A 230686-nucleotide genomic window follows, 5' to 3' on the forward strand; every position below is an offset into this window, starting at 1 on the left:
ATGCAGGCGCTGCCGCGCGGCGGTGCGATGGTCGCGGTGCAGGCCACCGAGGAGGAGGTGCTGCCGCTGATCACCGGCGAGGTGGGCATCGCCGCCGTCAACGGCCCGACCTCTGTGGTGATCTCCGGTGCCGAGGACGCCGTCCAGGCCGTGGTCGCGCAGCTGGAGGGTCGCAAGTCCAAGCGGCTGACGGTCAGTCATGCGTTCCACTCGCCGCTGATGGACGGCATGCTCGCGGACTTCCGTGCCGTTGCCGAGCAGGTCAGCTACGAACTTCCGCGGATTCCGATTGTCTCCACTCTCACGGGCGCTCCCGTCTCCGCCGAGCTGACCGACGCCGAGTACTGGGTGCGCCATGTCCGTGAGGCCGTCCGTTTCGCGGACGCGGTCACCGCCCTGGAGGCGGACGGTGTCCGGACGTTCGTCGAGTTGGGTCCGGACGGTGTGCTGTCGGCGATGGGTCAGGAGTCCGTGGCCGAGGCCGTGTTCGTCCCGGTGCTCCGCGCCGGCCGCCCGGAGGCCCGCACGCTCACGGCGGCCCTGGCCCAGGCCCACGTCCGCGGCCTCGCGGTCGACTGGCCGGCCGTGTTCGCCGGTACCGGCGCCCGCCGGGTCGACCTGCCCACCTACCCCTTCCAGCGCCGGCGTTACTGGCTGGAAGGCGGCACGTCGGTCGGTGACGTCGCGTCGATCGGGCTCGGTGCGGCGGGGCACCCGCTGCTCGGTGCGAGTGTGGAGTTGCCGGATTCGGACGGTGTGGTGTTCACGGGCCGGCTGTCGGTGCAGTCGCACCCGTGGCTGGCCGATCACGCGGTGATGGGTTCCGTGCTGCTGCCCGGCACGGCGTTCGTCGAGCTGGCGATCCGCGCCGGTGACCAGGTCGGCTGCGGGCTGCTGGAGGAGCTGACGCTGGAGGCGCCGCTGGTGCTGACCGAGCGCGGCGGCGTCCAGCTGCGCCTGTCCCTGGCCGGCGTGGACGAGGCGGGCCGGCGGACGCTCAGCGTCCACTCGCGCCCGGAGGACGCTGCGGAGGGCGAGCCGTGGACGCGGCACGCCACCGGTGTGCTCGCACCCGACAGCACGGCCGCCGTCCCGTCGTTCGATCTGGTCGAGTGGCCGCCGAGCGGTGCGGTGCCGGTTCCGGTCGACGACCTGTACGAGCGGCTGGCCGCGGCCGGGTTCGGATACGGACCGGTGTTCCAGGGCCTGCGCGCCGCCTGGCGCCATGACGGAGACACCTACGTGGAGGTGGCGCTGCCGGACGACGCCCGGGACTCCGCCTCGTCCTTCGGCCTGCACCCGGCGCTGCTGGACTCCGCGCTGCATGCGGTCGCACTCGGCGACCTGCTCGACGACACCGGGCGCGGGCGCCTGCCGTTCTCGTGGAACGGCGTCACCCTGTTCGCCTCGGGCGCCGGCGTGCTGCGGGCCCGGCTGTCCCGCGCCGGCGCGGACGCGATCACGCTGGGACTCGCTGACGAGAGCGGCCGGGCCGTCGCCGAGGTCGGCTCGCTGGTGCTGCGTGAGGTCTCCGAGAGCCAGGTTCGCGGCGGTCCTGCCGAGTCGCCGTACCGGGTGGAGTGGACCGTGCTGCCGGTCTCCCCGGCGCCGACGGGCGACTGGGTCGTGCTCGGCGGGGAAGGCCTCGGCGCCGAGCTGTCCGCCGAGCCGTTCGCCGAGCCGTTCGCCGACCTGGTGCGGCTCCGCGAGGCGGTCGACGGGGGCCGGTCCGTCCCCGACACCGTGCTCCTCCCGCTTCTCGCGACGTCCGACGGCGAGGTGTCCGCCGCGGTCCGCGCCGCGCTGCACGGGGTTTTGGGGACGGTGCGGGAGTGGCTGGCTGATGAGCGGTTCTCGGCGTCGCGTCTGGTCCTGGTGACCCGTGGGGCGGTCGGTGCCGAGGTCGAGGACCTGGTACACGCCCCGGTGTGGGGCCTGGTCCGCTCGGCGCAGACGGAGAACCCGGACCGGTTCGTCCTCCTGGACGTGGACGGTCCGGAGGTTGCGGAGGGCCTGCTGGCGGGGGCGTTGGCCGCCGATGAGCCGGAGCTGGTCGCGCGCGGTGGCGAGGTGCGGGTGCCGCGTCTGGTCCGGGCGGCTGCGTCCTCGGAGGCGGTGTCGGTGTTCGGGTCGTCGGGCACGGTCCTGGTGACGGGTGCGTCGGGCCTGCTGGGCGGGCTGGTGGCCCGTCACCTGGTGGTCGGGCACGGGGTGCGGAGTCTGCTGCTGGTGTCGCGTCGTGGTGCGGACGCGCCGGGTGCGGTCGAGCTGCGGGACGAGCTGACGGAGGCTGGTGCCACCGTCACCCTGGCGGCGTGCGACGTGGCCGACCGGGAGGCGCTGGCCGCGCTGCTCGCCGACCACGAGCTCTCGGGTGTGGTCCACACGGCCGGTGTCCTGGACGACGGCATCGTCACCTCGCTCACTCCCGAGCGGATCGACACCGTGCTGCGTCCGAAGGTCGACGCGGCCCTCCACCTTCACGAGCTGACGGTCGGCCACCCGCTGACCGCCTTCGTGCTGTTCTCCTCCGCCGCCGGCACCTTCGGCGGCCCGGGCCAGGGCAACTACGCGGCCGCGAACGTCTTCCTGGACGCCCTCGCCGCCCAGCGCCGGGCCGCCGGACTGCCCGCCACCTCCCTCGCCTGGGGCCTGTGGGCCGACGGCGCGGGGATGGCCGGCAACCTGGCGAGCGCTGATGCCGACCGGATGGCCCGGTCGGGTGTCGAGGGGCTGGCCGCAGCGGAAGGGCTGGCGCTCTTCGACGCCGCCGTCGCCACCGATGCCGCGACCCTGGTGCCGATGCGGCTCGACCTCGCCGCCGTCCGCCGCGAGTCCACCGCCGGGGTGCTGCCGCTGCTGCGAGGGCTGGTCCGGGTGCCGACCCGCCGCTCCGCCCGCGTCGGGGCTGCGGCGGGCGGCTCCGAGCTGGCCGCCCGCCTGTCGGCCCAGCCGGCCGCGGACCGGGAGCAGACCCTGCTCGGCCTGGTCCGTACCCGGATCGCCGCGGTACTCGGCTACGCCGACGCGGGCGAGGTCGACGCCGGGCGGGCGTTCAAGGAACTCGGCTTCGACTCGCTGACCTCCGTCGAACTGCGCAACCAGCTCAACGGTGAGACCGGTCTGCGGCTGCCCGCGACGCTGGTCTTCGACTACCCGACCCCGGGTGCCCTGGCCGCGTTCCTGCTCGCCGAACTGGTCGGTGACGCCGTCGAGCAGGGCCCCGCCGCGGCCCCGGCCGAGGCGACCGACACCGATCCGATCGCGATCGTCGGCATGGCCTGCCGCTTCCCGGGCGGCATCGGCTCGCCGGAGGACCTGTGGCAGCTGGTCTCGGAGGGCCGCGACGCCGTCTCCGGCTTCCCGACCGGCCGCGGCTGGGACCTCGAGAACCTCTACCACCCCGACCCCGACCACCAGGGCACCTCGTACGCGCGGGAGGGCGGGTTCCTGCACGACGCAGGGCTGTTCGACCCGGGCTTCTTCGGGATCTCGCCGCGCGAGGCGCTGGCGATGGACCCGCAGCAGCGCCTGCTGCTGGAGACCTCCTGGGAGGCGTTCGAGCGGGCCGGCATCGACCCGGCGACGCTGCGCGGCAGCCGCACCGGCGTGTTCGCCGGCGTGATGTACCACGACTACACCAGCAATCTGGGTGAACTCCCCGACGGTGTCGAGGGCTACCTCGGCACCGGCAACTCCGGCAGCATCGCCTCCGGCCGGGTCGCCTACACCTTCGGCCTGGAGGGCCCGGCGGTCACCGTCGACACCGCCTGCTCCTCCTCGCTGGTCGCGCTCCACCTGGCGATCCAGGCGCTCCGCAGCGGCGAGTGCACGATGGCGCTCGCCGGCGGTGTCACCGTGATGGGCACCCCCGAGACCTTCGTCGACTTCAGCCGCCAGCGCGGCCTCTCGCCCGACGGGCGCTGCAAGTCGTTCGCCGCCTCGGCCGACGGCACCGGCTGGGGCGAGGGCGTCGGCCTGCTCCTCGTCGAGCGGCTCTCCGACGCCCGTCGCAACGGACACCGGGTGCTCGCGGTCGTCCGGGGATCCGCGGTCAACCAGGACGGCGCCTCCAACGGTCTCACCGCGCCGAACGGCCCGTCCCAGCAGCGGGTGATCCGCGAGGCCCTGGCCGCCGCTGGGTTGACGGGCGACCAGGTGGACGCGGTGGAGGCGCACGGCACCGGCACGACGCTCGGCGACCCGATCGAGGCGCAGGCACTGCTCGCCACCTACGGGCAGGCCCACACGGAGGAACTCCCGCTCTGGCTGGGCTCGGTGAAGTCGAACCTCGGCCACACCCAGGCCGCCGCCGGTGCGGCGGGCATCATCAAGATGGTGATGGCGATGCGGCACGGGATGCTGCCGCCGACCCTGCACGTGGACGAGCCCTCGCCGAATGTCGACTGGACGGCCGGCGCGGTCGAACTGCTCACCGAGTCGCGGCCGTGGCCCGCGACCGGACGGCCCCGACGGGCCGCCGTCTCCTCGTTCGGCATCAGCGGCACCAACGCCCACACCATCATCGAGGAGCCGCCGAGTGACCTCCGCACCGTGCAGCGCCGCCCGGCGGAGCGCCGGGCGGCGGTGCTGCCCTGGCTGCTCTCGGCCCGCGGCGAGGATGCACTGCGGGCGCAGGCCGCGCGGCTGACGGCCCTGGTGGAGGAGTCGCCCGATCTCGAACTCGCCGACGTGGCACACACTCTGGCGACCGGGCGCGCCGTCCTCGAACGGCGCGCCGCGGTGGTCGGCGAGGACCGTGCTGCCGTCCTGCGTGCGCTGCGCGCACTGGCGGCGGGCGAGCAGGACCCGGGGCTGGTCCAGGGCGTGGCCGCCGCCGGCCGGCAGGCCTTCCTCTTCACCGGTCAGGGCAGCCAGCAGGCCGGGATGGGGGAGGAGTTGTCTGCCGCCCACCCTGCGTTCGCCGCGGCGTTCGACGAGGTCTGTGCGGAGCTGGATCGCCATCTGGATCGTCCGCTGCGCGAGGCGATCGCGGACGCCGAGCTGATCGATGAGACGGGTTGGGCGCAGCCGGCGTTGTTCGCCGTGGAGGTGGCGCTGTTCCGCCTGCTGGAGTCGTGGGGCGTGCGGTCGGACTTCGTGGCCGGGCATTCGATCGGTGAGCTTGCCGCTGCGCATGTGGCCGGGGTGATGTCGCTGGCGGATGCGGCGCGGCTGGTGGCTGCGCGAGGTCGGCTGATGCAGGCGCTGCCGCGCGGCGGCGCGATGGTCGCGGTGCAGGCGTCCGAAGCGGAGGTCCTGCCGCTGCTGGTCGACGGTGTTGGCATCGCCGCCGTCAACGGCCCGACCTCCGTGGTGCTGTCCGGTGCCGAGGACGCCGTCCTGGCCGTGCTGGCGCAGCTGACGGGACGCAAGTCCAAGCGGCTCACCGTGAGTCATGCGTTCCATTCGCCGCTGATGGACGGGATGTTGGCGGAGTTCCGTGCGGTGGCCGGGCAGGTGGTGTTCGAGCTGCCGCGGATTCCGGTGGTGTCGACGTTGACCGGTGGGCTGGTCTCCGTGGAGTTGACGGATCCGGAGTACTGGGTGCGGCATGTGCGGGAGGCTGTTCGGTTCGCGGATGCGGTGGAGGCGTTGGCGGCGCAGGGTGTTCGGACGTTCGTGGAGCTGGGTCCGGACGGGGTGCTGTCGGCGCTGGGCCAGGAGTCCGCGGCCGAGGGCGCGTTCGTCCCGCTGCTGCGCGCGGGTCGCCCCGAGGCGCAGTCGCTGGCGACAGCGCTCGGCCGGACCCACGTCCGCGGCGGGCACGTCGACTGGCCGGCCGTCTTCGCCGGCCACGACGCCCGCCCGGTGGACCTGCCCGCCTATGCCTTCCAGCACGCCTGGTACTGGCTGGAGTCCGCCGCGCCGCAGCCCGGCGCCGTGGGCGCCGAGGACCCGGCCGCCGCGCACTTCTGGCACGCCGTCGAACGTGAGGACACCGCCACCTTGGCGGCGGCCCTCGAGATCGAGGACGGCGACCAGCTGAGCGCCCTCCTGCCCAAGCTCTCGGCGTGGCGGCGGCGCAATCGTGAGGCGTCGGTGGTCGACGGCTGGCGTTACCGGGTGGTGTGGCGGCCGGTGGCGGAGTCGGCGGACGGGCTGTCGGGTGTGTGGCTGGTGGCGGCCGGGGCCGCTGAGCTGGCCGGGGTGTTGGCCGGCCGTGGTGCGGAGGTGCGGTTCTTCGATGCCGACGCCGGCGCGGCCGACCGTGTCGTGCTGGCGGGCGAGTTGCGGTCGGTGCTGGCCGATGGTGCGGTGGTGGCGGGTGTGCTGCTGCCGGCCGTGGCGCCGGGCCCGGTGCTGGCCGTGGTGCAGGCGTTGGGTGATGCCGGGGTCGCTGCGCCGTTGTGGTGTGTGACGCGGGGTGCGGTGGCCACCGGCGGTTCGGAGCGGCTGGCGGATCCGGCGGCGGCGCAGGTGTGGGGTCTGGGCCGGGTGGTGGCGTTGGAGCATCCGGAGCTTTGGGGTGGTCTGATCGACCTGCCGGAGTCTCCTGATGAGCGGGCCTTGGAGCGTCTGGCCGGCGTGCTGGCCGATGGTGGTGAGGATCAGGTCGCGGTCCGGTCCTCGGGTGTGTTCGGTCGGCGTCTGGTGCGTGCGCCGCGGGGTGAGGGCTCGCCGTGGTCGCCGTCGGGGACGGTGCTGGTGACCGGTGGGACGGGTGCGCTGGGTGCGCAGGTGGCTCGTTGGCTGGCGCGGAACGGGGCCGGGCGTCTGGTGCTGACGAGCCGTCGGGGCCTGGAGGCGCCGGGTGCGGCCGAGTTGCGGGACGAGCTGACCGCGCTCGGGACAGCTGTGACCATTGCCGCCTGCGATGTTGCGGACCGGGACGCGCTGGCCGGATTGCTGGCGGAGCACGAGCTGTCGGCGGTCTTCCACACGGCCGGTGTGCTGGACGACGGTGTGATCGACGCGCTGACCGGGGAGCGGTTGGCGTCGGTGGCCCGTCCGAAGGTGGATGCGGCCCGTCATCTGCACGAGCTGACGGCCGGCCGCGATCTGTCCGCGTTCGTGCTGTTCTCCTCGATCGCGGGGACGATCGGCAGTGCGGGGCAGGGTAACTATGCGGCTGCCAACGCGTATCTGGACGCCCTGGCGGAGCAGCGGCGGGCGGACGGCCTTCCGGCGACGTCGATCGCCTGGGGTCCGTGGGCGGAGGCGGGCATGGCCACCGACGACCGGCTGGCCGAACGCCTGCGCCGCGGCGGAATGCCGGCCATGGCGCCGGAGCTCGGCCTGTCCTTCCTCCGGCGGGAGCTCGCCCCGAACGGGGACGCTCCGGCGGTGGTCGCGGCCGACGTCGACTGGGAGCTGTTCGCCCCCGGGTTCACCGCTGCCCGGCCCAGCCGCCTCCTCGACGCGCTGCCCGAGGCCAGGGAGGTCCTGGACCGCACGGCGCACGCCGCGGCCGGTCCCGGCACCGGGCTCGCCGAGCGGCTCGCCGGGCTGCCGGTGGACGAGCGCGACGCCGTGCTGCTCGACCTGGTGCGCGGACACGCGGCCGCCGTCCTCGGCCATGCGGACCCGGCGGGCGTGGAGGTCGGCAAGGCCTTCCGCGAGCTGGGCTTCGACTCGCTGACCGCCGTGGAGTTCCGCAACCTGCTGGGTGCCGCGACCGGCCTCCCGCTGCCCGCGACGCTCGTGTTCGACTACCCGTCGGTCCGCGGCCTGGCCGACCACCTCCGCGACGAACTCCTCGGCACGGCCGCTGCGGAACCGGTCGCCACCGCCGTTCCCACCGTGGACGACCCGATCGCCATCGTCGCGATGAGCTGCCGCTTCCCGGGCGGCGTCGACACCCCCGAGGCGCTGTGGCGGCTGCTGTCCACCGGCGGCGACGCGATCGCCGGCTTCCCCACCGACCGTGGTTGGGACCTGGAGGCCCTCCAGAGCGGCGACGAAGCGCACTCCTCGGCCACCCGGGAGGGCGGATTCCTCTACGGGGCGGGCGAGTTCGATCCGACCTTCTTCGGGATCTCGCCGCGCGAGGCACTCGCCATGGACCCGCAGCAGCGGCTGCTGCTGGAGACCGCCTGGGAGGCGTTCGAGCGGGCGGGCATCGACCCGGAGACCCTGCGCGGCAGCCGTACCGGCGTCTTCGTCGGCACCAACGGCCAGGACTACCTCCAACTGGCCATCGAGGCCTCCGACGAGATCGGCGGGTTCCTCGGCACCGGCAACGCGGCCAGCGTGGTCTCCGGCCGTCTCGCCTACACCTTCGGCCTGGAGGGCCCGGCGGTCACCGTCGACACCGCCTGCTCCTCCTCGCTGGTCGCCCTGCACTGGGCCGTCCAGTCGCTGCGCAACGGCGAGTGCTCGCTCGCCCTGGCGGGCGGCGTGACGGTGATGTCCTCGCCGGGTGCGTTCGTCTCGTTCAGCCGCCAGGGCGGCCTCGCCGAGGACGGGCGGTGCAAGGCGTTCGCGGCGGGCGCGGACGGCACCGGCTGGGGCGAGGGCGTCGGCCTGCTGCTGGTCGAGCGGCTCTCCGACGCGCAGCGCAACGGGCACCAGGTGCTGGCCCTGGTCCGCGGCTCCGCGGTCAACCAGGACGGCGCGTCCAACGGTCTGACCGCGCCGAACGGGCCCGCGCAGCAGCGGGTGATCCGCCAGGCGCTGGCCGCGGCCGGGCTGACGGGCGGCCAGGTGGACGCCGTCGAGGCGCACGGCACCGGCACCCGGCTCGGCGACCCGATCGAGGCACAGGCACTGCTCGCCACCTACGGTCGGGACCGCACCGGGGCGGAGCCCCTCTGGCTGGGCTCGATCAAGTCGAACATCGGCCACACCCAGGCCGCCGCCGGCGTCGCGGGCATCATCAAGATGGTGCTGGCGATGGAGCACGGCGTCCTCCCGCGGACCCTGCACGTGGACGAGCCGTCGCCGCACGTCGACTGGTCGGCCGGCGCGGTCGAGCTGCTGACGGAGCACCGGCCGTGGCCGGAGACCGGGCAGCCGCGCCGGGCCGCGGTCTCCTCGTTCGGTATGAGCGGCACCAATGCGCACACCGTCCTGGAACAGCCGCCCGCGGCGGAACCGGTGCGGGGCGCGGCGGACACCGCCGGCGCTCCGGTGCCGCTGGTGCTCTCCGGCCGCACCGAACCGGCCCTGCGGGCGCAGGCGGCGAGGCTCGGCGCGTTCCTGGCGCAGCAGCCGGAGCTGTCGCCGGCGGAGGTCGGCCGTGCCCTGGCGGCGACCCGTACCCGCTTCGACCACCGCGCGGTGGTGGTCGCGGGTGACCGGGCGTCGGCGGTGCACGCTCTGGCGGCGCTGGCGGAGGGCCGGCCGGCCGCCGGGCTGGTCCACGGCGCTGCGGGCCGGCCGCCGAAGGTGGCGTTCGTCTTCCCCGGGCAGGGCTCGGCCTGGCCCGCCATGGCGGTGGAGCTGCTGGCGTCCTCCCCGGTGTTCGCGGCCCGGATGGCCGAGTGCGCGGCCGCCCTGGCGCCGTTCACCGCCGACTGGTCGCTGCTGGACGTGGTGCGCGGCGTCGCGGGCGACACCTGGACGGACCGAATGGACATGGTGCAGCCGGCGCTCTGGGCGGTGATGGTGTCGCTCGCCGAGGTGTGGCGGGCGGCGGGCGTCGAACCGGCCGTCGTCCTCGGCCACTCGCAGGGCGAGCTGGCCGCCGCGACCGTGTCGGGTGCGCTGACCCTGGAGGACGCCGCCCGTGCGGTGGCGCTGCGCGGCCGCGCGATCGCTGAGGGGATGGCCGGCCGCGGCGGCATGGCGTCCGTGGCACTGCCCGTCGCCGAGGTGCACGCACGCCTCGCCCCGTGGGCGGACCGGCTCTCCGTCGGTGCGGTCAACGGGCCCGCGTCCGTGCTGGTCTGCGGTGAGACGGCCGCCCTGACGGAACTGCTGGCCTCCTGCGCGGAGCAGGGGGTCCGGGCCCGCCTGGTCTCCTCGCACTTCGCCTCGCACTCCGCGCAGGCCGAGGCGATCCGCGAGGACGTCCTGGCCGTGCTGGCGGACCTCCGCCCGCGGGCCGGGACGGTGCCGCTCTTCTCCACCGTCAGCTGTGCGCCGACGGACGGCTCCGACCTGGACGCCGCGTACTGGTACCGCAACCTCCGGCAGCCGGTGCGCTTCGCGGAGGCGGTTGCCGCCCTGCTCGCGGACGGCGTCGACACCTTCGTCGAGGTCAGTGCCCACCCGGTGCTGACCACCGCGATCCAGGAGAACATCGAGGAGGCCGCCGCCGACGCGGTCGCCATCGGCACCCTGCGCCGCGAGGACGGCGGCCCGGACCGGGTGCTCGCCTCGCTCGCCGCGGCCCACACCCGGGGCGTCCCGGTGGACTGGACGGCGTTCCTCGGCGACGGCCGCGGCCCGCACGTCCAGCTGCCCACCTACGCCTTCCAGCGGGAGCGCTACTGGGCGGAGCCCGCGCACGCGGCACCCTCCGACGTGGCCGCCGCCGGACTCGGCGCCGCCGAGCACCCGCTGCTCGGCGCGGCCGTCGAACTCCCCGACTCCGACGGCCACCTGCTCACCGGCCGGCTCTCCCTGCGCACCCACCCGTGGCTCGCCGACCACGCCGTCCGGGGCACCGCACTGCTCGGCGCGACCGCCTTCGTCGAACTGGCCGTCCGCGCCGGCGACCAGGTCGGCTGCGCCCTCGTGGAGGAACTCACCCTGCAGACGCCGCTGGCACTGCCGCCCACCGGGGCGGTCCGGCTGCAACTCGCCGTCGGCGCGCCCGACCCGGCCGGCCGGCGCCCGCTCGCCGTGTACGCGCGGCCCGAGGACGAGGACACCGGGCAGCCGTGGACCCGGCACGCGAGCGGCACCCTGGCCCCCGGCACGGCCGTGCCGACCGATCCGCTCGACCCGGCGGCCTGGCCGCCGGCCGGTGCGGTGGAGCTGCCGCTGGACGGCCACTACGACCGGCTCGCCGACGCCGGCCTGACCTACGGGCCCGCCTTCCAGGGCCTGACGAGGGTCTGGCAGCACGGCGGAGCGGTCTACGCCGAGGCCGCGCTGCCCGACGCCCAGCAGCCGCAGGCCGGTGCGTACGCGCTGCACCCGGCCCTGCTGGACGCCGGCGTGCAGGCGCTCACCACGGCCGCCCACCACGGGAGCGGCACGGCGACCGCGGACGGGGACGGTACGACGGACGGGGACGGCACGGAACTGCGGCCGTTCGCCTGGAGCGGCTTCGCGCTGCACGCGGCCGGGGCCGGCACCCTGCGGCTGCGGATGGTCCCGACCGGCCCGGACACCGTCGCCCTCACGGCCGCCGACGGCACCGGCGCACCGGTCGCCTCGGTGGCGGCGCTGACCCTGCGCCCCGTCCCGCGTGAGCAGGCCGCGCCGGCCGGCCACCACGACGCGCTCTACCGGGTCGACTGGACCGTGCCGCCGCCGGCCGCCGAGAACGGCGCCCCGGGCAGCTGGGCCGTCCTCGGGCCGGACGACTCCAAGGTCGGGGCGACACTGGAACGCGCCGGCCTGCACGTCGACACCCACGCCGACCTGGCCGGGCTGCTCGCTGCCGTGGCCGCGGGCCGGCCGGCGCCCGCCACCGTCCTGGCCGCCTGCCCTGCCGGGGCCACCGGTGCGGGACTGATCGGCGACGTCCACGCCACCACCGCGCGTACCTTCGAGCTCGTCCGGAACTGGCTGGCCGAGGACGCCCTCGCGGACTCCCGCCTCGTCCTGCTCACCAGCGGCGCGGTCGCCGCCGGACCGGGCGACGACGCGGACCACAACCTCGCGCAGGCCCCCGTCTGGGGCCTGGTCCGCGCGGCCCAGGCGGAGAGCACCGGCCGACTGGTCCTGGTCGACCTCGACGACCACGACGAGTCCCGGCTGCTGCTGCCCGCCGCCCTGGCCGGCGGCGAGGACGAGTACGCGCTGCGCGCCGGCACCGTCCTGGTGCCCCGGCTGGCCCGGGTCGAACGGACCGCGCCGGGAACGGCCGGGGAAACCGCCCCGACCCGCCCGCTCGACCCCGCCGGCACCGTGCTGATCACCGGCGCCACCGGCGGACTCGGCGCCCTGCTCGCCCGCCACCTGGTCACCGAGCACGGCGTGCGCCGGCTCCTGCTCACCAGCCGCCGAGGCCCCGCCGCCGACGGCGCGGACGACCTCCTGCGCACCCTCGCCGACCTTGGCGCCGAGGTCGACCTGGTCGCCTGCGACACCGCCGACCGCGAGGCGCTCGCCGCCGTCCTGGCCGCCGTCCCCGCCGAGCACCCGCTGACCGCCGTCGTGCACACCGCCGCCGTCCTCGACGACGGCGTGATCGGCTCGCTCACCCCCGAGCGGATCGAACGGGTGCTGCGCCCCAAGGTGGACGCCGCCGTCCACCTGCACGAACTCACCGCCCACCTGGACCTGGCGGCCTTCGTGCTCTTCTCCGCGGCCGCCGGCACGTTCGGCGGCGCCGGCCTCGCCAACTACGGCGCGGCCAACGTCTTCCTCGACGCGCTGGCCAGGCACCGGCGGGCGGCCGGACTGCCGGCGCTCTCCCTGGTCTGGGGCATGTGGGCCGAACGGCGCGGCATGGCCGGGCGGCTGACCGAGGTCGACCTCGCCAGGTCGGCCCGCGGCGGCGTCCTCCCGCTGAGTGCCGAACAGGGCCTGGCCCTGCTCGACACCGCACTGACGGTGCCGGACGAGCCGGTGCTGCTGCCCGTCCGGCTGGACCTCGGCGCGCTGCGCACCCTCGCCGGCACGCCCGGTGCCCTGCCGACGCTCTTCCACGGCCTGGTCCGGCCACCGGCGCGCCGTGCCGCGGCGCGTTCCGCCGGCACCGCCGCGGACCCGGCCGCCGACCTGGCCGCGCGGCTCGCCGGGCGGGACCCGGCCGAGCAGGAGCGCCTGCTGCTCGACCTGGTGCGCAGCCACGTCTCGGCCGTGCTCGGCTACTCCTCGGCCGAACTGATCGGCGCCGGCCAGGCGTTCCGCGAGCTCGGCTTCGACTCGCTGACCGCCGTCGAACTGCGCAACCGCCTCGGCGCCGCCGTGGGGCTGCGGCTCTCGGCGACGCTGGTCTTCGACTACCCGACGCCCGCGCTGCTCGCCGAGCACCTGCGCGAGGAGATCGCCCCCGCACCGCCCGCCCCGCAGCTGCTCGCGGAGCTGGAGCGGCTGGAGAGCGCCCTCGCCGCGCTGGCCGCGGACGAGGTGTCCGCCCTCGCCCCCGACGGTGCGGCGCACGGCCGGATCGAGGCCCGCCTGCAGGGCCTGCTCACCGCCTGGAACGAGGCGGCGGCGACGGACGGCGGCGACGGCGACGGCGGTGCGGCGGTCATCGACGACGCCACCGACGACGAGATCTTCGACTACATCGACCGGAAGTTCGGGCGGGGCTGAGCGCCCGTGCACCACTCCGACCCCCGCCGGGCCCGGCGGACAGCCCGCGGCCCGCACCCCGACGAACCGAATGGGCGACTCCCCGATGGCCAATGAAGACAAGCTCCGCGACTACCTCAAGCGCGTCCTGAAGGACCTCGACGAAGCCCACACCAGGCTGCGCGACCTCGACGAGCAGGCCCGCGAGCCGATCGCGATCGTCGGGATGAGCTGCCGCTTCCCGGGCGGCGTCGACTCGCCCGAGGACCTCTGGCGGCTGGTCTGCGCCGGCGACGACGCGATCGCCGGCTTCCCCACCGACCGCGGCTGGGACCTCGACGCCCTGTACAGCCCCGACCCCGACGCGGAGGGCACCGCCTACACCCGCGAGGGCGGGTTCCTGGCCGACGCCGGGAGCTTCGACGCGGCCCTGTTCGGCATCTCCCCGCGCGAGGCGCTCGCCATGGACCCGCAGCAGCGCCTGCTGCTGGAGACCACCTGGGAGGTCTTCGAACGGGCCGGCATCGACCCGCACTCCCTCGGCGGCACCCGCACCGGCGTGTTCGTCGGCACCAACGGCCAGGACTACGTGCCGGTGCTGATGCGGGCCGCGGAGAGCTTCGAGGGCCACCTCGGCACCGGCAACACCGCCAGCGTGATGTCCGGCCGGCTCTCCTACGCCTTCGGCCTGGAGGGCCCGGCGGTCACCGTCGACACCGCCTGCTCCTCCTCGCTGGTGGCCCTGCACCTGGCGGCGCAGGCCCTGCGGGCCGGCGAGTGCACGCTCGCCGTCGCCGGCGGCATCACCGTGATGCCCAACCCCGGCACGCTGATCGAGTTCAGCCGCCAGCGGGGTCTCGCCGCCGACGGGCGCTGCAAGTCCTTCGCCGCTGCGGCGGACGGCACCAACATGGCCGAGGGCGTCGGCCTGCTGCTGGTCGAGCGGCTCTCCGACGCCCGCCGCAACGGGCACCGGGTGCTCGCCCTCGTCCCGGGCAGTGCGGTGAACCAGGACGGCGCGTCCAACGGCCTGACCGCCCCCAACGGGCCCTCGCAGCGCCGAGTCATCCAGCAGGCCCTGGCCGCCGCCCGGCTGACGCCCGACCAGATCGACGCCATCGAGGGCCACGGCACCGGCACCACCCTCGGCGACCCGATCGAGGCACAGGCACTGATCGCCGCCTACGGCCGGGGCCGCCCCGCGGAGCGGCCCGCCTACCTGGGCTCGGTGAAGTCGAACATCGGCCACACCCAGGCCGCCGCGGGCGTCGCGGGCGTCATCAAGATGGTGCTGGCGATGGAGCACGGCGTCCTGCCCCGGACCCTGCACGTGGACGAGCCGTCGCCGCACGTCGACTGGACGGCCGGTGCCGTCGAGCTGCTGACGGAGCACCGGCCCTGGCCGGAGACCGGGCGACCGCGCCGCGCCGCGGTCTCCTCCTTCGGTATCAGCGGCACCAACGCGCACGCCGTCCTGGAGCAGGCCCCCGCCGAAGACCCGGCCCCGCCGGAGCCCACCGCCCCGGCGGGGCCGCTGCCCTGGCTGCTCTCCGGCAAGAACGAGGCCGCGCTGCGCGCCCGCGCCGCCCAGCTGCGCGACCACCTCACCGGCCCCGCCGGCACCCGGGCGCCGCACCACCTCTCCTACTCGCTCGCCACCGGCCGGGCGGCACTCGACCGCCGGGCCGTGGTGATCGCCGCCGACCGCGACGAGCTGCTGCGCGGCCTGGACGCCCTCGTCGAGGGCACCGCCGACGCGGCCCTCGTCCGCGGCACGGTCACCGAGGGCCGGCTCGCCTTCCTGTTCACCGGCCAGGGCAGTCAGCGGGCCGGCATGGGCGAGGAGCTGTACGCGGCGTACCCGGTGTACCGGGAGGCGTTCGACGCGGTCTGTGCCGAACTCGACCCGCTGCTGGACCGTCCGCTGCGCGAGGCGATCGCCGACCCGGCCCTGATCGACGGGACGGCGTACGCCCAGCCCGCGCTGTTCGCCCTGGAGGTGGCGCTGTTCCGCCTGCTGGAGTCGTGGGGGCTGCGCCCCGACCTGCTCGCCGGCCACTCCATCGGCGAGCTCGCCGCCGCGCACGTCGCCGGGGTGCTCTCGCTCCCCGACGCGGCCAGGCTGGTCGCGGCCCGCGGCCGGCTGATGCAGGCACTGCCGAGCGGCGGCGCGATGGTCGCCGTCGAGGCCGCCGAGGGCGAGGTGCTGCCGCTGCTGATCGGGCGCGAGCACGAGGTGGGCATCGCCGCCGTCAACGGCCCCCGCTCGGTGGTGCTCTCCGGCGAGGAGCAGGCGGTGCTGGAGGCCGCCGCCGACTGGACCGCGCAGGGCCGCCGGACCAAGCGGCTCACCGTCAGCCACGCGTTCCACTCGCCGCTGATCGCCGGCATGCTGGCGGACTTCCGCAAGGTCGCGGAGAGTCTGACGTACCGGGCGCCGCGGATCCCGATCGTCTCCACCCTCACCGGCCGGACGGCCGAGGCGGACGAGGTCTGCACCCCCGAGTACTGGGTCCGCCACGTCCGCGAGGCCGTCCGCTTCGCCGACGCTCTCGGCACGCTGGCCGCGGAGGGGGTGCGCACCTTCCTGGAGCTCGGCCCGGACGCCGTCCTGTCGGCGCTGGGCCCGGACGCCGTGGATGCCGAGGCTGCCTTCGTCCCCGCGCTGCGCGCCGGCCGGGCCGAGCCGCAGGCGCTGGCCGCCGCGCTCGGTGCGGCCCAGGTGCGCGGCGCGTCGGTGGACTGGCCGGCGTACTTCGCGGGGACCGGCGCGCACCATGTCGAGCTGCCGACCTACCCGTTCCAGCGCCGCCGGTACTGGCCGGAGACCGCGCCCGAGGACGGGCCGAGCGGCGCGGGGGTGGACGCCGCGTTCCGGGCCGCCGTCGAGCAGGAGGACCTGGCCACCCTGACGGCCCTCGTCGGCGTCGACGGCGAGCAGTCGTTCGGTGCGGCGCTGCCCGCGCTGGCCGCCTGGTTCCGGCGGCAGGACGCCCTGCCCCCGGCCCGGGCCGTGGCGCCGGCGCATGACCAGGCCGAGGAGGGCCCGACGCTGGCGGCCCGGCTGGCCCTCCTCCCGGAGGCCGAACGGGAGGGCGCCGTGCTGGCACTGGTGCGGGCCGAGGTGGCCGCCGTGCTCGGCTACCCCGGCCCGGAGGAGGTCGATCCCGGCCAGGCGTTCCGCGACCTCGGGCTGGACTCGCTGACGGCGGTGAACATGCGCAACAGCCTCGCCGAGGCCACCGGACTGGTCCTGCCGGCCTCGGTGGTCTACGACCGGCCGACGCCGGCCGCGCTCGCCGCGCACATCCGCCAGGAGCTCGCCCCGGACGGCAGCGGCGCGGGCGCCGACGTGCTGGCCGGGATCGACCGGCTGGAGGCCGCGATGGCGGCGGCCGCGCCGGACGGCGTGACCCGCGCCCGGGTGCAGATGCGGCTGCAGGCGCTGGCCGCCCACTGGGCCGACAGCCCGTCACCCACCACCGCCGGTGAGGGCACCGCCGTCGACCTGACCGCTGTCGACGCCCTCGGGGCCGCCTCCGACGAGGAACTGTTCGCCTTCATCGACGACAGCCTCGCCTGACCGACCGCTCCGCTCCGCGAACGGAACCACCCGGGGCGACCGGTGCATCCGTTGCACCGGGCGCCCCACCGCCGTCCTACTCCTCCCCTGGCCCGCGGCCACTGCGACGAACCCGAGCGGGTCACCGACGAACTCGAACTCCGGGTGCAGGAGAAGGACTCGCCGGCTGCCGACGCCGAACTGCCGTACTGCCGGGCGCCCCCGGCGCTCGGCGGCGCCGGGTCACCGAGTCAGAGCTCGTGATCGAAGACCGCTGTGACGGGGGCGTGGTCGGACCAGCGCTCCGCATGGGAGGCCGGGCGCTCGACGTATGCCTCCGTGCAACGGCGGGCGATACCCTCCGTCGTACAAATCAGGTCGATCCGCCAGCCGGAGTCGTTGTCGAAGGCGCGGCCGCGGTAGGACCACCAGGAGTAGGGGCCGGTGCGGTCGGGGTGGAGGGCGCGGACGACGTCGATGTAGCCGGCCTCGTCGTAGACGCGGGACAGCCAGGCGCGCTCTTCGGGGAGGAAGCCGGCGGACTTCTGGTTGGCCTTCCAGTTCTTGAGGTCCTCGGGGCGGTGGGCGATGTTCCAGTCGCCGCAGACGACGACCTCGCGGCCGTCGGCGGCGGCGCGGGTGCGCAGGGCGGTGAGGTGGACGAGGAATTCCGCCATGAAGCGTTCTTTCTCGTCCTGGCGCTCGGTGCCGACCTCGCCGGAGGGGAGGTAGAGGCTGGCGACGGTCAGGCCGGGAAGGTCGATTTCCACATACCTGCCCGAATTGTCGAATTCCTCCGACCCGAATCCGATCGTGGTGCGCTGCGGTTCCTTCCGGGACAGGATGGCGACACCGGCGCGGCCCTTGGCGACGGAGGGGGCCCAGACCGCGTGCCAGCCGTCCAGGTCGCGGAGTTCGACGGGGAGCTGCTCGGGTTCGGAGCGCACCTCCTGCAGGCAGATCACGTCCGCCTCGGTGCCGGCCAGCCACTCGACGAAGCCCTTCTTGGCCGCCGCCCGGATTCCGTTCACATTCACACTTGTCACCACGATCACCCGGGCAGCCTACCGACTCGCCGTAGCCGACCGGTGCCGTGACGCGCTGCGGGCGGCCGGGCAGGCCGGGCCCGCCGGATTCCGGCAGCGACTGACAGGAGCTGTCGTGAACGCGGCATGAATATGTGTGACAGTCGCGTCGAGCCGCGCCATTGGTCTTGACCATCTCCGGACGGAGCACCTAGGGTCGCTTACTGCAAGGACCTTTAATAAAGAAGGACGGATAAAAGCCCGCTCTCCCACCTGCCGCGACAGCGGACAGTGGGCCCGGCATCCGCCCTCGTTGTCGCAGGGCGGACAGGTACACAGGTGGAGGACGCGGTGGGGACGACAGGACAGCTTTCCTCGGTGCCGGAGCCGAAGTACTGGCACCTGCGTACGGTGCTGCTGCGGGCCATCGACTCGGAGTTCTCCATCGGTCAGGTCCTGCCCAACGAGCGCGAGCTCTCCGCCCGCTTCGGTGTGGCGCGGGCGACGCTGCGCCAGGCGCTCGACCAGCTGGAGCTGGAGGGCCGCCTGGTCCGCCGCCGGGGCATCGGCACCCTGATCGCCGCCCCGCGGGTCGGCGTCCCGGTCAACCGGCAGGAGGAGGGCTGGCCCGGCGCCGGCCGCAGCCAGTCCTGGCGGACGGTCGACTGCACCACCGCCCCCGCGACCGCGCAGCTGGCCAAGAGCCTCGGCATCGCCGAGGGCGCCACCGTGCACACCGTCCGCCGGGTCCGCATGGTGGAGGGCCGCGCGATGGCCGGCGAGTCGCTGCACGTGCCGGCCGCCGCCCTGCCGCACCTGCCGGGCTTCCGCGCCGAGGGCGACCGTGCCCGCTCGGTGCTGCGCCAGCTGGAGCGCCTGGAGGTCGACGGCGAGTCGCGCTCGGTCGAGCTCGGTGTCGCAGAGGCCGAGGAGGCCGCCCTCCTGGAGCGTCCGCCCGGCACCCCGGTCCTGGTCATGACCACCCAGTACGCCTCGGCCGGCCGCCTCGTCGCGGTGGCCGTCTCCACCTACCGGGCGGACACCTGCAAGCTGACCTTCGGCGAGACCGGACTGGTCGAGGTCACCCCGGTCGCCGCGACCACCGAGGTCCGCACCGCTTCCTGAAGCACGCGTCCTGAAGCACCGCCTTCTGAACCATTTCCGGAAACCCTCAGGTCGAGGCCCGGGCGCCAACTGGCGTCCGGGCCTTTGCCGTTGGGTGACGAGACCGGGAGCAGGCACCACGCCTCGACCGGCGTCAGGCCCGCGGCGGGTCCACCGCGAAGAGTTGCTCCTCGACGTGGTCGAGGGCGACGCGAAGGGCGCCCATCGCCACGACCTCCGAGCCGAGGGCCGCCAGGGCGACCTCGGGGGCGCGCAGCGTGAACTGGGCGAGGCGCTCGCGCAGGGGGTCCAGGACGCCGTCGAGGCCGGCCGCCCAGCCGCCGATGACCACCAGCTGGGGGTCGATGGCGAGGACGAGCGCGGCGACGCCCTGGACGAGGCGGGTGAGGAAGCGGTCCATGGCGACCTTCGCGACCTCGTCGCCCTCCCGTGCCAGCCGCAGGACGCGGGCGACGGCGGCCTCGTCCAGGGGGTTGAGCGGTTTGCCGGTGGTGGACAGCAGGCGCTCGGGGGTGACCTCCTGGCCGAGCAGGTGCAGGGCGCCGATCTCGCCGGCCGCGCCGCCGTAGCCGCGGTGCAGCTTGCCGTTGATGAGGGAGCCGGCGCCCGGGCTGAGGCCCGCCATCACGAAGACGACGTCGTCGGCGCCGAGGGCCGCGCCCTGCCAGTGCTCGGCGATGGCGGCGAGGTTGGCGTCGTTCTCGATCAGGACGGGGCAGCGGAAGGAGCGCCGCAGGCGGGTGCCGAGGTCGAGGCCGGTCCAGCCGGGCATCGCGGTGCCGAGCCGGATGGTGCCGTCGCGGTCGACGATGCCGGGGGTGCCGATGCCGACGGCCCACAGGTTGTCGCGGGAGACGCCGGCCTTGCGCAGCACCTCGGCGACGGCGGTGCGGAGGGCGGTGAGCCGGTCCTCGGCCTCCAGGGTCTCGTCGACCGGCTTGAAGTGACTGCCCAGCACCTCGCCGGTGAGGTCGGCCAGGATGACCCGGATGTCGTGCACGCCGATCTCGATGCCGAGGATGTGCCCGGCCTCGGCGCGGAAGCGGAACCAGCGGGCCGGGCGGCCGCGGCGGCCGGTGCCCGACTGGCCGTCCTCCCTCGGCTGCTCGACCTCGGCGACCAGCCCGGTCTCGACCAGACCCTCGATCACGCCCTCGACGGTCGGCCGGGAGAGGCCGGTCTCGCCGACGAGCTGAGTGAGGGTCACGGAGTGGCCGTTGCGCAGCGCCCGGAGCGTGACCGCCGCGTTGATCCGCCGCAGCAGCGAGGAGTCTCCTCCGGTGAGCCGATCCGCCAATGCGATGCCCTTCGCCGTTCGCGCGACTGCCCTGGCGCGCGATGTCGAGTGCGCGGTGCCCACCGAATGGCCCGCGGGGAGTGCGCCCCCGGAACGCGGCACGGCGGCAGGGGGCCGCCTGCGCGAGGGCCGGAGGACAAGCGGAGCCTACCCGGGCAGCGGCCCGGGCGGCGAGGATCCTCGCAGCTCACCCAGGCTTCGGTATCGAAATGGTACGGATCGGGTGGCGGTGGCTGACCGGGCTTCACCGCACGGCCATGGGCGGTCGTGGGCAGTCATGGACGGTCGTGGACGGCTAGGCATGGCCAGGGATGGCCACGGATGGTTCGCCCCCCGGGGTGGTGGGACGGGCCGGGTCACCGACAGGACGGGGTGGACCGGCGGGAGCGGGCCCGGCCGAGCGCGCTCACGCTGCGCCAGGAGCCCACGGAGAAGGCGGACATCGCGGACCCGATCGAGCCCACGGACGCGAACGAGCCGATCGAGCCGACGGATCCGAAGGACCCGATCGAGCCGATGGACAGGAACGAGCCCACCGAGCCGATCGAGAGGAAGGATCCGACGGACCCGATCGAGAGGATCGAACCGAGCGACGCGAGCGACGCGAGTGACCCGAGCGACTGGGCCGATGCGTGCGACGCGATCGACGCGATCGATGCGATTGAACCGGGTGACGCGATCGGGTCTGCGGTGCGGGAGGTCCGAGGCATGGCCCCGATCGTATCGGCGCCGCGACCCCTCGGCTCAGTCCACCCGGGCCGCGAACAGCCGCTGTCCCAGCAGCCCCATCGGGTGTCCGTCCTCCGGCAGCGTGTGGACGGTCGGGCAGCCCGCCGCCGCGAGGGCGGCCTGCCAGTGCTCCGCCGGGTGAGCGGTGAGGCGGCCCCGGGCGTCGCCGGTGATCAGCAGGTCGAGCTGTTCGGCGGTGGGTGCGAGTAGCAGGAGCCGGCCGCCGGGGGCGAGCAGCCGGACCAGTGCCGGGATCTCGTCCTCCGGCCGCCGGGTCGCGGTGGCGACGACGATGTCGTAGCGGCCGCCGTCCGGGGTGACGTGGTGGTCGGCGTTGGGGCGGGGCCGGGTGGCGAGGGCCCGGGCGACCGCGGTGTCGGCGCCGTCGAGGTCGAGGTCGAGTTCGAGGACGCGCAGCGGCGCCTGCCCGTCGTGGGTCTCGGCGGTGCCGCGGACCAGGGTGCCGAGGGCGGTGCCGAGGTAGCCGCGGGCGGTGGCCCAGCGGACCGGGGTGGCAGCCGGATGGGGCGTCGCCTCGCCGGTGATCAGCCGGGGGAGCCGCAGCGCGCCGCGCCGTACCCGGTCCAGGGCGGCGGCCGGCCCGAGTCCGTCGGCCCAGGCCTCGATGACCGGTCGCCAGGACTCCCGGACCTCGGCGGCGTCGAGTTCGGGCCCGCCGTGGAAGATCGCGCCTTGCGCGCCGCCGTCGTGCCGGGTGATCAGGCCGTGCCGGGCGAGCGCGTCCAGCCAGCGGGTGACGCGGGGGCGTTGGGCGGGGGTGACCATGGCGGTGGCCAGTACCTCGGCTTCGGGGTAGCCGCGCTCGGGGTCGGTGAGGACTCCGCTCTGCTGGAGGGTGAGCAGCAGGGAGGAGAGTACGGCCTGGTCGAGGTGGGCGCCGAAGTCGCGTATCTGCTCGGCGGTGACGCCGATGCTGTGCTTCCAGGCGGCGGCGGTGGCGGCTTCGGTGGCGGCGCGCAGTCGGCGGTCGGCGGCCTCGGTGTTGCTGTCGGGGGCGCGGACGTGGGCGAGGACGGCGCCGAGCGCGTCGACGGCGGCGTACACGTCCTCCTGGCGGGGCTCGGGGCCGACGTGCAGGACGAGCCGCAGCGAGCCGAGGTCATGGGCGGCGGGGTTGTGCGCGTCGAGGTCCCGCGGGCCGACGTCGTGCGTGCCGGGGCCGGGCCCGCCGGGCCCGGGCTGTCGGCTGAGGCGCCAGAGCAGGGCGGAGGGCAGGCTGAGGTGGGTGGTGCGGTTGACGGCGATGGCGGCGAGCTGCTCGTCGGGCTGCTGGTCGGGGTCGCCGCAGTGGACGGTGCCGCCGGCGAGCAGGGTGGCGAGGGCGAGTTCGACGGCGAGGTCGGTGACGGGGTGCAGCACGGTGTGGCGGATCGGCGGCGGGCCGAGGACGCCGGCCCAGTACCGCAGCCGCTGTTCGGCGGCGCGGGCGGCGGTGGGTGCCAGTGCGGCGTGTTGGGCGACGCGTTCGGCGAGGGCCCGCGGCAGGCCGCCCGGCGGGGAGACGCCGAGCAGCAGGCCGATGCCGCTGATCGCGCGCCCGTCGGCGACGACGGCGGGCCGGTCGCCGAGCTCGCGCAGCGCGCTGACCAGGGCAGGAGTGGGGGGCACGGTGATCACTTCCGGGGTGCGGGGGAGAAACCGCACTACTGAACCATGCTGGTGGGGTGGGGGAGCCCGCCTGCGGGTCAAGATTCTGTAATGATTTTCATATCGGACAGCCAAGCGGGTGGCCGAGGTCGGCGTCAAGTCGACCCAAAGGTGCTGGAACCTCCCATTCCGGGAGTCCGGCGCGATCCCTTGACAGTCGGTTCGGGTACTGGATTACTGGGCCTGAGCGTGCCTGACCGAACGATCGGTAGGTTGCTCCGGATCGGCCGACCAGCGAAGGAGCGACGATGACCGGCACCGCACCCGTCCCGCGCCGACACCTCGGGGAACCGGTCCCACCCGACCTCCTGGACGCCGGCGAACGCCTGGGTGTGGACGAGCTGCGCGCCCTCCAGCTCACCCGGCTGCGGGCCACCCTGCGGCACGCGTACGACAACGTGGAGCTCTACCGCCGCAAGTTCGACGCGGCCGGCGTCCGCCCCGAGGACTGCCGCACCCTGGCGGACCTCGCCCGTTTCCCCTTCACCACCAAGGCCGACCTGCGCGAGGGCTACCCCTTCGGCATGTTCGCCGTCCCGATGGACCAGGTCCGCCGGATCCACGCCTCCAGCGGCACCACCGGCCTGCCGACCGTGGTCGGCTACACCGAGAACGACCTCTCCATGTGGGCCGACGTGGTCGCCCGCTCGATCCGCGCGGCCGGCGGCAGGCCGGGCCACAAGGTGCACATCGCCTACGGCTACGGCCTGTTCACCGGCGGCCTCGGGGCCCACTACGGCGCCGAGCGGGCCGGCTGCACCGTGATCCCGGCCTCCGGCGGCATGACGGCCCGGCAGGTGCAGCTGATCCGCGACTTCGAGCCCGACATCATCATGGTCACCCCGTCCTACCTGCTCACCCTGCTCGACGAGTTCGAGAAGCAGGGCATCGACCCGCGCGCCACCTCGCTCAAGGTGGGCATCTTCGGCGCCGAGCCCTGGACGGAGGAGATGCGGCGCGAGATCGAGGAGCGGCTCGACCTGCACGCCGTCGACATCTACGGCCTCTCCGAGGTGGTCGGCCCGGGCATCGCGCAGGAGTGCGTGGAGACCAAGGACGGGCTGCACATCTGGGAGGACCACTTCTACCCGGAGGTCGTCGACCCGTTCACCGACGAGGTGCTGCCCGAGGGCGAGGGCGGTGAACTGGTCTTCACCTCGCTCACCAAGGAGGCGCTGCCCGTCATCCGCTACCGCACCCGCGACCTCAGCCGCCTGCTGCCCGGCACCGCGCGCCCGGCCTTCCGGCGGATGGAGAAGGTCACCGGGCGCAGCGACGACATGATCATCCTGCGCGGGGTGAACGTCTTCCCGACCCAGATCGAGGAGATCCTGCTGCGTACCCCGGGCGTTGCGCCGCACTTCCAACTGCGGCTCACCCGCGAGGGGCGGCTGGACCGGATGACCGTCCGGGTCGAGGCCCGGCCGGATGCGCCCGCCGAGCAGCGGGACGCGGCGCGGGAGGCGATCGTGCGCGCGGTGAAGGACGGGGTCGGCGTCACGGTCGCGGTCGAGGTGGTCGAGCCGTACACCCTGGAGCGCTCGGTCGGGAAGATCAAGCGGGTGGTGGACGCACGCGGGTGAACGCGCCCGGCTGAACGCGTGGCAGTGCTGACCGGCAGCACTGACCGGCAGTGCTGAAGGAGGAGGTCGGAGGCGCACGGCTGTCCGGGGGGTGATGCCGTGCGCCTCCGACGTCTACAGAAATGTAGACGCTTGATCGGGGGCGAGTCCAGCCGCCTCCCCGGATACCCGTTCGGCTCACCGGAATCGTGGGCGGGGCCGATGCTTCCCAGACTCGGAGAGGAGAAGGGGGAGGACCCAACCGGAGAGGCATCCTCATGAGCATCGGGCTTCGCCGCGTCCTCGCGGTCACCGCAGCGGTTTCCCTCGGCCTGGGCGCCGCGGCCTGCGGCAGCGCCAAACAGTCCTCCGGCGGCACCACAAGCGGCGCGGCTGCGAGCGGCAGCGCCTCCGTGGGCGCCGTCCGGATCGGCCTGCTGCTGCCGGAGACCAAGACCACCCGCTACGAGCAGTTCGACCGCCCGCTGATCGAGCAGAAGATCAAGGAGCTGGCGCCGGAAGCACAGATCGACTACTACAACGCCAACCAGGACGCGACCACCCAGCAGACCCAGGTGGACACCGCCCTCACCAAGGGCGACAAGGTGCTGATCCTGGACGCGGTGGACTCCAAGTCGATCCAGTCCTCGGTCCAGAAGGCCCACGATGCGGGCGTCAAGGTGCTCGCCTACGACCGCCTGGCCCAGGGCCCGGTCGACGCGTACGTCTCCTTCGACAACCACAAGGTCGGCCAGCTGCAGGGCCAGGCCCTGGTGGCGGCGGTGGGCGGCAAGGCCAACGCCGGCCAGATCATCATGATCAACGGCTCGCCGACCGACCCCAACGCGGCCGACTTCAAGGCCGGCGCGCACAGCGCGATCGACGGCAAGCTGAAGATCGGCAAGGAGTACGACACCCCGCAGTGGGACCCGAACCTGGCCAACCAGGAGGCCGCGGCGGGCATCACCGCGATCGGCCCGGCCAACGTGGTCGGCATCTACTCCGCCAACGACGGCATGGCCGCCGGTATCGCCACCGCGCAGAAGGCGGCCGGGATCAACACTCCGCTCACCGGTCAGGACGCCCAACTCGACGCCATCCAGCGGATCGTGGCCGGCACCCAGACCATGACGATCTACAAGCCGTTCAAGCCGGAGACCGACGCCGCGGCCGAGATGGCCATCGCCATGGCTGCCGGGATGACCCCCGCACCCAGCCTCGTGCCCACGACGGCGACCAACGGCAGCAACAACAAGGTGCTGGCCAACCTGATCACCCCGATCGTCGTCAACAAGGACAACATCAAGACCACCGTGGTCCAGGACGGCCTCTACACCGTCGCCCAGATCTGCACGCCGGACTACGCCGCCGCCTGCCAGGCCGCCGGCCTCCAGTAGTCCCGCGACACCCGACACGAGTGCGCCCCGCCTCCACGACGGAGGCGGGGCAAGGGAGTTGGTCACTGTGGCAGGTGAGACCGTACTGGCCCTGCGCGGGGTCTCCAAACGGTTCGGCGCCGTCCAGGCGCTCACCGACATCGAACTGGAGGTGCACGCCGGCGAGGTGGTGGCCCTGGTCGGCGACAACGGCGCCGGCAAGTCCACCCTGGTCAAAGCGATCGCCGGGGTACACCAGCCCGACGAGGGCGTCATCGAGTGGCAGGGTAGGCCGGTGACCATCCACCGGCCGCAGGACGCCCAGCAGTTGGGCATCGCGACGGTCTACCAGGACCTCGCGCTCTGCGACAACCTCGACGTGGTCGGGAACCTCTTCCTCGGCCGCGAGATCCGGCGCTTCACCGTCCTCGACGAGGTCGCGATGGAGAAGCGCTCCCAGACGCTGCTGGACACCCTCTCCATCCGCATCCCCAGCGTGCGGATCCCGGTCGCCTCGCTCTCCGGCGGCCAGCGCCAGGTGGTGGCGATCGCCCGCGCGCTGATCGGCTCGCCCAAGGTCGTGATGCTGGACGAACCCACCGCCGCCCTCGGCGTCGAGCAGACCGCCCAGGTGCTCGACCTGGTCGAGCGGCTGCGCGAGCAGGACCACGGCGTGATCCTGATCAGCCACAACATGGCGGACGTGATGGCCGTTGCGGACACCGTCGCGGTGCTGCGCCTCGGCCGCAACAACGGCGTCTTCGACAAGCACTACACCAACCAGGAAGAGATCATCTCGGCCATCACCGGAGCCACGGACAACGCCGTGACCCGCCGGAAGGCCCGTGGCCAGGAGGGTTCCGAGTGAGCGAGAACATTCCCGGGAGCCCCCCGGGCGGCGAGCCCGAACGCCACCACGTCCCGCTGCCCGAGGACAGCATGCCCACGGGCGGCGTCAACGCGCCGGTGCCGGTGGCGGCCCAAGCCACCCCCGCGGTCGACCCCCGGCTGATCGTGCGCCAGGAGGGCGTCAAGGGCTACCTCGGCGAGTTCCGCCGCCGCCTGAGCAGTGGTGAACTCGGCTCGGTGCCGGTGGTGCTGGCCCTGATCGTGATCTGGGCCGTGTTCGGAAGTCTGAACAGCAGCTTCCTGTCCGCCCAGAACCTTTCCAACCTGTCGCAGCAGATCGTCGGCACCGGCATGATCGCGATCGGCGTGGTCTTCGTCCTGCTGCTCGGCGAGATCGACCTGTCGGTCGGCTCGGTCAGCGGACTGTGCGCGGCGATCTACGCCGTCCTGAGCGTCACGGACGGCGTCAACCAGTACCTCGCGCTGCTCACCGCCCTCGTCGGCGGCGCGGTGGTCGGGTGCATCCAGGGCGTCTTCTTCGCCAAGGTCGGTGTCCCGGCCTTCGTGGTCACCCTCGCGGGCAACCTCGGCTGGAACGGCCTGATGCTGCAGATCCTCGGCAGCACCGGCACCGTCAACCTCCCCGGCACGGACATCGTCTCCCGGCTCTACAGCACCATCTACGGCCAGGAGATCGCCGCCTACGGCACGGCGGCGATCGGCGTCCTGCTGTTCCTGGGCGCCTCGCTGTTCGACGCCCGCCGGCGCCAGGCCGCGGGCGTCCCGTCCCGCCCGATGACCGACATCGTGCTCAGGACCGTCCTGCTGGCGATCGTCGGCTTCCTCGCCGCCTACACGCTCAACCAGTACAAGGGGTTGCCGCTCGCGCTGCTGATCTTCCTGATCTTCATCGTGGTGCTGGACTTCGCTCTGCGCCGCACCTCCTACGGCCGCCAGGTGTTCGCGCTCGGCGGCAACATCGAGGGCGCCCGGCGCGCGGGCATCAACGTGTCCTGGATCCGGATCACCGTGTTCACCATCTGCTCCACGATGGCGGCGGTCGGCGGCCTGTTCCTGGCCGCGCAGATCCAGTCAGCCAGCCAGACCTCCGGCGGCGGCAACCTGCTGATGAACGCCATCGCGGCCGCCGTCATCGGCGGCACCAGCCTGTTCGGCGGGCGCGGCAAGACCTGGTCCGCGCTGCTCGGCGCGCTGGTGATCGCTTCGATCCAGTCCGGGATGAACATCCAGGGCCTGAGCAACGCCATCCAGTTCATGATCACCGGTGCGGTGCTGCTGGCCGCCGTCGTGGTCGACTCGCTGGCCCGGCGTACCCAGAAGGCCGCCGGCCGGGCGTGAGCACCGTCGCGGCGGCGTCAGCACCCCCCGCGGGCGGTTCGGGGCCCGCGCGGGCGTGAGCACCCCCGCGCGGGCTCTATGCTGCGGACATGCCGAGTGAGCTGCGTACTCTTCAGCCGGCCGAAGACCTCGCCTTCATCCGGCGCGAGACCGAGCTGAAACCCGTCCCCTTCGTGCCCGAGATCAGCCTGCACATGGCCGAGGACGCCATCGCCCTCTGGGAGACCACCGAGCGGGCGCGCGGGCAGGCCGGACTGCCGCCGCCGTTCTGGGCCTTCGCCTGGGCGGGCGGCGTGGCCGTCACCCGCTACGTGTTGGACCACCCCGACCTGGTGGCGGGCCGAACGGTGCTGGACGTCGCCGCCGGGTCCGGACTGGTCGGGGTGGCCGCCGCGCTGCGCGGCGCGACCTCGGTGCGCGCCGCCGAGATCGACGCCTACGCGGTGGCCGCGATCGGCCTCAACGCCGAGGCCAACGGGGTACGGGTGGACGGCGCCCTGGTGGACCTGGTGGACGGGGACGGCGCCCCCGCCGAGGTGGTGCTCGCGGGCGACGTCTTCTACGAACGGGCCATGGCCGCCCGCTTCCTGCCCTTCCTGGAACGGGCCGCCGCGCGCGGCGCCACCGTCATCGTCGGCGACCCCGGCCGTGCCTACCTGCCGCGGGAGCGGTTCACGGCGGTGGCGGCGTACCAGGTGCCGGTGGTCGCGGACCTGGAGGACACCGCCGTCAAGACCACCACGGTGTGGCGGCTCGGCTGACGGCTCGGCTGACGGTACCTCCGGCGGGGGCGGCCCTTCCCCGGCCCTTCCCCGGCGCGTCCGGCCCGCGGAATTCCCGGCGCAGCGGCGGGAACGGCTGCTAGACAGGCCCGCATGACCGACCAGATCGCCCTGCGCCCCGCCGCCCCCGACGAGATCCCCGCCCTGCTCGCCCTCTGGGCCCGAGCCGCCAAGGGCACCAGCATCACGGACGACGAGGCGGGCGTGGCCGCGCTGCTCGCCCGCGACCCCGCGTGCCTGATCGTCGCCACCCCCGCCGACGACCCGGCGACCCTCCTCGGCACCGTGATCGCCGGCTGGGACGGCTGGCGCTGCCACCTGTACCGCCTCGCCGTCGACCCCGAGCACCGCCGCCGGGGCATCGGCGCGGCCCTGCTGGCCGCCGCCGAGGAGCGCTTCGTCGCGCTCGGCGGCCGCCGGATCGACGCCATGGTGCTGGACGACAACGCCCTCGGCCACCGCACCTGGCAGGCCGCCGGCTACCGGCCCGAGCCGCAGTGGAGCCGCTGGGTCAAGCCGCTGGAGGCCTGACCCGGTCCGGCGTCACGCACAACCCCGCCCCGGGGTTCTACCGGCTCTGCTTCACCGCCCGCCAGTCCAAGGAGGTCGTGGAGGCGGTGGCCCGGGTGGGCACGGCGCTGGGCAAGCTGAAGTGACCGGTGCGCGGCACCCGGGGCGGGTTCCCCGGGTGCCGCGCTGCGCTTTCGGCTGCGCGCAGGTTGTCTCAGCCGCGCAGGGCGGCCAGCCAGGCCTCGACCTCGTCGGCGCGGCGGGGGAGGGCGGTGGAGAGGTTCTCGTTGCCGTCCTCGGTGACCAGGATGTCGTCCTCGATCCGCACGCCGATGCCGCGGTACTCCTCCGGCACCGTCAGGTCGTTCTGCTGGAAGTAGATGCCCGGCTCGACGGTCAGCACCATGCCCGGCTTCAGCGGGCCGTCCACGTGGACCTCGGTGAGGGAGTGGGCGCAGTCGTGCACGTCGATGCCCAGCATGTGGCCGGTGCCGGCCAGGGTGAAGCGGCGGTGCAGGCCCAGCTCGTACACCTTGTCGGCGGTCAGGTCGCCGAACAGGCCCCAGGAGGTGAGGTGTTCGGCGAGCTCGCGCTGGGCGGCGCGGTGGAAGTCGCGGAAGTCCGCGCCCGGCTTCACCGCGGCGATGCCGGCCTCCTGCGCCGCGAACACGGCGTCGTAGACCTTGCGCTGCAGGTCGGTGAAGCGGCCGCTGACCGGCAGGGTGCGGGTGATGTCGGCGGTGTACAGGTGGTTGGTCTCCACGCCCGCGTCGAGCAGCAGGAGGTCGCCGGGCTTGGCGTGGCCGTCGTTGCGCACCCAGTGCATGGTGGTGGCGTGCGGGCCGGACGCGGCGATGGTGCCGTACCCGACGTCGTTGCCCTCGACCCGGGCCCGGACGAAGAAGGTGCCCTCGATCAGCCGCTCCGCCGTCTCGGTGTCGGTGCCGAGGACGCGCACCACGTCCTCGAAGCCGCGGGCGGTGGCCGCGCAGGCGAAGCGCAGCTCGGCGATCTCGAACTCGTCCTTCACCAGGCGCAGTCCGGACAGGAAGACCTCGAACTCCTCGTCCCGCGCGGCGACCGCCCGGCCCGCCAGGGCCGCCTCCACGCCCGCGTCGTGGCGGCGCAGCACGCGCACCGGGCCGGTCGCCGCGCGCAGGTCGGCGTGCACCGCGCGCACGTCCCGGCAGGGCAGGCCGAGCAGCTGCTCGCTCTCGGTCAGGCTGTTGCGGCGGCCGTCCCACAGCTCGCCGTGGGTGTCCAGCCAGAACTCGCCGTTGTCGACCTCCGAGCGGTTGCGCAGGTAGAGGACGGCGGTGTGCCCGCTCTCACCGGTGGGCTCCAGCACCAGCACCGCGTCCTGGGACCGGTCGCCGGTCAGGTAGGCGTAGTCGGAGGACGGGCGGAACGGGTAGTCGGTGTCGTTGGCCCGTACCTTGGGGTTGCCGGACGGGACCACCAGCAGCTCGCCGGGGAAGGCGGCGGACAGCTCGGCGCGGCGGCGCGCGGTGTGCACCGCCTGCGGGACCGGCTCCAGGGCGGTGCGCTCGGTGTCGGCCCAGCCCTGCTTCATGTTCTCGGCGAGTTCGTCCGTGACGCCGCGCGTGAGGCCGTTCTTCCGGTACTTGATGGTGTCGGCGGGCTCGGTCACTACGGTCTCCTGGCGAGGGTGGTGGACGGCGGTGGAGGAGTGGTGGGCGGCGGTGGAAGGCGGCGGAGGGGTGGTGGATGCGACGTGCTTCGCTACGCTGCCTCGTCCGTCGGCATGCGTCCCGTACGGTATATCGAACAAGTGCCGGGAGAGAAGAGGTCGAGCGTGAACGACGCCGAGGAATCCGTCCGGGGCGTCCTCGCCGCCAACCTGAAGCGGGTGCGGGCGCAGCGCGGGCTCTCCCTGTCCGAGCTGTCCCGGCGGGCCGGAATCGGCAAGGCCACGCTCTCCCAGCTGGAGTCCGGGGCCGGCAACCCCACCCTGGAGACCGTGCTCGGACTATCCCGGGAGCTCGGCGTGCCGATCTCCGACCTGGTGGAGGCGCGGCCCGCCGACGAGGTGACCGTGGTGCGGGCGGCCGACGCCGAGGTGCTGAGCGGCCGGGGCGTCGACCTGCGCCCGCTGCGCCGGATCGAAGCCGGGGACGTGGTGTTCGAGGTCTACGACCAGCAGGTACGCACCGACGGCACCCAGATCTCCGGCGGCCACATCGGTACCGAGCACACCATCGTCCAGGCCGGCCGGCTGCGGGTCCGGGCGGGCCGCCGCGAGGTCGAACTCGGCCCCGGCGACTACGTCGGCTTCGACGCCACGCTGCCGCACTCCTACACCGCCGTGGGCGGCGAGCCGGTCCGCTCGGTGCTCCTGCTGCAGTACCGCGCGGAGCAGCGGCTGCACCTCGCCGACGCGGCGGACGAGCCGGCCCTGCAGTCCGTGTCGCGGCCCGCGCTGGGATCGGCGTCCGGGCCGGCGTCCGGGCCCTCGCTCGGGCACCGGCACTGATCGGCTGCGGGTCGCTACCCGAGCCGTATTGTTCGGAATACCGAACGAGGTGCCCCGGCCCCCACTCCCCTCGTGGTGGGGGCCGGAGCGGGACTCCGCCGCGCCGATCCGTGCCGACCCGGGAGAGCATGCCAAGCGCGGCGGGCGGGCGGCCATGCATTAGCCTCTGGGCCTAATGGTCAAGAACGGGCCAGGTCACAGTGGTTGCAAGAGCCGGGGGAGGGTTCGTGATCACACTGAGATTCGGGGTCGCGGACCTCGCGAAGACCCGGTTCGTCATCTCACCGCTCGACCACCTGATGACCGGAGCCGCGCGCCTCGGCGTGCACGACTGCGTCGGGCTGCGCAGCGAACGCTGGTGGCGGGGGGTCCGCCGCCATGTGCCGCACCGGGCCGGGCGCTTCCTCGACCTCGTCAACGCGAGCGCGATCGGCGTTCCCAGCTTCATGGCAGCGGACCTCGACGCCGTGCGCCGGCAGCTGACCGACGAGCTCGACGCGATCCTCGCCGTACCGCAACAGGCCGTCGAGCAGGACCTCGCGATGTTCGGCAGCGAAACCGAACTCCCCACCGCCCTCGCCCGGTTGCGCGACGACGGCACCCGGGGCCTGCGCGAGGTCAGCGACGGTGCCTGGGCACTGTTCCGCTCCTGCCTCGCCCCGGACTGGCCCGAGATCCGCCGCGTCCTGGAAGCCGACATCGCCGCCCACACCCGTACCACCGGTCGTTCCGGGATCGGCGCGATGCTCGACTCGCTGCACCCGAACGCGGTCTGGCGGGACGAGGGAGTGCTGGAGTGCACCGTCGCCGATCTGGACGGCACCTTCGAACTGGGCGGCCGGGGCCTGGAACTGCGACCCAACTACTTCCTCCAGCACGGCATCGGCCTGCTGGCCGACCAGAACCGCCAGAGCGTGCTGCTTCACCCGGTCGGCGCCCCGACCGCCGAGCCGCCGTCCCGTCCGCCGACCGCCGACGGCCTCGCCGCCGTCCTCGGCCCCGCCCGGGCCCGCGTCCTGCGCGCCATCGCGGGCAGCCCCTGCTCCACCACCGAACTCGCCCACCAGCTCGGCGTCACCCCGCCCTCCGCCTCCGCGCACGCCGCCGCCCTGCGCGGAGCCGGCCTGATCGTCACCCAGCGCCAGGGCAAACAGGTCCGCCACACCCTGACCGATGTCGGCCACGACCTCCTGGTCGACAACCCGGCACCCCCGGCCCCCGCCGCCTGACCGCACGGCCGGGCACCCGCACGGTGGCCCGGTAGGAGAGACGGGAGACTTGCCGGGCATCAATCGCCTCGCCTCTCCTCGCCTTCCTTCCCCCGTATGTGAACGGTGAGGAAATGGTCGGTGAATTGTTCCTCCGCCGGGATTCGCGTCCGACCAGCCTCATCGGGCTTGCTGTGCGCGACGGCGCGGTGCTTTCGGCGTCCGGTGCCCCGGTGTGCGCGGCGGGCCCGGCGGGGCGTCAGGCCTGCGTACGGGCCATGAGTGCTCTTGCGGGACGCGGCTCCGGCTGACACGATCCGGTGGCCGGTCCGTCGGCCGCCCCCGGGGAAATCCGGGACCGGCGCCGGGCGATGATCGGCGAACCACTGCCGTCCGCCGCCGGTCCGGGCATCATGGGCCGCGACGGGACGTTCGCGGAACAGGCGGAACAAGGAGTCGACCGATGAGAAGGCCGATGATGGAGTTCGGCTGCGCGACCTGTTACGGCGAGGACGCGCAAGCCGTGTGGCGGGGGCAGCGGGAAGGGTTCGAGCAGGAGAGCGAGGTGGTGGACGGCTCGCACTTCTCGGTCGACGTCCGGCGCTGCCGGGCCTGCTCGCAGCGGTTCGTCTGGATCTTCACCGAGTCCGTCGACTGGATGGGCGGGGACGACGCCCAGTACGTGACGGTCATGCCGCTCACCACCGCCGAGGCCACCGGCCTGGTATCCGGCACCCTGCGCCCGCACGACCTGGGCGCCCTCGGCCGTGACCGCCGCCGCCTGGAGCACGACTGGCCCACCGGCGGCCCGGCCGGCCTCCACTGGAACTCCGGCACGTTCAGGGTCGCGGAGGCCCGCTGAGGCCCGCTGAGGCCCGCTGAAGCCCCGGCCCGGCCTGCGGAAATGCCCGTCGGAATAATGGGCCCCTGGGGACGACCGCGGGGACCAGGGGGACGGGATGAGTGAGGCGATCAGCGAGTTCGGCTGCGCGCTGTGCTACGGCGAGGACGCGCGGGAGGCGTGGGAGCGTCAGGGCGACGGGTTCGAGCGCGTGGCGGAGGTCGTCGACGACTCGCACTTCTCCGTCGCCGTGCGGCGCTGCCGGGCCTGCGCGCAGCGGTTCGTCTGGATCTTCACCGAGTTCATCGACTGGCGGGGTGGCGACGACGCGCAGTACAACACCATCATGCCGCTGACCGACGCCGAGGCCGCCGGCCTGGTATCCGGCAGCCTGCGCCCCCTCGACCTGGGCGCCCTCGGCCACAACCGCCGCCACCTGAACCAGGACTGGCCCAGTGGCGGGCCGGCCCGCCTGGGGTGGAAGACCGGCCCGTTCATGGTCCGGGAAGGCGGCTGAGGCAACAGGGGGCCGTCGTCGTGTTGATCGGCTGTCCACCGACTCCTGCGAGGGTTCGGACGCTTGGTCGGACACGAGTAAGGAGCGTCCTCAGTGGGTCGAAAGGTTGTTGTCCGCGCGGTGGTTGCCGGTGCGGCGGTCCTGGCGTCGGTGATGGGTGCCGTCGCCGTGGTCGCGGGAGATCCCGGGCGGCACGGCTCGCCGGCCGAGCCGCCGCCGCAGGCCTGCGGCGGGTCGGCCGACGTGCACTGTCTGGCGAGTACGGTCGCGTGGAACGGGACCGGCCTTGTGATCGTCATTCCTCGCGGCAGGTGAGGGCGCGATCGGCGGTGGCCAGCGCGGTCAGCAGCACTTCGCGTCGGCGGACTCAGGAGCGCTCAGCCGGCTGAGCAGCAGGTGGGCCTCCGCCTCGTGATGCCGCGCCGCGCGGTGGTCGCCACGGGCGGTCATCGCATTGGCCGACACCAGGTGGGCGAGGGCGCGTTCGCGCTGTCGCCCGCCTTCCGTCGCCAGGGCCAGTGCCCGCTCCGCCTCCTGCACGGCCTCGTCGACCCGTCCGAGCAGGCGCAGGAGGTCGGCCAGGCGGCTGCGGGCCGCCGACTCGCGGTCCAGGTCGCGGGCGGGGTTCGCGCAGTCGATGCAGGAACGCATCTGCGCGGCGGCGTCGTCGAGTCGGTCCAGCACCTGGTAGGCGAGGCCGAGGACGTAGTGCACGTACGCGGTCATCGCGGGGTCGGAGGTTCCGCCGGCGGGTTCGGCGAGGAGCAGTCGGCAGGTCTTTGCCGCGGTTGCCGCGTGGCTGCTGCGGATCCGGGACAGGGCCGCGTTCGCGGTGCTCGCCACCTCGCCCGACCGGTGGCCGAGCCGCCGGGCGAGAGCCGCCGCCTCGTCGAACGCGGCGATCGCCTCCTCGTGCCGCCCCTCGGCTTGCGCGATCAGGCCCAGGTCGTTCAGCGCCTGCCGGAGAACGGGCAGGTCGGCGGCCTCCTGGCAGGCCTGCGCGGCCTGGCGGGCCTGTGCGCCCGCCTCGTCCAGCCGGGCACGGGCCAGCAGGATCGTGCCCAGGAGGAACCGGGAGCGGCCCTCCGCGGCGCGATCGCCGGATGCGACGGCGGCGGTGATGAGGAGGCGGGCGGCCTCCTCCGCGCGGCCGCCGAAGGCGCCCAGGCCGAGCGGGCTGAGGGCGATCAGCAGGTCGATGGCCGATCGCACGGCGGTGCCGCATTCCGCATCGCGCAGGGCGGCGGTGGCGACGGCGGCCGCGAGTGCCACGGCGCCGGGTGTCTCGGTCCGTGCCCACCGGCGGGCGTCCGCCAGGTCGGTGAAGGGTGATCGGGCGGGCGGGCGCAGGGTCGCCGGTGGGGTGGGCTGGGGGCTCGACAGGGGGGTCGGCTGTGGGTTCGGCCGGGGGGTCGCCGGTGGGCTCGGCTCGCCGAAGACGTCGGCCACGGGGTCGCCGGGTACGGCGAGGGCGAAGGCCGTCCGGGCGCGGCCGAGCAGCAGGGTCAGCAGCCGGTGGTGGGCCGAGGCCCGCTCGTCGTCGCCGAGCCGCAGGGAGGCTCGGCGGGCGAAGGCACGCACCAGGTCGTGGAAGCGGTAGCGACCGGCGCTCATCGACTCCAGCAGCGCCTGGTCGACCAGCGATTCGGCGAGCCGCTCCGCCTGGTCCTCCGTCAGGGCGAGGACCGCGGCCGCCGACGCGAGGCCGATGTCCGGTTCCACCCAGGAGAGCAGCCGGAAGGCCGTCGCCAGGGGTGGTGGGAGCAGGCGGTAGCTGAGGTCGAAGACCTGCTCGATGGCGAGGTCGCTCGTGCGGAGCGCGGCGATGCCCTCACGGTCCTCGGCCAGCCGCTGGACGAGATCGGCGATCGGTTGGCGTGGAGTCGCGGCGAGTCGGGCTGCGGCGATCCGTACGGCCAGGGGGAGCCGGCCGCAGGCCTCGACCAGCAGCTCGGCCTGGCCGCTCTGCGCGGACCGGCGCGCCGTGCCGATGACGGAGTCGAGCAGGCCGATCGCCTCGTGCTCGCTGAACACGTCCAGCGGAACGTTCAGGACCGACGGCACGCTGTAGAGCACCGTCCGGCTGGTGACCACGACCGCGCAGTCCGACGAGCCGGGGAGCAGGGGCTGGATCTGGGCGTCGTCGCGTGCGTTGTCGAGGAGGATGAGAAGTCGCCTGCCGGCGCTGGCGGTTCGGAAGAGGGCGGACCTGCCCGCGAGGTCCTTGGGTACGGCTGACGGCCGGACGCCCAGCGTGGTCAGGAACTCCGCGAGGATGTCGGACGGGCTGGCAGGGACCAGGTCGGCGCCCCGCAGGTCCGCGTACAGGCGGCCGTCGGGGAAGTCGGGGCGCACGGTGCGCGCGGCCTGCACGGCGAGGGCCGTCTTCCCGACCCCGGCCATGCCGGTCACGGTCACCAGCCGCAGGCCCGGGCCGGTCTGTGCGGTCAGGGCTTGGCCGATCTGGGCGACGTGGTCGTGTCGGCCGGTGAAGTACGGTGGTGCCGGTGGGAGTTGGTCCGGTCCTCCGCTTCCGTCGAGCTCGTGGAACAGGGCGGCGAGCTCGGGCCCCGGCTCGATCCCCAGGTGGTCCACCAGCCGCGAGTGCAGCGCGTCGTAGACCGCGCGGGCCTCGGGGGTGCGGGACAACCGGTGCAGTGCGCGGATGAGCAGACCTTGCAGGCGCTCGCGGAACGGGTGGGCGTCGGCGAGTGCTTCAAGCTCCGGCAGGTAGGCGGCGGGATCGGCGATCGTCACGTCGAGGGCGAGGCGCTCCTCCAGGAGTGTGAGACGCAGCTCCGAAAGCCGTTCCCGCTCGTGCTGCATGAGCGGCCCCGGCAGGTCGAGGAGCGGTTCCCCGTGCCATAGCGACAGCGCTTCCGCCAGGAGACCCCGGGCACGCTCCGGCTGCTCGGTGAAGTAATTCCCGGCCGCCTCCTGCAGCTGTTTGACCCGCCACAGGTCGACGCGGTCCGCGTCGATCGCCAGCCGGTACCCGCCGGCCTGGGACAGCAGGACGGTTGGCGTCTCACGCACCGGCTCCAGGAGCTTGCGCAGCTGCGAGATGTACGACCGCAAGGTGACGACGGCGAACCGGGCGGCTGGTCGCCCCAGAGGTCGTCGGTCAACTGATCGACCGTCACGACCGCGTCGGGCCGCAACAGAAGTGCGGCCAACACCGCCCGCTGCCGCGGAGTCCCGAGATCGAGGGCGGTACCGGCGCGCTGCACTCGCAGCGCGCCGAGCACCGCGAAGCTCAGCGGCACCGGAGTTGAGGATAAGTCAGATTGCACCGGAGTCGCCTGCCTTGACGCCGGCGAGGAACGACTGCCACTGCCACACGCTGTGGGAGGACTTCGGCCAGGACCTGGGCGTGACCAGCGCGATGGGAGACACGGCGTGGAACTCCTTGGGACGGGTACGGAATGAGAGCCAATCGTAAGTCCTTTCGAGGGCACGGATCCGGCTCTTTCCTCGCGCTCAGTCTTTCTGTTCACGCCTCGTCGAGGTGGGGAACCGGACGAGGCCGTGGATGAGCATCGCGGCTCCGAGGCCGTAGCTGTAGGCGCCGGAGCTGAGGGTGTCGAAGCCCCGTGCCGTTGCAATCCTGTCCAGGTAGTAGAGAAACAGCCCGGTGTTGAGGACGGCGGCGAGAGCGTGTACGTACCGGGGCCAGCGTGGGACGGGAAGCGTGCGGGTGCGGCGCGCGAGGAACAACGCTGCCGCGCAGGTGCCGACGCCGAGTGCGACGGCCGCGACGACCGGCCAGGAGCCGCGGGCCAGGCTCGTGATGGCGACCGATGACCCTTCGACCGGGGGCAGGACCGTGGCGAGTGCCAGTGCCGCGATGGCAATCCAGAAGGGGAAGACGTTGCGGACCGGTGGGGCCGCGCCCGCGGGTGGCGTGACCGGCGGAGAGACCACTGGAGAGACCGTCGGAGCGGCCACGGCGCCGGGCATCGGGTGGGCGACCGGTGGCGGACGCCAGGCGGTGATCGGCGGAGCGGCCTCGGTGGGCGGCCGGCCGTCGACCGGGACCAGGGTGAGTTCCTCGATGAGCGCGGTCACGGACGGGCGCTGCGCGGGCTCCTTGGCCAGGCAGCGGGCGATGACCTCCAGCCCCTGCGGGAGTCCGGAGAGGTCGGGTTCCTCGTACGCGATACGGAAGTTGAGCGCCTGCGCCGAGCCGGTGCCGAAGGGGCCGGTTCCGGTGGCCGCGTAGGCGAGGACGGCACCGAGGGCGAACACGTCGGTGGCCGGTGTGACGGGCCTGCCGAGGAGTTGTTCGGGGGCCATGAAGCCGGGTGTGCCGACGATCATCCCGGTGCGGGTGAGCGCGGTGGCCTCGGCGGCCACGGAGATGCCGAAGTCGACCACCCGGGGGCCGTCCGGGGCGAGCAGGACGTTGGAGGGCTTGAGGTCCCGGTGGACGAGGCCGGCCGCGTGAATGGCCTCCAGCGCCTCGGCGAGGCCCGCGCCCAGGGCTCGTACGCTCTCCACCGGCCACGGGCCGTGGGCCGCGATCGCCTGGTCGAGGGCCGTTCCGGGGACGTACGCGGTGGCGAGCCACGGGGTCGCGTTCTCCGGGTCGGCGTCGACGACGGCGGCCGTGAAGAAGCCGTTGACCCTCCGGGCGGCGGCCACCTCGCGGGCGAACCTGCGCCGGAACTCGGGATCCTGGGCGAGTTCCGGCCGCACCACCTTCACCGCGACCGACCGGCCACTCGGCGAGTGCCCGAGGTAGACCCGGCCCATCCCGCCGGCGCCGAGCAGCCCGGTGATCCGGTACCGCCCCACCTGTCGCGGATCGGTCGGTTGCAGCTCGTCCACCAGGATCTCCCCTCGCCCACGCCGGTGTGCCCCCGACTCAGCGTGATTACTGACCTTGGCGCTTCAAGGTGATTGGCCTGTTTTGTGTAGCTGACTGTCAGTCATTTGCGCGCTATGCCGTTGGTATGCGCTATGCGGATGGGGGCGGGCTGACGGCGAAGGCACGTCAGCGCCGTGAGACGGTGCGGCTGGAGGCCGCTGCGTTGTTCGACGAAGGCGTCCCGCCGAAGGTGGTTGCCCGCAGGTTGCGGGTGACCGCGAAATCGGCCTATCAGTGGCACCAGGCCTGGCGGGAGGACGGCGTCTGGGCGCTGGCCTCACGGGGACCGGGCGGGCAGCGATGCAAGCTGTCGGCGCGATGTCAGGAGAAACTGGCCGAGTACCTCGAGCAAGGGCCGGCCGCCCACGGCTGGGACCAGGACCAGGTGTGGACCGGTGCGCGGGTGGCGACCCTGATCGGCCGGAAGTTCCACGTGTCCTACAGCGTCTCGGGGGCCACCCGCCTGATGCACCGGCTCGGCTTCACCCCGCAGGTCCCGGTACGGCGAGCCGCGGAACGCGACGAGCAGGCGGTGTCCGCGTGGAGGGAGGTGACCTGGGCGGAGGTAAAAAGCGCCCGGGCGGCCTGCGACGGATGGCTCTGCTTCGAGGACGAAGCCGGGTTCACCCGCAGACCGCCCAAGGGACGCACGTGGGGACGGCGCGGCATCACCCCGGTCGTGAAGGTCTGCGGCCGGGGCTCGGGGAGAGTCTCGGCGGCCGGGCTGATCGCGATGCGACCGGGCTCGCGGACCCGACTGTGCCACCGGCTGCGACGCCATACCGGCCGCAAGGGCGAGCGCCGCAGCCTGTCCGAGCGCGACTACATCGGCCTGATAGACGGAATCCACCAACTGGTAAAAGCGCCGATCGTGCTGGTCTGGGACCGGCTCAACACCCACGTCTCCCATGCCATGCGCGACCTGATCGACGCGCGGGAATGGCTGACGGTGTTCATCCTGCCCGCCTACGCGCCCGAGCTGAACGCGGTCGAGTACCTGTGGGCCCACGTCAAACGCAGCCTCGCGAACCTCGCCAACGTCGCACTCGACCGACTCGAAGCCCTCGTCCACAACCGTCTCAAGCGACTGCAGTACCGCTCCGACATCCTCGACGGCTTCCTCACCGGAACCGGACTCTCCCTCGACCTCCCACCGCCATCACCTTGAAGCGCCAAGGTCAGTACACACCAACTGGGGCCGCATCGGGCCGACAAGGGCAGTCGGTGCTCTGGATCCGGAGCCGACGCGTGCGGGCTTCGAGCGGGTTCGACGCCCGCGCCGGATCGTACGGCTCTCAGCTGTCGTTGAGGGCGTAGCTGCGGAAGGTGGCGAGCAGGGGCAGGACTTCGGTCTTGCCGGGGTCTTCGGTGACGGCCCGCATCGCGTCGATCACGGTGTGGGCGATGATCTTGGTGATGGCGAAGTCTTCCGGGTCGGCGAGGGTGCCCCAGGCCTTGAGGGTCTGGGTGAGCAGGGCGCTCATCCGGGCGCCGATGTTGGAGCTGACCGCATCGGAGATCTCGGCGAGTTCCTCGTCGCTCATGGTGGAGCGCAGCCCGAAGGCCAGCGCCATCAGGGTGTCCATCGCGTGTTCGCCGTACGCGGCGACCAGCGCCGGCAGCGGCTGTTCCTGGGCGCTGCCCGCCGCCAGGGCGGACAGCGCCTCGTCGTCGTCCTTCCATGCCGCCTCCAGGGCGGCCAAGGCCCGCAGGGCCTCGTCCACGGTGAGCCCGTCTGTCATGGAAGGAACGGTATTGAGCCGTAGTGCCCGTACCCATGGTTCGGGCGCAGAGATCACACCTTCGAGCGAAGCCGGGCCTATTCGGGCCGGTGGAGGTGTGCGAAGTGCTCCGCGTTCCAGCTGCCGCCCAGCTCGGGGGCGAGGGAGGTGCGGGCGAGGGCGGCGAAGTCCTCGGCCGAGCCCGCGCGTTCCGGCAGGGCGCCGAGCAGGGGGGCGCCGGCGGAGCGCGGCAGGTCGGCGAGGTTGCAGCGTTCGGCGAGGCCGGGGGCGGCGGGCCAGGAGCCGACGAGGACGCCCGTGAGGGGGAGTTCGCGCGCCGCCAGGGCCTCCGCCGTGAGGGAGACGATGTTGAGCGTGCCGAGTCCGGCGGAGGCGATGAGCAGGACCTCGGCGTCGAGCCCGGCGTCGAGGACGGCCCGGGCCTGGTCGGCGAGGGTGCGGCCCTCGTCGTCGTAGCGGACCAGCAGGCCGCCGGCGCCTTCGACCAGCACCAGGTCGTGCGTGGCGGCGAGTTCGGCGACCTCGGCCACCACCTCGGCGGGGGAGAGGTACGGCATCCCGGCCCGCCGGGCGGCGGTGTCGGGGGCCAGCGGCTCGGGATAGCGGACGAGCTCGCGGAGCGTCAGTTCGCCTGCCAGGCGGGCGACTTCAGCGGCATCGCCCGGCTCCTCGGCGGTCACACCGGTCTGGCCCGGCTTGAGCACGGCGACCCTGCGGCCGTCCTGCAGCGCCGCCGAGGCGACGGCCGCCGTGGCGACGGTCTTGCCGACGTCCGTGTTCGTCCCGGTCACGAAGAGGATGCGCGCGCTCATCCCGCCACCGCCGCCGCGGTCACGGCGGCAGCGATCCGTGCCACGTCCTCGTCCTCCGTCACGTAGGGGGGCATCGTGTAGATCAGGTCGCGGAAGGGGCGTAGCCAGACGCCCTCCCGCGCGGCCGCCTCGGTCGCCGCCGGGACGTTCACCGGGTGGTCCAACTGGACGACGCCGATGGCGCCTTGGACCCGTACGTCGTGGACGCCCGGCACCGTCGCGGCTGCCGCGAGGCCGTCGCGCAGCCCGCCCTCGATGCGCTTGACCCGCACCGCCCAGTCCTGTCCGAGCAGGAGGTCCAGCGAGGCGTTGGCGGCGGCGCAGGCCAGCGGGTTGCCCATGAAGGTCGGGCCGTGCGCGAGCACCGGCATCTCGCCGCGGCTGATCCCGTCGGCGATCTCGCCGGTGCACAGTGCGGCGGCCAGGGTCAGGTAGCCGCCGGTGAGGGCCTTGCCGAGGCACATCACGTCCGGGGAGACGCCCGCGTGGTCGGCGGCGAACAGGGCGCCGCTGCGGCCGAATCCGGTGGCGATCTCGTCGAAGACCAGCAGCACCCCGTACCGGTCGCAGAGTTCGCGCAGCATCCGCAGGTAGGCGGGGGAGTGGAACTGCATGCCGCCCGCGCCCTGGACCACCGGCTCGACGATGACGGCGGCCAGCTCGTCCGCGTGACGCGCCATCAGCTCCTCGAACTGGGCGGCGTATTCGGCGTCGAGCGGGGCGTCGAACCCGGCCGGCGGCTGCGGCGCGAAGAGCTGGCCGGGCAGCACCCCGCCCCACAGGTGGTGCATCCCGCCGTCCGGGTCGCAGACCGACATCGGGTGGAAGGTGTCGCCGTGGTAGCCGCCGCGCCAGGTCAGCAGCCGGCGCTTGCCCGGCCGCCCGATCGACTGCCAGTACTGCAGGCACATCTTCATCGCGACCTCGACCGAGACCGAGCCCGAGTCGGCGAGGAAGACGTGCTGCAGCGGCTCCGGGGTGATCTCGACCAGCCTGGCTGCCAGCCGCACGGCGGGCTCGTGGGTGAGCCCGCCGAACATCACGTGGCTCATCCGCCCCAGCTGCTCGCGTACGGCCTCGTCCAGCACCGGGTGCCGGTAGCCGTGGATCGCCGCCCACCAGGACGACATCCCGTCGACCAGCTCGCGCCGGCCGCCCGCGACCGGTTCGGCCAGGCGCAGCCGTACGCCCGACGCGGACTCGACCACGTACGGGGTGACGGTGCCGGGCATCGGCCCGTACGGGTGCCAGACGTGGGCGCGGTCGAGGGTGAGCAGCGTGTCCGCGGACAGCTGGGGCATGGTGGGCGACTCTCCAGAGCGGTGGAACGGTCAGGCGTTGGGCGCGAGTTCGGTGCCGGCGCCGCGTCGGCGGACCTTGACGAGGTCGCTGCGGAGCTCGTCGTCCTCCGAGCCGTCCGGGGTGGCGGGCTCGGCCGGGGCGGTGGTGGCCTTCGCCGGGGCGTGGGAGTGGCCGCCGCACGGGCCGCAGCCGCAGCCGCTGCCGCAGGCCGAGGCTGCGGTGCCGCAGCCTCCGGTGGCCTGGGCCGCGTCGGCGATGTCGGCGCGGTGGCGCGGCAGGGTGGCCTCGCCGGCGCCCTCGACCTCGAAGCCGGCGTCCTTGATCATGTCGAGGTCGGCCTGACCGGCCTGGCCCTCGCTGGTCAGGTAGTCGCCGAGGAAGATCGAGTTGGCGATGTGCAGGCCGAGCGGCTGCATCGTGCGCAGGTGGACCTCGCGGCCGCCGGCGATCCGCACCTCGGTGTCCGGGTTGACGAAGCGGACCATCGCCAGGATGCGCAGGCAGCGCTGCGGGGTGAGGTTCCACTCCTTGGCGAGCGGGGTGCCCTCGAAGGGGATCAGGAAGTTGACCGGGACGGAGTCCGAGCCGAGCTCGCGCAGCGCGAACACGACGTCGACCAGGTCCTCGTCGCTCTCGCCCATGCCTGCGATCAGGCCGGAGCAGGCGGACAGGCCCGCGCCGTGGGCCTTCTGCACGGTGTCCACCCGGTCCGCGTAGGTGTGGGTGCTGGTGATGGCCCCGTAGGTGCTCTCGGAGGTGTTGAGGTTGTGGTTGTAGGCGTCGGCGCCGGCCGCCTTGAGCCGCTCCGCCTGGTTGTCGGAGAGCAGGCCGAGACAGACGCAGATCTCGACCGCGGGGTCGGCGTCCTTGATGGCGGCCATCGTGTCGGTGACCCGGTCGATGTCGCGGTCCGTCGGGCCGCGGCCGCTGGCCACCAGGCAGACCCGCTTGGCGCCGCCGGCCACCCCGGCGCGGGCGGCGTCGGCGGCCTGGTCCGGCTTGAGCCAGGTGTACTTGAGGATCTCGGCCTTGGACCCGAGCCGCTGCGAGCAGTACGAGCAGTCCTCCGGGCAGAGCCCGCTCTTGAGGTTCACCAGGTAGTTGAGCTTGACCCGGCGGCCGAACCAGCGTCGGCGCACCTTGCCGGCCGCGGCGACCACGTCGAGCAGCTCGTCGTCGGTGGTGGCGAGGACGGCCAGGGCCTCCTCGCGGGTCGGGACGTCGCCGCGCAGGCCCTTGGCGGTGAGGGTATCGAGCAGATCCATGGGGCGATCCTGCCTGCTGGTGATCGAGCGGCGCCAGAGCAAACCCGCCAGAAGATCGGTGTGAGGATGTGCCGATTGCCACAGTGTCGAAGGTCACGGCTCCGTCGCTGGTCACGAGCTTGACGCGGACGCCGGACGAAGGTTACCGACGGGTAGCGCTCAGGGGTGGACGGGCCGCACGGGAGCGGAGCGCAAGCCCGGCGCGGACGATGATCCACAACCCCCGCCCCCGTGACCCACGCCACCCCCGGGATGCTTAGAATCTGCGCCATGACCACGCAGGGGGAGCGCACCCCGACTCCGGGAGAAGGCCAGGAAGGCCGGGCAGGGCAGGAAGACCGGGCAGGCCAGGCGGGACAGCAGGTCGCCGAGGGGGCCGGTCCCAGGCGGGGCCGACGACTGACCGGCCGTCGGGCGGTGGGCTGGGTCGTCGTGGTCGGCGTGGTCGTGGCCGGCGGATGGATCATCACCCGCCCGATGCCCGGCGACTACATACCCGGGCTCGGCCCGTCCGCCAAGGACGCCGCGAAGACGCCGCCGGTGGTGGGCTCCCCGCCGCCGCGCACCGACCCCGAGGGTCTCAACGTCGACAACTTCTTCCCGGCCCAGCGCCCGGTCGAGGTCGGCACCTTCAAGGCGCGGCGCAACGGGGCCCGGCAGGGCGACAACTGCGCCGAGGTGCTCCAGGACCGCGCCCAGGACCCGCTGAAGGACAGCGGCTGCCAGGCGTACCTGACCGTCAGCTTCACCGGCCAGGACCGCCCGGTGCTCAGCAACGTCACCCTGCTGCGCTTCCCCGACCTGGCCTCCGCCGCCAAGGCCGCCGAGGCCCTGCGGGCCAAGCCCGGATCGGTCGCCTTCATCCTCGCGGACGCCACCGCCGCCCCCGCGCAGCCCGCCGGCGCCAACCCGGGCGGCGACCCGCGGGTCGAGGCGGTCGGGCACTACGTGACGGTCACCGGCTCGCGGACCGGCGACGGCCGCCCGGCCGCCTCCACCCCGAGCAGCACGGGCGCGCCCGCCACGGGGGCACCCGCCGCCGGTGCCCCGACGCCGACCGGCTCGGCAGCGCCCAGCACCGAGCAGACCCTGGACGAGGCCACCCGCGCGCTCTCCTACGCGGCGGGCTCGGCGTTCGTCTGGATGTGACCGGCCCGTCCGTTGGATGACGGGCCCGTTCGTTGGACGTGACGGCCCCGCTCGCGGCCCCTTCCGTCCGGACGGGCCCGCCGAGGGCGAAAGCCGAAGGGGGGCCCGGAAAAGCCGGCCCCCCTTCGCTGTTGACGATCCGTCAGCCGCCGAGCCGGTCCACCGCGGTCACCCGCACCACCGCCCGGCCCTCCTCGTCCGAGCCGAACAGGTCCACCTCGGCGCTGATGCCCCAGTCGTGGTCGCCCTCCGGGTCGTCGAAGATCTGCCGGACCCGCCAGGCGGAGTCCTCCTCCTCGATGATCAGCATCTTCGGGCCGCGCGCGTCCGGGCCGGTGCTCAGGTCGTCGTACTCGTCCCAGTACCCGTCCATGGCGTCCGCCCAGCGGTCCGCGTCCCAGCCGTACTCGCCGTCCAGCGCCGCGAGCTCCTCGTAGTGCTCCAGCGCGCACAGCTCGACCCGGCGGAACATCTCGTTGCGGACCAGCACCCGGAAGGCGCGCGCGTTGGCCGTGACCGGCGCCGGCTTGTCGTCCAGCCGCACCTCGGCGGCCTGCGGATCGGTCGGGTTGGCCAGCTGCTCCCACTCGTCCAGCAGGCTCGAGTCGACCTGGCGGACCAGCTCGCCGAGCCACGCGATGACGTCCTTGAGGTCGTCGGTCTTCACGTCCTCGGGGACGGTCTGCTCCAGCGCCTTGTACGCGCCGGCCAGGTAGCGCAGCACGATGCCCTCGGTGCGCGCCAGCTCGTAGAAGCCGACGTAGTCCGAGAAGGTCATCGCCCGCTCGTACAGGTCGCGGACCACCGACTTCGGCTGCAGCTGGTGGTCGCCGATCCACGGGTGCGCCCCTCGGTACACCTCGTAGGCGTGGGTGAGCAGCTCCTCCAGCGGCTTCGGGTAGGTGATCTCCTGGAGCCGCTCCATCCGCTCCTCGTACTCGATGCCGTCCCGCTTCATCTCGCCGACGGCCTCGCCGCGCGCCTTGTTCTGCTGCGCGGCGAGGATCTGGCGCGGGTCGTCGAGGGTCGCCTCGACGACGGAGACGACGTCCATCGCGTACGACGGCGAGGTCGGGTCGAGCAGCTCGAAGGCGGCCAGCGCGAAGGTCGACAGCGGCTGGTTGAGCGCGAAGTTCTCCTGCAGGTCCAGCGTGAGCCGGACGATCCGGCCGTCGGCGTCGGGCTCCGGCAGCCGCTCCACCACACCGCCCTGCAGCAGCGAGCGGTAGATGGCGATCGCGGTGCGGATGTGTCGGCGCTGCGCCACCTTGTCCTCGTGGTTGTCGGTGAGCAGCTTGCGCATCGCCTCGAAGGCGTTGCCGGGGCGGCCGATCACCGACAGCAGCATCGCGTGGGTCACCTTGAACCGGGACACCAGCGGCTCCGGGTCGGCGCCGATCAGCCTCTCGAAGGTCTCCTCGGTCCAGCCGACGAAGCCCTCCGGCGCCTTCTTGCGCACCACCTTGCGCTTCTTCTTCGGGTCGTCCCCGGCCTTGGCGATCGCCTTGTCGTTCTCGATCACGTGCTCCGGCGCCTGCGCCACCACCTGGCCGACGGTGTCGAAGCCGGCCCGGCCGGCCCGCCCGGCGATCTGGTGGAACTCGCGGGCACGCAGGATGCGCACCCGGGTGCCGTCGTACTTGGACAGGGCCGTGAACAGCACCGTGCGGATCGGCACGTTGACGCCGACACCCAGCGTGTCGGTGCCGCAGATCACCTTCAACAGGCCTGCCTGGGCGAGGCGTTCGACCAGTCGGCGGTACTTCGGCAGCATGCCCGCGTGGTGCACGCCGATGCCGTGGCGCACGTAACGGGACAGGTTGCGGCCGAACTTGGTGGTGAAGCGGAAGTTGCCGATCAGGTCGGCGATGGCCTCCTTCTCCGCCTTCGAGCACATGTTGATGCTCATCAGCGACTGCGCCCGCTCCACCGCCTCCTTCTGCGTGAAGTGCACGACGTAGACCGGCGCCTGGCCGGTCTGCAGCAGCTCCTCGAGCGTGTCGTGCATCGTGGTGCGGCGGTACTCGTAGAACAGCGGCACCGGGCGGGTCGCGTTGCGGACCACCGTCGTCGGACGGCCGGTCCGGCGGGTCAGGTCCTCCTCGAAGCGGCGGACGTCGCCGAGCGTCGCCGACATCAGCAGGAACTGCGCCTGCGGCAGCTCCAGCAGCGGGATCTGCCAGGCCCAGCCGCGGTCCGCCTCGGCGTAGAAGTGGAACTCGTCCATGACCACCTGGCCGATGTCCGCCCGCGTGCCGTCGCGCAACGCGATCTGGGCGAGCACCTCGGCGGTGCAGCAGATGATCGGCGCGGTCGGGTTCACGCTCGCGTCGCCGGTCATCATGCCGACCTGCTCGGTGCCGAACATCTTCACCAGGTCGAAGAACTTCTCCGACACCAGCGCCTTGATCGGCGCGGTGTAGAAGGTCCGCTGCCCCTCCGCCAGCGCCGCGAAGTGCGCCCCCGCCGCCACCAGGCTCTTGCCCGACCCGGTCGGCGTCGCCAGGATCACGTTGTTCCCCGACACCAACTCGATCAGCGCCTCCTCTTGCGCCGGGTACAGCGTGATCCCCCGCTCCTCCGCCCAGGCGGCGAACGTCTCGTACAGCGCGTCGGGCGTGGCGGGCTTCGGCATCAGATCAAGGAGGGTCACCCGGCTATCTTGCCTGCTCGCGGCCACCCCGGGCAAAGCCCGGGGCTAGGAGGGGACGCGCGGGGCGGCGGCGGGCAGCTGCACGGTGTTGCGGCACTCGTACGCGGTCGCGGCGGCCCGGCCGACCTTCAGGGCGATGTCCGCGTACGCCTGCCCCACCCCAGCCGGGGAGGTGCCGTCGATGTGGTCCCCGCTGACCTGCACGCCGACGTACGGAGGCGCGGCGCGGCCGGTGTCCGGCTGCGTGCCCTGGAAGTCGCACGACACGTAGAGCCGGACCCTGTCGTGGTTCACGATCCAGCCGGTCGCACCGGGCCCGAAATCCAGCGGGGTGACCGAGCCGAGGCGGGCGTCGCTCGCGCGGTCCGCGTCGACCCCGTTCCACGGCGGCCTGATGTCCACGTCGAGCAGGAAGGCGCCGCCCGTCCACGTGACGGTGCAGCGGTAGTCGCGGTCCCCGGACTCGGGCTTCTCGAGGGTGGCGATCTCCCGGGCCGGCTTGGGCTCGACGGCCTTCCCGTCCGGGCCGGCCAGCGGCTTCAGATCGTTCTCGTCCACGAGCGACCAGCACGCGTGCTCCGGCAGGTCCGCGGACTGCCACGGCTTCCACGCCCACAGCCCCCCACCGACCGCCGCCGCCACCACGAGGGCGACGGCGGCGTGCCAGGGGCGGATCCGGGACGGCCGCCGGGGCGGGTCGTCCGGGGACGGCGGGATGATGTGGGCGACATGAAGCCTTTGCGAGGGGAAGGGTTTAAAGGTCCGAGAGATGGAATTGAGGTTAAGTTTGAGTGAACGACACGGGGCTTGTGCCCCGAAGCTGTGCCGAGCGGCACATTGCCTGGCCCGCGAGGGCCGTGCCAGAGTGCCGGGCATGGTCCACCCGCCTGCCTCCGAACCGCACACCGCCGAGCTCGCTCCGGCGAACGTCTTCGACTGGCTCGACGAGGCCGCCGAGCTGCGCGCCGAGGCCGGCCTCACGCGTACGCTGCGCAGCCGGCCCGCCGAGGACCCGGTGCTCGACCTCGCCGGGAACGACTACCTGGGGCTGACCCGGCACCCCGTGGTGACACGGGCGGCTGCCGAGGCCGCGCTGCGCTGGGGCGGCGGGGCGACGGGCTCGCGGCTGGTGACCGGGACGACCGCGCTGCACACCGAACTGGAGGAGGAACTCGCCGAGTTCTGCGGGGCCGAGGCGGCACTGGTGTTCTCCTCCGGGTACACGGCGAATCTGGCCGCGCTCACCGCGCTCACCGACCCGGACACCCTGATCGTGTCCGACGCCTACAACCACGCCTCCCTGATCGACGGCTGCCGGCTCTCCCGCTCCGACGTCCACCGCGCCCCGCACAGCGACCCGGCGGCCGTCGCCGAAGTGCTCGCCGCCCGGACGCAGCGGCGGGCGCTCGTCGTCACCGACTCGGTGTTCTCGGTGGACGGCGACGCCGCCCCGCTGGCCGCGCTCTCCGAAGCCGTCCGCGCGCACGGCGCCGCCCTGCTCGTGGACGACGCGCACGGGCTGGGCGTCCTCGGCCCCGGCGGCACCGGGGCCCTCGCGGCGGCCGGGCTCGCCGGGCGGCCGGACACCGTCGCCACCGCGACCCTCTCCAAGTCCCTCGGCTCCCAGGGCGGCGCCGTCCTCGGCCCGCGCCGGGTGATCCGCCACCTCACCGAGACCGCCCGCACCTTCATCTTCGACACCGGCCTCGCCCCGGCCGCCGCCGGCGCCGCCCTCGCCGCCCTGCGCCTGCTGCGCGCCGAACCGGCCCGCGCCGAACGCGCCCGGGAGGTCGCCCGCACCCTCGCCCGGCAACTCACCGCCGTCGGCCTGCACGCCTGCGAGCCGGACGCCGCCGTGGTCTCCGTCCGCGCCCCGGGCCCCGAGGCCGCCGTCGCCTGGGCCGCCGACTGCCGCCGCGCCGGCCTCGCGGTCGGCTGCTTCCGCCCCCCGTCCGTCCCGGACGGCATCTCCCGCCTGCGCCTGACCGCCCGCGGCGACCTGACCGACGGGCAGATCGCCGACGCGGTGCGGATCATCGCCGAGCTGGCCCCGGCGGGCGCCCGGCCCGACTAATCGCTCGGCGCGGCCGGGCGTGCCCGGGCAGGATGGCGGCATGCCGGATCTGCTGTGGGACGACGTCGCGTGGCTGCTCGACCCCTCCGGCGGGGGCTACCTCCCCGACGTGTTCATCGCGGACACGACGGTGGCGGACTGGCAGGCCGTGCTCGATCTGGTCGAGGAACAGGGCTGGGAGTCCGCATACGTCGAGGGTCGCTCTGCGCGGCCGCTGCCACCGGCCGAGGTCGTGCTGTCCAGGCCGGCCGGTGCCGAGTGCCCGAGCCTGTCGGTGTGGCCCGTGCCCGACGTGTGCGCGATCTTCCGGTTCACTTCGGACGAGGAGATCGACTTCGACGTCGACCTCCGGGAGCTCCAGGGGCAGGAGCGGCTGGACGTCCTCTGCGGGTTCCTGGCGGCGATCGGGCGGCGGCTGGGCAAGTCGGTTCCGATGTTCTTCGAGAGCAGCGTCGCGCAGCCGCCGTTCCTCGGGTACGACGTGGCAGCAGACCGGGTCCGGCTGCTGTGGGAGCCGCCGTCCGGCGGGAGTGGATCAGACCGGCCCTGACACCAGCAGCGCTTCCGCGCCGATCGGGCGGTAGCCGGCGGCCTGGAAGGCGCGGACGCTGGGGGCGTTGCCGGGGGCCTGTTGGGCCCAGATCGTGTCGCCTTCGGGGAGGAGGTGGCGGGCGGCGCCGGCGAGGGTGCGGCCGAGGCCGCGGTTCCGGGTGTGCGGGTCGACCTCGACGGCGCACTCCCAGCGGCCGGCGACGCCGCGACCGAGGATGAGGACGCCGCCGTCGGTGACGCCGCCGTCGGTGGTGAAGACGCGGACGTCCTCGCGGTAGCGCAGGGCCCGGAGCACCCGGGGGTGCTCGCGGTCCCGGACTTCGGTCAGTGGCAGCGGCGGCTCACCCGGCAGGCGGTCGGCGACCGTCAGCAGGTCGATGTTGTTGACGGTGCGTCCGGTGCGTTCGCCGAAGGCGGTCAGGAAGGGCGGGCAGAGCGGGGCGGACAGCGGGTCGCCGAGGGTGGCGGCGAGCGTCGAGTGCACCCAGGCCGGGTCCTCGTCGGTGAAGACGACCGCGTGGGCGGCGAAGGACACCACTCCGGTCTCGCGCGGTGACGGCTGCGGCACCACCGTGACCGATCCGTCCGGCGGGGGGAACACCCGCCTGCCGCGTCCGCCAGGATCTCTGCCAGCCCCCGCACGCCCGTCTCCACGCCCATCCGCGCCCCCAACCGTCGAAAGGGCCAGCCTATGCCGCTGCCTTCAGTGCTTGCGGGCCCGGCTCGGCTGGACGCGGGTGGGTTCGCCTGCCGCCTTGGGGTGGTCGGGCGGGTAGGGGAGTTCGCCGAGGCCCTCGTCGTGCAGTTGCTTGTCGTACAGCTCCAGGAGGCCTTCGAGGCGGAACGCCTGGCCGTCCATCTCCGCGTTGGGGTCGCCGAGTTCGGCGAAGCGGGCCGGGACGGTGCGCAGGTCGAAGTCCTCGGGGGTGGCGTCGTCGAGTTCGTCCCAGTGCAGCGGGGTGGAGGCGGTGGCGCGGGGGCGGGCGCGCAGGGAGTAGGCGGAGGCGATGGTGCGGTCGCGGGCCATCTGGTTGTAGTCGACGAAGATCCGTTCGCCGCGTTCCTCCTTCCACCAGGCGGTGGTGACCTTGCCGGGCATCCGCTGTTCCAGGACCCGGCCGAGGGCGATGACCGCGTGCCGGCCGTCGGTGAAGGTCCACTCGGGTTCGAGCGGCACGTACACGTGCAGGCCGCGTCCGCCGGAGGACTTGGGCCAGCCGCGCAGTCCGTGCTCTTCGAGGAGGGCGCGCAGTTCGTGGGCGGCGCGGGCGGCGTCGTGGAAGTCGGTGCCGGGTTGCGGGTCGAGGTCGATGCGCAGTTCGTCCACGTGGTCGGTGTCGGTGCGCCGTACGGGCCAGGGGTGGAAGGTGAGGCAGCCGAGGTTGGCCGCCCACAGGACGGCGGCGGGCTCGGTGGGGCAGATCTCGTCGGCGGAGCGGCCGCTGGGGAAGTTGATCCGGGCGGTGGGCAGCCAGTCCGGCAGGCCTTTGGGGGCGCGTTTCTGGTAGAAGAACTCGCCGTCGACGCCGTCCGGGAAGCGCTGCAGTGTGGTGGGGCGGTCGCGCAGGCCGCGCAGCACTCCGTCGGCGACGGCCAGGTAGTACTGTGCGACGTCCAGCTTGGTGAAGCCGCGCTCGGGGTAGTACACCTTGTCCGGGTTCGACAGTCGGACGGTGCGCCCGGCGACTTCCAGTTCCACGGCTGAGCCCATGCCATTCACGCTAAGCGCGCGGGGCCCCGTGCGCCCCCCGAGTCCCGCGCACACCCCCGGACCCCGGCGAACGTCCCGAGCCCGGCGAACGCCCCCCGAGCCTGGCGCGCGCCCCGGCGGGAACGGGGCGAGGATCGGACGCATGGACCTGCCCGTGATGCCGCCGGTGGCGCCGATGCTCGCCAAGTCGGTGGCCAAGATCCCGCCCGGGATGCAGTACGAGGCCAAGTGGGACGGCTTTCGCACCATCGTGTTCCGCGACGGTGCCGAGGTGGAACTCGGCAGCCGCACCGGAAAGCCGCTGACCAGGTACTTTCCCGAGCTGGTCGAGGCCTTCCGGCGCGAGTTGCCGCCCCGCTGCGTGCTGGACGGAGAGGTGGTGATCGCCCGCGACGGCCGGCTGCGCTTCGAGGAACTGCTGGAGCGCATCCACCCCGCCGCGAGCCGGGTGAAGCTGCTCGCCGAGCAGACCCCGGCCTCCTTCGTCGCCTTCGACCTGCTCGCCCTCGGGGACGACTCGCTGCTGGACGAGCCGCTGTCGGTGCGCCGCCCGGCCTTGGAGGCGGCGCTCGCCGAGGCCGCCGACCCGGTGTTCACCGCCCCCGCCGTCACCGACCGGGACCTCGCGCAGACCTGGTTCGCCGAGTACGAGGGCGCCGGGCTGGACGGGGTGGTCGCCAAGCCGCTGGACCAGCCGTACCGGCCGGGGGAGCGGACCATGTACAAGATCAAGCACGAGCGCACCGCCGACTGCGTGGTGGCCGGCTACCGCGAGCACAAGAGCGGCCCGGTGGTCGGCTCCCTCCTGCTGGGCATCTTCGACACCGAGGGGAAGCTCCAGCACGTCGGCGTCTGCGCCGCCTTCTCGATGGCCCGCCGCCGCGAACTCGTCGAGGAGCTGGCCCCGTTGCGGATGGACGACCTCGCCCGGCACCCCTGGGGCGCCTGGGCGGACGAGGCCGCGCACGCCGAGGGCCGGCTGCCCGGCGCGGTCAGCCGCTGGACCGGCGGCAAGGACCTGTCCTGGATCGCGTTGCGTCCCGAGCGGGTGGTCGAGGTCGCGTACGACCACATGGAGGGCACCCGCTTCCGGCACACCGCGCAGTTCCGCCGCTGGCGGCCGGACCGCACCCCGGAGAGCTGCACCTACGAGCAGTTGGAGGAGCCGGTCTCGTACGACCTCGGCAAGGTGCTCGGAATCTGACGGATCGTCAATCGTCAACACTGCTGACACTGAAAGGCCGAACACGGGCGGAACGCCGGCGGCCCGAACGGAAAGGGTCCGTTCGGGCCGCCGGCGTGTGGGTGCGGGAGGTCAGGAGACGCGCAGCGAGCCGGTGCCGCTCGCGGTGGCCGAGGGCCCCGACGGCGAGCCCGTGCTGCCGGTGATCGTGGCGAAGGCGGACGGCGAGCCGGAGGTCGAACCGGACGCCGACCCCGAGCCCGGCGCCGACGGCGCGGCGGTCGCCGGCGGGATCGAGTAGACGTTCTTCGGCGAGATGATCTTGGTGATCGCGTTCGCGAACAGCGACGACGGCTCCGAACCCTGGTACAGCACATCGGTGTTGAGCAGCATCGCCAGCGTGCTCTGCGCCTCCGGCAGGTACACGGCCACGCTCTCGTAGCCGGGCATCGAGCCGTTGTGTCCGATCCACCCGTAGTTGTTGAACAGCCCGAAGCCGTACGTGACGCCGGGGTCGCCGGTCGGCAGGGTCTTCAGGCGTTCGGCCTGGGTGGCCGGTTTGACGAGGGTGCCGGTGGCCATGGTCTTGGCCCAGCTCTCCAGGTCGGCGAGGGTGGTGATGACGGCCCCGGCGGTCCAGGCCCAGGACGGGTTCCAGTTGGTGGCGTCCTCGATCGCCCCGGTGGGCGTCTGGTCGGTGTAGCCGTGGGAGTGCGGGTCGGGGATGCTCGCGTCGACGGGGAAGCTGGTCTTGGCGAGCGAGGCGGGGGTGAACACCTGGTCCTTGAGGAACGCGCCGGCTGGCTGCCCGCCGACCTTCTCGATCAGCTTGCCCAGGATGATGTAGTTGCTGTTGTTGTACTGGAACTGGGTGCCGGGCGGGGAGACGGCGGGGTGCTTGTACCCGTAGGCGAGCAGCTGGTCGGGGGTGAACACGTGGTTCGGGTTGCTGATCAGCGTGTTCACGAAGTCCGGGTCGGAGCTGTACGGGAACAGGCCGCTGCGCATCTCGCCGAGCTGGCGGACGGTGATCCCGTCGCCGCCGGGGACGCCGTCCACGTACTTGGAGATCGGGTCGTCCAGGGCCACCTTGCCCTGGTCCACCAGCCGCAGGACGGCGGTCGCGGTGAAGGTCTTGGTCTCGCTGCCGATCCGCGAGTACAGCCCAGGGTCCATCGCCGCGCCGCTGGTCTTGTCGGCGACGCCGAAGGACTTCTGGTACGTGCCGCCGGGCGTGATGATGCCGACCGAGATGCCGGGGACGGAGGCCTGGCTCATCACCTGCTGGATCGCGGAGTCCAGCTGTGAGGTGACGGCCGGGGTCAGTGGCACCACCGCGCCCGGGGACACGTTCACCGAGGTGGTGGGGGACGGGCTGAGCGCGGCCGGCTCGCCGGCGACCGCCGGGCCGCCGGCCGGCTGGGCGGGCTTCGAGTCGCCGGAGCAGGCCGCGGTGGCGAGCAGGCCGGTCAGGGCCAGGGCGGCGGCGGTCACGCGTCCTGCCGAACGGACAGCGGTCGATCGCGCAACGGCCGAGCCGGCACCGGCGGAGTGCGCACCGGCCGGTCGCGCAACGGTCGGGCGGATGGCGGCCGGTCGCGGCCGTCGGGTCTTGGTCATGTGGCGAGAGCGCCTCTCTGGGGCGGTCGGCCCCTTGGGCTGGGGCCCCGGAGTGCTGCTCCACGGGGCGCGGGGGAAGCGTCGCCACCGTAAGCACCGCTGCCGCCGGGCCGCGCGCGGGTCGGTTCCCGGCTGATCCGAACGGGCCCGTCGTCAGCCGAGTGCCCCAATCCGGCTGGCGGCCGCCATCAGGAACCGTCAAACCCGCTTAGAACCGGTCAAGCCCTTCCAAATGTCCCCGTCCACCCGCCGGTTGGAGTCGCGCCCGCCGCTCCGCGCTCGGCCGAACGAGTGAGCACCGGCATGCCGCACCCCCTGCCGGCCGCCGCTCGGGCACGATCGTTTAGCCCAGCTGTGGCCGTCCTTAAGAATTCCTCGATGGACCGCACCCCCTCCCACCAGGCAGATTTCTGCCTGCCCGGAGTGCGTCCGCCAGGACCGGCCGAACCGGGCCACCTCGGCCTGCCCGACCCCCGAAGGCCGTCCCCCCGCGCGTCAGGAGCCGCCCCCGTGAAGGCACTCGTCAAGCAGAAGGCCGAGCCCGGCCTCTGGATGATCGATGTCCCGAAGCCCGAGATCGGCCCCAACGAGGTGCTGATCAAGGTGCTGCGGACCGGCATCTGCGGCACCGACCTGCACATCCGCAAGTGGGACGGCTGGGCGCAGCAGACCATCAAGACCCCGCTGGTGCTCGGTCACGAGTTCGTCGGCGAGGTCGCCGAGATCGGCGCCGGCGTCGCGGACATCGCGATCGGCGACCTGGTCAGCGGCGAGGGCCACCTGGTGTGCGGCAAGTGCCGCAACTGCCTGGCCGGCCGCCGCCACCTGTGCCGCAACACCGTCGGCCTGGGCGTCAACCGCGACGGCGCCTTCGCCGAGTACGTGGCGCTGCCCGCCTCCAACGTCTGGGTGCACCGGGTGCCGGTCGACCTGGACGTGGCCGCGATCTTCGACCCGTTCGGCAACGCCGTGCACACCGCGCTGTCCTTCCCGCTGGTCGGCGAGGACGTGCTGGTCACCGGCGCCGGCCCGATCGGCATCATGGCCGCCGCCGTCGCCAAGCACGCCGGCGCCCGCAGCGTGATGATCACCGACGTCTCCCCGTACCGCCTCGACCTGGCCCGCGAGGTCGGTGTGACGCTGGCGCTCAACGTCGCCGAGCACACCATCGAGGAGGGCCAGCAGAAGCTCGGCCTGCGCGAGGGCTTCGACGTCGGCCTGGAGATGTCCGGCCGCCCCGAGGCGATGCAGTCGATGATCGCCAACATGACGCACGGCGGCAAGATCGCCATGCTCGGCCTGCCGGCCGACGACTTCGCCGTCGACTGGGCGCGGATCGTCACCTCGATGATCACCATCAAGGGCATCTACGGCCGCGAGATGTTCGAGACCTGGTACGCGATGTCCGTGCTGCTGGAGGGCGGCCTGGACCTCAGCCCGGTGATCACCGGCCGCTACGCCGCCGACGACTTCGCCGCCGCCTTCGACGACGCCGCGAGCGGCAACTGCGGCAAGATCATCCTCGACTGGACCGCCTGAGCCACCCCGCCGACGCAAAAGGAGCCTGTTGTGTTCGACAACGTGCGCGCCGACATCGCCACCACCCTCGACGAGATCCGCGAGGCCGGCCTGTTCAAGCCCGAGCGGGTGATCGGGACCCCGCAGAGCGCCGCGGTCACCGTCACCGGCGGCGGCAAGCCGGGCGAGGTGCTGAACTTCTGCGCCAACAACTACCTCGGCCTGGCCGACCACCCCGAGGTGCTGGACGCCGCCAAGGACGCCCTGGACCGCTGGGGCTACGGGATGGCCTCGGTCCGCTTCATCTGCGGCACCCAGGACGTCCACAAGCAGCTGGAGGACCGCCTCTCGGCGTTCCTCGGCCAGGAGGACACGATCCTCTACTCCTCCTGCTTCGACGCCAACGGCGGCGTCTTCGAGACCGTGCTCGACGACCGTGACGCCGTCATCTCCGACGCGCTGAACCACGCGAGCATCATCGACGGCATCCGGCTCAGCAAGGCCCGCCGCCACCGCTACGCCAACCGCGACATGGCCGACCTGGAGAAGCAGCTCCAGGAGACCCAGGACGCCCGCCGCCGCCTGATCGTCACCGACGGCGTCTTCTCGATGGACGGCTACGTCGCCCCGCTGCGGGAGATCTGCGACCTGGCCGACCGCTACGACGCCATGGTCATGGTGGACGACTCGCACGCCGTCGGCTTCGTCGGCGCGGGCGGCCGCGGCACCCCCGAGCTGCACGGCGTGATGGACCGCGTGGACATCATCACCGGCACCCTCGGCAAGGCCCTCGGCGGCGCCTCCGGCGGTTACGTCGCCGCCCGCCGGGAGATCGTCGCCCTGCTGCGCCAGCGCTCCCGCCCGTACCTGTTCTCCAACTCGCTGGCCCCGGTGATCGCGGCCGCCTCGCTGAAGGTGCTCGACCTGGTCGAGCAGTCCAACGAGCTGCGCGAGCGACTGGCGGCCAACACCGCGCTGTTCCGCACGAAGATGACCGAGGCCGGGTTCGAGATCCTGCCCGGCGACCACCCGATCGCCCCGGTGATGATCGGCGACGCGGCCGAGGCCGGCCGGCTCGCCGAACTGCTGCTGGAGCGCGGCGTGTACGTGATCGGGTTCTCCTACCCGGTGGTCCCGCACGGCCAGGCCCGGATCCGGGTGCAGCTGTCCGCCGCGCACTCCACCGAGGACGTCGAGCGCGCCGTCGCCGCCTTCGTGGACGCGCGCGCCGCGCTGGGGGAGTAACCCGCCGGGGAGCTACCCGCTGGGGAGCTACCCGCTGGGGGAGCAACCCCACCGAGACTGCCCGCGGGCCGGTCCGCTCGGAACCGGACCGGCCCGCGGGCTCACGACCGCCGTGCGGCGGAGGCGCGTCGATGCCTCTCCGCCGCACGGCTCACCAGACCATCCGCCCCACCCTCCCGCTTCGGGGGCGGGACGCCGGCCCGGCCGACGTCCCGCCCCCGTTCGCGGCTTCCGGAGCAGTCGGACCAGCGGGATCAGCCAAATCGGCCGGGTCGGCCGGGTCGGCGGGATCAGTCGTCGTCCTGGCCCTGGTCGTCGTCCCCGTCGCCGTGGTGCCCGGACGGGCGGGCGAAGACCTGGTAGCCGCCGGCCGCCGGACCCTTGGTGCCGGTGACCAGGTTGCCGCTGGTCGAGCCGAAGACCACGGTGTCGCCGTGGGCGTCCACGAAGGGGTCGGCCGAGGAACCGTCGCCGAACGAGCCGTCCGGCGCGGTGGCGACCCGCTCGGTGCGGCCGGTGCGCAGGTCCTGGCGGTAGACGTCCCAGCCCGGATGCTGTGGGCCGGCCACCAGGTTGTCGGCGGCGGAGGAGAAGTAGATCCAGCGGTTGTCGGCGGTGATGCTGCCGTGGTCGGAGGTGCCGACCGAGGTGGTGCCGGGCAGACCGCCGCTGACCTTCGTCACGGTGCCCTTCCTGAGGTCCCGGACGTACAGCACCAGGTGGTACCGGTGGCCGTCGGTCGACCCGCCGGGCTCGGGCAGGGCGTACACCGCGCGCCGCCCGTCCGGGCTGATCGTCGCGTCGAAGCTCGCGTAGCCGAGCTTGCCGTCGAGGTCGAGGCTCGCGGCGGAGATGTGGCCGGACTGCACGTCGTACGTGTAGTAGGCGCCGGTGGTCGGCCGGGCCAGGTTCGGCTGCGCCAGGCCCTCCCGGGCGCCGCGGGGCAGGGCCGGGGCGGTGCCCGGGGCGAGCTCGACGTCGGCGGGCGCGGCGGGCCCGGCGGCGGTGGCAGCAGTGGCGGTGGCGGTGGCGGTGGCGGCCTCGGCGGCCGGGGCGGCGAGGGCCGGGGTCTGCTCGGCCGGCAGCAGGTTGGACGCGAAGGAGGTGAAGCCGATGGTGCGGCCGTCCGCGCTGATCGTCGGGTTGAGGGACATGCTGTCGCCCGGCTTGCCGTCCACGCCGAGGGACACCAGGCGGGTCTTCCCGGTCCAGCGGTCGGTGACGTAGATGTTGTAGTCCCAGGTGTACGGCCTGGCGAGCGAGGGGTCGCCGCCCTGGAGGCCCGGAACGAGGTCGGTCCGGGAGGACACGAAGGCCACGTAGCGGCCGTTCGCGCTGATCGAGGGCGCGTACGAGGCGTGGAACTTGTCGGTGTCGGTGCTGGTGAGCCCGCCGCTGACCAGCTCGGTGCGGCCGGTCTTGCGGTCGCGGACGTACACCTCGGTCCGGCCCTGGACCGGCAGGCCGGGCAGCACGTTGTCGGCGTCGCTCTCGAAGACGACGTAGCGGCCGTCGGCGTTGATCGCGACGTAGTCGGTGAAGCCGTTCAGCACCGAGCCGTCGTCGGCCAGGTTGACCCGCTCGGTGCCGCCGGTCCGCAGGTCGCGGACGTAGGCGTCGCGTCCGCTCTTCGCGGGCTGGGACACCAGGTTCGTGGCCCAGGAGGTGAACAGGGCGTAGTGGCCGTCCGCGCTGATCCCCTTGCTCCACGACTGGTTGTCCGGCACGGCGCCGTTCAGCCCGACGCTGACCTGGACGGTGCCGCGCGGCGCCGGGGCGGCCTGGGCCGGAACGGCGACCGTGGCCAGCACGGCGGCGGCCGCCAGGATGCTGCCGCTGCCGGCCAACCACCGGTTGCGGGTGGTTCGGGTGTTGCGGGTCATGGGTGTTGTCCTCCCCCAGTGATCGCCCCTGCCGCCGGGCTCCCTCCCGGCGACGGGCTCCTGGAGAGCCAATCGCCGGGAGGGCGCGACGGTCAACGGCCGGGGGTGATCTCGGCGGAAAATACGTCAACGGACGTATCCCGCAAGGGAGTCAGGCCATCGACGGCATCGGATCAGGCCATCGACGCCGATGCCGCCGAAGCCGGTGTCATCGACGTCGGTGCCATCGACGCCGGTGCCGCCGAAGCCGGTGTCGTCAGAGGCGGCGCCGGAAGACGTCCGTGAGGTTGTTGGTGTCGCCCGGGACGAGGTCGCCGTCCGTGGCGTTGAAGACCACGGTGCCCCCGAAGGCGTCCACGGACGGCCTGAACGACGAGGCGGTGCTCTGCGAACCGTCCTGGGTGAGGCTCACCCGCTCGGTGCGTCCGGTCCACAGGTCGCGGCGGAAGACGTCCGTCTGCTGGTTGGTGTCGTCCGGCACCAGGGTCTCGACGTCGGACGTGAAGTACACCCAGCGGCTGTCGTAGGTCATGACGGGCTCGGACGAGGAGAGGTCCGTCGTGGTGCCGGGGAGCGGGGTGCTGACCTGGGTGACGGTGCCGGTGGCCAACTCGCGGGCGTAGACCACCAGGTGGACCCCGTGCGAGCCGGGCCGCCCGCCGGGCTGGGGGACGCTGTAGACGGCGTAGCGGCCGTCGGGGCTGATCCGGCCGTCCTGGCCGGAGGCCCGGAAGGCCCCCGTCTCGTCGTAGCTGGCGCCGCTGATCCGGCCGGTGCGGGCGTCCCAGACGTAGAAGGGGTAGAACCGGGGCACCGCCAGCCGGGGCTGCGCGCCGGTGGTGGGTGCGGGTGCGGGTGCGGTGGCGTCGTCGGCCGGGTCGGAGGTGCCGGAGGTGTCGGCGGAGGTGCCGGAGGTGTCGGCGGAGGTGCCGGAGGTGCCGGCGGGGTCCTGCCCGGGTGGGAGCAGGTTGCCGGCGCGCGAGGTGAAACCGACGGTCCGGCCGTCCGCGCTCAGGGTCGGCTCGAAGGAGTTCTGGTCGGCGGGCGTGCCGTCGGCGCCGACCGTGATCAGCCGGGTGGTGTGGGTCCAGCGGTCGGTGACGTAGACGTTCACCTTGCCGCGCTTGACCGTCGCCCCGAGGTCGGTGCGGTCGGAGGCGAAGGCCACGTAGCGGCCGTCCCAGCTCAGGCTGGGGTTGATGGCCCTGCGGATCGACTGGTCGTCGGACGTCGAGCCGGTGCCGGCGCTGATCAGCTCGGTGCGGCCGGTCCACCGGTCGCGGACGAAGACGTCGTACTCGTGCTTCTGCTGGCCGGGCACCACGTTGGTCGCGGCGGTGCTGAACGCCACGTACCGGCCGTCGCCGCTGATCGAGGCGTCGTAGACGCTCGCGTCCAGCCGGGAGCCGTCGTCGGCCAGGTCGACCTGTTGGACGTGCCCGTTCCGGAGGTCCTTGACGTAGAGGCCCTCGGTGGCATCGGTGTGACCGGGGACGAGGTTGGTCGCCGTCGAGCTGAACAGCACGGAGCGGCCGTCGGAGGTCAGCCCGAGGCCGTAGGAGTCGCCGTCGAGCCCCTCGCCCTTGGGCCCCTCGCTGACCCGGGCGGTATCGCCCTTGGGCGGCCGGGCCTCGGCGGCGGGCATCACGGCGCCGACCGCGGTGGCGGCGGCCAGGACGCAGGCGGCGCGGGCCACCCGGCGGCGGGTGCGTGCGGTGGTCATCGATCATCCTCCCCAGATGACGGTGCCGGGCCCGCTCGACCCCCGCGGCCCGTTGGACACGAGCCAAGCGCCGCCCGGCCCGGCGGTCAACGAAGTGAAGCGATCTCGTCCGGAAATACGTCACCGGTGGTACCTCCGTCCGACCTCGCGCTCCCGCCGCGGGCCGATCCTTCCGGTCGGGAACCCCGGCCCGCCCGGTCCGGTCCGCCGCGCTGGCAGAATTGGCTTGTGATCGACGCACGACGGCTGCGGACCCTGCGGGCCGTGGCGGACCACCGCACCGTGACCGCCGCGGCGGCCGCCCTCTACCTGACCCCCTCCGCGGTCTCCCAGCAGCTGGCCGCCCTGGAGCAGGAGACCGGGCACCACCTGCTCGCCCGCGAGGGCCGGGGTGTGCGGCTGACCGCCGCCGGGGAGATCCTGCTCGGCCACGCCGATGTCGTGCTCGCCCAGCTGGAACGCGCCGAGGCCGACCTCGCCGCCTACAGCGCGGGCGTCTCCGGCGAGGTCACCGTGGCCTCCTTCGCCACCGGCATCGGGCTGGTGCTCGCCCCCGCGATCGGCCTGCTCGGCGAGCGCGCGCCAGGGGTGCGGCTCAAGGTGCTGGACGCCGAGGGCGACGCCAGCCTGCCGATGGTCCTGGAGGGGCGGGCCGACCTAGCGGTGGCCGTCGAGTACCGCGGCGCTCTGCGCGCCGACGACGCGCGGCTCACCCGGGTGCCGCTGTACGCCGAGCCCTTCGAGGCCGTCCTGCCGCTCGGCCACCGGCTGGCCGGCGAGGCCGGACCGCTCGCCGTCGCCGCGCTGGCCGACGAGCCCTGGATCGGCCCCTACCCGGGCAACCCCTGCCACGACGTGGTCCTGCTGGCCTGCGAGCACGCCGGGTTCCAGCCGCGGCTGCTGCACTCCTCGGACGACTTCCGGGCCGTGGTGGCGCTGGCCTCGGCGGGCGCCGGGGTCGCCCTCGTCCCGCGCTCGGCGCTGCGCGGCGTCGACCTCGGCCAGGTGGCCGTCCGCCCGGTGGACAGCGAGCTCGCCACCCGTCGGGTCTTCGCGGCCGTCCGGGCCGGCGCCGACGGGCACCCGCTGATCCGCCCGGTCCTCGACGCCCTCGCCGAGGCGGCCGCCGCGGGCGCGTAGCGCGGCGGGGGCTGTGGCGGAGGCTGTGGCGGGGCGTCCGGAAAGCGGGAGGGTCCGTCAGCGAGGGGTCCGGAAAGGGATGTGCGGCTGCTCGGCGTCCCGGGTCGGGCGGCCGCGCCGTGTGCAGGTGGCGTGGCGTCCCGGCCCGGGCGGCCGTGCAGCCGCTGGTCGGTGGGGGCGGTCGGAGGGCCCGACCGCCGGGGTCACCCGGTCGTGAGGGTGATCAGGCGGACGGCGGGGGCGGAGACCACCTGCACCGTCTCGGTGTCGGGCAGGCGCAGCTTGGCGAAGCCGCCCTGGAAGGCCACCAGTGCCTTGGGCACCGAGGAGACCGCCTCACCGTCCGCGTTCACCACCGTGTAGCCGGCGACCAGTTCGACGGCGGCCTCGGCCCAGTCCTCGTTCATGCGTCCCCCGTGTACGAATGTCCCGCAAAAACGGTACTGATCGGTACCGACTGGAGGACGGTACCGACCGGTGCCGTTTGGCGTCAAGAGCGGTTAGGATCGCCTCCATGGCAGTCAACGCACGGGCGCGCCTGCTGAGCACGGCAGAGTCCCTCTTCTACGCCAACGGGATCCACGCGGTCGGCGTGGAGCGCATCCTCTCCGAGTCCGGTGTGGGCCGGGCCTCCTTCTACCGGCACTTCGCCGGCAAGGAGGCCCTGGTGACCGCCGTCCTGGAAGGCCGGGACGCGCGGTGGCGCGCCTGGCTCTCCGAGCGGGTCGCGGCCCACGGCGGCCACCCGCTCAACGTCTTCGACGCGCTGGCCGAACGGTTCGCCGCGCAGGACTACCGCGGCTGCGTCGCCATCAACACGATGACCGAGATCGCCGACCGCGCCAGCCCGGCCCGCGAGATGGCGGCGCTGCACAAGAGGCGCGTCATCGAGCTGGTCGAGCAGCTCATGCGGGACGCGGACATCCCCGAACCGGACCGCCGCGCACGGCAGTTCGCCCTGTTGATGGACGGCGCCATCGTCACCGCCCTGCGCGAGGGCACCGCGGACGCCGCCTGGCGGGCCCGCGGCATCGCGGAATCCCTGCTGGCCGCCTGAGCCCCGGCCGTACCGCCGGACCCTGCTGACCCGCCAGCCCACTCGACGGGTGTCCCGGCGTCCGGTGTCTCCCATGTGAAGCACTGTGACGGGTTGGTGGCGTGCGGGAGCCGGTGAATAGAGTGGGGGTGATGGTGTCGACGTGCGTGTGGAGAATCCGATGAGTTCGACCTCTGTCCCCGACGGTGGCCTTCTTCCGGTCGGGGTCATCGGGATCGGTGATATTGCGCAGAAGGCGTATCTGCCGGTTCTGGGCGGGTTGCCGGGGTTGGATCTGCGGTTGATGACCCGGGACGGGGCGAAGCTGGACCGCATCGGTGACGCGTACCGGATCGCGGCCGAGCGCCGGTTCACCGACCTCGGCGCGCTGATCGGCTCCGGCATCCGGGCCGCCTTCGTGCACGCCGCCACCGACCAGCACGTCCCGATCGTCGAGCGGCTGCTCACCGCCGGGGTGGACGTCTACGTGGACAAGCCGCTCGACTACACCCTCGACGGCGCGCGCCGGCTGGTCGACCTCGCCGACCGCACCGGCCGCTCGCTGATGGTGGGCTTCAACCGCCGCCACGCGCCCGGTTACGTCCAGGCCAAGGAGCGCCCGCGCGACCTGATCGTGTTGCAGAAGAACCGCGAGGGTCTGCCCGAGGAGGCCCGCACCCTGGTCTACGACGACTTCATCCACGTCGTGGACCTGCTCCGCTTCCTCGTCCCCGGCGAGATCGAGCACGTGGACGTCCGCTCCCGCAGCCGCAACGGCCTGGTCGAGCACGTGGTCCTCACCCTCGGCGGGCAGGGCTTCACCGCGCTCGGCATCATGAACCGGGTCTCCGGCTCGACCGAGGAGGTCCTGGAGGTCTCCGGCGGCGACTCCAAGCGCGAGGTGCACAACCTGGCCGAGGTGATCGACCACCGCGGCCAGCCGACCGTGCGCCGCCGTGGCGACTGGGTGTCGGTCGCCCGCCAGCGCGGCATCGAGCAGTGCGTGCTCGCATTCCTGGACGCCGTCCGCGCCGGGCGGACCCTCGACGCCCACGACGCGCTGCGCACCCACGAGCTGTGCGAGCTGGTCGTGGAGCGCGTCGAGGCTTCCTGGGAGTCCGCCGGGAGCGGGCTGTGAGAAGGCTGTGAGCAGGCCGGGCTGACCGTCGGTCAAGTCACCTGGGCGGAACCGACAGTTCACTGACGAGGTCTTGTCGGGGCATTTTCTACGCGCGTATCTTGAGGGGCGCCGCGGGGGGCGGGCGTCCGTCCCCTGCTCTTCCTCTACGCGAGTAGCGCGCGCTTCGACCGCGCCTCCGCCCGGACCGCCGTGCCACGACCGTGCCGCACGACGGAGCTAGGAGACCTGCCCCGGTGACCACCGCCCCCGCATCCCGCCCGCACAGAACCCTGCTGCGCGCCGCCCTCGTCCCGGCCTCGCTCGCCGCCTCGCTGGTGCTCGTCCCGCTCCCGGTGGCCAACGCCGCCGGCGCCGCCACCCCCGCCCCGACCGAGGCCGGCCCGCTGCGGATCCACGACGTCCAGGGCACCACCCGGATATCCCCGCAGGCCGGCAAGCCCGTCACCGGCGTGCCCGGCATCGTCACCGGCGTGCGCGCGTACGGCAGTTCCAAGGGCTTCTGGATCCAGGACCCGAACCCGGACGCCGACCCGGCCACCAGCGAAGGCATCTTCGTCTTCACCGGCGGCAACCCGACCGTCAAGGTCGGCGACTCGGTGCTGGTCAGCGGCAAGGTCACCGAGTACTACCCGAGCTACTCCGGCGGCTCGCAGTCCGTCACCGAGATCTCCGCCCCGGGCATCACGGTCGTCTCCGCCGGCAACCCGCTGCCCGCCCCCGTGGTCGTGGACACCCGCAACATCCCCGGCACCTACTCCCCGGCGGCCGGCGCGGACGGGACCATCGACGCCGTGAAGCTCGACCCGGAGAAGTACGCCCTGGACTTCTACGAGTCCCTGGAGGGCATGCTCGTCCAGGTCAAGGACGTCCGGGTGGTCCAGGCGACCGACCAGTACAACGAGCTGTGGGTCGCCGCCGACCGCCAGGACCAGCGCAGCAAGCGCGGCGGCGTCCTGTACGAGTCCTACCGCGAGCCCAACGTCGGCCGCCTGATGGTGCAGCAGCAGGCGCCGGTCTCCCAGCAGCCCTTCCCGGTGGCCAACGTCGGCGACGAGCTGACCGGCGCCACCACCGGCCCGCTGGACTACAACAACTTCGGCGGCTACACGCTCGTCGCCGGCACCGTGGGAACGCTGAAGGACAACCACCTCCAGCGCGAGGTCACCGCCCAGGCGAGCGACCGCGAACTCACCCTCGCCACCTACAACGTGCAGAACCTGGCCCCGAACAACCCGGACGCCAAGTTCGCCCAGCTGGCCCAGGGCGTCGTCACCAACCTGCGCTCGCCCGACATCGTCGCCCTGGAGGAGATCCAGGACGACAACGGCTCCAAGAACGACGGCACGGTCGACGCGAGCCAGACCGTCGCCAAGTTCGTCGCCGCGATCAAGGCGGCCGGCGGCCCGGCCTACGACTGGCGCTCGATCGACCCGCAGGACGGCAAGGACGGCGGCGAGCCCGGCGGCAACATCCGCCAGGTCTTCCTGTTCAACCCGCAGCGGGTCTCCTTCACCGACATCGCGGGCGGCAACGCCACCACCGCCGTCGGCGTCACCGGCACCGGCGCCGCCGCCGCGCTGACCGCCTCGCCCGGCCGGATCCAGCCCGGCGACGAGGCGTGGACCAACAGCCGCAAGCCGCTGGTCGGCCAGTTCGTCTTCCGCGGCCAGAAGGTCTTCGTGATCGCCAACCACTTCAACAGCAAGGGCGGCGACCAGGGCATCGACAGCCGGTTCCAGCAGCCGACCCGCAGCTCGGAGGTGCAGCGGGTCAAGCAGGCCACCGTCGAGCAGGCCTTCCTCTCCCAGCTGCTGGCCGCCGACAAGGAGGCCAAGGTCGTCTCCCTCGGCGACTTCAACGACTACCAGTTCTCGCCCGCCCTGGCGACGCTCACCAAGGGCGGCGTGCTGCGCGACCTGGTGAACGAGCTGCCGGAGACCGAGCAGTACTCCTACGTCTACCAGGGCAACTCCCAGGTGCTGGACCACATCCTGGTCAGCCCCGAGGTCGGCTACGCCAAGTACGACGTGGTTCACATCAACTCCGAGTTCGCCCAGCAGGCGAGCGACCACGACCCGCAGGTGGTCCGCATCAAGCCGTGACGCGGGCCGTGACGCGGTCTGTGATGCGAGCCGCAGTGCCGGCTGTGATGCGGGCCGCAGTGCGGGCCGTCGTGCGGGCCGCCGTGCGCATCGCGGCGTGAGCTGCGGTTATCCTGCCTCCGCCACCGGTGATCACCGGTGGCGGAGGCAGCGTCGTTGTGACGGCCCGGGTGACGGGGGAGAACGTGCAGTACCGGATCGAGCGGATCGGCCGCGAGGACTGGCAGCGCCTGCGGAAGGTGCGCCTCGCCCAACTCCTCGACACGCCCATGGCGTTCGGCGAGACCCACGAGTACGCGAGCCACCAGGGCGAGGGCAACTGGCGGGCCCGGACGAACTGGGTCAACGAACCCGACAAGGTCGGCCTGGTCGCGGTCGACGCCGAGGGGGAGTGGGTCGGCACGATGCTGTCGGTCGTCACCAAGGAGCAGCCCGGCGCCGTCGACCTGATCGGCGTCTGGGTCGACCCGGCGCACCGCGGCCGCGAGCGCGGCGTCGCGGACGCCATGCTGGACGCGGCCCTCGCCTGGGCGCGCGGCCTGGGCGCCGACCGGATGCTCCTCGGGGTGCACGAGGCGAACCCCCGCGCCGCCGCCTTCTACCTGCGGCGCGGGTTCGCGTACACCGGGGGCGAGACGCCGTACGTGCTGGACGCCTCGGCGCGCATCCTGGAGATGGCCCTCCCGCTGGGCTGATGCCGCCCTGCGGCAGCCTCAGCCGACCTCCTGCGACAGCCCAGCCCCAGTCGCCGCCCTGCGACAGTCCCAGCTGCCGCCCTGCGACAGTCCCAGCCGACGTACTCGGCGTCTCAGCCGACGTACTCGGCCAGGGCCTCGCCGGTCGGCGTGGAGCGGGCGGCGACCAGGTCGGCCGGGGTGCCCTCGAAGACCACTCGACCGCCGTCGTGGCCGGCGCCCGGGCCGAGGTCGATGATCCAGTCGGCGTGCGCCATGACCGCCGGGTGGTGCTCGATCACGATGACCGACTTGCCGGACTCGACCAGCCGGTCCAGCAGCCCGAGCAGTTGCTCGACGTCGGCCAGGTGCAGGCCGGTGGTCGGCTCGTCCAGGACGTAGACGCCGCCCTTGTCCGCCATGTGAGTGGCCAGCTTGAGCCGCTGTCGCTCGCCGCCGGAGAGCGTGGTGAGCGGCTGGCCGAGGCTGAGGTAGCCGAGCCCGACGTCCGCCAGCCGCTCCAGGATCCGGTGCGCCGCCGGCAGCTTGGCCTCGCCCGAGCCGAAGAACTCCTCGGCCTCGGTCACCGACATCGCCAGCACCTCGGCGATGTCCCGGCCGCCCAGCCGGTACTCCAGCACGGCGGGCTGGTACCGCTTGCCCTCGCAGTCCTCGCAGGTGGTGGCCACCCCGGCCATCATCGCCAGGTCGGTGTAGACCACCCCGGCGCCGTTGCAGGTCGGGCAGGCACCCTCGGAGTTGGCGCTGAACAGGGCCGGCTTGACGTCGTTGGCCTTGGCGAAGGCCTTGCGGATCGGTTCGAGCAGCCCGGTGTAGGTGGCCGGGTTGCTGCGCCGCGAGCCCTTGATCGCGCCCTGGTCGACGGAGACCACGCCCTCGCCCGCAGCCCCCGACTGTCGACACAGTGAGCCGTGGATCAGCGAACTCTTGCCGGAACCGGCCACCCCGGTCACCACCGTGAGCACCCCCAGCGGCACGTCCACGTCCACGTCCCGCAGGTTGTGGGTGTTCGCTCCCCGGATCTCCACGTGCCCGGTGGGCTTGCGCACGCTCTCCCGCAGCGGGGCCCGGTCGGCCAGGTGGCGGCCGGTCACGGTGCCGCTGCTCCGCAGCCCGTCGACACCGCCCTCGTAGCAGACCGTGCCGCCCGCCGTACCGGCGCCGGGGCCGAGGTCGACCACGTGGTCGGCGATCGCGATGGTCTGCGGCTTGTGCTCGACCACCAGCACGGTGTTGCCCTTGTCGCGCAGGCGCAGGAGCAGCTTGTTCATCCGGTCGATGTCGTGCGGGTGCAGGCCGGTGGTCGGCTCGTCGAAGACGTACGTGGTGTCGGTGAGCGAGGAGCCGAGGTGGCGGATCATCTTGACCCGCTGCGCCTCGCCGCCGGACAACGTGCCGGACGGGCGGTCCAGCGAGAGGTAGCCGAGGCCGATCTCCACGAAGGAGTCGAGGGCCTGCCGCAGGGTGGTGAGCAGTGGCGTCACCGAGGGCTCGTCGAGCCCGCGGACCCAGGCGGCGAGGTCGCTGATCTGCATCGCGCAGGCGTCGGCGATGCTGATCCCGGCGATCCTGGAGGAGCGGGCGGCCTCGCTGAGCCGGGTGCCCTCGCAGTCGGGGCAGGTGGTGAAGGTGACGGCGCGCTCCACGAAGGCGCGGATGTGCGGCTGCAGCGCGTCCTTGTCCTTGGAGAGCATCGACTTCTGGATCTTGGGGATCAGGCCCTCGTAGGTGAGGTTGACGCCGTTGACCTTGACCTTGGTCGGCTCCCGGTACAGGAAGTCCTGCAGTTCCTTCTTGGTGTACTTGCGGATCGGCTTGTCCGGGTCGAGGAAGCCCGAGTTGGCGTAGATGCCGACGGTCCACCAGCTGTCGGTCTTCCAGCCGGGGATGGTGATCGCGCCCTCGGAGATCGACTTGCTGTCGTCGTACAGCTGGGTGAGGTCGATGTCGGAGACGTTGCCCCGGCCCTCGCAGCGCGGGCACATGCCGCCGGTGATGCTGAAGCTGCGCCGCTCCTTGACGGTCTTGCCGCCGCGCTCGACGGTGACCGCGCCTGCCCCGCTGATCGAGGGGACGTTGAAGGAGAAGGCCTTGGGCGAGCCGATGTGCGGGGTGCCGAGGCGGCTGAAGAGGATGCGCAGCATCGCGTTGGCGTCGGTGGCGGTGCCGACGGTGGAGCGCGGGTCGGCGCCCATCCGCTGCTGGTCGACGATGATCGCGGTGGTCAGGCCCTCGAGGACGTCCACCTCGGGGCGGGCCAGGGTGGGCATGAAGCCCTGGACGAAGGCGCTGTAGGTCTCGTTGATCAGCCGCTGGGACTCGGCGGCGATGGTGTCGAAGACCAGCGAGCTCTTTCCCGAGCCGGACACGCCGGTGAACACCGTCAGCCGGCGCTTGGGGAGGTCGACACTGACGTCCTTGAGGTTGTTCTCGCGCGCGCCGTGGACGCGGATCAGGTCGTGGCTGTCGGCGGCGTGCGACGCGGGGTGCGCGTCCGTCCTCTTGGGCATCGTTCGGTCTCTCCCTGTCGATCGGGCGGGCCCGTCCCCGCGGTCACGGTCGGCGGTGCACCCCTCGATCCAACCAGAATCGAGGGGGTCCGGTCCGGCCGGTGCCGGGGGCGGGCCCGTCGGGGCTACGGCTGCCGGGCTTCGGCTGGTGTCGGGGTGCCGACCGGTTCAGCGCACCTCGTTGAAGCGGACCATGTTGCCCGCCGGGTCCCGGAAGGCGCAGTCGCGCAGGCCCCACGGCTGCTCGGTGGGCTCCTGCACCAGCTCGGCGCCGCCGGACTTCAGCCGGTCGAAGGTGGCGTCCAGGTCGGCGGTGGCCAGGACGAGCCGGGCGTAGGTGCCCTTGGCCATCATCTCGGTGATCGTCTTGCGCTCCTCCTCGGTGACGCCGGGGTCGGCGGCCGGGGGCTCCAGCACCACCGAGACGCCGGACTGGCCGGGCGCCCCGAAGGTGATCCAGCGCATCGCGCCGCCGCCGACGTCGTTGCGGACCTCGAAGCCGAGCAGGTCGCGGTAGAAGGCGAGGGAGGCCTCGGGGTCGGTGTGCGGAAGGAAGGACCAGTGAATGGTGATGTCGCTCATGACCGCAACGCTAGGCGCGGCCCCCGACCGGGTGCTTCTCGAAAACTGATCGGTCCCCGCGGGCGGCGAACCGGAGCCGGGTGATCGCGGCGGGTGGCCGTGATCTCAGGAAAACAAGCAGGCATGATTGCTTTTTTCTTCGGGCGGTGCCACGCTGCTGCCCGACGGCGCTCGTGCGGGAGTGCCGCCAACTCACCTTCAGGGGAGGCGCATTGATGCGCGAACGCGCGGTACTGCGGATCGGCAACGCCTCGGGGTTCTACGGGGACCGCTTCGCGGCGGTGCGGGAGATGCTCACCGGTGGGCCGCTGGACGTGCTCACCGGGGACTACCTGGCCGAGCTGACCATGCTCATCCTGGCGCGGGACCGGCTGAAGGACCCGTCGCGCGGGTACGCCCGGACCTTCCTGCGGCAGATGGAGGAGTGCCTCGGCCTGGCCCGCGAGCGCGACGTGAAGATCGTGGTGAACGCGGGCGGCCTCAACCCGGCCAGGCTCGCCGACGAACTGCGCGAGCTGGCCCGGCGGCTGGGAGTCGAGACGGCCGTCGCGCACGTCGAGGGCGACGACCTGCTGCCGCGCCGGGAGGAACTCGGCCTACCGACAGGCCTGTTGGCCGCCAACGCCTATCTCGGCGGCTTCGGCATCGCGGCCTGTCTGCGTGCGGGAGCGAACGTGGTGGTCACCGGCCGGGTGACGGACGCGGCGCTGGTCGCCGGCCCCGGGATCGCCCGGTTCGGCTGGACTCCGGAGGACCTCGACGCCCTCGCCGGGGCGGTCGTCGCCGGGCACGTCCTGGAGTGCGGCGCCCAGGCGACCGGCGGCAACTACGCGTTCTTCCGCGAGCACGACGTGACCCGCCCCGGCTTCCCGATCGCCGAGCTGCACGCCGACGGCTCCAGCGTGATCACCAAGCACCCGGGCACCGGCGGCGCCGTCACCACCGGCACCGTCACCGCCCAACTCCTGTACGAGACCGGCGGATCACACTACCTCGGCCCGGACGTCACCGCCCGACTGGACACCGTCCGGCTCACCGAGGAGGGACCGGATCGGGTCCGGATCGACGGCGTACGGGGCGAGGCCCCGCCGGCCACGCTGAAGGTCGGCCTCAACTCGCTCGGCGGCCACCACAACGAGGTGGTGTTCGTCCTCACCGGCCTGGACATCGAGGCCAAAGCCGCCCTGGTGCAACGGCAGTTCGCCGCGGCCCTGCCGCCGGAGGCCCGCCCCGCCGAACTGCGCTGGACGCTCGCCCGCACCGACCACGCGGACGCCCCGACCGAGGAAGCCGCCTCCGCCCTCCTCCGGCTGACCGCCCGCGACCCCGACCCGGCCAGGGTCGGCCGCGAACTCGGCAAGGCAGCAGTGGAGTTGGGCCTGGCAGGCTACCCCGGTTTCCACCTCACCGCCCCACCCGGACCGGGCGCGCCGTACGGGGTGTTCACCGCCGCCTACGTCGACGCCAAGGCCGTCGAGCACACCGCCGTCCTGCCGGACGGCCGCCGGATCGCCGTCCCGCCCGCGCCGGTCACCGGCCAAGTCACCACCGCCGAACAGCGGTTGCCCGAACCGCTGACCGCCGGGCCGACCCGCCGGGCCCCGCTCGGCCTGGTGGCCGGCGCCCGCAGCGGCGACAAGGGCGGCGACGCCAACCTCGGCGTCTGGGCCCGCACCGAGGCCGGCTGGCGCTGGCTCGCGCACGCCCTCACGGTGGAAAGGCTGCGCGAACTCCTCCCTGAAACAGAGCAGTCGGACGTCACCCGGCACCTGCTCCCGAACCTGCGCGCGGTCAACTTCACCATCACCGGCCTGCTCGGCGAGGGCGTCGCCGCCCGGCACCGCTTCGACCCGCAGGCCAAGGCCCTCGGCGAGTGGCTGCGCTCCCGCCACCTCGACATCCCGACGGCGCTCCTGGCCCCGGAACCGCTCCTGGCCTCGGAACCGTTCCTGGCCCCGGAACCGCCCCGGACCTCGGAACCGCGACCCGACAGCCCGACCGTACGTCTCGACAGCCCGGAGAGGCCGCTGTGACCGTCCTGCCCACCCGCGTCGACCCGGCCGGGCCCGAGTACGCCGAACACCGCGCCGCGATGCTCGCCAAGCTCACCGACCTGGACGCCGAGCACGCCAAGGCGCTGGCCGGCGGCGGCCCCAAGTACCTGGAGCGCCACCGCAAGCGCGGCAAGCTGCCGGCCCGTGAGCGGATCGAGCTGCTGATCGACCCGGACTCGCCGTTCCTGGAGCTGTCCCCGCTGGCCGCCTGGGGCAGCGACTACCAGGTCGGCGCCGCGCTGGTCACCGGCATCGGCGTGATCGAGGGCGTCGAGTGCGTGATCACCGCCAACGACCCCACCGTGCGCGGCGGCGCCAGCAACCCCTGGACGCTGCGCAAGGCCCTGCGCGCCAACGAGATCGCGCTGCACAACCGCCTCCCGCTGGTGAACCTGGTCGAGTCGGGCGGTGCCGACCTGCCCAGCCAGAAGGAGATCTTCATCCCCGGCGGCGCCCTCTTCCGCGACCTCACCCGGCTGTCCGCCGCCGGAATCCCCACCGTGGCCGTGGTGTTCGGCAACTCGACGGCCGGCGGCGCGTACGTCCCCGGCATGTCCGACCACACGGTGCTGGTCAAGGAGCGCGCCAAGGTGTTCCTCGGCGGCCCGCCGCTGGTCAAGATGGCCACCGGCGAGGAGGCCGACGACGAGTCGCTCGGCGGCGCCGCGATGCACGCCCGCACCTCCGGCCTCGCCGACCACTTCGCGGTGGACGAGGCGGACGCGCTGCGGCTGGCCCGCCGGATCGTCGCCCGGCTCGACCACCGCAAGCCCGGCCCGGGCCCCGACCCGCTGGCCGAGCCGCCGAGGTACGACGAGGAGGAGCTGCTGGGCATCGTCCCCGGCGACCTCAAGGTGCCCTTCGACCCGCGCGAGGTGATCGCCCGGCTGGTCGACGGCTCCGACTTCGACGAGTTCAAGCCGCTCTACGGCGCCAGCCTGGCCACCGGCTGGGCCCGCCTGCACGGCTACCCGGTCGGCATCCTGGCCAACGCGCAGGGCGTGCTGTTCAGCGCGGAGTCCCAGAAGGCCGCCCAGTTCATCCAGTTGGCGAACCAGCGGAGCACCCCGCTGCTGTTCCTGCACAACACCACCGGCTACATGGTCGGCAAGGACTACGAGCAGGGCGGCATCATCAAGCACGGCGCGATGATGATCAACGCCGTCGCCAACTCCACGGTGCCCCACCTGTCCGTCCTGATGGGCGCCTCCTACGGCGCCGGCCACTACGGCATGTGCGGCCGGGCCTACGAGCCGCGCTTCCTGTTCTCCTGGCCGAGCGCCAAGTCCGCGGTGATGGGCCCGCAGCAGCTCGCCGGGGTGCTCTCGATCGTCGCCCGGCAGTCGGCCGCGGCGAAGGGCCAGCCCTACGACGAGGACGCGGACGCGGCGATCCGGGCGATGGTCGAGCAGCAGATCGAGGCCGAGTCGCTGCCGGTGTTCCTGTCCGGCCGCCTCTACGACGACGGCGTGATCGACCCGCGCGACACCCGTACGGTGCTCGGCCTGTGCCTGTCCGCGATCCACAACGCGCCGGTCGAGGGCGCGCGTGGCTACGGCGTCTTCCGAATGTGAGCCAGTCCTGTGACGGAGCCACGAATGACTTCCAAGACATCGATCGGCAATCTGCTGGTCGCCAACCGGGGCGAGATCGCCCGCCGGGTCTTCCGCACCTGCCGTGAGCTCGGCATCGCGACCACCGCCGTCCACTCCGACCCGGACGCCGACGCCCCGCACGTGCGCGAGGCCGACGCGGCCGTCCGGCTGCCGGGTGCCGCGCCCGCCGACACCTACCTGCGGGCCGAGCTGATCGTCCGCGCCGCGCTCACGGCCGGGGCCGACGCCGTCCACCCCGGGTACGGATTCCTGTCCGAGAACGCCGAGTTCGCACAGGCCGTGCTGGACGCGGGCCTGGTCTGGGTGGGCCCGCCGCCGGCCGCGATCGCCGCGATGGGCTCCAAGACGGCCGCCAAGCGGCTGATGGCCGAGGCCGGGGTGCCCGTCCTGGGCGCGCTCGCCGAGCCGACCGAGGCCGACCTGCCGGTCCTGGTCAAAGCGGCGGCGGGCGGCGGCGGCCGGGGCATGCGGGTCGTCCGGAGCCTCGCGGACCTGCCCGGCGAACTGGCGGCCGCCCGTGCCGAGGCGGCCAAGGCCTTCGGCTCGGACGAGGTGTTCTGCGAGCGCTACCTGCCCGCCGGGCGGCACGTCGAGGTCCAGCTGCTGGCCGACGCGCACGGCACGGTCCGGGCGGTCGGCGACCGCGACTGCTCGCTGCAGCGGCGGCACCAGAAGGTGATCGAGGAGGCCCCCGCCCCCGGCCTGCCGGCGCAGGTCCGCGCCGAGCTGCACGCGGCCGCGGTGAGCGCCGCCCGGGCGATCGGCTACGTCGGCGCCGGCACCGCCGAGTTCCTGCTCGCCGAGGACGGCCGGTTCTGGTTCCTGGAGATGAACACCCGGCTCCAGGTGGAGCACCCGGTCACCGAGGCGGTCACCGGACTGGACCTGGTGGCGCTCCAACTCGCCGTCGCCGAAGGGGAGAAGCTTCCGCCGGAGCCACCGGCGACGCACGGCCACGCGATCGAGGCCAGGCTGTACGCGGAGGACCCGGCCAAGGACTGGCAGCCCGCCACCGGCACCCTGCACCGCCTCGAACTCACCGTCCCGCACCAGCAGTTCACCGGCCGGGGGATCCACCCGGACTCCGGCGTGCGGCTGGACTCCGGAGTCGAGGCCGGCAGCGAGATCACCCCGCACTATGACGCGATGCTCGCCAAGGTGATCGCCTGGGGGCCGACCCGCGCGGCCGCCGCCCGCCGACTGGCCGACGCGCTGGCCCGGGCCCGGATCCACGGGCCCGCCACCAACCGGGAGTTGCTGGTCCGCGCGCTGCGGCATCCGGCGTTCCTGGGTGAGTGCCTGCACACCGGATTCCTGGCCGAGCACGGCGCCGAGCTCACCGCGCCGGACACCAAGGGCGCCGAACGCGCCGCCTTGGCCGCCGCCCTCGCCGACGCCGCCGCCCGGCGGGTGGCGGCGTTCCCGTCCGGCTGGCGCAACCTGCCCTCCCAGCCGCCGCTCAAGCGCTACCGGGCGGACGACGGAGCCGAGTTCGAGGTCCGCTACCGCCTCACCCGCACCGGTCTGCGGGCCGAGGACCACCCGGACGTCGAGCTGGTCGAGGCCACCCCCGACCGGGTCGTGCTGCGCGAGGGCGGGCTGCGGCGCACCTACCGCGTGGCCCGCCACGGCGACCGGGTGTACGTCGACACCCCCGCCGGCGGCAGCGTGCTCACCGCCCTCCCGCGTTTCCCCGACCCCACCGTCCGCACCGACCCCGGTGCCCTGCTCGCCCCGATGCCCGGCACGGTCGTGCGCACCACCGCCGCCGTCGGGGACACCGTCACCGCCGGACAGCCGCTGCTCGTGCTGGAGGCGATGAAGATGGAGCACCGCGTCACCGCCCCCGCCGACGGCGTCCTCGTCGAACTCCGCGCCACCCCGGGCCGGCAGGTCGAACTCGGCACCCTGCTGGCCGTCGTCAAGTCCCCCCAAGAGGTTGAGCCCCCAAGAGGCTGAGCCCCCAGAGGCCTGAGGAAGGAACCACCGCATGTCCGCCATCGGCAGTCAGCTCCTCGAAACCCCCGAACGCCGGGCCCTGCGCCAGGCCGTCGGCGACCTCGGCCGTCGCTACGGCTCCGCCTACTACCTCGCCAAGGCCCGGGCCGGCGAGCCCGCCGACGAACTGTGGGCGGAGGCCGGCAAGGCCGGCTACCTCGGTGTCAACCTGCCCGCCGAGTACGGCGGCGGAGGCGGCGGCATCACCGACCTCGCCATCGTCCTCGAGGAACTGGGCACCGCCGGCTGCCCGTTGCTGCTGCTCATCGTCTCACCGGCGATCTGCGGCACCGTGATCGCCCGCTACGGCACCGAGGAGCAGAAGCAGCGCTGGCTGCCCGGCCTCGCCGACGGCAGCCGCAAGATGGCCTTCGGCATCACCGAGCCGGACGCCGGCTCCAACGCGCACCGGATCTCCACCGTCGCCCGCCGCGACGGCGAGGACTGGCTGCTCACCGGCCGCAAGGTGTTCGTCTCCGGCATCGACCACTCCGACGCCGTCCTGTTCGTGGCCCGCACCGAGGACGCTCGCACCGGCAAGCTGAAGCCCTGCCTGTTCGTCGTCCCGCGCGAGACCCCGGGTTTCGAGTACCGGGCGATCCCGATGGAACTCGTCGCCCCCGAGAAGCAGTTCCAGGTCTTCCTGGACGACGTCCGGCTGCCCGCCGACGCCCTGGTCGGTGACGAGAACGCGGGCCTGCTCCAGCTGTTCGCCGGCCTCAACCCCGAGCGCGTCCTCACCGCCGCGTTCTCCCTCGGCCTGGCCCGCCAGGCGCTCGGCAAGGCCGTCGAGTACGCGAAGACCCGCACCGTCTGGTCCACCCCGATCGGCGCCCACCAGGGCCTGGCCCACCCGCTGGCGCAGTGCGCGGTGGAGATCGAGCTGGCCCGGCTGATGACCCAGAAGGCCGGGCTGCTCTACGACGCGGGCGAGGACCTCGCGGCCGGTGAGGCCGCCAACATGGCCAAGTACGCCGCCGGCGAGGCCGCCGCGCGGACCGTCGACCAGGCGGTGCAGACCCTCGGCGGCAACGGCCTCACCCAGGAGTACGGGCTGGGCGCGCTGCTGGCCGCCACCCGGGTCGGCCGGGTCGCCCCGGTCAGCCGCGAGATGGTGCTCAACTACGTCGCCCAGCACACCCTCGGCCTGCCGAAGTCGTACTGAGCCGGGCCGTCGTGACCGCTGCTCACCGCGAGGAGGACAGGTGGGCGAACACCACGGTGTTGGACTCGTACCCGGTCTTCCGGTCGAACTTCCCGCCGCAGGTGATCAGCCGCAGCTCCGCGCGGTCGGCGCTGTCGGCGCCGTACACCAGGGCGTCCGGGAAGTCCTTCTTCGGGAACACCTGGACGGAGTCGATGGTGAACACGGCGGTGTGCCGGTCCTTGCGGGTCACCTCGACGGTGTCGCCCGGGCGCAGCAGTCCGAGCCGGTAGAAGACGGCCGGCCCGCTGTGGTTGTCCGCGTGTCCGACGACGATCGCGTTCCCGGCGGCCCCGGGCGCGGCGCCGTCCCGGTACCAGCCGGTCAGGTTGCGCTGCTCCATCGGCGGGGTGGCGAGCTGCCGGGCGGCGGTCAGCCCGACGCCGGTGACCGGGGCGTCGACCTTGATCGCGGGGATCCGGATCCTGGTCGGAACCGAGGCCGGCAGCGGCGGCGCGGGCACGGGGGCCGGAACCGGGGCCGGCGTCGGGGCGGCGGCCGGCGAGGCGGGTGCCGAGGCGGCGGGTGCCGAGGACGCGGGCGGCAGTGGTGGCCCGTTCCGGCCGGTGGTGCCGTTGTGGACCAGCCAGACGCCGCACGCCGCGAGCGCCAGCGCGGCGACCCCCGCCCGCCAGGGCAGGGGGCCGCCGCGCGGCGCGCGGGTGGGGCGGTCAGGACTCGGCATTGCGCCCGGGGCGGCGGCGCATCGCGCGGATGGTGAGTCCGCCGGCGCCGACTACCAGTGCGACGCCGCCGACCACCTCGGCGGTGTTCGCCCCGGAGGTGCCGCCACCGCCGGTGCCCACCCCGCCGTGCGGGCCGGGCTTGGGCGAGTGGCTCGGTGACGAGGACGGCGAGGAGGAGGTCGAGGGAGACGGCGACGAGGTGGCGCAGGAAACGTCGAAGACCTTCTGCTTCGCGTTCCCGTTATCGCCGACGAACGTCCATTCGAGCTTGTAGTGCCCGTCGGGCAGGCTGTACGTCTGCGTCGAGCCGGTGCCGGTGGCCAGCACGATCGACCCGGCCGGCACCTGCGCGGTGCCGGTCGGCGGCTGCTGCGAGATCGTCCAGTTGACCAGCGTGACGGTGTCGAAGTTGAAGGCGTCCAGGTAGAACTGGCAGACCTTCGGGTCGTCGTTCCGGCTGGCCACCGGCGTGGTGCTGTCGTGGATCTCGACGTCACCGTTGTCGCCCGGCGCGGCCAGCGCGGCCGGCGCCGCGCCGAGGGTGAGCGCGAGGGCGGCGCCGGCGGCGGCGAGCAGCCGGCGGGCCGGGGGCAGGGGAGGGGAGGTGGTGCTCACGGTGGGGTGCTCCAGGGTCCGAGGCCGCCCTGGGCTGGGCGGCCGTGGTGCAACACCGTCCGCGCGGGCGCCCCCCGGGAGCAACTGTGCCACGCGAGCTCCGCCCCCGGTTCCCCACAATGGCCCAGCCTCCCCCCTGACTGTCCGTATGCTCCTGAACACGCCCTCGCAGGTTTTGTTGCCGCGTCAACTTCCTTACTGGAGGCTTACCTTGGTGTTCCGCAGCGATTTCCCGGACGTCCCCGTGGTCGACCTGCCGATCCATGACGCGGTCCTCGGCGCCGCGGCCCGGTACGGCGACCGGCCGGCTCTGATCGACGGCCTCACCGGGGAGCGGGTCAGCTACGCGCAGCTCGCCGCCGCCGTCGAACGGGTCGCCGCCGGGCTGGCCGAGTCGGGCGTGCGCCGGGGCGACGTGGTCGCCCTCTTCAGCCCCAACTCGATCACCTACCCGATGGCCTACTACGGCGCCACCCGGGCCGGCGCCACCGTGACCACGGTCTCCTCGCTGGCCACGCCCGCCGAACTCGCCGGCCAGCTGCGCGACAGCGGCGCCCGCCGGCTGGTCACCGTCTCCCCGTTCCTGCCGACCGCCCGTACGGCCGCCGAACTGCTCGCCGAGCAGGGCCACCCGCTGACCGAGATCGTCGTGCTGGACGGCGCCGACGGCCACCGCTCGCTCGCCGACCTGCTGGCCGCGCCCGGCCCCGCCCCCGAGGTCGCGATCGACCCCGGCGAGGACGTCGCCGTGCTGCCCTACTCCAGCGGCACCACCGGCCTGCCCAAGGGCGTCATGCTCACCCACCGCTCGATCGCCACCAACCTCGCCCAGTGCGACGCCCTCTACCGCCCCGCCGAGGGCGAGCGGGTGCTCGCCGTCCTGCCGTTCTTCCACATCTACGGCCTCGCGGCGCTGCTCAACCAGCCGCTGCGCTGCGGCGCCACCGTGGTCGTGCTGCCCCGCTTCGACCTGGAGCAGTTCTGCCGCGCCGTCGAGGAGCACCGGGTACAGGCCCTGGTGGTGGCCCCGCCGATCGCCCTCGCCCTGGCCAAGCACCCGGCCGTGGAGCGCTTCGACCTCTCCTCCGTCGAGTACCTGCTGTGCGCCGCCGCCCCGCTGGACCGCGAGCTCGCCGACGCCTGCGCCCGGCGCCTCGGCCTGCCGCACCTGCTCCAGGGCTACGGCATGACCGAGCTCTCCCCGGTCACCCACGTGGTCTCCCCACGGGAGGGCGACCCCTCGCTGGGCTCGGTCGGCCGGATGGTCCCCTCCACGGAACTGCGGATCACCGCCCTGGACGGCTCCGACGGCGACCTCGGCGCCGGCGAGCGCGGCGAGCTGCTGATCCGCGGCCCCCAGGTGATGAAGGGCTATCTCGGCCGCCCCGCCGAGACCGCCGCCGTCATCGACGCCGACGGCTGGCTGCACACCGGCGACGTCGGCTATGTGGACGAACGCGGCTACCTGCACATCGTCGACCGGGTCAAGGAACTGATCAAGTACAAGGGCTACCAGGTCGCCCCCGCCGAGCTGGAGGCCGTTCTGCTCGGCCACCCGCAGATCGCCGACGCCGCCGTGATCGGCGTCCCGGACGCCGAGGGCACCGAGTGTCCCAAGGCCTTCGTGGTCCGCGTCCCGGGCAGCGGCCTGACCGCCGAGGAGGTCACCGGGTACGTCGCCGGGCAGGTCGCTCCGTACAAGAAGGTCCGCGCGGTGGAGTTCGTCGACGCCGTCCCCAAGTCCCCGGCCGGCAAGATCCTCCGCCGCGAACTGCGCGCCCGCGAGGCCGAGCGCGCCGCCGTCAGCTGAGTGCGTCGCCGTCGGCTGAGTGCGCCGCCGCCCCGGGCCCGCCGCCGACCCGGGCGACCCGGGCGACCCGGGCCCCGGCGGGCGAAGACCGGCGCCCGTCTGTGAGGATCGACCCGCCGCGCCCCCACCGGAACAGGAGCCGCCCGCCGCCATGACCAGCCACGCCGCCGCCCGCACCCCCCAGCAGGACCGCAGCCGCGCGACCCGGGCCCGGCTGCTCGCGGCGGCCGTGGACTGCCTGGCCGAACGCGGCTGGAACGGCTCCACCGTCACCGTCGTCGCCGAGCGTGCCGGCGTCTCCCGGGGCGCCGCCCAGCACCACTTCCCGACCCGCGAGGACCTCTTCACCGCGGCCGTCGAGCACGTCACCGCCGAGCGGCTGGCAGCCGTCCGCGCCCACGCGGACGAGCTGCCGGCCGCCGGCCCCGACCGCACCCGCGCCGTGGTCGACATGATCGTCCGCCTCTACACCGGCCCGCTGTTCCGCGCCGCCCTGCACCTGTGGACCGCCGCCGCCACCGAGGAGGCGCTGCGCGAGCGGATCATCACCCTGGAGGGACACGTCGGCCGGGAGGCCCACCGGGCCGCCGTGGAGTTCCTGGACGCCGACGAGACCCGCCCCGGCGTGCGCGAATCGGTGCAGGCCACCTTGGACCTCGCCCGCGGGCTGGGCCTGGCCAACCTGCTCACCGACGACAGCCTTCGACGATCCGGAGTGATCCGGCAGTGGGCGGGCATTCTGGAGAGTACGCTGCGCCCGGTAGGCCCATGACGCCCGTACACCCGGAGCGGCCGGAGAACCTCTGACCAAGGGGTCGCCGGGCGGCCGATGTCCGTGCAGTCTGGAGAAGAATCCCGGCCGGCACGGACCGCGAGGCCCACCCGGCCGGGCACGAGCCGAACCGGGGTGCTGCCTGATCATGCACGGACACGAGTGGGGCGCGACCGACGCCGCCGACCCGGCACCGGGTGGCACTCAGCCACGTCCCGAGGGCGCACGTCCCAAGGGCGCACGTCCCAAGGGCGCACACCTCGAAGGCGCGCGCCCCGAGGGCCATCGGCTCGTCCCGCTCGCGACGGCCCTGCTCCAGGACGACGGCCTGATCCTGCACTGGAGCGAGGACGCCGAAGCCCTGCTCGGCTACACCACCGAGGAAGCCGTCGGCAGCTACGCCGCCCAGCTGCTCACCGACGGCGGCAACCGCGCCGAGGTACTGGCCCTCTTCGAACGGATCATGGGCGGCGTCGGCTGGTCCGGCGTCTTCCCGGTCCGCCACCGCGACGGCCACACCGTCGACCTGGAGTTCCGCACCTACCCCATCGCCGGACCGGCCGGCACCCTGCTGCTCCTCGCCACCGCCTCCGACAGCCGTGCCCTGCACGCCGTCGAGGCCGACCTGGCGGTACTGGACGGCATCTTCGGCCGCTCCCCGATAGGCATGGCCGTCTACGACACCGACCTGCGCTACGTCCGGCTCAACGAGGCGCTCGCCCGGATGAACGGCGTGCCGGTCGCCGCCCACCTCGGCCGCCGGATATCCGCGGTGCTCCCCGGCATCAACGGCGCCGAGATCGAGCAGACCATGCGGCAGGTGCTGAAGACCGGCAAGCCCGTGGTGGACGCCCGCTCGCACGGCCGCGTCCCCGGCGACCCCAAGCGGGACCGCGCCTGGTCCGCCTCCTACTTCCGCCTCGAGGACCCCACCGGCCGGGTCTTCGGCGTCTGCTCCTCGATCATCGACGTCACCGAACGCTTCCAGGCCGAGGCCCGCGCCGCCCGGGCCCAGGAACGGCTCGCCACCATCGCCGAGGCCACCGCCCGGATCGGCACCACCCTCGACCTCCAGCGCACCGCCGAGGAACTGATCGAGGCCGTCGTCCCCCGGTTCGCCGACTTCGCCACCGTCGACCTGCTGGAGCCGGTCCTGCGCGGCGCCGAGCCCACCCCGATCCCCGCCGACCGGACCGCCACCCTGCGCGCCGTCGCCGTCGGGGAGTCCTACGAGACCGGGCTCGCGAGCGCCGTCGACGTCGTCGGCGAGACCTCCGAGTACGCCCCCGACCGCAGCTACACCCAGTGCCTGCGCAGCGGAAAGCCGCTGCTGCGGGCCCACGTGGACGAGGAGGTGCTGCGCGGACTGGTCTCCAGCGAGGACCGGGTGGCCCCCGGGATGGCGGCGGGCATCCACTCGTACCTGATGGTGCCGATCACCGCCCGGGGCATGGTGCTCGGCGGCTCCGAGTTCATCCGGATGCGCAACCCCGAGCCGTTCACCGCCGCCGACGTCGCCCTCGCCGAGGAACTGGTCGCCCGCACCGCGCTGGCACTCGACAACGCCCGGCTCTACCGCCGCGAGCGGGAGACCGCCCTCACCCTGCAGCGCAGCCTGCTGCCGCAGGAGGTGCACCGCACCCTCGGCCTGGAGATCGCCTACCGCTACCTGCCCAGCAGCGTGGTCAGCGAGGTCGGCGGCGACTGGTTCGACGTGGTGCCGCTGTCCTGCGGACGGGTCGCCCTGGTGGTCGGCGACGTGATGGGCCACGGCATCCGGGCCGCCGCCACGATGGGCCAGCTGCGCACCGTCGCCCGGACCCTCGCCACCCTCGACATGCCGCCCGAGCAGGTCCTCACCCGGCTGGACGAGACCGCCTCAGGAATCGGCGAGGGCCAGTTCGCCACCTGCATCTGCGCGGTCTACGACCCGCTGGAGCGCACCGTCCAGGTCGCCTCGGCCGGGCACCTGCCGCCGGTCCGGGTCGCCCCCGACGGCACCGCCGAGATGGTCGAGGTGCCGCCCGGCGTGCCGCTGGGCGTCGGCGGGGTGGCCTTCGAGTCGATCGAGTTCACCATCCCCGAGGGCGGCATGGTCGCGCTCTACACCGACGGCCTGGTCGAGCGGCGCGGCCAGGACCTGGACGCCGGGATCGACCTGCTCGCCCGCACGCTCTCCGGGCCCGGCCGGACCCTGGAGGAGAACTGCGACGCCGTCCTCAGCGCCCTGGTCACCGACGGCACCGAGGACGACATCGCGATGATCATGGCGCGGGTGCTGCCGCTGCCCGCCGACCGGATCGCCACCCTCCCGCTCAGCGGCGGCGGCCGACTGCCCGGCCGGGCCCGCCGCTTCACCCGTGCCACCCTGGAGACCTGGGGCCTGACCGCGCTCACCGACTACGCCGAACTCCTGGTCAGCGAGCTGGTGACGAACGCCCTGCTGCACGCCGACGCCCCGCGCCGGCTGCGGCTGTTCCGCGACCGGGTGCTCACCGTCGAGGTTGCCGACGCCGGCGGCCAGACCCCGCAGCTGCGCCCCTTCGCCGAGCAGGACGAGGGCGGGCGCGGGATGTTCCTGGTCAGCGAGCTGGCCCAGCGCTGGGGCAGCCGGCTCACCCGGGACGGCAAGGTCGTCTGGGCCGAGCTGGAGCTGCCCTTCGGGGCGAAGTAGCGGCGCCCGACCACGCAGGAACGGCCGTTCCCGTGAGGAGAACGGCCGTTTCCGCAGGGGAGCGACGGCGGAGCGACAGGGAAGCCATCGGAGAAGGCCCGTTCCCCGTACCCCCGTCGGGACGGCGAGGAGGTACGGGGGAGCGGGTCACGCGTGGACCTTCTCCGAGGTCTCGGCGGGCGCGTCGACCGGCGCCTCGGCGGGTGCCCCGTCGGTCGCTGCCGCAGCGCCGGCCGGCTCGGAGAGCCCGCGCAGCAGGCGCCAGGCCATCACGGCCGCGCCGACCAGCAGCGCGGCGGCCAGCAGTCCGGCGCTGTTCATGCCGCCGACGAAGACCTGCTTCGCGCTCGCCAGCAGCGGCTGCGCCACCTCCGGCGGCAGCCCCTGCGCCGACTCGACCGCCGAGCCCAGCGACTCGCCGGCCCGGGCGGCGACCGCCGGGTCCGTCCCGGCCGGGACGGCCAGCCCGCTCGCGTAGATCGAGCCGACCACCGAGCCGACCAGTGCGATGCCGAGCGCGGTGCCCAGCTCGTACGCCGTCTCCGAGACCGCCGAGGCGGCCCCGGCCTTGTCGGCGGGCGCGGCGCTCAGCACCAGGTCGGCGCCGAGCGTGTAGACCACGCCCTCGGCCGTTCCGACCAGCAGGAAGGACACGGCCAGCAGCAGGTAGGTGGTGTCCTGCTCCAGCCAGCCGAGCACGCCGACGCCCAGACCCATCGCCAGCAGACAGGCCGTCAGCGCCTTCCGGGCGCCGAAACGCCGGGCCACCCGGACGGTCAGCAGACCGCCGACCACCGAGCCCGCGAAGGCCGGCAGCTCGGCCAGGCCCGCCTGGAGCGGGTGGTAGCCGCGGACCAGCTGCAGGTACTGCGAGACCACGAAGATCACACCGGAGAGCCCGACCAGGGAGATCAGCGAGGCCGAGACGGCCGCCGTGAACCGCCGGTCGCGGAACAGCCGGACGTCGAGCAGCGGGGTCTCCAGCCGCAGCTGGCGACGGACGAAGACGGTCAGCGCCGCGGCACCCAGAACGAACGAGACCGGCACGTCCCAGCGGACCACGCCGTGCGCGGCCGCCTCCTTGACCGCGTACACCACGCCGATCACCCCGGCCATCGACAGGACGACGCTCAGCACGTCCCAGCGGCCCGGCTTCGGGTCCTTGGACTCCGGCAGCAGCCAGACGCCGAAGCCCAGCAGCAGGAGCAGTACCGGGATGTTCAGCAGGAACACCGAACCCCACCAGAAGTGCTCCAGCAGCACCCCGCCGACCACCGGCCCGAGCGCGGCACCGGCCGTGGCGGCCGCGCCCCAGATGCCGATCGCGGTGGCCCGCTCCCGGTCGTCCGGGAAGAGGCTGCGGATCAGCGACAGGGTGGACGGCATGATGGTCGCCCCGGCGACACCCAGCAGCCCGCGGGCCAGGATCAGCCAGCCCGGGCTCGGCGCGTAGGCGGCCAGCAGCGAGGCCGCACCGAAGGCGGAGGCACCGGCCAGCAGCAGCCGCTTGCGGCCGATCCGGTCGCTCAGCGCGCCCATGCTGACCAGCAGACCGGCCAGGACGAAGGAGTAGGAGTCGCCGATCCAGAGCAGCTGGGTGCCGCTGGGGCGCAGCGTCTCGCTGATCGACGGGATGGCGAGGGAGAGGACGGTCGCGTCCAGCGCGACCACGGTGACGGCCAGGACGAGGACGGCGAGGCCGGTCCAGCGCTGGCGGGCGGTCGGGGTACTCATGGTTTATCGGTGTCCGGTCTGCAGTCAGAGGTGCTGCGGTCCGAGGTGCTGTGGGTGGTGGACTCGTGGGCGGCGGCGTCCGGTCTGCGCAGCGCCCCGCCCAGGAAGAGCTCGGTGAGCGAGAAGGCGGCGTCGCGCGGGGCGAGCCGGCCGTCCTGGATCGACCAGCCGACGCCGGCGACCAGGTCGAAGAAGGCCTCGCTCAGCCAGGCGGCGCTCAGCTCGATGCGGAACACGCCCTGCTGCTGGCCGCGCAGGAAGAGCGCGTGCAGCCGGGCGATCTGGAGCTCCCAGAGGTCGTTGATCTCGTCGTTCTCGTAGAGCTGGTTCTCGCCGGCCAGGAAGGCGCAGAGCATGGCGTCCGGGACCGAGGCGTCCACCAGGCGGCGCAGTGCGGCCTCGGCGTCGCCCTCCTCGACCCCGGCGGTGTCCAGTGCGCCGGCGAACCGGCGCAGGCCGAGCAGGCCGACCTCGCGGATCAGCGCCTCGCGCCCCGGGAAGAGCCGGTGCAGCGTGGCGCGGCTGATGCCGGCGGCCCGTGCGATCTCGTCCAGGTGGGCGGTCGGGCGGCGCGAGAGCACGCCGACGGCGGCTTCGAGGACGGTGTCGCGGTCGGTGGCCATGAGGGGAGTCTAGTTCACATGAGACGCGGATGTCTCAGAATTGAAGTTTCAGTCTCAAATGATCCACGGGCTGAAGCGTGCCCGGACAGCAAAAACCGGAGACGGCGGGTGCCGTCCCCGGTCAGGGGTGCCGCTGCGCCATGGGCGCCGCGGCTCAGCTCTGGTTGTAGAAGCCGGTCTCGTCGAGCGGGCGGTCGATCACCATGACCTCGACCTCGGCCGGGGTCAGCAGGAAGACCCGGCGGGCGATCCGCTCGATGCCGCCCTGGGTGCCGAAGATCAGCCCGGAGGCGAAGTCGACCATGCGCTTCGCTTCGGCCTCCTCCATCTCGGTGAGGTCCATGACCACCGGGATGCTCGCCCGGATGTGCTCACCGACCGTGCGGGCCGCTTCGAAGCCCGTCGGCCGCAGGGAGACGATCTTCGCGGGCGCGGCGACGGCCGGTACCGTCTCATGATCCACCCACTCGTCGTCGTACACCGCGGCCGGGTAGTTCCCCGAGGGCATCAGCCACCCGTTGTGGTGCTCGTCGCGAAGTGCTCCCATGCCGCGCCTCCCTGCCTCGTCCCGTCTGGTCCCCCGGGGGCGCGTGTCGCTTTTTGACACGTCATCCACTCGTCGGAACTGTCCGAGTATCGCACTGTTCACCGGTCCCGTGCCCGCTCGCGACCCCCGTACGAGTCGTGCCGCGCCGGAAACCCGGGCGGACCCGGGCAAAGAGAGCAGACGCGGCGTAGCGCCGTACGGTTGCGCGCGTAGACCATATCGGTAGCGGTCGCCGCGTAATTGACCTTCTGTCAACAATGCGGAAACGATTTCGCGCGGTCGGTCACTCGCCGGTCGCGCCGTCCACCGATTCGCGCAGAAGATCGGCGTGGCCGTTGTGTCGCGCGTACTCCTCGACCATGTGGGCGAGGATCCAGCGGAGCGTCACTTCCTCGCCGCGGCGCGGCCGCTTGCCGACCGTGTCGAGCGGCAGGCCGGCGGCCGCCCGGCGGGCGGCCTCGATCTCGGCGCGCCAGGTGGCGAAGTCGGCCGCGACGTCGGCGGTGTCGACGTTGTCGAAGTCGCCGTCCGGGTCGGCCTTGGTCCAGTAGTGGCCGGTGGCGACCTCCTCGCCGCGCAGGATCCCCTGGAACCAGTACCGCTCGACCTCGGCCATGTGCCGGACCAGGCCGAGCAGCGAGAGGCCGGACGGCGGGACGGAGCGCAGGCGCAGCTGGTCGTCGCTCAGCCCCTCGCACTTGAGCGCGAGGGTGCTGCGGTGGTAGTCGAGGAAGGCGGTGAGGGTGGCGGCCTCGTCGGCGGCCATCGGCGGGTCCACCCGCGGGTTCATTCCGGTCATGCGGGCCATCCTGGCGCCGGCGGCCGCAGGGGCGCGAACGATTTGTTCGGCCGGACGTCGGGTCGGGTGGTCTACCGGGAGGTCGGCCGGGGAGGTCTTCCGGGCCGACTGGCGGGCCGACATCCGGGCCGACCGCTCAGGCGGCCGCCGCCCGGCGCCGTGCCCTCGCCGCCCGCCAGAGCCCCGCCACGCTGCCCAGCCCCAGCAGCGCGATCAGGCCCGCCGACAGCAGGAACGCCGCCGACCCGGGCTTGCCCGAGCTGGCCGCCGCCGTCACGTACACCGCCGTGGTCGGCACCGCGCCGATCGCGGTCGCGAGGACGAACGGCAGGGCGCGGGTCCCGGAGAAGGCGGCGCCGTAGTTGACCGCCTGGAACGGCATGCCGGGCAGCAGCCGCAGCACCAGCACGCTGCGGAACCCCTGCTCGGTGAACCGCCGGTCCAGGGCGCCGAGTACCTTCCCGCGCAGGTACGGGCGCAGCGCGTCCCGGCCGAGGCTCCGGCCGAGCCCGAAGGCCAGGGCGGCGCCCAGCGTGGTGCCGAGCACCGCCAGCGCGACGCCCTGTTGGATGCCGAGGAGCAGCCCGGCCGCCGCGTTGAGCGCCGGCCGGGGCACGAAGGCGAGCGTCCCCACGGCGTACACCAGGGCGAACAGCGGCCCGAACCAGTACCCGGGCATCCGGTCCGCCAGCCCCCCGGACAGCAGCTCCGTCGGGTTCCACAGCAGGAGCGACCCGGCCGCCGCGCCGAGCAGCACGATCAGCAGCGCCAACCGCCACCGGGACGAACGCGGCGCGGCGGGGGGTGCGGGAATGACATCGGGCTCGGACACCGGCCGAGCCTAACCGGGGCCGCGGGCTACCGGGCCACCGGGCCGTTGGTGAACCAGGCCTGGTTGGGCCTGTTATTGCCCGGCCACTGGATCACCGGCGTCCCGTCCGCCGGACTCCCGCCGTACAGGTCGAGCCAGAGGCCGCTGTTCACGTTCGGGTAGTCGTGGGGGAAGCCGGTGCCCAGGGTCTCGTCGCGCCAGCCCTGGTTGGACCCCCCGTTACAGCTCCACTGGTCGATCGGGGTGCCCACGGTGGTGCTGTACCCGGGGACCTCCAGGCACTTGCCGCTGTGGACGTTGATGATCGTTGAGCCCGGTCCGCTCGTCCACTGCTGATTGGCCCCGCCGGTGCAGGTCCACTGGCGGACCGGGGCACCGTCGTCGGTGCGCCAGTCGGCCACCTCCAGACACTTGCCCGTGGCGACGTTGCTGATCCGGTACTGCCCGGCCTGGCTCGCCGAGGCCGACGGGGCGGCGAGTACGGTCGCGGCGGCGGTGGCGAGCCCGACGGCGGCGGCAACGAGCACGCGGCGGGCTGCGGCGGGCGGGACGGGTCTGCGGTGCCGGACACGTGACGACGTGGTCATGGATTCCCCCTGGGAGCGTGGTCATGGGACGACGTGCGTCGAAACCCTATTCGGTGACGTACCGGTTCCGGACGCGAACCGTGGTCACGGGTTCGCCTGGGAGGTGGCCATGGATGCCTGCCATCGGATGTGTCCGATGGCAGGCTGACGACGGGCGGGCGAGTGGTGCTGCTCTCCGGTGGCCGCCGGCCGGCCGGGGGATCAGCTGTACGGGTCCTTCTCGGGGTTGTAGTGCCAGAACTGGTTGGCGCCGGCGAGGTACTCCCACTGGATCACCGGGGTGCCGTCGGTCAGTGCGCCGCCGGCGACGTCGAGGACGAGGCCGCTGTGGGCGTTCACGATGCGGCGCGGGGTGCCGGGGTGGCTGGCGGGCGGGTCGCTCCACTGCTGGTTGGAGCCGCCGTTGCAGGTCCACTGGTCGGCCTGGGTGCCCCAGGCGGTGCTGTAGCCGGGGATCTCCAGGCACTTGCCGCTGTGCAGGTTGATCCAGCCGTTGGCGGTCTGGGTCCACTTCTGGTTGTCGCCGCCGGTGCAGGTCCAGATCCGGACCGGGGCGCCGTCGTCGGTGCGCCAGTCGGCGACCTCCAGGCAGAGGTCGTTCGTCCCGGCGTACATGCCGGTGCGGATCTCGGCAGGGCCGAAGTCGGTGGTGGCGGTGGTGGCGGCGGCGGGCGCTGCGGGCGCCGCCGGGGCGGTGAAGGCCACGGCGGCGGTGGCGAGGACGGTACTTGCGGCGACGAGCCGCGTGCGGCACAACATCGGTCGACCTCCGGTGGTGCGGTTCGGCGGTGGTGCGGTCCGGCGCGACCCGGCGAGGAAACCCGGCAGGCGTTGCCGGGAGTCCCGGGCCGCGGCGGCCTGTTCGACCGCCGAGAGTTCGAGGAGGTTGTGCGGAGCACCCGGATGGCGGAGAAAGTCGTGCGGGCAGTCGGCCGGGGGTCGGCGGTGCGGGCGGGGAACTCCTTCAGGAACTCGCCGTCATGTCCGATTCCACGGCGGTCGCGGTTCTGCCGGTGGAATGCCGTTCGGCCTGGCGCAGCGCCCCGGCGCTCAGCAGCAGGGCGAAGACGAGGGCAGTGACCAGTCCGAAGGAGACGGTCAGCGAGGTGGCCTCGGCGAGGGTGCCGATGACGGCGGGGGCGATCAGGCCGGAGGTGTAGGTGACGGTGGCGACGCCCGCGATGGCCTGGCTGGCGTTGGTGCCGATCCGGCCGGCGGCGGCGAAGGCGAGCGGGACGATGACGGCGATGCCGATGCCGATGAGGGCGAAGCCGGGGATGGCCAGCACTGGGCTGTCGGCGGCGACCACCAGCAGGCCGCCGACGGTGGCGACGGCGCCGCCGATCCGGGTGGCGCGGACGGCGCCGAGGCGGCGGATCGCGGCGTCCCCGGCGAGGCGGCTGACCGCCATGGTGAGCGAGAAGGCGGTGTACGAGGCGGCGGCGACAGTGGCCGAGGCGCCGGTGACGTCCCGCAGGTAGACGCCGCTCCAGTCCATCGAGGCGCCCTCGGCGAAGACCGCGCAGAAGCCGACCAGCCCGATCACCAGCGAGCTGCGCGGTGGCAGCGCGAACCTCGGCGGCTCCTCCGCGCCCTCGTGCGCCCGCAGGTCGGGCAGGCGGCGGCAGACCGGCTGGGCGAGGGCGAGCAGGACCAGTGCGGTGACGGCCAGCTGCAGCCGGGCGTCGAGGTCGAGGTGGGCGGCGAGGATGCCGAAGCCGGAGGCCAGCAGGCCGCCGGCGCTCCACATCCCGTGCAGTCCGGACATGATCGAGCGGCCGAGCCGCTCCTCGATCTCCACGCCCTGCGCGTTCATCGCGACGTCCGCCATGCCGGCCGTGGCCCCGTACGCCAGCAGTGCCACGCACAGCACCGGCAGCGAGGGGGCGAGCGCGGGCAGGGCGAGGGCCAGGCACCAGAGCGCGATCAGGCCGCGCACCGCCGCCCGGCCGCCGTAGCGGTGGACGAAGCGGCCGGCCAGCGGCATGGCGAGGGAGGAGCCGATGGCGGGCATGACCAGGGCCAGGCCGAGCTGTCCGGTGGACAGGTCGAGGCGGTCCTGGATCCACGGGATGCGGGTGACGAAGCTGCCGCTGACGGCGCCGTGCACGCCGAAGACCAGGGCGATGCTCGCCCGCGCCCGGCGCGGGGCGGCCAGCGGTTCCGGCCGTGGGTCCGGCGGGGGTGCGGTGGTGCGGTTCATCGGCGTTCCCTCCCGGTCGCGCGGTGCGGGGCGCGACAGTGCCCTGTGGGTGGCCTTGCTGACAGTCAAACGCAGGTACAGCCGGCCGGTCGACGATTCGATAAACTATCAGGAAGGGACCCTGATAGAAACACTCTGGAAGGATGAGCGGCCATGACCACCGCGCGTACGGCCACGCCGAGCACTGCCCGGGCGATCAACGACCGGCTGGCGCTCAACCTCCTGCTCGAGCAGGGCCCCCTGACCGCGACCGAGCTGCGCGACCTCACCGGCCTCTCCCGGCCGACCGTCGCCGACCTGCTCGAACGCCTCCAGCGCACCGGCCTGGTGGCGGTCGTCGGCGAACGCGGCGAACAGCGGCGCGGCCCCAACGCCCGGGTCTACGCACTGGTCGCCTCCCGGGCGCACATCGCCGCCTTCGACGTCCGGTCCGGCGGTGTCAGCCTGGTCGTCGCCGACCTCGCCGGGCACGTCCTCGCCACCGCCGAGATCCCGGTCGACGGCGACGGCGGGCCCGACACCGCCGCGGCGATCACCGCCACCCTGCTGGAGACCGCGCGCGGCGCCGGCGTCGAGCGGCTGCACACCGTCGCGGTCGGCGCCCCCGGACTTGTCGACCCCGCCACCGGGCGGCTGCAGAGCACCGGCAAACTCCCCACCTGGCACGCCGAACTCCTCGCCGCACTGGAGGAGTTGCCCGGCACCGAGGTGATCCTGGAGAACGAGGTCAACCTCGCCGGGCGGGCCGAGTACCGGGTCGGTGCCGCGCGCGACCGCGACACCTTCGTGCTGATGTGGCTCGGCCACAGCGTCGGCGCCGCCGTCATCCTGGACGGGCGGCTGCGCCGCGGCTTCTCCGGCGGCACCGGCGAGATCTGCTTCCTGCCCGTCCCCGGGACCGCCGGGCCGCCCAGCGCCGACAGCTGCGAAGGCGGCTTCCACGGCCTGGTCGGCAGCGCGGCGATCTGCGACCTGGCCCGCGCCCACGGGCTGCCCGCCGACCCGGCCGGGGACGCCTCCGCCGCCGAGGCCGTCGTCCGCGCGGCGGTGGCAGCGGTGGCGGCCGTGGCGGCGGTGACAGAGGTGGCGGCGCCGACGGCGGGCACGGGCCAGGCGGGCGAGGCGGGCGGGCGCTTCCTGGACGAGCTGGCCGCGCGGATCGCCCTCGGCGCGGCGAGCGTGTGCGTCGTGCTCGATCCCGGCTGCGTGGTGCTCGGCGGGGAGATCGGCCGGGCCGGCGGCGCCGAGCTGGCCGGCCGGGTCGAGCGGCGGCTGGCCCGGCTCTCCCCGCTGAGTACCGAGGTGCGGGCCGGTACGGCGGGTGGCGGCGCGGTGCTCGCCGGTGCGGTGCTGACCGCCGGGGACGCGGTGCGGCGGGACCTCTTCGGCGAGCCGTAGCGGCCCCTGGTGTCGAGCGGTAGCAGCCCCTGACTTGCCCGTTGCCGTACCCGGTACGGCAGGATGGCGGACGGGGGCGCGTTCCGCCACGACCCTTGTTCCTCGAACCACCGTCAGGAGTCGCTCATGGGCCAGCCCGAGGTGCCGGCGAACCCGTACCGCATCGGCGAGGCGGCGGCGCTGCTCGGCGTCAGCGCCGACACCATGCGGCGCTGGGTGGACGCCGGGCGGCTCGCCGCCGCGCGCGACGAGCACGGGCACCGGATCATCCCCGGCGCCGAGCTCGCCGCCTTCGCCCGCGAGCTGGCCCGGCCGGAGAACGCCGAGGCCGAGGGCCGCCCGTCCTCGGCCCGCAACCGCTTCCCGGGGATCGTCACCCACGTGGTGCTCGGCGACGTGGCCGCGCAGGTGGAGATCCAGGCCGGGCCGTTCCGGGTGGTGTCGCTGATCAGCCGGGAGTCGGCGGAGGAGCTGAACCTGGTGCCCGGCGCACCCGCCACGGCGGTCATCAAGTCCACCAATGTGATGATCGAGCGGCGCTGACGCCCCACCGACGAGTCCCGAACGTCGAACCGACCGAGAGGCCCGGATGCCACCCCCGCACCTGCCGACCACCCAGAGCGCCGTGCTCGCGATCCAGACCGTGGCGGACCGGCACGGCCGGACCGTCCGCGCCCGGCACGACATCGGCCGCGACCAGACCTTCGCCGGCCTGGTCGGGCCGCCCGGGCCAGTCGGCTCGGGCAGCTCCGGCGGCTCGGGCGGCGCGGGCGGCGAGTTCGACGGGATTCCGCACGAGGCGCTGCTGGAGTACGACGGCCGCCCCCGTGTCGCCGTCCGGCTGTTCACCCACGACGAGGTCACGGTGACCGTCGAGGGCATCGCCTTCGACGTCGAGCGCGACCGCGTCCCGGGCTTCCTGGACGCGGTCTGGACCGACCTCGTGCACGTCAGGGCGCGCACCTTCCCGCCGTCCACCACGCTGATCGTCACTGTCCCTGGGGAGCCGAGTCACCGCGAGGACGTCGGCGTCCACAACCTCACCCCCTGGCTCGCGGAGAGGATCCGATGACCACCGACCGCAGCCCCCGGGTACTGGCCGTCGCCCACCGCGGCGACCCGTACCGCCACCGCGAGAACACCCTGCCCTCGATCGAATCCGCGCTGGCCGCCGGCGCCGACGCCGTCGAGGTGGACATCCGGCTCACCCGCGACAGGGTGCCCGTCCTCCTGCACGACCGCACCCTGGAACGGCTCTGGAACGACCCGCGGTCGATCGACCGGGTCACCACCGAGCAGCTGGACGAGCTGCGGCACGGCCGGCTCGCCATCCCCACGCTCGCCGAGGCGATCAAGGCGGTGACCGCCACCGAGGGCCGCCGACTGCTGATCGACCTGGACGACCCCGGGCCGGCCGCCGCCACCTGGTCCGTGGTCACCGGACTCGGCGCCGAACGGCAGGTCGCCTTCTGCGGCCCGGTCACCGCCATGCTCGCGGTGCGCGAACTGACCCCCGACGCCGAGATCGCGCTCACCTGGAAACAGCCGCGGATGCCCGTCCGCACCCTGCTGGACGACCTGCGCCCGCGCTACCTCAACCCGCCGTTCGGCCTCGTCACCCCCGAGTTCGCCGCCGCCGCGACCGACGCCGGACTCGCCGTCTCCACCTGGACCGCCGACCTGCGCCGCACCATGCGCCGACTGCGGGACACCGGGGTCGCCTCCATCACCACCAACCGGATCGGCGTACTGCGCTCGGTGCTGGACGGCCGCCGGTGACCGAACCCGGGCAGGTGCTCGGCACCCGGGAGCTGGGCCGCGCCCTGCTGGCCCGTCAGCACCTGCTCGCCCGCACCGACCTGGAACCCGCCGCGATGGTCCACCACCTCGCCGGCCTCCAGGCCCAGGCCGCACCCCAGCCGCCCTACCTCGGGCTGCTCGCCCGACTCGACGGCTTCACACCCGAGCCGCTGAGCACGCTGATCGAACAGCGGTCGGTGGTCCGGATCGCCCTCCAGCGCGGCACCATCCACCTGGTCACCGCCGACGACTGCCTGACGCTGCGCCCGCTGCTCCAGCCCGTCCTGGACCAGGGGCTGCGCACCACCTTCGGCAAGGGGCTCGCCGGGCTCGACCCGGACGCGCTCGCCGCCGAGGCCCGGGAGCTGGTCGAGGAGCAGCCGCGCACCTTCCAACAGCTGGGCGCGCTACTCGCCGCCACCCGCCCGGACCGCGACCCGGCCGTGCTCGCCCAGGCGGCCCGCTGCCTGCTGCCGCTCGTCCAGGTGCCGCCGCGCGGCCTGTGGGGGCGCGGCGGCCCGGCCGCGCACACCACCGCCGAAGCCTGGCTCGGCCGCCCGCTCGACCCGGCGCCCGTGCTCGACGACCTCGTCCTGCGCTACCTCGCCGCGTTCGGCCCGGCCACCGCGGCCGACCTGAAGAAGTGGTCGGGCCGCACCGGACTCTCCCCGGTGCTGGCACGGCTCGCGCCGCGGCTGGTGACCTTCCGCGACGAGCAGGGCCGGCTGCTGTACGACCTGCCGGAGGCGCCCCGGCCGGACGCGGACACCCCGGCGCCGGTGCGGCTGGTCGCGCCGTTCGACAATCTGCTGCTGTCGCACGCGGACCGCACCCGGGTGCTGCCCGAGGAGTACCGGGGGCGGGTCATGACGCAGAACGGGATCGTGCTCGGGACGCTGCTGGTGGACGGGATGGTCGCCGGGTCCTGGCGGCTGACGGGTGAGCAGGAGGTCGTCGTGCAGCCGTTCGTGGCGCTGCGGCGGGCCGACCGGCAGGCGGCGCAGGCCGAGGCGGAGCGGGTGCTGGCCTTCGCGGGCGCGGGCGGTGCGGTTCTGATCGAGGACCCCGAATAGCGATACAACGGGCAGATCGTCACATTCTCTGCTGAGCTGGGTCGGTTCGGACCCAACGACGATCCCCGGCGGAGGTGGCCGTGTCCGTGGAGCGCCCGCCCGGCAGGCAGCCCGACCACCGCAGGCCCTACCTGATGCTGCCGCCCGCGCTGCGACAGGCGGCGGCCTGGGCGATGGCGGTGATCCTGCTCATCGCGGTCGCCTCGCTGGTGGTCTTCGCGCTGGTCGAACTGCGGGCCGCCACCGTGCCGTTCGTCCTGGCGCTGCTCGGAGCCTCACTGCTTTACCCGGTGGTGCCCTGGCTGGTCGGGCGGGGCGTGAGTCGGGGCCTCGCCGCCGGGCTGACCTGCATGGTGCTGGTCGTGGCGGTCGGCGGGGTCCTCGCGCTGCTGGTCAACTCCCTGGTGCACAGTGCCCCGCAGATCGCCACCTCGCTGCCGCAGGCCGGGCACCGGCTGGCCGAGTGGCTCGGCCCGTTCGGGGAGAAGATCCAGCACGCCCTGAACAACGCCAAGGGCGAGACCAACTCGCTGGTCTCGACGCTGACGAACGGTGTGCTCTCCGGGCTCGGCCTGCTCACCCAACTGATCACCGGCGGGGTGCTGGCGCTCGCCCTGGTCTTCTTCTTCCTCCGCGACGGCCACCGCACCGCCGACGCCATCCGCTCCTACCTGCCCGGACCCGGCGCCGAGACCGTGGTCGCCTGCGCAGAGCGGGCCTTCGACGCGATGGCCGGCTTCATGCGTGGCACCACCCTGATCGCCCTGATCGACGCGGGCTTCATCACCATCGGCCTGGTCGCCCTCGGCGTGCCCGGCGCCCCCGGCCTCGGCGCGCTGGTCTTCATGGGGGCCTACATCCCCTTCGTCGGCGCCTTCCTGTCCGGCACGGTCGCCGTCCTGGTCGCCCTCGCCGACGGGGGCCTCGGCACGGCCCTGTGGGCCCTCGGCGTGGTGCTCGCCGTGCAGATGATCGAGGGCAACATCCTCCAGCCCGTCATCCAGAGCCGGACCGTCGAGCTGCACCCGGCCACCATCATGGTCGCCGTGGTGGCCGGCTCCGGCATCGCGGGCATCATCGGCGCCCTGCTCGCCGTCCCGGTCTGCGCGGCGGCGACGGGTGTCATCTCGGTCCTGCGCGGCGTCCCGGGGCGGGCGGGCGGCGGGGCGTGAGAAGCCGGTTGCCAGGCCTGCGGTCCCTGTGTGAACATCACTAATGCGACGGCAGTCGCGATAGTGCCGGGAGGGGTGCGGATGGAACTGTTCGAGGTGGCCGAAGCGGGGGCCGGGCCGTACGGGGTGGCCGTGGGGGCGGACGGGAGCGTCTGGTTCACGCTGGTGCATGCCGGGGAGATCGGGCGGTTGGCGGCGGACGGGGCGGTCCGGCGGTACGGGCTCGGGGCGCCCGGGTGCGGGCCGGCGGTGATCACGGCCGGCCCCGACGGGGCGATGTGGTTCAGCCGGATGCGGGACCACCGGATCGGGCGGATCGACGGGGACGGGACGGCGGGCTCGTTCGCGCTGCCGGGCGAGAACGCCGGACCGTACGGGATCGCCGCCGGGCCGGACGGGGCGGTGTGGTTCACCGAGATGAACGCGAACCGGATCGGGCGGATCACGCCGGACGGGGAGGTGACGGAGCACCCGCTGCCGGTCGCCGGGGCGTTTCCGTCGCTGATCACGGCCGGGCCGGACGGCACCCTGTGGTGCACGCTCAACCAGGCGGACGCGGTGGCGAGGGTCGGTACGGACGGGCAGGTGACCGTCCACCGGCTGCCCACCGGGGGCACCGCACCGGTCGGGATCACCGCCGGGGCGGACGGCGCGCTCTGGTACGTCGGCATCGGCGGCGGGCTGGTCGGGCGGATCACCGTGGACGGCGAGGTGACGGAGTACCCGCTGGCCGACCGGGCCGCCAAGCCGCACGCCATCGCGGCGGGGCCGGACGGCCGGCTCTGGTTCACCGAGTGGGGCGCGGGACGGATCGGGGTGCTCACCCCGGACGGGCGGCTGGACGGCCGCCCGATCCCGGGCGAGGGCGCCGAGCCGCACGGCATCGCCGTCGCCCCGGACGGCACGGTGTACGCGGCGCTGGAGCGCGGCGAGATCCTCCGCCTGGCCCCGGCCCGGGGCTGAGGCCCGCACCCGCCTCAGCGGCGCAGCAGTTCCTCCAGGTCGGCGAGGAGGCCGAGGGCGGCGGCGCGGTCGGGGACCGGCTGCGGGGCGGGGGCGCGGTCGGCGATCACCCGGAGGGCGGCGGCGGCCTGGCGGGCGAACATGGCCAGCAGGTCCAGTTCGGGCAGGCTCGCGCGGGCCTGCGGGGCCGGGTCCAGGACCTCCAGGACGCCGAGCACCCGGTTGCCGTGGGTGAGCGGCGCGGCCATCAGGGCATTCGGGACGTACGCGGTGGACTGGGCGAAGTCCCGGTCGAAGGTGCGGTTCGCGCCCAGGTCGTCGACCACCATCGGCTCGCCGGAGGCGGCGACCCAGCCGGCGATGCCCCGGCCGGCCGGGAAACGGCGGCCGACCAGGGACTCCTCGCCGCGCCCCGAGACGGCCTGGAACACCAGCTCCCCGGCCGTCTCGTCGAGCAGGCAGACCGAGCCCGCCTGGGCGCCGAAGATCGCCCGGGCGACGTCCACCACCGACTGCAGCAGCTCGCGGGCCAGCGGATCGACGGCGGGGTCAGTGCTGAGGGTCATCGGGCGCCTCCGGGGTGGGGGTGGTCGGGACCTGGACGTTGGCCGCGGTGAGGTAGAGCGCGCTCTTCAGCTGGAAGGTGGTCAGCCTCGGCCGCCGGGACAGGATGCGGGCGCAGAGCCCGGCCACGTACGGCGTGGCGAAGCTGTTGCCGGTGGTGCGGATGGTGGCGCCGCCGAGCCAGGGCACCCGGACGTTCTGGCCGGGGGCGAAGAACTCGACCGGCGGCGCCGGGTTGTACAGGTGCAGGGCCGGGTCGTCCTCCTGGTGGCTGCCCACCGAGATGACCGAGGAGAACCGCCAGGGGTAGCTCTCCACCGGGGTGTTGTGGGCGGAGGCGACGATCGCGGTGCGGGCGAAGAAGGCGTCGTCGGCGATCGCGTGCAGCTCCTCCAGGAAGCGGGTCCGGGTGGTGGAGAGGCTGAGGTTGACGACGTCGAAGCCCTGCCGGACGGCCCAGCGCAGTCCGGCGATCAGCATGTCGCCGGTGCCGGTGAAGCGCTCGCCGAGCACCCGGACGCTGTACAGCTCGCAGTCCGGGGCGGTGCGGCGGATGATGCCGGCGCAGGCGGTGCCGTGGCCGCAGGTGTCGCCGGCGGTGTCCGGGCGGACGGTCAGCTCCCGGGTGACCGGGTCCTTGACGACTGCCCAGGAGCCCTGCAGCGGGCCGACCAGCGGGTGGTCCGGCTCGACGCCGGAGTCGACCACACAGACCCGCACGCCCTTGCCGGTGGAGTTGCCGCCGTTGCCGCCGTCACTGCCGATGGTGTCGTCGGTGTCGTCGGTGAGGCGGTCGGCGAGCACCGGCAGGTCGGCGGGGGCGCGGTCGCGCAGGCTCCAGGTGAGGCCGGCCGGGCCGTTCACCGGGTGCCCCCGAGCCGCTCGGCCCGCCGTACGCCGGGCAGGTGGCCCTTGGCGGCGAACCGGTCCCGGGCGGTGGCGGCGGCCGCGGCGGCCTCGGCGGAGCGGCCGAGCAGCAGCAGGGCGTGCGCGCGGTCGAGCGCGGTGAGCGCCTGGAGCAGCAGCGACTCGGTGGCCTCGGCGGCGCGCAGGGCGGCCGCGGTGAGGTCCAGCGCCGGCTGGGCCTCGCCCCGGGTGGCGGCGAGCCGGCCGCGCAGCGCGTCCAGCTCGATGGCGAGCACCGGCGCCAGTGCGGCGGTGGCGTCCGCGCCGTCCAGGTGGCGGGCGGCCTGGGCCGGGCGGTCGATGTCCAGTAGGACCCGGGCGGTGGCGAGGGCGAGGCGCGGCAGCGGGGCGGCGGTGCCCTGACGGCGGGCGATCTCGGCGGCGTCGGCCAGCAGGTCCAGGGCCTGGCCGGACTGGCCGGTGGCGGCCGCGGCCTGGGCGGTCAGCGCGGGCAGCGCGACCATCGCCTCGGCCAGCGACAGCTCCCCGGCCAGGCCGTTGGCCTCGGCGAGCAGCAGCTCGGCCTCCGCGGGGCGGTCGCGCAGGGCCAGCAGGACGGCCAGCGGGCCGTTCAGCGCGACCCGGACGGTTCGTCGGCCGGTGCCGTGCTCGGCGAGCAGGGCCCGCAGTCGGAAGGTGGCGTTCGGGACGGGCTCGGGGCCGGTCAGCAGCGCGGCGGCCAGCGCGGCCAGCACGGCGGCCCGGTCCAGCTCGGCGTCGGTGCGGGAGACCTGGTCGAGTGCCTGGTCCAGCAGCTGCCCGGCCTCGGTGTGCCGGCCCGCCAGCAGGTGCTCCTCGGCCAGCCGCAGCCGGGCGCGGGCCTGGCCGAGGTCATCCCCGGTGTCGCTGAACAGCGGCAGCACGGCGCGGGCGGTGGCGGCGGGCTGGTCCTGGCCGGGCGGCAGGCCCCGGGCGGCCAGGGCGAGCCGGGCGTGCGCGGCGTCCAGCGGGTCGGCGGCCGCGTCGCGCACCTGGGCGAGGACGGGCAGCGCCTCGTCGGCGCGACCGAGTGCGAGGCGGGCCTCGCCGAGGCGGCGCAGGACGGGGCCGGCGGCGCGCTCGTTCGGGTAGTGCAGCCGGACGGCCCGCTCCAGCAGGTCGGTGGCGGCGGGCAGGTCGGCGCGGGCCAGGGCGCCCGCCCCGGCGGCGCCGAGGGCGGCGGCCGCGCGGGTGCGCAGGGTGTCGGTGCGGGCGTCCAACAGGCCGAGTTCCAGCCGGTAGCGGTGGGCGCGTTCCAGGTGGCCGCCGACGGCGGCGTCCCCGGCGGAGCGGACGGCCGGCAGGTCGGCGGCGCGCTCGTGGCGCTCGGCGCGGGCCCGCTTGGACATCGACTGGTAGACCGACTCCTGGACCAGGCCGCTGCTGAACCGGTAGCCGGTGCCGGTCGGTTCGACCAGGCGGCGCTCGGCCAGCCGGGCCAGCGCGGCGTGCAGCCGGGGCGGGGTGTCGTCGCCGTCGGCCGGCGGGCCGACCGGCAGGCCGTCGATCGGGCCGGTGAAGACATCGTCCTCGGGGTCGGCGAAAGCGTCCTGGTCGGTGCCGCCGTGGGCGAGTTCGGCCAGCTCGGCGGCGGTGAAGGCGCGGCCGAGCACGGCGGCGAGGTCCAGCGTGGCACGCTCGTCGCGCTCCAGCCCGTCGATCTGGGCACTGAGCAACGCCCTTCCGGCGGGCGGGAGTTCGTCGACCAGGGTGAGCCCCTCGGCCTCGGTGAGGGCGGCCAGCAGCTCCTCCAGGTGCAGCGGGTTGCCCTCGGCGCGCTCCAGCAGCCGGGTGGGCACCGCCTCCTGGTGGGCACTCAGCTCGGTCAACTGTGCGGCCAGCAGCGCGGATTCGTCCCAGGACAGGCCGCCGACCGGCAGCGTCGGCACCTCCGGCCGGACGGCCGGGAGCTCGGGGCGGGCCAGGCACAGCAGCAGCACGGGGGCCGAACCGAGCGCGGCGGTCAGCCGCTCGGCGGCGTCCAGCAGCGCCGGACCGGCCCACTGGCAGTCGTCCAGGACGAGGACGGCGGGGCGCTCCACGGTGCGTCCGCGCAGGATCGCGGCCAGCAGCTCCAGCGACTGCCGGGCGCCGACACCCGGCGCGGTCGCCTCGTCCAGCCGGGCCAGCGCCTCGGCCGGAGCGGCGCCCTCCGGCTCGTCCAGCAGGGTGCGGACGGCCTCGGCGAGCGGCGCCAGTACGCCCTGCTCGCCGAAACTGCGGCAGCGGGCGGTGCCGCAGCGCGCGGTACGCCGGCCCACGCGCTCGCGCCACTCGCGCACCAGACGTGTCTTGCCGATCCCGGCCTCGCCCGCCACCAGCAGCAGCTCGGCACTCGAGCCACCCGCCACCCGGGCCAACGCGGCGTCCAGCTCGGCCAGTTCACGCTCCCGGCCGACCAGCGGGACGTCGAAACGGCGCAGCAGCTCCGGGTCGTCCTCGTCCAGGCCGACCAGCCGGTAGGCGGCGACCGGCTCGGCCTTGCCCTTGAGTCGCAGCGGGCCGACCTCGTCCACCTGGGCGGCCGGGCCGGCCGCGCGCAGCGTCTGCGGGCCGATCAGCACCTGGCCGGGGGAGGCCTGGGTCTGCAGCCGGGCGGCGATGTTCACGGTCTCGCCGGAGATCAGCGCCTGACGCGCCGAGGCGTCCGAACCTGCCACCACCTGACCGGTGTTGACGCCGATCCGGACGTCCAGCCGGACCCCGAGGGTGGCGTCCAGCTCGGTGTTGAGATCCTCCAGGTCCTCCAGCATGGCGAGCGCGGCGGCCAGCGCCCGGTGGGCGTCGTCCTCGCGGATCACCGGGACGCCGAAGACGGCCATCACGGCGTCGCCGATGAACTTCTCCAGGGTGCCGCCGTGCGCCTCGATCTGTCGGTGCATCCGCTCGAAGTAGCGCAGGATCACCTCGCGCAGCGTCTCCGGATCGAGCGCGCCGGACAGGGCGGTGGAGTCGACCAGGTCGCAGAAGACCACCGTGACCAGCTTGCGCTCCTCGGCGACCAGGTCGAGGGCGGCGGCCCGCGGTGTGCCGCAGGAGGGGCAGAACTGGTCGTTCGTGGCGACGAGTTGGGCGCAGAGTGGGCAGGGCATGGGGCCGTCCTTCGGTCGTCCTCCGCTGTGCGGGGCGTACGGGGCGCGGGCGATGCGGGTGTTCGCGGCGTGCGAGGTGATCGGGTGTTCGGGCGTGCGGCGTGTTCGGGTGTTCGGGCGTGCCGGGTCAGGGTTGCGGGGGCGGCTTCGGGCCCGGTTCGGGACCGCCTGGCGACCGGTATGGCCGCAGGCGGGGCGGGGTTCGGCGGGGTCGGGCCGGGCCCCGTGGCGTGGGGCGGGCGTCGTCGGCGGCATCCCGACCTGCGGGCATACCGGTGCCCAACCGGCTCCGAAGCCGGGCGCAGCCGGCCCCGCCCACCATGTGGTCGGCACGGCGGGCAGCCGCCCGTCGCCACCGTAACGGCTTACCTGTGGAAGGGAGTTCGACCATGGCTGAGAACATCGACCAGAACGTCGACCAGAACATCGGCGAGAACGGCGAGGAGACCCCGGAGGTCGAGGCGCACGCCGCCAACGTCCTGGACCTGCAGTCGATGAAGGTCCTCGCCGAGTCCTCGGACGGCAACTGCTTCAGCCTGATCAGCTACGTCGGCGGCGCCGAGACCTCTGCCTGACCGGCACCGGTCGCCGGCCGTAGCGCAAGGCTTCCGGGGCGGTCCCGTCGACACGGGGCCGCCCCGGCCCGATCTGCCACCACCCCCACCCCGGAGGACGGCCATGGAGCCCACCCCGCTCGCCCGCAACCGGGACTTCCGGCTGCTCTGGGTCGGCGGCCTGCTGGCCTCGCTCGGCTCCCAACTCGCATCGATCGCCCTGCCGTTGCTGGTCCTGCGGGAGACCGGATCGGCCGCCAGGGCGGGCGCCATCGGCACCGTCTCGGTCGGCGCGCTGCTGCTCACCATGCTGCCCGGCGGTGTGCTCGCCGACCGGATCGAGCGGCGCCGGCTGATGCGGATCTGCGACGTCGGCAGCCTGCTCGCGGTCAGCGCCCTGGTCGTCGCCGTGCTGCGGGGGCACGCCCCGCTGGTGCTGGTCCTGCCGGTCGCCGCCGCCGGGGCACTGATCTCCAGCGTCTACGGGCCCTCCGCCGGCGCCCTGCTGCGCGCCGTGGTGCCGCGCGAGCAGGCCCGGGAGGCCTCCTCGCGGATGCAGGCCCGCGGCGCCGCGGCCCGGCTGATCGGACCGCTCGGCGGCGGCGCGCTGTTCGCCTGGCACCCGGTGCTGCCGTTCCTCGCCGAGGGCATCGGACTGCTGCTGTCCACGATCTGCGTGGCACTGATGCGGACCCGCTCGATGCCCGCCGAGAAGAGCGGATCGGTGTTCAGCAAGCAGGAGTTGACCGCCGGGCTGGCCTTCATCTGGCAGCAGCCCTACCTGCGGACCCTGCTGCTGATCTTCGGCCTGGGGATGAACTTCGCGTTCAGTGCGCTGATGTTCGTGACCCTGGCCGTCGCCTCCGACGGCGGGCACTCCGGGGTCGGCGGCGGCACGGTCGTCTCCTGCACCGCCGCCGGGGCCCTGGCGGGTGCGCTGCTCGCCCCCCGGCTCGGCGCCCGGGCGCGCGACGGCAGCCTGGTGGCGCTCGCCTGCTGGGCGTCCGCGCTGACGGCCGGGGTGCTGACCGTGACCAGGGTGCCGCTGCTGATCGGGCTGCTCTGCGCGGCCTGCATGTGCCTGTCCACCGTCGCCAGTATCGGCTTCGTCTCCGGCATGCTGCTCGCCGCGCCGCCGGACCGGATCGGCCGGGTGCAGAGCGCCGCCGGCTTCCTGTCCACCCTGATCCAGCCGTTCGGCCCGCTGGTGGGCGGCATCCTGCTCGGTTCCCTCGGCGGCACCCGGACCTTCGGCCTGCTGGCGATCGCTATCGCGGTCTGCGCGGCCGTGGTCACCTGGGCGCCGCCGGTACGGCGCGGGCCGGTGCCGATCCCTGCCGTCTGACCCATCCCCGGACCCCGTCCCCAGGCCCGCCCGGAACCGGAAGAGGAGGCGCGCCATGGCCGGCGCCCACGAGACCCAGCTTTACTGCCTCGCCGACCCGACGTACTACGACACCCCCGGGCGGCTGCGTGACCGGGCGAGCCGCTACCCGCTGGGGCTCGGCGAGCCGCCCGACGGCTGGCGGCGCGAGCAGCGCGGACTGTGGACGGTGCTGCGGCCCGACGGTGTCCGGCTGCCGGAGCAGGGCTGGAAGCTGCACGTGTCGGCGGTGGAGGGCGGCGCAGAGGGCACACTGGCCGTCGTCGCGCGGATCTGCCGGGCGCACCGGGTGGCGTTCAAGTTCCTACGCAGCGCGGCGGCGTTGCGGGTGGCGAACGGCAAGTTCACCGGGCGCGGCAGCGGCGGCAAGTTCATCACCGTCTACCCGGAATCCGATGAGCAATTCGCGCGGCTGGCAGTGGAGTTGGCGGAAGAACTGGAGGGGCGCCCCGGGCCGTACGTGCTGACCGACCTGCGGATCGGCACCGCCCCGGTGTACGCACGCTACGGCGCGTTCGTCGAACTGTGGTGCCAGGACGAGACCGGCCGGCCGGTGCCCGCGCTGCGCGACCCCGCCGGGGAACTGGTGCCGGACTCGCGGGAGCCGGTGTTCCGGCTGCCGGAGTGGGTCGAGCCGCCCGAGCTGCTGCGCCCGCACCTGGCCGCGCGGGACGCGGCCGCCGGGGACCTGCCGTACCGGATCCTCGAGGTGCTGCAGTTCTCCGGCGCCGGCGGGATCTACCTGGCCGAGCGCCCGGGCACCGGGGAGCGGGTGGTGCTGCGCGAGGCCCGCCCGTACGCCGGACTGGACGCCGCCGGTGCGGACGCGCCGACCCGGCTGCGGCGCGAGCAGTGGGCGCTGGAACGGCTGGCCGGGCTGGACTGCGTGCCCCGGCTGCACGAGGTGCGGACGGTGTGGGAGCACATCTTCCTGGTGCAGGAGCACATCGAGGGCGTCCAGCTGTTCACCGAGGCGATCCGGCGCTATCCGCTGGTGCACCAGAACTGCACGGCCGAGCAGCGCGCCGAGTACGCGCACTGGGTCGGCGGGGTGGTCGCCGCGCTGGAGAGGGCGCTCGGCGCGCTGCACGGGCGAGGCGTGCGGTTCGGGGACCTGCACCCGGCCAATGTGATGCTCCGGCCGGACGGTTCGGTGGTGCTGGTGGACTTCGAGTACGCGGCGGAGCTGGACGACCGGCGGGTGCCGACGGCGGGCGCGGCCGGGCTGCGGATCCCGCCGGGCCTCGACGGCGCCGAGGCGGACCGGTTCATGCTGTGGGCGACCTGGCTGATGCTGCTGATGCCGGTGCTGGAGCTGGCCGACCGCGACCCGGGGAAGCTCGCGGCGCTGGAACGGCGGGCGCGGGAGTGGTTCGGACTCGGGCCGGAGGAGGGGCCGGTGCGGCCAGGAACAGGAACAGGGGCAGGGGCAGCGGCAGGGGCGCGGACGGCGTTGACGGCGTGCACGGAGTCGGCGAGCGAGCGGCGGGGCCGTGAGCTGCTGGACGGCCCCTCCTGGACCCCGGCGCGGCGCGAGCTGATCGCGGGCATCCACGCGGGAGCCACCCCGGACCGGCCGGACCGGCTCTTCCCCGGGGACGTGGCCGGGTTCGCCGACGGCGGTACGGGCGTCGCCCACGGCGCCGCCGGGGTGCTGTACGCGCTGCACCGCGCGGGCGCCGACTGGCCGCAGGAGTACGCGGACTGGCTGGTCGCCGCTCTGCGCCGGCGCGGAGCGCGGCCGGGCACGGCCGGGCTGTACGACGGCCCGCTCGGCGTCGCGGTCGTGCTGGCCCGGGTGGGGCGGCCGGAGGCGGCGCAGGAACTGGTCGCCCGGGCGCGCACGGCCCGTCCGGCGCGCCAGGCCGGCCTGTTCGGCGGCCGGGCCGGCGCCGCGCTTGCCCGGCTACGGCTGGCGGAGGCACTGGACAGCCGGCGGGAGGCGGCGGACGCGCTGGCCGACGCCTGCGAGCTGGCGGCGGTGGTCCGGGGAGAGACGGTGGACGGGCTGGACGCGCCCCCGGCGGCCGGGCTGCTGTACGGGCTGGCGGGAATCGCGCTGCTGCAGCTGCGGTTGTACCGCCGCACCGGTGAGCCGTGGCTGCTGGACTCGGCGCGCCTCGCGCTGGAACGGGCGACGGCGCAGTGCGTCCGGGTGCCGGACGGGTCGCTGCAGGTGCTGGAGGCCGGACGGCGGCTGGCGTACCTGGACCGGGGGAGCAGCGGGATCGCCCTGGTGCTGCGGGAGTACCTGGAGGCGGCCGAACTGCCCGGCGGGGAGGCGTTCCTGGCGGACGTCCGGAAGGTCTGCGCGCCCGGGTTCATCCGGGAGCCCGGGCTGTTCCGGGGGCGGGCCGGGCTGACGCTGGCGCTGGACCGGCTGGGCGGGACGCCGGAGGCCGTGGCCGGGCAGGTGGCGCGTCTGCAGTGGCACCTGGTGGCACGGCCCGAGGGGCTGCTGGTGCCGGGGATGCGGCTGCGGCGCTTCTCGGCGGACCTGCACACGGGGGCGGCGGGCGTGCTGCTGGGGTTGTGGGGGCTGGAGGAGGAGCGCGGGGACGTGCTGGACCTGCTGACGCTGGGGTGATCAGGATGTTGACGGCGCGTCAGGAGGTGGTGTCCAGGTGCGCGGCCGCGCGCTCGCGGGCGTGCAGGTGGGTGAGCCGGGGGAGCGCGTAGAGGGCGGCGTGGGCGGTGACCTCGCCGACGGGGGAGGTGACCGCCCCGGTGTCGGTGAGCGACTCCAGGGTGCGCAGGGCCAGTCGCTCGGGGCGGCCGAGGGCGGCGGCGGCCTCCGGGAGGGTGAAGAGCAGGGACAGCGGCAGGGCGGCGAGCCGGGCGAGGGCGAGCCGGCCCTGGTCGGTGAGGTCACGCCAGCCGGAGTCGAGGCGGGCGCGGACGGTGACGTCCCCGGCGACCAGCTCGTCCAGGGCGCCCGCCGGATCCTCCAGCCGCGCCGCGTACTCGGCCGGCGGGAGGTGGCGCAGCACGGCCAGCCGGGTGCCCGCCACCCGGACGGCGAGCGGCAGCAGCCCGCAGGCGTCCACGATCCGGGCGGCCGCCGCACGGTCGGTGCCGATCCGGCCGGTGCCGACGATGCGGCCGAGCAGCTCCAGGGCCTCGGCGGGGGCCAGCGGCGGGACGGTGATCCGGTGCACCGAGGCCAGGCCGGCGAGCTGGCTGCGGGAGGTGACCAGGACGGCGCTCGGGCCGTGGCCCGGCAGCAGCTCACGGACCACGGACTCGCCCGGGGCGTCGTCCAGGATCAGCAGCATCCGGCGTCCGGCGAGCGAGGCGCGCCACAGGGCGGCGGCCTGGCCGGGGTCGGCCGGGGCGGGATCCACGGGGGCGGCGCCGGATCGGGTGGAGAGGGTGGAGAGGGCCGTCAGGGTGGCGAGTTCGGCGAGCACCTCGGGCAGCGGGCGCGGGGCGCCGTCGCCGGTGCGCAGCCGGACGAGCAGCCGGCCGTCCGGGAAACGGTCGGCGAGCAGATGGCCGGCGTGCACGGCGAGCGCAGTCTTGCCGCTGCCGGCCGGCCCGGAGAGCACCGTGACGCGCCCACTCGCGTCGCCCAACTCGGCGACCAGCTCCCGCAGTTCGACGCTCCTCCCGGTGAAGTCGGCGGTGTCGGCGGGCAGCAGGACGCCGTGCGGGGCGGCGCCGCGCTCCGGACGGGCCGCAGCGGGCCCGCTCCGGCCACGGGCGAGCAGCTCCCGGTAGCGAGCGGTCAGGGCGGGGCTCGGTTCCAGGCCCAACTCGCGGGCGAGCAGCTGACGGTGGGTGTCGTACACGGCGAGCGCCTCGGCCTGTCGGCCGGAGAGGTGCAGCGCGTTCATCCGGGCCGCCTGGAGGCGCTCGCGCAGCGGGTGGCGCTCGGCGAGCTCGGCCAGCTCCTCGGCGACGGCGGCGGCGTTGCCCAGCTCCAACTCCGTTTCCGCCCAGTCCTCGTGAACACCCAGGCAGCGGGCCTCAAGCCGCCGGGCCTCGGCCTCGACGGCGGGCGAGGAGCGCAGGTCGGCGAGCGGCGCGCCCTGCCACAGGTCGAGGGCCTGACGCAGCAGCCGGGCGGCCGGGGCCAGCGCACCGCCGTCGGCGGCCGCCCGGCCGGCCCGGGCCAGGGCGCGGAACCGCAGGAGGTCGAGCTCGGGCTCAGCCGCCCGCAGCAGGTAGCCGCCGGCCGAGTGGACCAGCCGGTCGGGACCGTCCTCACGGCCGAGCAGGGTGCGCAGGGTGCAGATGTAGACCTGGAGGTTCTTCCGGGCGGTGCGCGGCGGCTCCTCGGGCCAGACCGCGTCGGTGAGCAGGTCGACCTGCACGGCCGTATTGGCGCGGCTCAGCAGCACGGCCAGCACCAGCCGCTGCTTCAGCGGCCCGAGGGCCAGCGGGCGGCCGCCGGCCTCGCCGGTGAGCGGGCCGAGGACGGAGAAGCGCAGCCGGGCGGGGGCGGCGGTCTGGGCCAGGGGCATCGGCGTACCTCCGGGGCGAGGGCGGGGCGTGACCGTTCGGCGGTGCGAAGGCGGTGCGAAGGCGGTGCGAAGGCGGTGCGATGGCGGTGCGAAGGCGCTTCGAGGGCGGTCCGAGGGCGGTGCGATGGCGGTCCGTCGAAAGCGGCGATGGCGGTTCGTCGGTGCGCGCAGGCTACTTGACGGTCGATCGGCACTGAAGGGCACGGAATCGGGCGGGTTCGCGCACTCCGCCCTCACAGCTCGGGCGCCCGAGGATGGGATCGGTGGGTGGTTCCGTAGGGGTGTGCGGATGGCGTTCCGGCAGGCCGGGCGGGGTGCGGGGCGGCGGCGGGACCCGGGGCGCGGGTGGTGTGGGGGCGTTCGTCGGCCGGGTGTCCGGGGACGTCGGGACGGCGGCGTTCCGGTGGTTCTCGACCGGGCCTCCGCAGCCGGGCGAGCGCAGCCCGAGCGGATGGGGGTGTGGCCGGGAGCTCCCGGGCGGGAGGTCTCGGTCGGGAGGTCCCGGGCGGGGCCCGGGGCCGGGGGCGGGCCCGGGCGGGTGTTGGGTAGGTGTTGGCAGAGCCACCGAGCCCGACGCAATGGGGCCCTTCGGCCCTGGGACCCGGCCCCGCGGTGGGCGATGATGCCCCGGGGCCCCGCTGGGAGTGGGCGGGGGTGACGAAGGTGGAGCCGCGCGATGGCGACCAAGGCCGAGGGTGCCGGGGCCCCGGCACCCGTACGGGTGTTCCTGCTGGACGACCACGAGGTGGTGCGCCGAGGCGTGCACGACCTGCTGGACGGCGAGCCGGACCTGGAGGTGGTCGGCGAGGCGGCGACCGCCGAGCAGGCGCTGGTCCGGGTGCCGGCGCTGCGGCCCGACGTCGCCGTGCTGGACGTCCGCCTGGGCGACGGGGACGGCGTCTCGGTCTGCCGCGAGCTGCGCTCCCGGTTGCCCGACCTCGCCTGCCTGATGCTCACCTCCTTCGACGACGAGGAAGCGCTGCTGGACGCCGTGATGGCGGGCGCCGCCGGGTACGTGCTGAAGCAGATCAGCGGGACCGACCTGGTCACCGCCGTCCGCACCGTCGCCTCCGGCCGCTCGATGCTCGACCCCGGCGCGACGACCCGCCTGCTCAACCGGCTGCGCAGCGACGCCGAACCCGCCCAGCCGGTCACCGCCGGTCCCGGACTGACCGTGCGCGAGCAGGAGGTGCTGGCGCTGATCGGCGAGGGCCTGACCAACCGGCAGATCGGGGAACGGCTCTACCTCGCCGAGAAGACGGTGAAGAACCACGTCTCGCGGCTGCTCGCCAAGCTCGGCGTGGAGCGGCGGGTGCAGGCGGCCCTGATCGCCACCGAGCTGCGCCGCGCGGCCGCCGCGCGGCCGTCCCCGCTGGGCGGCGGCCGGGGCTGACGGGCGGCACTCTTCGTAGGGCCGGCCCGATGACCTGCCCGCTCTCCGTGAACTCGACCGGAAGCGGGCGCTGGAGCTGTCGGCCCGGGGCGCCGTCGGACGGGTGGTCCACATCATTGACGCCCTCCCGGCCCGTCATCGGCCGCCTGGCGTAGCTGTCCGTGACGGATGCATTGCCTCCCGTGGTACTTCCCCGAACTTTCGAATTTCTCTTCCGTGCCGTCACATTCGATCGCCGGTATCCGTCGGATGTGTGCAGGGCGCGGCAGGACCGCCCCTGGGGAATGCCCGAACCACCCATGGAGGAAAGAGTCATGAACTTCCGTCAAACCGCTTCCCGGATCGGCCTGATGGCGGCCGGCCTTGCCGTCGTCGCCGGTGGCGCGGGCGTCGCCCACGCCGACATGGACCGCTACACCACGGGCTCGCACTCGTGGCGGACCGGCAGTGGCGCCGGCGCCCCGAACGCCATGGCCGCGGTGATGGACACCAAGGCGGACGGCAACCCCGTCTACACCCGGTACAACCGCAACTACCCGAGCACCGAGCTCTACTCGCTGTGGAACAAGAGCGGTGAGGGCACCACCAGCTACAGCGGCGCGGGCGGCGTCATCTGGGACATGAAGACCTGCGTGTCCATGCCCGCAGCGGAGGACTACTGCAGCATCTGGTGGTCCGACGACCACTGATCCCCGGGCGACCCCTAGGTGATTCCCCGGCGACGTCCCGGGGATCCCCCGGCGGTGTCCCGGTGACCTTCCGGTGACGTCCGGCGGGGCGGGTAGCGCTGCCCGTCCCGCCGGACCCCAACTCCCCCCAGCCCACTGAACTCCGAATTCCCCCCCGCCGCCCGAGGCGGAACTCCACCATTCGTGAACACACAGCGGCTACGAAAGGCCCGGACCGTACATGACTGACGAACCGCCGGTCGTCATCCGCAGGCTCAGCTACCACATCGGCGACCGCCGACTCCTGGACGGGGCCGAACTGTCCGTCGGGGCAGGCGAATCGGTGGCGGTGATGGGACCGTCCGGTACCGGCAAGAGTTCGCTGCTGGCCCTGATGATCGGCCTGGCCCGGCCGTTGGCCGGCGAGCTCAGGGTCGCCGGCGAGGACGTTCCCCGGCTGAGCGGTGCCCGTCTCGCCGCCTTCCGCCGGAACCGGGTCGGCATGGTGTTCCAGTTCGGTGAACTGCTGCCGGAGTTGGAAGCGGTGGAGAACGTGGCCCTGGCCGGTCTGCTGGCCGGCCGGTCCCGGCGGGACGCCTTGGCCGAGGCACGCGCACTGCTGTCCGACGTGGGCCTGACCCATCGCGCGGGCGTGACGACGGCGGCGCTGTCCGGCGGCGAACGCCAGCGGACCGCCATCGCCCGGGCCCTGATGGGCGCCCCGCCCGTGCTGCTCGCCGACGAGCCCACCGGATCCCTCGACGAACCGGCCCGCGACCGGATCACGCGACTGCTCTTCGACCTGCCCCGGAGCCGCGGCTGCGCCCTGGTGGTCGTCACACACGACTCGGCGGTGGCCTCAGCCGCCGACAGGACCGTGCTGCTCCGGGCAGGGAAACTGGTCGAGGACTCCGCCCTGATCGGTGGCGCCCGGTGAACGGCGGGCCCGGGCCGCGCGGGAGCGGCACCCCTCGGGTCGAGCGACCGGACGGCCGGCCGACCGGTCGGCCGGGGGAGTGGGCGGGCGCGGGCGCGTGGACGCGGTTCGTCGCGCTGCTCTGCGCCACGGCGGTGCTGGTCCTCACCGGCGGCGCGTTCGTGGCAACCACGGCCGCCTACACCGGACGCGAGACCCGTTCGGACGCCCGAAACCCGGTGATAGCCGCCGAGGGAGAGCACTCCACCGCCCTGTGGACCAGCCACTGGGACTCCTACCGGGGGCGCCAGTTCGCCGTCGTCCTGATCTCCCCGCTGACCGACGCCGCACCCCTGCCCCCCGGTGTCGCCCACTGGCCCGCCCCGGGCGAGGTGCTGCTCTCCCCGGCCCTGCGTGACGGGCCGCCGGAGGAGGACTTCACCCACCGCTACGGGACGGTCGCCGGAACCATCGCGCAGCAGGGCCTGGCCTCCCCCGGAGAGCGGCTCGCCTACGTCCGGCCGACCCCCGAGATGGCCGCGACCACCAAGCGGTGGGTCGGCATCACCGGCTACGGCGACGGCTCCAAAGCGGCGTTCGGCGACATCCGGATCGTCCGTCCGGCCGCCGAGCTGGCGGCCGCGATGGCGGTCCTGCTCGCGCTGCCCGCCCTGGTGCTGGCCGTCGCCGCCGCCCGGATGGGCGCCGTCCGGCAGGACCGGCGGCTCGCCCTGCTGACCGTCCTCGGCGCACGCCGCCGTGATCGGGCCAAGTCCGTGCTCGCGGCGGCGGTCCGGCCCGTCGCGGCCGGTGCCGTGGCCGGCACCGTGCTGCTCCTGCCGTTCCTGGCCGTCGACGTCGAACTGCCATGGATCCACTACCGGTTGGCCGCCGTGGACCTACGGCGGGCCTGGCCCTGGCTCGGCGCGACCACCGTTCTCGCCACCGCGCTCGTCGGCGCCGTCCTCGTCCTGGTCCGGCCGCGGAGCGCCACCGGCACCGGCCGTCCGACGCGGCCCGCCGGTACCGGGGCGGCCAGGCCGGGCCGGGGAACGGAGGGGCTGCTCCGGGCGCCGGGGCTCGGGATGTGCGGCGGCTTCCTCCTGCTCGCCTGGTGCGCCGGCCCCCTGTTCGACGGGGGCCACCTCAGCGCGCAGGTGTTCATCGTGGCCACCACCGGACTGCTCGCCACGCTGCCCGCGGCCGTCTCCTGGGGCGTCTCCCGCGCGGTGGGCCCGCTCGCGGCGGCCGCTGCCCGCCGCAGCCGCGGCCCCGCGCTGATCGCGGCCCGGACGGCCGCCGCCAACCCCGGCCTGGTGACCAGGCTGACCAGCGCCCTGCTGATCTGCGTCGGCCTGCTCGGCGAGGCGCAACTGCTCACGGACTACACCACCATGTCCTCCGGCGGCCCCTCCCGGGTGGCGGCGGCCGGGGTCGGCAGGGCGGCGGTCATCCAGGCCTCGGCGGCCGCCCGACCCGACCAGCGCTTCCTCGCCGCGCTCCCGCCCGGTGCGCACACCGTCTCCTTCGGCTCCGGCCCGGCCGGCAGCCTGCTGATCCAGGCACCCTGCGCGGAACTGACCGCGCTCGCCCTGCCCTGCCCCGCCGGGGGCGGAAGCGCCACCGTCCCCGCCGGAAGCCTCGACCGGCGGCTGCGCGAGGCCGTGCTGGACGACCGGGGGAGCGCCACGCCGGCCGGTGTGACCGTGCGCGCCGGGGCGCTCGCCGGTCTACGGGACGACGGTTCGCTCTGGCTGGCCGTCATCGGCGACCACGACCGCGACAGCGACAGCCCGCTGGACGTCCCGGCGGTGAAGGCCGCCGCGTACCGGCACCTCGGGGTGACCGCCAACGTCGACGTTCCCGGTCAGCGCGACGAATCCGCGGCCGGCGCCCACCAGGCCCGCTGGGTGACCTTCCTCGGCGGGGCCGGCGCCCTGGTGCTGCTGCTCGCGATCGGGTTCGGCGCCCTGGCGGAGGTCCTCCAGTTCGCCACCGCGGTCGCGCCGCTCACACCCCTGGGAGGTGACGGCACGCTGGTCCGGGCCGCCGCCCGGCACCTGCTGGGCCTGCCGGTCCTGACCGCCGTCCTGCTCGCGATCGCCCTGGACACGGTGCTGGCCCTGCCCCGGATCCAGACCCCCGCCATGCTCGCCACCCCCGCCCGGTCGCTCACCGACTACGGCGTGCTGCTCGGCACGGCCGCGCTGCTCGCCGCCGTCATCGCCGCCGCCGCCGGAACCGCCGCGGCCGGCCTCGGCAGGCGCTGGACACCGACGGGGGACTGACCGGCCGGGGCCTGAGTGGCAGGGAGCTGGACGCAGCGCCAACTCCCCAGGCGTCATGTTCTTCTCTCGTCGGAGCCGGTCGCACCGGGAGGGGCTCCGGCGGGAGAACGCCCGCCCTCCGGCCCTCCCACGGGGGCCTCACGGCCCGATCGGGGCCTCCCACACCAGCCGGGCTCCGCCGTCCTCGCCCGGGCCGACGGTGAAGGACCCGCCGACCCGGGCGGCGCGCTCGGCGAGGTTGCGCAGGCCACTGCGCCGTCCGCCCTCGGGCACGCCCACGCCGTCGTCCGTGACGGTCAGCACCACCCGCCCGGCGAGGGCGCGCAGTGTCACCTCGACCCGGGAGGCGCGGGCATGCCGGGCGGCGTTGCTGAGTGCCTCGGCCAGGACGGCCACCACGTGCTCGGCCAGTTCCTGCGGCACGTCGGTGTCCAGCAGGCCCTCCATGCTCAGTCGGGGTGCGAAGCCGAGCGGTCCCTGCGCTTCGGTGACCACCCGGGTGGCCCGGGCGCGCAGGCCGTGGTCGGGCTCGCTGTGGGCGCGCAGGCCGAAGATGGTCGAGCGGATGATCTTGATGGTCTCGTCCAGGTCCGCCACCGCCCGGGCGACCCGGTCCGCGGCCGCCGGACTCTCGATCAGCCGGCCCGCGCTCTGCAGCGTCATCCCGGTCGCGAACAGCCGCTGGATCGCCAGGTCGTGCAGATCCCGGGCGATCCGGTCACGGTCCTCCAGCAGGTTCAACTGCTCGGCGTCGCGCCGCCGTTCGGCCAACTCCAGAGCGAGCGCGGCCTGGTCCGCGAAGCCCAGCAGCGGGCCGGTCTCCTCCGGCCCGAAAGCCGGCTGCCCCTGCGCCCGGGCCAGCAGCAGCACGCCCCGCCCGTACCCGGCGCCGGTGCCCAGCGGCACCGCCACCGCCGCGCCCAACCCGTCGAAGCGGCCCGCCGGGCCGGCCGGGAAGCGCGCGTCGCAGGCCGGCTCGTCACTGGTGACCGGCGAACCGGAGACGTACGCGGCGCCGGACAGCGTGCCGTCCACCGGCACCGTCACCCCCAGCCGCGCCGACGGGGTGCCGCCCAGCGCGACCTCCACGGTCAGCTCCTCGGCCCGCTCCCGCGGGCCGGCCAGCACCACCGACACGTCCGCCAGCTCGGCGCCGGAGATCTCCCGGGCCCGCCGGGCGATCAGCTCGACCACCTCCAGGCGCGGCGCGCCCGACAGCAGGCTGCGGGTGATCTCGGTGCTCGCCCGCAGCCAGCGCTGGCGCTGCTGCGCCTCCTCGTACAGCCGGGCGTTGTCGATCGCCACCCCGGCCGCGACCGCCAGGGTGGCGATCACCGCCTCGTCGTCCTCGTCGAAGTCCAGCCCGCCGCGTTTGTCGGTCAGGTAGAGGTTGCCGAACACCTCGCCGTGCACCCGCACCGGCACCCCCAGGAAGGTGTGCATCGGCGGGTGGTTCGACGGGAAGCCCACCGAGGCCTGATGGTCGGACAGCACCGGGCAGCGCAGCGGCTGGGGCTCGCGGATCAGCTCGCCGAGGATGCCCCGGCCCGAGGGCGGCGGGCCGATCTCGGCGATCTCCTCGTCGGTCAGACCCACCGTCAGGAACTGCGACAGCGAGTGCCCGTCCGGCCCGATCACCCCCAGCGCGCCGTACCGGGCGTCCACCAGGTCCACGGCGGCCTCGACGATCCGGTGCAGCGCCTGTGCCAGGTCCAGCTCGCGGCCGACCGCGAGCACCGCCTCGAGCAGGCTGTGCACCCGGTTCTGCGTGCCGCGCGCCGCGTCGATCCGCCACTGGAGCTCCTCCAGCAGCTCGTCCAGGCGCAGCCGGGGCATCCGAGGGCCGCCACCCGCCGCGCCGCCGTCCGCTCCGCCCACCGCTGTCCTCCTCGTGTCCCGCCCCGACCCGGCCCTGCGTCGACCGGCCCACCTCTGCCCCCGCCCCCGCCCGGCGCGGGCGCCGTCCGACCAGCGGGAATGTCCCGTTCACGGTAGTGCCCGGGTGTCGGCGGGGTGCACGGCGGGGTCGGTCGTAGGCTCCGTCGGGCGGGCCTTTCGTCCCGTGGCCGAGGGCCCTGCGGCCTCTGTCGTGGGGCCGGGCGCCGCTGCCAGGATGGGGAGGAGCGGACGAGGCGTCAGCGCGCGCCGTGTCCGGTGCCGAACCGCCGACTGACGACACCTGGAGGAACGTTCATGAGCGAGCGGAGCGAGTCGACGTCGACCGTGCTGGCCGGAGTCGACGGTTCGCAGCAGAGCACGGCCGCCGTGCACTGGGCTGCGGCGGAGGCGGTGCGCCGGGGCTCTTCGCTGCGGCTGGTGTACGCGTGGCCGTGGCTGACCGACGGGGTGTCCTCCTACGCCGAGCCCGACGACCTGCCCGACGCCGTCCAGCGGACCCTGGCCGCGGCGGCCGAGGAGATCCGCGGGCGCCACCCGGAGCTGGCCGTGGAGACCGACGCGGTGTTGGACGCGCCGGTCGACGGCCTGGTGGCCGCCGCCGCGGACGCCGACCTGCTGGTGCTCGGTTCGCGCGGCCTCGGCGGCTTCACCGGGCTGCTGCTCGGTTCGGTCAGCAGGTCGGCGGCCGGGCGCAGCCCGGTGCCGGTGGTCGTGGTGCGCGACGCCCAGGAGGGTGTGGAGGCGGCGGCGGAGGAGGTGGTGGTCGGCGTCGACGGCCACAGCCCGGCGGAAGAGGTGTCGGCCTTCGCCTTCCGCGAGGCCGCCCTGCGCGGTGCCCGGGTCCGGGCGGTGCACGGCTGGGACCTGCCGCCGCTGTTCGGCTACGCGGGCGGGGCTGTCCCGGAGGGTGAGGTCGCCCAGTTGGAGGCGCTGGAGGCGAAGCTGCTTTCGCTGGCCCTGGCCGGGCTGCGCGAGCAGTACCCGGACGTCGCGGTGGTCGAGGACGTCCGGCTGGGCGCGGCCCGCGCGCTGGTCGAGGCCTCGGCCGGGGCCGCGCTGGTCGTCGTCGGCCGACGCCACCGCCCGGCCGAGTTCGGCCCCCGGCTCGGCCGGGTCGCGCACGCGGTGCTGCACCACGCGGAGGCGCCGGTGGCGGTCGTCCCGCACGAGTGAGGCGACCACGGCGGGGCTCCCGGCCCCCGGCGGGAGACAGAGCCGAACGGCTGTCGCCCGCCGGGGGCCGGCGCATGCAGCCCGCCGGTTAGTTGCGCGGCCGGTCAGCCGGTGCCAGTACCTGGGCCCTGAGCCGTAGTTCGGGGCTGTGGCGGAAGGCGAGGGTGAACTCCACCCACTGGCCGGCCCGTAGCGGCGGCGGGTCGGCGATCATCAGGTCCGCGTCCTCCGGGGACATCGCCAGCTCGCCGCCGCCCGGTACGGGCAGGGCCGGGGCCGGTTCCCAGCGGCCCGCCGCGCCCTGGTGGAGGTGCCGCTTCAGGGTGATCCGCCCGCCGAACTCCCAGCTGGCGCCGGTCAGTTCGTCCGGCACGTCGCCCGGGTTGCGGATCGTGAAGAAGGCCGACGTGGCCGTGGCCGCGCCCGCCGTCGGCAGCAGCACCCAGCCCGGCCCGGCCTCGACCGGGCGGGTCCGGCCGGCCCCGCCCACCGCCGTCCACCCGGTGAGCAGGACCAGCGCCAGCGCCGCCGCGCCGACCGGCGGGCCGACGACCTTCAGCCGCTCCAGCGCACTCATCGCCGAGACCCGTTTCCGCGCGGTCATCGCCGGGCTTCCCTCCCGCGCGCCCGTCGCCGGGCTTCCCTCCCGCGCGCTCATCGCCGGGCCCCCTTCCGGCGGTCGAGGCCCATCCCGCGCGCCGAACCGCCCCGCCCCGGCTCCCAGGTGCGCAGCCGCAGGCTGTTGCCCACCACGAGCAACGAGCTGAGCGACATCGCGACCGCCGCCAGCATCGGGTTGAGCAGTCCGACCGCGGCCAGCGGGATCAGCACCAGGTTGTAGCCGAAAGCCCACAGCAGGTTGGCCCGGATCGTCGCGAGGGTCTGCCGGGCCAGCCGTACGGCGTCCACCACCGCCTCGATGTCGCCGCGCACCAGGGTCAGTCCGGCCGCGCCGATCGCGGCGTCGCTGCCCGAGGCCAGTGCCACCCCGAGGTCGGCCGAGGCCAGCGCGACCGCGTCGTTGACGCCGTCGCCGACCACGGCCACGGTCCGTCCGGCGGCGCGCAGTTCGGCCACCACCTCGGCCTTGTGCTCGGGCGAGGCCGAGGCGTGCACCCGCTCGATGCCCAGCTCCTGTGCCACCGCCCGGGCGGCGTCGGGGCCGTCCCCGGTCAGCAGGACGGTCTCCAGGCCCATCCCGCGCAGCCGGTGCAGCGCCCGCCAGCTGCCTGAGCGCAGCGTGTCGCCGACCGTCAGGACGGCCGCCGGGCGCCCGTCCAGCTCGACCAGGACGGCGGTGCGGCCCGCGTTCCCGGCCTGGGCCACCGCCTCGGCCAGGGCCGGGGGCAGCGCGATGCCGTCCGGGCGGACCACCCGGACGGCCCGGCCCCCGACCGTCCCGGACACCCCGAGGCCGGTGGCGGCCGCGAAGCCGTCCACGGCGGGCAGGTCGCCGCAGCGTTCCCGGGCCGCCGCCGCGACGGCCCGGCCGATCGGGTGCTCGGAGCGGTGCTCGACCGCGCCGGCCAGCCGCAGCACCTCCTCCTCGCCGGCGCCGTGGGCCGGGCCGCCGTGGGCCGCCGCACTGTCGGCCGCGGCGCTGTCGGCCCCAGCGCCCTCGGCCGCAGCGCCCTCGGCCGCAGCGCCCTCGGCCGCAGCTCCCTCGGCCGCAGCTCCCTCAAGCGTGGTCACCGCGGTCAGTTCCATCCGGCCGGTGGTGAGCGTCCCGGTCTTGTCCATCACCACGGTGTCCACCCGGCGCAGGCTCTCCAGCACCTCCGGGCCGCGCACCAGCACACCCAGCTCCGCGCCCCGCCCGGTCGCCGCCAGCAGCGCCGTTGGCGTGGCCAGCCCGAGCGCGCACGGGCAGGCCACCACCAGCACCGCGACGGCCGCCGTCACCGCGGCCTGTGGGGCCGCGCCCGCGCCCAACCAGAAGCCCAGCACGGAGGCCGCGACCGTCAGCACACAGGGCACGAACACCCCGGCCACCGCGTCCGCCAGCCGCTGCGCCCGCGCCTTCCCGGCCTGGGCGTCCGCCACCAGGGCGGTGATCCGGGCCAGCTGGGTGTCCGCGCCGACGGCCGTGGCGCGGACCACCAGCGCGCCGCCGACGTTCACCGTCGCGCCCGCCACCCGGTCCCCGGGGCCGACCTCGACCGGCACGCTCTCCCCGGTCAGCAGGCTCAGGTCGAGCGCCGAACCGCCCTCGACCACCACCCCGTCGGTGGCCACCCGCTCGCCCGGGCGCACCACGAACTCCTGCCCGGGCAGCAGCAGTTCGATCGGTACCAGACGCTCCTCGCCGTCCGCCTGCCGCAGGCACACCTGCTTGGCGCCCAGCTCGGCCAGCGCCCGCAGCGCGGAACCGCTGCGCCGGCGCACCCGGCCCTCCAGCAGACGCCCGGCCAGTACGAACAGCGGCACCCCGACCGCCGCCTCCAGGTACACGTGCGCGGTGCCGCCGCTGTCGGCGGTCAGCGAGAACGGCATCCGCATGCCCGGATCCCCGGCCCCGCCGAACACCAGTGCGTACGCCGACCAGCCGAAGGAGGCCACCACGCCCAGGCTGACCAGGGTGTCCATGGTCGCCGCCGCGTGCCGCAGCCCCTGCCAGGCGCGGCGGTGGAACGCGGCCGAGCCCCAGGTCACCACCGGGACGGCCAGCGCGAAGCACACCCACTGCCAGGCGGTGAACTGCAGCCCGGGCGCCATGGACAGGACCAGCACCGGGACGGCGAGCAGCGCCGTCACCAGCAGCCGCCACCGCTCGTCCGGCTCCTCCGCCGCCGCCCCGACCGGGACCCCGGCCGGCGCCAACGCGGCGGTGTAGCCCGCCCGTTCGACGGCCGCCACGAGGTCGGCGGCCGACACGTCGGCCGGGTGCAGGACCCGGGCCCGCCCGGTCGCCAGGTTCACCCCGGCCGTCACGCCGTCGATCCGGCCCAGCCGCTTCTCCACTCGGCCCACGCACGCCGCGCAGGTCATCCCGCCCACCGCCAGATCGGTGGACACCAGGGCGTCGGCGTCGGTCCCCGCGACGGCGCTCATCGCATCCCGCCCATGCCGTGCCCGTCCATCCCCGGCGACGCCCCGCCCCCGCTGCCCGGCCGCAGCCCGGGCGCCACCGGCCCCACCTGCCGGCCCACCCCGTAGGCCACCACGAACACCACCACCAGCAGCAGGGCGAACCCCGCCAGCACACTCAACGGCCGGACACCCGGCGATTTCGCACTCACCCCACAGCAGTCGGACGGATCCCTGGATCGGTTCCCGTACGCTCCGAAATCCCCTGGCGAATCCTCTGGTGAATCCCCCGGCGAAGTCCCCGCGCGAACCAGCCGAACAATTCGGATGACGGGCCGGGGCCCGACCCGGTAGCGTCCGGGACGGCGCCTCCCGATGCGCCCGGCCCCGGTTACTTCCTGACAAAAACAAGTGCCACCGGTGCCACTTCTGATCCCGGGAGGCGCCGTCCCGGCGTGCGCCCGCACACCTCGGCCCCGCACCTCAGCCCCGCCATCCCCGCCTCTCTCCACCCCTCCGCGCCTCAGCCTGACCACCCACCAGGGGGACTTCTGCATGACCCGGTTCAGCCGCCAACGGACCAAGGCCGCCACCAGGGCCGAGATCCAGCGAGAACTACCGGGACTCACCAGGCGCGGGGTGTCCTCCCCGCTCGCCACCGACGGCCAGTGGCCGATCCCGGAGGTCCGGCACCTGCGGTGTGCACCGCCTCCGGTGATCTCGCGCAGGAAGGCCGCCCCCAGTGGGATGCTCGGCCCGGGCGGGGCGGTCATCAACCACCAGGGCGGCACCGGGTACGTCCGGGAGCCGAAGTCGGAGCTGTTCCTCCTCGCCGTCTCCCACCTGTTCGGGCAGGAGAGCTTCTACGAAGCGGCCGTCGAGCGCGACGAACGCTACCTCCGCCTGATCCGCGAGCAGGCCGTCAGCGACCCGCTGTGGACCCTCGGCCTGCTGCGCTGGCTGCGCGCCGAGGCCCGGATCCGGACCGCCGCACTGGTCGGGGCGGCCGAGTTCGTCCACGCGCGGACCGCCGCCGGCGCCGCCGGGTACTCCCGGCAGGCCGTCGACGCCGTGCTGCAACGGCCCGACGAGCCGGGGGAGTTGCTGGCCCACTGGACCGCCCGGTACGGCCGCCGGCTGCCCCAGCCGCTGCGCCGCGGCATCGGCGACGCCGTCCGCCGCCTCTACACCGGCCGCGCCCTGCTGAAGTACGACACCCCGTCGCACCGCTACCGCTTCGGCGATGTCCTGGAGCTCACCCACCCCGCGCCCGACCCGGACAAGCCCTGGCAGGGCGCGCTGTTCCGCTACGCCCTGGACCGCCGCCACCGCCCGGAGCGCGCCCTGCCGCCCGCCGACGAGGGCCTACTGGGCGCCCACCACGCCCTGCTCGGTGTTCCGCAGGCCGACCGCCGCGCACGGGTCACCGACCCCGGCGGCGCGGACCGCCTCGCCGAGGCCGGGATGACCTGGGAGGCCCTGGCCGGCTGGCTGCGGGGCCCGCTGGACGCCGCCGTCTGGGAGGCCGTCATCCCCTCGATGGGGCCGATGGCGCTGGTCCGCAACCTGCGCAACTTCGACGAGGCGGGCGTGGGCGACGAGGTGGCGGCGGAGGTGGCCCGCCGGGTCGCCGACCCGGAGGAGGTGCGACGGTCCCGGCAGTTCCCGTTCCGCTTCCTGGCCGCCCACCGCGCCACGCGCTCGCCGCGCTGGGCCGACGCCCTGGAGACCGCCCTCGGTCACTCGCTGGCCAGGGTGCCCGCGTTGCCGGGCCGCACACTGGTGCTGGTGGACCGCTCAGGCTCGATGTTCGACCTGCCCTCGGCGCGGACCCAGCTCAACCGGGCGGACACGGCCGCCATCTTCGGCACCGCGCTCGCCCTGCGGGCCGAACAGGCCGACCTGGTCCAGTTCGGCAGCGGCAGCCTGGTGGTCGAACCGGAGCCGTCGGTGCTGCGGACCCTGCGGCGCTTCCGCAACCTGGGCGGTACCTCCACGGCCGCCGCGGTCCGCACGCGCTACCGGGACCACGACCGGGTGGTCGTGGTGACCGACGAGCAGACCCACTGGGCGCCGTACGACGTCTTCGAACCCGTCCCCGAGGACGTCCCGGTCTACACCTGGAACCTGGCCGGCTACGCCACCGGCCACACCGCCCCGGGCCCGCGGCGCTACACCTTCGGCGGCCTCAGCGACGCGTCCTTCACACTCATCCCGCTGCTCGAACGCGGCCAAGCCGCCGCCTGGCCCTGGGAGTGATCAGGGCCGCACATCAGGGCCGAACATCAGGGCCGCACACTGCGCGGCCCGGTCACCGTGGCGCCCAACGCGCCGACACGGGCGCGCAGTTCGCGGTCGGCGGTGACCACCAGGCAGTCCCGCTCGGGGTGGTCGGCGCGGGCCGCCCGGACCAGCTCGACGATCCGGTCGTCCCCGCTGCCGCTCGCCTCCACCACCCGAACCTCCGGCAGCCCGGCGACGCCCCGGGCCGCGCCCTCCACGACCAGGACCACCTCCAGCGGGCCCGGGCGGTCCGGCAGCCCCCGTCCGGCGACGGCGACCAGCGTGTCCCGCAGCCGTTCGGCGGCACCCCGTCGGTCCCGCCACCAGCCGTCGGGCACCGACCCGACCACGTTCGCGCCGTCCACCACCAGCAGCGTCGGCGCGCCCTCGTTCTCTCCCATGGCCGCCAAGCCTGCCACCACGGACCGCCCCCGGCCGAACCGGCGACACCCCCGACACCCCCGGCAGGCCCGGCGGCGCGCCGACGGGCCCGTACCCGTACCCGTCGTCAGTCCGCCAGCGTGATCCGGATGCCGACGGTGCCGCGCTCGCCGCGCCGCAGCCGGCTGCCGAGCAGGGTGAGCACGCCGAGCAGGCCGTACTTCTGGCGCAGCAGCGTGCGGTAGGCGGCGGTGCGCTCGGGGCCGAGGATCTCGGCGGTCGCCGGGTACGGCGCACCGGTCGGCCGGCCCTTGACGTCGCACGGGCCGACCAGCACGTCGGCGCGGTTGCGGATCCGCTTGACCTTCCAGGAGTCCGCGACGGTCCAGATGCCGAGCGCCTCCCCGTCACGGACCACCCACACCGGGGTCGGCACGGTGGTGCCGTCCTTCTTGTACGTGGTGACGAGCAGGTAGCTCCCGGCGGAGAGCTGGACGATCCGGGCGAGCCGGTCCGCGGCGGAGGGGTCGGGGGTGGTCATGGCCGGAAGTCTAGAGGGGACCGGCCGCGGACCGGGCCGCAGGTCGGCGGGCTCAGCGCGTCCGGCGGGTGCGGGCGGTGCGGGCGGTGCGCAGCATGGCGCGGGCGCGGCGGGTCAGCCGGCGCCGGCCGTGGCCTCCGATGCCGGTGGCGCCGCCCACGGCGGTCGCGCCGCCGCGGTGCACCGGGACAGCGGCGGCAGCGGTGGTGGCGGCAGCGGAGGAGGCGCGGGCGGTGGCCGGGGTGTGGGCGGGCGCGGTGCGGCGGCGGGCGGCGGTACGGGCGGTGGCCCAGACGGCGAGGGTGGTGCCGAGGACGGCGGCCGTCCAGACGGCGGGGGCGAAGCCGGGGCCGTCGCCGCTGAGGACGGGTGCCCGGGACCACGGCGGCAGCTGGGAGCCGGCCGCGGCCTCCGGGGCCCCGGGGGAGGCGGGGGACGCGGGGGAGGAGGCCGGGGCGCCGGTGTCCTCGACCAGCTGCCCGACCGGCTGGACCTTCCCGGCCGCCGCGAAGCCCCAGTCGAGCAGGCTGGCGGCCTCGTCGTAGACCTTGCCCTGTGCCTCGGGGTGCATCACCGTCACCAGCAGGGTCCGGCCGCCCCGTTCGGCGGCGCCGGTGAAGGTGGCGCCCGCGTTGGTGGTGTAGCCGTTCTTGACGCCGATCAGGCCCGGGTACTTGCCGAGCAGCCGGTCGGTGTTGGCGATGTCGAAGCTGGTGCGCTGGCCGGTGACCTTGTCCAGCCCGCCGGGGAAGTGCGCGGTGCGGGTGGCGCAGTAGGAGCGGAAGTCGGCGTTGCGCAGCCCGGCGCGGGCGAAGAGGGTGAGGTCGTAGGCGGAGGTGACCTGGCCGTCCATGTCGTAGCCGTCGGGGGAGACCACCTTGGTGTCCTTCGCCTGCAGTGACCCGGCGCGGGCCTGCATCTCGGCGACGGTCTGCTGGAGCCCGCCGTTCATGTGCGCGAGGACGTGGACGGCGTCGTTGCCGGAGCTGAGGAAGACGCCCCGCCAGAGGTCCTCGACCCGGTACGGCAGGTTCTCCTTGACACCGACCAGGCTGCTGCCGGCACCGAGGTTGGCCAGCTCGGCCGGGGTGACCAGGTGCTCCAGCGAGCGGTCGAACTTGGGCATCACGGTGTCCGCGAACAGCATCTTGAGCGTGCTGGCCGGGGGCAGCGGCAGATGGGCGTTGCGGGCGGCGAGCACCTCGCCGGTCCCGGCGTCCGCGACCAGCCAGGACCGGCCGGACAGCGCGGACGGCAGCGCGGGCGCCCCGGCGAGCGGCGCGACCTGGACGTCCGGGCTGCCGAGCCGCTGCCCGCCGACGACACCGGCGGCGCCGGCGGCGTCCTGCCCGAAGGCCGCGAGGGCCGCCGGAGCGCCGACGGCGAGTACCAGGGCGGCCGAGGCGGCGGCACCGGCCGCGGCCCTGGTGACGTACGGTGACTTCTTCGATATGCGCGTGGGCTGCACACGGCGAACGTACCCGGGCCGCCGCCGGGCCGCCGTGCCTGCTGCTCCGTCCGGTGCTCCGTCCGGTGCTTCGGGCCGAGCTCCGGACGGTGCTCCGGACCGGGTGGCCGCGGCCCACGACTTTGGTGGTGCCCGGTCGCGCCGGAAGTCGGATGTCCGGGCGGTGGCGGATTCCTAGGGTCGGGGGTATGAAGACCCTGCTCGGCTACCTCGGTTTCGTGCTGATCCTCGGCGGCGCCTCCGGCCTGCTGTCCGGTTGGATCGGGGGCTTCCGGCTGTTCGGCTTCGTCCGCTTCCTGGTGCCCGACGGCCACGAGACCGTCGGGTACGCCACCCTGCTGGTGCTCGGCGTCCTGCTGGCGATTCCCGCCGCCCGGCGCGGATAGCCGGGCGGCGGGCGGCGGGCGGCGAGGCACCGAGGGTGGGTCAGAAGGTGAGGTTCCAGGTGTCGATCGTGCCGGTGTCGCCGGAGGCGCCGTCCTTCACCCGGAGTTTCCAGGTGCCGTTCGCCGCGCTCGCGGCGGCGTTGACGGTGTAGGTCTTGGCGACGTTGTCGGCGCTGTCGTTGTCCGGGAAGTCCTCCAGGAGGTAGACCGTGCCGTCGGGGGCGACCAGGGAGAGGACCAGGTCACCGCGGTAGGTGTGCTTGATGTCCACGCCGACCTTGAGTGCCGCGGGCGCGTTGCCGGTGACGCCGGTGACGGCGATCGGGCTCTCCACCGTGGTGTTGTCGGCGATCGCCACATCGGCAGGGTTCTCGAAGTACTTCCCGGTGGGCGGGGTCGTGCCGCCGACCGCCTTCAGCGCGTCGACCTGGCCCTCGCCGAAGAAGGCGTTGTTCGCGGTGGTGCCGGTGCAGCGGCTGTCCCCGGCGGGGCAGGCCAGGTCGTCGGCCTGGGTGGCCAGACGGGCCCGGATGTCGGCCGGGGTGAGCGACGGGTCGGTGCTCGCGATCAGCGCGGCCACCCCGGTGACGTGCGGGGAAGCCATCGATGTGCCGCTCTTGGTGCCGTACTTGCCGCCGGGCAGGGTCGAGTAGACGGCGGTCGCGCCGTCGCCGCCGGGCGCCGCGACGTCGATGACACCCCGGCCGAAGTTGGAGTAGGAGGCCTTGCCGCTGCCGCTGCCCGTGGCAGCGACGGTCACCACGCCGGGGAGTTCGGTGGGGATGTCGAGGCAGGCGTTGCTGATGGTCCGGGTGACCGGAGTGGAGTCGTTCGGGCTCGCGGTGTCGGTGGTCTTGGCGGCCAGGTCGTAGTCGGCGTTGCCGGCCGCCGCGACCTGCAGCGAACCCTTGCCCTCGGCGTACTCCTGGGCGCGCTTGACGCCCTCGATGACGGCCGCCTGGTCGAGGTCGTTCGGGCAGTTGAACTGCCACGGGTCGGTGTAGTAGCTGTTGTTGGTCACCTTGAAGCCGTGGTCGCCGGCCCAGATGAAGCCGCAGACGGTGTTCTCGGCGTAGAACAGGGTGCTGGTCGGCTCGGCGATCCGGACCGAGGCGATCCTCACGCCCGGCGCGACGCCGATGACGCCCTTGCCGTTCTTCGCGGCCGCGATGGTGCCGGCGACGTGGGTGCCGTGGGTGTCCACGTCGCGCCAGGCGCCGGTGCGGGTGTCGGGCTTGCCGTACGCGCAGGAGACCGAGTCGGCGGCGTCGAAGTTCGGTGCGAGGTCCTGGTGCTGGTCGTCCACGCCGGTGTCGAGCACGCCGACCTTGACGGAGGGGGAGCCGGTGGTGACGTTCCAGGCCTGGTCGGCCTTGATCTGGGTCATGTCCCAGCGGTTGGACTCGGTGAGCGTGGTGGCCGACTGGGCGGGGTTGGCCGGCAGGGCCGGGTTGTAGGCGTCGGCCGGCACGTCGGAGGTGCGGGTCGCGCCCACCTGCTGGATGCCGGGGACGGTCCGCAGCGCGGCGGCGAAGCCGGTGCCGGTCGAGTGGGCGACGATGACGCCGATCGTGTCGTAGCTCGCGAAGACCGTTCCGCCCTTCGCGGCGACGGCGCTCTTGGCGGCGGCGATGTCGGCGGGTGCGCTGATCACCAGGTAGGCGCGGGTGCCGGCGGCCCAACCGGCGGCGGTGCCGGGGCTGGTGGCGGTGCCCGTGGCGGTCGTGGGGGCCTGCGCGGCCGTCGGGGCGGCGGCCGTGGCGCTGCCGGGGACGGCGGGTGTGGTGCTCGTGTGGGCGGCGGTCGCGAATGCCGTGGGGGTGGCGAGCGCCATGGCCGAGGCGACGGCGAGGGCGGCGGCCGGGCGGCCGAGCCGCCGGGATATCAGGGGTGACACGTGTCCTCCGATCCGGCCCGTGCGCGAGGGGGAGCGCACAGGAATTGAAGGAAACATGCCAGATTGGCCAGGAGTTGGGGAAGGTTTTACGCATGACGACTTTTCACGGAAGGGTCGTCGAGCCGCCCACGCCCGCCGCGCTGCCGTCGAGCTGGATGCCGAGGCCGGTGGCGAAGGCCTCCCGGTGGCCGTCCGGGGTGCCGCCGGCGGCGCGGGCGTCGGCGGTGACGGCCGCGTGCCGGTCGTCCGTGGGCGGTGGATCGGCCGGGAGTCGGGCCAGTGCGCGGTCGTACGTCAGGTCGAGTCGTCCGGCCTTTCCCGGCATGTACGTGTAGGGCGGCATCGTGGTGCGGCCGAGTCGTTCGCCCACGGCGCGCCTCGCGAGCGCGGCCATGACGGACGGTCATCCGGAATCTCCTGGCGGCGCACATTATCGCCTCCGGAGAAAACTGTTTATACAGTAAAAGTGACCAATTGAATGGGCTGGCGCCGGGCCTGCCTGGCGTTCCCGGTGCCGAGTTCCTCCTCCCCGCCGCGCCGGGTCTGGTTTCGGCAGCGGACGGCGGGGAAGGGAATGTCGCGGTGTCGACATGTGGTCAGCCCGGTGGCGAGGTTTCGCCAGTGTCCGGAGTTCGCCACGGGAATCCCGGGTGCGGGAGCGTCCGGCGCCGGGCGAGGCCGATTGGCTGAAAGATGTGGATTCGGCCCGATTTCCGCCCGTGAGTTTTACCGAGTGATGGTCAACTTTACTTTCTGATGGGGATTTACCCCCTTGTCGTGATCGCGTTCAGGTGCGTTGGATTGCGTCAGCCATAAAACAGACGAAAGGATGTCCATGATCGGCTGGCGGAAAACCCAGCTAGCAGCTGCCGTCACGGTCACCGCCGCGTCCATGGTCCTGAGCTTCGGGACCGGCGCCAACGCAGCTCCGACCCCGGACCCGCAGAACGCCCAGGCGGCGTCCGCGGACGGGGCCCCGGTGCCGGTGATCGTGATCCTGAAGGACCAGATAGCGGACGCCCCGGCCGACCACGGTCACCTGGGCGCCCGTCAGCAGAAGACCGCCTCCTCGCAGGCGCCGCTGCTGAACAAGGTCAAGGCGGCCGGCGGTACCAACATCAAGAGCTTCGTGGTCGGCAACGCCTTCTCGGCCACGGTCAGCCCCGCCCTGCGCGCTCAGCTGCAGGCGGACCCGGCCGTCTCCTCCGTGGTGGCGGACACCCAGGTCCAGGTCGCCCCGGCGGCCGCCGGCAAGGCGAAGCAGACCAAGGACGCCGCCGACTCCGCGGCCGCCGACGGCGCGAAGGCGCCCAAGGCCGCCGCCGCTCCGCAGGCCGTTTCGGGCAGCAACGGCCAGGGCGCCGAGGAGAACGCGACCAACACGGTCTGCCCCTCCGACCCCAGCAAGCCCCTGCTGGAGCCCGAGGGTCTGTACTCGGTCCGGGCCTACACCGGCAACGGCAAGCCCGGTGTGGAGAACCTCGCCACCGGCAAGGGCGTCAAGGTCGCCTACATCGCGGACGGCCTCGACCCGAACAACCCGGACTTCATCCGGGCCGACGGCTCGCACGCCGTGGTCGACTACAAGGACTTCGCGGGCGACGGCTGGGACGCGCCGACCGGCGCGGCGGAGGCCTTCGGTGACGCCTCGGCGGTCATCGCCCAGGGCCGCCAGACCTACGACGTCTCGCAGTTCGTCAACGCCTCGCACCCGCTGCCGGCCGGCTGCAACATCCGCATCCGCGGCCTCGCCCCGGACGCCGACCTGGTCGCCCTGAAGGCCGGCGGCGAGCTGATGTCCAACTCGTCGATCCTGCAGTCCATCGACTACGCGGTGCGGGTCGCCCACGTGGACGTGCTCAACGAGTCCTTCGGCGGCAACGTCACCCCGGACAGCGGCGCGCACGACACCATCTCGCTCTTCAACGAGCAGGCCGTCAAGGCCGGTGTCACCGTCGCCGTCTCCTCCGGTGACGCCGGCATCAGCGGCACCGTCGGTACGCCGTCCACCGATCCGTACGTGATCTCGGTCGGCGCCTCCACCGACAACCAGAACTACCAGCAGACCGGTTACGCGGCCTCCCAGTTCTCCAACAAGACCTGGAACAACAGCCGTATCTCCGCGCTGTCCTCGGGTGGCTTCACCCAGGCCGGCCGCACCGTCGACCTGGTCGCGCCGGGTGAGTCGGACTGGGCGCTCTGCACCCCCGACCTCACCAAGTACACCGACTGCTCGGGCTTCAACGGCAAGGCCTCGCCGATCCAGCCCTTCGGTGGCACCAGCCAGGCCGCCCCGTTCGTCACCGGTGCCGCGGCCCTGGTCATCCAGGCCTACCGCGACACCCACGGCGGTGACTCGCCCACCCCGGCGCTGGTGAAGAAGTTCCTCACCGGCACCGCCAGCGACCTCGGCGTCCCCGCCGAGGAGCAGGGCGCCGGCCTGCTGAACGTCCGCGCCGCCGTCGAGGCCGCCCGCGGCTACGACGACGGGGACGGCACCGACGGCGCCAACACCGTCGTGGTCAACACCGGCCAGGTCGACATCGCCGGCACCCCCGGCTCGACCCACAGCACCGACGTGTCCGTCACCAACACCAGTGACGAGCCCCAGACGGTGAGCGCCGCGACCCGCAGCTTCGCCCCGCAGTCGAGCAACCAGCAGACCGTCCAGCTGGACTCGTCCTCGACGGACACCTTCAAGTACGCCACCAACGGTACGAACTGGGTGCAGAAGCAGGTCAAGTTCACCGTCCCGGCCGGCGCGGACCGCCTCGCGGCCTCGATCGCCTGGCACGGTGCGCCCAACCCGGTCACCAACGGCCCGGTCGTCCGCATGACGCTGCTCGACCCGTCGGGCCGCTTCGAGACCAACACCCGTCCGCAGGGCGGCGCCACCCCGGCGAACTTCGGCCTGGTCGACGTCCCGCACCCGGTGGCCGGCGAGTGGACCGCGATCCTCTACACTCCGGCGGGCAAGGCCGGCTTCACCGGCCCGGTCCAGCTGGGCACCGCCACCCAGCGCGCGGTGCCGGCCGGCGCCGTGAGCCCGAGCACCACCGAGCTGCAGCCCGGTCAGACCAAGACCCTCAAGGTCCAGCTGACCACCCCGGCGACCAGCGGTGACTCCAGCGAGGCGATCACCGTCTCCAGCTCCAACGGCAGCACCACCAGCGTCCCGGTCACGCTGCGCAGCCTCGTCCCGGTCAACCAGGGCAAGGGCACCTTCACCGGCTCCATCACCGGTGGCAACGGCCGCAGCGCCTCGCCGACGCAGAGCTTCACCTACGGCTTCGACGTCCCGAAGGGCCAGAAGGACCTGCGGGTCGGCGTCACCGTCGGCAAGGACGCCAACCTGCTCATGCAGGGCGCGCTGATCAGCCCGAACGGCACCCCGATCGACATCGAGGGCAACGGCCAGTTCGACGCCCAGGGCAACCTGACCGGCACCTCGGCCGGCGTCTCGGCCACCACCGTCAACCCGGCCGCCGGCCGCTGGCGGTTCGTCCTGAACGTGCTCGGCCCGGTCAGCGGCCAGCAGCTCGCCCAGGACTTCACCGGCACCGTCGCGTTCAACCAGAACCAGGCCACCGCGGCCGGTCTGCCGAACGACGCGCACACCAAGCTGGCGGCCGGCAAGCCGGTCACCGTCCAGGTGAACTACACCAACAACACCGTCGCGGCCCAGAAGATCGCCGCCGACGGCCGCCTGGACCGCCGGGTGGACGTCCCGCTGGTGCCGCAGGGCGCCTCGGCGAGCGTCAACCTGCCGCTGAGCCTCAGCTCCACGGTGCCGTCCTTCCTGGTGCCGCCGGGCACCGACCAGCTCAAGGCCGTGGCGGCGTCCTCGACGCCGGCGCAGATCGAGCTGAGCGCCACCACCGGCTCGCCGGACCTGTTCGGCGACCTGAAGAAGGCCCAGAACGGCTCGACCATCTCGGTCGTGACCGACAACGGCACCGCCGAGCAGCCGGTCGTCCCGGGCAACTGGAGCACCTTCGTGCAGCAGATCGGCCCGTTCGGCAACGGCGGCGCCCCGACCGGCACCTCCACCATCACGGCCACCGCGCACACCCAGGCCTTCGACCCGGCGCTGACCTCCAGCACCGGTGACCCGTACGCCGCCTCGGTGGACGCCTCGGCCCAGGCCGCCAGCCCGGTGACCGTCGCGCCCGGCGCCACCGGCTCGCTGCAGGTGACCCTGACCCCGACCGGCCCGAAGGGCAGCACGGTCAAGGGTGTGCTGTACCTGGTGTCCGGCCCGACCGGGGTGGCCACCGCCAACAACGTCCTGAACACCACCGGTGCGGTGCTCGCGGCGATCCCGTACAGCTACACGGTGAACTGACGCTCAGCCACTCCACCGCTTCACGATGAGGCCGAGGCCGTCCCGGATTCCGGGGCGGCCTCGGCTGCTTGTGTCCCGGGGCGGACGAGAGGTCGAGGAGGGGTTCCGACGGCGGTCGGCGGGGCAGGTTCGGAAGCGGACGGACGTTTCCTAGCGGATGGTGAGTTTCGTGTCGTACGAGTCGATCAAGCACAGCGAGGTCGAGGTGAACGGGGTGCGGCTGCACCTCGCCGAGCAGGGGGAGGGGCCGCTGGTCCTGCTGCTGCACGGCTTCCCGGAGAGCTGGTACTCCTGGCGGCACCAGTTCGCGCCGCTCGCCGAGGCCGGCTACCGGGTGGTGGCGCCCGACCAGCGCGGCTACGCCCGCAGCGAGCAGCCCGAGAACGTGGACGCGTACAGCCTGCTGCACCTGGTCGGCGACGTGACGGCGCTGATCGGCGCGCTCGGAGCGGAGCGGGCGGTGGTGGTCGGGCACGACTGGGGCGCCCCCGTCGCCTGGGCCACCGCGGCGCTGCGCCCGGACCTGGTGCGGGGCGTCGCCGGGCTGAGCGTGCCGCCGCTGCCGTCCGGGCCGACGCCGCTGGCGGCCTCCCGGGAGAAGTTCGGCGACGGCTTCTACCAGATCTACTTCCAGGAACCCGGCCGTGCCGACGCCGAGCTGGCGGCCGACCCCAAGGCCTCGTTCCGCCGCATCCTCGGCGGCACCTACCCGGACGGGGAACCGAAGCCGTGGGTCGCCCCCGAGGGCGGGAGCCTGCTGGACACCATTCCGGAGCCGGAGCGGCTGCCCTCCTGGCTCACCGAGGCGGACATCGACGCCTTCGCGGCCGACTACGCCCTGCACGGCGAGCGCGCCTTCACCGGGGGACTCAACTGGTACCGCAACATCGACCGGAACAACGAGCTGATGGCGGCGTTCACCGGCCGGCGGATCGAGGCGCCCGCGCTGTACGTGACCGGTGAGCAGGACCTGGTGAACGCGATGGTGCCGCGTGAAGTGGTGGCGTACCTGCTGCAGCACGTGACCCCTCGGCTGCACCGGCACGTCCGGCTCCCGGAGACCGGGCACTGGACGCAGCAGGAGCGCCCGGCCGAGGTCACCGAGGCGCTGCTGGACTTCCTGAAGTCGCTGGACTGACGCCCGTTCCCGCCGGCACCCCCGTCCGGCCCGGGCGGGGGTCAGACCGGCAGGAGGCGGGCGATCAGTTCGCCGAGGCGGCGGGCGTTGCGGCAGGAGTGCATCTCCACGACGCCGGCGTAGGCGTGGGCGGCGGAGTCGCCGGTCGGCCAGAGGGACGGCTGTTCGGGGTTCAGCCAGAAGACCCGTCGGGCCCGGCCGGCGATCCGGCGGAGGGCGTCGAGGTTGGGGTCGCGGTGGTTGTTGCGGGCGTCGCCGAGGACCAGGACGCAGGTGCGCGGGCCGACGGCGTCCAGGTGGTGGTCGGCGAAGTCGCCGAGGGCGGAGCCGTAGTCGCTGTTGCCGTGGTAGCCCATCACCTTGGCCTCGGCGAGGATCCGGGCGGCCAGGCGGGCCGGGTCGTCGCCGTTCCTGAGCAGGTCGGTGACCTCCGCGGTGCGGTTGACGAAGGCGAACACCCGGACCTTGCTGAACTGTTCGCTCATCGCCTGGACCAGCAGCATGGTGAAGTCGGCGAAACCCGCCACCGAGCCGGAGACGTCGCAGAGCAGCACCAGTTCCGGCCGGGCCGGGCGGCGCAGCCGGTAGGCGGGGCGCAGCGGTACGCCACCGGTGGTGAGCGAGCGGCGCAGGGTGCGGCGCAGGTCGATGCGGCCGCGGGCGGCGCGGCGGCGGCGGGCGGCCAGGCGGGTGGCGAGCTTGCGGGCCAGCGGGTGGACGGTGCGGCGCAGTTCGGCGAGCTGGTCGCGGCCGGCGTACAGGAAGTCGATCCGGTCGGCGGTGGGGGCGACGGCGCGCTCGGCGATCCGTTCGGGGCCGCGCAGTTCGGCGACCCGACGGCGGGCCTCGGTGGCGACCTGGGCGCGGAAGTCCCGGATGCGGCGGCGGATCTCGTCGGCGAGGACCAGGTCGGAGACGTCCGCCGGGCCGGGGCGGCCGCGCAGGGCGGCGAGGATCCGGGCCAGCAGCGTCTCGGGGGACAGCCGGCCGAGCGCCTGCTGGGCGGACCAGCCGTCGGAGCCGGGCGTGCCGGGTGCGCCGCCGGCGCCGTATCGGCCGAAGGCTGCCACGACCTCGCCGGCGAGCCGGGCCTGGGCGGCGCGGTCGTCCGCGGCGAGGGCGGCGGCGAGGCGTTCGCGCAGGTCGTCGCGGAGCGGGTCGGGGCGGCCGAAGCGTGGCGGCTCGGGGTCCTCGGGGACCGGTGGCGGGTCGGCGCGGACGGCTTCGGGGGTGCCGACGCCGAGGGGGAAGAACAGGTCGAAGGTGGCGTCGAAGACCACCCGTTGGCCGTCGGAGCGCAGCAGGGCGGCGGCCAGGCCGGCCCGCATCTGCTCGCGGTCGGTGAAACCGAGGACGTCGAGGACGGCGGCGGCGTCCACCGTCTCGGCCGGGCCGATCCGCAGGCCGTGGCCGCGCAGGGCGCGGACCAGGCCGGTGAGGCGGCCGGCGGTGTCGGTGGCCTGGGGCGCGGTGGGGCCGGCGCCCTGGGGTGCGGCGGTCACGCGAGGGTGAGCTTCTGGGCGGCCTTCCGGATGTCGTCCTGGTGCTTGAGGATCACCCCGAGGGTGTCCCGGACGGCCGTCTCGTCGAGGGTGTCCGCGCCCAGGGCGAGCAGGGTGCGGGCCCAGTCGATGGTCTCGGCGACGGACGGTGCCTTGCGCAGCTCCATCGCACGCAGCGCGCCGACGATCCGTACCAGCGACTCGGCCAGGGTGTCGTCCAGTCCCGGCACCTTGAGGCGGACGATCCGGCGCTCCAACTCGGCGCCCGGGTAGTCGAGGTGGAGGAAGAGGCAGCGGCGGCGCAGCGCCTCGGAGAGCTCGCGGGTGGCGTTGGAGGTGAGCAGGACGAAGGGACGGCGGGTGGCGGTGATCGTGCCGAGCTCGGGGACGGTGACCTGGAAGTCGCTGAGCACCTCCAGGAGCAGCGCCTCGACCTCGACGTCGGCCTTGTCCATCTCGTCGATCAGCAGCACCGTCGGCTCCTCGCCGCGGATGGCGGTGAGCAGCGGGCGGGTGAGCAGGAACTCCTCGCCGAAGATGTCGCCGCGGGCCTCCTCCCAGCCCTCGTCGCGGCCGGCGGTGATTCGCAGCAGCTGCTTGGCGTGGTTCCACTCGTAGAGCGCGCGGGCCTCGTCGATGCCCTCGTAGCACTGCAGCCGGACGAGCCGGGCCCGGCCGATCGCGGCGACCGCCTTGGCGAGCTCGGTCTTGCCGACCCCGGCCGGTCCCTCGACCAGCAGCGGCTTGCCGAGCCGGTCGGCGAGGAAGACGGTGGTGGCGACGGCCGGGGAGGCGAGGTAGCCGGTGGCGGCGAGTTGCTCGGCGGCGTCCGCGACCGAGGTGAAGAAGCCCGTGCCACGTGCCGTCGTTCCGTCGCTGCCCATGTGCCCGCCCTGTTCAAGGTTCGCCGTCCGTGTGCGGCGACACCCTACCGGCCGGTCACTTCGCTGTCTCGGTCTCCCGCCCGGTGCCCCGGTGCCCCGGTGCCCCGGTGCCCCGGTGCCCCGGTGCCCCGGTGCCCCGGTGTGCCCGGGCACGGCCCAGCGGCGTACGGCGTGGTGCCGGTGCCGTACGCCGCCGTGGTCGGGGTGGGGCTGCGCGTCAGCCGACGGCGCGGACCGTCAGTCGGCGGTGCGGACCGTCAGTCGGCGCGGACCGTCAGTTGACGCGGACCGTCAGTTGACGACGAGGACCGGGCTGCCGGCGACGGAGGTGTCGGTGACCGGGCCGTAGGTGGCGCTGAAGTAGCCCGTCGAGAAGCACAGGCCCGGGCCGGACACCAGGGTGAACGGCTGGGCGGAGAAGCCGATGGTGCTGCCGGTGTTCGAGGCGGTGCCGTTGATTCCGGTGGCGTTCTGGTAGTTGCAGCTGATGCTGCCCAGGATGGTGCTGAGCACCACGGTGGTGCCCATCGCGCCGGCCGCGCCGGGGGTGAGCTTGACCGGGTAGCCGGGGGCGTCGCTGACCGTGTTGGTGAACGGCAGGTTGGTGACGGTGATGCTCCTGACGCCCGTGACACCGAGGACGTTGGAGGTGCAGGAGCCGAAGGTCTGGGTGTTGAGCTGCTCGACGGCGCTGCCCGGGGCGGCCGGGTTGGCGGTCACGGTCGCCGAGAAGGAGGAGGCGGCACACTTGATGCCGCTCGTCCCGGTGGCACCGTTGTAGAAGGTCGCGTAGCTGCCGGAGGCCAGGTTGGCGGACAGGACGTCACCAACGGCGACGGCCGGGCCGGTCGAACTGCCGGTGGTGAGTACGGCGGTGGCGGCCTCGGCGGGTGCCACCGCCGCGCCGGTGAGGGCGAGTGCGGCGAGGGCGGCGGTGGCGAGGGTGCGACGGATGCGCATGAGGGTACCTCTCTCCGTCCGGGGGACGGGTGGGGGAATCCCGGCGTGCGGGTGTGGTGGTGTGCACGACGGGGGAGGTGCATGGCGTACCGGGGGCTCCGGCGGGGCCGCGGTGCGGGCGGGCCCGGCGCCACGGGCCCGCTCGTGCGGTACGGCGGTGTGCGGACGTACAGCCGTGTACGGGTGTATCGGTGTACGGCGCTGCACGGACGTACGGATGTGGATGTACGGATGTGGACGTCCGGTGGTGCGGGACACAGCGGCACTGCGCAGAGTCGGTGCGGACGTGCGGTGCTGTGGGGGTGCACGTCGGCGGCTGCCACCGCCGCGGGCCCGCGCCCGTCGTGGTCCGGTGGTCCGGGCGGTTCGCCCGGACCGTGGGAGCCCCTGGAGGTCGGCCGGTGGGGGCCTGCTCGCCCACCGGTTGGAAACCTGTCAGTGTTGTAAACCCGGTGTTGCGTCAATGTCAATACAGGACACAGGAGTTGGTGATGGATCGGAACTACCTCCGGAGTGCCGACGTGGTCCTGCTGCCGGGCGCGCGGACCGGCCGCGACCCCGCCCGCTCGATCAAGCCCGGCCCGCGCCGGCAGCCCGCGGGCGTGGTCGCCGCGACCCAGCGCGAGCGGCTGCTGGACGGGCTGGTCCGGACCGTCGCCGAACGCGGCTACCGGCACGCGACGGTGAGCGACATCTGCCGCGCGGCGGGTGTGACCAGGCCGGTCTTCTACGAGCTGTTCAGCGGCAAGGAGGACGCCTTCCTGGCCGCGCACCGGTACGGCACCGGGGTGGTGCTCCGGCGGATGGCGGCGGCCTTCGCGGCCGAATCCGACTGGTGCCGGGGGATCCGGCAGGCGCTCGGCGCGATGCTCCAACTGCTCGCCGGGACACCCTCGTTCGCCACCATGGCGGTGATCGAGATCGAGGCGGTCGGCCCGGAGGGGCGGCGCGAGAGGGATCAACTCCTCACCAGGTTTCGGGCGTTCTTCGCCGAGGTGCCCCAACTGCCGGGCGGCGTAACGGTGAACGAGATGGTGGACGCCGTGGTGGGCGGCGTCTACAGCGCGCTCTACCGCCGGATCGACTCCGGCCGGACCGATCAACTACCGGAACTGCTACCGGTATTGAGCATGTTCTGCCTGGCTCCGTTCCTCGGTCCGGCGGAGGCCGCCGAGCGGCTCGGGGTGGCGGGCACGGTCGAGCGGACCGGCCCGGCGGGGGCCGCCGAGCGGCTCGGGCCCGGGATTGGTGAAGATCCTTCGTGCACCCGTATTGACCCGGCCAATACCCGGCAGTAGCTTCCCAGTTACTTACCGCGCTCCGACCTGACCCGCCCCGCTGCCGAGGGGCGGGTGATCCGGTCGGGCCGCGGAACGCTGTCCGCGCCAGGGCAACATGCCAGTGCCTGCACACCCAATCCACCCACAGGGAGCACACATGGCCATGTCCGAGGACGCCGCCGCGGCGGCCGAGACCCCACAGCCGGCCGGCCCGAGAAGAGGCCGGGTACGGCTCAAGCGCACCGTCCTGATGGCCGTGCCGGCCATCGCCGCCGGGGGCGTCCTGATGGCGCTCACCGCCCAGGGCGTACTCGCCGCGCAGTTCTCCATCTCCGGCATGCCGTTCACCATCACCGCCGACAAGTTGGACGGCCAGGGCTTCGCACAGTTCGGCGCGCTGGACTCGATGATCCCCGACAGCCCCAACGCGGGCTCCACCGGCGGCCAGGTCCTGGTCGCCGTGTCGGCGATCAAGAGCGCCCAGATCACCAACCTGTGCCAGAGCGTCGACCTCGGCGGCATCAACCTGGTGATCCACGCGGGCGACGGCGGCACCCCCGTCTCCGCCACCAACCTCACCACCGACTCCGATCTGCTGTCCGGCGACGCGGAGTTCACCAACATCGAGATCGGCGGCGACGCCAGCACCTTCGACAAGGCCGGACCGGTCGGCAAGGGCAACCCGGGTGTCTTCGGCCAGCAGGCCGACACCGTCCTGCTGACGCACCTCAAGCAGCACAACTACGCGAGCACCGCCGTCGGGTTCAAACTGCCCAACCTGCGGCTGAGCTTCAGCTCCCAGGGCTGCTGAGCATGGCGGAGTCCGCACCGGAGCCGGCCGGCGCCGGCGAGGGCACCGCGGCGCGGGCCGAGGGGGTGGCGGCCGAGGGGACGGCCGCCACGCCCGGCACCGCTGCCACGGCCGCCGCCGAGCCCGCTGCCGCCACAGCCGCGGACGCCGAGCCCACAGCCGGCGAGCCCGCCACCCGCCCGGTCAAGCGGCGCGACTGGCGGGGCAGGCGACCGTTCTGGGGCGGGCTGCTGGTGCTGCTCGGCGGCGCCGAGATCCTGTTCACCCTGCGGGCCCCGCTGCCCGTCGTCCTGCACATCGGGATGCAGGGACTGGCCGGGTACCTGGTGCCGGCGGTGATGGTGCTGTGCGGCCTGCTGATCCTGTTCAACCCGGCGCAGCGGCTGTTCTACTCCATCCTCGCCGTGCTGGCCTCGCTGGCCAGCTGGGTCACCTCCAACCTGGGCGGCTTCCTGATCGGGATGCTGCTCGGGGTGGTGGGCTCCTGCCTCACCTTCGGCTGGCTGCCCGACCAGCCGCTGCGCCGTGGCCGGCAGCGGCGGCTGGACCGCCGCGAGGAGCGGCAGGCGGCCAAGACGGCCTCCGTCTGAAACGCGGGTGCCCCGCGCCTGGTGACGGGAGAGCACCAGGACGCGGGGCACCTGCTGACGGGCTCGTGCGAGCTCCGTCGGATCGTCGCGAGGCGTCGATCAGATGGTCGAGGCGTCGATCACGAAGCGGAACCGGACGTCGCCGTCCAGCACCCGCTGGTAGGCCTCGTTGATCTGGTCGGCCCGGATCAGCTCGATCTCGGCGGTGATGCCGTGCTCACCGCAGAAGTCCAGCATCTCCTGGGTCCCCGGCAGCCCGCCGATCATCGACCCGGCCAGCGAGCGGCGCCCGGTGATCAGCGCGTGGGCGTTGACCGAGACCGGCTTCTCCGGCGCGCCGACCTGCACCATGGTGCCGTCGGTGCGCAGCAGGAGCAGGTAGGCGCTGAGGTCGAGGTCGGCCGAGACGGTGTTGACGATCAGGTCGAAGCTGCCCGCCAGCTCACTGAAGGTCGCCGGGTCGGAGGTGGCCCGGTAGTGGTCGGCGCCGAGCTTGAGGCCGTCCTCGCGCTTGCGCAGCGACTGGCTGAGCACGGTGACCTCCGCGCCCATCGCGTGGGCGAGCTTGACGCCCATGTGGCCGAGGCCGCCGAGGCCCACGATCGCGACCTTCTTGCCCGGGCCCGCGCCCCAGTGGGCGAGCGGCGAGTACAGCGTGACGCCCGCGCACAGCAGCGGCGCCGCGGCGTCCAGCGGCAGGTTGTCGGGGATGCTCAGCGCGTACGCCTCGTCCACCACCAGCTCCGAGGAGTAGCCGCCGTAGGTCGGCAGGCCGTCCGTGCCCATGCTGTTGTAGGTGAAGGTGACGCCGCCCTCGCGGGTGCAGTACTGCTGGAGGCCGGCGAGGCAGTTGTCGCACTCGCGGCAGGAGTCGACGAAGCAGCCGACGCCGACCCGGTCGCCGACCTTCCAGCGGGTCACGCCGGGGCCGGCCTCGCTGACCACGCCCGCGATCTCGTGGCCCGGCACCATGGGGAAGATGCCGGTGCCCCAGTCCTCGCGGACCTGGTGGATGTCGGAGTGGCAGATGCCGGAGTACTTGATGTCGATCACGATGTCGTGCTCGCCCACGGCCCGGCGGGTGACGGTGGTCTTCGCCAGCGGGGCGTCGGGCCGCTGCGCCGCGTAGGCGGCGACGGTGCGGGTGTTCGTCGTGCTCGTGGTGCTCGTCGTGCTCGTCGTGACCGTCGTGTTCGTCGTCTCGTTCGTCATGCCCTCAAGACTGCTGCGGCGCGATCGGGCCAACCAGACCAGAGGTCTTCGTACGAACCCGGGACGTAGGGGAGCGGAACGTAGGCGGGCGGAACGTAGGCGGGCCGGACGTACGCCCGCGGAAGGTACGCACGGCAGTATCACCCTCACCCGCCCCCCGGCGCACCGGATCGCCCGCATACTGCAGACATGGACCAGCGCACCGAACTCAGCGAGTTCCTCCGATCCCGCCGTGCCCGGCTGCGGCCCGAGGACGTGGGCCTGCGGGACACCACCACCCGGCGTCGGGTCCCCGGGCTGCGCCGCGAGGAACTGGCCCAGCTCGCCGGAGTCAGCACCGCCTACTACACGCGGCTCGAACAGGGCCACGGCGAGAACGTCTCCACCGCCGTGCTGGACGCCATCGCCCGGGTGCTGCGGCTCAGCCCCGCCGAGCGCGACCACCTCGGCCGGCTCACCAAGCCCGCCCGCCGCCGCTCCGGCCGGGCCGCCGCCCGGGCACAGCTGGTGCGGCCCGCGCTGCAACAGCTCCTGGACGCGATGGACGGCGTTCCCGCGTACGTGCTCGGCCGGCGCCTCGACATCATCGCCTGGAACCGCCTCGGCACCGCTCTCCTCGGCGACTTCGCCGCGATGCCGCCCGAGCAGCGCAACATGGCCTGGAACGTCTTCCTCGACCCGGCCGCGCGCGAGCTCTACCAGGACTGGGAAGGCAAGGCCAGCGACGTCGTCGGCATCCTGCGCCTGGACGCCGGGCGCGACCCGGACGACCCCCGGCTGGCCTCGCTCATCGGCGAACTCTCTGTCAAGAGCGAGGACTTCCGCCGCCTCTGGGCCACCCACAACATCCAGGACAAGGGCCACGGCACCAAGCGGCTGCACCACGCGGTGGTCGGCGGGCTCAGCCTGCAGTACGAGACCCTGCGTCCGGCCGGGGACTCGGACCAGGTACTGGTCACCTACCACGCCGAACCGGGCTCGTCCTCGGCCGAATCGCTGCGCCTGCTGGCCAGTTGGGTGGCCACCGAGTTCCAGACCGACCCGTCCGAGCGGACGACCGGCTCACCCGCCGGTTCGCCCGCCGAGCAGTCCCGGTAGTCGGCAGGGGTCTTGGCAAGGGCTCCTGGCAAGGCCCGGTACGACCAGGCGCTGCAGCGCTGCAGCGCTGAGCGCTCAGCGGAAGCAGTAGGAGTCCGAGGACGCGTCGCCGCCCGCGAGATGGGTCTGGTGAACGCGCAGGCCCCGGAAATCCGCGCCGTGCGGGAAGAAACGCTCGTCGACGGTCAGCCCGCCCGCCTCGGGGTCGGCGTCCAGCTTGACCATCCACGGCTCGATGCCGTCCGGGTAGAACTGGTCGTCCCAGGCGCCGTAGAGGGAGTTGGTGAGATACAGCCGCCGGCCGTCCCGGCTGATCTCCACCATCTGCGGCGCCCCGCTCAACGGCCGTCCCGGCTCGGCCGGGTGCGGGGTGCGGGCGACGACCCCACCCAGCCGGACGGAGGAGGCGAGCCGGGGGTGGAAGGGATCCGAGACGTCGAACTGGAACAGCTCGCCGGTGCCCCAAGCCGACACGTACAACCAGCGGTCGTCCACCGACAGATTGATGTCGGTGACCAGCGGCGGCACCGCGCCGAACGGCTGCAGTGCGCGCGGCAGGTCCTCGGCCTTCGCCGGTTCGGCGGGGATGTCGATCACCTTGCGCGCGGTGAACGCCGGCCCGTTCCGGTACCAGAGCCAGACCGAGGAGGAGAGGTCCTCGACGTTCGCCACCACCCCGGCGAACCCCCACTCCGCCTGCGGATCGTGCGCCGGACGCAGCTCCAACACCATCTGGTACTGGTCGCCGAAGTCGATCCGCTGCAGGTGCCGCCCCGAGTCCAGCTCCCAGAAGTGCAGTGCGTGCCCGTACTTGCGGCCCAGCAGCAGCTCCGGCACCACCCCGTCCTCGACCATCCACGGGCTGCCCCACTCACTGGTCACCCCCACATTGGTGCCGAGGTGCCACCAGACGTCGTACGCGAAGTGCTGCGGCCCGCGCTCCGTCTCCCAGGCGCGCAGCACATCGAAGGTGGAGTGGTCGAGGATCGCCACCCCGCCCGGTCCGTCCGTGCCCTCACCGGCGCCCAGGCACGACAGGAACACCCCCTCCGGGCCGCAGTGCAGGGTGTGCGGGCGCGAGTAGCCCGCCTTGGCGGCGAGTTCGGCGGCCTCGACGGTCTTCACCAGGCGCGGCCGGACGGGGTCGGGCCGGGTGTCCATGACGTGCAGGCGCGAGGAGCGCAGCCCGGGGAGCAGCAGGAACCGCCGCTCCGGATTCTCGTGGCAGGCATGGGCCAGGGCGCTGGAACAGGCGTTCCAGCCGAAATGGTGCAACTCGTCGCCCAGGGTGGGGAGTTCGGCGAAGTTCAGCACCCTCCCGTAGTCGGCTGATGCCGGATCCGTGTCCACCGTGAGCAGGGCGTCCGGCCGCTGAGCCCACCGGTCGAACCCGGCGACGTACGCGAGCTTCTCCGGCGGCGCGGCCATCGCCTCGGTGGCCGACCGGTACAGCGACGGATCCATATGCACTCCCCAACTCGCCTGCCCTGTCCGGGAAGCGTTCCACACGACCACCGGCGCACAGCAGGCGTACGAGGAGTGGGACGGAGGCGCGGAGCGCACCGTGAGCCGGTGCACGACAGCATGACCGGGGGAGGCGACTTCCACAGCCCGGTCGTCCAGGCGGATACCGCGAAGGTGACGATCGAGGCTCGCCCGCCGACGGTCACCGTCACCGGCCTCGGCGGCATCGGCAGGGCGATCCAGGCCATCGCCGTCGGCCACGCGCTGCTGTGCGCCGGCGGCTCCTCCCTCGGACACCCCCGCCGACTGACCGGCCACCGCCGAGCGCCGGGCACCTACCGGCCGGTATCGTCTGGCTCGGAACGGGTGGTCACCTGCCACATCGGCGGGCGGAGCAGAGGATCGGTGCGGCGCAGATGGAGTTTCGGGAAGACGTCCTGGGTGCCCCTTACGAGGCGGCGGAGCTGGAGCTGCGGCCGGATGCCGAAGGGGCGGTGTGCGCGACGCTGGTGCGTCGGCTGGTCCCCGGCGCGCAGCGGGCCGTGCTCTACATCCACGGGTACAACGACTACTTCTTCCAGACCAACCTGGCCGACCACTACACCGCGCTCGGGTTCTCGTTCTACGCGCTCGACCTGCGCAAGTACGGCCGTTCGCTGCGCCCGCACCAGTCGCCGAACTTCGTCCGTGACCTCGTGGAGTACGACGAGGAGATCGACGAGGCAGTGCGGATCATCCGGGAGGTGGACGGGCACCGGCAGCTGCTGGTGAACGGGCACTCGACGGGTGGGCTGGTCGGTGCGCTGTGGGCGGGGCGTCGGGCCGGGCGGGGCCTGGTGGACGGGCTGTTCCTCAACTCGCCGTTTTTGTCGATGCCGACGTCACCGGTCGTACGGAGCGTCGGCGGGCCGGCGGTGACGGCGATCGGGCGGCTGGCGCCGACCCGGGTGCTGCCGTCGACGTTGAACCCGCACTACACGCACAGCCTGCACAAGGACCACAGGGGCGAGTGGGACTTCGACCTCACGCTCAAGCCCGCCGAGGGCTTCCCGCTGTTCGCGGGCTGGCTGTCGGCGATCCACCAGGGGCACCGGCGGCTGCGGCACGGGCTGGGCATCGACGTGCCGGTGCTGCTGATGGCCTCGACCAAGTCCATCGCCACCACGAAGTGGCACAACGCGCTGCACCACGCGGACGCGGTGCTGCGCGCCGACGACATCGCCGCACAGGGGCCGAGGCTCGGCCGGCACGTGACGATCGTCCGGATCGAGGGCGGTATGCACGACCTGGTGCTCTCCGGGGAGAAGGCTCGCACCCAGGTGTTCGCCGAGCTGGATCACTGGCTCGCGGCGTACCTGGACGTGCAGCCGGTGGACGTGAACGCGGCGGACGTGCAGCCGGCGGACGTGCAGTCGGTGGACGTGCGGCCGGGGGACGTGCGGCCGGCCGGGGAAAGCGCATGACCTTCGAGCGCGACGAGCCGGTGCCGGTGGGGCGGCGGACCGACCTCGGCTTCGCCAAGCTCATGCCGGACATCGACCGCGACGGCGGCTGGCTGCTGACCCTGGACGGCACCCCGCAGTCGTACGTCGATCTCGCCGATCCGACGCACCTGGAGTTCGAGTACACCCGGCGCCTCGGCCACCTCGCGGACGCGCTGGCCCCCGCCGGGCAGCCGCTGGACGTGCTGCACCTCGGCGGCGGCGCGCTCACCCTGCCCCGCTACCTGGCGGCCACCCGGCCGGGTTCGCGGCAGCGGGTGGTGGAGGTGGACGGGCCGCTGCTGGAGCTGGTCGCCGAACGGCTGCCCTGGCAGGGGCCCGGCGCGGACGTCACCGCGACCGTCGGCGATGCCCGGGCGGCCCTCGCCGACGTCCCGGCGGCCTCGCAGGACCTGGTGATCGCCGACGTCTTCCGTGGCTCCCGCACCCCGGCGCACCTCACGTCGATGGAGTTCCTGCGGTTGGCGGCGGACACCTTGCGCGAGGGCGGCTGCTACGCGGCCAACCTGGCGGACGGCCCGCCGCTGGCGTTCGCCAAGGCACAGGCGGCGACGGTAGGGGCGGTGTTCCCGTACGTCTGCCTGGTGGCGGAGGCGTCGGTGCTGCGCGGGCGGCGGTACGGCAATGTGCTGCTGGCCGGGTCGACGGCGCCGCTGCCGGAGGCGGAGCTGGCCCGGTTGTTCGCGGGTGACATCTTCCCGGCCCGGTTGGTGGAGGGGGACGACCTGGCGGCTCTGGTCGGCCGCACGGCCCCGGTCACGGATGCGGACGCCACCGATTCCCCGCCTCCGCCGGACGGTGCCTTCAGCGTCGGCTGAGCCGAGCCGGGTGTGGTGCGCGAGAAGTCGGCCACGTCGACTTCTCCTGCCGCCGGTCGAGCGGCGCGTCGGCGGGTGGGGCGGTCCGGACCGGGTGTCAGAATCGGCGGGTTCATGCCCGAGCGCGAGACACCCGCGCGGCACCCGTTCGGCACCCGCGGGGTACGCGTGGCACACGCGCGGGCATCCGGGGAGCACGTCGAAGGAGCGAGCGATGACTGGCGGCGCGGAGCGGCCCGAGCTGGAGGCGGTGCCGGAGACGGCGCTGTGGACGCTGTGGCACCGGGCGGTGGAGGCGCGGCGGCCGGACACCGTGCTGCCGGACCCGAAGGCGGTCGAGCTGGTCGGCCGGATCGACTTCCCGTTCGCGGAGCGGTTCGGCCGGAACGCGATGGTGAGCCAGCTGCAAGCGCTGCGCGCGGCCTGCTTCGACCGTGAGGTGGCGGACTTCCTGGCCCGGGAGCCGCGCGGCACCGTGGTCTGCCTGGGGGAGGGCCTGGAGACCCAGTACTGGCGGGTCGACAACGGGCGGGCCCGCTGGCTGAGCGTGGACCTGCCGGAGGCGGTGGCGCTGCGCTCGGAGCTGTTGCCGCCCGGCGCGCGCCAGCGCTACCTGGCCGCCGACGCCGCCGAACTGGGGTGGGCCGACGAGGTGGACCGCAACCGTGAGGTACTGGTCACTGCACAAGGCTTGTTGATGTACCTTCCGCCGGCCCGGGTGAGATCCCTGATCGCGGGCTGCGCGGAGCGGTTCCCGGGCGGCTCTCTCGTGCTGGACGCCGTGCCGCGCTGGTTCAGCCGACTCACCCTGAACGGGAAGATGCATGCCCGCGGCTACCAGCCGCCGCCGATGCCGTGGGCGATGGACGCGGGTGAGCGGGACAAGCTCCGCACCGCCAGTCCGGCGGTGGCGGCGGTGCGGGACGTCCGGCCGACCGGCGGACGCGGGCTGGTCGGCGCCCTGCTGCCACTCGCGCTGACCATCCCGCCACTGGCCACCCGCCGTCCGTCCGTCACCGTCCTGGACTTCGCCGAGCGGCCCGAGCAGTCCTAGGACTGCAAGCCGTCGTAGGACAGCATGCAGTCGTCGAACACCTGATCAATGCCGGTGGACCGGGTGCCCAGGGCGCTGCGGTCAGCTCATGCCGACCAGCATGTAGAACATGCCGACGGCCGTCACCGTCCGCCGTGCGGCACCGAGCCCGGGTACCGGTGGCCCGGCGGCTACGCTTCCTGCACCAGCAGCCGCGCATTGATGGTGGGATTTCCTGCCTGGGAGAGCGGGAAGGCCGTACCGATTTCCTCGGGTTGCCCGGGAACGTCGATGCGGACGGACAGCGTCCGGTCGAGAAGCTGTTCCTGTGTCATTCGGAAGTCGATGTTGACGAGGCCGTGCTGCGCGCAATTCTCGCAGTTCCGCGGATTGTCCGGTTGGAAGAAGAAGCGCTTCGCGATCGGCTCACCGTCCGCGAGCAAACTCACGATGAACGAACCCGGGATGTTCAGCCGGTCGATCCCCTTGACCCGCACCGAAACAGGGTTGGCGCTCCGGAACGCGAAGGTGCGGGCGGCCTCGATGTTTCCGGACAGATTCTCCAACACGCCCTCCGCGGGGTCGGCGAGTTCCAGCCGATCGTACGAGACCTCGGTTTCGATCGTCTGGCCGGCGGTCGCGGTGAACGGTGGCAGCGCGCCGCCGAGCGGATCCGTGGGCCAGTTGGGGTCCTGTCCCAGCGTGGTTCGGAATCCGGCCAGCGTGGTCGCGCCGACGCGGGTCTGCCAGCTCAGCCAGAGGCGGTCGATGTTGCAGTGGAAGAACCAGAACACCGGGTCGAAGGAAGCTACCCACTGGTTGCCCATCGTCGGCCCGATCGACCCGTGGCCACCGTCGTGGGCCTGGATCGAGAAGTCCTGGTAGCCGTTCAGATCGGACGCCCCCCACACCGACTGCTTCAGCGAGGTGGCGATTTCATCCAGGACACTCAAATCCTTCACGTTCTGTGCGATGTCGGCGGGCGAGAAGCGTTGCGTGGTGTACGGGAAGAATCCGGTCTTGGGCGGCAGGGCGGTGGCGCCGGGATCGGCGGGAAGAACGTACTGGTCGAACGGCGGATGCTGCAGCCGGTCCGGCAGGTCGGTCGCGATGTCCCAGTAGGGGAGTGTCACCTCCGCGCAACCCGGGACGGAACGCAACGCGTCCTCGAACACCCGCAGGTAAACGCGGTGCCAGGGGTTGAAGCGGTTTTCGTGGTGCAAACACCATTTCTCCGGGAGGCCGTGCTGCCCGGCCATGGCGAAGTAGCCGTCCGGAGCCTCGGGAGGGCGGGCCATCACCGCGGTGAACGCCGTCTTCAGCAGCTCGAACTCGGCGTCGCTCAACGTCGTGATGTTCTTGCGGAGCCGGGTCGGGGGCGTCACGGGCGGTGGTGGCTCGACCGGGGTCGCCGTACCGAGGGGGAATCCGTTGAGGATCCAGTTCCGGAATGTCTGCGAGCGTTCGGCACTCCATTTCCCCTCCGCGTCCGGGGGCATGTGCGAGTTCGGCGGAGAGGTCTGTGCGTAAATCGCCAGCGCGTTTCTCTTCACTCCCTCATAGGTGCCGAGATCGATTCCGATGGTGGCCATGTGGTCCAGGTCCTGAGGCCGGAAGAAGAAACGAATGTCCGCCAGATAAGTCGGCGCTGCAACGACTTGATCATCGGTCGGGCCGTTCTGGGTCGTGGTCATGCTTCCTCCGGTGGGCTCCGAATAGGCGCTGCGGTTGATACAGGGCCAATGGTCGACGATGTATCAACCAGCGGCGAGGTCGACTGGTCCGATGGGGCGGCCTTGCCGGAGCGTCGGGCGCGAGTCGATTTGATGAGCGCCGCGATTTGCGGAATCAAATTGTTCCGCTTGTTCCTCCCAGCCTTCACTCCGAGTCCTCAGGACCTGCGTCCGGCGGAGGTCCGGGCGTTGGTGCTCGACGCGGTGCCGCGCATGATCCGACCGAGGCGGGCCGAGGCCGGCGTCAGCCGAAGGCAGCGGAGGGCTCTCGAGGGCAGAGGTACTTTGCCGAATCTTGAAGAAATGCCGGTCGGACTGGAACCATGGCGTGCGGCCGCACGTCGAAAACCACGGGTTATCGGCCGGGGGGACAGGCCGCCCGGCACGTTACGCTGCCCTGAGGGGGAGCGGCGGCGTTGCCGCCATCGGACCACTGCCGGGACCGGCCCGCGGCTCCACGGGGAGCGCGGCCGGTCCCGTCCTGCCACGGAGGTACTGGCCTTGCACATCGACGCCTGGATCGAGGGCATTCCACCGACGGCGGTGTACGCCGTGGTCGGCCTGATCATCGGGATCGAATCGCTGGGCATCCCGCTGCCCGGCGAGATCGCCCTGGTCACGGCGTCCCTGATGGCGGTCAAGGGCGTGGTGAGCCCGTGGGGCGTCGCGGGCTGCGCGATCGCGGGTGCGATCATCGGCGACTCGATCGGCTACTCGATCGGGCGTAAGGGGGGCAAGCCGCTCTTCGAGAAGCTGGGACGCAAGTTCCCCAAGCACTTCGGGCCCTCTCACCTGGCCACCGCGGAGCGCTCGTTCCAGAAGTGGGGCATGTGGGCGGTCTTCTTCGGCCGGTTCATCGCCCTGCTGCGCATCTTCGCCGGTCCGCTGGCAGGCGCGCTGAAGATGCCGTACTGGAAGTTCCTGATCGCCAACGTGCTGGGCGGCGTCGTCTGGGCCGGCGGCACGACGCTGCTGGTGTACAAGGTGGGCAAGAGCATCGAGCCGTGGCTGTCCCGCTTCTCCTGGGCCGGTCTGGCGGCAGCCGTCGTGATCGGCGGCCTGTCGGCCTGGATCATGAAGCGTCGGGCCGCGAAGACGCACGCCAAGATCGAGGCGGAGGAGGCGGCCGCGACCGCGGCCGCCGCCAGGACCGCCGTCCCGGAGTAACGGAACGGAACCCAGCAGAACGCCACGGGACGGGACTGACGGCCGTCCCGGAGCCATCGGGCCCTCGGAGTAGCATCGGCGGAGTACCTGCCGATCTTGCACTCCGGAGGGCCCGATGACGTTGCAGCCGACCTGGGACGCGGTGGACGCGTACTTCTCCGAGCAGCTGGTCGGACACGATCCGGCGCTGGAGGCGGCGGCGGCCGCCGCCGACGCGGCCGGGCTGCCGAACATCGCGGTGGCCCCCAACCAGGGCAAGCTGCTGCACCTGCTGGCGCTGACCCAGGGCGCGAAGCGGATCCTGGAGGTCGGCACGCTCGGCGGCTACAGCGCGATCTGGCTGGCCCGGGCGCTCCCCGCGGACGGCACCCTGATCACCCTGGAGATCGACCCGAAGCACGCCGAGGTCGCCCGGGGGAACCTGGCCGCCGCCGGACTGGAGAAGGTCGCCGAGGTACGGCTGGGCCGGGGCGCCGACTCGCTCGCGGCGCTGGTGGAGCAGGGCGTGGAGCCCTTCGACCTGGTCTTCATCGACGCGGACAAACCGAGCAACCCCGAGTACTTCCGCCGGGCGCTCCAGCTGACCCGGCCCGGCTCGCTGATCATCGTCGACAACGTGGTGCGCGGCGGCGCCGTCGCCGACGCGGACAGCACCGACCCGGCGGTGCTCGGCACCCGGGCCCTGCACGAGCTGATCGCGGCCGAGCCGAGGGTCACCGCGACCTCGGTGCAGACGGTCGGCAGCAAGGGCTACGACGGCTTCACGCTCGCCCGCGTGCAGGGCTGAGTTTTTCAGCACCACCGAGGAACGGAGACATCGTGCGGATCGGACTGCTGGGCACCGGCCCCTGGGCGGAGCGGGTGCACGCGCCCGTGCTGGCGGAGCATCCCGGGCTGGAGTTCGCCGGTGTCTGGGGCCGCCGCCCGGAGGCGGCCGAGACCCTGGGCGCGGCGCACGGTGTGCCCGGGTACGCGGACCTCGACCGGCTGCTGGCCGACGTGGACGCGGTCTCCATCGCGCTGCCCCCGTCGGTGCAGGCGGGCCTCGCGGTGCGGGCCGCCGAGGCCGGCTGCCACCTGCTGCTGGACAAGCCGGTCGCGTTGACCGTGCCGGACGCCGAGGCCGTGGCCGAGGCGGTCCGCGCGCACAAGGTCGCCTCGGTGGTGTTCTTCACGGTGCGCTTCGGCGGCCCGCAGATCCCGTGGCTCGAGGAGCAGGCGGCGTTGGGCGGCTGGTACACCGGCCGCTCGGACTGGCTCGGCTCGGTGTTCGCGCCGGGCAGCTCCAGCCCGTACGCGGCCTCGCCGTGGCGCAAGGAGAAGGGCTCGCTGTGGGACGTCGGCCCGCACGCGCTGTCCGTACTGCTGCCGGTGCTCGGCGACGCGACGCAGGTGACGGCGGTGGCGGGCCCGCTGGACACCGTGCACCTGGTGCTGCGGCACGCCGGCGGCGCGTCCAGCACGCTCGCGCTCAGTCTGACGGCGCCGGTCGCGGCGGGCGGGACGGGCCTGGAGCTGCGCGGCGAGCACGGCGTGGCCCACCTGCCGGAGCGCGGTGAGGGTCCGCTCGCCGCGCTGCACCGGGCGCTGGACGCCCTGCAGTCCGCGGCGGCCTCCGGCGAGCCGCATCCGTGCGGGGCGGACTTCGGGCTGCGGGTGGTGGAGATCCTCGCCGCGGCCGAGCGCTCGCTGGCCGTCGGCGGACTGGTGCAGGTCTGAGGCCTCGCGGACTCGGTGACGCCGGGCGGGGCGCTTCGGTGCCCCGCCCGGCGTCGTCCGTTAGTGCGTCCTTCGTTCGTGCGCCGGGCGTGTCGGGCGTGTCGGGCGTGTCGGGCCGGTCAGGCGCGCCGGGCGTGTCGGGCGTGTCAGCCCGGTCGGGCCGGTCGGGCCGGTCAGGCCGGCGGCAGGGCCGGCGGGGACCCGGCCGGGCGGCGGTCGGTGGGCCGGGCCGGGGGGATGACGGCCGCGCGGAAGTCGCGCGGGCCGGTCCAGAGCGCGGGGACGGCGTCGCTGCGGCGGGCCAGTTCGTACGCGACGGCCTCGTAGTTGACGCGCCAGCCGTGGAAGTGCGCCCAGGCGTCCTCGACCGGGCGTTCGCGGCGGAAGCCGGCCGCCATGATCATCGCGACTGCGCCCAGGTACTCGGCGTAGGTCAGCCGGATCGGGACCTCCGGGTCCGGGTCCGGGTCGAAGGGGATCCGCAGCGCGCGGGCGATGTCGCGCATCGCGGTGAACCCGGCGCGGATCACCAGCCGGGCCTCGGCGGGGGCCGTGCTCGGGCACAGGGCGAGGTGCAGCGCGGCGGCGTCCATCACGGCGATCAGGCCGACCACCCAGCTGCGGTTCGGTTGCGGGGAGCGGAAGGAGAGCAGCACCGGGTAGTTGGAGTGGCTCTCGCCGATGTCGGCGGCGAGGCGCTCCCAGTCCCGGTAGAGCTGGGGGAGCGCGTTCTCGGTGTCGACGAGGGACTGGCGGGCCAGCAGCTCGGGGCCCCAGGCGGGTTCGCCGGCCCGGGACTGCAGCAGGGTCACCTCGGTCTCGCGCCGCTGGTAGGCGGCGTAGAGGGTCGGCAGGTAGGCGATCTGCAGGGCGACCACCAGCGGGCCGCTGGCGGCGGCCATGAAGTCGATCGCGGACAGCTGCAGCCGCTCGCCGCTGGCGTAGCCGAGGGTGAAGAGGCTGGAGCCGGCCTCGCGGATCGAGGTCGACCAGTTGAGGTCGGACGTGCCGTGCAGCAGCAGCGTGTAGGCGACCAGCATCCCGCTGAGCCACAGCCCGAGCATCCCCAGCAGGACCAGCGGCGCGAGCCAGGTGAGCGCCCGGTCCTGTGCGCGGTAACCGCCGAACGGCGTGGCGGAGAGCCGCAGCACGCCCCGCAGCACCGCCCAGAGCCGGTTCACCAGGGACGAGTAGAGCCCGCGCGGGACGACCAGCGTGCGCAGGATGCTGCCGACGACGAGCAGGAGCAGCAGCGCACCGATCACGGTGTGGATCAACCTCATGGCGCCATTCTGACGGTCGGCCGGAGCGGTTGCGGCGGAGGCCCGGTCCGGTTCCGACGCGCCGTCGCGCGCAGTATGACGACGATCACATCCTTTCCCCGCCGCCGGAATGCCGCCCTCATCTCGTCTATCTGTTCGAGAGGGCCGTCGGATGAGCGAAGCGGAGAGCGGACTGTGCGTCCACAGCGAGGTGGCGGGGCCGAGGAGGAGAAGCCCGGACGGCGGCGACGCCGGCGACGGCGGCCGTTGCGGTGGCTCGACTATCCGCGCCAGCGGCGGCGCGGGGTCCGCCGCTGGCTCCCGTCCTGGCGGCAGCTGCTCCTGGTGGCCGGGGTGGGGGCCTTGCCGCTGACGGGGTGGCTGGCCTGGTTCTTCGCGACCACGAAGGTGCCGGACGACCTGAACTCCTTCGCCACCCAGCAGAACAACGTCTACTTCTGGGCGGACGGCACCGAGATGGCCCGCATCGGCGAGACCAACCGGCAGGAGGTGCCGTTGGAACAGGTGCCGGAGTCGGTGCGGTGGGCGGTGCTGGCCGCCGAGAACGAGACCTTCTACTCGGATCCCGGGATCTCGGTCAAGGGCATCGGCCGCGCGTTCTGGTCGATGCTCTCGGGCGGCGACACCCAGGGCGGCTCGACCATCACCCAGCAGTACGTCAAGAACATCTACCTGAACCAGCACCAGGACTACGCGCGCAAGCTCAGAGAGGCCGTCATCGCGATCAAGCTGGACGACCGGATGAGCAAGAACGACATCCTGGCCGGCTACCTGAACAGCAGCTGGTTCGGCCGCGGCAGCTACGGCATCGAACGCGCCGCCGCGGCGTACTACGGCAAGGACGTCTCGCAGCTCGACCCCAGCGAAGGCGCCTTCCTGGCCGCCCTGTTGAAGGGCGCGGGGCAGTACGACCCGGCGCTCGGCGCGGAGAACCGGAAGAGGGCCGAGGAACGGTGGTCCTGGATCCTGGACCGGGAGGTCGAGGTCGGAAAGCTGTCCCGCGCCGAGCGCGCCCGGTACACGGTGTTCCCCGAGCCCAAGGCCCAGCCGAAGTCGGCGGGCCTGGGCGGCCAGGTCGGGTACCTCGTCGACACGGCCCGGTCCTACGTGGAGAGCCACAGCGACATCACGCCGGCCCAGCTGGACCTCGGCGGCCACCAGATCTTCACCACCTTCGAGAAGCCCAGGGTCGACGCGCTGGCCGTCGCGGTGCAGGAAGCGACCAAGGGGATCGACCCCGACAATCGCGAGGCCGACAAAGCCCTGAAGGTCGGTGCCGCCTCGGTCGGCCTCGACGGGAGGATCGTCGCGCTCTACGGCGGCCCGAACTACCTGAAACAGGGCTTCAACAACGCCAACACCTCGACGGTGCCGATCGGTTCGGCCTTCACCCCGGTCGTGTACGCCACCGGGCTCAGCCAGGGCGTCCAGCGCGGACGCGGCGGCAACCGCACCCCGATCACGCCCACCACCACCTACAACGGGGACAACGGGGTGAACGTGATGACCCCGGAGGGGCCGTACTGGGGACGTGACGGCAAGATCGTGAAGACCGCCAACGACGGCAAGCGCGACTGGGGCCCGGTGAGTCTGAGAAGTGCCGTGGAGCAGTCCGTCAACGGGCCGATGATGCAACTCGGCATGGACATCGGCCTGGACCGGGTCCAGAAGACCGCCGCCGACCTCGGCCTGCTCCCCGGCAGCATGGGCGAACTGGTACCGGCCTTCGCGGCCGGCAACTCCACCCCCAGCGCCATCAGGACGGCGGACGCGTACACCGCCTTCGCCGCCGGCGGGAACCGGACGGACCCGTACTCGGTGTTCCGGATCACCCGCAACGGCGCGCCGCTCGCGCTGCGCCTGCCGGCCGTCGCGCGGGCACTGCCGGCGGCGGTGGCGGGCGAGGTGGACGCCGCGCTCAAGGGTGCCGTCCGCGGCGGGAGCGCCACGCCGGCGGCGGAGGCCGGCCCGGACCTGGCCGCGAAGCCCGGCACGACGGCGGACCGGACGGCGGGGTGGATCGTCGGCTACAACGGGCAGCTGTCGACGGCGGTCACCGTGTTCCGGGCGGACCTGCGGGACATGAAGCTGCTCTCGCTGGAGGGACTGGGCGGGGCGGCGCCGGAAACCCCCGACTCGGCGCTGCCCGCGCGGATCTGGACCTCGTACATGAAGGCGGCGGGCGGGCCGGCGGGCGGGCGGTAGGCCGGGCCGGGCGGCTGCGGAGCCCGCAGCCGCCCGGGGCCGGTCACTTCACCAGGCGGGACCAGTCGGCCGGCTGCCCGGGGTCGAGTTGGCGCAGTTTGTCGAGCACCTTGGGGTCCTGGGCGTCCAGCCAGTCGGCGACCTGGCGGAAGGAGACGCAGCGCACCTCCTCGCGCTTGCAGACGCCCTTCATCACGTCCTCGATGGCCTGCATGTAGATGCTGCCGTTCCAGTCCTCGAAGTGGTTGCCGATGAAGAGCGGCGCCCGGCTGCCGTTGTAGACCCGCTCGAAGCCGGCCAGGTAGCCGTCCCGGGTGTTCTTCTCCCACTCGTCATACTTCTTCGGGTCGCCCTTGGTGGTGTTCCCGGACTGGTTGGCGAGGAAGTTGAAGTCCATCGAGAGGACCTGGGCCGACGTGCCCGGGTAGGGCAGCATCTGGAGGGGGAAGTTCCACATGCCCTCCTTCTTGACGGGCCAGACCTGGAACTCGCCGGGCGAGCTGGCGTCGTAGCGGAAGCCCGCCGCCTTCTCCGCCGGGAGCAGGTTCTTCTGGCCCTCCAGGCAGGGGGCACGTCCGCCGACCAGCTCCTTGGTGTAGTCGAAGGGAAGCGGCGGGAGGTCCTTGTAGCCGGTGTTGGTCTTCCAGTTGGTGACGAAGGAGACCGCCTGGTCGAGCTCGCTCCTCCACTCGTCGGTGGACCAGTCCCCGCCGCCACCGCTCTTGGGGCCGCAGAAGTGCCCGTTGAAGTGGGTGCCGATCTCGTTGCCGTCCTGCCAGGCCAGGCGCAGCTGCTCCAGCGTGTCCTTGAGATGGCCGTCGGTGGCGAAGTCGATGGCGGTGGCGCCGACGTCGTGCTGCGGCGGGTGGTAGAGCGTGCGCTTCGACTTGGGCAGGGTGTAGATGCCGCTCAGGAAGAACGTCATCTGGGCGTTGTTCTCCAGGCCCAGCTTGCGGAAGTGGGAGAACTGGTGGTCGTCGCCCTCCAGAGCCCCGTCCCAGGAGAAGACGACGAACTGCGGCGGCTTCTCACCGGGCTTCAGCTTCTCGGGCACGGGCTGCTTGGGCTGCGGCCCGGTGTCGGAGGTGGAGCCGTCACCCAGCACCTTGACCTGGCCGTCCCAGGTCGGCACCGGGGTCGGGGTCGGGGTGGGGGTGGGAGCGGGGGTGTCGGAGGGGGCCCCACTCGGGGTGGTGGGTGCGGGGCTCGAGGGGGTGGTGCCGGTGGCGGTGGGTCTGCTCCTGGTGTCGGAGCATCCCGTGGTCAGGACGAGAGCCGAGACGACCCCCACCGCCAGCAGACCGGTCGCGCCACGAGCAAGCCGCACCGTACCTCCGAAAATCGCCCTGAAGTTCGATCATTAGAACACCTTGATCGACGTGTGAGAGGGCGGGAAAGGTTGCGCCTGCCGAGGTGAACCACCAAGCGGCGGGCCTACGTTGGACGGTGTCCGAGACTCCGCTGGAACGCCTCGGCAGCCGCGAGAGTGTAGAAGCGCCGGATCCGGTCCGAGGAACCGGGAACGCGGACGTAGTCGTTGCGAACCTGGTCCCAGAGGGCCCAACACTCCAGGGTGAAGAAGTGCGGGCTCCGGGAGTCGATCACGCGGATCTCGAGCTCCGTGGGGGTGGTGGGGCCGTCGGTCATCGCCGCGTCGCCACCTGGATGAACCCGGAGGCCTTCTCCACACGCTTGGAGAAGTCGTCGAACTCGCCCTCGATCGGCGAGATCGCGGCCTTGTGGGGGACGAGGATCGCGCCGGCCTGCCTGTCGAGGACCTGCTGCAAGGCGGCCCCGGAGCATGGGCCGGTGCTCCGGCCCCTTCCGGTTCACCTCGTCGTCCACCACGATCAGGTCGATGCCCCAGTCGAAGGCCCGGCATAGGCCTCACACACGCTCAACTCGCGCTCGGGGAAGCCGGAACCGCTCCGCGCCAGGTACATCACGACCCGGAAGGGCGGGGTGGGGTTGTTGCAGGACGTGGGACTGGCCATCGTCCACTCCTCTCCGTAGTAACTCGACTACCAGGTGTGCCCACTGTCGGCTAAGCTTGGCAATCGTTCAACTTGCCTGCGTCTCAAGTGGAATCGGGTGTGAGCTTTGAACCGCAGAGAGCTTGATCCAACGTCATCCCCGCGAGAGTCCTTCGGCGCCCTGCTTCGCAGCTCGCGCGAGGCACTGGGCTGGACCCAGCAAGACCTGGCCGCAGCCATGGGCTACTCGGACAGCTACATCTCGGCGGTGGAAACAGGCCGCAAATCCACCAGCCGAGCCTTCGTCAGGGCGGCCGACAAGGCGCTCGGGACGGGCCAGACGCTGGAGCTGATGTGGCTCGGGATGAGGCGCAAGGGGTTCTTGGAGGGCTTCCCCGAGCATGCCGCGCAGGAAGCCCGGGCGTCCGAGATCAGGATTTACGAACCGAACCTCGTCCCCGGGCTCTTCCAGACCAAGGCCTACGCATCCGCGATCGAGGCGGCGGCAGTGCAGCGGGGGAGTAGTACGCCTGACCAGGCCGAGGAGCGAGTGAAGTTCCTCATGAAGCGGCAGGGGCTTCTCAAGCGTGCCAAGCCGCCGGTCATCCATGCAGTGATAGACGAGAGTTGCATCCGGCGCCCGGTGGGCGGCGCTGGGACCATGCGTTCCCAGCTCGATCACCTGGTCGAGATGGTGATGAAGCCCCATGTGATCTTTCAGGTGGCTCCGTTCGCCATGGCCGAGCATGCCCCGTTCCGCGCGTTCGTCACCTTGCTGACGTTTGCCGACCGTTCGGTGGTCGGCTACACGGAATCTGCGGACCACGGCTTTGTCGTGCGGGAGGACAGGACTGTCAGGGAGTGGGAAACGGCCTACCATCGGTTGCAGGTGGAAGCGCTGACCAGAGCTGCTTCCCTTGACCTGATCCGCAAGGCCCGAGAGGAACTTTGACCCATGATCCGGCCAGACCTGTCCCGCGCTTCCTGGTTCAAGTCGTCGCACTCCGGCAACGGCGGTTCCTGCGTCGAGGTCTCGCCCGACTTCCCCGGCGTCGTTCCTGTCCGCGACTCCAAGGACCCGGAAGGGCCCGCGCTCGTCTTCCCGATCGGTGTATGGCGGTCCTTCGTCGTCGCCGCTGCCGCAGGCGAGTTCGGCGGCATCTGACCGCTGTCGAACGCTTCGTCACGAACGTGACCGGTATCCCGCGATCAGGCTGAAACCTTGTCGCGTCGTTCGTCGATCTTGTCACGGGAGTGATCGAGGTCGACGGGTGCGTGGAGGGAAACGCCAGGGCTGGGCCCGCCTCCGCCCCCAGAACCCGACCGTTGCAGAGTGAACGACTCTTCGCGGGAGGGGGCGTGTGAATGAGTACAAATCCCACTGATGCGGTAGTGGACCGTCTGACCGCCATCGCGTGGACCAACATGGAGGGTCACAACGCGCATTCGATCTCGATGTCCCGGCTGATGGTCGAATATCTCCGTCGGGCTTCGCTCTGGGCCGAGGTGCTGGGCGGTCCGCCGAAGTGGCCCATCTTCGACATCGCCGGAGCGCTCGCCCCGGAGATCCAGGTGGACCCCGAGGTGGCCGAGCGGCTTGAGGAGTTCCTCGTGGCGCATGTCGGCGGCATCTCGACCGAGAACGCCTGCCGTGCGGCCGTGCGGTGGGCAACCCTGCGGGACACTCCGGGAGTGCAACTACCGGACCTGCCGGATCCGTTCGAGCCTCTCATCGTCATGTACGAGCGGGGCGGAGAACTCGTCCCCGACGAGAGCTGGGCCTTCAACTTCGGTATCCGCCGAGTGCAGATCAAGCCCTGGCGTGAGCACCTCTCCGCAGAGCCCGCCATCGCCCTCGACCCCGCCACCCTGGACGCCCTGGACGCTGCGGAAAGCGGCCTCTGATTCGCGTCGCACCCGTGCGGACGACCCCCTGGGCCGGGTGGCCCGGGGGGTTGTGGCATTGACAGGGGCAGCTCTCGGTTGAATGCTAAGCAAGCGCTTAGTCAATCCCCGCCGATCCGAGGAGCCGCCCGATGCCCGAGACTCCCGTCGACCCGCCCGGCCTGGACCTGGCGCGTCTCCGTGTCCACCTGGACCGTGAGCTGCCCGGGACTGTCCAGGGGCCGCTGCGGGCCGACCTGATCGAGGGGGGCCGGTCCAACCTCACGTACGTCCTCTCCGACGGGGCCTCCCGCTGGGTACTGCGGCGGCCGCCGCTCGGGCACGTCCTCGCCACCGCGCACGACATGGGCCGCGAGTACCGGGTGATGTCGGCCCTGCGGGGCACCGGGGTGCCCGTCCCGCGCATGCTGCTGATCGACCACACCGAGGACGTCCTCGGCGCGTCCTGGTACCTCATGGAGCACGTCACCGGCACCGCGCACCGGGACGCCGCCCCGTTGGCCGCTCTCGGGGAGCAGCGGGTGCATGCGCTGGGGCAGAGGCTGGTCGACACCCTGGCCACCCTGCACCGGATCGACCCGGCTCAGGTGGGGCTGGAGGACTTCGGCCACCCGGACGGCTACCTGGAGCGCCAGCTGCGCCGCTGGTCCAAGCAGCTCGCCGCCTCCCGCAGTCGCGAGCTGCCCGAGATGGACCGGCTGCACGCCCTGCTCGCCGAGCGGCTGCCCGTCTCGCCCGCGCCCGCCCTCGTGCACGGCGACTACCGGCTCGACAACGTGCTGGTCGATGAGGATGACACCATCGCCGCGGTCCTGGACTGGGAGATGTCCACCCTCGGCGACCCGCTCACCGACATCGGCCTCCTGGTGATGTACACCGAGCTGGCCGGCGTCGGCGGCGGCATCATCCCCTCCGCGATGACCGCCCCCGGCTTCCCGAAGCCCGACGAGATCGTCTCCCGGTACGCCGAGGCGACCGGCCGCGAGGCCGCCGACCTGGACTGGTACGTGGCCTTCGCCTCGTTCAAGCTCGCCGCCGTCGCCGAGGGCATCCACTTCCGCTTCCAGCAGGGCCGCACCCTCGGCGCGGGTTTCGAGCGCGCGGGCGAGATGGCCCCGATCCTCGCCCGGCACGGCCTGAGCACCCTCAAGGAGAACTGACCGATGGACTTCGCCTACGACGCCCGGACCGACGAACTCCGGGCCCAGCTGCTCGCCTTCATGGACGAGCACGTCTACCCCGCCGAGGCCGTCCTCGCCGCCCAGCTCGCCGACCCGGCCCGCGCCCCCTGGACGATCCCTCCGGTCGTGGCCGAGCTGCAGGCCGAGGCCCGCAAGCAGGGCCTGTGGAACCTCTTCTTCGTGGACCAGCAGGGCGTGCCGGGTGAGCGTGGTGCCGGCCTCACCAACCTGCAGTACGCCCCGCTCGCCGAGATCACCGGCCGCAGCCCGCAGTTGGCGCCGCCCGCGCTCAACTGCGCGGCCCCCGACACCGGCAACATGGAGCTGCTCGCCCAGTTCGGCAGCGCCGCGCAGCGCGAGCGGTGGCTGCGGCCGCTGCTGGACGCCGAGATCCGCTCCGCCTTCGCGATGACCGAGCCCGAGGTGGCCTCCTCGGACGCCACCAACATCGCCACCCGGATCGAGCGGGACGGCGACGAGTACGTGATCAACGGCCGCAAGTGGTACATCACCGGCGCGATGAACCCGGACTGCAAGCTGTTCATCGTGATGGGCAAGACCGACCCGTCCGCCGAGCCGCACCGCCAGCAGAGCATGGTGCTCGTCCCGCGCGACACCCCGGGCGTGACGGTGAAGCGCGGCATGACGGTCTTCGGCTACGACGACGCCGACCACGGCGGCCACGCCGAGGTGTTGTTCGAGGATGTCCGCGTCCCGGCCGACCACCTGATCGGCGAGGAGGGTTCGGGCTTCGCCATCGCCCAGGCCCGGCTCGGCCCGGGTCGGATCCACCACTGCATGCGCGGCATCGGCATCGCCGAGCGGGCGCTGGAGCTGATGTGCCGCCGGGCGAGCGAGCGGGTGGCCTTCGGCAAGCCGCTCGCCGAGCAGGGCGTGGTCCAGGACTGGATCGCCGAATCACGCGTGCGCATCGAGCAGTTGCGGCTCCTCGTCCTCAAGACCGCCTGGCTGATGGACACCGTCGGCAACCGGGGCGCGCACACCGAGATCCAGGCGATCAAGATCGCCACGCCGCGCACCGTCGAGTGGATCCTGGACAAGGCCGTCCAGGCCCACGGCGCCGCCGGCGTCAGCCAGGACACCCCGCTCGCCCAGCTCTGGGCCGGCAACCGCACCCTGCGCCTCGCCGACGGCCCGGACGAGGTGCACAAGCGCTCGCTGGCCCGCCGGGAGCTGAAGAAGTACCGCTAGGCGGGGGAGGGGGCGGCCCGGCAGCCCCGGGCACGGGTCACCCCCGCAGGAAGCCGATCCTCCGGGAGGCGGTCGAGTTCGCCGAGGCGCTCGGGCTGGACTGACCTGCCGTCCGGGGAGCCGACGCGGCACCGGAGGTAGCCCTTAGGGGTGTCATACCCGGGTATTCAGGGGCTGGTTGGCTCCCTGGTATGACGGCGGAGGCCCGTCTCCGCCCGTAGTGTCCTGCGTGTTCGATCGATCGGCACGAGGAGACACATCATGGGCAGTGGGGGACGGGCCTTGGCGGCGGTTCTGCTGGCGGCGACGGCGGTGCTGGGCACGGTCGGCGCGCCCGCGGCGGTGGCGGCGGGGGAGGGCGGGAGCGCCGGGCAGCAGGCGCGGGCATGGCTGCCGGAGCCCACCGGGCCGTACCCGATCGGGACGACCTCGCTGCACCTGACCGACGCCGGCCGCGAGGACCCCTGGCAGCCCGGGCACCGACGCGAGCTGATGATCAGCCTCTGGTACCCGACGTCCCGCCCGGCCGGCCCCGCCGACCGCGCCCCGTACATGGAGCCCGCCGCCGGGGCGCACTTCGGCGGCGCCGAGGGCCTCGCCCGGGTCAACTACGGCACCGAGCCGGACCGCACCGACTGGTCGGGCATCCGCACCCACGCCCGCGAGGACGCCCCGGCGCTGCCCGGCGGCCGTCGCCCGGTGGTGCTGTACTCGCCGGGCCTCGGTGACCCGCGCACCTGGGGGACCGCGCTCGTCGAGGACCTCGCCTCGCGCGGCTACGTCGTGGTCACCGTCGACCATACCTACGAGGCCTCCGAAGTCGCCTTCCCCGGAGGGGAGTTGGCCTCCTCTGTGCTGCCCGGCATGCTCGGCCGGCCGGATCTGGACATCGGCGCCGTGCTGCGCAAGGCCCTCGCCACCCGAGTGGACGACACCCGCTTCGTCCTGGACGAGCTGGCCGGGCTGGGCGCCCGGAAGGGCCTGCCGGCCGGTCTGGCCGGGTCGCTCGACCTCGACCGGATCGGCATGGTCGGCCACTCGGCGGGCGGCTTCACCGCCCTCCAGGCCATGCACGACGACCCGCGGATCGCCGCCGGGATCAACCTCGACGGCCAACTGCACTTCCCCGGCCCGGACGGCCACACCGGCGTGTTCCTGCCCAGCGTCGCCGAGGACGGCCTGGACCGGCCCTTCCTGCTGATGGGCACCGGCAGTGACGACTCCGGGGACTACCGCAAGCAGCCCGGCTGGAACGCCCTGTGGCAGCACAGCACCGGCTGGCACGCCGACCTCACCCTCACCGGCTCCCGCCACGGCTCGTACACCGATGCCCAGTCCCTGCTGCCGCAGCTCGCCCGGCAGGGCGCGCTGACCAAGGAGCAGCTGCGCTCGGACGTCGGCGACATCCGCCCGGGCCGCGCCGAACTCGCCACCCGCTCGTACGTCGCCTCCTTCTTCGACCGCTGGCTGCGCGACCACGACGACCACCTGTTGGAGGGCCCTTCGCCGCGCTTCCCGGAGATGGCGTACGAGGGTTAGTGCACCGGCCGGCGGCGGGATTTTCTGACGCTGATTCACCGATCGTCGGAGTCGCCGGAAAGTGGTGATCCGCCGAATGCGGAACAGTATTCCGATCCACATTCAGTGAATGAGCTACGCGCGTTGATCCGCGTTCATCCCACCCCGGCCATCTGCGCCTTTACCTGCATGGACGCGTTTCTTAATCAGTCCTTACTCTTCGCCGTTGACCAGTGTTCATCAGTACTGCTTTCCTTCTGCCCAGCAGACGGCGCCGAGTCGACGGACAGTCAATTCCGAGTGGGTGAAAGACCCCGAACAGAGTCGACTCCCGGCGGAATTCGCCGTTGCTCCCTTCCCCACAAGGGATCGTTCGCGGCCTCCCCCTAGCCGCAGGGCGATCGGCAGAAGAGAGGCACCCTCACCCATGGGTCACTCCCCCAGAATCGGACGCGCGAAGTACGCGGCGCTCACCGGAATAGCGTCGCTCGCGCTCGCCGCCGCCGGCCTGGCCGGCGCGGCCGGCCCGGCCTCCGCGCAGGACATCTCCAGCTCGCAGGGCAGCACCGGCAACGAGTTCAACCCCTGGAGCCCGCAGAACGGCCACCCGTACCGGCACGGTGCGGTGCCGGGCATGTCCCAGCACGAGAACTACAAGAAGTGGCTGGACGCCCACAACCAGGCCGCGGCCACCGGTCAACAGACGCTGTCCTACGGCGGCGGCGTCGACGGCATCGGCGTGCAGAGCGGGCACTCGAAGGTCTACCTGATCTTCTACGGCACCCAGTGGGGCACCCAGAGCACCGACGCCAACGGCAACGCGAAGTTCACCAACGACTCGGCCGGCGCGGCCGGTGCCACCCAGCAGATGTTCAAGGGCATCGGCACCAACGGCGAGACCTGGTCGGCCGACCTGACCCAGTGGTGCGACGGCCCCAACGTCGCCACCGGCGCCGTCAGCTGCCCGTCCAACGCCAACTTCATCCCGTACCAGAGCGGCGGCGTGCTGTCCGGCGTCTGGTACGACAACGCGGCCGCCTCGCCGAGCCAGGCCACCGGCAACCAGCTCGCCCAGGAAGCGGTCAAGGCCGCCGGCCACTTCGGCAACACCACCGCCGCGGCCAACCGGGACGCCTACTACATCGTCCTGTCGCCGCACGGCACCAACCCGGACGACTACCAGAACCCCAGCACCGGGTACTGCGCCTGGCACGACTGGAACGGCGACACCACCCTCACCGGCGGTGCGGCGAACTCGCCCTACGGCGACATCGCGTTCTCCAACCAGCCGTACAACATCGACGCGGGCGCCAACTGCGGCGTCGGCTTCGTCAACTCGCCCGGTACGCTGGACGGCTGGACGATGACCCTCGGCCACGAGTGGCACGAGATGATGTCCGACCAGAACCCGGCCGGCGGCTGGACCAACCACGTCTCCGGCAGCAGCTACAACGGCCAGGAGAACTCCGACGAGTGCGCCTGGATCCGGCCCGGCAGCACCGGCGGCGCCGCCAACATCTCCTTCGGCTCCTTCGGCAGCTACGCCGAGCAGGCCAGCTGGTCCAACGACACCAACTCCTGCGCGATCTCGCACGCCATCCTGACGCACGGCAACACGGTCACCGTCACCAACCCGGGCAGCCAGACCGGCACCGTCGGCACCGCGGCCAGCCTGCAGATCAACGCCAGTGACTCGGCCTCCGGCCAGACCCTGACCTACTCGGCCACCGGCCTGCCGGCCGGCCTGTCGATCAACTCCTCGACCGGCCTGATCTCCGGCACCCCGACCGCCGCCGGCACCTCCAGCGTCACGGTCACCGCCACCGACACCACCGGCGCCACCGGCAGCACCAGCTTCGGCTGGACCGAGTCCACCAGCGGTGGCGGCGGCAACCCCGTCGCCAACGGCACCTTCGAGACCGGCAACCTGACCGGCTGGACCGCCGCCGGCACCACCTCCGCCACCACCGGCGCCGCCCACAGCGGCAGCTACGGCGCCATGGTCGGCTCCGCCAACCCGACCGGTGACTCCTCGCTCGCCCAGACCTTCACCGCGCCGACCGGCTCCAGCAAGCTGTCCTTCTGGTACAGCAACACCTGCAACGACACGGTCACCTACGACTGGGCCACCGCCACCCTGAAGGACAACACCACCGGCACGACCACCACGGTCCTCGCCAAGACCTGCACCACCACCGGCAGCTGGACCAACAAGACGGCCACCGTCACCCCGGGCCACTCCTACACGCTCACCCTGAGCAACCACGACGACAACTACCCGGGTGACCCGACCTACACCTACTACGACGACGTGACCGTCTCCTGACGATCACCGCGCCGAACGCACCGGGGTGGGCCCAGCGCCCGCCCCGGTGCCGTTTTCCGTCTGTCCGTCCGTCCGTCTGTCCGCCTGTCTGTCCGTCCGTCTGTTCGGAGGGAACCGGGATCCGGGGTCGGGATCCGGAATCGGGAACCGGGATCGGGAATCGTGGATCCGATCAGGCCCCCGGTGCGTCGAATCGACACCGTCGGCACCGCTCACCCACCGGTACCGCTCGCACACCGGCAGAAGGAACCACCGTGAACCTGAGAAGACCCGCCACCCTGGCCCTGGCCGCCGCCCTGCTCACCCTGGCCGGCTGCGCCTCCACCGGGACGAGCCCCTCGGCGACCGCCCCCGCCGCGACCACCCCGAGCCCGGCGACCGTCACGGTGGACGAGCACGCCGACCACACCACCGTGAAGGTCGCCGTCGGCACGACCATCACGCTCGCGCTCCACAACACCTACTGGTCCGCCGCCGCCAGCTCCGCCCCCGACGTCGTCACCCCGAACGGCACCCCGACCACCGCCCCGTCCCCCTCCTGCCGCCCCGGCGGCGGCTGCGGCACCGTCACGGCCTCCTTCGCCGCCCACGCCCCCGGCAGCGCCCACCTCACCGCCACCCGCACCAGCTGCGGCGAGGCCCTCAACTGCCCGCCCGAGCAGCGCGCCTACGACGTCACGGTCGAGGTCACCGGCTGAGGTCCGCGGGGGACCCGCCCGTCAGGCGGCCGGGACAGCCGGGACAGCCGGGCCGGCCAGGACGGTCGCGGAAACGTCAGGACGGCCCGGCAACGTCAGCACGGCCCCAGCAAGGTCAGGACGTCGTGGCGGCCCGGTCGGACGCGCTGCGCAGAACGCAGAATTCGTTGCCCTCGGGATCGGCGAGGATCGCCCAACCGGAGCCATCGGGATTCCGGTGATCGCTGACGAAGGTGGCGCCGAGGCCCAGCAGCCGCTCCACCTCCTGCTCACGCGAGGTCTCCGGGCGCAGGCACAGATGGATCCGGTTCTTGACCGTCTTGGCCTCGGGCACCTGGTTGAAGTACAGGACCGGGCCGTCCGCCAGCATCACCTGAGCCTCCGGAACACCCGGTTCGTCCTCCGGATGCAGCGGCCGGCCGGTCACCCTGCTCCAGAACCGGGCCAGCTCGTAGGCATCCGCACAGTCGATCGCCACGTTCTGCAGTACTGAGACCATGCGGGTGAGCCTTCCCGATTTCCACCCCGGACGCCACCGGGTTCCTGCTCGTTCCGTCCCGCCGTAAAATTCTTTCGCTCAGCAGGCAACCCGGTGCGTCGCCCATCGCGTTCAGCAGCCGTGAGGATGACACGACGGACCCGGCCGACCAGGCCGCCACAGCTGACGGGAACGGCACGGGGCCCGGGCCCTGGCCCGCTGATTGGCACTGCTGGGCGGCCCCGCCGACCGGCACCGTGGCGCGCGAGGGGCGAGGCCCGGCGCAGGTCCTACCGGATCTCCGAGCCCGGATTGGCCTCGTCCCAGTCGCGACGGGAGGCGACGATCGCGTCGTGGTGGCCGTAGGACCAGTCCGCCATCGCCCGGACCAGGTGGGTCAGGCTGTGGCCGAGCGGCGTCAGCTCGTACTCCACCTGCGGCGGGACGGTCGGGTGGACGGTCCGTGACACCAGGCCGTCCCGCTCCAGGCGGCGCACCGTCAGGGTCAGCATGCGCTGCGAGATCCCCGGCAGCGCGCGCTGCAGCTCACGGAACCGCCGTACGCCCTGGGCGAGTTCGACGACGGTGAGGACCGACCACTTGTCGCCCAGACGGTCCAGCAGGTCGCGGATCCCGCAGTCCACGCCGTCCTCGCACCAGACCACCGGGCGGGGGGTGGTTACCGCGCTGTGCCCTGCTGACATGAAAGTGCCTCCTTATGCCGAACGCCCAGGCTATCGAGGATGGTCACGTCGCCGACCGCCGATCACCCCTGGAGGAACCCATGCTGCTCGTCACCGGTGTCAACGGAGGTCTGGGCGCCCTCGTGCTGGAGCGCCTCGCCGGACGGGAAGGGGTCGTGGCCGGCTCCCGCACTCCCGAGAAGGTGCCGGGCGGCACACCCGCCCGGCTGGTGGACTTCGATCGCCCGGACACCTTGGCCGAGGCCTTCGCCGGGGTACGGACCCTGCTGCTGATCTCGGCCGGCGCCGCCGAGGACGATGTGGTGATCGCCCGGCACGGCGCGGCGATCGAGGCGGCGGAGCAGGCGGGCGTCGAACAGGTGGTCTACACCAGCCTGTCGGGCGACGGCGACCACCTGCCGTTCGCCCTCGCCCACCGCTGGACCGAGCGGCGGCTGCGCGAGTCGGCATCCCTGCGCTGGACGGTGCTGCGCAACGGGCTGTACGCGGAGTTGCTGGCCGCGGTCGCCGCACCGGACCCGGACGGGGTGATCACCGCGCCGCTCGGGGACGGGAAGCTGGCGGCCGTGGCCCGCGCCGACCTCGCCGAAGCGGCGGTGAACGTGGCTCTGGCGCCGGAGGAGCACACCGGCCGGGCGTACGAGCTGGTGGGGGAGCGGGCGTTGGGCGGTGCGGAGGTGGCCGAGGCGCTCGGCGCCGAGTACCGGCCGGGCCGACTGGCCGAAGCCCGTACGGCGGTGGCGGCCTCGGACGCGCTGGACTTCCAGGTGCCGATGGTGGTGGCCACCTACTCGGCGATCGCCCACGGCTTCCTGGCCGGGCCGGGCAAGCCGGGCGACCTCGCGACCCTGCTCGGCCGCCCGCCCCGCCCGGCCCTGGAGGTCATCGCCGCCGGGCGATGAGGCCGCTCGGGCGGTCACGGTCTGTCGTCACACCGCCGGTCCCGGATCGCCGTCGGTTCCGGATCGCCGTCGAGGAGCGAGAAGCGAGAAGCGAGGCGCGAGGTGTGCGGCATCAGCCCGGAGCCCGGTCCCGGCCGACTGGGCCCAGGACCGGACTCCGACCCGATGGAGCGTCAGACAGTGTCCTCCACCTCGGCCTTGGCGATCCAGTCGGGAAGCGGTTCGCGGCAGGCCAGCCACTCCCGCGGTACGTCGGCGAGGCCGGTGCGGGCGGCGACCACACCGCCGGTGATGGCGCAGGTGGTGTCCACGTCGCCCAGGCCCTCGGCGGTGGTCCACAGGGCGTCGGTCAGGCTGTCCAGGTGGTGCGCGGCGGACCACAGCGCGAAGGGGACGGTGTCGCCCGCCCGGATCTGCTGCCCATTGCCCAGCAGGTCGGCCGCCCGCCACGGCTCGGTGCCGGCGGACAGCCCGGTGGCCCGGTGCAGCCCGTCGCGGACCTCGCCGGCCGGTGTGCGCTCGGCGACCTCGGTGAGCAGTTCGGCGCCGGCGAGGGCGCGGGCGGGTGCGGGTGCGGGGGAGCCGGCGGGGGCGGGAGCGGGCCCGGAGCGGCCGCGCGCGGCGAGGGCTGCCGCCAGGGCGACGGCCACCGCCCCGGCGACGCCCTCCGGATGCGCGTGGGTGACCTCGGCGGACAGCGCCGCCTGCTCCGCCGCCTCGTCCAGGTCGTCGTGGAACCAGGCGCCCAGCGGGGCCACCCGCATCGCCGCGCCGTTGCCGAGGCTGCCCTGGCCGTCGAACAGCTCCCGCGCCTCGGTGCGCCAACTCCCGGGCGCCTCGGCCAGCTTGGGCAGCAGCAGGTGCATGCCGTGCCCGTAGCCGCGGCCCGAGTCCGCCCGGTAGGAGGCCCCGAAGGCCTGGGCGAGCCGCTCCTGGTGGACCGCGTCGAAGGCGGTCAGGATCCCGTACACCGACAGCGCCATCGCGGTGTCGTCGGTCCAGTGCCAGGGCCCTTCCTCCGGCGTGCGCCGGGCCCGGATCTGCTCGAACGCCTCCTGGGGCGACCGGAAGAGGGGGAACCAGCGCTCCCCGAATCCGTCCCCGAGGGCCAGGCCCTCCAATGAGTCGCGAGCGGCGGAAAAGGATGTCATCCCGGCATCCTGGCAGGGCCGTGGTGCCCGCGCAGCCGGATTACCGGCCGGGCAGCCGGTTCCGCCCGCGCGGGCCGGGGTCAGTCGCCCAGGACGGCGATCCGACCCGTGCTCAGCCCGTCGGCGACCCGCTGGACGGCGTCCGCGGCCCCGGCCAGCGGCACCCGGGCGCTCACCAGGGGGCGGACCGTGCCCTGCTCGGCGAGCTTGGTGAGCTCGTCGTGCGCGGCGCGGACGGCGCGCGGGTCGTGGGTGTTGTAGAGGCCCCAGTGCAGGCCGAGGATCGCGTAGTTCTTCACCAGCGCGTGGTTGAGCCCCGGCGCCGGGATCTGCCCGGCGGCGAAGCCGACCACCACGATCCGGCCCTCGAAGGCGACGCACCGGGTGGAGCCGGTGTAGGCGTCGCCGCCGACCGGGTCGAAGACCACGTCGGCGCCGCGCCCGCCGGTGGCCTCCTTGACGGCGGTGACGAAGTCCTCGGCCTTCCGGTCCACGACCAGGTCGGCGCCGAGCGCCCGCGCGGCCTCCGCTTTCGACGGCCCGCCGACCACCGCGATCACCCTGGCCCCGGCGGCCCGGCCGAGCTGGACGGCCGCGCTGCCGACGCCGCCGGCCGCCGCGTGCACCAGCAGCGTCTCGCCGGAGCGCAGCCGGGCCCGGCGGTGCAGGGCGAACCACGCGGTCTGGTAGCCGATGTGCAGTGCCGAGGCTTCGGCGTCGTCCAGCGCCTCGGGTGCCGGGAAGGCGGCGGCGGCGTCCAGCAGCGCGAACTCGGCGAAGGCGCCGTGCGGCAGCACCGGGTTGCCGATCAGCCGTTCGCCCTGCCTCGGCCCGTCCGCGACCTCGCCGCACAGCTCCACTCCGGGCGTGAACGGCAGCGGCGGGCGCACCTGGTACTGCCCGCGCACCATCAGCGCGTCCGGGAAGTTGACGGCGGCGGCCCGCACCCGGACCAGCAGCTGCCCCGGGCCCGGCACCGGTCGCGGCACGTCCTCGACGAGCCGCAGCACCGCGGCCGGCTCACCGAGCTCTCCCACCTGCCAGGCCCTCACAGTGCCTCACTCCTCTCCAGTCCCTGCTGGAGCCGGTTCATCCCGGCGATCCAGCGGTCCGGTTCGGTGGCCCGGACCCGGTAGTACTCGGCGACGTCGGGGTGCGGCAGGATCAGGAAGCGGTCCTCCAGCAGCCCGGCCAGGGCCGCCTCGGCGACCTCCTCGGGGTCCAGCGCGGTCGGCGCGAGCAGGGCCTCGCCGACCGCCCCGGTGGAGGCGAGCATGTCGGTGCGCACGCCCTGCGGGCAGAGCGCGTGCACCCGTACGCCCCGGTGGCGGTAGGTCGCGGAGAGCCACTCGGCGAAGGCGAGCGCGCCGTGCTTGCTGACGGCGTACGGGGCCGAGCCGAGCATGGTGAGCAGCCCGGCGGCGGAGACGGTGGACAGGAAGCGGCCCTCGCCGCGTTCCAGCCAGCCGGGGAGCAGCAGTTCGGCGGCCCGGACGTGGGCGAGCACGTTGACCTCCCAGGCGCTGGCCCAGGCGGCGGCCGGCGCGTCGGCCCCGCCGACGGGGGCGACGCCCGCGTTGGCGCACCACACGTCGATCTCGCCGAGGGCCGCGCGGGCCCGGTCCACGAGCGTGGCGAGGCCGGTGGCGGAGGCGGCGTCCCCGGGCAGGGCGGTGCCGCCGCAGTCCTCGGCGACGGCATGGGCGGCCTCGGCGTCGAGGTCGTTGACCACCACCCGGGCCCCGGCTGCGGCGAAGGCCCGGGCCAGCGCGGCGCCGATGCCCCGCCCGGCGCCGGTGACCACGACGCCCTGGTCGTGGAACGCCCCGGCCGTCACAGCCCGCCGCCGAGCGTGACCCCGCCGTCGACGACCAGGGTCTGGCCGGTGATCCAGCCGGCGTCCGGGGAGAGCAGGAAGGCGACCGCGCCCGCGACGTCCTCGGGGACGCCGAGCCGGCCGAGCGGGTAGGCGGCGGCGACCTGCTCCTCGCGGCCCTCGTACAGCGCCTCGGCGAACCTGGTCTTGACCACGGCGGGTGCGACGGCGTTGACCCGGATGCCCTGCGGGCCCAGCTCGGCGCCGAGTTCGACGGTGAGCCGGATCAGCGCGGCCTTGCTGACGCCGTACATGCCGATCCCGGCGGAGGCGCGGATGCCGGCGATCGAGGCGACGTTGACGATCGAGCCGCCGTGCTCGCCCATCCACGCGGCGTGTGCGCGGCGCGTCCAGGCCAGCGGGCCGAGCACGTTGACGGCGATGATCTTGGCGGCGGCGTCCTCGTCGGTGTCCAGGACCGGCCCGTAGACCGGGTTGATGCCGGTGTTGTTGACCAGGTGGTCGAGTCGGCCGAAGGCCTCCAGGGTGCGGGCGATCGCCTCCTCCTGGTGGGCCGGGTCGTCGGCCTTGCCCGCGACGGCGATGGCGTTCTCCGGGCCGCCCAGGTCCTGGACGGCCTCGGCCAGCGGCTCGGGGTTGCGGGCGGTGAGGCAGACCTTGGCGCCGCGGTCGACCAGTTCGCGCGCGATGCCGAGGCCGATGCCCCGGCTCGATCCGGTGACGACGGCCACCCGGCCCTTGAAGGAGTGCACCACGGAGCGTCCTGCCTTTCGTGCGAGGATCCGGCTTACCATCGCTGACTAAGCGCTTGCTCAGCATGGTGTCGGTGCGGGAGCCTGTCAACAGCCCGCCGACCCGGCCGGTGGGAAAGTTTGTGCGAGTCCCCGTGTGGGTTCTCTGGGAGGATGACGCCATGACCAGCACCCCGATGGCCGACCTCTGGCCGACCCTGCCCGGCGCCGATACCCGCCCCGAAGCGGCGTACCGGCTGCTCCAGGCGGCCGTCGAGTCGTTCGCGGAGCGCGGCTTCCACGCCACCACCACCCGGGACATCGCCACCGCCGCCGGGATGAGCCCGGCCGCGCTGTACATCCACTACCAGTCGAAGGCCGCGCTGCTGGCCGAGATCAGCCAGGCCGGGCACGCCGCCACGCTGGCCCTGGTCCGGGACGCGGTGGTCGGCGAGGGCGGCCCGGCGGTGCGGATGCGGCGACTGGTCGAGCAGTTCACCGCCTGGCACGCCCGGGCCCGGACGGTCGGCCGCGTGGTCAACTACGAGCTGCACGCGCTGCCCGAGGACGCCTACGCGGTGGTCGCCGCACTGCGGCTGGACATCGAGCGCGAGGTCAGCGCACTGATCGAGGCGGGCGCGGCGGCCGGCGAGTTCCAGGTCTCGGAGGTGCGGACGGCGGCCCGCGCGGTCACCTCGCTGGGCATCGACGTCTCCCGCTGGTACACCGACCGCTCGACCGAGACGCCCGAGGAACTCGGCCGCCGCTACGGTGAGTTGGTGCTGCGGATGCTCGGCGCCCGGATCTGACCCGAGCCCCGTCCGCCGACTGCCCGACCCCGCCCCGCCCCGCCCCGCCCCGCCCCGCCCTTGACCTGGCCGGGCGCGGCGCGCAGACTCGTATACGAAGTACGTGTGCCTCGTAGGCGTACAGCGCTGGGAGCGGCACGCAGCGTCACACCGCGAGCCCTCCCCGACGCACTCCCACCGCAGCCCGACACTGCGGATCGAAGCAACCCATCTCCCACGGCGACCGCGCCCCCGACCGGCGGCGCCGAGGGGAGCGACCCCCGACCCGGGCCGGCCCGGCCGGCCCGTGCCGCCGCCACGGTGCGGCGGCACGGGAACGGCGCGCACTGCGTCGCGGCGCGGCCCGGGCGGTTGGAGAAGGGGAGGCGCAGTGATGCCCTTCCGACAATCGAATCCGGTCCGGCCCCGCTTCTGGCTGGAGACGGCCCTCGGCGGGCTGTCCGGACTGTTGTTCCTGCTCACCCTGGTGTGGCCGCAGTGGATCGAGACGCTCCTCGGCATCGACCCGGACGCCGGCAGCGGCGCGGCGGAGTGGCTCGTGGTCGCGCTCGCGGCCGCCGTCACCGCCGCCTGCCTGCTCGGCGCGCGGATCGAGTGGCGCCGGGCGCACCCTTCCTCGGTCCGCGCCGCGCGATGAGGGGGGAGGGAGATCGTCATGACTGACGCAACATCGACTGCCGAGCACGACCAGCTGACCGCACTCGTCCGGCAGGCCCCGCTCAGTTTCCGCGGCACCGTGACCAGGGTCGGCGGTACGTCCCTGGCGGCCGTTCCGGTCGAGGACCGCAACGAACGGACGGCGGTGGTGAAGGTGGACGAGGTGCTGCACGCGCCCGACGCCTTCCGGCAGCTCGCGGGCAGCGAGGTCACCGTCCAACTGGCGCCCGACGCCGATCTGCTCAAGGTCGGTGACACGGCCGCGTTCTTCACCCAGGGCCTGGTCTACGGCGAAGGCCTGGGTGTCACCGAGATCGGCCGGCTGCCCGCAGCGGCCGTCCAGTCCCACATCGCGCTCGCCGCGACCACCGCCGACGAGATGCCGTTCTCGTCGGTGCAGCGCAGGATCCGGAACGAGGACATCGTCGCGCACGCCGCCGTGGCCGACGCCGTGGTGGTCGCCAGGGTGGTCGGGCTGGAGGACCTCGGAAAGGAGGCCTACTCCGAGCACGCGCCGCACTGGTGGCGTGCCGCCCTCGACGTCTCGATCGTCCATCGCGGCGAGCTCTCCCCCGGGCGGACCACCGTCCTCTACCCGAGCAGTGTGGACGTCCGCTGGCGCGATGTGCCCAAGCCGGAAGCCGGGCAGGAGGCCCTGTGGCTCCTGCACGCGACGGAGAAGGGCAGCGAACTGGCCGCGGAGGCGCCGTTCCGGCTGCTCGACCGCGACGACCGCCAGCCGGCGCAGAAGCTCGCCGTACTGCGGGAAGGAAGGTGAGCCGACATGCCCACCATCAAGGTCGTCAACATCACCCCCAAGGCGCTGAGCGGCGACCGGCTCCTGGACAGTGAACCCAGCCTCGCGGTCAACCCGGAGAACCCGAACGAGATGGTCGCGACCGCCTTCACCCCCGACCCGATGGGCGGTCCGCTCGCCCCGGTCTACGTCTCGGCCGACGGTGGGAACACCTGGGTGCTGAACAGCGTCGTCCCGGGCAACGGGGACCTCGGCACCGGGGACATCAGCGTCGGCTTCGGCTCGCAGGGCGGCAAGCTCTACACGGGCATCCTCAACGGCGTGACCGGCGACATGCAGATCCTGCGCGCGCCGAGAATCACCGCGGCCACCCCGATGTCCGTGCTCGTCGACCGGACCGACGAGGACCAGCCCTGGGTGGTCGCCACCACCGTCGCGGTGAACAACCACAGCACCGACCGGGTGTACGTCGGCAACAACGACGCCTCCCAGCCGGCCGGGTCCGCCACGGTGGACGTGTCCAGCGACGCGGGTACCGGGCCGCGCCCGGCCGGGTTCGCGCCGGTCCGGCTCGACCGGCGCCCCGGTACGCTCTTCGACGGGCCGCCGGTCCGGATCGCCACGCACCCGGACGGCACGGTGTACATCGCGTTCCAGAGCGTGACCGGCACCAGCCCGGGGGACATCTTCACCTTCGACGTCGTGGTGACCCGCGACGACAAGGGTGGCATCGGACCGAACCCGTTCGAGGACCTGCTGGACTCGGTCGACGGCGAGATGGGCCAGCGGGTGGTCACCGGCCGGAAGGTCCGGTTCAACTCGCAACTGCGGACGCTGGGCCAGGAGCGCACCGGCGCGGACCTGTCCATCGCGGTCGATCCCACGGACTCCAACAGCGTGTGGGTCGCCTTCTGCGACAACGTCGGCGGAAACGCCCCCACCGACTACGTCCTGCACGTCCGCCACTCGGCGGACCGGGGACAGACCTGGACCGCGCCGCGCAAGGACATCATCAACGGCAAGAACCCGTCGTTGGCGGTGAACTCCGACGGCCTGGTCGGGCTGGTCCACCAGGAACTGGCCCACAACCAGTGGTCGACGGTGCTGGAGTTGACCGACGACGGCTTCAAGACCGTGGACAGCCACGTGCTGCACCAGGCTCCCGGCGACGTCCCGTCAGCGGGCGCTCAGCTGCCGTACCTCGGTGACTACATCCGGATGGTCACGGTCGGAAAGGACTTCTACGGAATCTTCGCCGGCAACAACACGCCGGACCTCGCCAACTTCCCGGTCGGCGTGACGTACCTGCGCAACGCCAACTTCACCACCCACCAACTGCTCAACCTCGACGGCGTGTCCCGCGTCCCGCCGTCCATCGACCCGTTCTTCTTCCACCGGGCCGCCTGAGCACGCACACCCAAGGCGCCCGCCACGGTCGGTCGTGGCGGGCGCCCTGCTGTCGGGCACTGTGGCTTGGGGTCGTTGGGGGTCGTCCGGCTCGGGGTCGTTCAGGTCGCGGCCAGGCAGAACTGCAGCAGCCCGGCGTCCACGTCGAGGACGATCTTTTCCATCTCCGCCCACGGCGGGTGGAACTCGGTGCCCCACTCGACGGTGAAGCCGAGCACCTTGCCCCGGTCGGGTTCGACGAAGTGGCGGGAGTAGACGTAGTCGTCACTGGTGCCGCTGGTCGGGTACAGGTGGAAGCCGGTGATCGCCTTGTACGTCAGGCCGCGCACGCCCTGGACGCCATGGCAGAACCCGTCGGCGAGCAGCACGGCGCTGTCGAGGTCGGTCTTGGGGATGTACTCCGCGTACGCGTCGTCGTCGGGCAGTCCGCGCTTGTGGTCGTACTGGGAGTTGCGGAAGTTCATGTCGGGGTCGATCGACTGGTTGTCGTCGTCGCCCCAGTTGTAGAGCATGTCCTGCGAGTAGCTGTGCACGTCGACGAACCACCTGGTCCGCGGGAACTGCTCGAGCAGCCAGCGGACGTTGCGGGTCTCCGGCTCGGAGAACGCGGTCGGGCCGGCGTAGACCATCGGGTCGCAGGGGTCGGCCGACACCTGGGGGTTGGCGTTCGGGTCGAAGGCGGTGGCGAAGTCGAAGAGGAAGTCGTAGTTGCGGTTGATGTCGACGCCGATGCAGGCCGGGCGCGGGTTGATGCCGGCGTTGGCCGGGTTGCGGTTCTTGCGCCACATCGACTTGACGGTCTGGCTGTAGTGCCGGCCGTCGGGGTTGACCAGCGGGAAGAGCACCAGGTCGAGGCGCCGGAGCAGGGCCTGCACCTGGTCGGCGGTGAAGGCGGTGTCGCCGTAGCCGAGGCCGGTGCCGTCCCGCTGGGCCTCCAGCAGGTCGGCGGCGAGGTGGATGAGGATCTCGCAGCTGCCCCATTCGCGGGCGTGGACACCGCCGATCATCATCAGGCACGGCTTGGGGAAGGGGGCGGGGCCGCCGATCTTCAGGGCGTGGGCGGTGCGGTTCTCGTAGGTTTGGTCGGGCAGGGTGATGAGCTGGGTGAGCCCGGGGTAGGCGGTGGCCAGGCTGGTCACGGCGGATTCGACCTCGGTGACGTTCAGGTACGGCATGGCGGGCCTCCCGGGTCAGCCGGCGAGCTTGGCGGCCAGGCCGCGCGGGACGGCGTCGGCGGGGGCGAACCGGTCGCCGCTGCCGACCTCGGCCTGGGCGGCGCGCCCGGCCTCGCTGGCGTTGCCGGTCCGGGTGACCGTGATGCCCTCGCGTTCGAGGGCCGGGACCTGGTCGGCCGTGGCGTAGACGTCGATGCCGACGCGGCCGTCCGCCTCGACGTGCGGGCGTCCACCGGTGTCGGGTCGGGTGTCGCGGAGCAGCGCGCGCAGGGTCTCCGGGTCCCTGGCGGTGACGCGCAGGCGCAGGATGTCATCGTGGAGTGGTTCGTTCGGAACGGCGGACATGGGGGACTTCTTCCGGGCGCCGTCGAAGCGTGGCCGGAGCGGTCTCTGGCGGCCCGCCCGACGGCGCCGATATGAGCGGATATGTCCGACGTGTACCTCGTATCCTCAGGATGCGTCGCCGCCGTAGAACGCGTCAAGGGGTGGCTGCGGCATCCCGTCCAGCAGGCTGTCCAGGCCGCTGAGCATCTCGCCCTCGTCGTCGAAGTCGGCGAAGCGGGGCACCAGGGCGCGCAGCCGCGGGTACTCGGCGGCGGGCAGCCGGTGCAGGCCGAGCCGCAGGGCAGGGTCCGGCTCCTCCGGGTTGTCGACCACCTGGCGCTTGTCCACCAGCAGGCAGCCGAGGTTCCAGGCCACGAAGGCGCGGTAGACGGTCAGCGCGGTCGCGTCGTCGAAGCCGGCCCGCCCGAGCACGGCGAGGATGTGCTCGGTGAGTTCGAGCACCGGCGCGGGCCGCCGCGCCATCGGGACGGCCAGCGGGCGGGTCGCGACCAGCGGCAGGATCTCGGGGTGGGCGTGCGCCGCGGCGGCGAAGGACCGGGCGATCCGGCGCAGTTCCAGCCGCCACACGGCCAGGCGCTGCTCGGGCCGACGCCGCTCGGGCCGGTGCCGCTCGGGCTCGCGCGGGCCGCTCGCGGCGCTGGTCCGCAGCCGGGCGTTGACCTCGGTGAAGTAGGCCTCGATCAGGCCGTCGAGCAGGGCCTCCTTGCCCGGCGTGTAGCGGTACAGGGCCATCGACTCGACGCCCAGTTCGGTGGCCAGCCGGCGCATGGTCAGCGCGGCCAGGCCCTCGCGGTCGACCAGGGCCACGGCGGCGTCGAGCACCAGCGGGCGGCTCAGCCGCCCCCGCTTCTCGGTGTCGTTCCGCTCAACCATGTCCGCGCTCCTCGGGGTCGGTGCCAACGTCGTCGGCCGTGCCCGGGCCGGTCGGGCGGACCGGCGGGGGCTCTGCGGCGGATCTCTCTCGGCGGATCTCTCCGCGGCGGATGTCAATCAGCGGATGTCGCTCAGCGGATCCCTCTGCAGCGGATGTCACTCAGCGGATACAGAACCAGGATACAAGGTATGAATCGGGCGTAACGGGTGCTGCTCCGCCGCTCCGCCGCTCCGGCGATTCCGCTGGTCAGCCGACCAGCAGCCGGACCGCGAGCCAGGCCACCAGGGCGGAGGAGCCGAGTGCGGTGAGTAGTCGGCCGCGCGGACCGGTCAGCGCACGGCCCAGCAGTGCGCCGCCCGAGGCGAGCAGCAGCTGCCAGCTCGCCGAGGCGGCGAACGCGGCGGCCACGAACACCGCCCGGGCGAGGGTGCCGGAGGTCGCGTCGTCCCGGCCCCCGCCGCCGAGGACCAGGGCGGCGAAGTAGAGCACGGTCAGCGGGTTCAGCAGGGTGATCCCGAGCAGGGTGAGGAAGGCCCGGGCGGGGGCGGGCGGCGCCGGCTCGGGCGTCGCGGCTGCCCCGGTACGGTGACGGAGCGCGGTGTGGGTCGTCCGGGCGGCCAGGGCCAGCAGGACCAGGGCGGAGCCGATCCGCAGCGGCCGGGCGACCGGTTCCAGCAGCGGTGCGAGACCGCCGCCCCCGGCCGCCGCGAGGAGCGCGTACAGCCCGTCCGCAGCGGCCACGCCGAGGGCGGCGCAGGCGCCGGTGCGCAGCGAGGTCCGTGCGGTGAGCGCGACCAGGTAGGCCCCGACAGCCCCCACCGGGACGGCGACGCCGTACCCGGCGAGCAGGCCCGCGACCAGCGCGGCCCTCACGCGCGTGCGGCGTCGGGCCTCCGGGGGCGGCCGGGCTGCTGTCGGACCACGGCCGGGCGGGCGGCGGCGGTCACGGACAGCGGGCGGGCGGCGGAGTCGGTCATGCGCCGATCGTGGTGGCCGGGGCCCGGGGGCGGCAAGTGGTTTTCGGGGGTGCCGGGTAGCGTGGGGCCGTCCCCGGCCCCTGTTTCGCAGCCACTGCCCCGAGGAGAACCGATGATCAGTCAGAACGACCCGGTGCGCGCGATGTTGGCGGAGGCCTGGGCCTCCTGGGCGGAGCGCGGCGCGGCCCTGAGCGCCGAGGACTGGGACCGGCCGACCCGGCTGCCCGAGTGGACCGTCCGGGAGCTGTACACACACACGGCGCCGGTGCCGGAGATGTTCACCGGGCTGCGCACGGCCGTCCTCGACGGGCCGGCCGAGATCACCACCGGCGCCGGGATCCTGCGCGCCTACAACCGGCCCGGTGGCCTCGCGCACACCGCCGCCGGGCAGATCGCCGACGCGGCGAAGCAGGCGGCCGGGCAGACCGAACCCGCGCTGCTGCTCGCCCGGTTCGGGGTCGAGGGCCCGGCCGCCCTGGCCGCGCTCGACGACCTGCCGCCGAGCGCGACGGTGGCGCACCCGCTGCTCGGCAGCGTGACGGTCGGCGCGCTCGGCGAGGTGGCGTTGATGGAGGCGACCGTTCACCTGCTCGACCTGATCGCGGCCGTCGGCGGCCCGCCGCCCGCCGACGCGGCCCTGCGCGCGACCCGTGCCCTGCTGGCGGAGGTCGCCGACCCGGTGGCCTTCATCGAGGCGGCGACCGGGCGCAGCGTGCAGCCGGTGCTGCCGGTCATCCGCTGAGGCGGCCCTTCCGGCGGGGGCGGTAAGCCCTGGTCAGCAGTATGATCAGCGGCCGGAACCGGCCCGATCGGGGGAGAGTCAATGGACCAGGTCTTCAACTTGTGGTGGGTGCTGCCCGCCGTCCTGTACGGCAGCGGATGGATCGTCAAGGACGCCCGGAAGGCACTGAAGGTGCGGCACGAGCGCAAGATGGAGCTGCTCGCCGCCACCGAGCGGCAGCACGCGGCCCTTGAGGCGGGGAACCGGCCGCCGGAGCCGGTCTGCGGCTGCACCCACCACCTGGCCAAGCACGACAAGCAGGGCCGCTGCCACGAGGTCGTCGAGGCCCCGACCGCCTGGGACGCGGATCGCCGCCCGCTGCAGTACGAGGCGCGGCCCTGCAACTGCCAGCAGTACATCGGTCCGGAGCCGCTCGGCACGGTCTTCGCCCCGGAGCTGGTCGACCCGCGCTGAGCCGGTGCTGAGTCCGTGCTGAGCCGGTGCTGGGCTGGTGCCGAGCCCGCGGCGGTCCCGCTCGGGGTCCCGCTCGGGGTTCGGCACCGGTCTCGCTCCGGGCCTGGTCGGGGCCCGTTCCCGTCTCACCTGGTGTCATGAGCCTTTCAACGGCACGCGTTTGCTGTCACGCTGCTCCTCCCGGCCCGCTCCCCCATGAGAGGTTCCGATGAGAAGACTCCTGCATGCCCTGACCGGCGCCGCCCTGTTCGCGGCGGCCGGCCTCACGGCGCTCGCCACCCCCAATGTGGCGAGCGCCGCCGACTGCACACCCGCCCAGGTGGTGGCCAACGGCGGTTTCGAGTCCGGCAGTTCGCCCTGGACGGCACCGAGCGGCGCGATCACCGCCGACAGCGGCCAGAGCGCGCACTCCGGCGGCTCCTACGCCTGGCTCGACGGCTACGGCTCCACCCACACCGACACGCTCTCGCAGTCCGTCACCCTCCCCGCCGGGTGCGGCACCGCGACGCTCGGGTTCTGGCTGCACATCGACACCGCCGAGACGACCACCAGCACCGCCTACGACAAACTGTCCGTCAAGCTGGGCTCCACCACCCTGGCCACCTACTCCAACCTGGACGCCCAGAGCGGGTACGTGCACAAGACCGTCGACGTCTCCGCCCTCGCGGGCCAGACCGGGACGCTCTCCTTCACCGGGGTCGAGGACTCCAGCCTGCAGACCAGCTTCGTGCTGGACGATGTCACCCTGGACGCCTCCGGCGGTACCACCCCACCCCAGCCCGGCGACCCGACCCGCACCCCGGCCGCGCCCGGCTACACCGTCAGCCTCACCAGTGACGCCTCCGGCGGCAGTTGGACCGGGCACGAGAGCGTGAGCTTCACCAACGCCTCGCCCACCCCGCTGACCGAGGTGTACCTGCGGCTCTGGGACAACGCCCACGGCAGCTGCCCCAGCACCCCGATCACGGTGACCAACGTGACCGGCGGCACGCCCTCCCCGCTCACGGTGAACTGCACGGCGCTCAAGATCACCCTGCCGGCGCCGCTCGCGCAGGGCCAGAGCGGCACCGTCGGCTTCGACCTCGGCATCACCGTGCCGAGCGGCGCGGACCGCTTCGGCCACGACGGCGCGTACAACTTCCTCGGCAACGCCCTGCCCGTGCTGGCGATCCGGGACGCGGCCGGCTGGCACCTCGACCCGTACACCAACAACGGTGAGTCCTTCTACTCGGTGGCCTCCGACTTCACAGTCACCCTGGACCACCCGACGAGCCTGCTGGTGCCCGCGACCGGCACCTCGGTGGACACCCCCGGCGCGGCCGGCCGGACCGTCACCAAGGCGACCGCGAGCAAGGTGCGCGACTTCGCCTGGGGCGCCGGGCCGTTCACCAGGATCTCCGGCACCTCGGCGGCCGGGATCAAGGTCAACGTCTACTCGGTGGCGGGGATCAGCAGCGCGGACGCCAAGTCGATGCTCTCCACCGCGACCTCGGCCGTCGACGCCCACGCCCAGCGCTTCGGCGCCTACCCGTACGGCGAACTGGACGCGGTGATCGACAACAGCTTCTGGTTCGGCGGCATGGAGTACCCGGGCTTCGTCCTCGACCTGGTCAGCACCACGGCGCTCACCCACGAGATCGGCCACCAGTGGTGGTACGGCATCGTCGGCGACGACGAGTACAACGGGCCCTGGCTGGACGAGGCCTTCACCGACTACGCCACCGACCTCGCCCTCGGAAAGACCGGCAACGGCTGCTGGAACAGCGTCTCCTGGGCCTCGTCGGCGGAGAAGATCACCAACTCGATGGCCTACTGGGACGCCAACTCCTCCCGCTACGCCACGGTCGTCTACGACTACGGCAAGTGCGCCCTGCACGACCTGCGCCGGACGATCGGCGACAGCGCGATGACCACGCTGCTGCGCAACTACGCGCAGTCGCACTGGTACGGCGTGTCCACCACCGCGGAGTTCAAGGCCGCGGCGCAGGCCGCCACCACCGTGGACCTGACCTCCTTCTGGAGCCAGCACCGCATCGACGGCTGAGCGGCAGCGCCCATCCGCCGATCGCCCGCACCGCCCCCGGTCCCGGCCGGGGGCGGTGCGCTCGACGCCACGCGGGTTGACGCCGCGCGGGACCGGCGGGACGCTGTACGTGTACGACATAAACGTGTGCCGTATACGGACAGTCGAAAGCGCACGACCCACCGTCGCGAGCTCCCGGCGCTGACCCCGACCGCTGGAGCGATCATGTCGAGCACCCACTACGTGGCGCTGCCGGACAGCTCCCGCGTTCCGCTCGGCGGAGCGCGGGTCATCGGACCGGCCGACCCACGAACCCCCCTCACCGTCACCGTCTACCTGCGACGCGACCCCGGCGCGCCCCCGCGCCCGGACGTGTACGAGCTGGCGCTCCAACCGCCGACCCGTCGCACGGTGCCCACCGACGACGAGTACGCCGCCACCCACCGGTGGAGCGACACCGACCGCAAGACGCTCGAGGCGTTCGCCGCCGAGCACCGCCTCGCCCTCTCCGACGAGGACCCGCTGGCCCGCAGCGTCGACCTGACCGGCACCACCGAGGACATCGCCGACGCCTTCCGGGTCACCCTCGCCCGCTACCGCTTCCAGGACGCCCAGGGCAAGCCCCGGGTCTACCGCGGCCGGGAGGGCCAGGTCTACGTGCCCGCCCAGCTGCAGGGCATCGTCACCGGAGTGTTCGGCCTGGACGACCGGCCGATCGGCTCCCGCCTGCTGATCCGCCGGACCGCCGAGGCGACCCCGGTGGCCCACGCCGCCCCGGTGGTCCGGCCGGGCGCCTTCCTCCCGCCGGCTCTGCAGGCCCCGTACGCCTACCCCGAGGGCACCGACGGGACCGGGCAGTGCATCGCCGTACTCGCCTTCAACGGGGACACCGCGCCGGGCGTCCCCTCCGGGGGCTACTCGCTCGACGCCCTGCGGAACTACTTCGTCGACGTCCTGCACCAGCCGATGCCGGACATCACCGACGTGGTGATCCCGAACGTCGGAAGCCCCGGCAACGATCCGGGCCAGGACGCCGACTTCGACACGCCGGACACCACCGGCGAGATCATGCTCGACCTCGCGGTGGTGGGCGCTCTCGCCCCCAAGGCGAAGATCGTCGTGTACTTCACGAAGTTCACCGAGCGCGGCTGGGTCGACGTGATCACCCGGATCGTCAACGACACCGACAACCGGCCCACGGTGATCTCCTGCAGCTACGGCAACCCCGAGCTGGTCGCCGCAAGCCTGTTCACCGCCGGCGCGGTCGACCGGATCGACCGGGCCTTCGCGAGCGCGGCGGAGAGGAACATCAGCATCTGCTGCGCCTCGGGCGACGACGGCTCCCGCGACCAGGCCGACGACGAGCGCGCCCACGCCGACTACCCCTCCTCCGACCCGCACGTCCTCGCCGTCGGCGGCACCCGGCTGGTGGTGCGCCAGGGGCAGGTCGCCAGCGAGACCGTCTGGGACGACGGTCCGGGCCGACGTACGGGCGGCGGCGTCAGCGCGATCTTCCCGGTGCCGCCGTACCAGGACCACGTCAACGTGCCGCCCTCGGTCAACCCGCTGCACCGGCGGGGACGCGGGGTCCCGGACGTGGCCGCCCTCGCCGACCCGGAGACCGGTGTGGTCGTCCCGAGCGTGGACGGTGTGAACTTCCACCAGACCGGCGGCACCAGCGCCGCCGCCCCGATGTGGTCCGCCCTGCTCGCCCGGGTCAACCAGGCCCTGCCCGGTTCCGCGCAGGTCGGCTTCCTCAACCCGCTGCTGTACGCGAAGTTCGCGACGAAGGTCCTGCGGGACGTCACCCGGGGCAGCAACGGCGCGTACGCCTCCGGGCCCGGCTGGGACCCGTGCACCGGCCTCGGCAGCCCCGGCGGCCGGCAGCTCCTGGACGGCCTCAAGGCCCTGTGACCTCCTCGGTCCGGTGACCTCCTCGGTCCGGTGGCCGCTTGGGCCCGGTGGCTCTTCGGCTCGACTCCGGCCGGTGCGGGGCGCGCTGCGGCGCCCCGCACCGGCACGGGTGCCTCAGCCCAGGGCGAGGGCCCGGAGGCGGTCGGCCGCGCCGTTGAAGTAGTTCTGGTCACCGGGGAAGGTGCCGGAGTCCGCGAACTGCCAGAAGGTCTGGTAGCCCCAGCCGTTCGGCAGGGTGCCGACGGTGGAGGCGTAGCGGGCTACCCAGAGCGGGTTGGTGGCGCCGAAGCCGCCGTAGTTGCCGGTGCACTGGGTCCACCAGTTGGTGGTGGTGTAGATGGTGGGGTAGCGGCCGGTGCGGGAGTGCACGGTGTTGCTGAAGTCGCGGATCCAGCTGACCATGGCGCTCTGGCCGAGGCCGTAGCAGGTGGCGCCGTAGGGGTTGTACTCGATGTCCAGGGCGGGCGGCAGGGTCCTGCCGTCGGCGGACCAGCCGCCGCCGTGGTTCACGAAGTAGGCGGCCTGGGTGGCGCCGGAGGAGGAGTTCGGCAGCGCGAAGTGGTAGGCGCCGCGGATCAGGCCGGCGTTGTAGGAGCCGTTGTACTGCTGGGCGAAATACGGGTTGGTGTAGCCGGTGCCCTCGGTGGCCTTGACGTAGGCGAACTTGGCGCCGTTGGCGGCGACCGAGGACCAGTTGACGTTGCCCTGGTAGCTGGCGACGTCCAGCCCGGGGGTCTGCGTGACGGCGAGGGAGGCGAGCGGCGCGGTGGCGCCGCGGCCCTCGTGGGCGGCGACGGTGGAGCCGGCGAAGTCGCGGTCCGGGTGGAAGGCGGGGTGGCCCTCGACGACGGGGGCGACCGGGGCGGGCTCGGCCGCGTACGCCGGGGCGGCCACGCCCGCGACCAGGGCGGTGGCGGCGGCGAGCGCGGCCACCGCGGGCAGCCGGCGGCGGGGGGTGGTGCCGGTGGTGCCGGTGGTGCCGGTGGTGCCGGTGGTGCGGGCAGTGTGGGCGGTGCCAGTGGTGCGGGCGGAGCGGGAAGAGCGAGGCATGAGCACTCCTCTGATCCGGTGCGGGATGGCCCAAATGGCCCGGTGCGGCCGGGTGTTGGCGCGGCCGTACCGCAGAGTAGCCATGTCCCCGCCAGTGCCGCCAGGCATCTTGGAACACATTTCTGAACCGGCGTCACAGGTGCCGGATCGCCATCCCCGGCAACGCACGTTGCCGGTTCTGCCGATCCCGGGCCCGGGGGCGGCCCGCACGCTGTGACACGATGCCCGCGGGCCGGCCGGCACGGGCGGCACCCCAGTACGGAGGAAGGGACCAGCCATGACCGAGACCGCCACCGACACCGCCCGGCCCGTCGGGGAGCCCGCTTTCAGGGCCGCCACGCCCGCCGACGTCCCGGCCCTCGTGGAGCTGGTCGAATCCGCCTACCGGGGCGACTCCAGCCGGGCCGGGTGGACCACCGAGGCCGATCTGCTGGCCGGGCGGCGGACCAACCCCGAGGCCGTCGCCGAGGCCGTCGGCCACCCCGAGGGGCTGGTGCTGCTGGCCGAGCGTGACGGCGAGCTGCTCGCCTGCTGCCAGCTGGAGCGGCGCGGCGACCGGGCGTACTTCGGGATGTTCTCGGTGCGCCCCGGCCAGCAGGGCGGCGGGGTCGGCCGGGCCGTGCTGGCCGAGGCCGAGCGGCTGGCCGGCGAGGAGTGGGGCGTCGGCGCGATGGAGATGACGGTGATCGAGCAGCGCGCCGAGCTGATCGCCTGGTACGAGCGGCGCGGCTTCCGCCGGACCGGGGAGTTCAGCCCGTTCCCGTACGGCGACGAGCGCTTCGGCATCCCGCTGCGGCCGGACCTGCGGTTCGAGCACCTGGTCAAGGAGCTGAAGACTGCCTGACGCGGGGCCGCGCTCGCGGCCTGGTCAACGGGCCGTCCTCGGGGTTCGGTTCAGGCGCGTCGACCGGATTCCGCAGGTGATGCGGCGTCAAGTCACTGAGCAGGGGCGATGCGGAGATGTCATACCTCGTTCATGATTGGTCTAGGCCAATGTGAGAGGCTGAGGTCGAACGGCCACGTTCCGTCCGATGCCCAGGGGGGCCATTTCCGCATGCCCGTACTCCATGGCACCGCCATGCCCGCACCCGACGCCGGTCCGCGCCGGACACCCGCGGACCCCGACCCGCGCCTGCCCGACCCGCCCGACGACGAGGAGCTCTACTGGTACTTCGGCCCGCAGCGCCGCTGGGTGCTGCTCTGCGCCACCCTCTCCTACGCGGGAGCCACCGCCACGCTCGGCCTGTTCGCCCTCAGCAAGCCGCTGCTCTGGCCGTTCCTGCTGCTCACCGTGCTCAACGCGGTCACCTGGCTGCTCTCGCTCACCGACGGCCAGCGAGCCCGCCGCTTCACCCGCGACTCGCACGACCTGCTGCTGCGCGCCTGGCAGCCCGCCCGCCACCCGAGCGTGGACCTGCTGCTGCCCACCGCCGGCGAACCGTCGGCCGTCCTCGACAACGCCTACCGGCACACCGCCGCCGTCCGGTGGCCCGGCGAGCTGACCGTCCTGGTCCTCGACGACGCGGACCGCCCCGAGGTGCGCGAACTCGCCGAGTCCTACGGCTTCCAGTACCGCGCCCGCCCCGACCGCGGCCGCTTCAAGAAGGCCGGCAACCTCAACCACGGCCTGGCCGAGGGCACCGGCGAGATCATCGCCGTCCTGGACGCCGACTTCTGCCCCCGCCCCGACTTCCTGCACCACCTGGTGCCCTACCTCGACAACCCCGGGGTCGGCATCGTGCAGAGCCCGCAGTGCTTCGACACGGACGCGAACATGTCCTGGCTCGAACGCGCCGCGGGAGCCACCCAGGAGATCTTCTACCGCTGGATCCAGCCCTCCCGGGACGCGCAGGACGGCACCGTCTGCTGCGGCACCAACGCCCTCTACCGCCGCGCCGCCCTGCAGCGGATCGGCGGCTTCGCCGAGATCGACCACAGCGAGGACCTCTACACCGGCCTCGCCCTCGCCCGCGCCGGCTGGGCCACCCGCTACGTGCCCGCGCTGGTCGCCAAGGGCATGTCGCCCACCGGCCTGCCCGCCTTCATCAGCCAGCAGTACCGCTGGTGCCTCGGCTCCCTGGCCCTCGTCCGCGACCCGGACTTCCGCCGCGGACCGCTCTCCCGCTCCGCCCGGCTCTGCTTCTGGAACGGCATCCTCGGCTACCTCACCAGCGCGGTGAACGTCTTCGCCGTGCCGCTGCCCGCCCTGATCATGCTGTTCTTCCGGCCCGAGGAGATCGAACCCTGGCAGGTGCTCCCCTTCCTGCCGCCGATCTGGGTCGCCCTCGTGCTGCTGCCCGCGATGTCCCGCACCCGCTGGCGCTTCGAGGTCACCCGGGTCCAACTCCTCGGCGGGCTCTGCCACGTGGTCGCCATCGCCCACGCGCTGCGCCGCCGCTCCGCCGACTGGGTGCCCACCGGCGCCGTGTCGGGCGGCAGTTCACTCGCCCGCGCGGTCGCCCGGATCGGGGTCGGCTGGCTCGGGTTCGTCGTCCTTGCCGGCGCCGCCGGACTGGTCCGGGCCGCGCTGCTGCACGGCTGGCGGCCGTACTGGGCGCTCACCGCCCTGCTCGCGCTCACCGCGTACACCATGATCCCGCTGATCCGGTCCCTGTGGCCGCTCCTGAACGGTGCGAAGGTGGCGGGCGGAGCGAACGGTGGCAAGGGTGCCACCGTCGGCGAGGTCGTCGCCCCCGCACGCAGCCGCTCCGAGCTCGGGTTCGGACGCGCCGAGGCCGTCGCCGTCACCGCCGTGCTGCTGCTCTGTGGGCTGCTGGCGTCGGGCTGGGTCGATCCGCTGATCTTCTGATCTTCTGAGACTCCGTCAATTCACTGCTCCACCCCCTGAGTTTCCTTGCGCGTCGCCCCACCGGCGCGGACTCCGCCCGGCCGCCCCAACGGCCCGGCGGCCCCGACCACCGCTGCCAGCCCTGCAAGGAGCGCCGCCGTGTCCACGGCCGTCCCACCGTCCGCCTCGTCATCATCCGCCGTCGCCTCCTCCGACCTGCTGCCCGACCTCGTCCGGGTGGACCGGGAGGTCGCCGTCCCGAAGGGCGCCACCGTCGCCGAGAGCGGGCAATCCCGCCGGCGCACCGCCTTCCGCCCCGACATCGAGGGGCTGCGCGGCATCGCCGTGCTCTCCGTCCTCGGCTTCCACGCCGCCGTCCCCGGCCTGACCGGCGGCTACGTCGGCGTCGACATCTTCTTCGTCATCTCCGGCTTCCTCATCACCGGCCTGCTGACCAGCCGCCCGCTCGGCCTGTGGGACTTCGCCGCCCGCCGCGCCCGGCGCATCCTGCCCGCCGCCGCCACCGTCCTGGTCGCCACCGCCGCCGCCGGCGGCGCCCTGCTCGACCCGCTGCGCGGCACCGACCTCGCCCGCGACCTGATCGCCGCCGCCGGCCAGTTCGCCAACTGGAGCTTCGTCGGCCGGCAGACCGACTACCTGGCCGCCGAACGCGACCCCAGCCCGCTGCAGCACTTCTGGTCCCTCGGTGTGGAGAACCAGTTCTACCTGCTCTGGGGCGTCCTGCTGCTCGGCCTCGCCCGCTACCTGCACGGGCGGCGCCGCACCGTCGCCATCACCCTCGCCACCGTCGCCGTCGGCGGCACCTCGCTGGTGCTGTGCCTGCGCTGGACACAGACCTCGGCGCCGCTCGCCTACTTCTCCACCGGCAGCCGGCTCTGGGAGTTCGCGGCGGGCGCCTGCGCGGCCCTCGCCGGCGGGGCGCTCGCCTCCCGCACCGCGCGGCGCCCGGTGCGGTGGTCGCTCCGACTGCTCGGCTGGGCCGGCCTGGCGGCCGTCGTCGCGCCGGTCCTCCTGTACGACCGCAGTACGCCGTTCCCCGGCTCCGCCGCACTCCTGCCCGTCCTCGGTACCGCCGCCGTCCTGCTCGCCGGACACGGCTCGCCCCGCGCCGTCGACGCCGGACGGCTGCTCGCCACCCGCCCGCTGCGCGCCGCCGGACGCCTCTCCTACGCCTGGTACCTCTGGCACTGGCCGGTGCTGACCATCGCCCAGGCCCGGTACGGCGCGCTGCCCTGGACCACCCTGGCCGCGCTCACCGCCGCCAGTGCGCTCCCCGCCTGGCTCACCCTGCACCTGGTCGAACAGCCACTGCGCTACGGCAGCAGCCCGGCACCCCGACGCGGACTCGCGGTCGGCGCGAGCGCCCTCGTCATCCCCCTGATCGCCGCGCTCACCCTCGGCGGCGGCACCGTCCGCGCCCTCGGAGCCGCCACCACCGGGCCCACCGCCGCCCCCGCCGGAGCCGCCGACGGGCCCGGCCTGCTCGCCCCCGGCACCCGGGTCCTCACCCTGACCCCCTCGCTGGCCCGCGCCCGGGAGGACTTCCCACCCGGCAAGGGCTGCGAGATCCCGCTCAACGCCGACACCAGCCCGCGCTGCCTCTTCGGCGCCGACAACAGCCCCGACCGGATCGTGCTGCTCGGCGACTCACACGCCGGCCAGTGGATCTCCGCCGCCCTCGCCCTGGCCGATCAGCGGCACTGGGCGCTGGAAGTCCTCGTCAAACCCGGCTGCCCACTGGCCACCCTCACCGTGCGCAACAACGTGCTCGGTCGCACCTTCGACGAATGCGACCGCTGGCGCGAGAACACCCTCACCCGGCTCACCTCCGGACCCAAGCCGCGCCTCGTCCTGATGGCCGGCCTCAACCGCTACGGCAACCAGGAGGAACGCACCGAAGGCTGGACCCGTACCCTCGACCGCCTCACCGCGCTCGGCGCCCCGCTCGCCTACCTCGGCGACACCCCGATGCCCGGCAAGGACATCCCGACCTGCCTCGCCGCCTCCGACGGGCGCTCGGACGCCTGCTCGTTCCCGCGCGACACCGCCTTCGAACCCGACCCGCTGCTCGACGGCGGGCTCGCCGCCCGGTACGGCGTCCGGGCCCTCGACCTCGGCCCACTGCTCTGCCCCGGCACCGGGACCTCCTGCCCGGCGGTCCTGGAGGGCGTGGTGCTGTACCGGGACACCGGGCACATCACCGACACGCTGGCGCGGGTACTGGCGCCGCGGCTGGACAAGGGGCTGCTGGGGGTTTCAGGTGTATCGGGGGTGCCTGGTGCGGCAGCGGTACCCGGTGTTCCGGCCGCTCAGCCGTAGACCCCTCGGCAGAGGCGGGCCTGCTCCGAGCCGGCCGGCCAGCGGCCGACGCGTTCGGCCTGGTCACAGATGGTGCCCGGTCCGACGCCCGGCACCGACGCGCCCGACCCCGGAACCGTCGGGGCGGGCGCGCCCGACGTACCCCGGGCCGGGGCGGTGGCGTGCGGGCTGCGGCCGGTCTTCGGGTGCGGGCTCGCCGACCCGTGCTGGGCGTCCGCCGCCCCCGGATCGGCCGCCGTCGCCGTCGCCGTCGCCGTCGCCGTCGCCGTCGCCGCCGTCGCCGTGCCCGTTGTGCCCATCATGCCCGTCGCACCGCCCCCCGGGACCGGGGCCGGCAGCGGAGAAGGCGCGGGCGTGGCAGGCGGCGGGGACACCGGCGGCAGGTGCGAGCCCGGGGCCGTGGCGGAGGGCGAGGCCGACGGCAACGCCACCATCCGCACGTCGTCGCCCGATCCCGGCCCGCACATCACCAGGACCGAGGCCAGCACCGCACCCGTCCCGACCGCCGCGGCCGCCCACGCCTTGCGCGAGCGGCGCCTCGGCGGGGCGGGAGCGGGCACCGGCGGCGGGGGAAGCGTGGGGACGGGAGGGGGCTGCCACGCGTTCTGCGGCCACTGCCACTGCCCTCCGGTGGGCTGCCCAGTCATGTGTTCGTCCTTCCAGCGGCCCCCCGTCGGCCCCCGTCGTACCTTCCCGTGCTCAACGAGCGCGCCGACGCCGGGACATGACCCGGAAGAGGGGTCTGAACGGGCGTTGATTGCCACCGCGCCACATGCTTGGGGTCATGGAGACCAACAGCACGACCGCACCCCTGGTCGAGGTGGCCGAGTTCCGGACCGACAGCCGCTACCGCCTCGTCCACTTCGAGGGCCACGGCTGGGAACCGCTCGCGCCGGAGGAGTTCGAACCGCGCATCCACCAGCTCTTCCCGGACCTCGACGCGCGTGACCCCCAACGCGTCCACTGGGCCGACCGTCCCTGGGAATGGCCCGCCTGGCACCCCGGCGAGGCCTGAACCGTCCCCACCCGGTCGTCGGGACTTCGTTAGGCTGAGCGGGTGAGTGTGGATCACTTCTGGCGCCGCCTGCCCGGCCAGGCCGTGGACACCTGTTCCCCGGAAGAACTCGGCGACCTCGTACCCCAGGACCGCGACGTCCGGTACGACCGGCTGGCCGCCGCCGGACTCGCCCTCGGCGAACTCGTCCGCCAACAGGGCACCGTGCTCGCCCGCACGGCCGCGCACCTCGGCTACCCGACCCCCTGGTCCGAATCCGTGGCCGCCAGGGTCGTCCACGACCTGCGCGAACTGCGCGACTTCTTCGCCGGCGCGGCCGCCGCCGGAGACGCGGTGCTTGTCCGGAAGGCGCCGTGATCGTCCGGGAGGCGCAGTGAACGACGACCTGGCCGGTACGGCGGGGTACGGGGAAGCGGCCGAGCAACTCGCCGTCCAGACGCAGATCGCGAACAACATGGTCCACACGGAGACCCCGGCTTCGGACCCGAAGCGGGCCGAAGGGGCGGACCAGGTCGCCCTGCCGGACCTGCGGCGCTGTGCGGCAGCCCTCGGTGTACCGCCGGAGAAGGTCGATGCCGTGGTCGACTGGCTCGGTCGGATCGTGGCCGAGGACGGCCCCCCCTGAGCCTGCCCCCCTCTCGCACGGGTACCTCACCAGGATGGTGACGGGCCGCGAGGTGAAGATGCGGGGATTCGGCACCCTGGACCTGGCCGAGGGCGAGATCCGACCGATCGTCCTTCAGGCGTACGGTCCCCGTTTCGACTGACGGACCTACGACCGGCCGGGACCTGCGGTGGCGGCCTGCGCGGGAAGTCGGCCTGTCCGACTTCCCGTGCCGCTTTACCGTGCGCCGAAGTCCTCCTCGACGAGGCGGGTCGCCCAGGTGGTCAGGGCGGGGGCGAGGGGTGGGTGGGCGAGGCCCGCTGCGGTGGTGAGGCGGTCGGCGGAGGTGGTGTCGTACCGGTCCTCGGAGAGGAAGGTGAGGGTTTCCGGGTCGGCGCCGGTGAGGGTGCGGGGGAGGCGGCGGACGAGGGGGACGGGGATCAGGGCGCGGGGTGGGCGGACGCCGAGGTGGGTGGCGAGCAGGGTGATCAGGTCGGGGAGGAAGGGGGTTGTGGCGTCGAGGACGGTGTGGGCCTGGACGGGGACGCGGTCGTGGTCGGGGACGGCGACCAGGAAGCGCGCCAGGTGGTCCACGGTGACGACGGGCAGGAAGGTGCGTCGGGTGCCGGGCAGCAGGGGGAGGCGGCCGCGGTGGAGTTGGCGGACCAGCTGGGCCAGGCCGAGGTACTGGCCGGCTTCGCCGGTCCGGGAGTGGCCGATGACGCTGCTCGGGTTGACGGTGGTGAGCGGTACGCCGAGGTGGGGCGCGGTGACGCGGACGGCGGCGTCGCCGAGCTGCTTGGAGGCCTCGTACGCGCCGAGGCGGGTGTAGAGCGCGGCGGTGGCGCGCTCCGGGAGCGGGTACCGGGGGTCGGGGTCGCGGCCGACGCGGTAGCCGGAGAGGTGGACCAGGCGGCGCAGCCGGGGGCGGGTGGCGGACCACCGCAGCGCGTGCAGGGCGCCGTGGACGTTGGCGGGTTCGGCCTGGGCGCGGGTGAGGCCGAAGTCGTAGCGGGCGGCGAGGTTGTGGACGTCGCGGATGTCGGCGAGCCGGGCGTCGTCCTCGGGGGAGAGGCCGAGCCCGGGGCGGGTGAGGTCGGCGGTGACGGTGGTGAGCGCCGAGTCGTCGGCCCGGTGTGCGCGCAGCCAGCGGCGGAGGGCGGCGGCGCGGCCGGTGTCGCGGACGGTGGCGGCCACGGGTTCGCCGCGGGCGAGGAGTTCGAGGACCAGCCAGCGGCCGAGGAAGCCGGTGGCGCCGAGGACGAGTGTGCGGGGCGGCGGGACGGACGTCATAGGGCGCTCCAGGGTTCAGGTATTCAGTAGACCGGTCTGCATATTTTTTGGACGTGCGGGGACGCGCGAGGATGCGACGGCGTGCGGAGGCGCCGCACGAACGGCGGCGCGCCCTCGCCTACGTGTCGCGGTTGCCGAGCAGCTGCCGGACGGCGTGCCGGGCGTGGTCCAGCGGTTCGCGGCTGCGCCGGACGGAGGCGAGCAGGACCGCTCCCTCCAGGAGGGCGAGCGTCTGGCCGGCGGCGGTCTCGGCCTCGGTCGGGCCGTAGCCTTCGGCCTCCAGTCGGCCGGTCAGGACCTGCTGCCACCGCGCGTACACCTCGGCGCAGACGGTCCGCAGCGGCTCGTTGGTGCCCGCCGTCTCCAGGGCGACGGTCGCGATCGGGCAGCCGCTGGTGTAGTCGGACTGTGCGAGGCGTTCGGCGAAGGCCTCGACGAGCCGTTCGGCGAGGACGGCGGTGTCGGCGCCCTCGGCGGCGAGTGCGGTGAGCAGCGCCTCGACCTCCTGGCCGGCCTCGGTGAGCGCGGCCGCCACCAACTGGTCCTTGCCGCCGGGGAAGTGGAAGTAGAGGGAGCCGCGCGGCGCGCCGGTGGCGGCCACGATCCGGTTGAGGCCGGTGCCGAAGTAGCCCTGTGCCTCGATCAGGTCCCTGGTGCCGGCGATCAGCCGGGCCCGGGTCTCCTCGCCCTTGACTCCCATGCGGCGATAGTAGACCGGTCTGCATATTCTGTCGACGGCGGGTTGACGAGACCTCAGGGGCGCTGTCAGCAGCGCAGTGCGGGCGGGAAGCCGGTCCAGCGCAGCTCCTCGGGCAGGTGGCCCTGGTCGTTCAGCAGCAGGACGGCGGACGGGCGGCCGGGGGTGAACCGCAGTACGGTCAGCGCCGCGTTGGCGGCGTTGAGGCCGAGCCAGCGCCAGGCCGGGGCGTCCAGGGCGTGCCGGACCAGCCAGCCGACCAGGAAGGCGTGGGTGACGACCAGCTCGTGCCGCTCCTCGCCGCCCGCCGCCGGCCCGGTGAACCGCTCGACCGCCCGTGGCGCCAGCGCCGCACCGCGCTCGCACTCCTCAGGGGTGGCGTGCGAGAGGAACTCCAGCAGGAAATCGGCGCTGTCCTCGGGCAGTTCCGCCCGCTCCGGAACGTACGGGACGAAGTCGCCGGCCTCCTCGCACACCACCGGCGTCACGCCGTCCAGCTGCTCCGCGACCAGCCGCGCGGTCTGCGCGGCCCGGGGCAGCGGGCCGTGGTGCACCGCCGAGATCGGCCGGCCCGCCAGCCGCCGGCCCAGCATGACGGCCTGCCGGCGCCCGGCATCGGTGAGCCCGCTCTCGTCGGGCGTGGCCTCGCCGTGACGGGCCAGGTAGAGGTAGCGGGTGGCGGTGGCGTCGGTCATGCTCCGGGACTCCTCAACAGGGATCGACGTCCGGTCGACAGGGCTGAGCGTCAAGTCGACAACGTCGGGTCGTCCCGGAGCGACGCGAACCGGGCCCCGCCCGGTTCCGGCTCAGCCGGTGTGGGCGTCCGTGTGGGCGTCCGTGTGGGCCTCGTCCAGCAGGGCGAGATCCTCCGCCGACAGTCGCAGCGCCCCGGCGGCGATGTTGTCCTCCAGGTGCGCCTCGTCGCCGGTGCCCGGGATGGCCAGGACGTGCGGGCCGCGGTGCAGCGTCCAGGCCAGGCGCACCTGCGCCGTGCTCACCCCGCGCGCCTCGGCCACCGCCCGTACGTGGGCGGGCTCGGCCGCCCCCGCGCCGCCCTCCCGGCCCGCGCCGGCGATGGCGTAGAAGGGGACGAAGGCGATGCCCTGCTCGCCGCAGAGCCGCAGCAGTTCGTCCTGCGCGGGCGAGGCGCCGATGCCGTACGGGTTCTGCACGCAGGACACGGGCGCGATGGTCTGCGCCTCGGCGAGCTGGTGCGGGTGGACGTTGGACAGGCCGAGGTGGCGGATCAGCCCGGCCTGGCGCAACTCGGCCAGCGCGCCGAAGCGTTCGGCGACGGAGTCGGTGCCGAGGATCCGCAGGTTGACCAGGTCGAGGTGGTCGCGGCCGAGTTCGCGCAGGTTCTGTTCGACCTGGGCGCGCAGCCGCTCGGGGGTGCGGGCGTGCTCCGCCCACTGGCCGTCGAGGCCGCGGGCCGGGCCGACCTTGCTGGCGATCACCAGGTCGTCGCCGTACGGCGCGAGCGCCCGGTTGATCAGCTCGTTGGCGGAGCGCAGCGAGGAGAAGTAGAAGGCGGCGGTGTCGATGTGGTTGACGCCGAGTTCGACCGCGCGGCGCAGCACCCGCAGGGCCTGCTCGCGGTCGCGCGGCACGGCGTGCGGCACCAGTGCGGGGCCGGTCTGCGGCAGGCGCATCGTGCCGAAGCCGATGCGGTGGACGGCGCGGTCGCCGAGGGTCCAGGTGCCGGAGGCGGCGGCGGACACGGGGGTGTTCAGGGCGGTGCTCAGGGCGGTGTTCACGGTGGTGTTCACGGTGGTCTCCGAGGTCATGCCTGTCATGATCGCCAATGCACTAGCCTGACCGCCAAAGATTCGAACATGTCTGAATCCACGGGGGTGGGCGCTTGGCGGCCGAGCTGCTGTTCACGGCGGGCGACCTGGCACGGATGCGCTTCGCGGTCTCCCCGATGTGGGAGGTCGGCCCGAGCCTGCGGCTGCTGCGCTCGGGGCTCGCCCACCCGGTCCACCGGCCCTGGGTGGAGCAGGTGCGCCCCCGGCTGGCGGCGCTCGGCCCGGCGTACGCGCTGCTCGCCGAACTCGTCCCGCCCGCCGGGTACGTGCCGGACTTCATCAACCCGGCCCCCGCCGGGCCCGCCCCCACCCTGGCGGAGGAACTGGCCGCGATCCGGGCCACCCCGGCCGAGCGGCTGCGCCGCGACCTCGACCGGCTGCGGGACGGCCGGGGCCGGCTCGGCCCCCGGCTGCGCGCCCTGTACGGCGACCCGGCGGGCGGGCTGGGCCGGCTCACCGAGGCGGTCGAGGCGTACTGGGAGCTCGCGCTCGCCCCGTACTGGGCGCGGATCCGGGCCGTCCTGGACGCCGACGTGCTGCACCGGGCCCGGCAGGCCGCCGAGCACGGCGCGGCCCGGGTCCTGAACGACCTGCACACCGAACTCCGCTGGACGGAGGACACCCTGCGGCTGCGCCACCGCTCCCGCCCACTGTCGGGCCGGACGGCCGGGGCCGGGCTGCTGCTGGTCCCGTCCGCGTTCACCGGCCCGGCGCTCTACACCCGGCTCGCCCCGCCGGACCCGCTGCAACTCGCCTACCCGGCGCGCGGGATCGGCGCCCTGTGGGCGTCCGCCCCGGCGGCCGGCACCGAGGCGCTGGCCGCCGTCCTGGGCCGCTCCCGCACCCGGCTGCTGACGGAGCTGGCGGCCCCGGCGTCCACGACCGAACTCGCCCGGCGCACCGGGCTGTCGCCGTCGGCCGTGTCCCAGTACCTGACGGCCCTGCGGGACGCCCGCCTGGTCAGCGCCCACCGGGCCGGACGGTCGGTGCTGTACGCGCGGACGGCCTCGGCGGAGGCGCTGCTCGCGCCACTGGCGCAGGGGTGATCATCCGTTCCTCCGCCTACCGTAATGTCACCCCGGATTCCGGTGTCGTCGGGCCGGATCCGCCGGACGCCCGTAGCGTGCGGGAGCATGACACCCATTCGGCACCCCCGGCACCGCCACCGCCGTCGGACCGTCCTCGTCACCACGCTGCTCGGGGCCGCCTGCGGCGCCGTCGCGCTCACCGGGGCACCTGCCCCGCAGTCCGCACCGCGGTCGGCCGCCCCGGCGTCCGACGCCCGGCTGCGCCCGGCCGGTGCGCCGCCGACCGTGTACGCCCACCGCGGCGCCTCCTCCGCCGCGCCCGAGAACACCCTGGTGTCCGACGAGGTCGCCCGCCGGGCCGGCGCCGAGTGGATCGAGGACGACGTCCAGCCCAGCAAGGACGGCGTCCCGTACGTGCTGCACGACGACACCGTGGACCGCACCACCGACGGCACCGGCCGCGTCCGCGACCTGACCGCCGCCCAGCTCGACACGCTGGACGCCGGCTCCTGGTTCGCCCCGGCGTACGCGGGCACCCGCCTGCCGACCCTCGCCGCCCAGCTGGAGGACCTGCACACCCGGGGCGGCCGGCTGCTGCTGGAGATCAAGGGGCCGCACACCCGCGACGAAGTCGCCCGGATCGTGCAGGAGGTGCGCGACCACGGCATGACCGACCGCGTCCTCGTCCAGAGCTTCGAGGTGGACGCCCTCCGCTACACCCGCGAGCTGGCCCCCGAACTGCCGCTCGGCCTGCTCCGCGCCACCCTGGACGCCGACCCGGTCGCCACCGCGCACGACCTCCGCCTGGCCGCCTACAACCCCTCGGACGACGCGCTCTCCGCCCGCCCCGGCGTGGTCACGGACCTGCACGCCGCCGGGGTCGCCGTCAACGTCTGGACGGTCGACCGGCCCGCCCGCTGGAAGGCCCTCGCGGACGCCGGGGTGGACGGCATCATCACCAACCGCCCGGCCGAACTGGCCGGTTGGAACGCGGCCTGGTCGGCCTCGGGCGCCGCCGGTTAGGCTGCCGGGCGTGGACGGCGAGAACGCGGAGGGCAGTGCCCGCCCGGACAGCAGCGCCCGCCCGGAGGGCAGCGCCCCGGCCGACGGCGGGAGCCTGTCGGACCTGCTCCGCGACCGGCAGAATTCGGCGCCGCAACCGCAGGGCTCGCTGACCGCCTTCGACGGCCGCCTCGTCCTCGACCTGGACACCCGGATCGCCACCGTGGACGGCCGCGCGGCGCAGCTCACCCGTGCTGACACCAAGCTGCTGCGCGGCCTGATCGCGCTGGGCGAGGGCGTGCACGAGTCGCGCGTGATCATGTGGGAGGTCTACAACGCACCGTTCCACCCCCAGGAGCTGAGGTACCCGATGGCCGTCCTGAGGGCGAAGCTCGGCGAGCCGTCCTGGATCGAGCGGACCGCGGACGGCTACGCCCTGCGGCCCCCGGCGCGTCCGTAGGTCAGGTCGCGGACGGCTGCCGGTTCCGGCTGTGACAGCTGTCATGCCCGATCCATGATCGTCCGAGCTGGCGCCGGACCCGGCCCGGTCGAGATGATGGCCGGGTGACCGGGCAGAACCGCCCGGGTCTTGTTCGACAACGGGGGTTCGGCGATGACGCCGCACGAGATCGGGTTGTACGCGAGCGCTGCCGTGGTGATCGGCGCGGGGCTGCGGACGTTGGTGCTGGCGGGATCCCCAGCGGGCTTGACGGGCGCATCCACGGGCGCATCCACGGGTGCGCCCACCGACGCGACCACGGCGCAGGCCGGCGGCCCGGGCGACGTGCTCGCCGTCGTCCGCGCCGCCCTCGCACGTCGTCCCTGGGTCACCGCCGCGCTGTTCGCCGTCATGGCGGTGATGGCCGTGGTCCAGTACGCGGTGCCGTCCGTGATCGACGATCTGATGCGGCAGCCGGATGCGCTGTCCGACGGGCAGTGGTGGCGGGCCGGCACCGCGCTGCTGGTGCAGTCCTCCGGCCTGATGCAGATCGCGATCAACCTGCCGGCCCTGCTCGTGATCGGCGCCGTCGCCGAGTCGGTGCTCGGCTGGTGGCGGACGGCGGCGGTCTTCCTCGTCAGCGGCGTCCTCGCCCACGTGGTGAGCCTGTCCGGCTGGTCGCCGCGCGGCGGCGGCGACTCGGTGGCCGTCTGCGGCCTGCTGGGGGCCCTCGCCGTCACCTGCCTGCTGCGCGGGGACCTCCGGGGCCCCGGGCTCAAGGCCAACTGGCCGGTGCTGCTCATCCCCGCGGCGGGACTGTTCCTGTGCGCGATGCGGAACAACCACGGCGCCGGCCTGGTGGCGGGCTGTCTGCTCGGCCTGGTCCTCGCTGTCGGCGCGAGGACCCGACTCCCGCAGCCCGCCGCCGTGTGACAGCCGTTCCCGAGGCCGAGGCCGAGGCCGGGGCCGGGGCCGGCTGGGCTGACGCCTCCGCCGGTCGCGGCGCCCCGGGTCGCATACTGACGGCATGACTGACCGTATGACGGGCGGAGACGCCGGCCGGGGCACGGGCCGGCGCGGAGTGCTGCGGGCGGGCGCGGCGGCGGCGGTGCTGGGTGTGGCGGGGTGTACGAGCGAGGGCAAGCCGCAGTCGGCGGGGCCGAGTTCGAGCACGATGACGCCGGGAACACCGACCGTGACACCCACGCCCACCCCGATGCCCACGCCCACACCGACGCTCACGCCCACCCCGACGCCCACGCAGCTGCCCCAGCCGCCGCTCTGGCAGCCCGGCCCGTCCGAGATCCAGCCCGACGTGAAGCGCCGGGCCGTCGAGCTGGTGGCGGCGCTCGGTGCCTGGCCGCCCGGCGGGCAGGGGGTGGAGGCGGCCCGGGCCAGGGTGGCGGCGCTGGGTTTGCCGCCCGCGCTGGCCGACCAGGCGGGGCCGCTGGCGCCGGCGGCGTCGGAGGCGAGCCTGGAGGTGATCGTCGCCCAGTACGGCGGGATCCTCGCCGATTCGGCGAGTGTGCTGGTGGTGTGCCGTCAGTGGACCCGGGGCCCGGACGGTTCGGTGGTCGGGGGCGGCACGACGGTGGACGTGCGGCTGAGCCGGGCCGCGCCGCGCTGGACGGTGACCGAGCTGCATCCGGGGGTGGCGGGCCCGGCGGCCGACGCACCGCCGTCGGCGGTGGCCCGGGTGCTGGCCGAGCCGAGGATCGAGCTGCCGCCGGAGGCGGCGGCGGACCTGCGCAGCGGCACCGTCCACGACAGCGTGCCGGAGGCGATGCTGCGGATGGCCGGCCCGTACACGCTGTCGGTGAGCGTGGTGCGGACCGGCCATCCGTCGGACGTCTTCGGGACGACCCGGCCCAGCGACCATCCGCTGGGCCGGGCCTTCGACGTCTGGCGGATCGACGGCATGGCCGTGGTGGACCCGGCCACGCCCCGGCAGCTGATCGAGTCCTTCATGCGGGACGCGGCCGCCGCCGGTTCGTACAACGTGGGCGGCCCGGTGGCGATCCCGGGTGCCGGCAATCGGTTCTTCACCGACGACACCCACCACGACCACTGCCACGTGGGGTTCAACCACTAGGCCTGACAAGCTAGTTGACGTTGACGCCGCTCCACGCCGCCGCGACGGCCTTGTACTCGGTGCTGGTCGCGCCGTAGAGGTCCTTGGCCGCGCTGAGCGAGGCGGCGCGGGCGCCCTTGTAGTTGGTGGTGGAGGTCATGTAGACGGTCAGTGCGCGGTACCAGATCTTGGCGACCTTCTGGTTGCCGATGCCGGTCACCGTGGAGCCGTTGCAGGTGGGGCTGTTGTAGGTGTAGCCGTTGATGGTCTTGCTGCCGCTGCCCTCGCTGGCCAGGTAGAACCAGTGGTTGCCGACACCCGAGGAGTTGTGCACGTCGAGCTTGCCGACCGAGCTGCTCCAGCAGTCGGCCGAGCGGCCGTCCAGCGAGGGCTTGTCGAAGCGGCGCAGCCACGGCGGGGTGGACTGGTCGCTGAACAGGTAGTCGGGGGTGTCGACCTTGTTGTTGGCGTACCACTCCACCATCGTGCCGAAGATGTCGCTGGTGGACTCGTTGAGGCCGCCGGACTCGCCGCTGTAGCGCAGGTTGGCGGTGGCGCTGGTGACGCCGTGGGTCATCTCGTGGCCCATGGTGTCGAGGTCGACCTGCTCGGGGTCGTGGCTGCCGTCGCCGTCGCCGGTCATCATGCAGAAGCAGGTGTCGGACCACTGGGCGTTGTCCCAGTTGGTGCCGACGTGGACGAAGACGGTGGCGCCCTTGCCGTCGTTCTTGATGCCGTTCCGGCCGAAGGTGTTCTTGTAGTAGTCGTACGTCCAGGCGGTGTTGGCGTGGGCGTCGACGGCCGCGGTGGAGCGGTCGGTGGAGAACTTCTTCCCGTCGCCCCAGATGTTGGTGGCGCTGGTGAACGCGGTGCCCGAGGAGGCCTTGATCGAGCTCGCGGCGAGGTTGTGGGCGTCCTTGGTGACGGTGCCGCGGACCGGGTCGGTCAGGGTGTAGCCCCCGCTGACCGGGGTGGTGTCGATGGTGACCGTGCCGGTGTACTCGGAGTTGCCGGTGCCGGACGCCTGGTGCTCGGCGTCGTAGGCCTCGATCTGCTCGCCGGTGGTGGCGTCGGTGACGACGACCCGGCCGGCCGGCTGGCCGTGCTCGCCGGTGCCCTCGACGGTGGTGCGCCAGGCGAGGCGGGGCGTGCCGTCGGCGGCCCAGACGACCAGCTCGGGGGTGCTGACGGCGTCCTGGACGCCGGGGGCGGCGGAGAGCGCGTCGGCGGCGCCGGACTGGGCGGGCACCTTGGGGACGGTCGACTTCACGGCGGCGTCGTGGGCGGCCGCGCGGGAGGTGTCCTTGAGCTTGCCCTTGGCGTCCTGGTGGACGACCAGGTCGCCGCCGACCACGGGCAGGCCCTGGTAGGTGCGGTCGAAGCGGACGTGCGAGGTGCCGTCGGCGTCGAGCACGACGTCCTTGAGCACGAGGTCCTGGTCGGCGCCGAAGCCGAACACCGAGGCGTTGTGGGCCACGTTGACGCGGGCCTGGGATATCGCGGCCTCGCGCGGGTTGGGCGCGGCGGAGGCCGTGGCGGCGGGGATGGTCGCGCCGGCGAGGGCGGCGACGATCGCGACGGCTCCGGCCACGCGGGCACGGCGGAAGGAGGACGTGGGGGTCACTCTGACTCCAGTGGGGGTTAGCTGCAGGGAAAGGAGCTGGGTCAGAGATTGACGGCGATCAGTCAGGTCCAGCTAGGGGAAAGGTCATAACTTTGCCAAGTTGTGTCCTTGGACAGTCAAAAGTGATCAGGAATTAACAAGTCCTCCATGGTGCGGTCGTGACGATCGACTACCTGTGGCGCGGCCCGTGAAAGCCCTAGGCTCTGCGTCCATGGACGGATGGGTGGGGGCCTGGACCGGTGGGCGGGCGGCGGTCCACGTGGGCGACGTCGCGGACTTCAACGCGCAGTTCTTCGCCCCCGGCATGGACGCGGCGCAGCGCCTGCGCCGGCTGCGGCAGGCGCACCACTACGCCTGCCTGGCCGTCTGCTACAGCCCCGAACCGGCGCTGCTGGTACTGCCCGCCGAGGTCGCCCCGGAGTGGACCGACTGGCTGGCCCGGGAGTTGGCCTGGGGCCCGGTCGAGGTGCACAGTGGCGTCGCGCCGGACCGCACGGTCGCCGAGGCGCTCGCCGCCCGCCCCGCCCTGGCCGCGCGGATCGCCGACTCCGGCCGCCCGGTGGTGCGTTGGGGCCGGACCGCCGCGCAGGGCGAAGGGCCCGAGCTGGCCGCCGTCCGACGCTACGAGTCCAAGGCCGCCGCGCACGACCTGTTCGCCGCCCTCGCCCCCGGGCACCCCGGGATCCGCCTGCCGGACCAGGAGCGCTCGGCGGGCCGGCGCCGGGCCGCCCGCCGGCTGACCGTCCGCGCCGTCCGGGGTCTGACCACCGTCCTGAAGAGCCCGTACGGCGTCGGCGGCTACGGCACCGTCGTGGTCGAGCCCGCCGACCTGTTCGCCGCGGGCGGCGGCGGGGCGCTGCTGCGGCGGCTGGTCCGGGCCGAGATCCTGCCGCCCGAGGGCGAGTTGCTGCTGGAGGAGTACGTGGATCCGGGCCCGGCCGCCCGGCTGCGCGACCTCACCTACGACGCGCTGGTCGGCCCGGACGGCACCGTCCACCCGGTCGGCACGGGCGTCATGGACGTGGCCGGCACCCAGTATCAGGGCGTGACCGTCGGCCCCGGCACGGTGCCGCGCGACGCCGCCGGGACGGCCCGCCGGTTCGCCCTGGCGGTGGGGGAGCGGCTGGCCGCCGAGGGCTACCGAGGCTGGTACGACGTCGACTTCGTCACCGACCGGCAGCGCCGGCTCGCCCCCACCGAGATCAACCTGCGGCTCACCGGCCCGGCCGCCGCCTTCGTGCTGCGCGCCCGCCTCGACGGGGTGCGCGGCCCGGGCCACCTGGTCCGCACCCTCGACGGGATGCCGCTCGGCGCCCGGCTGGCCCCGGCGGCGCTGCACGACCACCTGGAGCGGCTGCGGCCCCGCTGCGCCCGGCTCGGCGTGACGCTGCTACCGCTGATCCCGACGGCCTGCCACGAGCCGGAGCCCGTCGTCGGCCTCGCCCTCGCCGGGCGGGACGCCGAGGCGCTGGACGCGGCCGAGGCACTGGTCGCCGCCGCGAACGACGGGCTGGCCGGGATGTTCGAGGCACTTCTCTGATGCTTCGTCAGCTCTTGGTGGCAGTACGTGGTTTGGTCAGTAGGAAGGTCACCACGACGGCCGCCGCCAGCATCAGCGGGACGTTGAAGACGAAGATCATCGTGGTCTCGCGCGGCCAGTCCGTGGCGGCGGTGAGCCGGTAGAGGTTGTCCTGCGGCCACCAGGAGGCGAGCAGCCAGAACACCGACAGGTGGGTGAGCACGGACAGCCGCACCGAGCGGCCCTGTCGCAGCACCGCCGGGAGGCCGAGGAACAGGAAGGCCATCCCGGCGCCGAAGGACAGGTTCTCGCACAGGTAGAGCAGCTCGAACCCGAGGTGGTAGTCGGAGGGCACCGCCGAGAGGTCCGTGGAGCCCGGGTAGAAGATGTTGGTGGTGACCCAGGCGAAGAGCGCCCCGAACACCGTCAGCGCCACGGCGGAGCAGCCCGAGTCGCTCCCCGAGCCGCCCCCGCCCCCGGCCTTGCCACCGCCCTTCCGGGAGCCGGTCGGGCGGGACCCGGCCTTCCGCGACCCGGCCGGGTGGGCCCCCGCCGTGTGGGACCCGGTCCAGCGGGACCCGGCCGGGCCCGAGCGGGCGGCGGTGTACGCCGGCACGGCCGGCAGCGGCAGGGCGGCGCGGTCCAACTTGCCCGCCCGGGTGCGCGGCAGCTCGGACAGCGGGACGACGGCGGCGGGCGCCGACCGGCCGTCGAGTTCCCTGCGCAGGTACTGCGAGAGCGACCAGCCGTCCCCGCCGTCCACTCCCGGCGCGGTCACCGCGTAGCCGACCAGCAGCCGCTGCCCCGGCGCGGGCTCCACCTCGACGACGGTCGCCTCCCGGACCGCCGGGTGCCCGCGCAGCGCCGCCTCGGCCCGGGCCGCCGCCCGGACCCGCTCCAGCACCGTGGTCGCCCGCTGCGCGCCGAGCGGCCCGACCACGGTCGCGGCCCGGGCGGTGAACTCCAGCACGCCGTCCGCCCGCAGCACCCCGAGGTCGCCGGTCAGCAGCACCCGCCCGTCCGGGTCGAAGTCCGCCCGCACGAAGCGGCGGACGGTGTCCACAGGGCGGTTGAGGTAGCCGCGGGTCAGGCCGCTGCCGGCGACGGCGATCTCGCCGAGCCGCCCCTGCGGCACCGGGGTGCCGTCCGGGCCCAGCACGTACACCCGGGTGCCGGGGAAGGGGCGGCCGACCAGCGAGACCCGCTCGGCGCCGTCGGCGGCGGCCGTGCCCTGCGCGTCGAAGTACGTGCTGTCCACGGTGGCCTCGGCCAGCCCGTAGACGTTCAGCACCCTGGTCCCCTGGCCGAGCAGGCGCTGCAGGCCCAACTGCTCGTCCAGGTACCACTTCTCGGCGCCCACGGTGAGCAGCCGAACCCCGGGCAGCGCGCCCTCGGCCGGGGTGCCGCCGGTCCCGGTGCCGCCGGTCCGGGCGCCGCCGCGCTGCGTCAGCAGGGCGGCCAGCCGGCGCGCGGTGCGGACGTTCAGCTCCAGTACGGTGATCCGCTCGGCGGCCACCAGCTCGGGCAGCAGGACGAGGTCGGCGGTGCGGTCCAGGGTGAGGTTATACGGGGCGACGACCAGGGTGGCGCCGGTGCAGAGCGCGCGGACCCAGTCGGCGGTGAAGACGTCGAACTCCAGGCTCGCCGTCTGCAGGATCCGGTCCTCGGCGGTCAGCCCGTACACCGTGCGCCAACCCTCGTGGGCGGCCAGCAGGTTGCGGTGCTCGACCGGCGTCCCCAGGGGCAGGCCGGTGGAGCCGGAGGTGTAGAAGACGCAGGCGAGGTCCTCCGGCGCGACCAGGGGCGGCGCGAACGGCGCCTTCGGGCGCGCCGCCGAGTCCACACAGACCAGTTGCGCGCCGCCCGCGTCCGCCAGCCGGACCCGGTGCGCCTCCTCCGTCACCACCAGGTCCGGCGCGGCGTCGGTGAGGACGTGCCGCAGCAGTGCGTCGGGCGCGCTCGGCTCCAGCGGCACGTACGCGGCGCCGGCCTTCAGCACGGCCAGTAGCGCCACGTACACCTCGGTGCCCCGGCCCAGCGCGACCGCCGCCCGGCCGCCCGGAGCCAGTCCGCGCTCGGCCAGCAGGGCGGCCAGCCGGTCCGCCCGCTCGTCGAGCTGCCCGTACGTCAGTTCGCGCTCGCCGCAGCGCACGGCCACCGCGGCCGGCGCCCGGCGGGCCTGCTCCTCGACCAGCCCGTGCAGGGTGTCGGCCCGCCCGGTATCCACGCCCATCCCGCGTCCCCCTCGTCCCCGCGTCCCGCGTCCCCGCGTCCCTGGTCCCCGCGTGCCTTCGAGACGTCCCCTCGAAGGCACGATCCTCCTCCCAACTCCCTTCGGGCAACAGAGTTCTGGCACGTCCACCCGTCGGACGGACCGACCCCGCCCCGGCCGACAGTTGTACTCTGCACGCGGACGGGCGGCGCCGGACCGTCCGGTGCGGCGCCCCGCCCGCACCCTGCCCGGCGCCGCGATCGGAGTCCCCCACCGTGAGTTCCCCCACCCCCTCGTTCGACGGCCCGCTGCTGCGCACCCGGGACGTGGACGTCGTGCGCGACGGCCGCCACCTGCTGCGCGGGATCAGCCTGGAGATCCGCCCCGGCGAGCACTGGGCGCTGCTCGGCCCCAACGGGGCGGGCAAGTCCACCCTGCTCGCCCTGCTCGGCGCGGTCTCCCACCCCACCCGCGGCGAGGTCGACGTGCTCGGCCGCCGGCTCGGCCGGGTCGACATCCGCGAGCTGCGCGCCCACCTCGGGCACGTCAACCCGCGCCACCCGCTGCGCTCGCCGCTGACCGTCCGCGAGGTGGTCCTGACCGGGCACACCAACACCATCGAGCCCGAGCCGCACCGCAAGCCGGCTCCGGATGTGCTCGAGCGGGCCGAGCGGCTGATCGAGACGCTCGGCATGCGCGCGATGGCCGAGGCCCCGTGGACCACCCTCTCCCAGGGCGAGCGCGGCCGGGCCCTGATCGCCCGCGCCCTGATGCCCAGCCCCCGCCTGCTGCTACTCGACGAACCCGCCACCGGGCTGGACCTCACCGCCCGCGAACTGCTGCTCGACAGCCTGGACCTGCTGCGCCACCAGCACCCGGACCTGGCCAGCGTGCTGGTCACCCACCACCTGGAGGAGCTGCCGGAGAGCACCACCCACGCCCTGCTGCTGCGCGGGGGCGAGTGCGTGGCCGCCGGGCCGGTGGACGAGGTGATGACGACCGAGCTGATCAGCACGACCTTCGGCCACCCGATCCGGATCAGCCGCCACGAGGGCCGCTGGACCGCCCGGGCCGCCGCGCGCCGCACACCGGGAAGGTAACGGTTCAGGGGGGTGGGTGTAGACGTTCGGACATCCTTACGTAAGGTATGCCTTAGCTAACGACGGGGCCCGCCCCGCCGACCACCGCACTGCCTTGGCACTCCCATGCCCTTTTCCGTTGGAGCCCGCATGTCCGCCCGTCGCCGTTCCACCGCAGCAGCGTTGCTCTCCCTCGCCGTGGCGACCGCAACCCTGGCCGGCTGTTCGTCCAAGAGCGACGACAAGGCGGGCTCCTCCGACGCGGTCAAGGTGAACGCGAGCGACAGCGCCTGCGAGGTCTCCAAGACCACCTTCCCGGCCGGCCACGTCGTCCTGGACATCAGCAACAAGGGTTCCAAGACCACCGAGGTCTACGTCTACGGCGACGGCGACAAGATCATCACCGAGCGCGAGAACATCGGCCCGGGCACCAAGGCCAGCATCAACGCCGAGATCAAGGCCGGCTCGTACGAGGTCGCCTGCAAGCCCGGAATGGTCGGCGACGGCATCCGCCAGAAGATCACCGTGACCGGTGACAGCGGCAGCGCCGCGCCCGCCGACCCGCGCCTGGCCGCCGCCGTCGACGCCTACCGCACGTACGCCCAGGAGCAGGCCGACGCCACCATCCCGGCCGTCGAGGCCTTCGCCGCCGCCATCAAGGCCGGCGACCCGGAGAAGGCCAAGTCGCTGTACGCGGCCTCGCGCACCGGCTGGGAGCGCACCGAGCCGGTCGCCGAGAGCTTCGGCGACGTCGACCCCAAGACCGACACCCGCGAGGACAAGGTCGAGGCCGGCCAGCAGTGGACCGGCTGGCACAAGCTGGAGAAGTCGCTCTGGGCCGACGCCAAGATCGGCGACGACGAGAAGAAGCTGGCCGACCAGCTCGTCAACGACCTCAAGGACTGGCAGAAGAAGATCCCCGCGGCCGAGATCACCGCGACCAGCATGGCCAACGGCGCCAAGGAACTGCTGGACGAGGTCGCCACCAACAAGATCACCGGCGAGGAGGACCGCTACAGCCACACCGACCTGGCCGACTTCCAGGCCAACGTCGAGGGCGCGCAGAAGGCCTACGAGCTGCTGAAGCCGGTCGCCTCCGAGAAGGACCCGGAGCTGGCCAAGACCCTGGACTCCGAGTTCGCCGCCATCAACGCCCTGCTCGCCAAGTACAAGCAGGCCGACGGCACCTTCACCTCCTACGACAAGGTCACCGAGGCCGAGCGCAAGACCTTCTCCGACGCGGTCAACTCGCTGGGCGAGCCGCTGTCGAAGCTGGCCGCCGCCGTGGTCGTCAAGTAACCGGCGACCCGCCACCGGAAGCACCCACCCCACCGACGCCGTGGCGGCCCGACCGGCCGCCACGGCATCCGTGAGTCCGCGCACAGCAGTTCAACGCACAGCAGTTCAACGCACAGCAGTTCAGCACCCCACAGCAGTTCAGCACCGCACAGCACGCCGAGCAGATCAGTACCGAGAAGGGCCCGCCCGCCGATGGACGCCGAGAACGAGCAGCAGAACGGGACGCCGGCCACCACCGACGCCACCACCGACGCCACCGCGACCAAGGGCGCGGTCAGCCGGCGCGCCGTCATCGGCTGGGCCGGCGCGGGCGTCGCGCTCGGTGCCGCCGCCGTCGGCTCGGTCGCCGCGGCCACCCGTCAGGACGACCCCGCCCCGGTGGCCGCCGCCCCGGCCGGCGCCGAGGTGCCGTTCTACGGCGAGCACCAGTCCGGCATCGCCACCCCGGTCCAGGACCGGCTGCACTTCGCCGCCTTCGACATCTCCGAGAAGGCCACCCGGGAGTCCCTGGTCAAGCTGCTCAAGGAGTGGACCAAGGCCGCCGCCGCCATGACCGGCGGCCGCGAGGTCGGCACCGGCGCCGCCACCGGCCTGCCCGAGGCGCCCCCGGACGACACCGGCGAGGCCCTCGGCCTGCCCGCCTCCCGGCTCACCCTCACCATCGGCTTCGGCCCGAGCCTGTTCGAGAAGGACGGTGTGGACCGCTTCGGCCTGCAGGCCAAGCGCCCCGAGGGCCTGATCGACCTGCCGAACTTCAAGGGCGACAAGCTCGACCCCACCCGCAGCGGCGGCGACATCTGCGTCCAGGCCTGCGCCGACGACCCGCAGGTCGCCGTGCACGCGATCCGCAACCTGGCCCGCATCGGCATGGGCACCGTCAACATCCGCTGGTCCCAGCTCGGCTTCGGCAAGACCTCCTCCACCACCCCGGACGCGCAGACCCCGCGCAACCTGATGGGCTTCAAGGACGGCACCCACAACATCGCGGGCACCGACACCGCGAAGCTCGCCGACCACGTCTGGGCCGCCCCCGGCGACGGCCCCGAGTGGATGACCGGCGGCTCCTACCTGGTCGCCCGGCGGATCCGGATGCACATCGAGACCTGGGACCGCACCTCGCTCAAGGAGCAGGAGGACGTCTTCGGCCGCACCAAGGGTGAGGGCGCCCCGTACGGCAAGGCCAAGGAGCACGACGCACCCGACCTCAAGGCGATGCCCGCCGACTCCCACGTCGCGCTCGCCCACCCGGACGCCAACAACGGCCTGATGATCCTGCGCCGCGGCTTCTCCTTCACCGACGGCACCGACGGCCTCGGCCGTCTGGACGCCGGTCTGTTCTTCCTCGCCTACCAGCGCGACACCCGCAAGGCCTTCGTGCCGCTGCAGACCCGCCTGGCGGCGAGCGACAAGCTCAACGAGTACATCCAGCACGTCGGCTCCGCCCACTTCGCCTGCCCGGCGGGCGTGCGCAAGCCGGGGGAGTGGTGGGGCCAGGCCCTGTTCGGCTGACACCCCGACCGCGTTCCCCAGTACCACCTCGACACCCCAGGAGCCCGCGTGTTCGGCAACTACCTGATCGGCCTGCGCGAAGGCCTCGAAGCCAGCCTCGTCGTCTGCATCCTGATCGCCTACCTGGTCAAGACCGACCGCCGGGACAAACTGCCCCCGGTCTGGCTCGGCGTCTCCGCCGCCGTGGTGCTCTCGATGGCCTTCGGCGCGGTGCTGCAGTTCGGCTCCTCGCAGCTCACCTTCGAGGCCCAGGAGGCGCTCGGCGGCTCGCTGTCGATCATCTCGGTCGGCCTGGTGACCTGGATGGTGTTCTGGATGCGGCGCACCGCGCGACACCTGAAGACCGAGCTGCACGGCAAGCTGGACGCGGCGATCGCGATGGGCACCACGGCCCTGGTCGTCACCTCCTTCCTGGCCGTCGGCCGTGAGGGCCTGGAGACCGCGCTGTTCATCTGGTCGGCCGTGCAGGCCACCGGCGACGGCTGGAACCCGCTGATCGGCGCCGCGCTCGGCCTGCTCACCTCGGTGGTGCTCGGCTGGCTGTTCTACCGCGGCGCGCTGAAGATCAACCTGGCCAGGTTCTTCACCTGGACCGGCGCGATGCTGGTCGTGGTCGCGGCCGGCGTCCTCGCGTACGGCGTGCACGACCTGCAGGAGGCCGGCTGGCTGCCCGGCCTGCACAGCACGGCCTTCGACATCTCCAGCACCATCCCCAAGGACAGCTGGTACGGCACCCTGCTGAAGGGCGTGTTCAACTTCCAGCCCGACCCGACGGTGCTGCAGCTGGTCGTCTGGCTCCTCTACCTGATCCCGACGCTGGCCGTCTTCTTCAACGTCCTCGGCGGCGGCAGCGGCAGCAAGAGCGAGCCCGCCAAGCCCGCCGCCGCCAAGCCGGCCGCCTGACCAGGCAGGTCGCGCCCCACCCCACCACACCTCACCGCCCCGCCCGGCACCCGCCGGGCGGGGCGGTTTCGTCATGAGTCCGTCACAGCCGGAACCGGTTCGGTCGTGGGCGGCGTGCTGGGGGTGGAAGTGCCGATCGCGTACCCGTGGGGGGAACATGACCGTTCGTAGGCCTGCCAGGCTCGCGGCCGCCGGTGTGACGGCGCTCGCCGCCGCCGTGCTGCTGACCGCGTGCAACGACGACGCCGGGACGGGGGCGCAGCCGGCGCCGACGGTGACCGTCACCGCGACGACGCCCGCCGCGCCGACGAGCGCCGGCAAGGTGACCGTCCCCGGGGCGACACCGACCGGGCCGATGGTGACCCAGTCGGCCGGCGCGCGGTGCAAGGCCGACGAACTCGAAGCCACCGTCCAGCTCCAGGACGCCGGTTCGGCGATGCTGATCCTCACCAACAAGGGCAGCCGGAGCTGCACCCTGTTCGGCTACCCGGGATACGGCGGACTGCGGCCCGACAACAGCGCGGACACGATCGCGGTCAAGCGGGAGGCGCACCCCGGACCGCCGACCGCGGCCACCCTGAAGCCGAAGACGAGCGCCTTCGCGGGCCTCAAGTGGAACTCCTGCGACAAGGCCGACCCGAGCTGCCACGTGGTCGCCGGTCTGCAGCTCACCCCGCCGGACGAGACCAAGCCGCTGACCACCGAGGTGATCGGCCTGGACGGCAAGCCGGTCGTCCAACTGCTGGTCTCCGCGGCCGGGCTCACCACCGGCTCGCTGCAACCCTCCAACCAGGGCGTGGTGTTCGCCGGGCCGTGACGCGATCACATGACGACGCGATCACGTGACGACGCGATGACGCGATGAGGCGACCAGGTGATGACGTGATGACGTGACGACGCGAAGGAGCCCCCCGGGGCGGTCCGTTCGGACCGCCCCGGGGGGCTCCTGTCGGTGCGCCGCCCGGGCTATTCGCTCTTGATGGCGTCCAGGATGTCCAGCTTCGCGGCCTTGTGGGCCGGCCAGAGCGCGGCCAGCAGGCCGACCACGGCGGCCGCCAGCAGGAAGCAGAGGATCTGCACCGGCGGGACCTCGGTGGTCAGGCCCTTGAAGGTGTCCGCGAGGGTGCGCAGGCCCGCCCAGGCGACCACGATGCCGAGGGCGACGCCGACCAGTCCGCCGAACAGGGCGATCAGCAGCGACTCCAGCCGGACCATCCGGCGGATGCCGAGCCGGTCCAGGCCGATCGCCCGCAGCATGCCGATCTCCCGGCGGCGCTCGAACACGGACATCGCCATGGTGTTGACCACACCGAGCACCGCGATGACCACGGACATCCCGAGCAGCCCGTACATCATGTTCAGGATGTCGGTGACGATCTGGCGGTTCTCCGCCTTGATGTCCTTCTCGCCCTTGACGGCGATCAGCGGGTTGCCGCCGGTGGCGTCGCGCAGCGCCTGCTTCAGCTTCGCGGTCGGGCCGTCGGTGCCCTTGACCAGGACCTTGTTCGGACCGGTGCCGGGCGCGGCGTGCGGCCCGACCACGGCGTCGGGGGCGACGATCCCGGCCAGGGCGCTGTTGGGCTCCTGCACGGCGCCGACGGTCAGCGAGGCCTTGGTGCCGTCCGGGTAGGTGACGGCGAGGGTGTCGCCGACCTTGTAGCGGCTGTTCCCGGAGGAACCGGCGCTCACCAGCAGCTTGCCCTGCTTGAGGGCGTCCGCGTCGCCCTCCTTGACCTTGATGGTCGCCAGCTGGTCGATGCCGGCGGCGTCCACGCTCGTCAGCCACTCGGTGTCGGCGCCGTCCGCGGTCCCGGGGACGGCGGTGCCGGCCGCTCCGGTCGCGCCGATCGTCACCGGGACGGTGCGGTCCACGCTCATCGCGCTGACGCCGGGCACCTTGGCGATCTGGGTGGCGACCTCGGGGGAGAGCATCGAGTAGTTCTGCATGGTGACCGTGAAGTCGGCCTTGAGGTCGCTCGCGGTCGCCCTGTCGACGGCCTTGTTCACCGAGGCGCCGACCACGGTCAGCGCGGTGATCAGGGTGACGCCGATGGTCAGCGCCGAGGCGGTGGCGGCGGTGCGGCGCGGGTTGCGGATCGCGTTCTCCTTGGCCAGCCGGCCCGGGGTGCCGTACAGCCCGCGCAGCAGCGGGGCGAACAGTGCGATCAGCGGCCGGGACAGCAGCGGGGTCAGCACGAACACGCCGATCAGCAGCGCGCCCGCGCCGGCGCCGACCAGCTTGACCTCCTTGCTCGCCGCACCCGCCGCCAGGCCGGCCGCGCCGGCCAGGGCGAGGACCAGGCCGATGGTGTTGCGGACCACCAGGCTCTTCTGGGTGGCGGGCTGCTCGGCCGAGCTCATCGCCGCCACCGGCGCGATCCGGGAGGCGCGGCGGGCCGGCAGCCACGCGGCGAGCAGGGTGACCAGGACACCGACCGCGATCGCGGCGATGACCGTGCCCGGGGCGATCACCAGCGGACCGTCCGGCAGGTTGGCCTCCAGCGGGCCGTTCAGCAGCGCCCGGAGTCCGGCGGCGATCCCGATGCCGACGGCCAGACCGGCCACCGAGGCGGTCAGGCCGACCAGGCCCGCCTCGATCTTGACGGAGCGGGTGATCTGCTTGCGGCTGGCGCCGATGGCGCGGAGCAGGGCCAGTTCCTTGGTGCGCTGGGCGACCAGCATGGTGAAGGTGTTGGCGATGATGAAGATGCCGACGAAGAGCGCGATGCCCGCGAAGACCAGCAGGGCGGTGCTCATGCCCTTGGTGCCCTGTTGGATCATCCGGTCCTGCTCGTCGGCCAGTTCGCGGCCGGTCCTGGCCTCGATGGTGTCGCCGTGCGGGACGGCCTGCTTGACGGCGGTGAGCAGCGCGGAGTCGTCGGTGCCCGGCTTGGCCTTGACGTCCAGCTCGCCGAAGCGGCCCGGGGTCAGGTAGAGCTGCTGGGCGGTGGCGCTGTCGAAGGCGGCCAGCGAGCCGCCGGCCGTCACGCGCGGGTCGTTGGTGCGCAGGGTGCCGGTGAGCTTGAGTTCCATCACCGGGCCGTTGACGGCCACCCGCACCGTGTCGCCGACCTTGTAGGAGCCCTTCTCGGCGGTCTTGGCGTCGAGCGCGATCTCGGTGGCGTTCTTCGGGCCGCGTCCCTCGACCAGCGGGTAGCGCGGGTCGGTGCCGTCGGCGCCCGGCACGTAGTTGGTGCCGGTGGTGGAGAAGCCGTTGCCGATCAGCGCGCCCTTCTTGTCGGCGATGCCGGCGAAGCCGCTGATCACGCCGCGGGCCTCGGCCACGCCGGGCAGCGCGGCGACGGCCTTGCGGGTGTCCTCGGTGAGGGTGGGGCCGGTGCCGGCCTTGCCGCCGTGGTCGTAGCCGCGGCCGACCGCCTCCCGGTCGCTGACCGTGACGGCGATGTCGGTGTAGCTCTTGGAGTTCTGGGACCTGAGCGCGCTGCCGAGCGTGTCGGTGAAGACGAGCGTGCCGGCCACGAAGGCGGTGCCGAGCATGACGGCGAGTGTCGTCATCAGCAGTCGGCCCTTGTGGGCCAGCACATTGCGCAATGCGGTGCGGAACATGAGGGGTTGTCAGTCCTGGGATGCTCGTTGGGACGGGTGGCTTCGGGGCTTCGGGTTGTCGCGGTGTCAGCTGGTGTGGCCCCTAGCTGGTGCGGCCCTTGGCGTCGAAGCGGCGCATGCGGTCCAGGACGGTGTCGGCGGTGGGGGTGTGGAGTTCGTCGACGATGCGGCCGTCGGCGAGGAAGACGACGCGGTCGGCGTAGGAGGCGGCGACGGGGTCGTGGGTGACCATGACGACGGTCTGGCCGAGTTCGCGGACGGAGTTGCGCAGGAAGGTGAGGATCTCGGCGCCGGAGCGGGAGTCGAGGTTGCCGGTGGGTTCGTCGGCGAAGATGATGTCGGGCTTGCCGGCGAGGGCGCGGGCGCAGGCGACGCGTTGCTGCTGGCCGCCGGAGAGCTGGGAGGGGCGGTGGCTGAGGCGGCCGGAGAGGCCGACGGTGTCGACGACGCGGTCGAGCCAGGGCTTGTCGACCTTGCGGCCGGCGATGTCCATGGGGAGGGTGATGTTCTCCAGGGCGGTCAGCGTCGGGAGGAGGTTGAAGGCCTGGAAGATGAAGCCGATGTGGTCGCGGCGCAGCTGGGTGAGCTGCTTGTCCTTGAGGCCCACGAGTTCGGTGTCGCCGATGGTGGAGGAGCCGGAGCTGACGGTGTCGAGGCCTGCCATGCAGTGCATGAGGGTGGACTTGCCGGAGCCGGAGGGGCCCATGATGGCGGTGAACTCGCCCTGGGGGAAGGTCACGCTGACGTCGTCGAGGGCGACGACGCGGGTCTCCCCCTCCCCGTAGACCTTGTTCAGGCCGGTGGCGCGGGCGGCCGCCAGGCCGGTACGGACGGCGGTTGCGGGGAACGTCACGTGGACTCACTCCTGGGGACGGAAAAGCGGAAAATCTGACTCGTATCCATCCTCCCAAGGTGTTCTTCTGCGATGTGTATGCCGACGGGACGGTCGGCCCCCGCCGACCCGGCGGGGTGGCGGGGGAACTCTCCTCCTCAGGTATGACGTGATCCCTGAGGGGTGCCACCTTCCCCTATTCGACCGCCACGCCGAAGGCCGTCGCCAACCCGGCCAGACCGTTCGTCACCGACCGGCCCGACGGGTTGAACTCCCAGCCGCCGCCCGCCCGTCGGAAGGCGCCCAGCAGCATCGCGCTGTCCGGCACCCCACCGGTGGTGCCCGCCCAGTCGGCCGGACCGGCGGCGCCCGGCCCGTACGCGGCGGCGACGGCCAGCCCGTGCACGTACCCGAGCGGCAGGGCCGGGGGCTCCTCCTCCTCGGTGGAGACGGCGACCACCACCTCGTCGACCGCGGCCGGCAGCCGGTGCAGGTCCAGGGTCAGCCGGGCCGCCCGGGTCGGCTCGCCCGGCACCGAACGGGTGGGGTGCAGACGGACGGCGCCGTCCGGATCCTGCGGACTGTTGAAGAACACGAAGTGCTCGTCGCTCAGCACCCGGCCGCCGGCACACAGGAAGACGGTGACGTCCAGCTCCACCGCGTCCCCGGCGGCCGTCCGGCTCTGCCAGCTCACCGTGAGCGCGCTCTCCCGCCCGGCCGGCTCGGCCTCCGCCGGCTTGACGCCCGCAGCGCCCGCGGCGGCCGAGGTGCCCCCGCCGAGCCGGCCGCGCAGGCCCTGCTCGGCCAGCAGCTCGACCAGCTCCGGGCCGCTCACCAGGGTCAGCGGCTTGCCCTCGATGTAGCTGTACGAGCCGCGGCCGAAGCCCGCCGTGGTGACCAGGATGCCCTTGATCGCGCCGTGGTGGCGGACCGTGGACTCCAGGTCGCGCACGGCCGTCGGCGGGACGGTCTTCTTGTAGCGCTTCGCCTGGATCACGATCTTGCCGCCGGTCACCGGGTCCAGGTCCTCGGCGACCACGTCCACCCCGACGTCGCCGCTGCGGGCCGTGGTCATCACCCGGAAACCGCGCAGCCGGAACAGCTCGGCGATCAGGTCCTCGAAGTCCAGCGGATCCATCGCGAACAGGTCCGGCTCGTCCTCGCCGCCGTGCCCGGCCAGGATCCCGCCGACCGTCTCCGGCCGCCGGTCCGGCCGCACCTCGTCCAGCCGCTCCGGGCGCGCCGACAGTCGGCCGCCCAGAGCCTGGAAGCACTCCACCGCGTCCACCCGGTCCAGTGCCAGCCCGGCGAACCCGGCCCGGGTCGCGGTCAGCGTCGACACGAAACGCTCGGCCTCCCGGCCGGTCGCCGGGTCGATGCCGAGGACGAAACCGTTCAGCACCACCGAGTCCAGCAGCCCGTCCCGGTCCGCCCGGAACACCTCCGCCACCACCCGCAGCGCCGACTGCGCCAGGACCTGCCGGTACAGCGCCTTGCGCTCCGTCGCCGGGCGGGCCACCTCGGCCTCGCGGTCGTCCGACTTCACGTACCGCACCCGGGCGGCCGCCGGCACCACGTCCGAGCCCGGCAGCTCCCAGTTCACCACCAGCTGCCGGCCCGCCCCGTCGAAGGCCGCCACCAGCCGGTGCGGGAAGCCCTCCGGCCAGGCCGCCGAGGCGTACAGGCCCGCCGTGAAGTACTCCTGCACCGCCTCCGGCTCACCCGCCCGCAGCCGCCGCAGCAACTCCTCGGTCCGCGCGCCCCGCTCCTCCTCCTGGCGGCGGAACTGCTCCGCCCAGGCCAGGTACTCCCCGTGGAACGCCCTCAGCCGGCGCTGCCGGTCCGCCTCCCGCGCCTGCGCCGCGTACCAGTCCTGCTCGAACCGGGCCCGGGCCTGGGCGAGGTACTGCTCGTACTGGCGCCGCACCCCCGGATTGCGCGCCTGCACCGGATCCGGCGGCGGCACGAAATAGGCGGCGGACGCCTGGTCCGGCAGCTCCACCGGCTCACCCAGCGGCCCCGGATCGAACGGCGGCACCGCGCTCGGCGCCAGCAGCGCCTGCGGACCGAACGCCGGCGCGGCCAGCCCGGAAGCCAGCAACCCCTTCAACTCCTCGACCCGGGCGTCCAGTTCGGCCGTCCGCCGGGCGACCTCCGCCTCCCGCGACTGCTGGTACGCGCGCTGCGCCTCCCGCTCGTCCCGGGCGGCCGCCCGCTGCGCCTCGCGCTGCTCCCGCTCCCGCCGACGCTCCTCCGCCGCCTCGGCGCGCCACCGGGCCTCCTCCCGGCGCTGCTGCTGCCGCTGCGCCTCCGCCCAGATCGCCAGCACACCGCTGCTCCGCCGCCCCGACACCGTCCACCCCATTCGCCTCGCACCGACCCTCGGGCCCGGCCGCGTGACGTCGCCTCCCGGCCACGCCGCCGACCGCGCCCGCCACAATAGAACGTGGACACCCCACCCGGCCAAGCCCCCGCGACCTGCGAGGCTCCCCGCCGACGCCCGGCCCCGTGCGCGCCGGGCCCTGACGCCTCATCGGCCCCCGCCCCGCCGCCCCGCCGCCGTCGGGCGTGAGCCCGGCGGTCCTGCCGGTGCGCCGGGCCGCCTCACTCCGCCGGGGCGGCGTACCAGCGCCACTCGGTGCGCTGCGGGCGGCCCGGGAAGGAGGTGCGGCCGGTGGCCCAGAGGAGGGCGGGCCAGGGGGCGTCGGTGATCGAGACGTCGGGGAAGAGCCGGGCGAGGGTGCGTTCGCAGAGGTCGGCGGGCGGGGTCCAGGGGAGTCCGAGGCCCTGGGCGACGTCGTGGAGGTGGACCAGGGTCTCGACCAGGCTCATGGCCACGAAGCCGGTCGGATCGGCGAGCCCCCACGGGTGGTGGGCGCGGGCCTGCGGCGGGGCGGCGCGGGCGACGGCGACCATCAACCCGCCACTGGCCTCCAGGACTTCGAGCAGTCCGTCCACCCCGCTGTCCGGTTCGGCGCGGACGAAGTTGTTCGGGCCGCCCGGCGCGCGGCGGGTCGCCACGAAGGGGACGTACCGGTCGCGCGGCGGCCGCGCCGGGCCGAGCTGCGCGGCGTACGCGAGGAGGTCGTCGGCGAGGTGCTCGACGGTCTCCCAGCAGCTCCAGCCGAGCGTGCCGGCCGGGCGCGACCAGTCGGCGTCGGCCGGCGCGCCGCGCAGGGCGTCGACGGCGAGCCGGAGGGCGAGGGCGAGGTCGTCCGGAGTGGGGGATTCGATCACGCCCCGACGCTAGCAGCGCCTCGGGCCGTCGGCCACGGATTCACATCCCCGGGCGGGCGGGGAGCTGAATCACCGTTGTCGGTGGCGGCAGGTAGCCTCACCTGGTCGAGCACCAACAGGGAGGGACGCCCGTGACGATCCCCGCACCGCAGCACCCGGAGCGCCCCGGGGGCTGGGTCTCCACCGGCCTGAGCTGGAAGGACGGCCACGCCGTGCTCGGCGCCGTGCGCGGCGCCCAGGTGCACGAGCGTGCGGTGGCGCCGGGTACGGAGGTCGGCTGGCTGCTCGGCGGCCCGCGGCGCTGCACCGGGGCCTGGCTGGTCGGGGCGACGGAGCGCACGCCCTGCCCGCACCACTCGGTGATCGATCCGGACGGCGGCGCGACGCAGTGCCCGGCCTGCCAGAGCGTGGACCGCGGCCTCGCCCTGGCGCGGGACCAGATCCTCGACGACGGCCGCACCTACCTGCTCTACCTCGCCTGGTTCGGCGAGGGCCTGCTGAAGGTCGGCCTGACCGCCGAGCAGCGCGGCGACAGCCGGCTGCTCGAACAGGGCGCGCTGGCCTACGCGTTCACCGCCCGCGGCGGCCTGCCCGCGGTGCGCCGCGCCGAACTCACCGTCGCCGCCTCGGGCCTGGCCCGCGAGCGGTACAAGTCCCGGCTGAAGGCCGACCACTGGTGGTCGCACGGCGACGCCGCGCACCGCCGTACGGTGCTCACCGAGGCCCGCGCCCAGGCGCACCGGCTGCTGGACGGCCACGCCGTGGAGCTGCTCGCCGACCCTCCGGTGGTGGACCACGTGGAGCGCTACGGCCTGGCGGGCGGCGCCCCGGAGGCCTACCGGGAGATCGCCGGACTGGCCGACGGCGCGGTGGTCACGGGCCGGCTCCGGCCGCCGATCGGCAAACACCTGTTCCTCGACCAGGCGGACGGCTCCGGCCCGCTGCTGCTGGACACCCGCCGCCTCACCGGCTGGACGCTCACGCCCGTCTCCGGCCGCCCGTCCGAGGGCCTGGCCCTGCGGGAGCGGGTCCGCCCGCCGGAGCCGGACACCCAGGAGGCGCTGTTCTGAGTCGGGCGGACCGCTCCTGACCAGCCTGGTTGCGTAGGGAAACGCGTCCAGGTCGACGCCGGGTTCATCGGACCGATCGGCCTTCCCGCCCGAACCACGCCCCGGGCCCCAGGCTGACCAGGGCCAGGTCCGTCTTCCCTTCGCGGGAAGGCCGATCCGACGCGCCCGTTGAGCCTGCCTAAACAAGCGTTCCGCCATCCTGCCTTGTTGATGTTGCTCCTGGACAGCAGGGTGGTCATGCACGCAGGTCCCGCTCGTCCGGTCGTTCCCTTCGGCTGCCGAGCCGGTGGCAACCTGCGCTCCGAGGCCGTCCCGGGCGCCCCGCCGTACGTGCCGGCCGAGGACGACGGCCGCTGGCGCAGCGCCGCCGCCCAGAACACCAGGGTCATCGATCCCGAGACCCTGCCCGCAGACCGAGTCCTGTCCAGGGGGAGTACAACCATGACAATCGCCGCATCCGCACCGCCCGTCACCGCCGAGCCCGTCCCGCTCAGGCGGTGGCTCGCCGTCGTGTCCGTCGCGGTCGGCACGTTCGTGCTGGTGACCGTCGAGTCGCTACCCGTGGGACTGCTCCCCTTCATCGGCGGGGCACTCGATGTCTCCCCGGGGACGGCGGGTCTGATGGTGACGGTCCCCGGCCTGGTCGCCTCCGCCACCGCACCGCTGCTCCCGGTGGCGATCGGGCGCCTGGACCGGCGGATCGTCCTGCTCTGGCTGATCGGCTTCATGGTGGCGGCCAACGGACTGTCGGCGCTGGCCCCCGACTTCGCTGTCCTGCTGGCCTCGCGTTTCCTCGTCGGCGTCAGCATCGGCGGCTTCTGGGCGCTGGCCACGGGCATCGCGGTACGCCTGGTTCCGGAGCGGTCGGTCCACCGGGCCGTCTCCGTGGTGTTCGGCGGAGCGACGGCCGCCAACGTCCTCGGGGTGCCCGCCGGGACACTGATCGGCGGGCTCGCCGACTGGCGGGTGGCGTTCGTGGCCGTGGGAGGGCTCGGCATGCTCGTCCTGGGCGCCCTGTTCCTGCTGTTGCCCCCGATGCCCGCCGAGCAGGCCGTTCGGCTGCGCACGTTGCCGGAGCAGTTCCGCAACCCCGTCGTGCGCGCGGGTGTCATCGCCACGTTCGTTCTGGTGAGCGGCCACTTCGCCGCCTTCACCTTCGTCAGCCCGATCCTGCAGCAGGTGTCCGGCATCGACGAGGCGATGGTCGCACCCCTCCTGCTCGGCTTCGGCGCCGCGGGTATCGTCGGCAACTTCCTGGCCGGCGCGGCCGCGGGGCGCAACGTCCGGGCGACCGTCATCACCATCGGCGCCCTGCTGACCCTGATCCTGGCGGCCTTCCCCCTCGCCGGCCGCACCCCCGGCGGCGGCGTGGTCCTGCTGATCGGCTGGGGCCTGGTCTTCGGCGGAGTTCCGGTCAGTGTCCAGACGTGGATCCTCAAGGCGGCGCCCGACTCGACCGAGGCGGCCACCGCCCTGAACACCTCCGTGTTCAACCTGGCCATCGCGCTCGGCGCGCTGTTCGGCGGGGCCGTCGCCAACCAGACGGCCATCAGCGGTGTCCTGGCGACCGGGGCGGCTCTCACCGCCCTCACCGCCACGGCGCTCTGGACCACACGAAAGAGCTGACCACACGGACACCGCGGACCCGGAAGGCCTCCATCACGGCAGGACCGGAAGGGCCTGCGGCGTCGTCCGGCCGATGGCGGCTTCGACCGGGAGTGGCGGATTCCTGTACGGGCCGCGTGATCTTCTCTACAGTGAAGCCCGCCACATCTCAAGATCAACGGGGGCAACGCGATGGAGAGCCAGAACGTCCTGATTTCGGGAGCCGGTGTCGCCGGGACCACGCTCGCCTACTGGCTTCGCGATCACGGCTTCACCCCGACCGTGGTCGAGCGTGCGCCCGGGATCCGCCCCGGCGGGTACAAGATCGACATTCGTGGGGCCGCCCTGGACGTGGTCGAGAGGATGGGGATCCTGGAGGAGGTCCGGCGCAACAGGACCGACGTGCTGGGGGCCTCGATCGTCAATGCCAAGGGCAAGCGGGTCAAGAGCATGGACGCCGACAGCCACGGCGGCCGGGTGAGCGGCGATGCCGAGATCATGCGCGGGGACCTCACCCGCATCCTGCACGACCTGACCAAGGACGACGTCGAGTACCGCTTCGACGACTCCATCGCCCGCCTGGTGGACGGCACCGAGGGTGTCGAGGTGACCTTCGAGAGTGGAGAGACCCGCACCTTCGACCTCGTCGTCGGCGCGGACGGCCTGCACTCCGCCACCCGAGCCCTCGCCTTCGGCCCGGAGGAGCAGTTCCTCCAGGACATGGGGTACGGGGTCGCCATCTTCAGTGTGCCCAACCATCTCGACCTGGACCGCTGGGAGCTCACCTATGTCGGTCCCGGGCGCACGGCACTGACGTACACCACCGCCCGGGACGCCGGCGCCAAGGCGATGTTCCTCTGGGCCGCGGACACCCTGACATACGACCGCCGCGACACCGACGGCCAGAAGGAGCTCCTTCGCGAGGCGTACGCCGACGAGGGCTGGGAGGTCCCCCGGTTCCTCGACGCACTGCCCACGACGCCCGACTTCTACTTCGACTCGCTCACCCAGGTCCGTATGGACAGCTGGTCCAACGGCCGGGTGGCACTGGTCGGGGACGCGGCCTACTGCGCCTCCCCTGCCTCCGGGCAGGGGACGAGCCTTGCCCTGGTGGGGGCCTACGTCCTGGCGGGTGAACTGGCCGACGCCAAGGGCGACATCGGGGGCTTCACCTCGTACGAACACCAGATGCGCGGCTTCGCCGAGGCCAACCAGAAGCTCGGCCCGGCCAACATCAAGCACATGGTCATGCGGACCCGGGGTCAGGTCCGGTTCTCGATGGCCATGCTCTCGCTCCTCCAGCACCTGCCGGGCAAGGACCGCATGATGGCCAAGGTCCTGGAACCGATCCAGCGGGCGGCCAACGCCATCGAGCTCAAGACCTACTGATACGACTCCGACCCGCGCTGCACCGCGCGTCGCGTTCACGTGCCGGTGGTGGGCGTGAACCGCCGCGTGGCCGCGCCCGCGACCGATCATCCGTCCGTCGAGCGGAACGGTCGGGACGATCGCGCCGGCGGGCGAGCCCGCCGGCGCGATCCGGAACAGGACGTCGCCGAGGCCGGGTTCATCGAACCCGGGGGTGGTCAGGGCAGGCGTCGTACCGGGGAGACCCGGCGGATGTGGATGATGACGTCGAAGGCTTCGGCCAGCGAGGCGACGGCCAGGTATTCGGCGGCGTCGTTGTCCGGGGTGTAGACGCCGCTGATGACCCGGGCTTTCGCCGGTCCGTCCCACTGGCGGCGTACGTCCTCGTGACGCAGATCCAACCAGCGGGCGGGCAGGTCCGTCTCGCCGAGCTTCGCGTCGACCAGGTCCGCGGCCGGGTCCGGGACGACGGCCACGCCGAGGTCGCCGTGATGGAAGCCGATCGCCACGGAGACGTACTGCGCGCCGTAGCGCTTGCGCAGCAGGCTGCCGACGGTGGTCTGCGGACCACGGTCGGGTGCCAGACCGAGCACCGTCCCGGTCGCCGACGTGTGCGCGATGCCGTCCCAGTAGACGGTGCGCAGACCGGTCCGGCCCAGGGAGTCGGCGACGACCTCGGACCACGCCTCGGCCTCGCCCGCGTAGCTGCCACGCCCGGCCACGCTGTGCTCGTGGAAGGACACGATCAGCCGCATCCTCGCGACCGCGTCGTCGGCACCGGGGAGGGGTTCGACCAACGCGAGTGCGTCGCGGGCGTGTTCGGTGAACGGCCGGCCCGGGTGGACTCCCCGCGCGCGCTGCACGTGCTCCTCGGTCTCGTGGGCGGTGCGGATGGGGTCCAGGTGGGCCGCCACCCGGGCGAGCCTCTCCGGCGCCGACGCGCGCACATGTGCCAGGACGGCGTCGTAGTCGGCGGGCGCAGCCTGGACCGGCTTGACGCCGAAGATCCGGACCGGATCGTCCGCGTGGTCCCGGTTGAACGCCCGGATCCACTCCAGGGCGGTGACCATCTCGGCGGTGCGCCACGGCTTCCAGGCGCCGGCCAGCGCGGCCGCGGCCGTGCCCTCCCCACCGAGCACGTACCCGTCGAGGGCGGCGGCGGCACCCACGTTGTCCTGGACGGCCAGCGCGCGGAAGCCGTGGTGCCGGACCAGCCGGCGGAACAGCTGGTCCCGCACCCCGAAGGTCTCGCGGGAGAAGCGGGTGGACTCTCCGATGCCGACCACCGTGGCGGCGGCGAGCCGCCCGGCGATCCCGTCGAGCACGGCACCGGACAGCGGGAGGGCGTCGGCGTCGGCGGCGGGGTGCGGAGCGACGGGGACGGGGAGACGGCGGGAGGCGGTTTCGTTTGGCATGCGTAGAGCCTCAAACATGAAGTTGACTTGACGTCAAGGCGGTCAGGAACGGCCCTGGATGAGCTCGGGCGGCAGGACCGGCGGGTTGCCCTGGGTCCAGGTGATGTGCAGGTCGGCTCGCGTGAGCCGCCAGCCGTCGGCCGTACGGACCAGCTCGTTGACGGTGCGTCCGCCGGACAGGAAGAGGCTCTGGCCGGCGGCGAGTACGTGGGTGCTGAGCTGGTTTCCGCGCAGGGTGGCCCGGTCGTCGGCCACCTCGATGACGTAGTTGGAACCGAAGTGCACGGTGCGGTCGAAGAGGTCGAGGGCGGCACGGACGTTGCCCAGGATGGCGTCCCGCCCCCGGACGTACCCGGCCGGGGTCTCGGTGCTGGCCTGCTCGGTGAAGAAGGACTCGGCCCATGCCTCGTCGAAGTGTCGGTCGTCGAGCGACCGGAGGTAGCGGTCGAAGAGGTCGGCGATCTCGGCGCGGTCGGTCAGGGCGCGGATCTCGGCGTGCAGCTTCTCGGTGTTCATGCGGCTCCCTTGAAACGTGATTCGTACCAACCCTGCAAGGTGACGGAGCCGCCGACAAGGCGTCATACTGGAACGTTTGTTTAGGCTGGTTCAACAACCGAGGAGAAGCGGTGCTGGAACGGGTGGAACTGGAAGCTTTCCTGGCGCTGGCTCAGGAACTGCACTTCGGGCGCACCGCCGAACGCCTGCATCTGACCACCGGCCGGATCAGCCAGAGCATCAAGAAGCTGGAGCGTCAGATCGGCACGCCGCTGTTCGAACGCACCAGCCGCTATGTCCGCCTCACCCCGGCCGGACAGCAACTCCACGACGATCTCCTTCCGGCCTACCAGCAGATCACGGCCGGGGTGGTGAAGGCGATCAACGCCGCGCAAGGCATTCAGAGCGTGCTGAGGGTCGGTTTCGTCGGTGCCGCCGCGGGACAACTCATGGTCCAGGCCGCGGAACTGTACGCCCAGCGCCACCCCGGCGCCCGGGCAGTACCCAGAGAGCTACAGATCGTCGACGGGTTCCCCCGGCTGCGCGACGGGGACGTGGACCTGCTCATCGTCTCCCTGCCCCACCAGGAGCCCGGGATGACCAACGGTCCGGTCCTGTTCTCCGAATCCCGGATGCTGGCCGTCCCCTCCGGCCACCCGCTGGCCCGCCGTGCCACCGTCTCGATGGAGGACCTCGTACACGTCAGGCTCCTCCAGGTGGCCAAGAGCGTCCCCGACTACTGGCGCACGGCGCGCACGCCCCTGCGGACCCCGGGCGGCCAACCCGTCGAGACCGGCCCGGACTTCGAGACGTTCCAGGAGGCCCTGGCCCTGATCGGCGCCGGCCACGGCGCCTTCGTGGTGGGCGCCCAGGCAGCCCTCTACTACGCCCGTTCCGACATCGTCTACGTTCCCCTCAGCGATGCGCCACCCCTGGAGTGGGTACCCACCTGGCTCGACTCGAACACGATCGACACGACCGCTCGCATCCACGCCTTCAACCGGACCGCCCAGGAGGCAGCCGCTCGGACGGGCGCGGACCCCGGCCGCTGACGCGCCGACGGCCATACGCCTTCCCGGCCCGGTCGCCGCAGGCCAGGCGAACTCCTTCCCGCAGGCTGTCTCCGAGCCCCGGAGGCCGGTCCGTTACTGGAGCTTGCTGCGCACCCCGCCCGGTCCCGAGCGGGCCCGGCGGGACAGCGGGGGCCGGGACGGGCGGACGTCGTGGCGCGTGCCCGGGTCGGCGGCCTCGGCGGCCCGCCGGGCGAGCGCGGCCCGGGCGGCGGCCAGGGCGACGCGGGCGAGCAGCGGGTCCTCCCGGACACCGGCCTCGTGCTGGGCGCGCTGGCAGTGGGCGCACCAGACGGGCGAGGCCGGCCCGTCCGGGTACACCATGCTCTCGGGCGGCAGGTAGTGCCCACCGCACTCGACGCACTCGAAGACCAACCTCATCCGACGATCACCGTCCCGGATCCGTGGCACCGACCACAGGGCGACCAGAACTCGTGGACCCTGGGCACCATGCTTCCTTCCTCGTCCAGTTCGACCGTTGCCTCGGTCTTCTGGGTCCCCCCGGACCCGCCGCAGCCGGAACAGGACTGAACCTCGGGCATATGCCGTCCCTCCCTGGCGGAGCACCACCGTAGCGCGATTTTCCGCCCGGGAGCACCGCTCGGGACGATCCACCACCCGTACGGGGAGCGCGAACTGGCGCCGCACGCCCTGCCGGGACGGGGCCGGCCCCTCGCGCGAGCACCAGCGCGAGGGGCCGACGGTCGGTGGGCCCGACCGCATGTGGGGGAGTGCCGGGGGCGTGTCAGCCGCGGGCGGCCCGCAGGAACTCCCGGTTCATCGCCGCGATGCTGGGCAGCGGGATGCCCTTGGGGCAGGCGGTGGCGCACTCGCCGGTGTTGGTGCAGCCGCCGAAGCCCTCGGCGTCCATGGCCGCGACCATGTTCCGCACCCGGGACGCCCGTTCCGGCGCGCCCTGCGGGAGGACGTTGAGGTGGACGACCTTGGCGGAGGTGAAGAGCATCGCCGAGCCGTTCGGGCAGGCCGCCACGCAGGCGCCGCAGCCGATGCACTCGGCGTGCTCGAAGGCGGTGTCGGCGGCGTCCTTGGGGACGGGCGTGGCGTGCGCCTCGGGCGCGCTGCCGGTGGGGGCGGTGATGTAGCCGCCGGAGCCGATGATCCGGTCGAAGGCCGAGCGGTCCACGACCAGGTCCTTGACGACCGGGAAGGCCGCCGCCCGCCAGGGCTCGACGTCGATGGTGTCGCCGTCCTGGAAGTGCCGCATGTGCAGCTGGCAGGTGGTGGTCCGCTCGGGGCCGTGCGCCTGGCCGTTGATGACCATGCCGCAGGCGCCGCAGATGCCCTCGCGGCAGTCGTGGTCGAAGGCGACCGGCTGGTCGCCGCGGGTGATCAGCTCCTCGTTGAGGGTGTCGAGCATCTCCAGGAAGGACATGTCCGGGCTGATCCCGCTGACCCGGTAGGTGGTCATCGACCCGGGTGCGTCCGGGCCCGCCTGGCGCCAGATGCGCAGGGTGAGGTTCATGCGTAGCTCCGCTGGGTGGGGTGGACGTGGTCGAACTCGAGGGCCTCGCGGTGGAGGACGGGCGCCGCGCCGGTGCCGGTGAACTCCCAGGCGGCGGCGTAGGTGAACTCCTCGTCGCGCCGGGCGGCCTCGCCGTCGGGGGTCTGGCTCTCGGTGCGGAAGTGGCCGCCGCAGGACTCGGCGCGGTGCAGGGCGTCCAGGCACATCAGCTCGGCCAGCTCGAAGTAGTCGACGAGCCGGTTGGCCTTCTCCAGCGACTGGTTGAGCTCCTGCCCGGTGCCGGGCACCTTGATCCGGCGCCAGAACTCCTCGCGCAGCCGCGGGATCCGCTCCAGCGCCCGCTTCAGCCCGGCCGCGTCGCGGGCCATGCCGCACTCGTCCCAGAGCAGTTCGCCGAGTTCGCGGTGGAAGGAGTCCGGGGTGCGGTCGCCGTCGACGGCGAGGATCAGGTGGAGGCGGTCCTCGACCTCGGCCTCGGTCTCGGTGAGCACCGGGTGGTCGGCGGGTACGGCGGGCAGCGGGTGGCGGGCCAGGTAGTCGTTGAGGGTGGGCGGCAGCACGAAGTAGCCGTCGGCGAGGCCCTGCATCAGGGCGCTGGCGCCGAGCCGGTTGGCGCCGTGGTCGGAGAAGTTGGCCTCGCCGATCGCGAACAGGCCCGGGACGGTGGTCTGCAGGTCGTAGTCGACCCAGAGGCCGCCCATCGTGTAGTGGATCGCCGGGTAGATCCGCATCGGCACCCGGTACGGGTCCTCGGCGGTGATCCGCTCGTACATCTCGAAGAGGTTGCCGTACCTGGCCTCGACGGCGTCCCGGCCCATCCGGCGGATCGCGTCGGCGAAGTCCAGGTAGACGCCCTGGCCGCCGGGGCCGACGCCGCGGCCCTCGTCGCAGACGTTCTTGGCGGCCCGGGAGGCGATGTCGCGCGGCACCAGGTTGCCGAAGGACGGGTAGATCCGCTCCAGGTAGTAGTCCCGCTCCTCCTCCGGGATCTCGGCCGGCGGCCGGGTGTCGCCCTGGGCCTTGGGCACCCAGATCCGGCCGTCGTTGCGCAGCGACTCGCTCATCAGGGTCAGCTTGGACTGGTGGTCGCCGGAGCGCGGAATGCAGGTGGGGTGGATCTGGGTGAAGCACGGATTGGCGAAGTAGGCGCCGCGCCGGTGCGCCCGCCAGATCGCGGTGGCGTTGGAGTTCTTGGCGTTGGTCGAGAGGTAGAAGACGTTGCCGTAGCCGCCGCTGGCGAGGACGACGGCGTCCGCGGTGTGGGAGCGGATCTCGCCGGTGACCAGGTCGCGGGCGACGATGCCGCGGGCCCGGCCGTCGACGACCAGCAGGTCCAGCATCTCGGTGCGCGGGTGGAGCTCCACGTTCCCGGCGGCGATCTGCCGGGAGAGCGCCTGGTAGGCGCCGAGCAGCAGCTGCTGGCCGGTCTGGCCGCGGGCGTAGAAGGTGCGGGAGACCTGGACGCCGCCGAAGGAGCGGGTGTCCAGCAGGCCGCCGTACTCGCGGGCGAAGGGCACGCCCTGGGCCACGCACTGGTCGATGATCTCCACCGACACCTGGGCGAGCCGGTGCACATTGGACTCGCGGGCGCGGAAGTCGCCGCCCTTGACGGTGTCGTAGAACAGCCGGCGGACCGAGTCGCCGTCGTTGCGGTAGTTCTTGGCCGCGTTGATGCCGCCCTGGGCGGCGATCGAGTGGGCGCGCCGGGGGGAGTCCTGGAAGCAGAACTGGACGACGTGGTAGCCCTGTTCGGCCAGGGTCGCGCCGGCCGCGCCGCCGGCCAGGCCGGTGCCGACCACGATCACGGTGTGCTTGCGCCGGTTCGCCGGGTTGACCAGCTTGGCGTCGAACCGCCGCTGGTCCCAGCGCTGTTCGATCGGCCCGGCGGGGGCCTTGGTGTCGGCGACCGGCTCGCCGAGCGTGTAGTCCAGGTAGCTGACGTCAGCACTGCTCACGTCAGCACTGCTCACTCCGCCGCTGCTCACTTCAGGGCTGTTCACTTCACCACTCCGGTCATCACGGCCACGGGGACGGACAGGAAGCCGGCGGTTAGCACGAGCGCCAGGCCGTTGGCGGTCAGCTTGAGGGCCCGGTCCCGGCGGGTGTTGTTGGCGCCGAGGGTCTGCGCGGCGCTCCAGAAGCCGTGCCGGATGTGCAGGCCGAGGGCCAGCATCGCGACGACGTAGATCAGGCAGGAGTACCAGGTGCCGAACGAGGCCACGATGTTCTGGTACGGGTGGCCCTCCTCGGCGGCCGGGTTCACGGTCAGCGTGGTCAGGTCGAGGATGTGCCAGACGATGAACAGTGCCAGGATCACCCCGCCCCAGCGCATGGTCCGGGTCGCGTAGCTCGCCCGGCGGCGCTTGTGCGCGTACTTGCTCGGCCGGGCGGCGAGGTCGCGCCGGCTGAGCTGGTACGCGGAGACGCCGTGCAGCACGACGGAGGCCAGCAGGGCGAGCCGGGCGATCCACAGGAACCACGCGTGGCCCAGGAACGGCCGGCCGATGGTGCGCAGCCAGGCCGCGTAGCCGTTGATGTCGTCCGGGCCGAAGAACACCTTGAGGTTGCCCAGCATGTGCGCGACCAGGTACAGCAGCATGACCAGTCCGGTGACGGCCATGACCGCCTTCTTGCCGACGGTCGACCGCCAGAGCGTCGCCAGGGTGGACGGATGCCGGGCCGTCCGAGTCGCGGTTGTCATGGCTGCCACGGTAGGGACGGCCGCGAGGGTACGTCCAAGACATGACGCGGCTCATGACGATAGGCACCGACTATCGACGCGGCCTATCCTGGCCGGGTGCAGCTCCAACAACTCCGCTACTTCCTGGCCGTCGCCGAGACCCGCCACTTCACCCGGGCGGCCGATGCCGCGCATGTGGCACAGCCGTCCCTCTCGCAACAGATCCGGGCGCTGGAACGGGAGTTGGGTGCCGAGCTGTTCCACCGCACCCGGGGCAACATCGCACTGACCGACGCCGGGGACGCCCTGCTGCCACTGGCCCGGCGCATCCTCGCGGACACCGAGAGCGCCCGGCTGGCCGTCCAGGAGACGGTGCAGCTGCGCCGCGGCCGGGTCCGGCTGGGCGCGCCGCCGAGCCTGTGCACCAGTCTGGTGCCGGACGTGCTGCGGGTGTTCCGGGACCGCCACCCGGGCGTGGCGCTGGTGGTCCGCGAGGGCGGCTCGCGCGACCTGGTCCGCTCGCTGGCGGCGGGGGAGCTGGACCTCGCGCTGATCATCACCCCGACCAGCGGGGAGCAGACGCCCGCCCTGGCCGTCACCGAGCTGCTGCACGAGGAGCTGGTGCTGGTCTCCGCCGAGCCGCGCCCCCGCCGCAAGGTCCGGGTGACCGAGCTGCGGGGGTGGCCGCTGGTGATGTTCCGGGAGGGCTACGACCTGCGGGAGACGACCCTGGCGGCCTGCCGGGCGGCCGGCTTCGAACCGGAGTTCGCGGTGGAGGGCGGCGAGATGGACGCGGTGCTCGGCTTCGTCCGCGCCGGGCTCGGGCCCGCCGTCGTCCCCGGCATGGTCGCGGCCCGCTCCGGCCTGGCGGTCACCCCGTTCGCCGGGCCGGGCCTGGGCCGCACCATCGCCGTCGCCCACGGCTACGAGGTGCCCCCCACCCGCGCCGCCACCGCACTGCGCGCCACCCTCCTCGCCCACCTGCACACCGCCGCCGGCAGCGGCGAACTCCCCCCGGGCACCACGCTGTTGCTGCCATGACCTGGGGCCCGGGGCGCGGGGCCCGGTACGTCATCCGGTGGTCGACGGGCCGCCCGAGCGCAGGGTGAGCAGGGTGATCTCGCTCGGGGCGAAGACCCGGAAGGGCGGCCCCCAGAAGCCGGTGCCGCGGCTGGTGTACAGCTGGGTCCGCTCCCCGTGCCGGCTCAGGCCGTGCACCACCGGCTGGTCGATCCGGACGAGGAGGTTGAACGGCCAGATCTGGCCGCCGTGGGTGTGCCCGGAGACCTGCAGGTCGATCCCGGCGGCCGCCGCCTGCGGGACGTACTTGGGCTGGTGGGCGACGAGCAGGACCGGCCGGTCCGGGTCGGCCCCCGCCAGCGCGCCGAGCAGGTTCGCGCGGTGCCCGGCCAGGCCGGAGGACGCCGCGGTCACGTCGTCGACCCCGGCGAGCACGAGGGTGTCCCCGCCCCGTTCCACCACGACGTGACGGTTGTGCAGCGGCTCCCAGCCCAGGTCCGCCATGCGATCCAGCCAGCCCTGGGCCTCGCTGCCGTACTCGTGGTTCCCCGTGACGTAGACCCTGGCCAGCCGCGACCGGACCGCCCCCAGCGGCGCGGACTGCTGCCGGCGCCGGGCGGGCGTGCCGTCGGCAATGTCGCCGGCGTGGACCACGACGTCCGCGTCGAGCCCGTTGACCACCTCGGTGACCCGTGCCGACCAGTCCGACCGGTCGATCGGCCCGTAGTGGGTGTCGGCCAGCACCACGACCCGCGTCCCGTCCAGACCGGCGCCGAGCCGCGGGAGGTGGACGTCCAGCCGCTTCACCCGGGGCACGCGCATCGCCTCGTAGTGCCCCCAGCCCAGCAGCCCCGCGGAGACCACCGCCACGGCCACGGCCACGGCTCTGGCCCGGTCGGCGCCGCCGACGTCGAGACCGCCCAGCACGAGGTCCGCCAGACCGCCCAGGGCCGACCAGGTGAACAGCACCCAGACCACCCCGAGGCTGGTGTCGGCGACCCGCGCGGCCCGGTCGGACTGCCGCGCCCCGTGGCCCGCGATCATCAGGAAGGGGAAGGCGACCATCCAGGCGGCGAGGACGACTGTGCCGCCGACGAACACCGGGAGCGGCCAGCCTGCGCCGGCGGCGAACAGCGTCCACCACGGCGGAAGGCACAGCACCACGAGCACGAGCACGAGGACGCCCAGCCGCCCGGCCGTCCCCCGCCGCCGCGCGCCCCGGCGCGGTGCCTCCCCGACACTCCCGACCTCGGGCCGGGCGCCGGCCATCGCGGCCTCCGCACCCCCGTCCGCGGACCGGAATTCCGCTCCCGATTTCATGGATTCCCCTGTCGTCACCGCTACCGCCCTCACATCCGCCGCGCCACCCTCGCCCCCATCATCCGCCAGGGCCCGGCCGCCGCCCCTGCCAGGGGCCGGCACCGTCAACGCCGGACCTGCCCGGGGCACGTCCGGCAGGTGTGCGGGGACGCCGAAGGCCCGGGGCGGTTGCCCCGGGCCTTCGGCGGGTGGGTGGTCAGGCGGGGAGGACGGCCTCGAGGGCGGCGATGAGCTCCGCCGCCTCCGGCTCGACCCGCGGCCGGATCCGGGCGGCCACGGTGCCGTCCGGGGAGATCAGGAACTTCTCGAAGTTCCAGGAGACGTCCCCGGCCTGGCCCTCGGCGTCGGCGACCTGGGTGAGCTGCTGGTACAGCGGGTGCCGGTCCTCGCCGTTGACGTCGATCTTCTCGAACAGCGGGAAGCTCACGCCGTACGTGGTGGAGCAGAAGGTCTGGATCTCCTCGGCGCTGCCCGGCTCCTGCCCGGCGAACTGGTTGCAGGGGAAGCCCAGCACGGTGAAGCCGCGCGCGGCGTAGCGCTCCTGGAGGCGCTCCAGCCCGGCGTACTGCGGGGTCAGGCCGCACTTGGACGCCACGTTGACGATCAGCAGGG

Annotated in this window: 188 protein-coding genes and 1 pseudogene (1 of these 189 cut by a window edge); 103 read left to right on the forward strand and 86 right to left on the reverse strand. The window is 73.4% G+C overall.

Annotated features, from left to right (window positions below; translation table 11 throughout):
- From ACZ51D_RS20210 to ACZ51D_RS20220, 3 genes and pseudogenes are all read left to right on the forward strand, one after another.
- Positions 1-13323, forward strand: a 13323-nt coding sequence (locus ACZ51D_RS20210) for a type I polyketide synthase (RefSeq protein ID WP_465663120.1), incomplete at its 5' end; no start/stop codon positions are given.
- A 124-nt stretch (positions 13324-13447) separates the two neighbouring features.
- A pseudogene (locus tag ACZ51D_RS20215) lies at positions 13448-16885 on the forward strand (type I polyketide synthase); the annotation flags it as partial.
- A gap of 51 nt (positions 16886-16936) precedes the next feature.
- Positions 16937-17128 (forward strand): hypothetical protein, encoded by a 192-nt coding sequence (locus tag ACZ51D_RS20220; RefSeq protein WP_465618805.1) that lies wholly within the window; start codon positions 16937-16939, stop codon positions 17126-17128.
- Here ACZ51D_RS20220 and ACZ51D_RS20225 read toward each other — a convergent pair.
- Entirely contained in the window at positions 17116-17919 is an 804-nt protein-coding gene (locus ACZ51D_RS20225; protein ID WP_465618807.1) for an exodeoxyribonuclease III, read from the reverse strand. The genes ACZ51D_RS20220 and ACZ51D_RS20225 overlap by 13 nt on opposite strands.
- A 321-nt stretch (positions 17920-18240) precedes the next feature.
- Here ACZ51D_RS20225 and ACZ51D_RS20230 point away from each other — a divergent pair, with 321 nt between their 5' ends.
- Entirely contained in the window at positions 18241-19014 is a 774-nt protein-coding gene (locus tag ACZ51D_RS20230) for a GntR family transcriptional regulator (protein ID WP_360503988.1), read from the forward strand.
- A gap of 133 nt (positions 19015-19147) precedes the next feature.
- On the opposite strand, the gene ACZ51D_RS20235 is transcribed toward ACZ51D_RS20230, so the two are convergent.
- From ACZ51D_RS20235 to ACZ51D_RS20245, 3 genes are all read right to left on the reverse strand, one after another.
- Positions 19148-20311 (reverse strand): ROK family protein, encoded by a 1164-nt coding sequence (locus tag ACZ51D_RS20235; protein WP_465663122.1) that lies wholly within the window; start codon positions 20309-20311, stop codon positions 19148-19150.
- A 356-nt stretch (positions 20312-20667) separates the two neighbouring features.
- The gene (locus ACZ51D_RS20240; RefSeq protein WP_465663124.1) at positions 20668-21021 is read right to left on the reverse strand and encodes a hypothetical protein; all 354 of its coding nucleotides are present in this window, start codon (positions 21019-21021) and stop codon (positions 20668-20670) included.
- Positions 21022-21055: 34 nt separating this feature from the next.
- Positions 21056-22669 (reverse strand): hypothetical protein, encoded by a 1614-nt coding sequence (locus ACZ51D_RS20245; RefSeq protein ID WP_465663126.1) that lies wholly within the window; start codon positions 22667-22669, stop codon positions 21056-21058.
- Positions 22670-22956: 287 nt separating this feature from the next.
- Between ACZ51D_RS20245 and paaK the strand changes: the two genes are divergently transcribed.
- From paaK to ACZ51D_RS20280, 7 genes are all read left to right on the forward strand, one after another.
- On the forward strand, positions 22957-24291 hold the full coding sequence (gene paaK, locus ACZ51D_RS20250; RefSeq protein ID WP_465618817.1) for a phenylacetate--CoA ligase PaaK: 1335 nt from the start codon (positions 22957-22959) through the stop codon (positions 24289-24291).
- Between the two features lie 257 nt (positions 24292-24548).
- Positions 24549-25667 carry a sugar ABC transporter substrate-binding protein gene (locus ACZ51D_RS20255; protein WP_465618819.1) on the forward strand — a complete coding sequence of 373 codons (1119 nt, stop codon included), beginning with the start codon at positions 24549-24551 and terminating at the stop codon, positions 25665-25667.
- 67 nt (positions 25668-25734) lie between these two features.
- A complete protein-coding gene (locus ACZ51D_RS20260) occupies positions 25735-26514 on the forward strand; it encodes an ATP-binding cassette domain-containing protein (protein WP_396287959.1) in 780 nt (259 codons plus the stop codon).
- A gap of 71 nt (positions 26515-26585) precedes the next feature.
- Positions 26586-27854 carry a sugar ABC transporter permease gene (locus ACZ51D_RS20265; RefSeq protein WP_465619224.1) on the forward strand — a complete coding sequence of 423 codons (1269 nt, stop codon included), beginning with the start codon at positions 26586-26588 and terminating at the stop codon, positions 27852-27854.
- A gap of 89 nt (positions 27855-27943) precedes the next feature.
- Positions 27944-28615 carry a class I SAM-dependent methyltransferase gene (locus tag ACZ51D_RS20270; RefSeq protein WP_465663128.1) on the forward strand — a complete coding sequence of 224 codons (672 nt, stop codon included), beginning with the start codon at positions 27944-27946 and terminating at the stop codon, positions 28613-28615.
- A gap of 114 nt (positions 28616-28729) precedes the next feature.
- Positions 28730-29167, forward strand: a complete 438-nt coding sequence (locus tag ACZ51D_RS20275; RefSeq protein WP_360504004.1) for a GNAT family N-acetyltransferase — start codon at positions 28730-28732, stop codon at positions 29165-29167.
- Entirely contained in the window at positions 29134-29292 is a 159-nt protein-coding gene (locus tag ACZ51D_RS20280) for a hypothetical protein (RefSeq protein WP_465618822.1), read from the forward strand. Before ACZ51D_RS20275 ends, ACZ51D_RS20280 begins: the two co-directional genes overlap by 34 nt.
- A 68-nt stretch (positions 29293-29360) precedes the next feature.
- Here ACZ51D_RS20280 and ACZ51D_RS20285 read toward each other — a convergent pair whose 3' ends face one another.
- The gene (locus tag ACZ51D_RS20285) at positions 29361-30797 is read right to left on the reverse strand and encodes an aminopeptidase P family protein (RefSeq protein WP_465663130.1); all 1437 of its coding nucleotides are present in this window, start codon (positions 30795-30797) and stop codon (positions 29361-29363) included.
- A 165-nt stretch (positions 30798-30962) separates the two neighbouring features.
- Between ACZ51D_RS20285 and ACZ51D_RS20290 the strand changes: the two genes are divergently transcribed.
- The 4 genes from ACZ51D_RS20290 (at position 30963) to ACZ51D_RS20305 (ending at position 34206) form a co-directional block, all read left to right on the forward strand.
- Positions 30963-31640, forward strand: coding sequence for a helix-turn-helix domain-containing protein (locus ACZ51D_RS20290; RefSeq protein WP_465618824.1), 678 nt, complete (start codon positions 30963-30965; stop codon positions 31638-31640).
- Between the two features lie 227 nt (positions 31641-31867).
- Positions 31868-32869, forward strand: a complete 1002-nt coding sequence (locus ACZ51D_RS20295; protein WP_465618825.1) for an ArsR/SmtB family transcription factor — start codon at positions 31868-31870, stop codon at positions 32867-32869.
- 442 nt (positions 32870-33311) lie between these two features.
- The gene (locus tag ACZ51D_RS20300) at positions 33312-33710 is read left to right on the forward strand and encodes a hypothetical protein (RefSeq protein ID WP_465618826.1); all 399 of its coding nucleotides are present in this window, start codon (positions 33312-33314) and stop codon (positions 33708-33710) included.
- 97 nt (positions 33711-33807) lie between these two features.
- On the forward strand, positions 33808-34206 hold the full coding sequence (locus ACZ51D_RS20305; protein WP_465663132.1) for a hypothetical protein: 399 nt from the start codon (positions 33808-33810) through the stop codon (positions 34204-34206).
- 342 nt (positions 34207-34548) lie between these two features.
- Here the strand turns inward: ACZ51D_RS20305 and ACZ51D_RS20310 are convergent, their stop codons facing one another.
- Together ACZ51D_RS20310 and ACZ51D_RS20315 are read right to left on the reverse strand one after the other, a co-directional pair.
- On the reverse strand, positions 34549-37284 hold the full coding sequence (locus ACZ51D_RS20310; protein WP_465663134.1) for an AfsR/SARP family transcriptional regulator: 2736 nt from the start codon (positions 37282-37284) through the stop codon (positions 34549-34551).
- A gap of 402 nt (positions 37285-37686) precedes the next feature.
- Positions 37687-39036, reverse strand: coding sequence for a serine/threonine-protein kinase (locus ACZ51D_RS20315; protein ID WP_465663136.1), 1350 nt, complete (start codon positions 39034-39036; stop codon positions 37687-37689).
- A 125-nt stretch (positions 39037-39161) separates the two neighbouring features.
- Here ACZ51D_RS20315 and ACZ51D_RS20320 point away from each other — a divergent pair, with 125 nt between their 5' ends.
- Positions 39162-40244, forward strand: coding sequence for an IS630 family transposase (locus ACZ51D_RS20320; RefSeq protein ID WP_465663280.1), 1083 nt, complete (start codon positions 39162-39164; stop codon positions 40242-40244).
- Positions 40245-40371: 127 nt separating this feature from the next.
- On the opposite strand, the gene ACZ51D_RS20325 is transcribed toward ACZ51D_RS20320, so the two are convergent.
- The 4 genes from ACZ51D_RS20325 to bioB form a co-directional block, all read right to left on the reverse strand.
- Positions 40372-40818 carry a hypothetical protein gene (locus ACZ51D_RS20325; RefSeq protein ID WP_465618829.1) on the reverse strand — a complete coding sequence of 149 codons (447 nt, stop codon included), beginning with the start codon at positions 40816-40818 and terminating at the stop codon, positions 40372-40374.
- Between the two features lie 77 nt (positions 40819-40895).
- On the reverse strand, positions 40896-41630 hold the full coding sequence (gene bioD, locus ACZ51D_RS20330) for a dethiobiotin synthase (protein WP_465618830.1): 735 nt from the start codon (positions 41628-41630) through the stop codon (positions 40896-40898).
- Positions 41627-42931: an adenosylmethionine--8-amino-7-oxononanoate transaminase gene (locus tag ACZ51D_RS20335; RefSeq protein ID WP_465663138.1), complete on the reverse strand. Its 1305-nt coding sequence runs from the start codon at positions 42929-42931 to the stop codon at positions 41627-41629. The genes bioD and ACZ51D_RS20335 overlap by 4 nt, the downstream gene beginning before the upstream one ends.
- Positions 42932-42961: 30 nt before the next feature.
- Complete coding sequence (gene bioB, locus ACZ51D_RS20340) at positions 42962-44197, reverse strand: biotin synthase BioB (protein WP_465663140.1); 1236 nt, start codon at positions 44195-44197, stop codon at positions 42962-42964.
- A gap of 270 nt (positions 44198-44467) precedes the next feature.
- On the opposite strand from bioB, the gene ACZ51D_RS20345 reads away from it, so the two are divergent.
- Entirely contained in the window at positions 44468-45346 is an 879-nt protein-coding gene (locus tag ACZ51D_RS20345) for a hypothetical protein (protein ID WP_465663142.1), read from the forward strand.
- Between the two features lie 142 nt (positions 45347-45488).
- Here ACZ51D_RS20345 and ACZ51D_RS20350 read toward each other — a convergent pair whose 3' ends face one another.
- Together ACZ51D_RS20350 and ACZ51D_RS20355 are read right to left on the reverse strand one after the other, a co-directional pair.
- Positions 45489-47981 carry a DEAD/DEAH box helicase gene (locus ACZ51D_RS20350; protein WP_396287965.1) on the reverse strand — a complete coding sequence of 831 codons (2493 nt, stop codon included), beginning with the start codon at positions 47979-47981 and terminating at the stop codon, positions 45489-45491.
- Between the two features lie 63 nt (positions 47982-48044).
- Complete coding sequence (locus ACZ51D_RS20355) at positions 48045-48557, reverse strand: hypothetical protein (protein ID WP_465663144.1); 513 nt, start codon at positions 48555-48557, stop codon at positions 48045-48047.
- Between the two features lie 316 nt (positions 48558-48873).
- On the opposite strand from ACZ51D_RS20355, the gene ACZ51D_RS20360 reads away from it, so the two are divergent.
- Complete coding sequence (locus ACZ51D_RS20360) at positions 48874-50073, forward strand: 8-amino-7-oxononanoate synthase (RefSeq protein WP_465663146.1); 1200 nt, start codon at positions 48874-48876, stop codon at positions 50071-50073.
- A gap of 40 nt (positions 50074-50113) precedes the next feature.
- The gene (locus ACZ51D_RS20365) at positions 50114-50623 is read left to right on the forward strand and encodes a ubiquitin family protein (protein ID WP_465618842.1); all 510 of its coding nucleotides are present in this window, start codon (positions 50114-50116) and stop codon (positions 50621-50623) included.
- Here the strand turns inward: ACZ51D_RS20365 and ACZ51D_RS20370 are convergent.
- Together ACZ51D_RS20370 and ligD are read right to left on the reverse strand one after the other, a co-directional pair.
- The gene (locus ACZ51D_RS20370) at positions 50609-51196 is read right to left on the reverse strand and encodes a GNAT family N-acetyltransferase (RefSeq protein WP_465663148.1); all 588 of its coding nucleotides are present in this window, start codon (positions 51194-51196) and stop codon (positions 50609-50611) included. The genes ACZ51D_RS20365 and ACZ51D_RS20370 overlap by 15 nt on opposite strands.
- 132 nt (positions 51197-51328) lie before the next feature.
- Positions 51329-52336: a non-homologous end-joining DNA ligase gene (gene ligD, locus ACZ51D_RS20375; RefSeq protein ID WP_465663150.1), complete on the reverse strand. Its 1008-nt coding sequence runs from the start codon at positions 52334-52336 to the stop codon at positions 51329-51331.
- A 142-nt stretch (positions 52337-52478) separates the two neighbouring features.
- On the opposite strand from ligD, the gene ACZ51D_RS20380 reads away from it, so the two are divergent.
- The gene (locus tag ACZ51D_RS20380) at positions 52479-53540 is read left to right on the forward strand and encodes an ATP-dependent DNA ligase (protein ID WP_465663151.1); all 1062 of its coding nucleotides are present in this window, start codon (positions 52479-52481) and stop codon (positions 53538-53540) included.
- A gap of 111 nt (positions 53541-53651) precedes the next feature.
- On the opposite strand, the gene ACZ51D_RS20385 is transcribed toward ACZ51D_RS20380, so the two are convergent.
- Positions 53652-55013 carry a serine hydrolase domain-containing protein gene (locus ACZ51D_RS20385; RefSeq protein ID WP_465663153.1) on the reverse strand — a complete coding sequence of 454 codons (1362 nt, stop codon included), beginning with the start codon at positions 55011-55013 and terminating at the stop codon, positions 53652-53654.
- Positions 55014-55649: 636 nt separating this feature from the next.
- On the opposite strand from ACZ51D_RS20385, the gene tdh reads away from it, so the two are divergent.
- Positions 55650-56678 (forward strand): L-threonine 3-dehydrogenase, encoded by a 1029-nt coding sequence (gene tdh, locus ACZ51D_RS20390; protein WP_465618852.1) that lies wholly within the window; start codon positions 55650-55652, stop codon positions 56676-56678.
- Positions 56679-56708: 30 nt separating this feature from the next.
- Positions 56709-57902 (forward strand): glycine C-acetyltransferase, encoded by a 1194-nt coding sequence (locus tag ACZ51D_RS20395; RefSeq protein ID WP_360502912.1) that lies wholly within the window; start codon positions 56709-56711, stop codon positions 57900-57902.
- Between the two features lie 290 nt (positions 57903-58192).
- Here ACZ51D_RS20395 and ACZ51D_RS20400 read toward each other — a convergent pair whose 3' ends face one another.
- Together ACZ51D_RS20400 and ACZ51D_RS20405 are read right to left on the reverse strand one after the other, a co-directional pair.
- Positions 58193-59785, reverse strand: a complete 1593-nt coding sequence (locus ACZ51D_RS20400) for a TolB family protein (RefSeq protein WP_465663155.1) — start codon at positions 59783-59785, stop codon at positions 58193-58195.
- Positions 59786-60041: 256 nt separating this feature from the next.
- Complete coding sequence (locus ACZ51D_RS20405; RefSeq protein ID WP_465663157.1) at positions 60042-61508, reverse strand: hypothetical protein; 1467 nt, start codon at positions 61506-61508, stop codon at positions 60042-60044.
- Between the two features lie 228 nt (positions 61509-61736).
- Between ACZ51D_RS20405 and ACZ51D_RS20410 the strand changes: the two genes are divergently transcribed.
- Positions 61737-62648 carry a LysR family transcriptional regulator gene (locus ACZ51D_RS20410; RefSeq protein WP_360502921.1) on the forward strand — a complete coding sequence of 304 codons (912 nt, stop codon included), beginning with the start codon at positions 61737-61739 and terminating at the stop codon, positions 62646-62648.
- Between the two features lie 203 nt (positions 62649-62851).
- Here ACZ51D_RS20410 and ACZ51D_RS20415 read toward each other — a convergent pair whose 3' ends face one another.
- Positions 62852-63055 carry a hypothetical protein gene (locus ACZ51D_RS20415; RefSeq protein ID WP_465618858.1) on the reverse strand — a complete coding sequence of 68 codons (204 nt, stop codon included), beginning with the start codon at positions 63053-63055 and terminating at the stop codon, positions 62852-62854.
- Between the two features lie 107 nt (positions 63056-63162).
- Between ACZ51D_RS20415 and ACZ51D_RS20420 the strand changes: the two genes are divergently transcribed.
- The 4 genes from ACZ51D_RS20420 (at position 63163) to ACZ51D_RS20435 (ending at position 67622) form a co-directional block, all read left to right on the forward strand.
- Positions 63163-63705, forward strand: coding sequence for a TetR/AcrR family transcriptional regulator (locus ACZ51D_RS20420; protein ID WP_360502927.1), 543 nt, complete (start codon positions 63163-63165; stop codon positions 63703-63705).
- 160 nt (positions 63706-63865) lie between these two features.
- Positions 63866-64822: a Gfo/Idh/MocA family protein gene (locus tag ACZ51D_RS20425; RefSeq protein WP_465663159.1), complete on the forward strand. Its 957-nt coding sequence runs from the start codon at positions 63866-63868 to the stop codon at positions 64820-64822.
- Positions 64823-65058: 236 nt separating this feature from the next.
- Positions 65059-66927, forward strand: coding sequence for an endonuclease/exonuclease/phosphatase family protein (locus tag ACZ51D_RS20430; protein ID WP_465663161.1), 1869 nt, complete (start codon positions 65059-65061; stop codon positions 66925-66927).
- 128 nt (positions 66928-67055) lie between these two features.
- Entirely contained in the window at positions 67056-67622 is a 567-nt protein-coding gene (locus tag ACZ51D_RS20435; protein ID WP_360502936.1) for a GNAT family N-acetyltransferase, read from the forward strand.
- A gap of 113 nt (positions 67623-67735) precedes the next feature.
- Here the strand turns inward: ACZ51D_RS20435 and ACZ51D_RS20440 are convergent, their stop codons facing one another.
- Positions 67736-70132 carry an ATP-binding cassette domain-containing protein gene (locus ACZ51D_RS20440; RefSeq protein ID WP_465663163.1) on the reverse strand — a complete coding sequence of 799 codons (2397 nt, stop codon included), beginning with the start codon at positions 70130-70132 and terminating at the stop codon, positions 67736-67738.
- Between the two features lie 168 nt (positions 70133-70300).
- Entirely contained in the window at positions 70301-70714 is a 414-nt protein-coding gene (locus ACZ51D_RS20445; protein WP_465618869.1) for a VOC family protein, read from the reverse strand.
- Between the two features lie 215 nt (positions 70715-70929).
- On the opposite strand from ACZ51D_RS20445, the gene ACZ51D_RS20450 reads away from it, so the two are divergent.
- Genes ACZ51D_RS20450 through ACZ51D_RS20465 form a run of 4 tightly spaced genes read left to right on the forward strand, consistent with a single transcriptional unit; the run spans position 70930 to position 77547 of the window.
- Positions 70930-72747 carry an acyclic terpene utilization AtuA family protein gene (locus tag ACZ51D_RS20450; RefSeq protein WP_465663165.1) on the forward strand — a complete coding sequence of 606 codons (1818 nt, stop codon included), beginning with the start codon at positions 70930-70932 and terminating at the stop codon, positions 72745-72747.
- Positions 72744-74342: an acyl-CoA carboxylase subunit beta gene (locus tag ACZ51D_RS20455; RefSeq protein ID WP_360502945.1), complete on the forward strand. Its 1599-nt coding sequence runs from the start codon at positions 72744-72746 to the stop codon at positions 74340-74342. The genes ACZ51D_RS20450 and ACZ51D_RS20455 overlap by 4 nt, the downstream gene beginning before the upstream one ends.
- A gap of 24 nt (positions 74343-74366) precedes the next feature.
- Complete coding sequence (locus ACZ51D_RS20460) at positions 74367-76343, forward strand: acetyl/propionyl/methylcrotonyl-CoA carboxylase subunit alpha (RefSeq protein ID WP_465618873.1); 1977 nt, start codon at positions 74367-74369, stop codon at positions 76341-76343.
- Positions 76344-76374: 31 nt separating this feature from the next.
- Complete coding sequence (locus ACZ51D_RS20465) at positions 76375-77547, forward strand: acyl-CoA dehydrogenase family protein (RefSeq protein WP_360502951.1); 1173 nt, start codon at positions 76375-76377, stop codon at positions 77545-77547.
- A gap of 22 nt (positions 77548-77569) precedes the next feature.
- On the opposite strand, the gene ACZ51D_RS20470 is transcribed toward ACZ51D_RS20465, so the two are convergent.
- Positions 77570-78271 carry a class F sortase gene (locus tag ACZ51D_RS20470; protein ID WP_465618875.1) on the reverse strand — a complete coding sequence of 234 codons (702 nt, stop codon included), beginning with the start codon at positions 78269-78271 and terminating at the stop codon, positions 77570-77572.
- Positions 78258-78887 (reverse strand): hypothetical protein, encoded by a 630-nt coding sequence (locus ACZ51D_RS20475; RefSeq protein ID WP_465663167.1) that lies wholly within the window; start codon positions 78885-78887, stop codon positions 78258-78260. Before ACZ51D_RS20475 ends, ACZ51D_RS20470 begins: the two co-directional genes overlap by 14 nt.
- Positions 78888-79098: 211 nt before the next feature.
- Between ACZ51D_RS20475 and ACZ51D_RS20480 the strand changes: the two genes are divergently transcribed.
- From ACZ51D_RS20480 to ACZ51D_RS20490, 3 genes are all read left to right on the forward strand, one after another.
- Positions 79099-80697 (forward strand): 4-coumarate--CoA ligase family protein, encoded by a 1599-nt coding sequence (locus ACZ51D_RS20480; protein WP_465618879.1) that lies wholly within the window; start codon positions 79099-79101, stop codon positions 80695-80697.
- 151 nt (positions 80698-80848) lie between these two features.
- Positions 80849-81469 (forward strand): TetR/AcrR family transcriptional regulator, encoded by a 621-nt coding sequence (locus ACZ51D_RS20485; RefSeq protein WP_360502962.1) that lies wholly within the window; start codon positions 80849-80851, stop codon positions 81467-81469.
- Between the two features lie 148 nt (positions 81470-81617).
- Positions 81618-84143: a SpoIIE family protein phosphatase gene (locus ACZ51D_RS20490; RefSeq protein WP_465663169.1), complete on the forward strand. Its 2526-nt coding sequence runs from the start codon at positions 81618-81620 to the stop codon at positions 84141-84143.
- A 147-nt stretch (positions 84144-84290) separates the two neighbouring features.
- On the opposite strand, the gene ACZ51D_RS20495 is transcribed toward ACZ51D_RS20490, so the two are convergent.
- From ACZ51D_RS20495 to ACZ51D_RS20530, 8 genes are all read right to left on the reverse strand, one after another.
- Complete coding sequence (locus ACZ51D_RS20495; protein ID WP_465663171.1) at positions 84291-85877, reverse strand: MFS transporter; 1587 nt, start codon at positions 85875-85877, stop codon at positions 84291-84293.
- On the reverse strand, positions 85874-86500 hold the full coding sequence (locus tag ACZ51D_RS20500; RefSeq protein ID WP_360502968.1) for a TetR/AcrR family transcriptional regulator: 627 nt from the start codon (positions 86498-86500) through the stop codon (positions 85874-85876). Before ACZ51D_RS20500 ends, ACZ51D_RS20495 begins: the two co-directional genes overlap by 4 nt.
- A 154-nt stretch (positions 86501-86654) precedes the next feature.
- On the reverse strand, positions 86655-87047 hold the full coding sequence (locus ACZ51D_RS20505; RefSeq protein WP_465663173.1) for a cell division protein SepF: 393 nt from the start codon (positions 87045-87047) through the stop codon (positions 86655-86657).
- 283 nt (positions 87048-87330) lie between these two features.
- Positions 87331-87846: a DinB family protein gene (locus tag ACZ51D_RS20510; protein WP_396287958.1), complete on the reverse strand. Its 516-nt coding sequence runs from the start codon at positions 87844-87846 to the stop codon at positions 87331-87333.
- A gap of 136 nt (positions 87847-87982) precedes the next feature.
- The gene (locus ACZ51D_RS20515; RefSeq protein WP_465618888.1) at positions 87983-88678 is read right to left on the reverse strand and encodes a TVP38/TMEM64 family protein; all 696 of its coding nucleotides are present in this window, start codon (positions 88676-88678) and stop codon (positions 87983-87985) included.
- Between the two features lie 26 nt (positions 88679-88704).
- Entirely contained in the window at positions 88705-89265 is a 561-nt protein-coding gene (locus tag ACZ51D_RS20520) for an RICIN domain-containing protein (RefSeq protein ID WP_465618890.1), read from the reverse strand.
- 201 nt (positions 89266-89466) lie between these two features.
- Positions 89467-90024: an RICIN domain-containing protein gene (locus ACZ51D_RS20525; protein ID WP_465618892.1), complete on the reverse strand. Its 558-nt coding sequence runs from the start codon at positions 90022-90024 to the stop codon at positions 89467-89469.
- A gap of 205 nt (positions 90025-90229) precedes the next feature.
- Positions 90230-91468, reverse strand: a complete 1239-nt coding sequence (locus ACZ51D_RS20530; RefSeq protein ID WP_465618894.1) for an MFS transporter — start codon at positions 91466-91468, stop codon at positions 90230-90232.
- 153 nt (positions 91469-91621) lie between these two features.
- Here ACZ51D_RS20530 and ACZ51D_RS20535 point away from each other — a divergent pair, with 153 nt between their 5' ends.
- The 7 genes from ACZ51D_RS20535 to ACZ51D_RS20565 all read left to right on the forward strand — a co-directional run bounded on the left by ACZ51D_RS20535 (position 91622) and on the right by ACZ51D_RS20565 (position 97874).
- Positions 91622-92866: an ROK family transcriptional regulator gene (locus tag ACZ51D_RS20535; protein ID WP_465618896.1), complete on the forward strand. Its 1245-nt coding sequence runs from the start codon at positions 91622-91624 to the stop codon at positions 92864-92866.
- Between the two features lie 126 nt (positions 92867-92992).
- A complete protein-coding gene (locus ACZ51D_RS20540; protein WP_360502987.1) occupies positions 92993-93409 on the forward strand; it encodes a TOBE domain-containing protein in 417 nt (138 codons plus the stop codon).
- Positions 93410-93455: 46 nt separating this feature from the next.
- Positions 93456-93938, forward strand: coding sequence for a hypothetical protein (locus tag ACZ51D_RS20545; protein ID WP_465663175.1), 483 nt, complete (start codon positions 93456-93458; stop codon positions 93936-93938).
- Complete coding sequence (locus ACZ51D_RS20550) at positions 93935-94645, forward strand: glycerophosphodiester phosphodiesterase (RefSeq protein WP_465618901.1); 711 nt, start codon at positions 93935-93937, stop codon at positions 94643-94645. The genes ACZ51D_RS20545 and ACZ51D_RS20550 overlap by 4 nt, the downstream gene beginning before the upstream one ends.
- Positions 94642-95739, forward strand: coding sequence for a winged helix DNA-binding domain-containing protein (locus ACZ51D_RS20555; protein ID WP_465618903.1), 1098 nt, complete (start codon positions 94642-94644; stop codon positions 95737-95739). The genes ACZ51D_RS20550 and ACZ51D_RS20555 overlap by 4 nt, the downstream gene beginning before the upstream one ends.
- An 80-nt stretch (positions 95740-95819) precedes the next feature.
- Positions 95820-96911, forward strand: coding sequence for an AI-2E family transporter (locus tag ACZ51D_RS20560; protein ID WP_465663177.1), 1092 nt, complete (start codon positions 95820-95822; stop codon positions 96909-96911).
- Between the two features lie 81 nt (positions 96912-96992).
- The gene (locus ACZ51D_RS20565) at positions 96993-97874 is read left to right on the forward strand and encodes a Vgb family protein (RefSeq protein ID WP_465663179.1); all 882 of its coding nucleotides are present in this window, start codon (positions 96993-96995) and stop codon (positions 97872-97874) included.
- Between the two features lie 14 nt (positions 97875-97888).
- Here the strand turns inward: ACZ51D_RS20565 and ACZ51D_RS20570 are convergent, their stop codons facing one another.
- Genes ACZ51D_RS20570 through ACZ51D_RS20580 form a run of 3 tightly spaced genes read right to left on the reverse strand, consistent with a single transcriptional unit; the run spans position 97889 to position 102415 of the window.
- Entirely contained in the window at positions 97889-98440 is a 552-nt protein-coding gene (locus tag ACZ51D_RS20570) for a GAF domain-containing protein (protein ID WP_465618909.1), read from the reverse strand.
- Complete coding sequence (locus tag ACZ51D_RS20575; RefSeq protein ID WP_465618911.1) at positions 98424-99302, reverse strand: S8 family peptidase; 879 nt, start codon at positions 99300-99302, stop codon at positions 98424-98426. Before ACZ51D_RS20575 ends, ACZ51D_RS20570 begins: the two co-directional genes overlap by 17 nt.
- Complete coding sequence (locus tag ACZ51D_RS20580) at positions 99299-102415, reverse strand: adenylate/guanylate cyclase domain-containing protein (protein ID WP_465663180.1); 3117 nt, start codon at positions 102413-102415, stop codon at positions 99299-99301. The genes ACZ51D_RS20575 and ACZ51D_RS20580 overlap by 4 nt, the downstream gene beginning before the upstream one ends.
- A 389-nt stretch (positions 102416-102804) precedes the next feature.
- On the opposite strand from ACZ51D_RS20580, the gene ACZ51D_RS20585 reads away from it, so the two are divergent.
- From ACZ51D_RS20585 to lanKC, 3 genes are all read left to right on the forward strand, one after another.
- On the forward strand, positions 102805-102990 hold the full coding sequence (locus ACZ51D_RS20585; RefSeq protein ID WP_360503011.1) for a hypothetical protein: 186 nt from the start codon (positions 102805-102807) through the stop codon (positions 102988-102990).
- Between the two features lie 103 nt (positions 102991-103093).
- Positions 103094-104314 carry an MFS transporter gene (locus tag ACZ51D_RS20590; protein ID WP_465663182.1) on the forward strand — a complete coding sequence of 407 codons (1221 nt, stop codon included), beginning with the start codon at positions 103094-103096 and terminating at the stop codon, positions 104312-104314.
- Between the two features lie 55 nt (positions 104315-104369).
- Positions 104370-106940 carry a class III lanthionine synthetase LanKC gene (gene lanKC, locus ACZ51D_RS20595; RefSeq protein WP_465663184.1) on the forward strand — a complete coding sequence of 857 codons (2571 nt, stop codon included), beginning with the start codon at positions 104370-104372 and terminating at the stop codon, positions 106938-106940.
- Between the two features lie 19 nt (positions 106941-106959).
- On the opposite strand, the gene ACZ51D_RS20600 is transcribed toward lanKC, so the two are convergent.
- The gene (locus tag ACZ51D_RS20600; protein ID WP_465663186.1) at positions 106960-108819 is read right to left on the reverse strand and encodes an AfsR/SARP family transcriptional regulator; all 1860 of its coding nucleotides are present in this window, start codon (positions 108817-108819) and stop codon (positions 106960-106962) included.
- A 676-nt stretch (positions 108820-109495) separates the two neighbouring features.
- Between ACZ51D_RS20600 and ACZ51D_RS20605 the strand changes: the two genes are divergently transcribed.
- The 4 genes from ACZ51D_RS20605 (at position 109496) to ACZ51D_RS20620 (ending at position 114084) form a co-directional block, all read left to right on the forward strand.
- A complete protein-coding gene (locus tag ACZ51D_RS20605; protein WP_465663188.1) occupies positions 109496-110212 on the forward strand; it encodes a response regulator in 717 nt (238 codons plus the stop codon).
- A gap of 314 nt (positions 110213-110526) precedes the next feature.
- Positions 110527-110901 (forward strand): hypothetical protein, encoded by a 375-nt coding sequence (locus ACZ51D_RS20610; protein ID WP_465618923.1) that lies wholly within the window; start codon positions 110527-110529, stop codon positions 110899-110901.
- Between the two features lie 220 nt (positions 110902-111121).
- Positions 111122-111817: an ABC transporter ATP-binding protein gene (locus tag ACZ51D_RS20615; protein ID WP_465618925.1), complete on the forward strand. Its 696-nt coding sequence runs from the start codon at positions 111122-111124 to the stop codon at positions 111815-111817.
- Entirely contained in the window at positions 111814-114084 is a 2271-nt protein-coding gene (locus ACZ51D_RS20620) for a hypothetical protein (protein WP_465663190.1), read from the forward strand. Before ACZ51D_RS20615 ends, ACZ51D_RS20620 begins: the two co-directional genes overlap by 4 nt.
- A 138-nt stretch (positions 114085-114222) precedes the next feature.
- On the opposite strand, the gene ACZ51D_RS20625 is transcribed toward ACZ51D_RS20620, so the two are convergent.
- Positions 114223-115920 carry a sensor histidine kinase gene (locus tag ACZ51D_RS20625; RefSeq protein WP_465663281.1) on the reverse strand — a complete coding sequence of 566 codons (1698 nt, stop codon included), beginning with the start codon at positions 115918-115920 and terminating at the stop codon, positions 114223-114225.
- A gap of 357 nt (positions 115921-116277) precedes the next feature.
- Here ACZ51D_RS20625 and ACZ51D_RS20630 point away from each other — a divergent pair, with 357 nt between their 5' ends.
- Entirely contained in the window at positions 116278-117156 is an 879-nt protein-coding gene (locus ACZ51D_RS20630) for a universal stress protein (protein ID WP_465618929.1), read from the forward strand.
- 88 nt (positions 117157-117244) lie between these two features.
- On the opposite strand, the gene ACZ51D_RS20635 is transcribed toward ACZ51D_RS20630, so the two are convergent.
- The 3 genes from ACZ51D_RS20635 to ACZ51D_RS20645 are packed head-to-tail and all read right to left on the reverse strand — an operon-like array spanning position 117245 to position 120365.
- Entirely contained in the window at positions 117245-117760 is a 516-nt protein-coding gene (locus ACZ51D_RS20635) for a copper chaperone PCu(A)C (protein WP_465618931.1), read from the reverse strand.
- A 50-nt stretch (positions 117761-117810) separates the two neighbouring features.
- Positions 117811-120207 carry a heavy metal translocating P-type ATPase gene (locus ACZ51D_RS20640; RefSeq protein WP_465663192.1) on the reverse strand — a complete coding sequence of 799 codons (2397 nt, stop codon included), beginning with the start codon at positions 120205-120207 and terminating at the stop codon, positions 117811-117813.
- Entirely contained in the window at positions 120204-120365 is a 162-nt protein-coding gene (locus tag ACZ51D_RS20645) for a hypothetical protein (RefSeq protein ID WP_360503033.1), read from the reverse strand. Before ACZ51D_RS20645 ends, ACZ51D_RS20640 begins: the two co-directional genes overlap by 4 nt.
- A gap of 565 nt (positions 120366-120930) precedes the next feature.
- Between ACZ51D_RS20645 and ACZ51D_RS20650 the strand changes: the two genes are divergently transcribed.
- Complete coding sequence (locus ACZ51D_RS20650; RefSeq protein ID WP_465663282.1) at positions 120931-122442, forward strand: TROVE domain-containing protein; 1512 nt, start codon at positions 120931-120933, stop codon at positions 122440-122442.
- Between the two features lie 26 nt (positions 122443-122468).
- On the opposite strand, the gene ACZ51D_RS20655 is transcribed toward ACZ51D_RS20650, so the two are convergent.
- The 3 genes from ACZ51D_RS20655 to ACZ51D_RS20665 form a co-directional block, all read right to left on the reverse strand.
- Positions 122469-122867: a PIN domain-containing protein gene (locus ACZ51D_RS20655; RefSeq protein ID WP_465618936.1), complete on the reverse strand. Its 399-nt coding sequence runs from the start codon at positions 122865-122867 to the stop codon at positions 122469-122471.
- Between the two features lie 107 nt (positions 122868-122974).
- Positions 122975-123388 (reverse strand): PPOX class F420-dependent oxidoreductase, encoded by a 414-nt coding sequence (locus ACZ51D_RS20660; protein ID WP_360503041.1) that lies wholly within the window; start codon positions 123386-123388, stop codon positions 122975-122977.
- A gap of 52 nt (positions 123389-123440) precedes the next feature.
- Positions 123441-124856, reverse strand: a complete 1416-nt coding sequence (locus ACZ51D_RS20665) for a D-alanyl-D-alanine carboxypeptidase family protein (RefSeq protein ID WP_465618938.1) — start codon at positions 124854-124856, stop codon at positions 123441-123443.
- 188 nt (positions 124857-125044) lie between these two features.
- Between ACZ51D_RS20665 and ACZ51D_RS20670 the strand changes: the two genes are divergently transcribed.
- Complete coding sequence (locus tag ACZ51D_RS20670; RefSeq protein ID WP_360503044.1) at positions 125045-125242, forward strand: hypothetical protein; 198 nt, start codon at positions 125045-125047, stop codon at positions 125240-125242.
- Positions 125243-125282: 40 nt separating this feature from the next.
- Here ACZ51D_RS20670 and ACZ51D_RS20675 read toward each other — a convergent pair whose 3' ends face one another.
- Together ACZ51D_RS20675 and ACZ51D_RS20680 are read right to left on the reverse strand one after the other, a co-directional pair.
- Entirely contained in the window at positions 125283-127076 is a 1794-nt protein-coding gene (locus ACZ51D_RS20675) for a S8 family peptidase (protein ID WP_465619232.1), read from the reverse strand.
- A gap of 166 nt (positions 127077-127242) precedes the next feature.
- Entirely contained in the window at positions 127243-127533 is a 291-nt protein-coding gene (locus ACZ51D_RS20680; protein ID WP_465618940.1) for a hypothetical protein, read from the reverse strand.
- Between the two features lie 441 nt (positions 127534-127974).
- On the opposite strand from ACZ51D_RS20680, the gene ACZ51D_RS20685 reads away from it, so the two are divergent.
- Both ACZ51D_RS20685 and ACZ51D_RS20690 read left to right on the forward strand, forming a co-directional pair.
- Positions 127975-131484: a S8 family serine peptidase gene (locus ACZ51D_RS20685; RefSeq protein WP_465618942.1), complete on the forward strand. Its 3510-nt coding sequence runs from the start codon at positions 127975-127977 to the stop codon at positions 131482-131484.
- Between the two features lie 169 nt (positions 131485-131653).
- Positions 131654-132622 carry an alpha/beta fold hydrolase gene (locus ACZ51D_RS20690; RefSeq protein WP_465663194.1) on the forward strand — a complete coding sequence of 323 codons (969 nt, stop codon included), beginning with the start codon at positions 131654-131656 and terminating at the stop codon, positions 132620-132622.
- A gap of 41 nt (positions 132623-132663) precedes the next feature.
- Here ACZ51D_RS20690 and ACZ51D_RS20695 read toward each other — a convergent pair whose 3' ends face one another.
- The 3 genes from ACZ51D_RS20695 to ACZ51D_RS20705 form a co-directional block, all read right to left on the reverse strand.
- Positions 132664-134124 (reverse strand): vWA domain-containing protein, encoded by a 1461-nt coding sequence (locus ACZ51D_RS20695; protein ID WP_465663196.1) that lies wholly within the window; start codon positions 134122-134124, stop codon positions 132664-132666.
- Positions 134121-135008 carry an AAA family ATPase gene (locus tag ACZ51D_RS20700; RefSeq protein WP_465618948.1) on the reverse strand — a complete coding sequence of 296 codons (888 nt, stop codon included), beginning with the start codon at positions 135006-135008 and terminating at the stop codon, positions 134121-134123. Before ACZ51D_RS20700 ends, ACZ51D_RS20695 begins: the two co-directional genes overlap by 4 nt.
- A 291-nt stretch (positions 135009-135299) precedes the next feature.
- Positions 135300-135968: a Tat pathway signal sequence domain protein gene (locus ACZ51D_RS20705; RefSeq protein ID WP_465663198.1), complete on the reverse strand. Its 669-nt coding sequence runs from the start codon at positions 135966-135968 to the stop codon at positions 135300-135302.
- 491 nt (positions 135969-136459) lie between these two features.
- Here ACZ51D_RS20705 and ACZ51D_RS20710 point away from each other — a divergent pair, with 491 nt between their 5' ends.
- The 3 genes from ACZ51D_RS20710 to ACZ51D_RS20720 all read left to right on the forward strand — a co-directional run bounded on the left by ACZ51D_RS20710 (position 136460) and on the right by ACZ51D_RS20720 (position 138649).
- Positions 136460-137266 carry a TetR/AcrR family transcriptional regulator gene (locus ACZ51D_RS20710; RefSeq protein WP_465618951.1) on the forward strand — a complete coding sequence of 269 codons (807 nt, stop codon included), beginning with the start codon at positions 136460-136462 and terminating at the stop codon, positions 137264-137266.
- A 139-nt stretch (positions 137267-137405) separates the two neighbouring features.
- Positions 137406-138059 (forward strand): DUF6230 family protein, encoded by a 654-nt coding sequence (locus ACZ51D_RS20715; protein ID WP_360503066.1) that lies wholly within the window; start codon positions 137406-137408, stop codon positions 138057-138059.
- 65 nt (positions 138060-138124) lie between these two features.
- On the forward strand, positions 138125-138649 hold the full coding sequence (locus tag ACZ51D_RS20720; protein ID WP_396287964.1) for a DUF6114 domain-containing protein: 525 nt from the start codon (positions 138125-138127) through the stop codon (positions 138647-138649).
- Positions 138650-138748: 99 nt separating this feature from the next.
- Here ACZ51D_RS20720 and ACZ51D_RS20725 read toward each other — a convergent pair whose 3' ends face one another.
- Positions 138749-139861 (reverse strand): NAD(P)-dependent alcohol dehydrogenase, encoded by a 1113-nt coding sequence (locus ACZ51D_RS20725; RefSeq protein WP_465663200.1) that lies wholly within the window; start codon positions 139859-139861, stop codon positions 138749-138751.
- 189 nt (positions 139862-140050) lie between these two features.
- Between ACZ51D_RS20725 and ACZ51D_RS20730 the strand changes: the two genes are divergently transcribed.
- Entirely contained in the window at positions 140051-140959 is a 909-nt protein-coding gene (locus ACZ51D_RS20730; protein WP_465663202.1) for a helix-turn-helix domain-containing protein, read from the forward strand.
- Positions 140960-141034: 75 nt separating this feature from the next.
- Here the strand turns inward: ACZ51D_RS20730 and ACZ51D_RS20735 are convergent, their stop codons facing one another.
- Positions 141035-142423: a selenium-binding protein SBP56-related protein gene (locus tag ACZ51D_RS20735; RefSeq protein ID WP_465663204.1), complete on the reverse strand. Its 1389-nt coding sequence runs from the start codon at positions 142421-142423 to the stop codon at positions 141035-141037.
- Positions 142424-142839: 416 nt separating this feature from the next.
- On the opposite strand from ACZ51D_RS20735, the gene ACZ51D_RS20740 reads away from it, so the two are divergent.
- From ACZ51D_RS20740 to ACZ51D_RS20750, 3 genes are all read left to right on the forward strand, one after another.
- Positions 142840-143886 carry an alpha/beta hydrolase gene (locus tag ACZ51D_RS20740; RefSeq protein WP_465663206.1) on the forward strand — a complete coding sequence of 349 codons (1047 nt, stop codon included), beginning with the start codon at positions 142840-142842 and terminating at the stop codon, positions 143884-143886.
- Complete coding sequence (locus tag ACZ51D_RS20745) at positions 143883-144743, forward strand: spermidine synthase (protein WP_465618961.1); 861 nt, start codon at positions 143883-143885, stop codon at positions 144741-144743. Before ACZ51D_RS20740 ends, ACZ51D_RS20745 begins: the two co-directional genes overlap by 4 nt.
- A gap of 214 nt (positions 144744-144957) precedes the next feature.
- Positions 144958-145797, forward strand: coding sequence for a class I SAM-dependent methyltransferase (locus ACZ51D_RS20750; protein ID WP_465618963.1), 840 nt, complete (start codon positions 144958-144960; stop codon positions 145795-145797).
- Positions 145798-145967: 170 nt separating this feature from the next.
- Here the strand turns inward: ACZ51D_RS20750 and ACZ51D_RS20755 are convergent, their stop codons facing one another.
- Positions 145968-147470, reverse strand: a complete 1503-nt coding sequence (locus ACZ51D_RS20755) for a tyrosinase family protein (protein WP_465663208.1) — start codon at positions 147468-147470, stop codon at positions 145968-145970.
- Between the two features lie 540 nt (positions 147471-148010).
- Here ACZ51D_RS20755 and ACZ51D_RS20760 point away from each other — a divergent pair.
- From ACZ51D_RS20760 to ACZ51D_RS20770, 3 genes are all read left to right on the forward strand, one after another.
- On the forward strand, positions 148011-148676 hold the full coding sequence (locus ACZ51D_RS20760; RefSeq protein WP_465663210.1) for a DedA family protein: 666 nt from the start codon (positions 148011-148013) through the stop codon (positions 148674-148676).
- Positions 148677-148791: 115 nt separating this feature from the next.
- Complete coding sequence (locus ACZ51D_RS20765) at positions 148792-149463, forward strand: O-methyltransferase (RefSeq protein WP_360503084.1); 672 nt, start codon at positions 148792-148794, stop codon at positions 149461-149463.
- 32 nt (positions 149464-149495) lie between these two features.
- Positions 149496-150395 (forward strand): Gfo/Idh/MocA family protein, encoded by a 900-nt coding sequence (locus ACZ51D_RS20770; protein ID WP_465663212.1) that lies wholly within the window; start codon positions 149496-149498, stop codon positions 150393-150395.
- Between the two features lie 173 nt (positions 150396-150568).
- On the opposite strand, the gene ACZ51D_RS20775 is transcribed toward ACZ51D_RS20770, so the two are convergent.
- The gene (locus ACZ51D_RS20775; RefSeq protein WP_465663213.1) at positions 150569-151678 is read right to left on the reverse strand and encodes a hypothetical protein; all 1110 of its coding nucleotides are present in this window, start codon (positions 151676-151678) and stop codon (positions 150569-150571) included.
- 333 nt (positions 151679-152011) lie between these two features.
- Here ACZ51D_RS20775 and ACZ51D_RS20780 point away from each other — a divergent pair, with 333 nt between their 5' ends.
- Positions 152012-153883 (forward strand): transglycosylase domain-containing protein, encoded by a 1872-nt coding sequence (locus ACZ51D_RS20780; protein ID WP_465663283.1) that lies wholly within the window; start codon positions 152012-152014, stop codon positions 153881-153883.
- Positions 153884-153926: 43 nt separating this feature from the next.
- Here the strand turns inward: ACZ51D_RS20780 and ACZ51D_RS20785 are convergent, their stop codons facing one another.
- The 4 genes from ACZ51D_RS20785 to ACZ51D_RS20800 all read right to left on the reverse strand — a co-directional run bounded on the left by ACZ51D_RS20785 (position 153927) and on the right by ACZ51D_RS20800 (position 155877).
- Positions 153927-155210, reverse strand: coding sequence for a polysaccharide deacetylase family protein (locus ACZ51D_RS20785; protein ID WP_465663214.1), 1284 nt, complete (start codon positions 155208-155210; stop codon positions 153927-153929).
- A gap of 107 nt (positions 155211-155317) precedes the next feature.
- Entirely contained in the window at positions 155318-155530 is a 213-nt protein-coding gene (locus ACZ51D_RS20790) for a hypothetical protein (protein WP_360506938.1), read from the reverse strand.
- The gene (locus ACZ51D_RS20795; protein WP_465663215.1) at positions 155527-155670 is read right to left on the reverse strand and encodes a hypothetical protein; all 144 of its coding nucleotides are present in this window, start codon (positions 155668-155670) and stop codon (positions 155527-155529) included. Before ACZ51D_RS20795 ends, ACZ51D_RS20790 begins: the two co-directional genes overlap by 4 nt.
- Positions 155671-155733: 63 nt before the next feature.
- Positions 155734-155877 carry a hypothetical protein gene (locus ACZ51D_RS20800; RefSeq protein ID WP_465663216.1) on the reverse strand — a complete coding sequence of 48 codons (144 nt, stop codon included), beginning with the start codon at positions 155875-155877 and terminating at the stop codon, positions 155734-155736.
- 106 nt (positions 155878-155983) lie between these two features.
- Between ACZ51D_RS20800 and ACZ51D_RS20805 the strand changes: the two genes are divergently transcribed.
- The 8 genes from ACZ51D_RS20805 to ACZ51D_RS20840 all read left to right on the forward strand — a co-directional run bounded on the left by ACZ51D_RS20805 (position 155984) and on the right by ACZ51D_RS20840 (position 164696).
- Complete coding sequence (locus ACZ51D_RS20805) at positions 155984-156808, forward strand: helix-turn-helix domain-containing protein (protein WP_465618980.1); 825 nt, start codon at positions 155984-155986, stop codon at positions 156806-156808.
- 3 nt (positions 156809-156811) lie between these two features.
- Positions 156812-157021: a DUF397 domain-containing protein gene (locus ACZ51D_RS20810; RefSeq protein ID WP_465663217.1), complete on the forward strand. Its 210-nt coding sequence runs from the start codon at positions 156812-156814 to the stop codon at positions 157019-157021.
- Positions 157022-157248: 227 nt separating this feature from the next.
- Positions 157249-157761 carry a hypothetical protein gene (locus tag ACZ51D_RS20815; RefSeq protein WP_465618984.1) on the forward strand — a complete coding sequence of 171 codons (513 nt, stop codon included), beginning with the start codon at positions 157249-157251 and terminating at the stop codon, positions 157759-157761.
- Positions 157762-157892: 131 nt separating this feature from the next.
- Positions 157893-158921, forward strand: coding sequence for a phosphotransferase family protein (locus ACZ51D_RS20820; protein WP_465663218.1), 1029 nt, complete (start codon positions 157893-157895; stop codon positions 158919-158921).
- A gap of 3 nt (positions 158922-158924) precedes the next feature.
- Positions 158925-160154: an acyl-CoA dehydrogenase family protein gene (locus tag ACZ51D_RS20825; RefSeq protein WP_465618988.1), complete on the forward strand. Its 1230-nt coding sequence runs from the start codon at positions 158925-158927 to the stop codon at positions 160152-160154.
- Between the two features lie 261 nt (positions 160155-160415).
- Positions 160416-161693, forward strand: coding sequence for an alpha/beta hydrolase family protein (locus ACZ51D_RS20830; RefSeq protein WP_465618990.1), 1278 nt, complete (start codon positions 160416-160418; stop codon positions 161691-161693).
- Between the two features lie 406 nt (positions 161694-162099).
- Complete coding sequence (locus ACZ51D_RS20835) at positions 162100-163998, forward strand: Ig domain-containing protein (RefSeq protein WP_465618992.1); 1899 nt, start codon at positions 162100-162102, stop codon at positions 163996-163998.
- Positions 163999-164252: 254 nt separating this feature from the next.
- Positions 164253-164696, forward strand: coding sequence for a hypothetical protein (locus tag ACZ51D_RS20840; RefSeq protein ID WP_465618994.1), 444 nt, complete (start codon positions 164253-164255; stop codon positions 164694-164696).
- A 115-nt stretch (positions 164697-164811) separates the two neighbouring features.
- Here ACZ51D_RS20840 and ACZ51D_RS20845 read toward each other — a convergent pair whose 3' ends face one another.
- Together ACZ51D_RS20845 and ACZ51D_RS20850 are read right to left on the reverse strand one after the other, a co-directional pair.
- Positions 164812-165195 carry a VOC family protein gene (locus ACZ51D_RS20845; RefSeq protein WP_360506981.1) on the reverse strand — a complete coding sequence of 128 codons (384 nt, stop codon included), beginning with the start codon at positions 165193-165195 and terminating at the stop codon, positions 164812-164814.
- 269 nt (positions 165196-165464) lie between these two features.
- Positions 165465-165878 carry a winged helix-turn-helix transcriptional regulator gene (locus ACZ51D_RS20850; RefSeq protein ID WP_360506992.1) on the reverse strand — a complete coding sequence of 138 codons (414 nt, stop codon included), beginning with the start codon at positions 165876-165878 and terminating at the stop codon, positions 165465-165467.
- A gap of 80 nt (positions 165879-165958) precedes the next feature.
- Between ACZ51D_RS20850 and ACZ51D_RS20855 the strand changes: the two genes are divergently transcribed.
- Positions 165959-166780, forward strand: a complete 822-nt coding sequence (locus ACZ51D_RS20855) for an NAD(P)H-binding protein (protein WP_465663219.1) — start codon at positions 165959-165961, stop codon at positions 166778-166780.
- Positions 166781-166953: 173 nt separating this feature from the next.
- On the opposite strand, the gene ACZ51D_RS20860 is transcribed toward ACZ51D_RS20855, so the two are convergent.
- From ACZ51D_RS20860 to ACZ51D_RS20875, 4 genes are all read right to left on the reverse strand, one after another.
- Entirely contained in the window at positions 166954-167931 is a 978-nt protein-coding gene (locus tag ACZ51D_RS20860) for an ADP-ribosylglycohydrolase family protein (protein WP_465663220.1), read from the reverse strand.
- An 80-nt stretch (positions 167932-168011) separates the two neighbouring features.
- Positions 168012-168983: an NADPH:quinone oxidoreductase family protein gene (locus tag ACZ51D_RS20865; protein ID WP_465663221.1), complete on the reverse strand. Its 972-nt coding sequence runs from the start codon at positions 168981-168983 to the stop codon at positions 168012-168014.
- A complete protein-coding gene (locus tag ACZ51D_RS20870; RefSeq protein WP_465663222.1) occupies positions 168980-169768 on the reverse strand; it encodes an SDR family NAD(P)-dependent oxidoreductase in 789 nt (262 codons plus the stop codon). The genes ACZ51D_RS20865 and ACZ51D_RS20870 overlap by 4 nt, the downstream gene beginning before the upstream one ends.
- On the reverse strand, positions 169765-170523 hold the full coding sequence (locus ACZ51D_RS20875) for an SDR family oxidoreductase (protein WP_465619005.1): 759 nt from the start codon (positions 170521-170523) through the stop codon (positions 169765-169767). The genes ACZ51D_RS20870 and ACZ51D_RS20875 overlap by 4 nt, the downstream gene beginning before the upstream one ends.
- Before the next feature lie 158 nt (positions 170524-170681).
- On the opposite strand from ACZ51D_RS20875, the gene ACZ51D_RS20880 reads away from it, so the two are divergent.
- The 4 genes from ACZ51D_RS20880 to ACZ51D_RS20895 all read left to right on the forward strand — a co-directional run bounded on the left by ACZ51D_RS20880 (position 170682) and on the right by ACZ51D_RS20895 (position 174129).
- Positions 170682-171308 (forward strand): TetR/AcrR family transcriptional regulator, encoded by a 627-nt coding sequence (locus ACZ51D_RS20880; protein WP_465619007.1) that lies wholly within the window; start codon positions 170682-170684, stop codon positions 171306-171308.
- 373 nt (positions 171309-171681) lie between these two features.
- On the forward strand, positions 171682-171945 hold the full coding sequence (locus ACZ51D_RS20885) for an ABC transporter permease (RefSeq protein ID WP_465619009.1): 264 nt from the start codon (positions 171682-171684) through the stop codon (positions 171943-171945).
- Between the two features lie 18 nt (positions 171946-171963).
- Positions 171964-172743 carry a hypothetical protein gene (locus tag ACZ51D_RS20890; protein ID WP_465619011.1) on the forward strand — a complete coding sequence of 260 codons (780 nt, stop codon included), beginning with the start codon at positions 171964-171966 and terminating at the stop codon, positions 172741-172743.
- Between the two features lie 6 nt (positions 172744-172749).
- Positions 172750-174129, forward strand: a complete 1380-nt coding sequence (locus tag ACZ51D_RS20895; RefSeq protein ID WP_465663223.1) for a hypothetical protein — start codon at positions 172750-172752, stop codon at positions 174127-174129.
- Between the two features lie 101 nt (positions 174130-174230).
- Here the strand turns inward: ACZ51D_RS20895 and ACZ51D_RS20900 are convergent, their stop codons facing one another.
- The 4 genes from ACZ51D_RS20900 to ACZ51D_RS20915 form a co-directional block, all read right to left on the reverse strand.
- Positions 174231-175304 carry a M14 family metallopeptidase gene (locus tag ACZ51D_RS20900; RefSeq protein WP_465663224.1) on the reverse strand — a complete coding sequence of 358 codons (1074 nt, stop codon included), beginning with the start codon at positions 175302-175304 and terminating at the stop codon, positions 174231-174233.
- 15 nt (positions 175305-175319) lie between these two features.
- Positions 175320-175649 carry a hypothetical protein gene (locus ACZ51D_RS20905; RefSeq protein WP_360507021.1) on the reverse strand — a complete coding sequence of 110 codons (330 nt, stop codon included), beginning with the start codon at positions 175647-175649 and terminating at the stop codon, positions 175320-175322.
- 105 nt (positions 175650-175754) lie between these two features.
- Entirely contained in the window at positions 175755-176522 is a 768-nt protein-coding gene (locus ACZ51D_RS20910) for a TetR/AcrR family transcriptional regulator (protein WP_465619017.1), read from the reverse strand.
- A gap of 247 nt (positions 176523-176769) precedes the next feature.
- Entirely contained in the window at positions 176770-177396 is a 627-nt protein-coding gene (locus ACZ51D_RS20915; protein ID WP_465619019.1) for a LysE family transporter, read from the reverse strand.
- Between the two features lie 216 nt (positions 177397-177612).
- On the opposite strand from ACZ51D_RS20915, the gene ACZ51D_RS20920 reads away from it, so the two are divergent.
- From ACZ51D_RS20920 to ACZ51D_RS20935, 4 genes are all read left to right on the forward strand, one after another.
- A complete protein-coding gene (locus tag ACZ51D_RS20920) occupies positions 177613-178242 on the forward strand; it encodes a maleylpyruvate isomerase N-terminal domain-containing protein (protein ID WP_465663225.1) in 630 nt (209 codons plus the stop codon).
- An 81-nt stretch (positions 178243-178323) separates the two neighbouring features.
- A complete protein-coding gene (locus ACZ51D_RS20925; RefSeq protein ID WP_465619021.1) occupies positions 178324-178695 on the forward strand; it encodes a hypothetical protein in 372 nt (123 codons plus the stop codon).
- Positions 178696-178903: 208 nt separating this feature from the next.
- Positions 178904-180739, forward strand: coding sequence for a M1 family metallopeptidase (locus tag ACZ51D_RS20930; protein WP_465663226.1), 1836 nt, complete (start codon positions 178904-178906; stop codon positions 180737-180739).
- Between the two features lie 204 nt (positions 180740-180943).
- Positions 180944-182632: a S53 family peptidase gene (locus ACZ51D_RS20935; RefSeq protein WP_465663227.1), complete on the forward strand. Its 1689-nt coding sequence runs from the start codon at positions 180944-180946 to the stop codon at positions 182630-182632.
- A gap of 114 nt (positions 182633-182746) precedes the next feature.
- On the opposite strand, the gene ACZ51D_RS20940 is transcribed toward ACZ51D_RS20935, so the two are convergent.
- Positions 182747-183682, reverse strand: coding sequence for a lysozyme (locus tag ACZ51D_RS20940; RefSeq protein WP_465663228.1), 936 nt, complete (start codon positions 183680-183682; stop codon positions 182747-182749).
- A 277-nt stretch (positions 183683-183959) separates the two neighbouring features.
- Here ACZ51D_RS20940 and ACZ51D_RS20945 point away from each other — a divergent pair, with 277 nt between their 5' ends.
- The 3 genes from ACZ51D_RS20945 (at position 183960) to ACZ51D_RS20955 (ending at position 188810) form a co-directional block, all read left to right on the forward strand.
- Positions 183960-184526: a GNAT family N-acetyltransferase gene (locus tag ACZ51D_RS20945; RefSeq protein WP_465663229.1), complete on the forward strand. Its 567-nt coding sequence runs from the start codon at positions 183960-183962 to the stop codon at positions 184524-184526.
- 210 nt (positions 184527-184736) lie between these two features.
- A complete protein-coding gene (locus ACZ51D_RS20950) occupies positions 184737-186491 on the forward strand; it encodes a glycosyltransferase family 2 protein (RefSeq protein WP_465663230.1) in 1755 nt (584 codons plus the stop codon).
- Between the two features lie 138 nt (positions 186492-186629).
- Positions 186630-188810: an acyltransferase family protein gene (locus ACZ51D_RS20955; protein ID WP_465663231.1), complete on the forward strand. Its 2181-nt coding sequence runs from the start codon at positions 186630-186632 to the stop codon at positions 188808-188810.
- On the opposite strand, the gene ACZ51D_RS20960 is transcribed toward ACZ51D_RS20955, so the two are convergent.
- Entirely contained in the window at positions 188801-189457 is a 657-nt protein-coding gene (locus ACZ51D_RS20960) for a hypothetical protein (RefSeq protein WP_465663232.1), read from the reverse strand. The genes ACZ51D_RS20955 and ACZ51D_RS20960 overlap by 10 nt on opposite strands.
- Positions 189458-189594: 137 nt before the next feature.
- Here ACZ51D_RS20960 and ACZ51D_RS20965 point away from each other — a divergent pair, with 137 nt between their 5' ends.
- Genes ACZ51D_RS20965 through ACZ51D_RS20975 form a run of 3 tightly spaced genes read left to right on the forward strand, consistent with a single transcriptional unit; the run spans position 189595 to position 190450 of the window.
- Entirely contained in the window at positions 189595-189825 is a 231-nt protein-coding gene (locus ACZ51D_RS20965; protein ID WP_360507057.1) for a hypothetical protein, read from the forward strand.
- A gap of 42 nt (positions 189826-189867) precedes the next feature.
- Positions 189868-190182, forward strand: a complete 315-nt coding sequence (locus tag ACZ51D_RS20970) for a hypothetical protein (protein WP_465663233.1) — start codon at positions 189868-189870, stop codon at positions 190180-190182.
- Positions 190183-190198: 16 nt separating this feature from the next.
- On the forward strand, positions 190199-190450 hold the full coding sequence (locus ACZ51D_RS20975; protein ID WP_465663234.1) for a hypothetical protein: 252 nt from the start codon (positions 190199-190201) through the stop codon (positions 190448-190450).
- Between the two features lie 216 nt (positions 190451-190666).
- Here ACZ51D_RS20975 and ACZ51D_RS20980 read toward each other — a convergent pair whose 3' ends face one another.
- The 4 genes from ACZ51D_RS20980 to ACZ51D_RS20995 form a co-directional block, all read right to left on the reverse strand.
- Complete coding sequence (locus ACZ51D_RS20980; RefSeq protein ID WP_465663235.1) at positions 190667-191722, reverse strand: SDR family oxidoreductase; 1056 nt, start codon at positions 191720-191722, stop codon at positions 190667-190669.
- Between the two features lie 118 nt (positions 191723-191840).
- Positions 191841-192422: a TetR/AcrR family transcriptional regulator gene (locus tag ACZ51D_RS20985; RefSeq protein WP_465663236.1), complete on the reverse strand. Its 582-nt coding sequence runs from the start codon at positions 192420-192422 to the stop codon at positions 191841-191843.
- A 65-nt stretch (positions 192423-192487) separates the two neighbouring features.
- Positions 192488-193114 (reverse strand): histidine phosphatase family protein, encoded by a 627-nt coding sequence (locus ACZ51D_RS20990; RefSeq protein ID WP_465619042.1) that lies wholly within the window; start codon positions 193112-193114, stop codon positions 192488-192490.
- A gap of 111 nt (positions 193115-193225) precedes the next feature.
- A complete protein-coding gene (locus ACZ51D_RS20995; protein WP_465663237.1) occupies positions 193226-194206 on the reverse strand; it encodes an aldo/keto reductase in 981 nt (326 codons plus the stop codon).
- Between the two features lie 74 nt (positions 194207-194280).
- Here ACZ51D_RS20995 and ACZ51D_RS21000 point away from each other — a divergent pair, with 74 nt between their 5' ends.
- The 3 genes from ACZ51D_RS21000 (at position 194281) to ACZ51D_RS21010 (ending at position 196717) form a co-directional block, all read left to right on the forward strand.
- Positions 194281-195273, forward strand: a complete 993-nt coding sequence (locus ACZ51D_RS21000; protein WP_465619046.1) for an ArsR/SmtB family transcription factor — start codon at positions 194281-194283, stop codon at positions 195271-195273.
- Between the two features lie 87 nt (positions 195274-195360).
- A complete protein-coding gene (locus ACZ51D_RS21005) occupies positions 195361-196278 on the forward strand; it encodes a glycerophosphodiester phosphodiesterase (RefSeq protein ID WP_465619048.1) in 918 nt (305 codons plus the stop codon).
- Between the two features lie 10 nt (positions 196279-196288).
- Complete coding sequence (locus ACZ51D_RS21010; RefSeq protein ID WP_465663238.1) at positions 196289-196717, forward strand: hypothetical protein; 429 nt, start codon at positions 196289-196291, stop codon at positions 196715-196717.
- 41 nt (positions 196718-196758) lie between these two features.
- Here the strand turns inward: ACZ51D_RS21010 and ACZ51D_RS21015 are convergent, their stop codons facing one another.
- Positions 196759-196980, reverse strand: a complete 222-nt coding sequence (locus ACZ51D_RS21015; RefSeq protein WP_465619052.1) for a hypothetical protein — start codon at positions 196978-196980, stop codon at positions 196759-196761.
- Between ACZ51D_RS21015 and ACZ51D_RS21020 the strand changes: the two genes are divergently transcribed.
- Together ACZ51D_RS21020 and ACZ51D_RS21025 are read left to right on the forward strand one after the other, a co-directional pair.
- Positions 196964-197629, forward strand: a complete 666-nt coding sequence (locus ACZ51D_RS21020; RefSeq protein ID WP_465619054.1) for a rhomboid family intramembrane serine protease — start codon at positions 196964-196966, stop codon at positions 197627-197629. The two genes, ACZ51D_RS21015 and ACZ51D_RS21020, sit on opposite strands and share 17 nt — an antisense overlap.
- 94 nt (positions 197630-197723) lie before the next feature.
- Positions 197724-198788: a hypothetical protein gene (locus tag ACZ51D_RS21025; RefSeq protein WP_465663239.1), complete on the forward strand. Its 1065-nt coding sequence runs from the start codon at positions 197724-197726 to the stop codon at positions 198786-198788.
- A gap of 10 nt (positions 198789-198798) precedes the next feature.
- Here the strand turns inward: ACZ51D_RS21025 and ACZ51D_RS21030 are convergent, their stop codons facing one another.
- A complete protein-coding gene (locus ACZ51D_RS21030; RefSeq protein WP_465619058.1) occupies positions 198799-200391 on the reverse strand; it encodes a M4 family metallopeptidase in 1593 nt (530 codons plus the stop codon).
- Positions 200392-200602: 211 nt separating this feature from the next.
- Here ACZ51D_RS21030 and ACZ51D_RS21035 point away from each other — a divergent pair, with 211 nt between their 5' ends.
- On the forward strand, positions 200603-201931 hold the full coding sequence (locus tag ACZ51D_RS21035; protein WP_465619060.1) for a hypothetical protein: 1329 nt from the start codon (positions 200603-200605) through the stop codon (positions 201929-201931).
- A 7-nt stretch (positions 201932-201938) separates the two neighbouring features.
- On the opposite strand, the gene ACZ51D_RS21040 is transcribed toward ACZ51D_RS21035, so the two are convergent.
- On the reverse strand, positions 201939-204143 hold the full coding sequence (locus tag ACZ51D_RS21040) for an AMP-binding protein (RefSeq protein WP_465663240.1): 2205 nt from the start codon (positions 204141-204143) through the stop codon (positions 201939-201941).
- 254 nt (positions 204144-204397) lie between these two features.
- Here ACZ51D_RS21040 and ACZ51D_RS21045 point away from each other — a divergent pair, with 254 nt between their 5' ends.
- From ACZ51D_RS21045 to ACZ51D_RS21065, 5 genes are all read left to right on the forward strand, one after another.
- Positions 204398-205222, forward strand: a complete 825-nt coding sequence (locus ACZ51D_RS21045; RefSeq protein ID WP_465619064.1) for an ABC transporter ATP-binding protein — start codon at positions 204398-204400, stop codon at positions 205220-205222.
- Positions 205223-205351: 129 nt separating this feature from the next.
- A complete protein-coding gene (efeO, locus tag ACZ51D_RS21050; RefSeq protein WP_465619066.1) occupies positions 205352-206500 on the forward strand; it encodes an iron uptake system protein EfeO in 1149 nt (382 codons plus the stop codon).
- Between the two features lie 192 nt (positions 206501-206692).
- Positions 206693-208009, forward strand: coding sequence for an iron uptake transporter deferrochelatase/peroxidase subunit (efeB, locus tag ACZ51D_RS21055; protein WP_465619068.1), 1317 nt, complete (start codon positions 206693-206695; stop codon positions 208007-208009).
- A 48-nt stretch (positions 208010-208057) separates the two neighbouring features.
- Positions 208058-208912: an iron uptake transporter permease EfeU gene (gene efeU / locus ACZ51D_RS21060; RefSeq protein WP_465663241.1), complete on the forward strand. Its 855-nt coding sequence runs from the start codon at positions 208058-208060 to the stop codon at positions 208910-208912.
- 157 nt (positions 208913-209069) lie between these two features.
- Positions 209070-209729 carry a DUF4232 domain-containing protein gene (locus ACZ51D_RS21065; RefSeq protein ID WP_465619072.1) on the forward strand — a complete coding sequence of 220 codons (660 nt, stop codon included), beginning with the start codon at positions 209070-209072 and terminating at the stop codon, positions 209727-209729.
- A gap of 149 nt (positions 209730-209878) precedes the next feature.
- On the opposite strand, the gene ACZ51D_RS21070 is transcribed toward ACZ51D_RS21065, so the two are convergent.
- The 4 genes from ACZ51D_RS21070 to ACZ51D_RS21085 form a co-directional block, all read right to left on the reverse strand.
- Positions 209879-212479: an ABC transporter permease gene (locus ACZ51D_RS21070; protein ID WP_465663242.1), complete on the reverse strand. Its 2601-nt coding sequence runs from the start codon at positions 212477-212479 to the stop codon at positions 209879-209881.
- Positions 212480-212561: 82 nt separating this feature from the next.
- Positions 212562-213332, reverse strand: coding sequence for an ABC transporter ATP-binding protein (locus ACZ51D_RS21075; RefSeq protein ID WP_465619076.1), 771 nt, complete (start codon positions 213330-213332; stop codon positions 212562-212564).
- Positions 213333-213507: 175 nt separating this feature from the next.
- Positions 213508-215640, reverse strand: coding sequence for a restriction endonuclease (locus tag ACZ51D_RS21080; RefSeq protein WP_465663243.1), 2133 nt, complete (start codon positions 215638-215640; stop codon positions 213508-213510).
- 275 nt (positions 215641-215915) lie between these two features.
- Entirely contained in the window at positions 215916-216545 is a 630-nt protein-coding gene (locus ACZ51D_RS21085; protein ID WP_465663284.1) for a maleylpyruvate isomerase N-terminal domain-containing protein, read from the reverse strand.
- 134 nt (positions 216546-216679) lie between these two features.
- Between ACZ51D_RS21085 and ACZ51D_RS21090 the strand changes: the two genes are divergently transcribed.
- From ACZ51D_RS21090 to ACZ51D_RS21100, 3 genes are all read left to right on the forward strand, one after another.
- Complete coding sequence (locus tag ACZ51D_RS21090; RefSeq protein ID WP_465663244.1) at positions 216680-217618, forward strand: DUF2797 domain-containing protein; 939 nt, start codon at positions 216680-216682, stop codon at positions 217616-217618.
- Positions 217619-217855: 237 nt separating this feature from the next.
- Positions 217856-219244 carry an MFS transporter gene (locus tag ACZ51D_RS21095; protein WP_465663245.1) on the forward strand — a complete coding sequence of 463 codons (1389 nt, stop codon included), beginning with the start codon at positions 217856-217858 and terminating at the stop codon, positions 219242-219244.
- 171 nt (positions 219245-219415) lie between these two features.
- Entirely contained in the window at positions 219416-220612 is a 1197-nt protein-coding gene (locus tag ACZ51D_RS21100) for an FAD-dependent monooxygenase (protein WP_465619086.1), read from the forward strand.
- 197 nt (positions 220613-220809) lie between these two features.
- Here the strand turns inward: ACZ51D_RS21100 and ACZ51D_RS21105 are convergent, their stop codons facing one another.
- On the reverse strand, positions 220810-222006 hold the full coding sequence (locus ACZ51D_RS21105; protein WP_465663246.1) for an erythromycin esterase family protein: 1197 nt from the start codon (positions 222004-222006) through the stop codon (positions 220810-220812).
- A 42-nt stretch (positions 222007-222048) separates the two neighbouring features.
- Positions 222049-222522 (reverse strand): nuclear transport factor 2 family protein, encoded by a 474-nt coding sequence (locus ACZ51D_RS21110; RefSeq protein ID WP_465619090.1) that lies wholly within the window; start codon positions 222520-222522, stop codon positions 222049-222051.
- Positions 222523-222632: 110 nt separating this feature from the next.
- Here ACZ51D_RS21110 and ACZ51D_RS21115 point away from each other — a divergent pair, with 110 nt between their 5' ends.
- On the forward strand, positions 222633-223553 hold the full coding sequence (locus tag ACZ51D_RS21115; RefSeq protein ID WP_465619092.1) for a LysR family transcriptional regulator: 921 nt from the start codon (positions 222633-222635) through the stop codon (positions 223551-223553).
- A 93-nt stretch (positions 223554-223646) separates the two neighbouring features.
- On the opposite strand, the gene ACZ51D_RS21120 is transcribed toward ACZ51D_RS21115, so the two are convergent.
- The 4 genes from ACZ51D_RS21120 to ACZ51D_RS21135 form a co-directional block, all read right to left on the reverse strand.
- Entirely contained in the window at positions 223647-223952 is a 306-nt protein-coding gene (locus ACZ51D_RS21120) for a hypothetical protein (RefSeq protein ID WP_465663247.1), read from the reverse strand.
- 364 nt (positions 223953-224316) lie between these two features.
- Positions 224317-225054 (reverse strand): succinate dehydrogenase/fumarate reductase iron-sulfur subunit, encoded by a 738-nt coding sequence (locus ACZ51D_RS21125; protein ID WP_360491526.1) that lies wholly within the window; start codon positions 225052-225054, stop codon positions 224317-224319.
- Entirely contained in the window at positions 225051-227009 is a 1959-nt protein-coding gene (locus ACZ51D_RS21130; protein ID WP_465619096.1) for a fumarate reductase/succinate dehydrogenase flavoprotein subunit, read from the reverse strand. The genes ACZ51D_RS21125 and ACZ51D_RS21130 overlap by 4 nt, the downstream gene beginning before the upstream one ends.
- A 41-nt stretch (positions 227010-227050) precedes the next feature.
- A complete protein-coding gene (locus ACZ51D_RS21135) occupies positions 227051-227755 on the reverse strand; it encodes a succinate dehydrogenase cytochrome b subunit (RefSeq protein ID WP_360491520.1) in 705 nt (234 codons plus the stop codon).
- A 96-nt stretch (positions 227756-227851) separates the two neighbouring features.
- Here ACZ51D_RS21135 and ACZ51D_RS21140 point away from each other — a divergent pair, with 96 nt between their 5' ends.
- A complete protein-coding gene (locus tag ACZ51D_RS21140; RefSeq protein WP_465619099.1) occupies positions 227852-228775 on the forward strand; it encodes a LysR family transcriptional regulator in 924 nt (307 codons plus the stop codon).
- A gap of 30 nt (positions 228776-228805) precedes the next feature.
- On the opposite strand, the gene ACZ51D_RS21145 is transcribed toward ACZ51D_RS21140, so the two are convergent.
- Both ACZ51D_RS21145 and ACZ51D_RS21150 read right to left on the reverse strand, forming a co-directional pair.
- Positions 228806-230023 (reverse strand): metallophosphoesterase, encoded by a 1218-nt coding sequence (locus ACZ51D_RS21145; protein ID WP_465663285.1) that lies wholly within the window; start codon positions 230021-230023, stop codon positions 228806-228808.
- A 247-nt stretch (positions 230024-230270) separates the two neighbouring features.
- Positions 230271-230686: the 3' portion of a glutathione peroxidase gene (locus ACZ51D_RS21150; protein ID WP_360491506.1), read on the reverse strand. Its footprint extends 73 nt past the window's final position; only the last 416 of its 489 coding nucleotides appear in the window; its start codon lies off the right edge, out of view; its stop codon occupies positions 230271-230273.

The organism is Kitasatospora sp. NPDC033851 (genome assembly GCF_055576085.1).

What these genes read in the sequence shown, in the direction of transcription:
- ACZ51D_RS20625 (WP_465663281.1), bottom strand. Translation starts at nt 115,920, where the DNA reads ATGCCCCGGCTGCGCCTGGACGAGCTGCTGGAGGAGCTCCAGTGGCGG.
- ACZ51D_RS20750 (WP_465618963.1), top strand. Translation starts at nt 144,958, where the DNA reads ATGACTGGCGGCGCGGAGCGGCCCGAGCTGGAGGCGGTGCCGGAGACG.
- ACZ51D_RS20240 (WP_465663124.1), bottom strand. Translation starts at nt 21,021, where the DNA reads ATGCCTCGGACCTCCCGCACCGCAGACCCGATCGCGTCACCCGGTTCA.
- ACZ51D_RS21065 (WP_465619072.1), top strand. Translation starts at nt 209,070, where the DNA reads ATGACCGTTCGTAGGCCTGCCAGGCTCGCGGCCGCCGGTGTGACGGCG.
- ACZ51D_RS20640 (WP_465663192.1), bottom strand. Translation starts at nt 120,207, where the DNA reads ATGAGCGCCGTCGCGGGGACCGACGCCGACGCCCTGGTGTCCACCGAT.
- efeB (WP_465619068.1), top strand. Translation starts at nt 206,693, where the DNA reads ATGGACGCCGAGAACGAGCAGCAGAACGGGACGCCGGCCACCACCGAC.
- ACZ51D_RS20565 (WP_465663179.1), top strand. Translation starts at nt 96,993, where the DNA reads ATGGAACTGTTCGAGGTGGCCGAAGCGGGGGCCGGGCCGTACGGGGTG.
- ACZ51D_RS20440 (WP_465663163.1), bottom strand. Translation starts at nt 70,132, where the DNA reads ATGCCCAAGAGGACGGACGCGCACCCCGCGTCGCACGCCGCCGACAGC.
- ACZ51D_RS20460 (WP_465618873.1), top strand. Translation starts at nt 74,367, where the DNA reads ATGACTTCCAAGACATCGATCGGCAATCTGCTGGTCGCCAACCGGGGC.
- ACZ51D_RS20765 (WP_360503084.1), top strand. Translation starts at nt 148,792, where the DNA reads ATGACGTTGCAGCCGACCTGGGACGCGGTGGACGCGTACTTCTCCGAG.
- ACZ51D_RS20830 (WP_465618990.1), top strand. Translation starts at nt 160,416, where the DNA reads ATGGGCAGTGGGGGACGGGCCTTGGCGGCGGTTCTGCTGGCGGCGACG.
- ACZ51D_RS20425 (WP_465663159.1), top strand. Translation starts at nt 63,866, where the DNA reads ATGAGTTCGACCTCTGTCCCCGACGGTGGCCTTCTTCCGGTCGGGGTC.
- ACZ51D_RS21110 (WP_465619090.1), bottom strand. Translation starts at nt 222,522, where the DNA reads ATGAACACCGAGAAGCTGCACGCCGAGATCCGCGCCCTGACCGACCGC.
- bioB (WP_465663140.1), bottom strand. Translation starts at nt 44,197, where the DNA reads ATGGATCTGCTCGATACCCTCACCGCCAAGGGCCTGCGCGGCGACGTC.
- bioD (WP_465618830.1), bottom strand. Translation starts at nt 41,630, where the DNA reads ATGAGCGCGCGCATCCTCTTCGTGACCGGGACGAACACGGACGTCGGC.
- ACZ51D_RS20490 (WP_465663169.1), top strand. Translation starts at nt 81,618, where the DNA reads ATGCACGGACACGAGTGGGGCGCGACCGACGCCGCCGACCCGGCACCG.
- ACZ51D_RS20670 (WP_360503044.1), top strand. Translation starts at nt 125,045, where the DNA reads ATGAAGACCCTGCTCGGCTACCTCGGTTTCGTGCTGATCCTCGGCGGC.
- ACZ51D_RS21070 (WP_465663242.1), bottom strand. Translation starts at nt 212,479, where the DNA reads ATGTTCCGCACCGCATTGCGCAATGTGCTGGCCCACAAGGGCCGACTG.
- ACZ51D_RS20980 (WP_465663235.1), bottom strand. Translation starts at nt 191,722, where the DNA reads ATGACGTCCGTCCCGCCGCCCCGCACACTCGTCCTCGGCGCCACCGGC.
- ACZ51D_RS20505 (WP_465663173.1), bottom strand. Translation starts at nt 87,047, where the DNA reads ATGGGAGCACTTCGCGACGAGCACCACAACGGGTGGCTGATGCCCTCG.
- ACZ51D_RS20615 (WP_465618925.1), top strand. Translation starts at nt 111,122, where the DNA reads ATGACTGACGAACCGCCGGTCGTCATCCGCAGGCTCAGCTACCACATC.
- ACZ51D_RS20265 (WP_465619224.1), top strand. Translation starts at nt 26,586, where the DNA reads ATGCCCACGGGCGGCGTCAACGCGCCGGTGCCGGTGGCGGCCCAAGCC.
- ACZ51D_RS20535 (WP_465618896.1), top strand. Translation starts at nt 91,622, where the DNA reads ATGACCACCGCGCGTACGGCCACGCCGAGCACTGCCCGGGCGATCAAC.
- ACZ51D_RS20850 (WP_360506992.1), bottom strand. Translation starts at nt 165,878, where the DNA reads ATGTCAGCAGGGCACAGCGCGGTAACCACCCCCCGCCCGGTGGTCTGG.
- ACZ51D_RS20825 (WP_465618988.1), top strand. Translation starts at nt 158,925, where the DNA reads ATGGACTTCGCCTACGACGCCCGGACCGACGAACTCCGGGCCCAGCTG.
- ACZ51D_RS20270 (WP_465663128.1), top strand. Translation starts at nt 27,944, where the DNA reads ATGCCGAGTGAGCTGCGTACTCTTCAGCCGGCCGAAGACCTCGCCTTC.
- ACZ51D_RS20495 (WP_465663171.1), bottom strand. Translation starts at nt 85,877, where the DNA reads ATGAGTACCCCGACCGCCCGCCAGCGCTGGACCGGCCTCGCCGTCCTC.
- ACZ51D_RS20790 (WP_360506938.1), bottom strand. Translation starts at nt 155,530, where the DNA reads ATGACCGACGGCCCCACCACCCCCACGGAGCTCGAGATCCGCGTGATC.
- ACZ51D_RS20500 (WP_360502968.1), bottom strand. Translation starts at nt 86,500, where the DNA reads ATGGCCACCGACCGCGACACCGTCCTCGAAGCCGCCGTCGGCGTGCTC.
- ACZ51D_RS20445 (WP_465618869.1), bottom strand. Translation starts at nt 70,714, where the DNA reads ATGAGCGACATCACCATTCACTGGTCCTTCCTTCCGCACACCGACCCC.
- ACZ51D_RS20835 (WP_465618992.1), top strand. Translation starts at nt 162,100, where the DNA reads ATGGGTCACTCCCCCAGAATCGGACGCGCGAAGTACGCGGCGCTCACC.
- ACZ51D_RS20945 (WP_465663229.1), top strand. Translation starts at nt 183,960, where the DNA reads ATGACCGAGACCGCCACCGACACCGCCCGGCCCGTCGGGGAGCCCGCT.
- ACZ51D_RS20990 (WP_465619042.1), bottom strand. Translation starts at nt 193,114, where the DNA reads ATGACCGACGCCACCGCCACCCGCTACCTCTACCTGGCCCGTCACGGC.
- ACZ51D_RS20890 (WP_465619011.1), top strand. Translation starts at nt 171,964, where the DNA reads ATGACTGACGCAACATCGACTGCCGAGCACGACCAGCTGACCGCACTC.
- ACZ51D_RS20775 (WP_465663213.1), bottom strand. Translation starts at nt 151,678, where the DNA reads ATGAGGTTGATCCACACCGTGATCGGTGCGCTGCTGCTCCTGCTCGTC.
- ACZ51D_RS20940 (WP_465663228.1), bottom strand. Translation starts at nt 183,682, where the DNA reads ATGCCTCGCTCTTCCCGCTCCGCCCGCACCACTGGCACCGCCCACACT.
- ACZ51D_RS20470 (WP_465618875.1), bottom strand. Translation starts at nt 78,271, where the DNA reads ATGCCGAGTCCTGACCGCCCCACCCGCGCGCCGCGCGGCGGCCCCCTG.
- ACZ51D_RS20660 (WP_360503041.1), bottom strand. Translation starts at nt 123,388, where the DNA reads ATGACCACCCCCGACCCCTCCGCCGCGGACCGGCTCGCCCGGATCGTC.
- ACZ51D_RS20925 (WP_465619021.1), top strand. Translation starts at nt 178,324, where the DNA reads ATGGACCAGGTCTTCAACTTGTGGTGGGTGCTGCCCGCCGTCCTGTAC.
- ACZ51D_RS20570 (WP_465618909.1), bottom strand. Translation starts at nt 98,440, where the DNA reads ATGACCCTCAGCACTGACCCCGCCGTCGATCCGCTGGCCCGCGAGCTG.
- ACZ51D_RS20360 (WP_465663146.1), top strand. Translation starts at nt 48,874, where the DNA reads ATGGTCCACCCGCCTGCCTCCGAACCGCACACCGCCGAGCTCGCTCCG.
- ACZ51D_RS20700 (WP_465618948.1), bottom strand. Translation starts at nt 135,008, where the DNA reads ATGGGCAGCGACGGAACGACGGCACGTGGCACGGGCTTCTTCACCTCG.
- ACZ51D_RS20920 (WP_465663225.1), top strand. Translation starts at nt 177,613, where the DNA reads ATGATCAGTCAGAACGACCCGGTGCGCGCGATGTTGGCGGAGGCCTGG.
- ACZ51D_RS20590 (WP_465663182.1), top strand. Translation starts at nt 103,094, where the DNA reads ATGGAGCCCACCCCGCTCGCCCGCAACCGGGACTTCCGGCTGCTCTGG.
- ACZ51D_RS20800 (WP_465663216.1), bottom strand. Translation starts at nt 155,877, where the DNA reads ATGGCCAGTCCCACGTCCTGCAACAACCCCACCCCGCCCTTCCGGGTC.
- ACZ51D_RS20730 (WP_465663202.1), top strand. Translation starts at nt 140,051, where the DNA reads ATGGACCAGCGCACCGAACTCAGCGAGTTCCTCCGATCCCGCCGTGCC.
- ACZ51D_RS21125 (WP_360491526.1), bottom strand. Translation starts at nt 225,054, where the DNA reads ATGAACCTCACCCTGCGCATCTGGCGCCAGGCGGGCCCGGACGCACCC.
- ACZ51D_RS20275 (WP_360504004.1), top strand. Translation starts at nt 28,730, where the DNA reads ATGACCGACCAGATCGCCCTGCGCCCCGCCGCCCCCGACGAGATCCCC.
- ACZ51D_RS20510 (WP_396287958.1), bottom strand. Translation starts at nt 87,846, where the DNA reads ATGACCGGAATGAACCCGCGGGTGGACCCGCCGATGGCCGCCGACGAG.
- ACZ51D_RS20745 (WP_465618961.1), top strand. Translation starts at nt 143,883, where the DNA reads ATGACCTTCGAGCGCGACGAGCCGGTGCCGGTGGGGCGGCGGACCGAC.
- ACZ51D_RS20335 (WP_465663138.1), bottom strand. Translation starts at nt 42,931, where the DNA reads ATGCCCCAGCTGTCCGCGGACACGCTGCTCACCCTCGACCGCGCCCAC.
- ACZ51D_RS20845 (WP_360506981.1), bottom strand. Translation starts at nt 165,195, where the DNA reads ATGGTCTCAGTACTGCAGAACGTGGCGATCGACTGTGCGGATGCCTAC.
- ACZ51D_RS20960 (WP_465663232.1), bottom strand. Translation starts at nt 189,457, where the DNA reads ATGACTGGGCAGCCCACCGGAGGGCAGTGGCAGTGGCCGCAGAACGCG.
- ACZ51D_RS20345 (WP_465663142.1), top strand. Translation starts at nt 44,468, where the DNA reads ATGACCACGCAGGGGGAGCGCACCCCGACTCCGGGAGAAGGCCAGGAA.
- ACZ51D_RS20880 (WP_465619007.1), top strand. Translation starts at nt 170,682, where the DNA reads ATGACCAGCACCCCGATGGCCGACCTCTGGCCGACCCTGCCCGGCGCC.
- ACZ51D_RS20740 (WP_465663206.1), top strand. Translation starts at nt 142,840, where the DNA reads ATGGAGTTTCGGGAAGACGTCCTGGGTGCCCCTTACGAGGCGGCGGAG.
- ACZ51D_RS20685 (WP_465618942.1), top strand. Translation starts at nt 127,975, where the DNA reads ATGATCGGCTGGCGGAAAACCCAGCTAGCAGCTGCCGTCACGGTCACC.
- ACZ51D_RS20300 (WP_465618826.1), top strand. Translation starts at nt 33,312, where the DNA reads ATGAGAAGGCCGATGATGGAGTTCGGCTGCGCGACCTGTTACGGCGAG.
- ACZ51D_RS20905 (WP_360507021.1), bottom strand. Translation starts at nt 175,649, where the DNA reads ATGTCCGCCGTTCCGAACGAACCACTCCACGATGACATCCTGCGCCTG.
- ACZ51D_RS20550 (WP_465618901.1), top strand. Translation starts at nt 93,935, where the DNA reads ATGACCACCGACCGCAGCCCCCGGGTACTGGCCGTCGCCCACCGCGGC.
- ACZ51D_RS21145 (WP_465663285.1), bottom strand. Translation starts at nt 230,023, where the DNA reads ATGGCCGGCGCCCGGCCCGAGGTCGGGAGTGTCGGGGAGGCACCGCGC.
- ligD (WP_465663150.1), bottom strand. Translation starts at nt 52,336, where the DNA reads ATGGGCTCAGCCGTGGAACTGGAAGTCGCCGGGCGCACCGTCCGACTG.
- lanKC (WP_465663184.1), top strand. Translation starts at nt 104,370, where the DNA reads ATGGCCGGCGCCCACGAGACCCAGCTTTACTGCCTCGCCGACCCGACG.
- ACZ51D_RS20680 (WP_465618940.1), bottom strand. Translation starts at nt 127,533, where the DNA reads ATGGCCGCGCTCGCGAGGCGCGCCGTGGGCGAACGACTCGGCCGCACC.
- ACZ51D_RS20895 (WP_465663223.1), top strand. Translation starts at nt 172,750, where the DNA reads ATGCCCACCATCAAGGTCGTCAACATCACCCCCAAGGCGCTGAGCGGC.
- ACZ51D_RS20725 (WP_465663200.1), bottom strand. Translation starts at nt 139,861, where the DNA reads ATGACGAACGAGACGACGAACACGACGGTCACGACGAGCACGACGAGC.
- ACZ51D_RS20930 (WP_465663226.1), top strand. Translation starts at nt 178,904, where the DNA reads ATGAGAAGACTCCTGCATGCCCTGACCGGCGCCGCCCTGTTCGCGGCG.
- ACZ51D_RS20900 (WP_465663224.1), bottom strand. Translation starts at nt 175,304, where the DNA reads ATGCCGTACCTGAACGTCACCGAGGTCGAATCCGCCGTGACCAGCCTG.
- ACZ51D_RS20715 (WP_360503066.1), top strand. Translation starts at nt 137,406, where the DNA reads ATGGCCATGTCCGAGGACGCCGCCGCGGCGGCCGAGACCCCACAGCCG.
- ACZ51D_RS20810 (WP_465663217.1), top strand. Translation starts at nt 156,812, where the DNA reads ATGATCCGGCCAGACCTGTCCCGCGCTTCCTGGTTCAAGTCGTCGCAC.
- ACZ51D_RS20820 (WP_465663218.1), top strand. Translation starts at nt 157,893, where the DNA reads ATGCCCGAGACTCCCGTCGACCCGCCCGGCCTGGACCTGGCGCGTCTC.
- ACZ51D_RS20530 (WP_465618894.1), bottom strand. Translation starts at nt 91,468, where the DNA reads ATGAACCGCACCACCGCACCCCCGCCGGACCCACGGCCGGAACCGCTG.
- ACZ51D_RS20485 (WP_360502962.1), top strand. Translation starts at nt 80,849, where the DNA reads ATGACCAGCCACGCCGCCGCCCGCACCCCCCAGCAGGACCGCAGCCGC.
- ACZ51D_RS20635 (WP_465618931.1), bottom strand. Translation starts at nt 117,760, where the DNA reads ATGACCGCGCGGAAACGGGTCTCGGCGATGAGTGCGCTGGAGCGGCTG.
- ACZ51D_RS20650 (WP_465663282.1), top strand. Translation starts at nt 120,931, where the DNA reads ATGCTCGGCCCGGGCGGGGCGGTCATCAACCACCAGGGCGGCACCGGG.
- ACZ51D_RS20860 (WP_465663220.1), bottom strand. Translation starts at nt 167,931, where the DNA reads ATGACATCCTTTTCCGCCGCTCGCGACTCATTGGAGGGCCTGGCCCTC.
- ACZ51D_RS21095 (WP_465663245.1), top strand. Translation starts at nt 217,856, where the DNA reads ATGCACGCAGGTCCCGCTCGTCCGGTCGTTCCCTTCGGCTGCCGAGCC.
- ACZ51D_RS20755 (WP_465663208.1), bottom strand. Translation starts at nt 147,470, where the DNA reads ATGACCACGACCCAGAACGGCCCGACCGATGATCAAGTCGTTGCAGCG.
- ACZ51D_RS20405 (WP_465663157.1), bottom strand. Translation starts at nt 61,508, where the DNA reads ATGACCACCGCACGCACCCGCCGCCGGGTGGCCCGCGCCGCCTGCGTC.
- ACZ51D_RS20675 (WP_465619232.1), bottom strand. Translation starts at nt 127,076, where the DNA reads ATGGCGCTCGCCACCCCCACGGCATTCGCGACCGCCGCCCACACGAGC.
- ACZ51D_RS20420 (WP_360502927.1), top strand. Translation starts at nt 63,163, where the DNA reads ATGGCAGTCAACGCACGGGCGCGCCTGCTGAGCACGGCAGAGTCCCTC.
- ACZ51D_RS20525 (WP_465618892.1), bottom strand. Translation starts at nt 90,024, where the DNA reads ATGTTGTGCCGCACGCGGCTCGTCGCCGCAAGTACCGTCCTCGCCACC.
- ACZ51D_RS21005 (WP_465619048.1), top strand. Translation starts at nt 195,361, where the DNA reads ATGACACCCATTCGGCACCCCCGGCACCGCCACCGCCGTCGGACCGTC.
- ACZ51D_RS20995 (WP_465663237.1), bottom strand. Translation starts at nt 194,206, where the DNA reads ATGACCTCGGAGACCACCGTGAACACCACCGTGAACACCGCCCTGAGC.
- ACZ51D_RS20610 (WP_465618923.1), top strand. Translation starts at nt 110,527, where the DNA reads ATGAACTTCCGTCAAACCGCTTCCCGGATCGGCCTGATGGCGGCCGGC.
- ACZ51D_RS21025 (WP_465663239.1), top strand. Translation starts at nt 197,724, where the DNA reads ATGACTGACCGTATGACGGGCGGAGACGCCGGCCGGGGCACGGGCCGG.
- ACZ51D_RS20965 (WP_360507057.1), top strand. Translation starts at nt 189,595, where the DNA reads ATGGAGACCAACAGCACGACCGCACCCCTGGTCGAGGTGGCCGAGTTC.
- ACZ51D_RS20415 (WP_465618858.1), bottom strand. Translation starts at nt 63,055, where the DNA reads ATGAACGAGGACTGGGCCGAGGCCGCCGTCGAACTGGTCGCCGGCTAC.
- ACZ51D_RS20605 (WP_465663188.1), top strand. Translation starts at nt 109,496, where the DNA reads ATGGCGACCAAGGCCGAGGGTGCCGGGGCCCCGGCACCCGTACGGGTG.
- ACZ51D_RS21035 (WP_465619060.1), top strand. Translation starts at nt 200,603, where the DNA reads ATGGACGGATGGGTGGGGGCCTGGACCGGTGGGCGGGCGGCGGTCCAC.
- ACZ51D_RS20985 (WP_465663236.1), bottom strand. Translation starts at nt 192,422, where the DNA reads ATGGGAGTCAAGGGCGAGGAGACCCGGGCCCGGCTGATCGCCGGCACC.
- ACZ51D_RS20580 (WP_465663180.1), bottom strand. Translation starts at nt 102,415, where the DNA reads ATGCCCTGCCCACTCTGCGCCCAACTCGTCGCCACGAACGACCAGTTC.
- ACZ51D_RS20320 (WP_465663280.1), top strand. Translation starts at nt 39,162, where the DNA reads ATGCGCTATGCGGATGGGGGCGGGCTGACGGCGAAGGCACGTCAGCGC.
- ACZ51D_RS20325 (WP_465618829.1), bottom strand. Translation starts at nt 40,818, where the DNA reads ATGACAGACGGGCTCACCGTGGACGAGGCCCTGCGGGCCTTGGCCGCC.
- ACZ51D_RS20400 (WP_465663155.1), bottom strand. Translation starts at nt 59,785, where the DNA reads ATGACCCGCAACACCCGAACCACCCGCAACCGGTGGTTGGCCGGCAGC.
- ACZ51D_RS20545 (WP_465663175.1), top strand. Translation starts at nt 93,456, where the DNA reads ATGCCACCCCCGCACCTGCCGACCACCCAGAGCGCCGTGCTCGCGATC.
- ACZ51D_RS21120 (WP_465663247.1), bottom strand. Translation starts at nt 223,952, where the DNA reads ATGAGGTTGGTCTTCGAGTGCGTCGAGTGCGGTGGGCACTACCTGCCG.
- ACZ51D_RS20540 (WP_360502987.1), top strand. Translation starts at nt 92,993, where the DNA reads ATGGGCCAGCCCGAGGTGCCGGCGAACCCGTACCGCATCGGCGAGGCG.
- ACZ51D_RS20655 (WP_465618936.1), bottom strand. Translation starts at nt 122,867, where the DNA reads ATGGGAGAGAACGAGGGCGCGCCGACGCTGCTGGTGGTGGACGGCGCG.
- ACZ51D_RS20450 (WP_465663165.1), top strand. Translation starts at nt 70,930, where the DNA reads ATGCGCGAACGCGCGGTACTGCGGATCGGCAACGCCTCGGGGTTCTAC.
- paaK (WP_465618817.1), top strand. Translation starts at nt 22,957, where the DNA reads ATGACCGGCACCGCACCCGTCCCGCGCCGACACCTCGGGGAACCGGTC.
- ACZ51D_RS20350 (WP_396287965.1), bottom strand. Translation starts at nt 47,981, where the DNA reads ATGCCGAAGCCCGCCACGCCCGACGCGCTGTACGAGACGTTCGCCGCC.
- ACZ51D_RS21105 (WP_465663246.1), bottom strand. Translation starts at nt 222,006, where the DNA reads ATGCCAAACGAAACCGCCTCCCGCCGTCTCCCCGTCCCCGTCGCTCCG.
- ACZ51D_RS20910 (WP_465619017.1), bottom strand. Translation starts at nt 176,522, where the DNA reads ATGGTTGAGCGGAACGACACCGAGAAGCGGGGGCGGCTGAGCCGCCCG.
- ACZ51D_RS20380 (WP_465663151.1), top strand. Translation starts at nt 52,479, where the DNA reads ATGGACCTGCCCGTGATGCCGCCGGTGGCGCCGATGCTCGCCAAGTCG.
- ACZ51D_RS20885 (WP_465619009.1), top strand. Translation starts at nt 171,682, where the DNA reads ATGCCCTTCCGACAATCGAATCCGGTCCGGCCCCGCTTCTGGCTGGAG.
- ACZ51D_RS21040 (WP_465663240.1), bottom strand. Translation starts at nt 204,143, where the DNA reads ATGGGCGTGGATACCGGGCGGGCCGACACCCTGCACGGGCTGGTCGAG.
- ACZ51D_RS20585 (WP_360503011.1), top strand. Translation starts at nt 102,805, where the DNA reads ATGGCTGAGAACATCGACCAGAACGTCGACCAGAACATCGGCGAGAAC.
- ACZ51D_RS20305 (WP_465663132.1), top strand. Translation starts at nt 33,808, where the DNA reads ATGAGTGAGGCGATCAGCGAGTTCGGCTGCGCGCTGTGCTACGGCGAG.
- ACZ51D_RS20950 (WP_465663230.1), top strand. Translation starts at nt 184,737, where the DNA reads ATGCCCGTACTCCATGGCACCGCCATGCCCGCACCCGACGCCGGTCCG.
- ACZ51D_RS21100 (WP_465619086.1), top strand. Translation starts at nt 219,416, where the DNA reads ATGGAGAGCCAGAACGTCCTGATTTCGGGAGCCGGTGTCGCCGGGACC.
- ACZ51D_RS20365 (WP_465618842.1), top strand. Translation starts at nt 50,114, where the DNA reads ATGCCGGATCTGCTGTGGGACGACGTCGCGTGGCTGCTCGACCCCTCC.
- ACZ51D_RS20855 (WP_465663219.1), top strand. Translation starts at nt 165,959, where the DNA reads ATGCTGCTCGTCACCGGTGTCAACGGAGGTCTGGGCGCCCTCGTGCTG.
- ACZ51D_RS20935 (WP_465663227.1), top strand. Translation starts at nt 180,944, where the DNA reads ATGTCGAGCACCCACTACGTGGCGCTGCCGGACAGCTCCCGCGTTCCG.
- ACZ51D_RS20630 (WP_465618929.1), top strand. Translation starts at nt 116,278, where the DNA reads ATGAGCGAGCGGAGCGAGTCGACGTCGACCGTGCTGGCCGGAGTCGAC.
- ACZ51D_RS20520 (WP_465618890.1), bottom strand. Translation starts at nt 89,265, where the DNA reads ATGACCACGTCGTCACGTGTCCGGCACCGCAGACCCGTCCCGCCCGCC.
- ACZ51D_RS20735 (WP_465663204.1), bottom strand. Translation starts at nt 142,423, where the DNA reads ATGGATCCGTCGCTGTACCGGTCGGCCACCGAGGCGATGGCCGCGCCG.
- ACZ51D_RS20465 (WP_360502951.1), top strand. Translation starts at nt 76,375, where the DNA reads ATGTCCGCCATCGGCAGTCAGCTCCTCGAAACCCCCGAACGCCGGGCC.
- ACZ51D_RS20705 (WP_465663198.1), bottom strand. Translation starts at nt 135,968, where the DNA reads ATGCGCATCCGTCGCACCCTCGCCACCGCCGCCCTCGCCGCACTCGCC.
- ACZ51D_RS21135 (WP_360491520.1), bottom strand. Translation starts at nt 227,755, where the DNA reads ATGACAACCGCGACTCGGACGGCCCGGCATCCGTCCACCCTGGCGACG.
- efeO (WP_465619066.1), top strand. Translation starts at nt 205,352, where the DNA reads ATGTCCGCCCGTCGCCGTTCCACCGCAGCAGCGTTGCTCTCCCTCGCC.
- ACZ51D_RS20710 (WP_465618951.1), top strand. Translation starts at nt 136,460, where the DNA reads ATGGATCGGAACTACCTCCGGAGTGCCGACGTGGTCCTGCTGCCGGGC.
- ACZ51D_RS20600 (WP_465663186.1), bottom strand. Translation starts at nt 108,819, where the DNA reads ATGCCCCTGGCCCAGACCGCCGCCCCCGCCCGGCTGCGCTTCTCCGTC.
- ACZ51D_RS20255 (WP_465618819.1), top strand. Translation starts at nt 24,549, where the DNA reads ATGAGCATCGGGCTTCGCCGCGTCCTCGCGGTCACCGCAGCGGTTTCC.